Origin of the sequence: Brachybacterium sp. Z12 (assembly GCF_014400405.1) — a bacterium.
Taxonomy (GTDB): Bacteria; Actinomycetota; Actinomycetes; order Actinomycetales; family Dermabacteraceae; genus Brachybacterium.
Genome location: NZ_CP060496.1, coordinates 2,268,152 through 2,498,837, shown reverse-complemented (window position 1 = coordinate 2,498,837; position 230,686 = coordinate 2,268,152). Strand labels below are relative to the sequence as shown.

General features: G+C 70.0%; 180 protein-coding genes, 3 tRNA genes, 3 rRNA genes and 50 pseudogenes (1 of these 236 only partly in view). 145 read left to right on the top strand and 91 right to left on the bottom strand.

Annotated features, from left to right (window positions below; translation table 11 throughout):
- Window positions 1-713: pseudogene (locus H3H54_RS13165) on the top strand (GMC family oxidoreductase); its annotated part reaches 843 nt to the left of the window's first position; the annotation flags it as partial.
- Between the two features lie 79 nt (window positions 714-792).
- Here H3H54_RS13165 and H3H54_RS13160 read toward each other — a convergent pair.
- Window positions 793-1,665 carry a SurA N-terminal domain-containing protein gene (locus H3H54_RS13160; RefSeq protein ID WP_262424218.1) on the bottom strand — a complete coding sequence of 291 codons (873 nt, stop codon included), beginning with the start codon at window positions 1,663-1,665 and terminating at the stop codon, window positions 793-795.
- 178 nt (window positions 1,666-1,843) lie between these two features.
- Here H3H54_RS13160 and H3H54_RS13155 point away from each other — a divergent pair, with 178 nt between their 5' ends.
- Window positions 1,844-2,131 carry a hypothetical protein gene (locus tag H3H54_RS13155; RefSeq protein ID WP_262424217.1) on the top strand — a complete coding sequence of 96 codons (288 nt, stop codon included), beginning with the start codon at window positions 1,844-1,846 and terminating at the stop codon, window positions 2,129-2,131.
- A 94-nt stretch (window positions 2,132-2,225) separates the two neighbouring features.
- Here H3H54_RS13155 and H3H54_RS13150 read toward each other — a convergent pair whose 3' ends face one another.
- The 7 genes from H3H54_RS13150 to H3H54_RS13120 form a co-directional block, all read right to left on the bottom strand.
- Window positions 2,226-3,074 carry a sugar phosphate isomerase/epimerase gene (locus H3H54_RS13150; RefSeq protein ID WP_262424216.1) on the bottom strand — a complete coding sequence of 283 codons (849 nt, stop codon included), beginning with the start codon at window positions 3,072-3,074 and terminating at the stop codon, window positions 2,226-2,228.
- Between the two features lie 119 nt (window positions 3,075-3,193).
- The gene (locus H3H54_RS13145) at window positions 3,194-4,366 is read right to left on the bottom strand and encodes a Gfo/Idh/MocA family protein (protein ID WP_262424215.1); all 1,173 of its coding nucleotides are present in this window, start codon (window positions 4,364-4,366) and stop codon (window positions 3,194-3,196) included.
- 157 nt (window positions 4,367-4,523) lie between these two features.
- Window positions 4,524-5,708 (bottom strand): MFS transporter, encoded by a 1,185-nt coding sequence (locus H3H54_RS13140; RefSeq protein ID WP_262424214.1) that lies wholly within the window; start codon window positions 5,706-5,708, stop codon window positions 4,524-4,526.
- Window positions 5,705-5,905, bottom strand: coding sequence for a hypothetical protein (locus H3H54_RS13135; protein WP_262424213.1), 201 nt, complete (start codon window positions 5,903-5,905; stop codon window positions 5,705-5,707). The genes H3H54_RS13140 and H3H54_RS13135 overlap by 4 nt, the downstream gene beginning before the upstream one ends.
- 429 nt (window positions 5,906-6,334) lie before the next feature.
- Entirely contained in the window at window positions 6,335-7,210 is an 876-nt protein-coding gene (locus H3H54_RS19040; protein ID WP_316249030.1) for a transglycosylase family protein, read from the bottom strand.
- 359 nt (window positions 7,211-7,569) lie between these two features.
- Window positions 7,570-8,301: a phosphotransferase gene (locus H3H54_RS13125; protein ID WP_262424212.1), complete on the bottom strand. Its 732-nt coding sequence runs from the start codon at window positions 8,299-8,301 to the stop codon at window positions 7,570-7,572.
- Window positions 8,201-8,479, bottom strand: a complete 279-nt coding sequence (locus H3H54_RS13120; RefSeq protein WP_262424211.1) for a hypothetical protein — start codon at window positions 8,477-8,479, stop codon at window positions 8,201-8,203. Before H3H54_RS13120 ends, H3H54_RS13125 begins: the two co-directional genes overlap by 101 nt.
- Before the next feature lie 77 nt (window positions 8,480-8,556).
- On the opposite strand from H3H54_RS13120, the gene H3H54_RS13115 reads away from it, so the two are divergent.
- Window positions 8,557-9,273, top strand: a complete 717-nt coding sequence (locus H3H54_RS13115) for a lysoplasmalogenase (protein WP_262424210.1) — start codon at window positions 8,557-8,559, stop codon at window positions 9,271-9,273.
- 33 nt (window positions 9,274-9,306) lie between these two features.
- Here the strand turns inward: H3H54_RS13115 and H3H54_RS13110 are convergent, their stop codons facing one another.
- The 9 genes and pseudogenes from H3H54_RS13110 to H3H54_RS13075 all read right to left on the bottom strand — a co-directional run bounded on the left by H3H54_RS13110 (window position 9,307) and on the right by H3H54_RS13075 (window position 18,536).
- The gene (locus tag H3H54_RS13110; protein ID WP_262424209.1) at window positions 9,307-10,704 is read right to left on the bottom strand and encodes a TerC family protein; all 1,398 of its coding nucleotides are present in this window, start codon (window positions 10,702-10,704) and stop codon (window positions 9,307-9,309) included.
- A 216-nt stretch (window positions 10,705-10,920) separates the two neighbouring features.
- Window positions 10,921-11,247 (bottom strand): plasmid stabilization protein, encoded by a 327-nt coding sequence (locus H3H54_RS13105; RefSeq protein ID WP_262424208.1) that lies wholly within the window; start codon window positions 11,245-11,247, stop codon window positions 10,921-10,923.
- A 41-nt stretch (window positions 11,248-11,288) separates the two neighbouring features.
- Entirely contained in the window at window positions 11,289-12,506 is a 1,218-nt protein-coding gene (locus tag H3H54_RS13100) for a Vms1/Ankzf1 family peptidyl-tRNA hydrolase (protein ID WP_262424207.1), read from the bottom strand.
- A 197-nt stretch (window positions 12,507-12,703) separates the two neighbouring features.
- Window positions 12,704-13,513 (bottom strand): ABC transporter ATP-binding protein, encoded by an 810-nt coding sequence (locus H3H54_RS13095; protein WP_262424206.1) that lies wholly within the window; start codon window positions 13,511-13,513, stop codon window positions 12,704-12,706.
- Window positions 13,510-14,581: pseudogene (locus H3H54_RS13090) on the bottom strand (FecCD family ABC transporter permease). Before H3H54_RS13090 ends, H3H54_RS13095 begins: the two are co-directional and overlap by 4 nt.
- Window positions 14,578-15,624 carry a FecCD family ABC transporter permease gene (locus H3H54_RS13085; protein ID WP_395962777.1) on the bottom strand — a complete coding sequence of 349 codons (1,047 nt, stop codon included), beginning with the start codon at window positions 15,622-15,624 and terminating at the stop codon, window positions 14,578-14,580. The pseudogene H3H54_RS13090 and the gene H3H54_RS13085 overlap by 4 nt, the downstream one beginning before the upstream one ends.
- A 13-nt stretch (window positions 15,625-15,637) precedes the next feature.
- Window positions 15,638-16,276, bottom strand: coding sequence for an ABC transporter substrate-binding protein (locus tag H3H54_RS19035; protein ID WP_316249029.1), 639 nt, complete (start codon window positions 16,274-16,276; stop codon window positions 15,638-15,640).
- Window positions 16,273-16,677 (bottom strand): hypothetical protein, encoded by a 405-nt coding sequence (locus H3H54_RS19030; protein ID WP_316249028.1) that lies wholly within the window; start codon window positions 16,675-16,677, stop codon window positions 16,273-16,275. Before H3H54_RS19030 ends, H3H54_RS19035 begins: the two co-directional genes overlap by 4 nt.
- A 240-nt stretch (window positions 16,678-16,917) precedes the next feature.
- A pseudogene (locus H3H54_RS13075) lies at window positions 16,918-18,536 on the bottom strand (NtaA/DmoA family FMN-dependent monooxygenase).
- A gap of 250 nt (window positions 18,537-18,786) precedes the next feature.
- Between H3H54_RS13075 and H3H54_RS13070 the strand changes: the two are divergent.
- The 4 genes and pseudogenes from H3H54_RS13070 to H3H54_RS13055 all read left to right on the top strand — a co-directional run bounded on the left by H3H54_RS13070 (window position 18,787) and on the right by H3H54_RS13055 (window position 25,268).
- Window positions 18,787-21,498 carry an ABC transporter substrate-binding protein gene (locus H3H54_RS13070; protein WP_262424205.1) on the top strand — a complete coding sequence of 904 codons (2,712 nt, stop codon included), beginning with the start codon at window positions 18,787-18,789 and terminating at the stop codon, window positions 21,496-21,498.
- Complete coding sequence (locus H3H54_RS13065) at window positions 21,495-22,382, top strand: ABC transporter permease (RefSeq protein ID WP_262424204.1); 888 nt, start codon at window positions 21,495-21,497, stop codon at window positions 22,380-22,382. The genes H3H54_RS13070 and H3H54_RS13065 overlap by 4 nt, the downstream gene beginning before the upstream one ends.
- A pseudogene (locus H3H54_RS19685) lies at window positions 22,379-23,997 on the top strand (dipeptide ABC transporter ATP-binding protein). The gene H3H54_RS13065 and the pseudogene H3H54_RS19685 overlap by 4 nt, the downstream one beginning before the upstream one ends.
- Entirely contained in the window at window positions 23,994-25,268 is a 1,275-nt protein-coding gene (locus tag H3H54_RS13055) for an acyl-CoA dehydrogenase family protein (RefSeq protein WP_262424203.1), read from the top strand. The pseudogene H3H54_RS19685 and the gene H3H54_RS13055 overlap by 4 nt, the downstream one beginning before the upstream one ends.
- Before the next feature lie 36 nt (window positions 25,269-25,304).
- Here H3H54_RS13055 and H3H54_RS13050 read toward each other — a convergent pair whose 3' ends face one another.
- Window positions 25,305-25,955 carry a mismatch-specific DNA-glycosylase gene (locus H3H54_RS13050; RefSeq protein ID WP_262424202.1) on the bottom strand — a complete coding sequence of 217 codons (651 nt, stop codon included), beginning with the start codon at window positions 25,953-25,955 and terminating at the stop codon, window positions 25,305-25,307.
- 59 nt (window positions 25,956-26,014) lie between these two features.
- Between H3H54_RS13050 and H3H54_RS13045 the strand changes: the two genes are divergently transcribed.
- Entirely contained in the window at window positions 26,015-26,605 is a 591-nt protein-coding gene (locus H3H54_RS13045) for a thymidine kinase (RefSeq protein WP_262424201.1), read from the top strand.
- On the opposite strand, the gene H3H54_RS13040 is transcribed toward H3H54_RS13045, so the two are convergent.
- A complete protein-coding gene (locus tag H3H54_RS13040) occupies window positions 26,598-27,098 on the bottom strand; it encodes a hypothetical protein (RefSeq protein WP_262424200.1) in 501 nt (166 codons plus the stop codon). The genes H3H54_RS13045 and H3H54_RS13040 overlap by 8 nt on opposite strands.
- Before the next feature lie 61 nt (window positions 27,099-27,159).
- On the opposite strand from H3H54_RS13040, the pseudogene H3H54_RS13035 reads away from it, so the two are divergent.
- Window positions 27,160-29,948, top strand: a pseudogene (locus tag H3H54_RS13035) (GH92 family glycosyl hydrolase); the annotation flags it as partial.
- Between the two features lie 448 nt (window positions 29,949-30,396).
- Here the strand turns inward: H3H54_RS13035 and H3H54_RS13025 are convergent.
- The 6 genes and pseudogenes from H3H54_RS13025 to H3H54_RS13005 all read right to left on the bottom strand — a co-directional run bounded on the left by H3H54_RS13025 (window position 30,397) and on the right by H3H54_RS13005 (window position 35,306).
- Window positions 30,397-31,242 (bottom strand): TIGR02206 family membrane protein, encoded by an 846-nt coding sequence (locus H3H54_RS13025; protein ID WP_262424198.1) that lies wholly within the window; start codon window positions 31,240-31,242, stop codon window positions 30,397-30,399.
- Window positions 31,243-31,334: 92 nt separating this feature from the next.
- Window positions 31,335-33,454: pseudogene (locus H3H54_RS13020) on the bottom strand (fructose-specific PTS transporter subunit EIIC).
- 64 nt (window positions 33,455-33,518) lie between these two features.
- Entirely contained in the window at window positions 33,519-33,791 is a 273-nt protein-coding gene (locus H3H54_RS13015) for a PfkB family carbohydrate kinase (RefSeq protein WP_262424197.1), read from the bottom strand.
- On the bottom strand, window positions 33,782-34,135 hold the full coding sequence (locus tag H3H54_RS13010) for a PfkB family carbohydrate kinase (RefSeq protein WP_262424196.1): 354 nt from the start codon (window positions 34,133-34,135) through the stop codon (window positions 33,782-33,784). The genes H3H54_RS13015 and H3H54_RS13010 overlap by 10 nt, the downstream gene beginning before the upstream one ends.
- Window positions 34,136-34,254: 119 nt before the next feature.
- Window positions 34,255-34,473, bottom strand: a pseudogene (locus H3H54_RS19680) (1-phosphofructokinase family hexose kinase); the annotation flags it as partial.
- On the bottom strand, window positions 34,470-35,306 hold the full coding sequence (locus H3H54_RS13005) for a DeoR/GlpR family DNA-binding transcription regulator (protein WP_262424195.1): 837 nt from the start codon (window positions 35,304-35,306) through the stop codon (window positions 34,470-34,472). The gene H3H54_RS13005 and the pseudogene H3H54_RS19680, both read right to left, overlap by 4 nt.
- A gap of 209 nt (window positions 35,307-35,515) precedes the next feature.
- Between H3H54_RS13005 and H3H54_RS13000 the strand changes: the two are divergent.
- Window positions 35,516-36,045, top strand: a pseudogene (locus tag H3H54_RS13000) (phosphoribosyltransferase).
- Window positions 36,046-36,146: 101 nt separating this feature from the next.
- Here the strand turns inward: H3H54_RS13000 and H3H54_RS12995 are convergent.
- Window positions 36,147-37,349, bottom strand: coding sequence for a glycoside hydrolase family 10 protein (locus H3H54_RS12995; protein ID WP_262424194.1), 1,203 nt, complete (start codon window positions 37,347-37,349; stop codon window positions 36,147-36,149).
- Between the two features lie 181 nt (window positions 37,350-37,530).
- Window positions 37,531-38,537, bottom strand: a pseudogene (locus tag H3H54_RS12990) (DUF808 domain-containing protein).
- Window positions 38,538-38,730: 193 nt separating this feature from the next.
- Here H3H54_RS12990 and H3H54_RS12985 point away from each other — a divergent pair.
- The gene (locus H3H54_RS12985) at window positions 38,731-39,378 is read left to right on the top strand and encodes an SDR family oxidoreductase (protein ID WP_262424193.1); all 648 of its coding nucleotides are present in this window, start codon (window positions 38,731-38,733) and stop codon (window positions 39,376-39,378) included.
- Between the two features lie 293 nt (window positions 39,379-39,671).
- Entirely contained in the window at window positions 39,672-40,688 is a 1,017-nt protein-coding gene (locus tag H3H54_RS12980) for an MFS transporter (RefSeq protein WP_262424192.1), read from the top strand.
- Window positions 40,689-40,697: 9 nt separating this feature from the next.
- Here the strand turns inward: H3H54_RS12980 and H3H54_RS12975 are convergent, their stop codons facing one another.
- From H3H54_RS12975 to H3H54_RS12965, 3 genes are all read right to left on the bottom strand, one after another.
- Window positions 40,698-40,982 carry an acylphosphatase gene (locus tag H3H54_RS12975; protein WP_262424191.1) on the bottom strand — a complete coding sequence of 95 codons (285 nt, stop codon included), beginning with the start codon at window positions 40,980-40,982 and terminating at the stop codon, window positions 40,698-40,700.
- Window positions 40,975-43,446 (bottom strand): phosphoketolase, encoded by a 2,472-nt coding sequence (locus H3H54_RS12970; protein WP_262424190.1) that lies wholly within the window; start codon window positions 43,444-43,446, stop codon window positions 40,975-40,977. The genes H3H54_RS12975 and H3H54_RS12970 overlap by 8 nt, the downstream gene beginning before the upstream one ends.
- Window positions 43,447-43,620: 174 nt before the next feature.
- A complete protein-coding gene (locus H3H54_RS12965; protein ID WP_262424189.1) occupies window positions 43,621-44,448 on the bottom strand; it encodes a PRC and DUF2382 domain-containing protein in 828 nt (275 codons plus the stop codon).
- A 596-nt stretch (window positions 44,449-45,044) separates the two neighbouring features.
- Between H3H54_RS12965 and H3H54_RS12960 the strand changes: the two genes are divergently transcribed.
- Window positions 45,045-45,665 carry a PepSY domain-containing protein gene (locus tag H3H54_RS12960; protein WP_262424188.1) on the top strand — a complete coding sequence of 207 codons (621 nt, stop codon included), beginning with the start codon at window positions 45,045-45,047 and terminating at the stop codon, window positions 45,663-45,665.
- 55 nt (window positions 45,666-45,720) lie between these two features.
- Here H3H54_RS12960 and H3H54_RS12955 read toward each other — a convergent pair whose 3' ends face one another.
- Window positions 45,721-46,893: an amidohydrolase gene (locus tag H3H54_RS12955; protein ID WP_262424187.1), complete on the bottom strand. Its 1,173-nt coding sequence runs from the start codon at window positions 46,891-46,893 to the stop codon at window positions 45,721-45,723.
- An 84-nt stretch (window positions 46,894-46,977) separates the two neighbouring features.
- Here H3H54_RS12955 and H3H54_RS12950 point away from each other — a divergent pair, with 84 nt between their 5' ends.
- The 5 genes from H3H54_RS12950 to H3H54_RS12930 all read left to right on the top strand — a co-directional run bounded on the left by H3H54_RS12950 (window position 46,978) and on the right by H3H54_RS12930 (window position 49,899).
- Window positions 46,978-47,220, top strand: coding sequence for a hypothetical protein (locus H3H54_RS12950; RefSeq protein ID WP_262424186.1), 243 nt, complete (start codon window positions 46,978-46,980; stop codon window positions 47,218-47,220).
- The gene (locus tag H3H54_RS12945) at window positions 47,124-47,861 is read left to right on the top strand and encodes a PPK2 family polyphosphate kinase (protein WP_262426479.1); all 738 of its coding nucleotides are present in this window, start codon (window positions 47,124-47,126) and stop codon (window positions 47,859-47,861) included. The genes H3H54_RS12950 and H3H54_RS12945 overlap by 97 nt, the downstream gene beginning before the upstream one ends.
- Before the next feature lie 104 nt (window positions 47,862-47,965).
- Window positions 47,966-48,463 carry a thiol peroxidase gene (gene tpx / locus H3H54_RS12940; RefSeq protein WP_262424185.1) on the top strand — a complete coding sequence of 166 codons (498 nt, stop codon included), beginning with the start codon at window positions 47,966-47,968 and terminating at the stop codon, window positions 48,461-48,463.
- A gap of 94 nt (window positions 48,464-48,557) precedes the next feature.
- Window positions 48,558-48,938, top strand: coding sequence for a DUF488 domain-containing protein (locus tag H3H54_RS12935; protein WP_262424184.1), 381 nt, complete (start codon window positions 48,558-48,560; stop codon window positions 48,936-48,938).
- A 91-nt stretch (window positions 48,939-49,029) separates the two neighbouring features.
- A complete protein-coding gene (locus H3H54_RS12930) occupies window positions 49,030-49,899 on the top strand; it encodes a sulfite exporter TauE/SafE family protein (protein WP_262424183.1) in 870 nt (289 codons plus the stop codon).
- A 131-nt stretch (window positions 49,900-50,030) separates the two neighbouring features.
- Here the strand turns inward: H3H54_RS12930 and H3H54_RS12925 are convergent, their stop codons facing one another.
- The 4 genes and pseudogenes from H3H54_RS12925 to zupT all read right to left on the bottom strand — a co-directional run bounded on the left by H3H54_RS12925 (window position 50,031) and on the right by zupT (window position 55,376).
- Window positions 50,031-50,747 carry an alpha/beta hydrolase gene (locus H3H54_RS12925; RefSeq protein ID WP_316249025.1) on the bottom strand — a complete coding sequence of 239 codons (717 nt, stop codon included), beginning with the start codon at window positions 50,745-50,747 and terminating at the stop codon, window positions 50,031-50,033.
- 137 nt (window positions 50,748-50,884) lie between these two features.
- Complete coding sequence (locus H3H54_RS12920; RefSeq protein ID WP_262424182.1) at window positions 50,885-53,113, bottom strand: NADP-dependent isocitrate dehydrogenase; 2,229 nt, start codon at window positions 53,111-53,113, stop codon at window positions 50,885-50,887.
- Window positions 53,114-53,338: 225 nt separating this feature from the next.
- Entirely contained in the window at window positions 53,339-54,457 is a 1,119-nt protein-coding gene (locus tag H3H54_RS12915; RefSeq protein WP_262424181.1) for a hypothetical protein, read from the bottom strand.
- A gap of 89 nt (window positions 54,458-54,546) precedes the next feature.
- Window positions 54,547-55,376 (bottom strand): annotated as a pseudogene (zupT, locus tag H3H54_RS12910) (zinc transporter ZupT).
- 100 nt (window positions 55,377-55,476) lie between these two features.
- On the opposite strand from zupT, the pseudogene hisD reads away from it, so the two are divergent.
- Window positions 55,477-56,810: pseudogene (gene hisD, locus H3H54_RS12905) on the top strand (histidinol dehydrogenase).
- Between the two features lie 44 nt (window positions 56,811-56,854).
- On the opposite strand, the gene H3H54_RS12900 reads toward hisD, so the two are convergent.
- Window positions 56,855-57,343 carry a DUF3054 domain-containing protein gene (locus tag H3H54_RS12900; protein WP_262424180.1) on the bottom strand — a complete coding sequence of 163 codons (489 nt, stop codon included), beginning with the start codon at window positions 57,341-57,343 and terminating at the stop codon, window positions 56,855-56,857.
- Between the two features lie 142 nt (window positions 57,344-57,485).
- On the opposite strand from H3H54_RS12900, the gene H3H54_RS12895 reads away from it, so the two are divergent.
- The 8 genes and pseudogenes from H3H54_RS12895 to H3H54_RS12860 all read left to right on the top strand — a co-directional run bounded on the left by H3H54_RS12895 (window position 57,486) and on the right by H3H54_RS12860 (window position 62,378).
- Window positions 57,486-58,628 (top strand): histidinol-phosphate transaminase, encoded by a 1,143-nt coding sequence (locus H3H54_RS12895; RefSeq protein WP_395962763.1) that lies wholly within the window; start codon window positions 57,486-57,488, stop codon window positions 58,626-58,628.
- Window positions 58,625-59,250: pseudogene (hisB, locus tag H3H54_RS12890) on the top strand (imidazoleglycerol-phosphate dehydratase HisB). Before H3H54_RS12895 ends, hisB begins: the two are co-directional and overlap by 4 nt.
- On the top strand, window positions 59,247-59,879 hold the full coding sequence (locus H3H54_RS12885; protein WP_262424178.1) for a hypothetical protein: 633 nt from the start codon (window positions 59,247-59,249) through the stop codon (window positions 59,877-59,879). The pseudogene hisB and the gene H3H54_RS12885 overlap by 4 nt, the downstream one beginning before the upstream one ends.
- 11 nt (window positions 59,880-59,890) lie before the next feature.
- Window positions 59,891-60,553: an imidazole glycerol phosphate synthase subunit HisH gene (gene hisH / locus H3H54_RS12880; RefSeq protein ID WP_262426477.1), complete on the top strand. Its 663-nt coding sequence runs from the start codon at window positions 59,891-59,893 to the stop codon at window positions 60,551-60,553.
- Window positions 60,550-60,708 carry a hypothetical protein gene (locus tag H3H54_RS12875; RefSeq protein WP_262424177.1) on the top strand — a complete coding sequence of 53 codons (159 nt, stop codon included), beginning with the start codon at window positions 60,550-60,552 and terminating at the stop codon, window positions 60,706-60,708. Before hisH ends, H3H54_RS12875 begins: the two co-directional genes overlap by 4 nt.
- Before the next feature lie 74 nt (window positions 60,709-60,782).
- On the top strand, window positions 60,783-61,517 hold the full coding sequence (priA, locus tag H3H54_RS12870) for a bifunctional 1-(5-phosphoribosyl)-5-((5-phosphoribosylamino)methylideneamino)imidazole-4-carboxamide isomerase/phosphoribosylanthranilate isomerase PriA (protein WP_262424176.1): 735 nt from the start codon (window positions 60,783-60,785) through the stop codon (window positions 61,515-61,517).
- The gene (locus H3H54_RS12865; RefSeq protein ID WP_262424175.1) at window positions 61,441-62,202 is read left to right on the top strand and encodes an SseB family protein; all 762 of its coding nucleotides are present in this window, start codon (window positions 61,441-61,443) and stop codon (window positions 62,200-62,202) included. Before priA ends, H3H54_RS12865 begins: the two co-directional genes overlap by 77 nt.
- Complete coding sequence (locus tag H3H54_RS12860; protein ID WP_262424174.1) at window positions 62,199-62,378, top strand: hypothetical protein; 180 nt, start codon at window positions 62,199-62,201, stop codon at window positions 62,376-62,378. Before H3H54_RS12865 ends, H3H54_RS12860 begins: the two co-directional genes overlap by 4 nt.
- A 32-nt stretch (window positions 62,379-62,410) precedes the next feature.
- On the opposite strand, the gene H3H54_RS12855 is transcribed toward H3H54_RS12860, so the two are convergent.
- Both H3H54_RS12855 and H3H54_RS12850 read right to left on the bottom strand, forming a co-directional pair.
- Window positions 62,411-62,806: a DUF1844 domain-containing protein gene (locus H3H54_RS12855; RefSeq protein ID WP_395962759.1), complete on the bottom strand. Its 396-nt coding sequence runs from the start codon at window positions 62,804-62,806 to the stop codon at window positions 62,411-62,413.
- A gap of 61 nt (window positions 62,807-62,867) precedes the next feature.
- Window positions 62,868-63,821 (bottom strand): DUF4352 domain-containing protein, encoded by a 954-nt coding sequence (locus tag H3H54_RS12850; RefSeq protein WP_262424172.1) that lies wholly within the window; start codon window positions 63,819-63,821, stop codon window positions 62,868-62,870.
- A gap of 278 nt (window positions 63,822-64,099) precedes the next feature.
- Between H3H54_RS12850 and infC the strand changes: the two genes are divergently transcribed.
- The 7 genes from infC to H3H54_RS12815 all read left to right on the top strand — a co-directional run bounded on the left by infC (window position 64,100) and on the right by H3H54_RS12815 (window position 68,378).
- Window positions 64,100-64,726 carry a translation initiation factor IF-3 gene (infC, locus tag H3H54_RS12845; protein WP_316249218.1) on the top strand — a complete coding sequence of 209 codons (627 nt, stop codon included), beginning with the start codon at window positions 64,100-64,102 and terminating at the stop codon, window positions 64,724-64,726.
- A 25-nt stretch (window positions 64,727-64,751) separates the two neighbouring features.
- Window positions 64,752-64,946 carry a 50S ribosomal protein L35 gene (gene rpmI, locus H3H54_RS12840; RefSeq protein WP_262424171.1) on the top strand — a complete coding sequence of 65 codons (195 nt, stop codon included), beginning with the start codon at window positions 64,752-64,754 and terminating at the stop codon, window positions 64,944-64,946.
- A 58-nt stretch (window positions 64,947-65,004) separates the two neighbouring features.
- Window positions 65,005-65,385, top strand: coding sequence for a 50S ribosomal protein L20 (gene rplT / locus H3H54_RS12835; protein ID WP_262424170.1), 381 nt, complete (start codon window positions 65,005-65,007; stop codon window positions 65,383-65,385).
- A 78-nt stretch (window positions 65,386-65,463) separates the two neighbouring features.
- Window positions 65,464-65,736 (top strand): RNA methyltransferase substrate-binding domain-containing protein, encoded by a 273-nt coding sequence (locus H3H54_RS12830; protein WP_262424169.1) that lies wholly within the window; start codon window positions 65,464-65,466, stop codon window positions 65,734-65,736.
- Window positions 65,737-65,833: 97 nt separating this feature from the next.
- On the top strand, window positions 65,834-66,286 hold the full coding sequence (locus tag H3H54_RS12825) for an RNA methyltransferase (RefSeq protein ID WP_262424168.1): 453 nt from the start codon (window positions 65,834-65,836) through the stop codon (window positions 66,284-66,286).
- Window positions 66,283-67,194 carry a copper resistance D family protein gene (locus H3H54_RS12820; RefSeq protein WP_262424167.1) on the top strand — a complete coding sequence of 304 codons (912 nt, stop codon included), beginning with the start codon at window positions 66,283-66,285 and terminating at the stop codon, window positions 67,192-67,194. The genes H3H54_RS12825 and H3H54_RS12820 overlap by 4 nt, the downstream gene beginning before the upstream one ends.
- Window positions 67,195-67,208: 14 nt before the next feature.
- On the top strand, window positions 67,209-68,378 hold the full coding sequence (locus H3H54_RS12815; RefSeq protein ID WP_262424166.1) for a cytochrome c oxidase assembly protein: 1,170 nt from the start codon (window positions 67,209-67,211) through the stop codon (window positions 68,376-68,378).
- A 93-nt stretch (window positions 68,379-68,471) separates the two neighbouring features.
- Here the strand turns inward: H3H54_RS12815 and H3H54_RS12810 are convergent.
- The 3 genes and pseudogenes from H3H54_RS12810 to H3H54_RS12800 form a co-directional block, all read right to left on the bottom strand.
- Window positions 68,472-68,980 (bottom strand): annotated as a pseudogene (locus H3H54_RS12810) (MBL fold metallo-hydrolase).
- A 107-nt stretch (window positions 68,981-69,087) separates the two neighbouring features.
- A pseudogene (locus H3H54_RS12805) lies at window positions 69,088-70,184 on the bottom strand (S-(hydroxymethyl)mycothiol dehydrogenase).
- A gap of 106 nt (window positions 70,185-70,290) precedes the next feature.
- Complete coding sequence (locus tag H3H54_RS12800; protein WP_262424165.1) at window positions 70,291-72,144, bottom strand: WXG100 family type VII secretion target; 1,854 nt, start codon at window positions 72,142-72,144, stop codon at window positions 70,291-70,293.
- 264 nt (window positions 72,145-72,408) lie between these two features.
- Between H3H54_RS12800 and pheS the strand changes: the two genes are divergently transcribed.
- The 18 genes and pseudogenes from pheS to H3H54_RS12710 form a co-directional block, all read left to right on the top strand.
- On the top strand, window positions 72,409-73,515 hold the full coding sequence (gene pheS / locus H3H54_RS12795) for a phenylalanine--tRNA ligase subunit alpha (RefSeq protein ID WP_262424164.1): 1,107 nt from the start codon (window positions 72,409-72,411) through the stop codon (window positions 73,513-73,515).
- Between the two features lies 1 nt (window position 73,516).
- Entirely contained in the window at window positions 73,517-76,120 is a 2,604-nt protein-coding gene (pheT, locus tag H3H54_RS12790; protein WP_262424163.1) for a phenylalanine--tRNA ligase subunit beta, read from the top strand.
- Window positions 76,121-76,424: 304 nt separating this feature from the next.
- Window positions 76,425-77,387, top strand: a complete 963-nt coding sequence (gene argC / locus H3H54_RS12785; RefSeq protein WP_395962752.1) for an N-acetyl-gamma-glutamyl-phosphate reductase — start codon at window positions 76,425-76,427, stop codon at window positions 77,385-77,387.
- 71 nt (window positions 77,388-77,458) lie between these two features.
- Window positions 77,459-78,628, top strand: a complete 1,170-nt coding sequence (gene argJ / locus H3H54_RS12780) for a bifunctional glutamate N-acetyltransferase/amino-acid acetyltransferase ArgJ (protein WP_262424162.1) — start codon at window positions 77,459-77,461, stop codon at window positions 78,626-78,628.
- A pseudogene (gene argB, locus H3H54_RS12775) lies at window positions 78,625-79,615 on the top strand (acetylglutamate kinase). Before argJ ends, argB begins: the two are co-directional and overlap by 4 nt.
- A pseudogene (locus tag H3H54_RS12770) lies at window positions 79,608-80,821 on the top strand (acetylornithine transaminase). The pseudogenes argB and H3H54_RS12770 overlap by 8 nt, the downstream one beginning before the upstream one ends.
- Window position 80,822: 1 nt before the next feature.
- Window positions 80,823-81,804 (top strand): annotated as a pseudogene (gene argF / locus H3H54_RS12765) (ornithine carbamoyltransferase).
- Window positions 81,801-82,360: pseudogene (locus H3H54_RS12760) on the top strand (arginine repressor). The pseudogenes argF and H3H54_RS12760 overlap by 4 nt, the downstream one beginning before the upstream one ends.
- An 82-nt stretch (window positions 82,361-82,442) precedes the next feature.
- Entirely contained in the window at window positions 82,443-83,678 is a 1,236-nt protein-coding gene (locus H3H54_RS12755) for an argininosuccinate synthase (RefSeq protein WP_262424161.1), read from the top strand.
- Window positions 83,675-85,129, top strand: a complete 1,455-nt coding sequence (gene argH, locus H3H54_RS12750) for an argininosuccinate lyase (protein ID WP_262424160.1) — start codon at window positions 83,675-83,677, stop codon at window positions 85,127-85,129. The genes H3H54_RS12755 and argH overlap by 4 nt, the downstream gene beginning before the upstream one ends.
- Before the next feature lie 231 nt (window positions 85,130-85,360).
- Window positions 85,361-86,628, top strand: a pseudogene (tyrS, locus tag H3H54_RS12745) (tyrosine--tRNA ligase).
- A gap of 775 nt (window positions 86,629-87,403) precedes the next feature.
- Window positions 87,404-88,923: ribosomal RNA gene (locus tag H3H54_RS12740) — 16S ribosomal RNA — on the top strand.
- 377 nt (window positions 88,924-89,300) lie between these two features.
- Window positions 89,301-92,366, top strand: a 23S ribosomal RNA gene (locus H3H54_RS12735).
- Window positions 92,367-92,491: 125 nt separating this feature from the next.
- Window positions 92,492-92,608, top strand: a 5S ribosomal RNA gene (rrf, locus tag H3H54_RS12730).
- The 16S, 23S and 5S rRNA genes sit together here, the layout of an rRNA operon.
- Window positions 92,609-92,965: 357 nt before the next feature.
- Window positions 92,966-93,972, top strand: a pseudogene (locus H3H54_RS12725) (polyprenyl synthetase family protein).
- 206 nt (window positions 93,973-94,178) lie between these two features.
- Complete coding sequence (locus tag H3H54_RS12720; RefSeq protein WP_262424159.1) at window positions 94,179-95,195, top strand: hypothetical protein; 1,017 nt, start codon at window positions 94,179-94,181, stop codon at window positions 95,193-95,195.
- Window positions 95,126-98,959, top strand: coding sequence for an Ig-like domain-containing protein (locus H3H54_RS12715; RefSeq protein WP_262424158.1), 3,834 nt, complete (start codon window positions 95,126-95,128; stop codon window positions 98,957-98,959). The genes H3H54_RS12720 and H3H54_RS12715 overlap by 70 nt, the downstream gene beginning before the upstream one ends.
- Window positions 98,878-99,120 (top strand): annotated as a pseudogene (locus H3H54_RS12710) (fibronectin type III domain-containing protein); the annotation flags it as partial. The gene H3H54_RS12715 and the pseudogene H3H54_RS12710, both read left to right, overlap by 82 nt.
- Window positions 99,121-99,206: 86 nt before the next feature.
- Here H3H54_RS12710 and H3H54_RS12705 read toward each other — a convergent pair.
- Window positions 99,207-99,335 carry a hypothetical protein gene (locus H3H54_RS12705; protein ID WP_262426544.1) on the bottom strand — a complete coding sequence of 43 codons (129 nt, stop codon included), beginning with the start codon at window positions 99,333-99,335 and terminating at the stop codon, window positions 99,207-99,209.
- A 288-nt stretch (window positions 99,336-99,623) separates the two neighbouring features.
- On the opposite strand from H3H54_RS12705, the gene H3H54_RS12700 reads away from it, so the two are divergent.
- The 19 genes and pseudogenes from H3H54_RS12700 (at window position 99,624) to H3H54_RS12610 (ending at window position 119,899) form a co-directional block, all read left to right on the top strand.
- Window positions 99,624-100,445 (top strand): hypothetical protein, encoded by an 822-nt coding sequence (locus H3H54_RS12700; protein ID WP_262426543.1) that lies wholly within the window; start codon window positions 99,624-99,626, stop codon window positions 100,443-100,445.
- A 49-nt stretch (window positions 100,446-100,494) separates the two neighbouring features.
- Window positions 100,495-101,469 carry a MoxR family ATPase gene (locus tag H3H54_RS12695; protein WP_262424157.1) on the top strand — a complete coding sequence of 325 codons (975 nt, stop codon included), beginning with the start codon at window positions 100,495-100,497 and terminating at the stop codon, window positions 101,467-101,469.
- A complete protein-coding gene (locus H3H54_RS12690; RefSeq protein WP_262426542.1) occupies window positions 101,466-102,296 on the top strand; it encodes a hypothetical protein in 831 nt (276 codons plus the stop codon). Before H3H54_RS12695 ends, H3H54_RS12690 begins: the two co-directional genes overlap by 4 nt.
- Entirely contained in the window at window positions 102,211-102,885 is a 675-nt protein-coding gene (locus H3H54_RS12685; protein WP_262426475.1) for a DUF58 domain-containing protein, read from the top strand. The genes H3H54_RS12690 and H3H54_RS12685 overlap by 86 nt, the downstream gene beginning before the upstream one ends.
- Window positions 102,882-103,187 carry a hypothetical protein gene (locus tag H3H54_RS12680; protein WP_262424156.1) on the top strand — a complete coding sequence of 102 codons (306 nt, stop codon included), beginning with the start codon at window positions 102,882-102,884 and terminating at the stop codon, window positions 103,185-103,187. The genes H3H54_RS12685 and H3H54_RS12680 overlap by 4 nt, the downstream gene beginning before the upstream one ends.
- Complete coding sequence (locus H3H54_RS12675; RefSeq protein ID WP_262424155.1) at window positions 103,184-105,391, top strand: transglutaminase-like domain-containing protein; 2,208 nt, start codon at window positions 103,184-103,186, stop codon at window positions 105,389-105,391. Before H3H54_RS12680 ends, H3H54_RS12675 begins: the two co-directional genes overlap by 4 nt.
- A complete protein-coding gene (locus tag H3H54_RS12670; protein ID WP_262424154.1) occupies window positions 105,388-107,076 on the top strand; it encodes an RDD family protein in 1,689 nt (562 codons plus the stop codon). The genes H3H54_RS12675 and H3H54_RS12670 overlap by 4 nt, the downstream gene beginning before the upstream one ends.
- Entirely contained in the window at window positions 107,058-107,399 is a 342-nt protein-coding gene (locus H3H54_RS12665) for an FHA domain-containing protein (protein ID WP_262424153.1), read from the top strand. Before H3H54_RS12670 ends, H3H54_RS12665 begins: the two co-directional genes overlap by 19 nt.
- The gene (locus H3H54_RS12660) at window positions 107,396-107,818 is read left to right on the top strand and encodes a hypothetical protein (protein WP_262424152.1); all 423 of its coding nucleotides are present in this window, start codon (window positions 107,396-107,398) and stop codon (window positions 107,816-107,818) included. The genes H3H54_RS12665 and H3H54_RS12660 overlap by 4 nt, the downstream gene beginning before the upstream one ends.
- The gene (locus tag H3H54_RS12655; protein WP_262424151.1) at window positions 107,728-108,279 is read left to right on the top strand and encodes a PP2C family serine/threonine-protein phosphatase; all 552 of its coding nucleotides are present in this window, start codon (window positions 107,728-107,730) and stop codon (window positions 108,277-108,279) included. Before H3H54_RS12660 ends, H3H54_RS12655 begins: the two co-directional genes overlap by 91 nt.
- Entirely contained in the window at window positions 108,276-108,914 is a 639-nt protein-coding gene (locus H3H54_RS12650; RefSeq protein WP_262424150.1) for a hypothetical protein, read from the top strand. The genes H3H54_RS12655 and H3H54_RS12650 overlap by 4 nt, the downstream gene beginning before the upstream one ends.
- Window positions 108,915-110,562: 1,648 nt before the next feature.
- Entirely contained in the window at window positions 110,563-110,865 is a 303-nt protein-coding gene (locus tag H3H54_RS12645) for an FHA domain-containing protein (RefSeq protein WP_262424149.1), read from the top strand.
- Window positions 110,862-112,505, top strand: coding sequence for a serine/threonine-protein kinase (locus tag H3H54_RS12640; protein ID WP_262424148.1), 1,644 nt, complete (start codon window positions 110,862-110,864; stop codon window positions 112,503-112,505). Before H3H54_RS12645 ends, H3H54_RS12640 begins: the two co-directional genes overlap by 4 nt.
- 60 nt (window positions 112,506-112,565) lie before the next feature.
- Window positions 112,566-113,276: a hypothetical protein gene (locus H3H54_RS12635; RefSeq protein ID WP_262424147.1), complete on the top strand. Its 711-nt coding sequence runs from the start codon at window positions 112,566-112,568 to the stop codon at window positions 113,274-113,276.
- A gap of 113 nt (window positions 113,277-113,389) precedes the next feature.
- Window positions 113,390-117,855, top strand: a pseudogene (locus H3H54_RS12630) (FtsK/SpoIIIE domain-containing protein).
- Between the two features lie 250 nt (window positions 117,856-118,105).
- Window positions 118,106-118,333, top strand: coding sequence for a hypothetical protein (locus tag H3H54_RS12625; RefSeq protein ID WP_395962744.1), 228 nt, complete (start codon window positions 118,106-118,108; stop codon window positions 118,331-118,333).
- 270 nt (window positions 118,334-118,603) lie between these two features.
- Window positions 118,604-118,930: a hypothetical protein gene (locus tag H3H54_RS12620; protein ID WP_262424146.1), complete on the top strand. Its 327-nt coding sequence runs from the start codon at window positions 118,604-118,606 to the stop codon at window positions 118,928-118,930.
- A 313-nt stretch (window positions 118,931-119,243) separates the two neighbouring features.
- Window positions 119,244-119,561 (top strand): hypothetical protein, encoded by a 318-nt coding sequence (locus H3H54_RS12615; protein WP_262424145.1) that lies wholly within the window; start codon window positions 119,244-119,246, stop codon window positions 119,559-119,561.
- A 68-nt stretch (window positions 119,562-119,629) separates the two neighbouring features.
- On the top strand, window positions 119,630-119,899 hold the full coding sequence (locus H3H54_RS12610) for a WXG100 family type VII secretion target (RefSeq protein WP_262424144.1): 270 nt from the start codon (window positions 119,630-119,632) through the stop codon (window positions 119,897-119,899).
- A 120-nt stretch (window positions 119,900-120,019) separates the two neighbouring features.
- On the opposite strand, the gene H3H54_RS12605 is transcribed toward H3H54_RS12610, so the two are convergent.
- On the bottom strand, window positions 120,020-120,508 hold the full coding sequence (locus tag H3H54_RS12605; protein WP_262424143.1) for a YajQ family cyclic di-GMP-binding protein: 489 nt from the start codon (window positions 120,506-120,508) through the stop codon (window positions 120,020-120,022).
- A 196-nt stretch (window positions 120,509-120,704) separates the two neighbouring features.
- Here H3H54_RS12605 and H3H54_RS12600 point away from each other — a divergent pair.
- The 10 genes and pseudogenes from H3H54_RS12600 to H3H54_RS12555 all read left to right on the top strand — a co-directional run bounded on the left by H3H54_RS12600 (window position 120,705) and on the right by H3H54_RS12555 (window position 126,787).
- Window positions 120,705-120,786: transfer RNA gene (locus H3H54_RS12600), tRNA-Tyr, on the top strand.
- 85 nt (window positions 120,787-120,871) lie between these two features.
- A tRNA-Thr gene (locus H3H54_RS12595) sits at window positions 120,872-120,944 on the top strand.
- A 55-nt stretch (window positions 120,945-120,999) separates the two neighbouring features.
- A tRNA-Met gene (locus H3H54_RS12590) sits at window positions 121,000-121,076 on the top strand.
- 97 nt (window positions 121,077-121,173) lie between these two features.
- Window positions 121,174-121,344 carry a 50S ribosomal protein L33 gene (gene rpmG / locus H3H54_RS12585; protein ID WP_029360274.1) on the top strand — a complete coding sequence of 57 codons (171 nt, stop codon included), beginning with the start codon at window positions 121,174-121,176 and terminating at the stop codon, window positions 121,342-121,344.
- Window positions 121,345-121,531: 187 nt separating this feature from the next.
- Window positions 121,532-121,982 (top strand): annotated as a pseudogene (locus H3H54_RS12580) (MaoC family dehydratase N-terminal domain-containing protein).
- 42 nt (window positions 121,983-122,024) lie between these two features.
- The gene (locus H3H54_RS12575) at window positions 122,025-122,498 is read left to right on the top strand and encodes a MaoC/PaaZ C-terminal domain-containing protein (RefSeq protein WP_262424142.1); all 474 of its coding nucleotides are present in this window, start codon (window positions 122,025-122,027) and stop codon (window positions 122,496-122,498) included.
- A pseudogene (locus H3H54_RS12570) lies at window positions 122,495-123,621 on the top strand (UDP-N-acetylmuramate dehydrogenase). The gene H3H54_RS12575 and the pseudogene H3H54_RS12570 overlap by 4 nt, the downstream one beginning before the upstream one ends.
- Window positions 123,622-123,706: 85 nt before the next feature.
- A complete protein-coding gene (gene glyA / locus H3H54_RS12565) occupies window positions 123,707-124,975 on the top strand; it encodes a serine hydroxymethyltransferase (RefSeq protein WP_316249024.1) in 1,269 nt (422 codons plus the stop codon).
- 95 nt (window positions 124,976-125,070) lie between these two features.
- Window positions 125,071-125,970 carry a bifunctional methylenetetrahydrofolate dehydrogenase/methenyltetrahydrofolate cyclohydrolase gene (locus H3H54_RS12560; RefSeq protein ID WP_262424140.1) on the top strand — a complete coding sequence of 300 codons (900 nt, stop codon included), beginning with the start codon at window positions 125,071-125,073 and terminating at the stop codon, window positions 125,968-125,970.
- Window positions 125,967-126,787 (top strand): annotated as a pseudogene (locus H3H54_RS12555) (exodeoxyribonuclease III). The gene H3H54_RS12560 and the pseudogene H3H54_RS12555 overlap by 4 nt, the downstream one beginning before the upstream one ends.
- A gap of 104 nt (window positions 126,788-126,891) precedes the next feature.
- Here the strand turns inward: H3H54_RS12555 and H3H54_RS12550 are convergent.
- The 4 genes and pseudogenes from H3H54_RS12550 to sdhC form a co-directional block, all read right to left on the bottom strand.
- Window positions 126,892-127,653 (bottom strand): succinate dehydrogenase iron-sulfur subunit, encoded by a 762-nt coding sequence (locus H3H54_RS12550; protein ID WP_262424139.1) that lies wholly within the window; start codon window positions 127,651-127,653, stop codon window positions 126,892-126,894.
- Window positions 127,653-129,428 (bottom strand): succinate dehydrogenase flavoprotein subunit, encoded by a 1,776-nt coding sequence (gene sdhA, locus H3H54_RS12545; protein WP_262424138.1) that lies wholly within the window; start codon window positions 129,426-129,428, stop codon window positions 127,653-127,655. The genes H3H54_RS12550 and sdhA overlap by 1 nt, the downstream gene beginning before the upstream one ends.
- Window positions 129,429-129,504: 76 nt before the next feature.
- Window positions 129,505-129,963 (bottom strand): succinate dehydrogenase, hydrophobic membrane anchor protein, encoded by a 459-nt coding sequence (sdhD, locus tag H3H54_RS12540; protein WP_262424137.1) that lies wholly within the window; start codon window positions 129,961-129,963, stop codon window positions 129,505-129,507.
- A gap of 2 nt (window positions 129,964-129,965) precedes the next feature.
- Window positions 129,966-130,342, bottom strand: a pseudogene (sdhC, locus tag H3H54_RS12535) (succinate dehydrogenase, cytochrome b556 subunit).
- A gap of 272 nt (window positions 130,343-130,614) precedes the next feature.
- Between sdhC and H3H54_RS12530 the strand changes: the two are divergent.
- From H3H54_RS12530 to H3H54_RS12470, 12 genes and pseudogenes are all read left to right on the top strand, one after another.
- Window positions 130,615-131,037, top strand: a pseudogene (locus H3H54_RS12530) (sugar phosphate nucleotidyltransferase); the annotation flags it as partial.
- On the top strand, window positions 131,031-131,768 hold the full coding sequence (locus H3H54_RS12525; protein ID WP_316249217.1) for a sugar phosphate nucleotidyltransferase: 738 nt from the start codon (window positions 131,031-131,033) through the stop codon (window positions 131,766-131,768). The pseudogene H3H54_RS12530 and the gene H3H54_RS12525, both read left to right, overlap by 7 nt.
- Window positions 131,769-131,858: 90 nt before the next feature.
- Window positions 131,859-133,100: a M20 family metallopeptidase gene (locus H3H54_RS12520; RefSeq protein ID WP_262424136.1), complete on the top strand. Its 1,242-nt coding sequence runs from the start codon at window positions 131,859-131,861 to the stop codon at window positions 133,098-133,100.
- Window positions 133,101-133,313: 213 nt separating this feature from the next.
- A complete protein-coding gene (locus tag H3H54_RS12515; protein WP_262424135.1) occupies window positions 133,314-134,432 on the top strand; it encodes a BMP family protein in 1,119 nt (372 codons plus the stop codon).
- 106 nt (window positions 134,433-134,538) lie between these two features.
- A pseudogene (locus H3H54_RS12510) lies at window positions 134,539-136,108 on the top strand (ABC transporter ATP-binding protein).
- 102 nt (window positions 136,109-136,210) lie between these two features.
- Window positions 136,211-137,092, top strand: a complete 882-nt coding sequence (locus tag H3H54_RS12505) for an ABC transporter permease (RefSeq protein ID WP_262424134.1) — start codon at window positions 136,211-136,213, stop codon at window positions 137,090-137,092.
- Window positions 137,092-137,262: a hypothetical protein gene (locus H3H54_RS12500; protein ID WP_262424133.1), complete on the top strand. Its 171-nt coding sequence runs from the start codon at window positions 137,092-137,094 to the stop codon at window positions 137,260-137,262. Before H3H54_RS12505 ends, H3H54_RS12500 begins: the two co-directional genes overlap by 1 nt.
- Before the next feature lie 7 nt (window positions 137,263-137,269).
- Window positions 137,270-137,428, top strand: a complete 159-nt coding sequence (locus H3H54_RS12495) for a hypothetical protein (RefSeq protein WP_262424132.1) — start codon at window positions 137,270-137,272, stop codon at window positions 137,426-137,428.
- On the top strand, window positions 137,425-137,808 hold the full coding sequence (locus H3H54_RS12490) for a hypothetical protein (protein WP_262424131.1): 384 nt from the start codon (window positions 137,425-137,427) through the stop codon (window positions 137,806-137,808). Before H3H54_RS12495 ends, H3H54_RS12490 begins: the two co-directional genes overlap by 4 nt.
- A pseudogene (locus H3H54_RS12485) lies at window positions 137,805-139,141 on the top strand (ABC transporter permease). Before H3H54_RS12490 ends, H3H54_RS12485 begins: the two are co-directional and overlap by 4 nt.
- A gap of 13 nt (window positions 139,142-139,154) precedes the next feature.
- Window positions 139,155-139,598 carry a cytidine deaminase gene (locus H3H54_RS12475; protein ID WP_262424128.1) on the top strand — a complete coding sequence of 148 codons (444 nt, stop codon included), beginning with the start codon at window positions 139,155-139,157 and terminating at the stop codon, window positions 139,596-139,598.
- A gap of 74 nt (window positions 139,599-139,672) precedes the next feature.
- A complete protein-coding gene (locus H3H54_RS12470; protein ID WP_262424127.1) occupies window positions 139,673-140,986 on the top strand; it encodes a thymidine phosphorylase in 1,314 nt (437 codons plus the stop codon).
- Between the two features lie 74 nt (window positions 140,987-141,060).
- Here the strand turns inward: H3H54_RS12470 and H3H54_RS12465 are convergent, their stop codons facing one another.
- Window positions 141,061-142,122, bottom strand: a complete 1,062-nt coding sequence (locus tag H3H54_RS12465; RefSeq protein ID WP_262424126.1) for an NUDIX domain-containing protein — start codon at window positions 142,120-142,122, stop codon at window positions 141,061-141,063.
- Between the two features lie 87 nt (window positions 142,123-142,209).
- Between H3H54_RS12465 and deoC the strand changes: the two genes are divergently transcribed.
- Window positions 142,210-142,875, top strand: a complete 666-nt coding sequence (gene deoC, locus H3H54_RS12460; RefSeq protein WP_262424125.1) for a deoxyribose-phosphate aldolase — start codon at window positions 142,210-142,212, stop codon at window positions 142,873-142,875.
- Between the two features lie 193 nt (window positions 142,876-143,068).
- Here the strand turns inward: deoC and H3H54_RS12455 are convergent.
- Together H3H54_RS12455 and H3H54_RS12450 are read right to left on the bottom strand one after the other, a co-directional pair.
- Window positions 143,069-144,783 (bottom strand): annotated as a pseudogene (locus H3H54_RS12455) (phospho-sugar mutase).
- Window positions 144,780-145,615, bottom strand: a pseudogene (locus H3H54_RS12450) (purine-nucleoside phosphorylase). The pseudogenes H3H54_RS12455 and H3H54_RS12450 overlap by 4 nt, the downstream one beginning before the upstream one ends.
- A gap of 160 nt (window positions 145,616-145,775) precedes the next feature.
- On the opposite strand from H3H54_RS12450, the gene H3H54_RS12445 reads away from it, so the two are divergent.
- On the top strand, window positions 145,776-147,263 hold the full coding sequence (locus H3H54_RS12445) for an NAD(P)H-quinone dehydrogenase (protein ID WP_262424124.1): 1,488 nt from the start codon (window positions 145,776-145,778) through the stop codon (window positions 147,261-147,263).
- 81 nt (window positions 147,264-147,344) lie between these two features.
- Here the strand turns inward: H3H54_RS12445 and H3H54_RS12440 are convergent.
- The 5 genes and pseudogenes from H3H54_RS12440 to H3H54_RS12420 form a co-directional block, all read right to left on the bottom strand.
- Window positions 147,345-149,125 (bottom strand): annotated as a pseudogene (locus H3H54_RS12440) (acetyl/propionyl/methylcrotonyl-CoA carboxylase subunit alpha).
- Window positions 149,126-149,180: 55 nt separating this feature from the next.
- A complete protein-coding gene (locus tag H3H54_RS12435) occupies window positions 149,181-149,882 on the bottom strand; it encodes a nucleoside triphosphate pyrophosphatase (RefSeq protein WP_262424123.1) in 702 nt (233 codons plus the stop codon).
- A complete protein-coding gene (locus H3H54_RS12430) occupies window positions 149,879-151,576 on the bottom strand; it encodes a DUF885 domain-containing protein (RefSeq protein WP_262424122.1) in 1,698 nt (565 codons plus the stop codon). The genes H3H54_RS12435 and H3H54_RS12430 overlap by 4 nt, the downstream gene beginning before the upstream one ends.
- A 94-nt stretch (window positions 151,577-151,670) precedes the next feature.
- Complete coding sequence (locus tag H3H54_RS12425) at window positions 151,671-151,964, bottom strand: acyl-CoA carboxylase epsilon subunit (RefSeq protein WP_262424121.1); 294 nt, start codon at window positions 151,962-151,964, stop codon at window positions 151,671-151,673.
- A pseudogene (locus H3H54_RS12420) lies at window positions 151,961-153,549 on the bottom strand (acyl-CoA carboxylase subunit beta). Before H3H54_RS12420 ends, H3H54_RS12425 begins: the two are co-directional and overlap by 4 nt.
- Window positions 153,550-153,718: 169 nt before the next feature.
- On the opposite strand from H3H54_RS12420, the gene H3H54_RS12415 reads away from it, so the two are divergent.
- The 15 genes and pseudogenes from H3H54_RS12415 (at window position 153,719) to H3H54_RS12345 (ending at window position 169,386) form a co-directional block, all read left to right on the top strand.
- A complete protein-coding gene (locus tag H3H54_RS12415; protein WP_262424120.1) occupies window positions 153,719-154,354 on the top strand; it encodes a biotin--[acetyl-CoA-carboxylase] ligase in 636 nt (211 codons plus the stop codon).
- A gap of 787 nt (window positions 154,355-155,141) precedes the next feature.
- The gene (locus H3H54_RS12410) at window positions 155,142-155,870 is read left to right on the top strand and encodes an adenylate/guanylate cyclase domain-containing protein (RefSeq protein WP_262424119.1); all 729 of its coding nucleotides are present in this window, start codon (window positions 155,142-155,144) and stop codon (window positions 155,868-155,870) included.
- 128 nt (window positions 155,871-155,998) lie between these two features.
- A pseudogene (locus H3H54_RS12405) lies at window positions 155,999-156,693 on the top strand (response regulator transcription factor).
- 57 nt (window positions 156,694-156,750) lie between these two features.
- A pseudogene (locus H3H54_RS12400) lies at window positions 156,751-157,425 on the top strand (sensor histidine kinase); the annotation flags it as partial.
- A gap of 173 nt (window positions 157,426-157,598) precedes the next feature.
- Window positions 157,599-158,171, top strand: coding sequence for a sensor histidine kinase KdpD (locus H3H54_RS12395; RefSeq protein WP_262424118.1), 573 nt, complete (start codon window positions 157,599-157,601; stop codon window positions 158,169-158,171).
- Window positions 158,172-158,278: 107 nt separating this feature from the next.
- Window positions 158,279-159,390: pseudogene (locus H3H54_RS12390) on the top strand (5-(carboxyamino)imidazole ribonucleotide synthase); the annotation flags it as partial.
- Between the two features lie 4 nt (window positions 159,391-159,394).
- Window positions 159,395-159,913, top strand: coding sequence for a 5-(carboxyamino)imidazole ribonucleotide mutase (gene purE / locus H3H54_RS12385; RefSeq protein ID WP_262426472.1), 519 nt, complete (start codon window positions 159,395-159,397; stop codon window positions 159,911-159,913).
- Between the two features lie 113 nt (window positions 159,914-160,026).
- Window positions 160,027-160,712: pseudogene (locus tag H3H54_RS12380) on the top strand (acyltransferase).
- Entirely contained in the window at window positions 160,696-161,817 is a 1,122-nt protein-coding gene (locus tag H3H54_RS12375; protein WP_262424117.1) for a DegT/DnrJ/EryC1/StrS aminotransferase family protein, read from the top strand. The pseudogene H3H54_RS12380 and the gene H3H54_RS12375 overlap by 17 nt, the downstream one beginning before the upstream one ends.
- Before the next feature lie 2 nt (window positions 161,818-161,819).
- Window positions 161,820-162,841, top strand: a pseudogene (locus H3H54_RS12370) (Gfo/Idh/MocA family protein).
- 610 nt (window positions 162,842-163,451) lie between these two features.
- Entirely contained in the window at window positions 163,452-165,113 is a 1,662-nt protein-coding gene (locus H3H54_RS12365) for a DUF6541 family protein (RefSeq protein WP_262424116.1), read from the top strand.
- The gene (locus H3H54_RS12360; RefSeq protein ID WP_262424115.1) at window positions 165,053-165,769 is read left to right on the top strand and encodes a DUF6541 family protein; all 717 of its coding nucleotides are present in this window, start codon (window positions 165,053-165,055) and stop codon (window positions 165,767-165,769) included. Before H3H54_RS12365 ends, H3H54_RS12360 begins: the two co-directional genes overlap by 61 nt.
- Window positions 165,766-166,329, top strand: a complete 564-nt coding sequence (locus tag H3H54_RS12355) for a DUF6541 family protein (RefSeq protein ID WP_262424114.1) — start codon at window positions 165,766-165,768, stop codon at window positions 166,327-166,329. Before H3H54_RS12360 ends, H3H54_RS12355 begins: the two co-directional genes overlap by 4 nt.
- A gap of 64 nt (window positions 166,330-166,393) precedes the next feature.
- Window positions 166,394-168,262 (top strand): ABC transporter ATP-binding protein, encoded by a 1,869-nt coding sequence (locus H3H54_RS12350; protein ID WP_262424113.1) that lies wholly within the window; start codon window positions 166,394-166,396, stop codon window positions 168,260-168,262.
- A complete protein-coding gene (locus H3H54_RS12345) occupies window positions 168,259-169,386 on the top strand; it encodes a glycosyltransferase family 1 protein (protein WP_262424112.1) in 1,128 nt (375 codons plus the stop codon). The genes H3H54_RS12350 and H3H54_RS12345 overlap by 4 nt, the downstream gene beginning before the upstream one ends.
- Window positions 169,387-169,421: 35 nt before the next feature.
- Here the strand turns inward: H3H54_RS12345 and H3H54_RS12340 are convergent, their stop codons facing one another.
- The 6 genes and pseudogenes from H3H54_RS12340 to H3H54_RS19670 form a co-directional block, all read right to left on the bottom strand.
- Window positions 169,422-169,580 (bottom strand): hypothetical protein, encoded by a 159-nt coding sequence (locus H3H54_RS12340; protein ID WP_262424111.1) that lies wholly within the window; start codon window positions 169,578-169,580, stop codon window positions 169,422-169,424.
- 524 nt (window positions 169,581-170,104) lie between these two features.
- Window positions 170,105-170,524 (bottom strand): annotated as a pseudogene (locus H3H54_RS19675) (glycosyltransferase); the annotation flags it as partial.
- Window positions 170,521-171,165: a glycosyltransferase gene (locus tag H3H54_RS12330; protein WP_395963774.1), complete on the bottom strand. Its 645-nt coding sequence runs from the start codon at window positions 171,163-171,165 to the stop codon at window positions 170,521-170,523. The pseudogene H3H54_RS19675 and the gene H3H54_RS12330, both read right to left, overlap by 4 nt.
- Window positions 171,166-171,474: 309 nt before the next feature.
- Window positions 171,475-171,630: a hypothetical protein gene (locus H3H54_RS12325; protein ID WP_262424108.1), complete on the bottom strand. Its 156-nt coding sequence runs from the start codon at window positions 171,628-171,630 to the stop codon at window positions 171,475-171,477.
- Window positions 171,630-172,097, bottom strand: a pseudogene (locus H3H54_RS12320) (glycosyltransferase); the annotation flags it as partial. The gene H3H54_RS12325 and the pseudogene H3H54_RS12320, both read right to left, overlap by 1 nt.
- 191 nt (window positions 172,098-172,288) lie before the next feature.
- Window positions 172,289-172,660, bottom strand: a pseudogene (locus tag H3H54_RS19670) (glycosyltransferase); the annotation flags it as partial.
- A 513-nt stretch (window positions 172,661-173,173) separates the two neighbouring features.
- Between H3H54_RS19670 and wecB the strand changes: the two are divergent.
- Window positions 173,174-174,238 carry a non-hydrolyzing UDP-N-acetylglucosamine 2-epimerase gene (wecB, locus tag H3H54_RS12315; RefSeq protein ID WP_262424107.1) on the top strand — a complete coding sequence of 355 codons (1,065 nt, stop codon included), beginning with the start codon at window positions 173,174-173,176 and terminating at the stop codon, window positions 174,236-174,238.
- Window positions 174,238-175,434, top strand: coding sequence for a glycosyltransferase (locus H3H54_RS12310; protein ID WP_262424106.1), 1,197 nt, complete (start codon window positions 174,238-174,240; stop codon window positions 175,432-175,434). The genes wecB and H3H54_RS12310 overlap by 1 nt, the downstream gene beginning before the upstream one ends.
- A 15-nt stretch (window positions 175,435-175,449) precedes the next feature.
- On the opposite strand, the gene H3H54_RS12305 is transcribed toward H3H54_RS12310, so the two are convergent.
- The 5 genes and pseudogenes from H3H54_RS12305 to H3H54_RS12290 form a co-directional block, all read right to left on the bottom strand.
- On the bottom strand, window positions 175,450-176,484 hold the full coding sequence (locus tag H3H54_RS12305; RefSeq protein ID WP_262424105.1) for a D-glucuronyl C5-epimerase family protein: 1,035 nt from the start codon (window positions 176,482-176,484) through the stop codon (window positions 175,450-175,452).
- A 259-nt stretch (window positions 176,485-176,743) separates the two neighbouring features.
- Entirely contained in the window at window positions 176,744-177,595 is an 852-nt protein-coding gene (locus H3H54_RS12300) for a DUF6541 family protein (protein WP_316249216.1), read from the bottom strand.
- Window positions 177,596-177,710: 115 nt separating this feature from the next.
- Window positions 177,711-178,597 (bottom strand): annotated as a pseudogene (locus H3H54_RS19015) (DUF6541 family protein); the annotation flags it as partial.
- A 71-nt stretch (window positions 178,598-178,668) separates the two neighbouring features.
- Complete coding sequence (locus H3H54_RS12295) at window positions 178,669-179,091, bottom strand: DUF2304 domain-containing protein (protein WP_262424103.1); 423 nt, start codon at window positions 179,089-179,091, stop codon at window positions 178,669-178,671.
- A 3-nt stretch (window positions 179,092-179,094) separates the two neighbouring features.
- Window positions 179,095-180,419 (bottom strand): annotated as a pseudogene (locus H3H54_RS12290) (nucleotide sugar dehydrogenase).
- Window positions 180,420-180,586: 167 nt separating this feature from the next.
- Here H3H54_RS12290 and H3H54_RS12285 point away from each other — a divergent pair.
- Window positions 180,587-181,306 (top strand): glycosyltransferase family 2 protein, encoded by a 720-nt coding sequence (locus H3H54_RS12285; RefSeq protein WP_262424102.1) that lies wholly within the window; start codon window positions 180,587-180,589, stop codon window positions 181,304-181,306.
- Window positions 181,307-181,348: 42 nt separating this feature from the next.
- Here H3H54_RS12285 and H3H54_RS12280 read toward each other — a convergent pair whose 3' ends face one another.
- Window positions 181,349-182,245, bottom strand: a complete 897-nt coding sequence (locus tag H3H54_RS12280; protein WP_262424101.1) for an LCP family protein — start codon at window positions 182,243-182,245, stop codon at window positions 181,349-181,351.
- Between the two features lie 625 nt (window positions 182,246-182,870).
- Between H3H54_RS12280 and H3H54_RS12275 the strand changes: the two genes are divergently transcribed.
- The 7 genes and pseudogenes from H3H54_RS12275 to H3H54_RS12245 all read left to right on the top strand — a co-directional run bounded on the left by H3H54_RS12275 (window position 182,871) and on the right by H3H54_RS12245 (window position 189,861).
- Window positions 182,871-183,437 carry a glycosyltransferase gene (locus H3H54_RS12275; protein WP_262424100.1) on the top strand — a complete coding sequence of 189 codons (567 nt, stop codon included), beginning with the start codon at window positions 182,871-182,873 and terminating at the stop codon, window positions 183,435-183,437.
- Window positions 183,438-183,448: 11 nt separating this feature from the next.
- A complete protein-coding gene (locus H3H54_RS12270) occupies window positions 183,449-183,877 on the top strand; it encodes a hypothetical protein (RefSeq protein WP_262424099.1) in 429 nt (142 codons plus the stop codon).
- Window positions 183,878-183,900: 23 nt separating this feature from the next.
- Entirely contained in the window at window positions 183,901-184,821 is a 921-nt protein-coding gene (locus tag H3H54_RS12265) for a glycosyltransferase (protein WP_262424098.1), read from the top strand.
- A 43-nt stretch (window positions 184,822-184,864) separates the two neighbouring features.
- Window positions 184,865-186,025 (top strand): UDP-galactopyranose mutase, encoded by a 1,161-nt coding sequence (gene glf / locus H3H54_RS12260; RefSeq protein ID WP_262424097.1) that lies wholly within the window; start codon window positions 184,865-184,867, stop codon window positions 186,023-186,025.
- Window positions 186,026-186,050: 25 nt separating this feature from the next.
- Window positions 186,051-188,154 (top strand): annotated as a pseudogene (locus H3H54_RS19665) (glycosyltransferase).
- Entirely contained in the window at window positions 188,151-189,077 is a 927-nt protein-coding gene (locus H3H54_RS12250; RefSeq protein ID WP_262424096.1) for an ABC transporter permease, read from the top strand. The pseudogene H3H54_RS19665 and the gene H3H54_RS12250 overlap by 4 nt, the downstream one beginning before the upstream one ends.
- A 13-nt stretch (window positions 189,078-189,090) precedes the next feature.
- A pseudogene (locus H3H54_RS12245) lies at window positions 189,091-189,861 on the top strand (ABC transporter ATP-binding protein).
- An 87-nt stretch (window positions 189,862-189,948) separates the two neighbouring features.
- Here H3H54_RS12245 and H3H54_RS12240 read toward each other — a convergent pair.
- Together H3H54_RS12240 and cofE are read right to left on the bottom strand one after the other, a co-directional pair.
- Window positions 189,949-190,608 carry a TIGR03089 family protein gene (locus tag H3H54_RS12240; protein ID WP_262424095.1) on the bottom strand — a complete coding sequence of 220 codons (660 nt, stop codon included), beginning with the start codon at window positions 190,606-190,608 and terminating at the stop codon, window positions 189,949-189,951.
- Window positions 190,605-191,699 (bottom strand): coenzyme F420-0:L-glutamate ligase, encoded by a 1,095-nt coding sequence (cofE, locus tag H3H54_RS12235; RefSeq protein WP_262424094.1) that lies wholly within the window; start codon window positions 191,697-191,699, stop codon window positions 190,605-190,607. The genes H3H54_RS12240 and cofE overlap by 4 nt, the downstream gene beginning before the upstream one ends.
- Before the next feature lie 142 nt (window positions 191,700-191,841).
- Between cofE and H3H54_RS12230 the strand changes: the two genes are divergently transcribed.
- The 9 genes and pseudogenes from H3H54_RS12230 to H3H54_RS12190 all read left to right on the top strand — a co-directional run.
- Window positions 191,842-192,141 (top strand): WhiB family transcriptional regulator, encoded by a 300-nt coding sequence (locus H3H54_RS12230; protein ID WP_316249020.1) that lies wholly within the window; start codon window positions 191,842-191,844, stop codon window positions 192,139-192,141.
- 12 nt (window positions 192,142-192,153) lie between these two features.
- Entirely contained in the window at window positions 192,154-192,822 is a 669-nt protein-coding gene (locus H3H54_RS12225) for a hypothetical protein (RefSeq protein WP_262424093.1), read from the top strand.
- Window positions 192,732-193,250 carry a glycosyltransferase family 2 protein gene (locus tag H3H54_RS12220; RefSeq protein WP_262424092.1) on the top strand — a complete coding sequence of 173 codons (519 nt, stop codon included), beginning with the start codon at window positions 192,732-192,734 and terminating at the stop codon, window positions 193,248-193,250. The genes H3H54_RS12225 and H3H54_RS12220 overlap by 91 nt, the downstream gene beginning before the upstream one ends.
- A gap of 138 nt (window positions 193,251-193,388) precedes the next feature.
- Window positions 193,389-193,781 carry a hypothetical protein gene (locus H3H54_RS12215; RefSeq protein ID WP_262424091.1) on the top strand — a complete coding sequence of 131 codons (393 nt, stop codon included), beginning with the start codon at window positions 193,389-193,391 and terminating at the stop codon, window positions 193,779-193,781.
- Window positions 193,745-194,032, top strand: coding sequence for a hypothetical protein (locus H3H54_RS12210; RefSeq protein WP_262424090.1), 288 nt, complete (start codon window positions 193,745-193,747; stop codon window positions 194,030-194,032). Before H3H54_RS12215 ends, H3H54_RS12210 begins: the two co-directional genes overlap by 37 nt.
- A gap of 94 nt (window positions 194,033-194,126) precedes the next feature.
- A complete protein-coding gene (locus tag H3H54_RS12205) occupies window positions 194,127-195,134 on the top strand; it encodes a hypothetical protein (RefSeq protein ID WP_262424089.1) in 1,008 nt (335 codons plus the stop codon).
- Complete coding sequence (locus H3H54_RS12200) at window positions 195,131-195,499, top strand: hypothetical protein (protein WP_262424088.1); 369 nt, start codon at window positions 195,131-195,133, stop codon at window positions 195,497-195,499. The genes H3H54_RS12205 and H3H54_RS12200 overlap by 4 nt, the downstream gene beginning before the upstream one ends.
- A 90-nt stretch (window positions 195,500-195,589) precedes the next feature.
- On the top strand, window positions 195,590-196,660 hold the full coding sequence (locus H3H54_RS12195) for a DUF5719 family protein (protein WP_262424087.1): 1,071 nt from the start codon (window positions 195,590-195,592) through the stop codon (window positions 196,658-196,660).
- Window positions 196,612-196,884 (top strand): annotated as a pseudogene (locus H3H54_RS12190) (DUF5719 family protein); the annotation flags it as partial. The gene H3H54_RS12195 and the pseudogene H3H54_RS12190, both read left to right, overlap by 49 nt.
- On the opposite strand, the gene H3H54_RS12185 reads toward H3H54_RS12190, so the two are convergent.
- The 3 genes from H3H54_RS12185 to H3H54_RS12175 are packed head-to-tail and all read right to left on the bottom strand — an operon-like array spanning window position 196,788 to window position 197,598.
- Window positions 196,788-197,087 carry a hypothetical protein gene (locus H3H54_RS12185; protein ID WP_262424086.1) on the bottom strand — a complete coding sequence of 100 codons (300 nt, stop codon included), beginning with the start codon at window positions 197,085-197,087 and terminating at the stop codon, window positions 196,788-196,790. The pseudogene H3H54_RS12190 and the gene H3H54_RS12185 overlap by 97 nt on opposite strands.
- A gap of 56 nt (window positions 197,088-197,143) precedes the next feature.
- Complete coding sequence (locus H3H54_RS12180; protein WP_262424085.1) at window positions 197,144-197,290, bottom strand: metallopeptidase family protein; 147 nt, start codon at window positions 197,288-197,290, stop codon at window positions 197,144-197,146.
- Complete coding sequence (locus H3H54_RS12175; protein ID WP_262424084.1) at window positions 197,287-197,598, bottom strand: metallopeptidase family protein; 312 nt, start codon at window positions 197,596-197,598, stop codon at window positions 197,287-197,289. The genes H3H54_RS12180 and H3H54_RS12175 overlap by 4 nt, the downstream gene beginning before the upstream one ends.
- Window positions 197,599-197,779: 181 nt before the next feature.
- Here H3H54_RS12175 and H3H54_RS12170 point away from each other — a divergent pair, with 181 nt between their 5' ends.
- Window positions 197,780-199,795, top strand: a complete 2,016-nt coding sequence (locus H3H54_RS12170; RefSeq protein ID WP_395962721.1) for a DUF3499 family protein — start codon at window positions 197,780-197,782, stop codon at window positions 199,793-199,795.
- Between the two features lie 58 nt (window positions 199,796-199,853).
- Here H3H54_RS12170 and H3H54_RS12165 read toward each other — a convergent pair whose 3' ends face one another.
- Window positions 199,854-200,720 (bottom strand): RDD family protein, encoded by an 867-nt coding sequence (locus H3H54_RS12165; protein WP_262424082.1) that lies wholly within the window; start codon window positions 200,718-200,720, stop codon window positions 199,854-199,856.
- Between the two features lie 100 nt (window positions 200,721-200,820).
- On the opposite strand from H3H54_RS12165, the gene H3H54_RS12160 reads away from it, so the two are divergent.
- Window positions 200,821-201,816 carry a stage II sporulation protein M gene (locus tag H3H54_RS12160; RefSeq protein WP_262424081.1) on the top strand — a complete coding sequence of 332 codons (996 nt, stop codon included), beginning with the start codon at window positions 200,821-200,823 and terminating at the stop codon, window positions 201,814-201,816.
- 284 nt (window positions 201,817-202,100) lie between these two features.
- On the opposite strand, the gene H3H54_RS12155 is transcribed toward H3H54_RS12160, so the two are convergent.
- From H3H54_RS12155 to H3H54_RS12125, 7 genes are all read right to left on the bottom strand, one after another.
- The gene (locus H3H54_RS12155) at window positions 202,101-203,339 is read right to left on the bottom strand and encodes a DUF58 domain-containing protein (protein ID WP_262424080.1); all 1,239 of its coding nucleotides are present in this window, start codon (window positions 203,337-203,339) and stop codon (window positions 202,101-202,103) included.
- 70 nt (window positions 203,340-203,409) lie between these two features.
- Window positions 203,410-204,438, bottom strand: a complete 1,029-nt coding sequence (locus tag H3H54_RS12150) for a MoxR family ATPase (RefSeq protein ID WP_262424079.1) — start codon at window positions 204,436-204,438, stop codon at window positions 203,410-203,412.
- Window positions 204,435-205,646, bottom strand: a complete 1,212-nt coding sequence (locus H3H54_RS12145) for a DUF4350 domain-containing protein (RefSeq protein ID WP_262424078.1) — start codon at window positions 205,644-205,646, stop codon at window positions 204,435-204,437. The genes H3H54_RS12150 and H3H54_RS12145 overlap by 4 nt, the downstream gene beginning before the upstream one ends.
- On the bottom strand, window positions 205,643-205,942 hold the full coding sequence (locus tag H3H54_RS12140; RefSeq protein ID WP_262424077.1) for a DUF4129 domain-containing protein: 300 nt from the start codon (window positions 205,940-205,942) through the stop codon (window positions 205,643-205,645). The genes H3H54_RS12145 and H3H54_RS12140 overlap by 4 nt, the downstream gene beginning before the upstream one ends.
- Window positions 205,914-206,177: a hypothetical protein gene (locus H3H54_RS12135; RefSeq protein WP_262424076.1), complete on the bottom strand. Its 264-nt coding sequence runs from the start codon at window positions 206,175-206,177 to the stop codon at window positions 205,914-205,916. The genes H3H54_RS12140 and H3H54_RS12135 overlap by 29 nt, the downstream gene beginning before the upstream one ends.
- Window positions 206,177-206,311 carry a hypothetical protein gene (locus tag H3H54_RS12130; RefSeq protein ID WP_262424075.1) on the bottom strand — a complete coding sequence of 45 codons (135 nt, stop codon included), beginning with the start codon at window positions 206,309-206,311 and terminating at the stop codon, window positions 206,177-206,179. Before H3H54_RS12130 ends, H3H54_RS12135 begins: the two co-directional genes overlap by 1 nt.
- Entirely contained in the window at window positions 206,308-207,441 is a 1,134-nt protein-coding gene (locus H3H54_RS12125; protein ID WP_262424074.1) for a glycerophosphodiester phosphodiesterase, read from the bottom strand. The genes H3H54_RS12130 and H3H54_RS12125 overlap by 4 nt, the downstream gene beginning before the upstream one ends.
- A 190-nt stretch (window positions 207,442-207,631) precedes the next feature.
- On the opposite strand from H3H54_RS12125, the gene mtrA reads away from it, so the two are divergent.
- From mtrA to secA, 8 genes and pseudogenes are all read left to right on the top strand, one after another.
- On the top strand, window positions 207,632-208,327 hold the full coding sequence (mtrA, locus tag H3H54_RS12120; RefSeq protein WP_316249019.1) for an MtrAB system response regulator MtrA: 696 nt from the start codon (window positions 207,632-207,634) through the stop codon (window positions 208,325-208,327).
- A 16-nt stretch (window positions 208,328-208,343) separates the two neighbouring features.
- The gene (gene mtrB / locus H3H54_RS12115; RefSeq protein ID WP_262424072.1) at window positions 208,344-210,065 is read left to right on the top strand and encodes an MtrAB system histidine kinase MtrB; all 1,722 of its coding nucleotides are present in this window, start codon (window positions 208,344-208,346) and stop codon (window positions 210,063-210,065) included.
- Entirely contained in the window at window positions 210,062-211,765 is a 1,704-nt protein-coding gene (locus tag H3H54_RS12110) for an LpqB family beta-propeller domain-containing protein (RefSeq protein WP_262424071.1), read from the top strand. Before mtrB ends, H3H54_RS12110 begins: the two co-directional genes overlap by 4 nt.
- Before the next feature lie 94 nt (window positions 211,766-211,859).
- Window positions 211,860-212,621: pseudogene (locus H3H54_RS18990) on the top strand (ComF family protein); the annotation flags it as partial.
- A gap of 196 nt (window positions 212,622-212,817) precedes the next feature.
- Entirely contained in the window at window positions 212,818-213,483 is a 666-nt protein-coding gene (gene hpf / locus H3H54_RS12100; RefSeq protein ID WP_262424070.1) for a ribosome hibernation-promoting factor, HPF/YfiA family, read from the top strand.
- Between the two features lie 84 nt (window positions 213,484-213,567).
- Entirely contained in the window at window positions 213,568-214,215 is a 648-nt protein-coding gene (locus H3H54_RS12095) for a hypothetical protein (protein ID WP_395962713.1), read from the top strand.
- Window positions 214,098-214,820, top strand: a complete 723-nt coding sequence (locus tag H3H54_RS12090; protein ID WP_395963771.1) for a DNA glycosylase AlkZ-like family protein — start codon at window positions 214,098-214,100, stop codon at window positions 214,818-214,820. The genes H3H54_RS12095 and H3H54_RS12090 overlap by 118 nt, the downstream gene beginning before the upstream one ends.
- 177 nt (window positions 214,821-214,997) lie before the next feature.
- Window positions 214,998-218,060 (top strand): annotated as a pseudogene (gene secA, locus H3H54_RS19660) (preprotein translocase subunit SecA).
- Between the two features lies 1 nt (window position 218,061).
- Here the strand turns inward: secA and H3H54_RS12070 are convergent.
- Genes H3H54_RS12070 through H3H54_RS12060 form a run of 3 tightly spaced genes read right to left on the bottom strand, consistent with a single transcriptional unit; the run spans window position 218,062 to window position 219,228 of the window.
- Complete coding sequence (locus H3H54_RS12070; protein WP_262424066.1) at window positions 218,062-218,463, bottom strand: Rv3235 family protein; 402 nt, start codon at window positions 218,461-218,463, stop codon at window positions 218,062-218,064.
- Window positions 218,460-218,657 (bottom strand): LysM peptidoglycan-binding domain-containing protein, encoded by a 198-nt coding sequence (locus tag H3H54_RS12065; protein WP_262424065.1) that lies wholly within the window; start codon window positions 218,655-218,657, stop codon window positions 218,460-218,462. The genes H3H54_RS12070 and H3H54_RS12065 overlap by 4 nt, the downstream gene beginning before the upstream one ends.
- Window positions 218,620-219,228 carry a hypothetical protein gene (locus H3H54_RS12060; RefSeq protein WP_262424064.1) on the bottom strand — a complete coding sequence of 203 codons (609 nt, stop codon included), beginning with the start codon at window positions 219,226-219,228 and terminating at the stop codon, window positions 218,620-218,622. Before H3H54_RS12060 ends, H3H54_RS12065 begins: the two co-directional genes overlap by 38 nt.
- 310 nt (window positions 219,229-219,538) lie before the next feature.
- Between H3H54_RS12060 and H3H54_RS12055 the strand changes: the two genes are divergently transcribed.
- The gene (locus tag H3H54_RS12055; RefSeq protein ID WP_262424063.1) at window positions 219,539-220,084 is read left to right on the top strand and encodes a hypothetical protein; all 546 of its coding nucleotides are present in this window, start codon (window positions 219,539-219,541) and stop codon (window positions 220,082-220,084) included.
- Between the two features lie 34 nt (window positions 220,085-220,118).
- Here H3H54_RS12055 and H3H54_RS12050 read toward each other — a convergent pair whose 3' ends face one another.
- Window positions 220,119-220,346, bottom strand: coding sequence for an AlpA family transcriptional regulator (locus tag H3H54_RS12050; RefSeq protein ID WP_262426471.1), 228 nt, complete (start codon window positions 220,344-220,346; stop codon window positions 220,119-220,121).
- Window positions 220,347-220,701: 355 nt separating this feature from the next.
- On the opposite strand from H3H54_RS12050, the gene H3H54_RS12045 reads away from it, so the two are divergent.
- The 3 genes and pseudogenes from H3H54_RS12045 to H3H54_RS19655 all read left to right on the top strand — a co-directional run.
- On the top strand, window positions 220,702-221,199 hold the full coding sequence (locus H3H54_RS12045; protein ID WP_262424062.1) for a flagellar biosynthesis protein FlgA: 498 nt from the start codon (window positions 220,702-220,704) through the stop codon (window positions 221,197-221,199).
- Window positions 221,196-222,416: a P-loop NTPase gene (locus tag H3H54_RS12040; protein ID WP_262424061.1), complete on the top strand. Its 1,221-nt coding sequence runs from the start codon at window positions 221,196-221,198 to the stop codon at window positions 222,414-222,416. Before H3H54_RS12045 ends, H3H54_RS12040 begins: the two co-directional genes overlap by 4 nt.
- 4 nt (window positions 222,417-222,420) lie before the next feature.
- A pseudogene (locus H3H54_RS19655) lies at window positions 222,421-222,624 on the top strand (DUF6912 family protein); the annotation flags it as partial.
- A 268-nt stretch (window positions 222,625-222,892) separates the two neighbouring features.
- On the opposite strand, the gene H3H54_RS12035 reads toward H3H54_RS19655, so the two are convergent.
- Complete coding sequence (locus tag H3H54_RS12035) at window positions 222,893-223,399, bottom strand: DUF2505 domain-containing protein (protein ID WP_262424060.1); 507 nt, start codon at window positions 223,397-223,399, stop codon at window positions 222,893-222,895.
- A gap of 106 nt (window positions 223,400-223,505) precedes the next feature.
- Between H3H54_RS12035 and H3H54_RS12030 the strand changes: the two are divergent.
- A pseudogene (locus H3H54_RS12030) lies at window positions 223,506-224,998 on the top strand (sensor histidine kinase).
- 102 nt (window positions 224,999-225,100) lie between these two features.
- On the opposite strand, the gene H3H54_RS12025 reads toward H3H54_RS12030, so the two are convergent.
- Window positions 225,101-225,349: a WhiB family transcriptional regulator gene (locus H3H54_RS12025; protein ID WP_102235098.1), complete on the bottom strand. Its 249-nt coding sequence runs from the start codon at window positions 225,347-225,349 to the stop codon at window positions 225,101-225,103.
- A gap of 353 nt (window positions 225,350-225,702) precedes the next feature.
- Here H3H54_RS12025 and H3H54_RS12020 point away from each other — a divergent pair, with 353 nt between their 5' ends.
- Window positions 225,703-226,152: a hypothetical protein gene (locus tag H3H54_RS12020; protein WP_262424059.1), complete on the top strand. Its 450-nt coding sequence runs from the start codon at window positions 225,703-225,705 to the stop codon at window positions 226,150-226,152.
- 95 nt (window positions 226,153-226,247) lie between these two features.
- Here the strand turns inward: H3H54_RS12020 and H3H54_RS12015 are convergent, their stop codons facing one another.
- The 5 genes from H3H54_RS12015 to H3H54_RS11995 form a co-directional block, all read right to left on the bottom strand.
- Complete coding sequence (locus H3H54_RS12015) at window positions 226,248-228,209, bottom strand: FtsX-like permease family protein (RefSeq protein WP_262424058.1); 1,962 nt, start codon at window positions 228,207-228,209, stop codon at window positions 226,248-226,250.
- Window positions 228,203-228,754, bottom strand: a complete 552-nt coding sequence (locus H3H54_RS12010; protein ID WP_262424057.1) for an ABC transporter permease — start codon at window positions 228,752-228,754, stop codon at window positions 228,203-228,205. Before H3H54_RS12010 ends, H3H54_RS12015 begins: the two co-directional genes overlap by 7 nt.
- Window positions 228,754-229,491, bottom strand: a complete 738-nt coding sequence (locus tag H3H54_RS12005) for an ABC transporter ATP-binding protein (protein WP_262424056.1) — start codon at window positions 229,489-229,491, stop codon at window positions 228,754-228,756. Before H3H54_RS12005 ends, H3H54_RS12010 begins: the two co-directional genes overlap by 1 nt.
- A gap of 151 nt (window positions 229,492-229,642) precedes the next feature.
- On the bottom strand, window positions 229,643-230,332 hold the full coding sequence (locus H3H54_RS12000; protein ID WP_262424055.1) for a response regulator transcription factor: 690 nt from the start codon (window positions 230,330-230,332) through the stop codon (window positions 229,643-229,645).
- The gene (locus tag H3H54_RS11995; RefSeq protein WP_262424054.1) at window positions 230,329-230,658 is read right to left on the bottom strand and encodes an ATP-binding protein; all 330 of its coding nucleotides are present in this window, start codon (window positions 230,656-230,658) and stop codon (window positions 230,329-230,331) included. Before H3H54_RS11995 ends, H3H54_RS12000 begins: the two co-directional genes overlap by 4 nt.
- Window positions 230,659-230,686 lie beyond the last annotated feature (28 nt).

Sequence of the window (230,686 nt, the reverse complement as noted above, 5' to 3'; positions counted from 1 at the left end):
TCGCTGTTCCCCGACGGGCTCGCGAACTCCTCCGGCCAGGTGGGTCGCAACTACATGCGCCACATGACCGGCAGCGTGTACGCGGAGTTCGACAGGCCGGTGCGGATGTACCGGGGCGAGACCATGGCCGGCAACATCTCCGACGAATCGGTGCACAACCCCACCCGGGGCTTCGCGGCGGCTACTACATCCAGACCATCTCGCTGGGTCCCGCGTTCATGGCCAGCTTCGTCGAGCCCGGTGCCTGGGGGCCGGACTTCACCCGGCTGCTGGAGGCCTATGAGAGGACCGCCGGCTGCTGGCTGGTGGGGGAGGACATGCCTCAGGAGTCCAATGCGGTGACGCTGAACTCCACCGTCATGGACCAGCATGGCCTGCCGGCGGCCAACGTCCACTTCGATGATCACAGCAACGACATCGCCATGCGCGAGCACGCCTACAGCCAGGCGCAGAAGCTCTACCGCGCCGTCGGCGCGGTCTCCACGCACCGCACCACCCCGTACCCCTCTACGCACAATCTCGGCACCTGCCGGATGAGCGAGAGGCCCGAAGACGGTGTTGTCGACAAGTGGGGCAGGGCGCATGACGTGCCGAACCTGTTCATCTCCGACGGTTCGCAGTTCACCACGGGCGGCGCCGCGAACCCGACGCTGACGATCGTGGCCCTCGCGATCCGTCAGGCCGAGTACCTTGCCGAGGCGCTGAAGAAGGGGAGGTCTGACAGAGGCCCGTTGAGCGGGTCTCGGGGTACGACCCACCGGACCGCGGACGAGCAGACGGCCGGGCCATCCCTCAGGGGTGACCCGGCCGTCGTCCATGGGTGGGGGAAGAATCAGAGGTTGATCGTGACGTCCCCGGCCTCGCGCAGGTCTGCGGCGATGGTGCCGGCCGCCTCGTTCTGCTGCTGGGTGATGGCCTGCTGGGCCAGCTGCTCCTTGACCTCCTCGAAGGGAGGCACCTCAGGCTGCTGCCCGTCGCCCTGCGGCTGCTGCTGCCCGCCCCCTGGGACTGCTGCGCGACGAGCTGGTCGTACTGCGCCTGCAGCTCCTCGTCCGTCGGCTCCTGGATGTCCGCCTTCTGCTCGACGAAGGAGGTCAGGGTGAACTGGGAGGCGGCGTCCTTCCGCACGTCCTCCTCACTCATGCCCTGCTGCTCGAGCGCGGAGACGACCTCGTCCGCGGAACCCAGGCCGTTCTGCTGTGCGATCTCCTCGAGGGTGGCATCGACATCCGCGTCGGTCGCCTCGATCCCGGCATCGGTCGCGCCCTGGAGCAGCAGCTGGTTGTCCACGAGCTGGTTCGCGACCTGGTCCTTGAGCGCGGCCTCGTCGACCTCCTCGCCGGTGGTCTGCTGCTGCATCGCCATCTGCTGGAACTGGCTCTCGTAGACGGAGATGAACTCGTCCTTCGTGATCTCCTGGCCGTTGACCGTGGCCACGACATCCGGGACGTCGGAGACATCCGCCTCCGGGGCCTGCTGGGCTCCGCCCTCGCCCCCGGCAAGAGGGCCTCCGCCGCCGTCGCTGGCGGCGGGTGGCTGCCCGCCGGCGTCGCTGCCGCCCGATGATGCGGCCTGGTCGTCGCTGCACCCGGTCAGGGCGAGCGCCGCGGTGAACGTGAGTGCGGCGAGAGTGCGCCGGAGAGTCCGGCTGCTGGGAACCTTCACTGTGCCTCCTGAGGTCGTTGGCGCGGGCGACGCTACGCCCCGAAACCTGGAATCGTGTTGCAGCTCTGTCCAGGGGTGGTCAGGAAGAGGTGTTCCCGGCGGTCAGCAGGCCCCGCTCGGAGCACTGGGTCTCCGAGATCTGGCTCACGCCGGCGTGCTCCTGCCCTAGGGTCGAGGAATGGAGATCACGATTCCCGAGGACTGCGGCAACTCCCCGCGCATGACGATCGTGGCCGACATCGCGGCGGCCTGGGCGAACGGGGAGGAGGCGACCGTGCGCGAATGGCTGAGGGACGACGCCGTCTGGTCCCTCGTCGGCTCCGATGTCCCGGCGGCCGACGGCTATGTGCCGGCGCCCGTCGACGCCGACAGCGGCGAGATCCTCACCGTCCTGAACCACGGCCGCCTCGCCGCCTGCGACGGCTACGTGGTGTCCGGGGAGAACGCGTCGACTTCTGCCACATGATCCGTTTCGCCGGGACCACGAAGACGGCGAAGATCCGCGAGATCCGCACCTACCTCCAGCGCTGAGAGGAGTCCCGCCGAGCGGCGGGATCGGGTCAGTACCCGATGGACCTCAGGTACTCGCGGGACTCGCAGATGCAGTCGATCGGGTCCCGGCCGTAGGTGTCGTCCTGCTCGATGAGGAAGTACTCCGCGCCGGCCTTCTCCGCAGCGGGCAGCAGCGCGGGCCAGTCCATGTTGCCCTGGCCGACCTCGGCAAACTGGGCGAGGGACAGGAAGATGCCGTAGAACTCCTGCATGTCCATCTCCTTCGTCTCGAGCTTCTCCACCGCCTCGGCGGGCATCGGGGCGACCCGGAAGTCCTTGACGTGGATGAGCTTGCAGGCGCCGGAGTAGGCCTCGAGCATGTCCAGGGGCGCCATGCCGCCGCGCTGGACCCAGTGCAGGTCCACCTCGAACAGCAGCGACGGGGCGACCCGGCGCACGATGTCGAAGATGCGCTCACCATCGAACTGGATGAGGTCGACGTGGTGGTTGTGGTAGCACAGCGTGATGCCCTGCTCCGCGAGACGGGCCGCGTAGGGCTCGACCGACGCCGCCCACTCCTCTGCCGCCTGCTTCGAGGTCATCGCCGAGAACGGCATCATGCCGATGCGCAGGAAGCGCGAGCCGGTCTTCTTGCAGGCCTCGACGGCGCGATCGAACTCGGTCTCGAGCGCGAAGCCGTTGCCACCGGGGGCGATGGAAACGCTCATCGCTGCGGTCTCGACGCCGAAGTCGGCCTTGCCGCGCACGAGATCGTCGATCAGCTCATCGGTCATCTCCACCTGGGAGACCTCGACTGCGTCGATGTCGAGCTCGCGCACCTGGCGCAGCACCTCGTACATCCCCTTCTCGTTGATCTGGTCCTTGAGCATCATGAGCTGGAGTCCGACGACGGGCATGGTGAGTCTCCTTCGAGTCGTGGGCCGGCGCCGAGAGGTGCCGGTATGACGGGGTGTTCGGATGAGGACGGGAATGGTCGGGCCGGCGCCGGGCGGCGTGGGCCCGACAGGTCAGCGGATCAGGAGCGGGTGGGGAACTTCCCCTCCGCCTCGATGCGCTTGTTGAGCTCGGCGAGGTACTCCTCGGCGGGGTAATCGACCAGGTCGATCTCGCGACCGGTCCAGGCGGAGAGCTGCATGCCGGAGGCGAGGCGCACGCCGTTGATGCCCTCGGCGCCGTCGGCGATCAGCGGCGTGCCGTCGTTGACGTGGGCGGCGAAATTGGTCAGGACGTCGATGTGCTGCTGGCCCCAGGCCGACTCGTACTCCTTGACCTCGGTCTCGTACAGCTCGGCGGTGTCGATCTTGCCCATGAACAGCCGGCCCACATCCTCGGTGGACATGCCGTCGCTGAGGCTCCGCTCGTCCTGCTTCAGGCGGGTGATCGTGACCTTCTTGGAGGCATCCACGATGACCTTGCCCTGGTCGAACAGCATCTCCAGGCGGTCGGTGCCGATGATGTCGTTCGTGGACGTGATGAAGCTGCCGGTGGCGCCGTCACCGAAATCGACGACGGCGTTGACCTCGTCCTCGGTGGCGATGTCGCGCTGGAAGCCGAAGGAGAGCTTCGCGAAGACCTTCTGCGGGGCGCCGCACAGCCACTGCCACAGATCCAGCTGGTGGGGCGCCTGGTTGACCAGCACACCGCCTCCCTCGCCGCCCCAGGTCGCGCGCCAGGCGGACTGGTCGTAGTAAGCCTGCGGACGCCACCAGGTGGTGATGATCCACGAGGTATGGCGCAGCTTCCCGAGCTCGCCGGAGGCGATGAGCGCCTTGAGCTCCTTGTAGACGGGGTTCGTGCGCTGGTTGAACATGATGGCGAAGGTGGTCTCGGGATGCTCCGCCGCGAAGGTGTTCATCTCCTCGACCTGCTTGGTGTAGATGCCGGCCGGCTTCTCGGTGAGGGTATGGATGCCCTTGCCGATCGCGGTGATCGTCATCTCCGCATGATCGAAGTGCGGCACGGTGGTGACCACTGCGTCGACATCACCGGAGTCCAGCATCGCGATGTAGTCGTCGTAGAAGGGCACGCCGGGATGCTTCTCGGCGGCGGCCTCCTGCTTGGCCGGGTCGATGTCTGCGATCGCGCCGAGGGACATGCCCGCGATCTTGCCCTCGGCGACGAGGCCGGCGTACATGCCGCCCTGGGCGCCGAGCCCGATGATTCCGAGGCGGACGTTCTTCTCCGACATGGTGTCTCCGTTCTGTAGTGGTGACGGCGCCCGGGCGAGGGGCGCTGTGAAGGATGAGCAGAAGTGCAGGAGGGCTGGTCGGGGAGGGGAGAGCTGTCTCGCTGCCGACCATACTCGCGCTGGTGGTCCCTGTCGGGGGCCCACCGGCGAGAGCAGATCAGCTCTCCGGCGTGGTCCCGGCGGCTGCCGCGTGACGACTCTCGAGGATGGCGACGTTCTCGTCCACCCGCTTCTTGGACAGCGGGTACCAGAAGATCAGGGCCAGCACCGAGATGATCAGCAGCAGGGCCGGCACCAGGGTCGCGAGATTGTAGATGCCCTCGAGCACCTGCTGGGTCTGCACGACGTTGCCGGTGCCGGACTGGTAGCCGATCCAGCCCAGGGCCCAGCCGGTCAGACCGCCGGCGATGGCCTGGCCGAGCTTGCGAGCCCAGGAGTACATGCCGTACACGGTGGCGTCGTTGCGCTCCCCGGTGCGGATCTCCTGGAGGTCGATCACGTCGGTGATGAACGCCCAGATCAGGATGTTCAGGCAGGAGACGCCCAGCATGAGCACGGCGTACCCGACCATGAACACGTACGGGCTGTCGGTGCGCAGCACGAACAGCACCAGGGCGGCGACGATCGCCAGGGTCATCCCGACGGTGCCGACCTCCTTCTTGCCGAAGGTCTTGGCGAGCTTCGAGGCGAAGGGCACCAGGAGCAGGGTGGGGGCCAGGCCCACGAAGTTCACGATGCTGAGCAGCTGCCCGTCGTTGAAGTACTCGTTGAGCATGTACGGCATCATCCCGCCGAGCAGCATGAAGGCGATGAGCATGAACAGCGAGGTGGCGATGAGCCCGGTGAGGCCGCGGTTCTTGGCCATCGCGCCGAGGGTCTGGCCGAGGGTCGCCCGCTGCTCCTTGGACTTTGGCGGCGTGGTGATGCGCTCCTCGACGTTCACGAAGCACAGCATGTAGCAGAGGACCGCGAGGACGCCGCAGCCCGCGGCAGCCCACATCATGCGGGTCCCGGAGAGCTCGGACTGCCCGTTGATCTGCACGAACACGATCAGGGGCAGGATCACGGAGATGCCGAGGTTCGCGAGGGTGGCACCGAGCGAGCGGAACACCGACAGTGAGGCGCGTTCACCGGGCTGGTTGGAGATGACCGAGGCCATCGAGCCGTAGGGGATGTTGATCAGGGTGTAGAACACCGAGCCCCACAGGATGTAGGTGATGATCATCCATCCCAGGCGCACCCCGTAGCTGCCGTCCTGCAGGAACGGCGAGAACATCAGGAAGGCGGCCCCGGCGACGGGGAGCATGATCCGCAGCAGCCAGGGCTTGAAGCGGCCGCTCACGCTCGCAGCAGGGTGCCGACGTGGGCGGCACTGATCCCCATGACGTTGGTGTAGAAGATCATGAAGAACGAGGACTGCAGGAGGAACGTGAAGTCGTTCCCGAAGTCCCCGAACATGTAGCCGATCTTGTCCCGGAAGCTGAACGGACGGACGGCCGTCTTCTTCTCGGGTATCGCAGCTGCGGTGGTGCTCGTCATCGTGCTCCTGCTGGCTCATCATTGAGTAGCTGTGAGCGACCGTGCGCGGCGCGGCGCGGGTGGCTCCGTGTCGCTGGGCGCGGCGCGGGAAGCGACGTCGGCGAACGACCTCGAGTCTGGTGAGGGAGCGTCTCAAGGAGGCGTTGTTGCCAAAGGTTGCAGTGCGGCTGCCAACTCGCGAAGTCTTGTGCTAGTCAGTAATGGCGCTACTGCCTGCAGGTCTGCGGATCAGTCAGTGCGGAGAGCTGTGTCACCGCGAGGGCGAAGAGGCGGTGGCACCCCTGATGTTGCCGCGCGTTGCCCGTGGTGTCGTGAAGTCGAGAGTGCCCAGAACGGCAGAACGGCCGGGCCACCACAAGGGTGACCCGGCCGTTCGAACTCACGGCACGATCGCATGCTCGCGATCGTCGCGGCGATCGCCGCGTGAGATCAGTAGAGGTTGAGGAAGGTCTGCAGGACCTCCACGGTGCCCTCGTCGATCTCATCGGAGCCGCTCTTCTCGGCACCGATCTCGTGCTGCAGTCCGGCGACGGTGTCCTCACCGATCGTGCCGTCCTGATCGGTCTTGGACCACGCCTGGAGAGCGAGGGTGGTCTCCTCGTTCATCTCTCCGGTCTGCTCCACGCCCAGCCAATCCTGGAGGGCGGTGACGGTCTTCGGACCCATCTTCCCGTCCACCTCGAGGGTGCCTGCCACGGAGAGATCACCGGTCGCGTGCGAGCCGGGCTCACCCGCAGGAGCCTCGGAGGGCTCGGACTGCGTCGACTCCTCCTGCGGAGCCTGCTCCTTCGGGGCCTGCTCCTTCGGGGCCTGCTCCTTGGGAGCCTCCTCCTGCGGAGCCTGCTCCTGGGGAGCCTCCTCCTGCTGGCTCGGCTCCTGGCGCTGCTCATCGCGGCTGGCGCCATCGTCCTCGCGGGACTGCTGCTCCTGCTGCTGGCCGTCGTCCTGCTGCTCGTCCTGGGGAGCCTCCTCCTCGGGGGCGCCGCTGGTATCCGCGCCGCCGCTGAGGCTGACGCCGCAGTTGGGCCAGGCGCCCGGGCCCTGCATTTCGAGCAGGTTCTCACCGGCGGCGATCTGCTGGCTCTTGGAGGCGAGGTCGGCGCGCTCGGCGTACTGGAGACCGCCCGCGGCCTCCCACGAGGACTGCGAGAACTGCAGGCCGCCGTAGTAGCCGTTGCCGGTGTTGATCGACCAGTCGCCGCCGGCCTCGCACTGGGCGACCTCGTCCCAGCCTCCCGCGGCGTTGGCCGCGGTGCCGGTGGCGAGCATGCCGGTGGCGACGACAGCGCCTCCGGCCAGGGTCACTGCGGTGCGGGCCAGGCCGCGACGCAGGGGGAGATCTTGGGGGTTCTGGTGGCGTGCGTGTTGTGCTGGGACATGGACACGTCCTCTCACATCTCTCGCGGGTTGCGCGGAGCGCGCCTCGGGCGGCTCTCGCGTCACGGACTTCGGCCACCGTAGGGGCACACCGCCCCGGTGGGGCAAGCACTCCGGGGTGGGATGGCGAGAACTTGACCCTTCCGTGCAAAGGGCATTGACCGCGGCACTCCCCGGCGCGGGGCTGTGACCGGCGGCGATGCGGCTGCCTAGGCGTGCGCGTCGGGTGACGGAGACTTGACCCTCACGATGTCGACCACGTCACGGTGACGGCTGCTGGACGTGGCTCAGGGCTCCTCGGCGGGGTTCAGCACGGCGGCCGCCGCAGCCCGATGCTCCGCCTCACCGGTCTCCAGGGCGAACAGGCCGTACGCGACGGGAGCGGCGGAGAACATCTCCGTGCAGTGCTCCGCCAGCCGCGGCCAGATCCTGCCGCCGCCGGCGACATAGGCCTCCAGGGCGCGTTCGAAGATCTCGGGCGGTGCACTGACCTGATGGAACATGAGATCTCTCGCGGGGTCGCCGATCGCCGCGGTGGTCCAGTCCAGGAGAGCCGAGATGCGTTCGCCCTCGACCAGGGTGTGGGCCGGATAGATCTCGCCATGGGTGAGCACGCTGTGCTGCGGCCAGTAGCTGTCCTCGGCGATCCACGCGGTCCAGCGGCCCCACAGTGCCGGCGAGATCTCGAACTCCGCGGAGACCCGGCCGAGGTCGCGCTGCCAGTCCTCGCGCTCCTGGGCGGGGAGCGCACCTCGATGCCGGTGGCGGCTGCCTCCGCGGCATCGATCGCGTGCAGTTGCGCGACCACCTCCCCGAGCGAGGCGGCGTAGGCGGGGGAGGCGATGTCGACGTGCCAGGTGACGGATCCGTCCGTCTCCACGCTGAGCCCTGGAGTGCCGGGGAGCAGCGGGTAGGCGATCAGCTCGGGGCTGCTGATCCGCCAGTCGGGCACCGCCACGTCCAGCTGGGGGCGACCAGGTCCAGGACCTTGCCCTCGACGTCGGCGCGCGAGAGCACATCGGTGCGCCGAGGAATGCGCATCACCCAGTGCAGCCCGTCGTGCGCGCGAGCGATCGCCACCCGGAAGTCCAGTCCCATCTCCTCGGTGCGGAGCGAGGGACCCTCGAGGTCGAGGCCGTGGGCGCTGGCCAGGGCGAGCAGGCGGTCCAGATCGTCAGGGGTCTGCGCGGCGGACATGCGGGCAGTGTGCCATCGCCGGTGCTCCCGCGGCCAGGACATTTCCGGCCGAGCGCGGTACGGCGTACTCTCCCGGCATGCGAGGGAGCACGGAAGAGCGGACACGACAGCCAGGAGCCGGGCCGAGACGCGCCCTGGCCCCCACTCTCGCGGGTCTGGCGGCAGTCTCCGGGGTGCATCTCGCCGCTCAGCTGCTGGATCTGCGCTGGCTCGCGGACTCCACCCAGGTGCTGCTGATGCCGCTGCTCGCCGCTGCGCTCCTGCTCGGCACCGCAGCGCCACGCGGGCGTCTCGTGCGCCTGGTGCTGGTGGGCCTGGGCTTCTCGTGGCTGGGTGACTCGCTGCCCAGGCTCCTGGACGGGCAGGCGGGGTTCCTGGCGATGCTGGGCGGATTCCTCATCGCCCAGGTCCTCTACGCCGTGGCGTTCTGGCCGTTCCGGCGACGGTCCGTGCTGGCCAGGCCCGCGCTGGTGCTGCCCTACCTGGTGGCCGCCGTGATGATCATCGTGGCCTGCGCTCCCGGCGCAGGACCGATGCTGCCGGCGGTGGCGGTGTATGCCGCGGCGATCGTCGCCATGGCGGTGCTGGCCACCGGGCTCGGCCGTCTCGCGGGACTCGGGGCGGCGGCGTTCGTCGTCTCCGACGCTCTGATCGCGATGAACTCGTTCGAGGTCCTGACCCTGCCGGGCCACGGCGTCTGGGTGATGAGCACCTACATCGCCGCCCAGGCAATGCTGGTGGCCGCGGTGCAGCGGTCGGCCGGCCACGGCAACGATGAACGGCGCCCTCGGTGAGACCGAGGGCGCCGTCAGCGGATGCGGGGAAGGTCAGCGCTTGCGGGAAGCGGCGTGGTCCTCACGAGCCTGCTCGCGTTCGCGACGCTTGGCCTCCTTCGCCGTGAGGGCTTCCTCCTCCTCGACGACGGTGATGACATTGCCGCTGGGATCGGTCGCCACCGTGCCGTCGGCACGGGTGACCACGAGGCCCTCCGGCTGCTCGTCGGAACGCTCATCGCGCTCGTTGAACTCGGCGCGACGGTCGTGGATGCGGTGCGCGTCGGCGAGGACCTCGCGCACGTTCTTCTCGGCGACGACCATGTCCTCGTACTTGTCGGGCAGGCTGTCCACGATCTTCTCGTTCGCGATCATGCGGTCGTAGATCGCATCGCGGCGTCGCTCGAAGTCCGCATAGGTCATCTCGATATAGGCCAGCGCCTCGCGGTGGGCGTTGTTCACCGTCGCCTGCGCCCTGCCCTTGGGCGACACCAGGGAGGCGATCACGGTGATGGCGAGGACTCCGACGATGACCGTCAGCGAGAAGCCGGTGGTGATCTCCGGGACGCTCATGACGGGCTCGCCGCCGTTGATGAAGGGCAGCTCGTTCTCATGCAGGGCGTGGAAGACGAGCTTCACGCCGATGAAGGCCAGGATGAGCGACAGGCCGTAGGAGAGGTAGACCAGGCGGTCCAGCAGCCCGTCGATCAGGAAGTACAGCTGGCGCAGGCCCAGCAGCGAGAAGACCGTCGCGGTGAAGACGATGTACGTGTTCTGGGTGAGGCCGAAGATCGCAGGGATCGAGTCGAGGGCGAACAGCAGATCGGTCGCACCGATGGCGATCATGACCAGCAGCATCGGGGTGAGGACGCGCTTGCCGTTCTCGATCGTGAAGAGCTTGTCCTCGTCGAACTCATCGGTCGCGGGGAGGAACCGCTTCACGACGCGGACGAAGAAGCCTTCCTTCTCCTCCTCGTCCTCCGAGGAGTCGTCCTTGAGCTCGTCGATGATCATCTTCGCTGCGGTGAACAGCAGGATGGCGCCGAAGAGGTAGAAGACCCAGGAGAACGCGTCGATCGCGGCGGCGCCGAGGGCGATCATCCCCGAACGGGCGATGATCGCGAAGGTGATGCCGAACAGCAGCACCTTCTGCTGGTCCTCGCGGGGGACTGCGAAGGCGCCCATGATCACGAGGAACACGAAGAGGTTGTCGACCGAGAGGGCCTTCTCGGTGACGTAGCCGGCGAAGTACTCGCCGCCCATCGTGGAGCCGCCGAAGAGGAAGACTCCGACGCCGAAGAGCAGGGCGATGCCCACGTAGATGGCGGACCAGATGGCCGCCTCACGGATCGTGGGGATGTGCGCCTTGCGCACGTGGAAGAAGTAGTCGAAGGCCAGAAGGCCCAGGACCCCCACGATGGTGAGGATCCAGATCAAGGGGGTGACGGTCACGGTTCTGCTTTCCTGGGTCGCGGAGTGGACCCGGGTCTCTCCACCGGTCGCACTGCGACCGGCCACTGCGCCCGGAGGACCATCGTCAGTCCTCGTGGTGACGTGCGCAGCGTGACGGATACTCCCCGTTGCCGCCAGGGAGTCTACACGCGGGCCGAGCGGAGGGAGAAGGGTGCCAGCGCCGGTGCAAGCGGGCTCACGTCCCCGGTAGGCGGCTCAGCGGTCGTCGACCGCGTCCTTCAGCTCGTCCTTGTCCATGGTCGAGCGCCCTTCGACGTCCTGCCGCTTCGCGTCCTCGTAGAGCTGCTCCTTGGTGCGTCCCTGCGCACCGGAGTGGGAGCGCTCGCCGCCCCGTTCGGAGGGAGACTTATCCTCCGTGGAGGTACGGCTCGCCTCCTCGGACTCACCCTCCTGGGCGCGGGTCTTGTTCACGGTGCGGGCGGCGATCTCCTCCGCCTCGTCCTCCGAGCTGCCACGGTCGAGCTGGCTGTCCTTGACGTGCTCGTACTGGCGCTCGCGCTTCTTGCTCCATGCGTCGGGCATGATCACTCCTGCTCTGCTCTGCTCTGCTCTGCTCGGTGCGGTCAGATCGCCGGGCGCCTCGGCCCGGTCCCGTCATCCTCATGCAGTCGGCACAGCGCGTCGAGGTGGGGGACCGAACGGTCGAGGACCGGCGGGGCGCGATCCGGGGGAGCGTCACTCGCGGCGAGCATCCCCGACATCGAGCCGATGCTGTTGGACGGGGTGGAGTCGTCCCGCCAGCGCAGCAGCGCCCCGATCCCCTCGGGGATCCCTTCGGCGTCCCCCTCGAGCGCGGAGACCGACGCATCGGTGCCCAGGGCCCCGCGCAAGAGCTCCTCGATGCCGCCGGGTTCGCTGCCGCTGACGAACACGAGCTCCTCGACCTGGCCGCGGTCCAGGGCCTGCGAGACCTCGGCCGCACCGCCGACGGATGCGCCGTCCCCGGACTGGCTCTCCCGGAACCGGGTCGCGAGCTCCTGCTGCCGGCCGGTGATGAACTCGCGCGTGGTGCGGTCCAGCTCCTCCCGGAAGGGGCCGCGGTCCAGGGATGCGCCGCGAGCTCCGCCAGAGACCTCGATGAGCCGCTCGCGGGTCTCCCGGCCCAGCGCATCGCGCAGCAGACCCATCGCGCGCACGTCACCGCTGAGCATGACCATGTCCACGTGCTTCTCGCGCAGCACCTTCTCGACCGCGGAGGCGACCGCGTCGGCGTTGCGCTCCCAGGAGTCTTCCACGCGGGCCTCGTAGTTGTCGGCGCGCCAGCCGTGCTGGGCGCCGCCGCCGAGGCTCGCCTTGTGGAGGACATCGTGACCGCCCTCGACCGTCGCATCGCTGCCGAGACCGTTCGGGCCGTGCGCGATCGAGGGGTTCTCCGGGGCGCGCAGGTGCAGATCCGCTCCGGCGCGGTCCACGACGATCAGCAGCTGGCTGACCGCGAACGGGATCAGCTGCAGCAGCGGCAGCAGCTGGGGGAACTCCCCGCGATGAGCGGATTCACGCACCGGGGGCACCGGCAGCACGCGGTCCACCAGGATCTCGGAGTCCGAGGCGAAGATCGACCTGCCGTGCCTGCCGCCCAGGGGCGAGGGGCTCAGCACCGATTCCTCGATCCTCGCCAGGAGGTCGTCGGGCGCGCCGTCCGCCGCGAGTCGTGAGCGCATCTGCGCCCATCGCGCCTCCAGCTCGCTCGCCGCCTGCGGATCGGTCCGCGTGGTGTCGAGATGGACGGAGACGATGGGACCGGACTGTTCGAGGACGGGCGAGAGCCAGGGCAGTTTCACAGGGGGACCTCCAACGTGCTCGACGTGCGGGGAGCGAGCACCCGGCTCGGCCTCGTCACCCCGCCTGGATCTGCTCAACCCTTCCACGTGGGCACTGCAGCCGCAAGGAGTCAGCGCGCACGGACGTCTCCCGGAGCGTCACGGCCCGGCCCCCGGCTCTCACCCGAGGAGGGGTTGAGGGCGGCGCGTCACCCGGGTCAGCACGGTTCCGCCACGTGATGCCGACCGATCGGGACCATCAGCGGGGTGCCGGAGACAGGGTCGGTGATGACCCTGCTGCGCAGTCCGAACACGTCGGCCACGCGCTGTTCGGTGAGCACCTCGGCCGGGGCCCCTGTCGCCGCGACCACGCCGCCGGCGATCATGACCAGCTGGTCGCTGTAGCGAGCGGCGAGGTTCAGATCGTGCAGCACCATCACGACCGTGATCCCGTGCGCCCGATTCAGGTCCGTCAGCAGGTCCAGCACCTCGACCTGGTGGCTCACGTCCAGGAAGGTGGTGGGCTCATCGAGCAGGAGGAGGTCGGTGCCCTGCGCGAGCGCCATCGCGACCCACACACGCTGCCTCTGACCGCCGGAGAGCTCGTCCACCGGCCGCTCGGCGAGATCGGCGGTATGGGTGGCGTCCAGCGCCGCGGCGACCGCGTCGTCGTCAGCCGTGCTCCAGCGGGAGAAGAGCCCCTGGTGGGGGTGTCTGCCGCGTCCCACGAGATCCGCGACCGTGATCCCCTCGGGGGTGATCGGGGATTGCGGGAGCAGTCCCAGGGTGCGGGCGAGCTGTTTGGCCGGCATCCGATGGATCTGCTGGCCGTCCAGCAGCACCTGCCCCTCTCGCGGGGTCAGCAGGCGCGCCATCGAGCGCAGCAGGGTGGACTTGCCCGAGGCGTTCGCGCCCACGATCGAGGTGATGCCGCCGGCGGACGGTTCGAAATCCAGGCCCTCGATCACGGTGCGTTCGCCGTAGCCGAGGGTGAGGTCCTCCACGCGGAGGGTGTGGTCGGTGGTCACAGGGAGCTCCCTCGCCGGTTGACGCTGATGATGAGGTAGAGCAGGTAGGGGGCGCCGAGCACCCCGGTCACGACGCCCACCGGGTACCGGGTGCCGGTGGCGAACTGGCCCACGAGGTCGGCGATCAGCACCAGCAGCGCCCCGACCAGGGCGGCGGGCAGCAGCGGAGAGGTGCCGGGGCCGATGATCCGCACCGCGATCGGGCCGGAGAGGAAGGCGACGAAGGCGATCGGTCCGCAGGCCGCGGTGGCGACGGCGATCAGGCCCACTGCGGCGACCACGACCACCAGCCGCATCCTGCCCACCCGCACCCCCAGGGCCTGTGCGGTGTCCTCACCCAGCTGCGCAGCACGCAGGTCCGCGACGCGCGAGAGCAGCACCGGGCCCAGCACCACGAGCGACCCCAGCACCGGCAGCGCCTGCTCCCAGGAGGTGTTGTTCAGACTGCCCGTCAGCCAGCGCAGCGCCTCCTGGAGATCCCACTGACCGGCCTTCGACAGCACCCAGTCGGTCAGGCTCGTCAGCATCGCGGAGATGCCGATGCCCACCAGGATCAGGCGCGTCCCGGCCACGCCACCGCGAGAGGACAGCACGTAGATGGCCAGGGCCACGAGGAGGCCGGCGCTGATCGCCAGCAGCGAGACAGCAGGCCCGGACAGGCCCAGGATGACGATGCCGAAGGCGGCGGCTGCGCTCGCCCCCGAGGAGATGCCGATGATGTCGGGGCTCGCCAGGGGTTGCGCAGCATGGTCTGGAAGGTGACGCCGCCCAGGCCGAAGCTCGCGCCCGCCAGCACGGCGAGCACGGCGCGGGGCAGCCGGAGCCGTCCGACGGTGAAGCTCGCTCCCTGGACCTCGTGGCCCAGCAGCACTCGGAGCACATCGCCCGGGGATGGAACGTGCGCCCCACCATCAGGGCCAGGCAGAACACCACGAGGATCGCTGCGGCGAGCGCCCCGAGGGTGAGGGCGGCGCGGCGCCGACGGTGTCGACGCGAAGCAGCGACGCGCGAGAGGGTGGTGAAGTGTGGCGGGACGGTCGGGACGGTCGGGGCGGTCGGGGCGCTCACAGGTGGGCCAACCGCTGGCGGCGCACGATGGCGATGAAGAAGGGGGCGCCCAGCAGGGCGGTGATGATGCCGACATCGAGCTCCTCAGGGCGGGCCACGATCCGGCCCAGCACGTCGGCGGCGGTCAGCAGGGCCGCGCCCACCAGCGCGCTGAACGGGAGCAGCCAACGGTGGTCGGGGCCGATCAGCAGGCGGCAGGCATGGGGGACCACGAGGCCGACGAAACCGATCGGGCCGGTCACGGCGGTCGCCGCCCCGCACAGCACCACCGCGCCCAGCGCGGCCGCCGCCCGGGTGACGGCGACCCGTTCACCGAGGCCCGCGGCGAGCTCGTCGCCGAGCGCAAGGGTGTTCAGGCCGCGGGCGGTCAGGAGGCACAGCACGGCCCCGACGAGCAGGAACGGGCCCACCTGCGCCAGGGAGGCGTAGGTCCCGCCGCCGACGCCGCCGATCTGCCAGGAGCGCACGCTGTCGCCGATGTCCGAGCGCGGAAGCACCACGGCGCTGATGAAGGAGGTCAGGGCCGCGCCGGTGGCGGCTCCGGCGAGGGCGAGCTTGAGCGGGGTGGCCCCACCCTGCCCGAGTGAGCCCAAGGTGTAGACGAGCACCGCCGTCAGCGCGGCGCCGAGGATCGCGACCCAGATGTAGGACGAGGCGGCCGCGAGCCCGAACCAGGCGATGCCGATCACCACCGCGAGCGACGCACCGGTGTTGATGCCGAGGATGCCGGGATCAGCCAGCGGGTTGCGGGTCACGCCCTGCAACACCGCGCCGGAGACGCCCAGCGCTGCGCCGGCGGCCACCGCCAGCAGGGTGCGGGGGATGCGTTTGGCGACGGCGGCCGGACCGAACCCCTCGGTCGAGCCACCGAGCGCGGCGAGGATGTCCTCGAGGCCGACATCCCGCGAGCCGACCGTCACCGAACAGGCGGCGATCAGCAGCAGCACGAAGGCGACGACGACCATCCAGAGCGTGCGGGCCCGGGACGCCCGCCGCAGGAGTGCGGCGGTCGTTCCGGGGGCGGCGGGTGCGGTGGCGGTCACGGGCGGCCGTGGCTCAGGAGGAGGCGTTCGCTGCACGCTCGAGCTCGACCAGGTAGTCCTCGAGGATGTACGAGATCGCCAGTGGAGTCGGGTTCGCGGCGGTCCCCAGCGGACTGTCGCCGGGCAGGTGCACCACGGCGCCGTTCTGCACGGCAGGCATCTGCGACAGCAGCGGATCCGCTTCGAGGGCGGCCACCAGCGTCTCGTCCCCGTAGGTCACGATGATCTCCACATCGTCGAACACATCAGCTTGTTCAGCGCTGATGGAGGAGGAGAACTCGTCGGTCTCGGCGGAGGCGTCCTGGACGCTCTGCGCGATCTTCATGCCGAGGTCCTCGAAGAACATCGTGCGGGTGTCGTGTGCGGTGTAGAAGTTGACGGTGGAGAGGTCCGAGGTGTCCACGTGCGTCAGGAACATGACGCTCCTGCCCGCGAGCGCGGGGTGCTGCGCGACGGTCTCTTCGATCTGGCCCTCGAGGTCCGTGATAAGGGCGGCGCCCTCCTCCGCCATGCCCATTCCCGCAGCGTTGGCGGTGATCATGTCCCGCCAGGAGGTGCCCCAGGCGACCTCGGGGAAGGGGAGGGTGGGGGCGATCTCGGTGAGGGTGTCGTAATCCTCCTGGGTGAGGCCGGAGTAGGCCGCGAGGATCACGTCGGGGAGGTGTCGGCCACGCCCTCGAAGTCGATGCCGTCCGATTCGTCGAAGAGCACGGGCGGTTCGGCGCCGAGCTCCTCGAGCGCGGCCTCGACCCAGGGGAGCATGCCGTTCGCGTCGTCATCACCGAAGTTCGCTGCCGCCATTCCTGCGGGCACCACCCCCAGTGCCAGGGGCACCTCGTGGTTCGCCCAGGCCACGGTGCTGATGGCCTCGATCGTCGCGGGGATCTCGGTACGGCCGAAGGCGTGCTCGATGAATTCTGCGCGCGCGCCCGTGCCGTCGGCACCGGTCGCGTCGCCGCCCGGGGACGTGGAGCCCTCGGCGGAGCAGCCGGCCAGGACGGCGCCGAGGGTGAGGGCGGAGCCGACGAAGGCACGACGGGAGAAGTGGGCCATGGAAGACCTTTCGGGAGGCCGCGAGGCGGCACGCAACTTAGGTTTGCCTCACCAAAGTTAAGGGTGCGCCGGCCTGTCCGCAAGGCAGCGATGCGAACAGCCCTGGCGCGTTTCGGGCATGCCGGGGTCGACGTCTCGACAGGTTGCCCACTACCGGGGCCCTCGCTCCGCAGTGCGCAGCCACTCCCGGGCATCGTCGACAGCGTTCCCCGCCAACCGCCCCGGCCGGCGCTGGACCGCTCAGGCGACGCCGACGCCGGCCGGGTCCCAGGCCTGTGACCGGCCGGAACCTGCGGTGAACGCGCTCGCGGGGCGGTGACCGTCGAGCTGGGCGACCTCCTCGATCGAAAGGTTCCCCGTCAACCGGGGCAGGGTGTTCCGCACCCGAGCAGTCGTCGAGCCGTCGTGGAAGACCGTCCCCGCGGCCGTCTCGAAAGGGGTGTGAATGTGCGCGAGCTCACGCTCAGGCGCTGCGTGAACGGCACTTCGGCCCTGGGCTCCGCGGGGCCGTAGGACATCGGCGCGCTGGTGCCGCTGCTCAGACCCCCGATCCGCGAAAGCGCCCCGGAAGCGGGCGGCGGGATGCTCCTCCGGAAGCCGGTCGGCGCCACTCAGCCGATGGCGCAGGGTGCCCTCCGCCTCGGGCAGACGCCCGCGCTCGCGCAGGATCGGCGAGACCAGCTCGGCGAAGTCCCTGACCGTGTCGAAGGAGTGGTACTGGCGCAGGTTGATCCCGTCGATCCCGTCCACGTCGAGCCAGTGCTCGATCGCGTCCGCGACGACCTCCGGCGTGCCAGCCACGAAGAACCTGTCCTGCCAGGCCTCGTCGACGGCGTCCAGCAGCTCACCGACCGTTGCGGAGGAGCCGTGCCGGCCCACCGGGGTGTCCGCGGGCAGGCCCTCGATCTCGAGAGCCTCGGCGATGGTGCGCTCGCGCGGGTGCTCGAGCGCCCGGATCGGCACCGACTGGTGGACGAGCATGCCTTCGAGGGAGCGATGCTCCTGATACTGGGCGAGCTTGGCGTCGACCTCCTCCTGGGTGCGACCGGTGATCACCGCGGCCTGGACCACGAACTTCGGATCCGCGGGATCACGGCCCGCCTCCTGGGCCGCGGCGCGCACGGCCGGGACCGTGCGCTCGAGCAGCGGGCCGTGGGTGAAGACGAGCTCGGCATGGCGCCCGGCGCGCAGGGCGCCCGCCGGGACGCGGTGGCGAGGATCAGGGTCGGGGTGCGCTGCGGGGACGGTTCGGACAGGTGGGGGCCGGCGACGGAGAAGTTCTCCCCGACATGGTCGATGCGATGGACCTTCGCGGGGTCGGCGTAGATGCCGGCCTCGGCGTCGCGGAGCACGGCGTCCTCCTCCCATGACCCCTCCCAGAGCTTGTAGAGCACCTCGAGGTATTCGTCCGCGATCTCATAGCGGTGGTCGTGCTCGATCTCCTCGGCGAGCCCGAAGTTGCGGGCAGCATTGGGGAGGTACGAGGTGACGATGTTCCATCCCACCCGGCCGCGGGTGAGGTGGTCCAGCGTGGACATGCGCCGGGCGAAGGCGAAGGGCGGCTCGTAGCTGGTGGAGAAGGTGATGCCGAAGCCGAGTCGCTCGGTGACGGCGGCCATCGCCGGGACCACCAGCATCGGGTCGTTGTTGGGGATCTGCAGCCCCTCCTGCAGGGCGGTCTCGGCGGAACCGCCGTAGGTGTCGTAGGCGCCCACCACGTCGGCGAGGAAGATCGCGGTGAAGCCGCCGGATTCGGCGATCCTCGCAAGCTCGGTCCAGTACGTCAGGTCGGTGTAGCGGTGACGGTTGTTGCCGGGCAGCCGCCACAGGCCGTGGGTGATGTGGCCGACGCAGTTCATCTCGAACAGGTTGAGGATCAGGGGCTTGGGGGACATCGGGGCTCCATTCGCAGTGCGCGGGTGAGGTCTGCTGCTGTCGTGCACGATCCACCCCGGGGCGGGTCGGTGCACGCCCTGTGAACCCCGTGACTGGGAGCGACGACCGCGTTCACGGCCCTGTCGCGCTGGTTCGCGCACCGTCATTAACCTTTGAGCCTCCCCAAGTGATGCTTAGGGTCTCGGTGTCCGTCACCGATCGAGGAGGAGCCCTGTGAGAGCTCGCCCCCTGGCCACCGTCCTGGCCGCCTGCATCGCCGCAGTGCTGGTCTCCGGCTGCGCTGCCCCGGCGCCGGCGGATCAGCTGCCGCCCGGCACGAAGGAGGGAGGCCACCTGGTGTACGCGACCGATCGCGAACCCACCTGCCTGGACCCCCACAACAGCGGCGACATGCCCCAGACCTACATCGCACGCCAGTACCTCGACTCGCTCGTCTCGATGACCCGGGACGGCAGCGTGGTCCCGTGGCTCGCCGAGTCCTGGACCATCTCCGAGGACGGCCTGGTCTACGAGTTCACCCTCGCAGAGGGAGTGAAGTTCACCGACGGCGAGCCTCTGGATGCCGAGGCCGTGGTCGCGAACTTCGAGCACATCCTCGACCCGGAGACCCAGTCCTCGACGGCGCTGCTCTACCTCTCTCCCTACTTCGATTCTGCCGAGGCCGTCTCCGAGCACGTCGTGCAGGTGACGCTGAAGCGGCCCTACTCCCCGCTGCTGACCGTTCTCTCCCAAGCCTTCTTCGGAATCCAGTCGCCCGTGGCGATGGCCCGCGGCCTGCAGGAGAACTGCCGCTCACCTATCGGCACCGGTCCGTTCATCATCACCGAGTGGAAGCGCGGCCGTGAGGTGTCCATGGTCCGCAACGAGGACTACAGCTCCGCGCCCGCGGATGCGAAGCACCAGGGACCCGCCTACCTGGAGCAGCTCACCTGGAGGTTCCTCAAGGACAACACCGCACGCTTCGGGGCGCTGCAGTCAGGGAAGGCGCAGGTGATCTTCAACCTCCCGCCCGAATCGGTGCCCGCCGCCGCGGCCGACCCCCACATCGCCACCGACGACTTCGTCCACGCCGGCATCCCGTTCGCCCTCGACCTCAACGCCACCTCACCGGCGCTGTCCGACCTCCGTGTGCGCCGCGCCATCGTCCACGCGGCCGATGCACCCGGCATCGTCCGCAGCGCCTATGCGGGGGTCTTCCCCTACGAGGGCAATGCGATCTCCTCGGGCACCCCCACCTACGATCCCGCGTTCGGTGAGCCCTACCCCTACGACGCAGACCGCGCCGGGGCACTGCTGGACGAGGCGGGCTGGACCGACCGGGACGCCGAGGGGTACCGCACCCGGGACGGCGAGCGGCTCACCCTGCGCTTCCCCTTTAACTCCGACCCCGGGGAGACCCCGCCCGCCGACCTCACCATCTACCAGAACTTCCAGGCCATGCTCAAGCGCGTCGGAGTGGAGGTGCAGCTGCTGCCCTCGGACGCCGCCACGATGACCGCGATGCGCAGCGACCCCACCGCCTACGACATCCAGGGCCGCTACTGGAACAGCCCGAGCCCGAACGTCATGTACATCAAGTTCTCCCAGGAGACCCTCGAGAGCTGGGCAACGGCCAGAACGTCTCTCTCGCCTACGACGAGGAGCTGGACCGCACCCTGCTCGCCGCCGCGGCGACCACCGACCCCGGCGAGCAGCAGCACCTCTACTCCGAGGCGCAGCGGCTGCTCACCGCCCAGGCCTGGCACATTCCTCTCTATCCCATCCAGACCCGTCTGGCCCTGCGCACGGACCAGGTGCGCGACGTATGGATCGAGCCGAGCGAGGGCGAGCCCGTCCTCCATGACGCCTACCTCGTGCGAGAAGGGATCTGAGATGACATCCACCGCAGCACCCGCAGCGCCCGCATCCACCGTCCCCGTCCCCGTCCCCGCCGCAGCCGCCCCGGTACCGGACTCGCCTGCCTCGGCCCGGACGCGTCTGCGTCTCCTGGCCCTGCGCGGGACAGCCCAGCTGGGATCCGCCCTGCTGCTGCTGTGGGCCGTGGCCTCCATCGTGTTCCTGCTCCAGCAGATGGTGCCCGGCGACCCGGCGCTCGCCATCCTCGGCGGGGCCTCCGCGAACCCGCCCCCGGAGACGGTCGAGGCGGTGCGCGCGCAGTACGGCTTCGACCGACCGCTGCTCGCGCAGTACCTGAGCTTCCTCGGCGCCCTGGCGATGCTCGACCTCGGTGAGTCCTACACGATGAAGGAACCCGTGGTCGCGGTCATCGGGGAGCAGATCATCCCCACCCTGCAGCTGACCGGTGCCGCGCTCGCCGTGGCCTGGGCCGTCGCCCTGACGCTCACCCTGGCCACCGCCGGCAGGCGCGGCCTCGTGGGACGGATCGGCTCCGGCATCGAGGTGCTCCTCGCCGCGCTCCCGCACTTCTGGCTCGGCGTGGTGCTGCTGGTGGTCTTCGCGGTCACGCTCCGCTGGCTGCCGGTGGTGGACGGCGGGCCCGCCGGGATGGTGCTGCCCGCCCTGACGCTCGGCCTGCCGCTGGGCGGATTCCTCGCCCAGGTGACCCGGGACGAGTTCGATGCCGCCCTGCGCCAGCCCTTCGTGCTCTCCGCCCGTGCGCGCGGCGCTTCCTGGCACGACGTGCGACTGCGCCACGTCCTGCGTCACGCCGCCCTGCCCGGCATCGCGCTGTCCGGATGGGGCCTGGGATCGCTCATCTCGGGAGCCGTCGTGGTCGAGGTGATCTTCTCCCGGCAGGGGATCGGGCAGCTCCTGGTCTCCGCCGTCACCACCCAGGACCTGCCGCTGGTGATCGGGGTGACCTTCGTGGTGGCCCTCGTGTATGTGCTCGCCAACCTCCTCACCGACTTCGCCGCCGCAGCCGTCGACCCGCGGCTGCGCTCCTCGATCGGACACACCCCATGACCACTCTCGCTCCCGCCGCCGAAGCCCCCGTCCTCGAAACCGCCCCGCCCGCACCGACAGCCCGGCGCCGCCGCGCGCCCCGAGGGGTCGGGCTCTGGCTCGCCGTCGGCGTGGTCGCACTGGTCGTGCTCGCCGCCGTGCTGCCGGGCCTGCTGGCCACCCACGACCCGCTCGAGATCAACCTCTCGGAGAGCTTCGAAGCTCCGAGCGCCGCACACCCCTTCGGCACCGATCAGTCCGGGCGGGACGTCTACAGCCGCGTCATCCACGGGGCCGGGCAGTCCCTGCTCATCGGCCTCGGCGCCACGGCTCTGGGCCTGCTCGGAGCGCTGCTGCTGGGGCTGACCGGCGGGCTCGGCGGCCGCTGGGCAGACGGCGCGGTCACCCGCGTGATCGAGGTGCTGTACGCCTTCCCCGGCATCCTGCTGGCGCTCATCCTCATCGCCGTGTACGGGAACAGCGCCCTCACCCAGATGGTCGCCGTCGGGATCGCCACCATGCCCGGTTACGCGCGGATGGTGCGAGCCCAGGTGCTCGCCGTGCGCCAGGCAGGCTATGTGGAGGCGGCACGTGCCCTCGGGCATCCGCCGCGGCGGATCCTGCTGCGCACGATCCTGCCCAACGCCTTCCGCCCGCTCACCGTGCTGATCACCCTCGGCATCGGCCAGGCGATCGTCTGGGCGGCGGCCCTCGGCTTCCTGGGGATGGGAGTGCAGCCGCCCACCGCGGAGTGGGGCGCGATGCTCAACGCGGGCCGCAACTACATCCAGCAGGCCTGGTGGATGGACTTCTTCCCCGGCATCACCATCGTCCTGTTCACCCTGTCGCTCACCGTGATCGGTCGTCATCTGCAGCGCGCGAGCGATTCCGGAGTCACCCGATGAACCCGCTGATCCGCGTCGAGGACCTCCGCGTCTCCTTCGACAGCACCCCGGTCGTCCACGGCATCTCCTTCGAGCTGCGCGCCGGCAGCTGCGTGGGGATCGTGGGCGAGTCCGGCTCCGGCAAATCCGTCACCGCCCGCAGCCTGCTCGGACTGAACGGACCCGGTGCGACGGTCACTGCCGAGACCCTCGCCATCGGCGACACGGACCTCCTCACCGCCCCCGAGGCCCGGCTGCGCCGGCTCCGGGGCGCCGAGGTCGGCTACGTGCTCCAGGACGCGCTGGTCTCCCTGGACCCGCTGCGCCCAGTCGGCGCCGAGATCGCCGAGCCGCTGCGGCTGCACGGAGTGCCCCGCTCCCAGCGCGAGCAGAGGGTCCACGAGCTGCTGCACTCCGCCGGTGTTCCCGAACCCCGGCTGCGCGCCCGCCAGCGCTCCGGCGAACTCTCAGGCGGTCTGCGCCAGCGGGCGCTGATCGCCGCGGCTCTCGCGCTGGACCCCGGATCCTCATCGCCGATGAGCCGACCACTGCCCTCGACGTCACCGTCCAGGCCCAGATACTCGACCTCCTCGAGCAGAGCCTCGGCACCGGCCGGTCGCTGCTGCTGATCAGCCACGATCTCGCCGTGGTCGAGCGGCTCGCGGACCACGTGGTGGTGATGCAGGACGGCCGGGTCGTCGAACAGGGGCCCACCCACGAGGTCCTCTCACGTCCCCGCGATCCGTACACGCGACGGCTCATCGACGCCGTCCCCTCGGCCCGCTCCCGCGGCAGCCGCCTCTCCCCGTCCCCGCCGCAGCCCCTGCCGCAGCTCACGCGCGAGCATCGGGACACGGACCAGCCTGTGCTGCGCCTCGAGCACGTCACCAAGCGCTATCGCGGCCCCGACCGGCGAGAGCGCACCGTGGTCGACGACGTCTCCTTCGCACTGCACCCCGGGGAGACCCTCGGCATCGTGGGCGAGTCCGGCTCCGGCAAGTCGACCGTCGCCCGGATGGCGCTCGCACTGACCCCGCCGAGCAGCGGACGGGTGCTGCTGGATGAGCAGCCCTGGTCCGACCTGGCCGAACGACACCGACGACCGCATCGACGCCGCATCGGCGTGGTGCACCAGGACCCGCTGGGCTCCTTCGACCCCCGTTGGGAGGTGGGCCGCACCCTCGCCGACGCACTTCCCGCCCAGCTGACTCCCGCTGAGCGGACCGCTCGCGTCGAGGAGCTGCTGACCTGGGTGGGACTCGACGGCGGGCACGCCCATCGGCACCCGCTCACCCTCTCGGGAGGCCAGCGGCAACGGGTCGCGATCGCCCGCGCCCTCGCCTCCGCACCGGACGTCCTGGTGCTCGATGAGCCCGTCTCAGCGCTCGACGTCTCCGTCCAGGCGCAGGTCCTCGACCTGCTCCAGGACCTGCAGAACGCCCTGGGCGCCGCTTATCTGTTCATCTCCCATGACCTCGGCGTGATCCACCACCTCAGCGACCGCGTCCTGGTGATGCAGGGCGGCCATGTCGTCGAATCGGGGACCGCCGACGAGGTGCTCCACGCACCGCGGCATCCATACACCAGGCAGCTCATCGCCGCACTGCCCCGTCCCCACCTCGAGGAGATCGCATGACCGTCACCGCCCCTCCCACACCCGGCGACCTGCGGGAGCGTTTCGCCCCGCTCCTGCAGGAGATCGCCGCCGGCTCCGCGGACCGCGACAGGCAGCGCCGCCTCCCGCACGAGGAGGTGAGGGCGCTCGCCGCAGCGGGCTTCACCGCGATCACCGTCCCCCACGAGCACGGGGGAGCAGGCGCCGACGTCGAGACGCTGATGCGTCTGCTGATCGACCTCGGAGAGGCGGACTCGAACCTGCCGCAGCTGCTGCGTGCTCACTTCGCCGTCGTCGATGATCTCCTGCACGGCACCGAACAGGGCGATCCCGCGCCCTGGTTCGCCCGCATCGCGGCAGGAGAGATCTTCGGCAACGCGAGCCACGAGCGCAGCTCCGCGACCGTGGGAGACCTCGCCACGACCGTGCGACCGGACGGCGACGGATTCCGGATCTCGGGGATCAAGCATTACTCGACCGGCTCCCTCTTCGCCGACTGGATCCTCGTCTCCGCCGTGACACCGGAGGGACGCCGCGCCCGCGTCACCGTCGGCCGCCACGACGCCGGGGTGGACGTGCGCGATGACTGGGACGGCTTCGGGCAGACCCTCACCGGCAGCGGCACCACCGTGCTCGAGGACGTGCCCGTCCCCGCTGAGCGGGTGACGCTGCTCGAGGGCGGCGACGGAGCCGTGACCGCGAAGACCTCCTTCCTGCAGCTGGTGCTGCTGGCCTCCTTGGTGGGCGTGGGCCGGGCGGCGCTGCGCGACGGCATCGACTTCGTGCGCAGCCGCACCCGGGTGTACTCCCAGGGCGTCGGCGCCACCGCCGCCGAGGACCCGCTCGTCCAGCAGGTGATCGGGCGCCTGGCAGCCACCGTCGCCGCTGCCGAGGACTCGGTGCTCGCTGCGGCCCGGGCGCTCGCCGAGGCGCAAGCCGCCCGCGGCGCCGAAGGGGTGGGGGAGCTGGCCGACGCCGCTGAGCTGCGCACGGTGCAGGCCCAGATCACCGCGGTCGCCGGGGTCCTGGAGGTCACCACTGAGCTGTTCGAGGTGGGCGGCGCCTCCGCCACCTCGCGCGGCCGGGCGCTGGACCGGCACTGGCGCAATGCCCGCACCCTGTCCTCCCACAATCCGGTGATCTACCAGGAGCGTGCCATCGGGGATCGGCTGCTGAACGGGACGGGGCTGCTGTACTTCTGGTCCACGGGGAGTCCTCCTCACAGAAGCAGGCTCCGACGCCGGCGGGCCCGGCCGTCTGAGGGCGGGGGCGGAGCCCCGGCGCCCGGGTGAGGCGGCCGGCGCCCGTCGCTCACGAGGAGACGCGGATCAGTCCGAGCTGGTGTGCTCGAGACCCGCGCTGCGGGCGACCTCGCGCCAGTTCTCGGCGAGGGACGGCACCGAGGCGTGGGCGTTCAGCCCGCTCGGCTGCGGCACCACCCATAGCGTGGTGCGGGCGGGCCAGCCCTCGATCGTCGCCGGGTCCTGGAGGCCGAGCCGTGCCTTGGGCAGGGCGTACGCGGCCCGGAACGCGGTGATCCCGGCGATCGCGACAGTGCGCGGGCGCAGCTGCTCCAGCCGCTCGATCAGGTGCGCACCGGAGCGCTGCAGCTCCTCCCGCCCCAGCTCATCCGCGCGGACCGTGGCGCGGCCGATCAGGTTCGTGATGCCGATGCCACGGCGGAGGAGATCCTGCTCGTCCTCCGGATCCAGGCCGCGGGAGGCGTCGACCAACCTCGAGGTGAGCCCCGCCCGGTGCAGCGAGGGCCAGAACCGGTTGCCGGGGCGCGCGAAAGGCGCGTTGACCGCCGCGGTCCACAGGCCGGGGTTGATGCCGACGATCAGCAGGCGCAGCGGGTCGCTGTGCGCGCTGTCCGGCAGCACGTCGTCGATCGAGTCGGGATCCGCTGTGGCGAAGGCGGCCAGGTCCTGCTTGGTGGGCTTCCGGCCGGCCAGGGGAGAGGGGCGCCGTGTGCTCATCCGGGCACTGTACTTCGAGCAGCCAGGCGCAGAGACCGCGGCGCACGTACGCTCATGCCATGCGCCCCATGGAGGCAGGACGACTGCACGTGATCGCTGGCCCGATGTTCGCCGGCAAGACCGAGGAGCTCCTCAGGAGGGTCCGACGGGCCCGGCTGGCGGGACTGCGGGCAGAGGTCACCGGGCACCGGCTCGACGAACGCGGCGGCGGTGGGCGGCGACTGAGCACCCACACCGGGCGCAGCACCTCCGCACGCATGCTCGAGGATGCGGAGGAGCTGCTCGCGCTGACCCTCGAGGATCCACCCGATCTGATCGCGATCGATGAGGCCCAGTTCTTCGGCCCGGCGATCGTGCCGGTGATCCAGCAGCTGCTTGAGGCGGGGATCCGGGTCGAGGTCGCCGGACTGTGCATCACCTACGACGGCGGGCCCTTCGAACCCGTACCGACCCTGATGGCGATGGCGGAGGAGGTCGTGAAGCTGACGGCGGTGTGCACCGTCTGCGGTGCCGACGCCGCCTTCCATATCCGGCTCTTCGAGGACGCCTCGGATCCGCTCACGGCGACGGCCGCGCAGATCGGCGGCAGCGAGTCGTACCAGGCGCGGTGCCGCACCCACCGGCGGGAGCGGGTCGCGGGCCTCAGGTGATCGGCTCGGCGCCCGGTTCGATGACCTCGATGCCGTCCAGGTCCCACTGCCCATCGATGCGCCGCACGTAGTAGCGGAGCTTGACCTCGACGTCCTCGCCCGCCGAGGAGTACGACTCGGTGACCTCGAAGATCGCGTAGCCCTGGCGGTTGATGCGCTCGTCGACCTCGTAGTCCACGGAGGAGAAGTGCCCCAGTTCCTCCTCGAAGATCGAGCAGCTGGTCAGGCCGGTCGCCTCGCGGTAGCCCTCGGTGGTGGAGTCCATGAAGAGCTCGCAGTCCGTGGTCCCGAGCGCCGAGTAGAAGTCCTCGAGCGTCGTCTGCGGATTGCCCCGGGTCAGCACCTGGAACGCGATGACGACTGCGAAGATCCCTATGACCAGCAGACCGAGGGCGGCCACACCGGCGACGAGCAGCCAGTGCCACATCGGCCGCTTGGGCCGACCGGAAGGCGCGGGCATCGGGCGCCCCTGCGGCGACTGTGCGTAGATCATGGCTTCTCCCGGGCTGGTAGGACGTCTGTGAGGAGTATCCCGCACTCGTACGGAGCCCGCGATGGGGAGGACTCCCCTCGGGCACGCCTCGCCGCGACGGGGACCGTCAGTCGATAGCCTGGCGCGCATGATCGTCACCGCAGACCAGGGCCCCGTGGGATCGCCGACCAGCAAGGACGGCGCCGGTCTTCTCGCACCCTCTGCGCTGCGGTACGCCGGGCACGCCGGCGAGCGCACAGCAGCAGCGGCACCGGTGATCCACGGTCTCGAGCAGCTGCACGGCCGCACCATCGCGCCCGGAGACGTGCTGCGCTGGTTCGTCCACCCGGCACTGGATGCGGCACAGAGCTGGGGCGCGACCCATGTGGCGGTCGACCTCGAGCTCGATGATGGCAGCCTGCTCTCCGATGCAGCGCCCCGTGACCAGTACGGCACCGAGGCCACCGCGTGCGGCCTCGGCGAGGGGAAGATCCTCTACGCGGACCAGTGGAACGACGTGCAGGTGGACCTCTCCGACCTCGCCGGCCGCACCATCACCGAAGTGCTGCTGGTCCTGGACGCCCCCGTGGACCCTGAGGCCGACCTCCTCGAAGAGGCCGACGGCCCGACCGAGCGGGCGCGGGACGATGAGGAACCGCTCTTCGGCTGGATCGATGGTCCGTACCTGGGGCCCCTTCCCGCGGATCCGCCGCTCGAGGACCCGGTGGCCTGGGTGGACACGCGGCGGGGGAGCCACGCCTCCGGCGACTTCTCCCGCGGGAACACGCTGCCGCTGACGGCGCTGCCCAACGGCTTCGCACTCTTCACCCCGGCGACCGATGCCCGCACCCGGCGCTGGGTGTACGAATACCACCGTGGCAACGGGCCGGACAACCGGCCTCGGCTCGAGGGCATGGCGCTGTCCCACCAGCCCAGCCCCTGGATGGGGGACCGCCACCAGCTCATGATGATGCCCCTGCTCGGGTCGTCGCCCGATGCGGGGCCGGCGGCACGCGCGCGAGCGTTCGACCACGCTCAGGAGAGCGCGCGGCCGGACCTGTACGAGGTCACCATGGACGGTGACATCACGCTGCGCCTGGCCCCGACGGGCCACGGCGCGATCTGCGAGATCGAGCTCCCCGCCCAGGACGAGAGCCCGCATCTGCTGCTCGAGGGGATCGACGAGCACTCCCGGATCGATGCGGCAGGCTCCGTCTTCGACGGCCGGGTGCACGCCTGGGTCGATTCCTCACCCACGCAGGGCCATTCCCGCACCGAGGGCGCCACCCGCATGTACGTCCTGGGACAGGTGGATCCCGCCCCCATCTCCGTGGAGCATGCCCGGGGAGAGAGCACGGGCAGCGTGCTGACCTTCGCCCCTGGCACACGCCGGATCACGGTGCGCCTGGCCACCAGCTATCTCGGGGTCGAGCAGAGCCGGCGCACCTTCGCCCAGGAGCTCGCCGAGCGCTCCTTCGAGGAGATCCGCGCCGCCGCACACGCCGCCTGGGCCGAGCGCCTGCAGGTGATCGATGCACCGGATGCCACCCCGGCACAGCGCCGCACCCTGTACGGCAACCTCTACCGGCTGAACCTCTACCCCACCTCGCAGTGGGAGAACGCAGGCACCGCCGATCGCCCGGAACCCGTCCACGCCAGCCCGGTGCTCCCGGCCAAGGGCAATGCCACGGCGACCCGCACCAATGCCCAGGTCCTGCCGGGCAAGGTCTACGTCAACCACGGATTCTGGGACACCTACCGCACCTGCTGGCCCGCCTATGCGCTGCTGTACCCGCAGCTCGCGGCCGAGCTCGCGGACGGTTTCGTCCAGCAGTTCCGCGAAGGAGGCTGGATCGCCCGCTGGTCCGCGCCCGGCTACGCGGACTGCATGACCGGCACCAGCAGCGACATCGCCTTCGCCGATCTCCAGGTCAAGGGCGTTCCCCTGCCCGATCCGCTGAGCGCCTACGAATCCGGGCTGCGCAATGCGACCGTCGCCCCGCCCTTCCCGGAAGTCGGCCGCAAGGGCAACGAACGGGCAGTGTTCACCGGCTACGTGGACATCGATACCGAGGAATCCGTCTCCTGGGCGCTCGAGGCGCACATCAACGATGCGGGACTCGCCGCCCAGGCCGAGCTGCTCGCGCGCCGCGCCTCGGACGAGGGCGAGGAGCAGCACGCGGCGCAGCTGCGCGAGGAGGCGCACTATCTGCGGGCACGGAGCCTGAACTACACGCTGCTGTTCGATCCCGCAGTCGAGTTCTTCCAGGGCCGCCGAGCCGACGGCGCTTTCGCGCAGAGCCCCCAGGAGTACGACCCGCGCACCTGGGGCGGGGACTACACCGAGACCGACGGCTGGAACTTCGCCTTCCACGTCCCGCACGACGGCGAAGGGCTCGCCTCCCTGTACGGCGGCCGGGAGATGCTGCACGGCCGGCTCGAGGAATTCTTCGACACCCCTGAACGGGCCGACCGCCCGGGCAGCTACGACCGGGTCATCCACGAGATGGTCGAGGCCCGGGCGGTGCGGATGGGGCAGTTCGGGATGTCCAACCAGCCCTCGCACCACATCCCCTTCCTCTTCCATCACGTCGGCCTGCCCGAGGAGGCCTCCCGCATCGTGCGGGAGGTGCATCGCCGGCTGTTCGTGGGCGAGCAGATCGGCCAGGGCTACCCGGGGACGAGGACAACGGCGAGATGAGCGCCTGGTGGCTGCTGACGGCGCTGGGCCTGTACCCGCTCCAGCTCGGGACCGGCCGCTACCACCTGGTGGCTCCGCTGTTCCCCCGCGCGACCGTCCACCCCCTGGGAGGGGAGCCTTTCGCGATCACCACCGAGGCCGCGGATCCGCAGGACGTCTGCATCACCGGGATGACCGTCGACGGGCGCGAGCACCGCGCCTCCTGGATCGACCACGCGGAGCTGCGGGGCCGGCTGCATCTGCGCCTGGCGGCGGAGCCGGAGGGCTGGGGCGAGATCCCGCCGTCGCTGAGCGCACCGGGGGAGCGGCCGCAGCCGCTGCGGGACCTGTTCGGCGCCGATCCGTCGGATCCGCTGCTGGATGACGACTCCCGCACCGAGCGGGAGTTCGCGGCCGCGAGCGCGGTGATCAAGCTGCCTGAGCTGGGCGAGCCGCAGCAGGCACGCTTCCTCACCCTGACCTCCTCCGCGCAGGCGGGGGGGATCCGCTCGCCTGGCGGCTCGAGGGCTCGGACGATGGGAAGACCTGGGAGCTGCTCGATGCCCGCTCCGGGCAGGGATTCCGGTGGCGCCGCCAGACGCGCCCCTTCGAGATCTCCTCCCCGCGGCCCTGCACCCATCACCGCCTGGTGGTCTCGTCCTCCCAGGGCCCGCTGCGCCTCGCGGAGATCGAACTGCTGTCCTGAGCGGCCGCGGGCCGCCGCACGAACCCTCCGGGGCCGGAGAGCGGGGTGCCCCGCCGACGGTCCACCAGCACCCACGGTAGAGTCATCAGCGCCCACACCACTGCGATGAGCACAGCTTCGACCAGCAGGTACTGCGGCCAGGGACCGAGCACGTCGAGGACCGAGGGCCCGGAGGGAGCCCGGTTGAGATAGCCGTAGTTCGCGCCGGTCAGGGCATTGCCGGTGAAGGCGATCGCCGCCCAGCCCACCGTCACCGCATAGGCGATGCCGCAGCCGCGCCAAGTGGGCCGGTACCCGAGCCCCCAGATCAGCACCACCGGAACCAGCACCCCGGTGCCGTGAGCGAGCCAGTACTGCACGAACTCCAGCGGGATCCAGACGAAGTAGTTCAGGTCCGGGGTCAGCACGGACTGCAGGTTCAGCGTCAGCCCCCAGAAGTACGCGACCGCGATCGCCCACCGTGCCTGGGTGATGAGGACGAGCGGGAGCAGGAAGCGCAGCGCATCGGAGTAGTGCAGCGGCAGGGACTCCTCGAGGTTCCAGGCCCAGGGCATGAATCCCCACAGCGTCCAGAAGATCGAGTTCACCAGCAGCAGCCACCCCACAGCCCGCAGCACCCTGCCCACCTGTACGGGATCGGCGCGCCGCACCCAGGCCACGGCGGCAGCAGTCGCAGCGACGATGAGCGCGAGCATGCTCAGATGCACGCCGCCGTAGGCGGGCATGTGGCCCAGGGAGCCCTCGGCGAGCAGCAGCTCGCTCGGTCCGGTCTCCGGCATCGCTGCTCCTCGCGCTCAGGTGCTCTGGGGTCGGGGAGAGCATACGAGAGCGCCCCGCCGGAGCGGGGCGCTCTCGGGATCACTGCAGGTGCTCAAGCGGTGACGGTCCGGCGGTGACTGAGCTCCTTGAGAACGGTCACGAGCGCGGCGGAGACCAGCGTGCCCACGATGATCGCCACCAGGAATCCCCAGATCGGGTTGATCGCGAAGGCGACGAAGATCCCGCCGTGCGGGGCCTGTGAGCCCACTCCGAAGGCCATGATCAGGGCACCGGTGGCAGCGCCACCGGCCATCATCGAGGGGATCACGCGCAGCGGGTCAGCCGCAGCGAAGGGGATTGAGCCCTCGGTGATGAATGCCGCCCCGAGCAGCCAGGCGGTGGTGCCGTTCTCCCGCTCGACGGGGAATAGAGCTTCCGGCGCACCACGGTGGACAGCGCCATCGCCAGCGGCGGCACCATACCCGCGGCCATCACGGCCGCCATGATCTGGAACGCCGCCTCGGTGCCCTGGGAGAGGCCGGCGGTCGCGAACAGGTACGCGGCCTTGTTGACCGGCCCGCCCAGGTCGAAGCACATCATCAGCCCGATGATCACGCCGAGCAGGAGCGCGGAGGAGCCGGACATCCCGGTCAGCCCGTCCTGCAGGGCGGTCATCAGGGACGCCAGCGGGCGGCCCAGGAACAGCAGCATCAGACCGCCCACCACGAGGGTGGTCAGCAGCGGATGATCACCACGGGCATCAGCCCGGCAAGCCACCGCGGCGGCTTCAGGGTGGTGAACCACAGAGCGACCAGGCCGGCCAGCAGACCGGTGATCAGGCCGCCCAGGAATCCGGCGCCGATGGCCAAGGACACGGCCCCACCGATGAAGCCCGGAGCGATGCCCGGGCGTCCCGCCAGGCCGAAGGCGATATAGCCCGACAGCGCCGCGACCAGGAAGCCCATGCCGAGGTCGCCGAGGGTGAACAGCACTGCACCGAGGTAGAGGGTCATGCCCGCCCGCTCGGTCTGCATCGCCCCGGTCGCACCCTCATAGGTCTGCTGGTCCGGAAGAGAGGTCAGCGAGAAGGTGGTCGCGACGTCCTGTGCCACGAAGGCCACGTCGAAGCCGCCGATGAGGAAGCCGAGCGCCATCAGCAGGCCGCCCGCGGCGACGAAGGGGATCATGTAGGACACGCCGGTCATCACGGCGCCCTGGATCCTCCGCGGCCAGGACTGCCGCGACCCCGACTGCGAGGAGTCAGCAGAGCCGCTGCCGGACGCGCCGGCGGTGGGCACGCGCCGGGCCGACGGGTCCGAGGAGGCGGCGACGGCCTCGTCGATCATCTGCGGTCCATGGGAGATGGCCCGCTTGACGGGATGCTCCACGAGCGGCAGGCCCGCGAAGCGCTCCCGTCCGGTGATGTTGACGTCCGCGGCGACGATCAGGCGCTCGCCGCGGCGATCTGCTCCTGCGTGAAAGGGGTGATCCCGCCGGAGCCCTGAGTCTCGACGTGCAGCTCGACACCCTTCTCCTTCGCGGCATTCTCGAGCGACTCGGCCGCCATATAGGTGTGGGCGATTCCGGTGGGGCAGGAGGTGATCGCGAGCAGGACCGGCGCCTCGCTCGACGCCTCGCCGTCGGTGGTCGCGGAGGTGCCAGCAGCGGCAGTCCCGGCAGCGCCTGCGCCAGTGCCAGTGCCAGTGCCCGCACCAGTCGCCGTCGCTCCCGTGGCGCCGGAGGGCACTGTGCCTCCGGCGGGGGCGGCAGCCGGCTCCGGGGCGGGCTCGAGGATGCCCATCACCAGATCGGAGACCTCATGAGGCTCCTGCGCCGCGCGCAGATCGGCGAGGAACTCCGGCCGGATCAGGGCTCGGGAGAGCTGGGCGAGGAGCTTGAGGTGCTGGTCATCGGTGCCGGCCGGAGCAGCGATCCCGATGATGAGATCCGCGGGCCCGTCGGTCGAACCGAAGTCCACGGGCTCCGCCAGGCGCAGGAAGCCCAGCGCCGCCTCGTGCACCGCGTCGGTGCGGCAGTGGGGATCGCGAAGCCGCCGGGCATGCCGGTCGCGAAGGACTCCTCGCGCTTCAGCAGCCCCGCTTCGAGACCGTCGCGATCAGCGCGGCCGGTGGCGGAGATGAGATCGGCCATCAGGCCGATCACGGCGTGCTTGTCTCCGGGAGGGGCGACCTCCAGCCGGACCAGATCGGGGGTCATCAGGGGAGTGGACATGGGTTCTCCTTCGAACGGGCTCATCCCGCACTGCAGGATGAGAGAGGGTGGGATGAAGCAGTGCTCAGAGCCGGACGACAGCGCCCGCATCGACGCGGACCTGGTCGGGGCGCGGAATGGTGGTGCCGGGCAGGCCCACGGCGGCCGTGCCGTAGGCGAGCGCGCGGGCGAGACGAGCCGCAGGCGGCTCCTCCCGCTCACGAGCGATGAGGTAGCCGGCGGTCGCGGAGTCCCCGGCGCCCACGGTGGAGACCACGGGCCCCGCCGGGGACGGGCAGTACCAGGCGGAGCCTTCAGCAGCGAGCAGCCCGCCCGCCGCGCCGAGGGTCACCAGCACGGCACCCACCCCTGGCGATGCAGGTCCAGGGCCGCCGCACGGACCCCGTCGAGGTTCCCCTCGCCGGCCTCCTGCTCGAGGGCGATGCCGTCGGCGCCGACGATCTGCCCCAGCTCCTCCGCATTGGGTTTGAGGAAGTCCGGTGCCGTCTGCGGCAGCGCCGCGGCGAGCGCCGCCAGCGGAGCATCGGAGGTGTCCACGCCGACGCGAGCACCGCGGGTGCGCAGTGCCTCGACCAGGCGCACGTACTCGTCCACGGGCAGGCCCGGGGCGAGCGAGCCCGAGAGCATGACGGAGTCCCCGGCCGTGACGCAGTCCAGCAGCAGCTGCTCGAGCTGCTGCACCTCGGTGGGGAAAGCGTGGCCCCCGGCTCGTTGAGCTTCGTGGTCAGCTGCGGGGAGGAGAGCACGGTGAGGTTGGTGCGGATCCGGCCCGCCACCGGGCTGGAGCGGTGCGGCAGCCCATCAGCCCGCAGCAGGTCCAGCAGCGGATCGGTGGGAGCCGCAGGGAGCACCGCGGTGACCGGCAGGCCCGCACGGTGCACACCGAGGGCGACGTTGATGCCCTTTCCGCCGGGCTGGGTGCTGTCCGAGCTGATGCGGTGCACCCCGCCGGGGGTGAGGGCGCCGCCCAGATCGATGGTGCGATCCAGGGAGGGGTTCGCGGTGAAGGTGATGATCATGCCGTGATCACCTCGATTCCGGCGTCGATGAGCTGGCGGAGCAGGGCGGTGGGGATATCCGCGTCGGTCACGAGGGTGTCCACCTCGGGGAGTGCCGCGAACGTGACCAGGTGCCGGGCGCCGATCTTCGAGGAGTCGGCGAGGACCACTCGTTTCGCAGCGGAGCTGACCATCGCAGCCTTCACCGCGGCCTCATCGGGATCGGGGGTGGTGAATCCTTCGATGTCCAGGCCGTTGCAGCCGAGGAAGGCGATCTCGGGATGGAGGGCCCGCAACGCATCGACGGTGGTGGAGCCGACGGCGGCCGCGGTGGTGGGCCGCACCCGGCCCGGGAGCACATGCACCTCAAGATCGGTGTGGACCAGGGCGCCCTGGGCGATAGCGGGAGCGTTGGTGATCACAGGGCCGCGGCGGCCGGCGAGGTGGGGGAGCAGCTCAGCGGTGGAGCTGCCGGCATCGAGCAGGACTGCGGACCGCGGATCGGTGGGCAGCAGCTCGGCGGCGGCGAGGGCGATGCGTCGCTTGGCGGCGATGTTGGTGACGCGGCGGGACTCCAGATCGGGCTCGACATCCCCGGTGCGCCGCGGCACGGCGCCTCCGTGCACGCGCACCAGCTGGCCGCGGTCTGCGAGCTGGTCGAGGTCGCGGCGCACGGTCTCGGTGGTGACTTCGAACTGCGCGGAGAGGTCCGTGACGGCGACCCGGCCGGTGCGGGTGAGCGCCTCCAGGATCTGGCGCTGTCGTTCTCTGGCGTACATGTGCTCACCTGCTTCGTCGAAGGGGCGGCGGCCGACGGGGTGAGCCGTGGTCGCGACGACGTCGAGATTACCCACATGAACCACAGAAGACAAGAGTGGGAACGTGTGGTTTCGTGTGTGGTGGTGAGGGTCGATTCTCCAGCGGCCGCGGCGCGACCCCGACGGGACCCCGCAAGGAGGCGTGTGAGGAAGTGAGCACCTGCCCGGCCCCCGAACGGCTCATGGAGTGGGGGCCGATACCATCGGAACACTCTGCGCCGCCCCTCCCGAGGAGAAACGATCCGATGTCCCAGGCCTACCACGCCGATTCCGCCGATCTCGTCGTCAAGGAGGTCCTGACCTGGGATCTGTTCGGCACGGCGTCGCGTGAGCTCGCTCAGAGCATCGCGGATTCGGATTTCGACCCCGAGATCGTGATCGCCGTGGCGCGCGGAGGGCGCTGCCCGCAGGCTCGCTCTCCTACGCGCTGGGCCTCAAGCTCGCCGATGCGATCAACGTCGAGTTCTACACCGACGTCCACGAGACCCTGCCGGACCCGGTGCTGCTCGCCCCGATGCTCGATGCCGAGTCGATCAAGGGCAAGCGCCTGCTGGTCGTCGATGACGTCGCCGACTCCGGCCGCACCCTCGCGCTCGTGCTCGACCTGCTGCGCGACATGGGCGCCGACGCCCGCAGCGCGGTGCTCTACGCGAAGTCCGCCTCCGTGGTCTCGCCGGACTTCGTCTGGCGCCGCACCGACGAGTGGATCGTCTTCCCGTGGTCGGCCGAGCCGCCCGTCACCCCGAGCGCGGTGGAGGCCCCCGAGGGGCGCTGAGCGCCGGACGGCCCCCGGCTCCGCCGGCGAGGCGCCCGCACGGACCTTGACGACGGTCCGGCAGCGATCACCGCTGCCGGGCCGTCGTCCGTCCCCCGGCGTCAGCGCCGCGGCGCTGACGCCGCCGAGGGGCTGCTCTGGCGCCAGGTGCGGTCGTACGCCGTCACGGCGTACCAGCCGCTGCCGTCGGCCCCCTCGTGCACGAGGGCCTGGGAGCCGCGGTCCGCCCGGACCGTCGCGACCAGGTTGCGGCCGTCGGCGAGATCCTCCTCGCGCACCTCGGAGGTGGGAAGGTGCCACAGGGCGTAGCTGGTCGCCCCGTGGCCGCGCCACCGCACCTGCACCCCCTCGTCCGTGGACCGCACCACGAGCACCGTCGGCGCTGGCGGGGCGTCGCCCGGTACCTGGTCGAGCACCGGCACGATCGCGGGGTGCGTGTAGTGCCGGGCGATCAGGTCGTCGACCGCTCCGGTGGTGTCGGTGCGCAGGCTCTTCGCGCTGAAGAACACGTTCCCGTCGATCTCCGGGAGGGTCTCGGTGAGGTCCAGGTGGTCACCCAGCTCGCCGACCTCCGTGAAGACGCCTTCGATCGCCTTGTACGCGGCCTCCCCGACGTACAGGCCCACGTCCGTGTCCGCGACCTTCTGCGCCCACCAGTTCACGAGCGTCTCGTAGTCGGCGGCGGGATTGCCGAACTCCCAGTAGATCTGCGGGTTGATGTAGTCGACCCAGCCCTCGCGCACCCAGCGCAGCGAGTCCGCGCAGATGATCTCGTAGGACTCCGAGCCGGTGGTGTCCGAGCCCTCCGGGTCGCTCGAGGAGTTGCGCCAGATCCCGAACGGGCTGACCCCGAACCGCACCCAGGGCTTCTCCGCGCGGATCCGCTCGTGCATCTCGCTCACCAGCAGGTTGACGTTCTCCCGGCGCCAGTCCTCGATCAAGGTGGCGCCGTCGCCGTGGGTCGCGAAGGTCTCCTGGTCCGGATAGGGCAGATCGCCCGACGGGTAGGGGTAGAAGTAGTCGTCGAAATGCGCGCCGTCGACGTCGTAGCGCGAGATCGCATCCATCATCGCGTCGATGACGAAGGAGCGGACCTCGGGCAGGCCCGGGTCGTAGTAGAGCTTGCCGCCGTAGGGCCACACCCATTCGGGGTGCCGGCGGGCGGGGTGGTCCTCGACCAGCTCGGGCTCCTCGCTCATCGCGACCCGGTACGGGTTGAACCATGCGTGGTACTCGAGGTTCCGCTCATGGGCCGCCTCGATCTGGAAGGCCAGCGGGTCGTAGCCCGGCGAGTGCCGGGACACCTGCCACGGTCGCGGCGAAGGCGGTGCTGCCGACGCCAGCACCTGTGGTCAGGCGGAAGAAGGATCGGCGGTCGACAGGTTGCACGGCGCTGTGAACTCCTCGGTCGGTGACAGGGGTCACCCACCCTGGCATGCCGGTCGAGGCCGGGCAAGCGCCGTCGGGGACGGATCGGAGCGGTGGTCAGGCCTTCGCGTCGGGAGCCGAGCCCTCGAATCCGGGCGTCGTCGGGGCCGCGCCGTGCGCCTCGGCGCCCTCGTCGTCGCCGTGATGCCCGAACGGCAGGAAGTGCATGATCACCGCGACCAGCGCGCCGACGATCAGGCCGAGCATGAAGGAGAAGAAGGTGTTGATCAGCCAGGCGAGCACGGCACCGACGCCGGCGACACCCACGACCAGGCCCTCGAGGTGGTGCACGAAGCCGTAGGGCTGGGCGAGGCCGAGCTCGAAGGTGCCCACCAGCAGGATGTGGCCGCCCACCCACAGCATCGCGACCATGCCTACGTAGCTGATGACGTCCATCACCCGCGGCATCGCCCGCACCAGGCCGGTGCCGAACTTCTGCTTGAACTGAGAGTCCGAATCCTTCGCGAGCGCGAGGCCGATGTCGTCCATCTTCACCAGCAGGCCCACGGAGCCGTAGACCAGGGCAGTGATGCCGAGCGCGATCACCACGAGCACCGCGGCGCGCATCCACAGGTTGTCGGTGTCGACGGAGTTCATCGAGATCACCATGATCTCGGCCGAGAGGATCAGGTCGGTGCGCACAGCGCCGGAGACGACCTTGTCCTCGGCGTCGGCGCCCTGCGCGGCGGCGGAGCCTGCTTGGGCTTGCCGCGCACCAGCTCCCAGATCTTCTCCGCGCCCTCGAAGCTCAGATACAGCCCGCCGAGCATCAGGATGGGGGTCAGCAGCCATGGCGCGACCACGCTCAGCAGCAGCAGGACCGGCAGGATGAACACCAGCTTGTTGCGCAGCGAGCCCTTGGTGATCCGCCAGATGATCGGCAGCTCGCGCTTGGGCTTGATGCCCTGCACGTACTGCGGGGTCACAGCGGCGTCGTCGATCACGACGCCGATCGCCTTGGAACCCGCCTTCGCGGACGCGGCAGCGACGTCGTCGGCGCTCGCGGCCGCCAGGCGGGTGAGCGCGGCGACGTCATCGAGCAGGGCAGCGAGTCCACCGGCCATGGCGAGGTTCCTTCCCCGGGGTGAGAGCCGCTGTGGTGCGGCTCGGACAGGATAGCGGCGTGTGGCCGGTGCCCGGCGCGGGACTGGCGGGGAGCGCCAGCGGCCGGTCTGCCGGTGACAGGAGCTGTCCACCGGCGGCGAACAGATGGTCCGGGGGCTCGACGCCTCACCGACCCGGTGCGATGGTGGGGGTATGGAAATTGCACTTATCGGAGGACATGGCAAGATCGCGCTGCTCGCGGAGCCGCTGCTGGTGAAGGCAGGGCACACCGTGCACGCGGTGATCCGCAACCCCGAGCAGGCCGCCGAGGTCGAGGCGACCGGGGCGAAGGCGGTGCTCAGCGACATCGAGACCCTCGATGACGCCGGCTGGGACGAGCTGCTGCGCGGCAAGGATGCGGTGGTCTGGGCTGCTGGCGCTGGTGGTGGGGACCCGCAGCGCACCCGCGCCGTGGACCAGGACGCCGCGATCGCGTCGATGGACGCGGCGCAGCGCGTCGGCGCCGCCCGCTACGTGATGGTCAGCTACTTCGGCGCGAGCCTGGACCACGGCGTGCCGGAGGGCGAGCCCTTCCACGCCTACGCCGAGGCGAAGGCCCGGGCCGACGATCACCTGCGCAGCACGCAGCTGGGATGGACCATCCTCGGTCCCTCCGGGTTGACGCTCGAGGAGCCGACGGGGCGGATCGACACCGCCGCAGCCGAAGCCGGCACCGTCTCGCGCGGGAACGTCGCCCGCACGATCGTGGCCGCGCTCGAGCGTCCCGGCACCGCCGGGAAGTTCGTTGCCTACAACGATGGCGAGCAGGAAATCGGCGAGGCGTTCGACGCCGTGCTCTGAACCCGCCCCGTACGACGGAGACGACGGCCCCGGCAGCGAGAAGCGCCGGGGCCGTCGGCCGTCGTGAGGGGTCTTGCGGGCACGACGGTGCCTTATCGTGAAGAGCTTGCCCGGACCCGACCGGGCCCGAGAACGAGGAGCAGCAGTGGACAGCGCACGCCGATGGGCCGGGGTGGTGGCCCTCGCGGTGGGGATCTTCGTGCTCATCACCATCGAGGAGCTGCCGATCGGCGTGCTCAGCGTGATGGCACCCGAGCTCGGGGTGAGCGAGGGGGGCCGGCCGGGCTTTGGCGGTGACCGTGCCCGGGATCCTGGCGGGCGTGGTCGCTCTGTGCACGCCGGTGATCGTCCGTGGCATGGACCGTCGCCTGGTGCTCGTCCTCGCGCTGGTCTCGGTGGTCGCCTCCTGCGCGGTCAGCGTCGTCGCCGAGAGCTTCGCCGTGCTGCTCATCGCGCGGCTCTTCGCGGGCGTCTCCATCGGGCTGTACTGGGCGGTGATGGCGATCGTCGCGATCGGCCAGGTGCCCCGCGAGCACACCGCCCGTGCGCTCACTATCGCCTTCAGCGGTGCCGGGGGCGCGCTCGTGCTCGGCGTGCCGATCGCCGCCTGGATCGGAGCCCATGTGGGCTGGCGGATGGCGTTCGCGGTGGTGGGGGTCCTCGCCGCGCTCGTCGCCGTGCTGATCCTGGTGCTGGTCGAGCCGGTCCGCTCCCCGGTGAAGGTGAGCGGTCGGATGATGCTCGCCGCCGCCCGCCACCGGGGTGTGCGCTATGCGCTGACCCTCAGCGCGCTGGTGGTGGTGGGCCAGTTCATCACCTACAGCTTCATCAGCCCGGTCCTGGTCCAGCGTGCCGGGGTCCCGCTGGTCGATGTGGGACTGATGCTGCTGCTCTTCGGCATCGCGGGGCTGATCGGCAACTTCGCCGTCGCCCTGCTGCTCCGGCGCAGCCCGCCGGTGGGGGTGCTGGTCGTGCTGATCGGCACCATGGTGGGCCTCGGTGCGGTGCTGCTGGTCATGGATGCACCGTCCACTGCGCTCCTGGTGATGCCGCTGTGGGGCCTGTTCGTCGGTGCGATCTCGGTGGCGATGCAGGCCTTCGTCGGCTCGGAGGCCACCGAGGTGCTCGAAGAGGCCACCGCTCTGAACAGCGCCGCGTTCAACACCGCGATCGCGGTCGGTGCGCTCCTGGGCGGGCTGATCCTCGACGCGGCGGGCCAGACCCCGATGATCCTCACGTCAGTCGTGATGGTGGGTGCCGGCGCGCTGGTGGCCGCGCACTACCTGCGGACGACCGCAGCCCGGCGCTGACCCCGCCCCTCAGTCGGTGATGCGGAAGCCGTCCGCGCCGCGAGGGTCCAGGCAGCGGATGTCGATCCCCTCGACCTGAGCGGAGGAGGGACCCTGACGCAGGTGCTCGAGCATCGACTCGACCGCGTCGGGCGGGCCCTCCACGTCGGCTTCGACGGTGCCGTCCCACAGGTTCCGCACCGTGCCGGCGACGCCGAGCCGCGCGGCCGCGCCGGCGGCGTCCATCCGGAAGCCGACCCCCTGGACCCGTCCGCGAACCCGCACGACCCGGCGGATCGGCCGGGCCTCAGCCATTGTCGCCTCCAGTATCCGGCGGGGTCCCTCCCGGCACGGAGTCCCCGCCATCGCCCCACTGCCACTGCGTGATCTCCGGGGCATCCTCCCCGTGCTCGTAGGCATGGGCGCGTGCCCGGATCCGCGTATCCACCATCTGCTGACGCAGGCCCGCGTACCGGATGCCGAGCCCTTCGACCCGATCGATCACATCCATCACCAGGTGATAGCGGTCCGCGTCGTTGAGCATCAGCATGTCGAAGGGGGTCGTGGTGGTGCCCTCCTCCTTGTAGCCGCGCACATGGATCCGGGAGCTGCGGTCGTGGCGGTAGGCCAGGCGATGGATCAGCCAGGGGTAGCCGTGATAGGAGAACACCACCGGGATGTCCTGCCCGAAGTAACCGTCGAAGTCCCGCTGCGAAAGTCCGTGCGGGTGCTCGCTGTCGTCCTGGAGCCGCATCAGGTCCACCACATTCAGCACCCGCATCCGCAGCTCCGGAATCTGCTCGCGGAGGATCTTCGCCGCCGCGAGCACCTCGATGGTGGGGATGTCCCCGGCGCAGGCGAGCACCACCTCCGGCTCCTGGCCGCGCTGCTCCGTGCCGGCCCAGTCCCAGATGCCCAGGCCCCGTGCGCAGTGGACGATCGCCTCGTCCATGCTGAGCCAGCTCGGCCCCGGCTGCTTGCCGGCGACGACGACGTTCACGTACTGCTTCGAGCGCAGGCAGTGGTCGTAGGTGGACAGCAGCGTGTTCGCGTCCGGCGGGAGATAGACCCGCACGATCTCGGCCTTCTTGTTGACCATGTGATCGATGAAGCCCGGATCCTGGTGGGAGAAGCCGTTGTGGTCCTGACGCCACACATGCGAGCTCAGCAGATAGTTCAGCGAGGCGAGGGGGCGGCGCCATTCGAGCTCATTGGTCACCTTCAGCCATTTCGCATGCTGGTTGACCATCGAGTCGACGATGTGGATGAACGCCTCGTAGGAGGAGAACATCCCGTGGCGCCCGGTGAGCAGGTAGCCCTCGAGCCAGCCCTGGCACTGATGCTCGGACAGCACCTCCATCACGCGGCCGGCGCGGGCCAGGTGCTCGGAGCGGTCATGCTCCTCGAGGTCCGCGTTCCACTGCTTGTCGGTGGCCTCGTAGACCGACTGCAGGCGGTTCGAGGCGGTCTCGTCCGGGCCGAAGATCCGGAAGTTCTGCGGGTTCTCGCGCACCACGTCCCGCAGCCAGGTGCCCAGCACCTTCGTCGCCTCCGCGGTCGTGCCCCCGGGCTCGGGGACCTCGACGGCGTAGTCGCGGAAGTCAGGCAGGCGCAGGGGCGTGAGCACCGAGCCGCCGTTGGTCGAGGGATTCGCGGACATCCGCTGCTCGCCCGTCGGCGCCGCCTCGGCGATGTCCTCGCGCAGGCGCCCCGTCTCGTCGAACAGCTCCTCGGGACGGTACGAGCGCAGCCAGTCGTCCAGCTGTGCGAGGTGCTCGTCGGTGTCGCGGGCGTTGCCCAGCGGCACCTGGTGCGAGCGCCAGGAGCCCTCGGCCTTCTCGCCGTCGACCTCCTTCGGACCGGTCCATCCCTTCGGGGTGCGGAACACGATCATCGGCCAGGCAGGGCGCTCGGTCTCGCGCCCGGCGGCGGCGTCCTCCTGCGCCCGCTGCTTGATCTCGGCGATCTGGTCGAGGGCCTTGTCGAGGACCTCGGCGAAGCGCCGATGGATCTCCAGCGGGTCCTCGTCGTCGAAGCCGCCGGTGAAGAACAGCGGGGTGTGGCCGTAACCGCGCAGCAGCGCCTCGAGCTCATCCTCCCCGATGCGGGCGAGCACGGTGGGGTTGGCGATCTTGTAGCCGTTCAGGTGCAGGATCGGCAGCACCACGCCGTCCTGCTGGGGGTTGACGAACTTGTTCGAATGCCAGGAGGTGGCCAACGGGCCCGTCTCGGCCTCGCCGTCGCCGACCACGGTGAACGCGATCTGGTCGGGGCTGTCGAACATCGCGCCATAGGCGTGGGAGAGCGAGTAGCCCAGCTCCCCGCCCTCATGGATCGAGCCGGGCGTCTCCGGGGCCACGTGAGAAGGGATCCCGCCGGGGAAGGAGAACTGGGTGAACAGGCGCTTCATCCCCTCCTCGTCCTCGCTCACCGCCGGGTACACCTCGGAGTAGGTGCCCTCGAGGTAGGTCGAGGCGACGAGCCCGGGACCGCCGTGCCCGGGCCCGGTGATGTACATGGCGTTGAGGCCGCGCTGACCGATCGCCCGGTTGGCGTGCGCGTACAGGAACGTCAAGCCGGGCGTGGTGCCCCAGTGCCCCAGCAGCCGCGGCTTGATGTGCTCGCGCTGCAGGGGCTGGCGCAGCAGCGGATTGTCCTTCAGGTAGATCTGGCCCACCGAGAGGTAGTTCGCGGCCCGCCACCAGGAGTGGAGCTGTTCGAGGTCCTCGGCGGAGGGCGGAGTGGGCGGGCGGTTCGGCCACGTCGGGGCAGTGATCACGAGAGCTCCTCAGGTCCGGCGGTCAGGGGTGTCGGCTGTGCGCTCCGGCCCCTCGACGCTATGCCCTTCCCGTTCCCAGGGGAAGGTCCGAGGTCCTGCGGCCGGGGCGTGGTCTGCGAGGACGGGCGCGTCACCCGGGAGGTGACGCGCCCGTCGATCGAGCTGCTGCGAGGATCAGACGCCGCGGCCGGGCCCGGCGGTCCCGGGCTCGTCGCCTCGGGCGCGACGACCGGGACGGCCGTCGAGGGCCTCTTCGTCCATCTCGACCTCCTCGTGGGAGAGGTCGGTCCGCACGGTCTCCTTCTCCACGACCGGGCGCTCCTCGGTGAGGGTGACGTCCACCTCCTCCTCGGAGAGGGTGCCACCGGCGCGGCCGTCGGCGGGCTCACGCTCCAGGACGAGCTCCTCGCGCTGCACGGGCACCTCGACCTGCTCAGTGTCGGTGACCACGTGCTTGCGCAGGCGTACTCGGCCGGTCTGCACCTTCTCGGTGCCGACGTGCGCCTGCTCCTCGTGGAGCGTGACGCCGCCGCCATCGGTCACGTCGGGGCGGTGCTGGTCCTGATCGTCCCGGGCGCCCGGGGCGTCCTGTCGTCCTGCGGTGTTCCGGGGGCCCGGGGTGTCCTGCCGTCCTGCGTGGTCGCGGGAGCCGGTGGGATCGACGCCGGGCTCCTGCTGCCCGCCCGTGCCGCCGCTGATCCCGTAGTAGCGGTACAGCTCGTCCTCCTGCTCACGGACGAGCTCGCCGTCCTCGGCGATGTGGGGGGCGTCCTTGATGTAGGACTTCTCGAACGGCACTGTGATGGTGCCGTCGGCGTAGTCGGACTTATCCAGCGGGACGAAGCTCTCGTTCGTGCCGAGGAGGCCGGTCTTCACGGTCACCCACGACGGGTCTCGGGTGTCGTTGTCCAGGTATACCTGGGCGACCTTCCCCAGCTTGTCGCCGTCACGGTCCACGACCACGGCGTTCTGCAGTTCCTCGATGGTGCCTCGGAAAGTCATCAGATGCTCCTTCGTGCCGACGTTCGGGATTCCTGCTTCCGGGTGGCCCGGAGGCGTCCCAGGGACGCCGTGCGGTCCAGATCGGTGCTGGCGACGCTAGTGCACGAGGGCCGACGGACCACAGGCGCGAAGCCCGGGGCCGGCCCTTCCCATCGCTCGAGGCCCCGGCCCGCCGAGCGCAGGTGCAGGCCACACGGGTCCGCGCCGTGAGCGGAACCCTGGCCCGCCGCGCGCCGCCGACACCGCGGACCACGCCCGCCCGGCACACCGGTGGCCTGACACAGAGGCCTGCAGGATCATCGAGATCTTTTTCGGGACCGTGCGGTCGGTCCGGACCCGGACGCTCCCGACAGCGCGGCACGGTCGCTGCCTGCGGCAGGGCATGAGGCGCGGGTGAGAGCCGGATGAGAGAGCCCTCAGCCCCTGCCCGGGCCCTGCCTGGCGATCTACTCTGGAGATACCCGGACAGCCCGGATGGTGCCGCCGACGGCAGTGCCCTTCGAAAGGTGGACCGCCATGTCCCGCACGATCACCCGCCCCCGCAGAACCGCCCGCGCCGCAGCGCTCGGCGCGCTCGCCCTCGCCCTGGCCGCCGGATGCAGCGGCACCGCCGACGAGGACGGCGGCGCCCCTCGGAGGAGTCCGGCGCCACCCAGGAGGAAGACGGCGCTGACGACGGCGCGACCGACGACGGCGGTGCTGCCAGCGATGACGGCGGCGCGAGCGACGGCGGCGGCGACACTGGCCAGGACGGCGCCGCCTCAGAGGCGCTGCCCGAGGATGCGGACCTCGCGACCGAGGAGCTGCCGATCAGCGCCGAGCAGGCGATCGATATCGCCACCGAGACCGTGGGCGGCGGCGACCTCGTCCAGATCGAGATCGATCACGACGACCGCACCTGGGAGTGGGAGCTCGAACTCGTCGCGGACGGCACCCAGCACGAGCTCGACATCGATGCGACCACCGGCGAGGTCACCGAGCACGACACCGATGACGACGACGATCAGGACCCTGTCGTCGACGTGACCTCGCCTATGGCCTACGCCGACGCGATCGAGATCGCCCTCGGCGAGCAGCCCGGGCGCGTCAGCGGCTGGGAGCTGGACTCCGACGACGGCCGGATCCGCTACCAGGTCGACATCGAGCGCAGCGAGGGTGGCGGCGATGTCGATGTCGAGGTGGATGTGGAGACCGGCGAGGTCCGCATCGACGACTGATGATCGAGCGCTGGGCCGCCGAAGGGGGCCGCACGCCGCCCACCGCACGCCGAGCTCATCGTTCGGCGATCACCGGGTCCCCGGCCTCGTCACGGCGCATCACCTCACGGCCCCGCTGCCAGACCCGCTGGGTGCGGTTCCGCGTATCCAGCGGATCGCCGTCCCAGAGCACGAGGTCCGCGTCCTTGCCCGCCTCGATCGACCCCAGGCGGTCCTCGACGCCCAGCACCTCTGCAGGGTTCAGGGTGATCGCGCGCAGGGCATCGGCCGGTGCCATGCCGTGCTTGACGGCCAGCGCCGCCTGATCGACGAGGAACTCGATCGGCACCACCGGATGATCGGTGATGATCGAGACCTTCACCCCGGCCGCGGTGAGGATGCCGGGCGCCTTCGGGGTGCGGTGGCGGACCTCCACCTTGGAGCGCGAGACGATCAGCGGACCGTAGAGCACCGGCACCCCGGCCTCTGCGATCCGGTCGGCGAGCAGATACGACTCGGTGCCGTGATCCAGCACCAGCTCATAGCCGAACTCCTCGGCGAGGCGGAGCGCGGTGGCGATGTCATCGGCCCGATGGGAGTGTTGCCGCCACGGGATCTCCCGCTCCAGGACCCGGCTGAGCGCCTCGGAGACCAGATCGGAGTCGCGCTCGTCGGCGGGCTTCGCCGCCCAGGCCCGGGCCTTCGCGAAGGCCTGACGGATCGTCAGCGCGACCCCGAGCCGGGTCGACGGGGTCTGCTTGCGCTCGCCGTAGATGCGCTTGGGGTTCTCGCCCAGGGCCGCCTTCAGCCCGGAGGGGCTGCGCAGCACCATGTCGTCCACCACCCGGCCATGGGTGCGGATCGCGACGGCGAGGCCGCCGATCGGGTTGCCGGAGCCGGGGTTCACGTTCACCGCGGTGATGCCGCCGATGATGGCGTCGTCGAAACCCACCTCGACGGGGTTGATCGCATCGATCGCCCGGGCCGCGGCCATCACCGGATCGGTCATCTCGTTGGTGTCCTGGCCGGCCCAGCCCTCACCCTCCTCGTCCACGCCCAGGTGCACGTGGGCGTCGATGAAGCCCGGCAGCAGCCAGCCGCCGGCGGCGTCCACCACCTCGGCCTCGGCGGGGACAGCGAGATTGGGACCGAGCTCGGCGATGCGGCCGTCGCGCACGAGGACCGTCCCATCGAAGGGGTCGCCCTCGATCGGGACGACATGGGCATGGGTGATGGCGGTGAGCGTCATGCTCTGACACTCGACCGACCGAACGGTGGAGTCAAGTTCCCGCTTCACCGGGCGCATGCTTCCGCCTCCCACTACTGTGCCCCTATGTCGAAGAAGTCGAAGAAGAAGACCGCCCTCGCGGACCAGAGGCCCACCGGCTTCCCGATCCCCTCGGACTGGAAGGGGGACGTCACCGAGCTCGATCCCCGCGCCACCCCGGCTTCGACGGGAAGAAGGCCGACGGCAAGGAACTGCTCGCCGCCCGCGACGGCGCACTCGACGAGCTGCAGGAGCGCCTCTACGCCGCCCGCAACGACGCGGAGGGCGGAGGGCGCTCAGTGCTGCTGATCGTGCAGGGCATGGACACCTCCGGCAAGGGCGGCATCATGCGCCATGTGGTCGGGAACGTGGATCCGCAGGGCGTGGACATCACCGCCTTCAAGGCCCCCACCCCCGCGGAGAAGCGCCACGACTTCCTGTGGCGGATCCGCAAGCGCACCCCCGCCCCCGGGATGATCGGCGTGTTCGACCGCTCCCACTACGAGGACGTGCTGATCCACCGGGTGCACGGCTGGGCCGACGCAAAAGAGCTCCGCAGCCGGTACACCGCGATCAATGCTTTCGAGCGGGAGCTCATCGAGGGCGGAACGACCATCGTGAAGGTCATGCTCCACATCTCCCGCCAGGAGCAGGGCGAGCGGCTGATGGAGCGCCTCGAGCGCCCCGACAAGCACTGGAAGTTCAACCCCGGTGACGTGGACGAGCGGAAGCACTGGGACGACTACATGGAGGCGTACACGCGTGCGCTGCGCGCCACCTCGACCGTCGGCGCTCCGTGGACCGTGGTCCCGGCAGACCGCAAGTGGTACGCACGCATCGCAGTGCAGCAGCTCCTGCTGGACGCGCTCGAGGGCATCGACCCGCAGTGGCCCGCCGCTGAGTTCGACGTCGAGGAGCAGACGCAGCGGCTGCAGGAGACGATGGACTGACCGCCACCGGCGGGTTCCCGCGATCTCAGGTTCCTGGGTGCCCGGATTCTCGGGCACTCAGGTTTCTGGTTGTGCCGTTCAGCTCGGAGGATGATGATGGGGGCATGGCTTCCATCACCTTCCAGAACACCCCGATCACGACCGCTGGCGAGCTGCCCGCACAGGGCTCCGTCATCCCGGCCTTCAAGATCGTCGGTCAGGACCTCGGCGCAGTCTCCAGTGCCGACCTCGCCGGCAAGCGCGTGGTCCTGAACATCTTCCCCTCCCTGGACACCGGCACCTGCGCGATGAGCGTGCGGAAGTTCAACGAGATCGCCGCGGGCCTCGAGAACACCGTGGTCGTCTGCGTCTCCCAGGACCTTCCCTTCGCCCAGGCCCGCTTCTGCGGCGCCGAGGGCATCGAGAATGTCATCACCGGCTCCGCCTTCCGCTCCTCCTTCGGTGAGGACTACGGCGTCACGATGAACGACGGTCCGCTGGCCGGACTGCTCTCCCGTGCGGTCGTGGTGACCGACGCCGAGGGCAAGGTCGTCTACACCGAGCAGGTCGCCGAGGTCACCGAGGAGCCGGACTACGACGCCGCGACGGCGGCCCTCGCCTGAGAGCACCCCGTCGCTTGACCCCTGACCACAGGGCCCGGCCCGCCCTCCGGCGCGGACCGGGCCCTGTCTCATCCGCTACCGGGAGGATCCCGCCATGAGCACCCTGAAGATCACTCTGGAACGTGTCCACGACGTGCTCGACGACGACGGCTCCGCCGCCCGCGAGTACCGGGTGCTGGTGGATCGCCTCTGGCCGCGAGGCATCAAGAAGGAGCGGCTCGCGCACGACGACTGGGACAAGGACATCGCCCCCAGCGCCGATCTGCGGAAGGCGTTCCACGGCGCTGACCTGGACTTTGAAGAGTTCTCGGGCCGGTACCGTCATGAGCTCGACGACAGCGACGCCCCGCAGGCGCTGCTGGACCGGGCCCGGGAAGCGGATGCTCACAAGATCGTGCTCCTGTTCGCCGCGAAGGACACCGAGCACAACCATGCCCAGGTGCTGCAGGAGGTGCTGGAGGAGCTGGCGCGCTGAGCGGGCGCCGAGGCGCGCCCTCCCCGCGCCGGGTCATCGCCGCGACGGACGTCCGCCCGTCCCGCCGATCAGGGCAGTAGGGTCGGCGGTCGTGGAACCGTTCTCGCTCATCGTCCTGCTCGTGATGGGTACCCTCGCCGGCGCGATCAATGCCGCGGTCGGCTCGGGCTCGTTGCTCACCCTCCCCGTGCTGATGGCCGTCGGGATCCCTCCGGGCGTCGCCGTGCGCACGAACACCGTCGGCATGCTCTTCTCGACGATCGGCTCCGTCGTCGGCTACCGCAAGGAGATCGCGGAGGAGAAGCGCGACCTGCCGCCCCTGGTCATCACCGCTGCCAGCGGTGCGATCCTCGGCGCACTCCTGCTGCTGGTCTCACCGGCCTCGGCGCTCGACGTCGTCGTGCCGGTGCTCATCGTCGTCGCCCTGGCGATGGTCGTCTTCCAGAAGCGGATCACCGCAGCGCTGCGCGTCTGGTCGGACCGCCGGAAGGCGGCGCGGGCGCAGACGGCACGGATGACAGATGCTCCTGCTGGCTCAGATGCCGCCACAGGATCCGACGTCTCTGCCGGGGTGGAGGTCCCTGAACGCAGTCCGCTGCGGTCTCCGGCTCTGGTGAGCACGATGGGCGCCGCCTCCGTCTACGGCGGCTACTTCACCGCTGCGCAGGGGATCCTCTACCTCGGGATCCTCGGCACCTTCACCGGGCGCTCGATGGGCTCGGTGAACAGCGTGAAGAACCTGCTGAGCCTGGTCGTGAACCTCGCCGCCGCTGCCGTCTACGTCATCGCGCACTTCGTGATCGGGGCAGAGATCGTATGGCTCGCCACGGCGGCGATCGCCGTCGGCGCCCTGATCGGCGGCTACTTCGGTGCCCATCTCGCCAAGCTGATGCCCGAATGGCTGCTGCGCGGCGTCATCGTCGTGGTCGCCCTGATCGCCTTGGTTCGTCAGTTCATCTGACACTCAGCGGCACGCCGGCGCACGCCTTTGCACGCAGATGCGCGCCGTCGGCGAGCGTCAGCGCAGGAAAGGCAGGGCGTGCTCGAGGATCTCGCCGGGCGGGTACAGAGTCCCGCCATGGTCGCGGCCGGTCAGCGCCACGAAGTCCGCATCGGGCATCGTGGCGGCGGCCCGTCGGGAGTCCTTGAACCGGGGATGATCCTCGGTGCCGGCCATCCAGAGCGCCGGGACCGTGCAGTCTGCGAGCAGATCATCGTCCACTGCGGGGGGGTGGCATCGGTGGCGGCCAGCAGAGCCGCGACGGCGTGCTGATCGGCGGCCAGGAACGCCGTGCGGGTGGCGCGGGCGCGACGGCCCTCGACCTCGGGCCCGAGCCCCTGGCCGGTGCAGAACGCGTCCATCCCGTTCTCGCGCACGGCATCGACCACGCCGGGGAAGAAGATCGATTCGACCTGCCCGCGCTGCGCCGAGGCCGAGCCGCCCAGGCTCACCAGGCGCGTGACCCGGCCAGGGTGTTCCAGGGCGGCGGTCAGCGCGATCCGTGCCCCGAGCGAGTAGCCCATCAGCGCCGCCCGTCCCACACCCTCTGCGTCGAGCACGGCGAGCAGATCAGCGACGAACGCCGCCTGGGTGTACGCGGCTGAGTCGTGCGGTTTCCCGGAACGGCCATGACCGCGCAGATCCACCCGGATCACGGTGTGCTCGTCGCTCAGCGGGTCGAGGTAGCCCAGGCCCCGCCAGATCGCCCGGGAGAGCACCGAGCCGTGCAGCAGCACCAGCGCCGGGCCGGAGCCGGTGACGTCATAGCGCAGGTCGATGCCGTCGACGGGGGAGGGGATGACGGGCACGAGCACACCTTCTGGGTGGTGGGACGGAGACCGGGAGCAGATCCCGGATGGGTGGGTGCAGAAGCGGCCGACGCCGGCCCGGTCCGCACAAGGCGGCCGGACCGGCGTCGACAGCGGTTCTCAGGAGGGCTGCAGCGTCACAGCGCTGCGGAGATCTCCTCGAGGATGCGGTTGAAGGTGGCCGACGGGCGCATCACGGCCGAGATCTTCTCCAGGTCGGGGCGGTAGTAGCCACCGATGTCCGCCGGCTTGCCCTGCACTGCCAGCAGCTCCTCGGCGATGGTCTGCTCGCCGTCGACGAGGTCCTTCGCGATCGGGCCGAACGCTGCCGCCAGCTCGGTGTCCTCGCTCTGCTGAGCCAGCTCCTGCGCCCAGTACATCGCCAGGTAGAAGTGGCTGCCGCGGTTGTCGATCGAGCCGAGCTTGCGCTGCGGGGACTTGCCCTCGCTGAGCAGGGTCCCGGTGGCGCGATCCAGGGCGTCGGCGAGCACGCGGGCACGAGCGTTGTCCGCGGTGCGAGCCAGGTGGCGCAGCGACTCGGCCAGCGCCAGGAACTCCCCGAGGGAGTCCCAGCGCAGGTAATCCTCCTCGACGAGCTGCTGGACGTGCTTCGGAGCGGATCCGCCCGCGCCGGTCTCGAACAGGCCGCCGCCGCTCATCAGCGGCACCACCGAGAGCATCTTGGCGCTGGTGCCCAGCTCCATGATCGGGAACAGGTCGGTGAGGTAGTCGCGCAGCACATTGCCGGTCACCGAGATGGTGTCCTCACCGCGACGCACCCGCGCCAGGGTGTGCTCGGTCGCCTCGATGGGCGACATGATCTGCAGGTCCAGGCCCTCGGTGTCCTCGTCGGCCAGGTACGCGTTCACCTTCTCGATGAGGTTGCGGTCGTGGGCACGGGACTCATCGAGCCAGAACACCGCGGGCATCCCGGACTCGCGCGAGCGGCGCACAGCCAGCTGCACCCAGTCGCGGATCGGAGCATCCTTGGCCTGGCAGGCGCGGAAGATGTCCCCGGCAGCGACCTCGTGGGTCATCAGCGCAGCGCCCGAGGCGTCGCGCACCTCCACCCGGCCGTCGGCAGCGATCTCGAAGGTCTTGTCGTGGCTGCCGTACTCCTCGGCCTTCTGCGCCATCAGGCCGACGTTCGGCACGGTGCCCATGGTTGTCGGGTCGAAGGCGCCGTTCTTCTGGCAGTCCTCGATGGTCGCCTGGAAGACGCCCGCGTAGGAGGAATCCGGGATCACCGCGAGGGTGTCCTGCTCGGCGTCGTCCTTGTTCCACATATGGCCCGAGGTGCGGATCATCGCCGGCATCGAGGCGTCCACGATGACGTCAGAGGGCACGTGGAGGTTGGTGATGCCCTTATGGGAGTTCACCATCGCGAGGTCCGGGCCGTCCGCCAGGTCCTTCTCGATGGCAGCCTTCACGCCGTCGCGCACGGTGGCGTCGAGGTCCTCGACACCGGCGAGGATGCCGCCCAGGCCGTTGTTCGGGGACAGACCGGCCGCAGCGAGCTGCTCACCGAACTCCGAGAACAGGGTCGGGAAGAAGGCGCGCACGGCGTGGCCGAACAGGATCGGGTCCGAGACCTTCATCATCGTGGCCTTCAGGTGCAGGGAGAACAGCACCCCCTGCTCCTTCGCGGTGGCGACCTGCTCACGCAGGAACGCATCCAGCGCCGCTGCGCGCATCACGGTGGAGTCCACGACCTCACCGGCGAGCACCGGGATCGACGGCTTGAGCACCGTCTCGGTGCCGTCGGCGGCGACGTGCACGATAGAGAGGGCGCCCGCGGCCTCGAGCACCACGGACTGCTCGTTCGCCCGGAAGTCGTCCTGGCCCATGGTGGCCACCGAGGTCTTCGAATCCTTGCTCCACTCGCCCATGCGGTGCGGGTGCGCCTTGGCGAAGTTCTTCACCGCGGAAGGCGCACGACGGTCGGAGTTGCCCTCGCGCAGCACCGGGTTCACGGCCGAGCCCATGACGGAGTCGTAGCGTGCCCGGATGTCCTTCTCCTCATCCGTGGAGGGGGACTCGGGGTAGTCGGGCAGGGCGATGCCCTGAGACTGCAGCTCGGCGACTGCGGCCTTGAGCTGCGGCACGGAGGCGGAGATGTTGGGCAGCTTGATGATGTTCGCGTCGGGCGTCTTCGCGAGCTCGCCCAGCTCTGCCAGCGCATCTGCTTCCCGCTGGTCCTCGGGCAGGAGGTCGGAGAAGGCCGCGACGATGCGGCCCGCCAGGGAGATGTCGCGCGTGGTGACATCGATCCCGGCGGTGTTCGAGAAGGCGTCGAGGATCGGCAGGAACGATGCGGTCGCCAGCATCGGTGCCTCGTCGGTGTGGGTGTAGATGATGCGCGCCATGTGTCGCGGAGCTCCCTCGGGTCGGTGCATTTGTCTTGACGTCAAGACTAATCGACGACGGGTGCGGACCCGCCCCCGTCGATCCGGATGGCTCCACGGTACGTGAGAAGGGCCGCGGGCGTCCTCTCCTCGGGCAGCGGCCTCAGCCGGCCGGGTCCTCGTCATGGACCTCGACGTCCCATGGCTCGGAGAGCAGCACATGGGTGGCGGCGTCCGCATCCACCGTCACCGCGACGCCGTACGCGCGGTAGGTGCCGGGGAGAGGGTGCCCGCGCCGCAGACAGAGCTGGTCACCGCGGCCCGCTCGGCGCCGGTGACGCCCTCCTCGCCGATCCACTGCAGGGCGATCTCGGAGGCGTTGCGCGCTCCGGCCACCACCGTGCCGGTGGCGGGGTTGACCACCACGACGGTCTGGAACAGCGCCCGGGTGCCGTGGTCCGCTGTGGTGACCGTGACCTGCGCGGTGACGCTGCGGGGGAATCCGTCCTCGGGCAGCACAGTGGTCACGCTGGTGGCGGGATCCTCCACGCTCACCGTGAGGCCGTCGCCGTCGCCCACCGGCTCCAGCACGGTGTGGCAGGCCAGCGGCGAGAGGTCCACGGGGACCTCCCCGGAGGGTGCACTGACGGCGCCCGGCACGGCGCGCAGCCGGCCGTCCACGACGTCCACGAGCACGTCCCCGTTCGCGGCCCAGCCGGCGTCCTCCTCGCCGGGGCCCGGACCATCGACCCCACCGCTGAGACGCAGCAGGAACTGCCCCTCGGGCAGAGGGGCGTCGTCACAGGTCCCCACGCTCAGGTGGGCGCTGACCGCCGAGGGGGAGGGCGCGCCCCCGGCAGCAGGAACCTCGACCCGCTGACGCACGACCATCGGTGGGGCCGGTGCGCCCTCCACCCCGAGCTGGCCCTCGTACCCCGGGGCCGGTGCGCCCCGGTTCTCCGGATGGGCGGGCAGCAGCAGACCCTCGGGGACGAAGCCGGTGTAGCTGTGCTCCGGTTCGAGCTGGAAGGGTCCCGAGACCGTGATGTGGTTGCCTTCGGTGCTCACCGTCTCGGGGATCATCGCCCCGCCATCGGTGGTCGGAGGCAGAGGGCTGTCCTCCGCGCCGGGCTGGCACAGCCAGGAAGGGTCCACCGAGCTGCTCTCCGCGCTCGTGACGGAGGCGGGGTCCATGGGCTGTGCGGAGGGCGGAGCGTCGGAGGGGCTGGCATCAGGCATGCCGGGCAGGGCGTCGCAGGAGGAGAGTGTGAGCGCCAGGAGCCCGGCGGCGAGCGCAGACACCGACCTTCGGCCGGGCGCGGATCGCCGGGTGAGCTTGCGCCCTGCGGTCACGGCCTCGACCATCGTGTTCCTCCCCGCCCGTTCTCCCAGGCCCGGCGCGTCCCCGCACCGGGCATCCACCCTGGGAAGAACGTACCGGAGGCGCTCACGGATCACAGCACCAGCAGGGTGACCGCCATGACCGCCATGCCGGCGATCAGCGAATAGATGACGGTGTGGTGCTCGCCGGTCTCCTCCGCGGCGGGCAGCAGCTCGTCGAGCGAGACGAACACCATCACCCGGCCACCCCGGCCAGGATCGCGCCCATGCCGTCGCCGCTCAGCAGCGGGGCCAGCAGGAGGAAGCCGAGCACTGCGCCGACGGGCTCGGCGAGCCCGGTCATGGTGGCGAGCCAGAAGGCCTTCGCGCGGGACCCGGTGGCGCGACGCACCGGCACCGCGACCGCGAGCCCCTCGGGGATGTTGTGCAGGGCGATCGCGGCGACCACCGGAATGGCGACCTCGAGGGACTGCAGCGCGGCCACGAAGGTCGCGAACCCCTCCGGCACGTTGTGCAGGGCCAGAGCGATGGCGGTGACCGTGCCGGTGCGCAGGAGCCGGGCCCGCAGCGCGCGATCCTCGGCCTGCTCGTCCGGGGCCCGCAGCTCGGTGCCCCCTGCGCTGCCGCTCATCCGGCCGGAGAACTCGTGGGGGCTGACGGCGCTGGGGACCAGCCGGTCGATCACGGCGATCACGGCGATGCCCACGAAGAATGACAGCACTGCCAGCGCGGTGCCGCGGGAAGTGACCGCTGCACCGCCGGAGAGCATGAGCGCGCCCTCGGGGAGCAGCTCCACGAAAGAGACGTAGAGCATCACCCCGGCGGAGAGCCCCAGACCTCCGGCCAGCAGCTTCGCGCTGGTGCCGCGTCCCATCACGCCGAGCGCGGCACCGATGCTGGTGGCGCCGCCGGCGACGAGGGTGAGGAGGAATGCGACGAGCACGGGACGACCTTAATGCCTGTCCGGGGTGCGCTCGGGGAAGAGGTCCCGCACGCGGTGGGCACGTGCTCATCGTTCCGCGCCACGCTCCTAGACTGGCGCCATGCCTGAATCCCCGTTCCTCTCCGTGACCGATCTGCGTTCGCGCCGCCTGAGCGCCGCGGAGCTCACCGCAGCCCTGCCCCGCGCCGAGCTGGATGTCGAGTCCGCGGTCGCCGCCGTGCGGCCCGTCGTCGAGGACGTCGCCGCCCGCGGCGCGCACGCGGTGCAGGATGCCTCCGAGCGCTTCGACGGGGTGCGACCGGAGCACCTGCGGGTCCCCGTGCGGAGCTGCAGCGAGCCCTTGCGGAGCTCGATCCCGAGATCAGGTCCGCCCTCGAGGAATCCGCTGCGCGCGTGCGCGCCGTCGACGCGGCGCAGACACGTCCGGAGCAGCGGGTCGAGGTGGTGCCCGGCGGCACCGTCTCCCAGCGCTGGGTGCCGATGCGACGGGTGGGCCTGTACGTGCCCGGTGGCAGAGCCGTGCTGCCCAGCTCCGTGGTGATGAACGTGGTGCCCGCCCAGATCGCGGGGGTCGAGCAGATCGTGCTCGCGTCACCTCCGCAGAAGGAGTTCGGCGGCCTCCCGCACCCCACGATCCTCGCTGCCTGCGAGCTGCTGGGCGTCACCGAGGTGCTCGCGGCCGGCGGTGCCCAGGCGATCGCGCTGCTCGCCCACGGCGCCGAGGACCTCGGCGACGGCGGCGACCTGCCGGGCGTGGATCTGATCACGGGACCCGGCAACGTCTACGTCGCGGCCGCGAAGCGACTGGTGCGCGGGAAGGTCGGCATCGATGCGGAGGCCGGCCCCACCGAGATCGCGATCCTGGCCGACGCCACGGCCGATCCCGCCTATGTCGCCGCAGACCTCATCTCCCAGGCCGAGCATGATCCGCTGGCCGCGAGCGTGCTGGTCACCGACTCCGAGGAGCTGGTCCGCGCTGTTGAGGCCGAGCTCGCCATCCAGGTCCCGAATGCTCTGCACCGCGAGCGCATCGACGAGGCGCTGCGCGGGCAGCAGAGCGGCGTGGTGATGGTCGAAGGCGTCGACCAGGGGCTCGCGGTGGTCGATGCCTATGGCGCCGAGCACCTGGAGATCCAGACCGCCGACGCGGCCGCCGTCGCCGCCCGGGTCACCAACGCCGGAGCGGTGTTCGTGGGCGCGCACAGCCCCGTGAGCCTCGGCGACTACGCGGCCGGCTCCAACCATGTGCTCCCCACCGGCGGCACCTCGCGCTTCACCGGCGGGCTGGGCGTCCAGACCTTCCTGCGCGGCATCCACGTCGTGCATTACGACCGCGAGGCGCTGGACGGCGCCCGGAAGGCCGCGACCACCCTCGCCCAGGCCGAGGGGCTCCCCGCCCACGGGGCCGCGATCGACATCCGCTTCACCCGCTGAGAGCAGGACCGCAGTCCTCGCCTCCGCAGCCGCGGGTCGGAGGATCAGGAGGAGGCGTCGCGGCGCGAGGTGACGGCGTCGGAGTCCGCACCGACGGGGCTCTCGGCTTCCGCGACTTCCTCGATCTGGTCGACCTTCGAGGCCCCGCGGGCCTTGGAAGCAGCAGGGCGAGGTGCGCGCTCAGCACGCGTGAAGTACAGCGCCGCAGCGCGCCAGCCGAGCATCAGCACCCCGGTCACCGCGCCGGTGACGATGATGAAGGACACCTCGGTGCCGGCGCTGAACAGGGTCCGCAGCGCCATGGTGGTCGCCACGGTGATCGCCCACACGAACACGCCGTGCGGCCAGAGCCGGAAGGGCGCGCGCCAGGCGCGGATCGCGAGGTGGCCCAGCAGCACGCCGAGCGCGAACGGCCAGCCCACGAGGAAGACGTTCTGCAAGGTCAGCGGCGTGCCGTGCTGGATCATGCCGATCGCGACGAAGAGCAGGACGACCAGCAGGTCGCCGACCAGGGCACCGAGGGAGCGGAACATGGCGTCAGGGTACTGCTGAGGGCTGAGCGGAGCGCGGCCCGGCGCCGGGGCTGTGAACGGCGCCACTGACGCTCCCGCGCGCCCCGCCCGGGACCGCCCGCGCGGCGGACGGGAGGGGCATCGGCCCGGGGCGCGAACTACCATGGTGCCCATGTCAGCCAACTCTGCGTCGACCCTCGAGAACACCGTGCTGCCCGCTCCGCGGGACGGCATCGCGCACGCCGCGCCCTACGGCGCCCCGCAGCTCGAGGTCGCGCATGCGCTGAACGTGAACGAGAACCCCTACGGCCCTTCGCCGGAGCTCGCCGCCGCCATCGGCCGGGCCGCGACCGACGCCGCCGTGGGCCTGAACCGCTACCCGGATCGTGAAGCGCTCGGCCTGCGCGCCGATCTCGGCGCCTATCTCGCCGAGGAGTCCGGGATTCCGGCTCCCGCCGCGGAGTCGGTCTGGGCCGCAAACGGCTCGAACGAGATCATGCACCAGCTGCTGCTGGCCTACGGCGGGCCCGGCCGCACCGCGCTGGGCTTCACCCCGCACTACTCGATGTACCCCGAATACGGGCGGGACACCTACACCGACTGGGTCACCGCCGAGCGCGGCCCGGCACCCGAGTTCGCACTCACCGCCGAGGCCGTCACCGCGGCGATCGAGCAGCACCGACCCGACATCGTGGTGCTCACCTCCCCGAACAACCCCACCGGCACGGCCCTCGGCCTCGACGTGGTCGAGGCCGCCGCGACCGCGCTCGCCGCCACCCGCGGCCTGCTCGTGGTCGACGAGGCCTACGGCGAGTTCCGCCGCGACGGCGTTCCCAGCGCCCTTACCCTCCTGCCCGTGCACCGCAACCTCGTGGTCTCCCGCACCATGTCCAAGGCCTTCGCCCTCGCCGGAGCGCGCCTGGGCTACCTGGTCGCCGACCCCGCGATCGTGGACACGGTGCGCGTGGTGCGCCTTCCGTACCACCTCTCCGCCATCACGCAGGCCGTCGCCCGCACCGCGCTCGCCCACAGCGAGGAGCTGCTGGGCAGGGTCGCCACACTGCGCAGCGAGCGCGATGCGCTCGCCGAGCACCTGGTGCAGCGGGGACACGAGGTCGCGCCCTCCGACGCGAACTTCATCCTTTTCCGCACCTTCACAGATCGTGACGCGGTGTTCGAGGCACTCCTCGAACGCAGCGTCCTCGTCCGCGCCGTCGGCCCCGCCGGCTGGCTGCGCGTGTCCATCGGCACGCCGCAGGACAACGCCGCATTCCGTACCGCCCTCGAGGAGGCCGACCCCCGATGACCAGCACCCCCAGCACCGCACGCCCGTCGCGCACCGCATCCATCAGCCGCACCACCCGCGAGTCCTCGATCGAGCTGACCCTCGACATCGACGGCACCGGCCAGGTGGACGTCTCCACCTCGGTGCCCTTCTTCGACCACATGCTCACCGCGCTGGGCACCCACGCCCGCTTCGACCTCACGGTCCGGGCCACCGGTGACGTCCATATCGATGCTCACCACACCGTCGAGGACACCGCGATCGTGCTCGGCCAGGCCCTGCGCGAGGCCCTCGGCGACAAGAAGGGCATCGCCCGCTTCGGCGACGCCCTGGTCCCGCTGGACGAGTCCCTCGCCCAGGCCGTCGTGGACCTCTCCGGCCGGCCCTACAGCGTCCACTCCGGGAGAGCGAAGCCCAGGCCCTGCACCTCATCGGCGGCCACTTCACCGGCTCGCTGACCCGCCACGTGTTCGAGTCGCTCGCCCACCACGCCGCGATCTGCCTGCACGTCCGGCTGATCGAGGGCCGCGATCCCCACCACATCGTCGAGGCCCAGTTCAAGGCGCTCGCACGGGCACTGCGCGCCGCCTGCGCCTACGACGACCGCGTCCTCGACGTCCCCTCGACCAAGGGAGCGCTGTGAACGCCGCCGACCCGGAGGACCCGCGCGAGGAGCGCCCCGGAGAGCAGCCGGATGACTCCGGACGCCCCACCGATGACATCGACGCCGAGTTCGCGCGCTTGATGGAGGGCATCTCCCTCGAGCAAGACGCCCCGCTGACCGTCGAGGACGTGCTCTCCGACTCCTCGGAGGAGGACGAGGTGCCCAGCGTCGCGGTGATCGCGACCTCCGTCGCCTCCGCGAAGGCGCTGGCCGGGGTGGTCCGCCTGGGACGCGAGGCCCGCACTGACGGGCTCGACATCCCCGTGGGCACCCGCACCCACGACAGCGCCACAGGCGCGATCGCCGTGGGCCCGCTCGCCGAGACCGCCGCCCATGACCTCGCGGCGATCGCCTCGACCGCCCTGCAGCGCAACGGGATCGTGCTGTTCTGGCGACGCGGCGACCGCATGACCGCCACCCGGTACAAGAACGGGGAGCGCGGCGAGGACATCTCGCCCGCGATCGTGCTCGGCGCGGTCGACGACCTGGTCGAGGAGCTGCTGCTGGGCGCCACCGGCCTCGACGAGCTGGAGGAGGGGCTGGACCCCTCCGCCCTGAGCCGCACCGAGGCGCTCGCCTGGATCGCCTCCGGGAAGAAGCGCAGGTGACCGAGCAGGCCATGCCCGTCGCACGGGTGGTCGTCCTCGACCACGGCTCCGGCAACGTCCGCTCGGTGGTCCGCGCGCTCGAGGCCGCCGGAGCGCAGGTCGAGCTGACCGCCGACCGGGAGCGAGCGCTCGCCGCCGACGGGCTCGTCGTCCCCGGCGTCGGAGCCTTCGCCGCCACCCTCGCCCAGATCAAGGGCGTGGGAGGGGACCGCCTCATCGAGCGCCGGCTCGCCGGTGGCCGCCCCGTCCTCGGCATCTGCGTGGGCCTGCAGGTGATGTTCGAGACCGGCGATGATGACGGAGACCGCACCCCGGGGCTGGGACAGTGGCCCGGAGAGGTCACCCGCCTGGAAGCGGACGTGGTCCCCCATATGGGTTGGAACACGGTCGACCCCGCCGACGGCTCCACCCTGTTCGAGGGCATCGCCGGGGAGCGCTTCTACTTCGTGCACTCCTACGCCGCCCGCCGCTGGGAGATGGAGCAGATCGGCTCCCTCGCCGCGCCCCTGGTGACCTGGGCGGAGCACGGAGGCGACCGATTCATCGCCGCGGTCGAGAACGGTGCGCTCACCGCCACTCAGTTCCACCCGGAGAAGTCCGGCGATGCCGGAGCCCGGCTTCTGGCCAACTGGCTGCGCACCCTGCCCCGCTATCCCGTGGAGGCCGTCTCATGATCGGTGCTTTCGTCATGCTGTTCGTCGGCGGCTCCCTCGTCGGCGGCGCCTACTCGTTCTTCCGCTCGAAGAAGCCCTGGTGGTCGGTCGTCGCCCTCGGCGTGGTCGGCCTGATCTGCCTGGGGCTGTCCTTCTGGACCATCCAGAACCTCTGAACCTCTCGGCCGTCCTGACGCGCCGAGCCCCACTCCGAACCACTCCCGAACCACCTTGCCAGGAGGCACCCATCATGACTGCTCCCGTGCTCGAGCTGCTCCCCGCCGTCGATGTGCAGGACGGCCAGGCCGTCCGGCTCGTCCAGGGTGAGGCGGGCACCGAAACCGCCTACGGTGCGCCTCTGGATGCCGCGCTGACCTTCCAGGAGGGCGGCGCGAGCTGGCTGCACCTGGTCGATCTCGACGCCGCCTTCGGCCGTGGCAGCAATGCCGCGCTGCTCGCCGAGGTCGTCTCCGCCGTAGACATGAAGGTCGAGCTCTCCGGTGGGATCAGGGACGACGAGTCCCTCACCGCAGCCCTCGCGACCGGCTGCCGACGGGTCAACCTCGGCACCGCTGCGCTGGAGAACCCCGAGTGGACCGCCGAGGTCCTCGCCGAGCACGGCGACCGCATCGCCGTCGGCCTCGACGTGCGCGGCACCACCCTCGCCGCCCGCGGCTGGACCCGTGAGGGCGGCGACCTCTGGGAGACCCTCGAGCGGCTCGACGAAGCCGGCTGCCAGCGCTACGTCGTCACGGATGTCACCAAGGACGGCACCCTGCGCGGCCCGAACCTCGAGCTGCTGCGCGAGGTCTGCGCCCGCACCGACGCCAAGGTGGTCGCCTCCGGCGGTGTCTCCTCCCTCGAGGATCTCCGCGCCCTGCGCGAGCTGGTGGCGCTCGGGGTCGAGGGTGCGATCGTCGGCAAGGCCCTGTACGCGCAGGCGTTCACGATGGACGAGGCGCTCGACGTCGCAGGCCGCCCGTGATCTCGGGGAACGACCGGATCCCCGACCCGTCCTCCCCGGAGGACGGGTCGGCCGCCGTGCCCTCCTCGGCGGAGCAGGTCCACCGGACCCTGCCCGCCCATTTCCAGGAGAAATCCCCGCTGACCGACACCGCCGGAGTGTCCTGGGAGGGGCGCGACTACAGCGTCAGCCCCTTCCCGGGGATGACGGGTCCGTCCCCGCCGAGCTGGCCGCCGCGCTCAGCGCGCACTCCTCCGGCCTCGACCCCGACCGGGAGCACCTGGTCGCAGCGCTCGCCGCCGCACGGGTGCTGGTGCCGATCATGGCGGTCGCCACCGAGACCGGCACCACCGCCCACGGGCTCACCGGCGACAACGGCGCGGACATGGCGATGGTCTCGATCACCGCTCCCGATGGCACGACAGTGCTGCCGCTGTTCACGTCGGTGGCGGCGCTGAGCGCCTGGCGCAACGATGCCCGACCCGTGCCCGTGGTCGCGCCGCAGGCCGCGCAGGCCGCCGTGCAGGAGGGCTGCACGGCGCTGCTGCTCGATCCGGCGACCCCGAGCGAGGAGGGTGGGCCGATACTGCTGCCGCGTTCGGTGCTGTGGGCGCTCGCCCAGGGGCGCACATGGATCCCCCGCACCGCGATCCCGAGGTCGTGGCGGTGCTCGACCGGGTCGCAGCGGAGTCTCCCTCCGCGGTGACCGGACTGGTCGCCCGGGCCGGTCAGCGCGCGGAGGTGGACCTCCACCTGCAGCTGCTCCCCGGCCTCACCGCGCCCGCGGTCCGCGAGGTGGTGGACGCGGTGACGGCTCGGCTGGGCACCGAGCAGGTCGTCGCCGAGCGGATCAGCTCGATGCGCTTGGTCCTGGGTTCCTGAGGACCCGCTTCGGGACAGACGGACGGACGGAGTCAGGAGACCCGGCCGGTGTACTTCTCTCCCGGCGCCTGACCCGGCTCATCCGGGAAGGGGAGCGCCTCGGCGAAGGCCAGCTGCAGCGAGCGCAGACCGTCGCGCAGCGACCGCGCGTGCTCATTGCCGATCTCCGGAGCGGCTGCGGTGACGAGCCCGGCTAGGGCGTTGATCAGCTTCCGCGCCTCGGCCAGGTCCTGGTACTGCCCGGTCGCCTCGTCCTCCGCGAGCCCCACCTTCACCGCTGCGGCGCTCATCAGATGCACGCAGGCGGAGGTGATGATCTCCACCGACGAGACCTCCGCGATGTCGCGGAGCTCCTCGCCTTCCGTCGCGGGCGCGTGGTCGTGGCCTGCGTGGTCGTGGTGCTGAGTGTCGTTCACGTCTGTGTACATCCTTCGTCGTGGGGTCGCGTCCCAGGAGAGGAGCGCGAACGGTCGGGGTGCTGGGCAGCGGTCAGCCGCCCAGCGGGAGCGTGCCGGACTCGTCCAGCAGGCTGAAGTTGAAATGCAGAGCGGTGGGCTCCGAACCGATCGGGACGTCGTACACCTTGTAGAAGACACCGGTCTCGCCAGCCTGGAGGATGCCGAAGTCCCTGCCCTCGCCCACGTACGCCTGCCCGGCCGGCGCGTCCGAGGCGTAGGGCTGCCCGTCCGCGGTCTCCAGCGTCACGTTGTCACCGATCTCGACGGAGAGGTCGCTGGGGTTGGTGACCTCGAAGGCCACGACGATGTATTCGCCCGCCGGCTCGAGAGAGGTGCCCTGATCGCCGACGCTGCGCACACCGACCTCGGTGCTCATCTCGGTGATGCTGACTTCACCGATCTCCACCTGGCCGGAGCCTGCGGCGGCCGGTGAGGAGCCACCATCGCTCGCAGGAGCTCCAGTAGCCGCTGGATCTGCCGGGGCGAGGGCACGGACGGCAAGGACCGCGCCGCCGACCGCGATGATCAGCAACAGGATCACCGCCACCGTGATCCCGGCGAGGAGCAGACCTCGCCGCCTGCCCGTGGCGGGCGCGGCCTCCTGCTTCGGTGCAGGGCGACGGTTCGGCAGTGCCGGGCGGGGCGGAGGCGTCGGGAATCCGTCAGGGACGGGCCGTAGCACAGCCCGCGGCGTGGTGCGCATCCCGGTCACCGGGTGGATCCCGGTGGTGGGGGATCCCGACTCACGGGAGGGCTCCTCGGCACCCGAATCCGCGGCACGGAGCCCACCGGTGCCCGCGGCCTCCAGCGGGGTCTGCCCGTAGCCGTAATCCTGCGCGGATTCGTCGCCAGGCGACGACCGGGTCGGAGATGATGCAGGTGAGTCGGCGAAAGCGGGGGCGGTGGAGGGGCTGCCCGCAGGAGAGGTGGAGTCGGGGCGGGAGGGGAGCTCGCCCCCACCGGATGCGTCGCGGTCGCTCTCCACCAAATACTCCTCGCTGGTCGCAGCATGCGGGCGCGACGCACATCACCTGGACTGCGGCCGCGCTCCTGCTAGGATAGACGATTGGAACAGGTCGAGACCCTCGTCATCCGTTCCGTCAAGTGGAGTCCCTTCCCACCTCGTGGCGTCACAGCTGCCGGGTCAGTATCGCAGCGGGCAGCAATGCCCGCACCGCGCTGTGGCGCATGCACCTGGGGCCTCCGCATGATATTGCGGGGGCTTTCGTCGTCTTCCGACTCGAATCAAGGTGAGGAGCCAACATCAGCGAACAGCGCATCAATGGTCAGATCAGGGTCCCCAAGGTCCTCCTGGTCGGGCCCGCCGGCGAGCAGGTCGGCGAGGTCCGTGTCGAGGACGCTCTGCGTCTCGCCCAGGAATCAGGCCTCGATCTCGTCGAGGTCGCGCCCGGCGCCAACCCGCCGGTTGCCCGTCTCATGGATTACGGCAAGTACAAGTACGAAGCCAACCTGAAGGCCCGTGAGTCGCGCAAGAACCAGGCGAACACGGTCCAGAAGGAAATCCGGATGGGTCTGAAGATCGACACCCACGACTATGACACCAAGCGCCGCAATGTTGAGAAGTTCCTTGACGGTGGCGACAAGGTGAAGGTCATCATCCGCTTCCGTGGTCGTGAGCAGTCCCGTCCCGAGAGGGGCGTCAAGCTTCTCGGCCGTATGGCCGAGGACGTCGCCGAGTATGGCTTCGTCGAGTCGCACCCGCGGCAGGACGGCCGCAACATGGTGATGGTCTTCGGGCCGCACAAGAAGAAGGCCCAGGCCATGGCCGAGGCACGCAAGCGCAAGACCGATGCTGAGAAGGCTGCCGCCCGGGACGAGGACGCGAAGTCCGAGACCGGGACCGAGACCTCCACCGGCTCCGAGTCCTGAGAACGTAACCAAGGAGAATTGGCAGATGCCGAAGAACAAGACCCACTCGGGTACCAAGAAGCGCGTCCGCGTCACCGGCTCGGGCAAGCTCATGCGCGAGAAGGTGGGCGCACGCCACCTGCTGGAGCACAAGTCCTCCACGCGCAAGCGCCGCCTCGGCAGCGACACCGCTGTTGCGAAGGCCGACGTCAAGCGCATGAAGAAGCTGCTGGGCCGCTGATCGCCCACGTGGGAGCCCTGCTCCCGCGCCCCTGAATTTACGATCGAAGGAGTATCACGTGGCACGCGTGAAGCGGGCGGTAAACGCCCATAAGAAGCGTCGGGAAATCCTTGAGCAGGCCAGCGGTTACAGCGGCCAGCGCTCGCGTCTGTACCGTAAGGCGAAGGAGCAGGTGCTGCACTCGCAGACCTACAACTTCCGCGACCGCAAGAAGCGCCAGGGCAAGTTCCGTCAGCTCTGGATCCAGCGCATCAACGCTGCGGCCCGCGCCAACGGCATGACCTACAACCGTCTCATCCAGGGCCTCGGCCTCGCGGGTGTCGAGGTCGACCGCCGGATGCTCGCAGAGCTCGCCGTCAACGACGCTCCGGCATTCGCCGCTCTGGTCGAGGTCGCCAAGAACGCCCTCCCCGAGGACGTCAACGCCCCGGCAGCCTGACATCGCGCCTCACGACGCGATGACCGAGCGCCCGGATCAGCCCCCGCTCACCTCCCCCGCTCCGAGCGGGTGCGGAAGGTGGCGGCGCTGACCGGGCGCTCTGCGCGTCGCAGACAAGGACGATTCCGGATCGAGGGCCCGCTGGCGGTCCACTCGCTGCTCGAGCACCGCTCTGAGCTGGCGCTCGAGGTGTTCCTCACCGAACGCGCCGACGCCGACCACCCCGAGCTGAGGCGGCTCGCGCGCCGCAGCGATATCCCGCTGCGCGTCGTCGACGAGCAGATCCTGCGTGCGATGCTCCGCGACCAGGGCCCCGGCCAGGAGGGCGGCGCCGCGGACGGCGCCCCGTGACCCCGCAGGGGCGGTCGCCGTCGGCACCCTCCCCGCCGAGGAACCAACCCTCGCCTCAGAGGCGCTGCAGGCGCTGCCCACCGGGAAGCCGGTCACGGTGCTCGTCCTCCACGAGGTCCGAGACCCGGGCAACGTGGGCACCCTGATCCGCACCGCAGACGCCTCCGGCGCCGATCTGGTGCTGCTCACCCGCACCTGCGCGGACCCGTACTCGCCCAAGGCGGTGCGCGCCGCCGTCGGCAGCCTCTTCCACCTCCCCGTCCTCGCGGGCGCGGAGATCGACGACGTTCTCGCCGAACTCGCCGCAGCGGGGATCACCGCAGCTGCCACCAGCGGCTACGCCACAGCAGAGCTGTTCACCGCAGAACTGCCCGTACGTATCGCCTGGATCCTCGGCAACGAGGCGCGCGGCCTGGACGAGCGCACCCTGAACGCCGCCCCGCTCGCGGTGAGGATCCCGCTGGCCGGCCATGCGGAGTCCCTCAACGTGCACACCGCCGCGACGGTGTGCCTGTTCGAGACCCTCCGGCGACGACAGGCAGGGGCATGAGGGCCCCCGCCCAGCGGGCCGCCGCTCTCGGCATCCCGCTCCTGCTCGTCCTGACGGTCGCCGCCGCTCTGCTGGGCATGGCCGCCACCGGAGCCCTGTCGCCCGCAACCTTGGTCCCGGCCTCCCCGCTGGTGACCTGGGGACTGCCGATCGTGCGGGCGCTGCATCACCTCGGTCTGCTGCTCGCCATCGGGGCCGGCGGCACCGCCGTACTGCTGCTGCCCGGCCCCTCGCGCCGTGAGGTGAAGGCCCTGGACCCGGTGCGTCGGCGCGCCGTGCGCCTCGGAGCTGCAGGCGCGCTGCTGTGGGCCGTCGCCGCGCTCGCACAGATCCCGCTCGGTGGGCTCGAGGCCACGGGTGCGAGCACCGGCCTGAACGTCTGGGACGTGGCGATGGGCGGTGCGCTCGGCCGGATCCAGATGGGGGTGGCGGTCTTCGCCGCCGCTGCCGCGCTCTGCTACCTCCTGGCCCGCTCGACGGTGCTCGCCTGCTGGGGCCTCGCCTTCACCGGGATCGCCGCCGGGGCGCTGGGCATGGCCGGCCACGCCGGAGCCAGCCTCGACCACATCAACGCCGTCAACGCCATGGCGCTCCACCTGATCGCTGTGGCGGTGTGGGCAGGCGGGCTGCTCGCCATCGCCCTGCTCGCACCACGCCTGACCGATGCCACGCTGGCCACCACCATCCAGCGCTTCTCACCCTGGGCGCTCGCGTCCGTGATCGCCCTCGCGCTCAGCGGGCTGATCAGCGCGATGATCCGGCTGTCCAGCTGGGCCGATCTCGTGGGCACCGGCTATGGGCTCGTCGTCCTGGCCAAGGCGGTGGGCCTGGTCGCCCTCGCCGCGATCGGAGCGCAGCAGCGACGCCGGCTCGGGGAGCGGATCCGCGCTTCCGCCACCTGGCGCTGACCGAGGGCGTGGTGATGGCCGCGGTGATCGGCGCCTCGATCGCACTGGGCCGCTCCGCCCCTCCGATGCCGCAGACGGTCCCGCCGGTGGGGGATCTCAAGGTGCTCTCGCTCGTCGGGTTCCTGCCTCCCGAGCAGGAGTTCGATCCGACCACGATGTTCACCCTCTTCCAGCCCGACTGGGTGGCGCTCGCCCTCGCCGTGGCGATGGCCGGTGCCTATCTCGCCGGTGCGGTGCGGTTGTCCCGGCGCGGCGACGTCTGGCCCTGGCACCGCACCCTGGCCTTCGTCGCCGGCTGCGTGGCGTTCGCCTGGGTGATGAACGGGGGAGTGGCCGCCTGGGGCAAGTTCCGCTTCGACGCGCACATGGTCCAGCACATGGCGATGATGATGATCGTGCCCCCGCTGTGGGCCCTCGGAGGCCCGGTCACGCTGCTCTCCCGCGCCGTCTCCCCACGCACCGACGGCTCGCGCGGGATCCGCGAATGGGTGCTCGCCGCAGTGCACTCGGGCTACGCCCGGGTGGCCTCCAGCCCGCCGCTGGCCGGGCTGATCTTCGTCGGGTCGCTGGTCATCTTCTACTTCACACCCCTGTTCGAGATGGCGATGTACCACCACCTCGGCCATTTCCTGATGACCGTGCACTTCCTCGGCTCGGGCTACCTGTTCGCCTGGGTGCTGATCGGCATCGACCCCACCACCAAGCCGATCAACCCCGTGCTCAAGCTGATCACCCTGCTGGTGACCCTGGCCTTCCACGCCTTCTTCGGGGTGGCGCTGGTCTCGGCCACCTGGCTGATCGCCGAGGGCTGGTACACGGATCTGGGGATGTACCCGCTCGAGCGGCTGGAGCTGATCCAGGTGCGGGGCGGCACGATCATGTGGGCGATCTCCGAGGTCCCCACCGTCGGATACGCGATCATCGTCGCGGTGCTCTGGATGAAGTCCGATGACCGACGGGCCCGCCAGTACGACCGCAAGGCGGAGCGCGACGGCGGCGCGGAGCTGGAGGCGTACAACGCCTACCTCGCGAGCCTGCGCGGGCCCGCGGCTCCGGCGCCCGGCCCGGAGGCGCCCGCCGAGGAGGCGCCGGCCTCCGCGTCGCTCACCGGCGCCGAGGAGCGGAACGCCGACGGGGACGACCGGACCCCGCCCCACGACGCCTCGCGGGGCCCGTCCGCCTGAGCGGCGTCGCCGCAACGACGAGCGGCGGCGGCCACCCGGAGGTGGCCGCCGCCGCTGTGACGGTGGGCGCTCAGCAGGAGCGCCGGCAGGATGTCAGAGCCAGTCGCCCTGCGCCGCCTGCTGCTCGGCCCCGATCGTGGTGTCCGGGCCGTGGCCGGTGTGGACCACCGTGTCCGCGGGCAGCGCGAACAGGCGCTCCCGCACGGACTCCTCGATCGTCTCTCGCGAGGAGAACGAGCGCCCGGTGGCACCGGGCCCGCCCTGGAAGAGGGTGTCGCCGGTGAAGACGGCGCCCAGCTCCTCGGAGTAATAGCAGGTGGAACCGGGGAGTGGCCCGGGGTGTGCAGCGCCTCGAGGTTCACCCCCGCGATGGTGAACATGTCGCCATCGGCGACATCGTCATCCCAGGGCAGGTCCCCATGGGTGAGCTGCCAGACCTCGCGATCAGCGGGGTTGAGCAGGATCGGGGCCTCGAGCACCTCGGACAGCTCGGGAGCCATCCGCACGTGGTCGTCATGGGCGTGGGTGAGCAGGATGCCCACGCACTCGCGCTGGCCGACCAGCTCCACGACGGTGTCGATGTCGTGCGGGGCGTCGAACACCACGCACTGCTCGTCGTCGCCGAGCACCCAGACGTTGTTGTCCACCTGATGGGTCTCGCCGTCGAGGCTGAAAGTGCCGGAGGTGACGGCGTGGGAGATTCGCGTGGTCATCGGATCACCGCCACGGTGCGCAGGGTGTCGCCCTCGTGCATCGCATCGAGAGCGCTGTCGACCCCGGCCAGGTCGGTGCGGCCGGTGACGAAGCGGTCCAGCGGGAGCCTGCCCTGGAGGAACAGATCGATGAGGTACGGGAAGTCCCGTTCGGGCAGACAATCCCCGTACCACGAGGACTTCAGCGATCCTCCCCGCCCGAACACATCCAGCAGCGGGAGGGTCAGCTCCACGTTCGGGCGGGGACGCCCACCAGCACCACGCGACCGGCGAGATCGCGGGCGTAGAAGGCGGTCTCGTAGGTCTGCGGGATGCCGACCGCGTCGACTACGACGTCCGCGCCGAAACCGTCGGTGAGCTCCTGGACCTTCTCGGCGACCTGCTGCGGGGAGAGGCCCTTGGTGAGCACCGTGTGGGTGGCACCCAGCTCCTCGGCGGCGGCGAGCTTCTTCTCGTCGACGTCGAGCCCGATGATGGTGGTGGCTCCGGCGAGCCTCGCACCGGCGATCGCGGCGCAGCCCACGCCGCCCAGGCCGATCACGGCGAGGGACTCGCCGCGCTGCACCTGGCCGGTGTTGATCGCCGCGCCGATGCCCGCCATGACACCGCAGCCCAGCAGGCCAGCGACCTCCGCGGGTGCATCCTCGGAGACCTTCGTGCACTGACCCTCATGGACGAGGGTCTTCTCTGCGAAAGAGCCGATCCCCAGCGCGGCGGTCAGCTTGGTGCCGTCGGTGAGGGTCATGGGCTTGGAGGCGTTGTGGGTCGCGAAGCAGTACTGCTGCACGCCCTTCTTGCAGGCGCGGCACTCCCCGCAGACGGCGCGCCAGTTCAGCACCACGTAGTCGCCGATCTCGACGTGGGTGACGTTCTCGCCGATCTGCGAGACGCGACCTGCGGATTCGTGCCCCAGCAGGAAGGGGAACTCGTCGTTGATGCCGCCGTCGCGGTAGGCGAGGTCGGTGTGGCAGACGCCGGTCGCCTCGATGTCGACGACGACGTCGTTCGGCCCTGGGTCGGGGATGATGATGTCGAGCAGCTCAGCCGGCTGCTTCTCGCTGAGGGCGACGACGCCCTTCACAGTCGTGGGCACAGGGGCCTTCCTGACTCCTCTGACGAGGGGTAGACGATGTCCCCACCAGGCTATGCCGAGATGCCTGGGCGTGGGTGCGGTGGGCTACGGCACAGCTGCACCGGCCTCAGGCGGTCGTGGGAGTGGCATGCTTCGAGCCGGTCCCGCCAGTCGGGTAGCCGCCTCGCTGACCGGGGTCGACCTCGGCGCCTGGGTCGGTGACCACGCCGGGAGCCACCGGCGGGCCCCCGTCTCCGAGCGAGGAGTGGTCCTCCGCCATCTGACGCGCACCCTCGGGGCCCGCGGTGGCGTAGGCGTTGAGCACCTCCTCGGGGGTCTCGCCCTTGCCGCGGTTCTCGATGATCTGCTCCATCTCGGTCTCGGTGAGCTGCACGTTGATCACCTGGTCCTCGCCGAAGGTGTACGGCGCATTGCCGTAGAGCTCGTTGTACGAGCTCGGCGGAGCCGTCCCGGACTGGGGGAAGCGCAGCTCATAGTGCGTCGGGCCGTCGGAGCTGGTGTGGGTGACTCCGTAGGGGCCGCCGGCATCGTCACCGCCCTCACCGAGGGGGCTGTAGCGGTGCTCGCGCACCCAGCTGCCGTCGGAGTAGGTCCGCTGGACGTCGTAGATCGTGGCGGTCTCGGTGGAGGCGCCGACGGAGGTCTCCGTGCCGTTGCCGTCGCCGACGGTTCCGGTGATCGAGGTATCGGTGCTCACCGATTTGATGGTGTCGGTGTAGGAATCCCCGACACCGGGCGAGCCGGCATCCGGCTGTTCGCCGGTGAACATGTAGGCATCGAAAGCGGTCCGGCCCTCCGCGGAACCGTCGAACTCGGTGTGCTCGAGCGTCGTCGTCTTCAAGGCGCTGGAGCCCTCGATGGTGACGTTCGCGTGATCGGGGCCGATCTGCAGCCCGGCGTTGATGCCCTGGGTGCTGCCAGGGCCCTGGTCGACGATCAGGGAGCCGTCGTACCCGCGGGAGATGGTGCTGACCATCTCCTCGCTCCCGGAGATCCCGAGCTTCCCGGTGGCGATGTCCCGGTACCCCAGGCTGGCTCCGACCGAGGCGGACAGCTCGCCGGTGACGGTCACCGAGGCGCCGGGCGGGATCGTGTCCGGGTCGTAGGGGTTGATGCCCTCGGCATCTGCCGGGGAGGACCCGGGCGGCAGCGTGACGGAGAACGAGCCCTTGCCGGTCACGCCGGACTCGATTCCGCCCTCGACACCCTTGACCTGGCCGTGGAATTCGACGCCGCCCTCGACCGACGCGTCGAAGGTGACGGTGAGGCTGCCGTCGGGGTGCTCGGTGACGCTTGCGGTCTCGCCGATCGACAGCGTTGCCGAACCGCCCGTCTCCTCGCTTCCCACCTTGAGCTTCCGCTCCTCCGAGACACCGTAGGAGTAGGTGGTCGATCCGTCGTCGTGCTCGGTGACGCTCCCCTCATGGGTGGTGTTCCCCGACTTGACCGAGCCGCCGTGGGTCGTGCTGGAGCCGGATTCCGGTTCGAACGTGGCCGGGTCGATCGGGGTGCCCATCCCGTGCTGAAGGGCCGCCCCGCCGAATCCACCGCCGGCAAAGCCTGTGGCGATGCCCGCGGCGGAAGCGCTCATCCCGAGGAACGGGCTGCCGAGCCCATCGCCTGCGCCGCCGAATCCCAGCAACGAGCCGAGCGGGCCGCCGAGCAGCTCTGTGAGGAGCCCGCCGAGTCCCTCGCCCTCCAGCCCCGAGGCGGAGTCCTGTTCATCGGCATGACCGTGCAGTTCCCTGCCGAAGGCGTCGAGAGAGGTGGAGAGCTCGAGCCCGGTGCGTGAAACCGCATCGCAGTCCGCACGGAACGTCTCAGCGTCCGCGCCCTGCCAGCCCGCGGCGTGAGCGAGCCGGAAGATCTCCTCGCACGCCCGCGCCAGCCGCTGGGCACCCTGACCGGTGCGCTCGGCATGCTCACGCAGCGCTGTCGTGTCTGCACCGTAGAACTGCATATGGACCCCTTCTTCGCTCGGCCCCCGGGTCGATGCGCTCTCCGGTCTTCCACCGGCTGGTGATTTCGCCAGGGTATCGGCAGCGCAGCCGCACCGACATGGGGAGAACTGCCCATGACGCGTCCGCTCGATGAGGTGCGTCGCCTCGTCGGCAGTCTTGCTCCCCGAGCACCCGCCGGGCCTCCTAGAATGGCGTGCGGTGCCCGCGCCGCAGTTCCGCTCACGGCGCCCCCGCCCTCCTGTTCCCGGACGAAAGCGATACCCGTGTCCGAGTCATCCACGACTCCCGCCGCCCCGGCCATCGACGAGGCGACCATCGGCGCTGCCGTCGATGCCGCGCTCGCCGCGATCGCCGCGGCCGCCACCACCGCCGAGCTGAAGCAGGCCCGCATCGAGCACGTGGGCGATGCCAGCGTGCTCTCGGCCGCGAATCGTGCGATCAAGGACCTGCCGAAGGACCAGAAGGCCGCCGCCGGCAAGCTGGTGGGTCAGAGCAAGGGCCGGGTACAGAAGGAGCTCGCGGCACGGCAGCAGGAGCTCGCCGCTGCGGAGGAGGAGGCCGCGCTCGCCGCGGAGACCGTCGACGTCACCCTCCCCACCGATTTGCGCCCGCGCGGCGCCTCGCACCCGCTGACGGTGCTGCAGGACCGCATCAACGACTTCTTCGTCGGGATCGGCTGGGAGATCGCCGAGGGACCGGAGATCGAGTCCGAGTGGCTGAACTTCGATGCGCTCAACGCCGATGCCGAGCATCCCTCCCGTTCGACGCAGGACACCCTGTACGTCGCGCCCGAGGGCTCCGGGATGCTGCTGCGCACCCAGACCTCGCCGGTGCAGATCCGTGCGATGCTCGAGCGCGGCGCTCCGCTGTACGTCGCCTGCCCCGGCACCGTCTACCGGGCCGACGAGATCGACGCGACCCACTCACCGATGTTCCACCAGGTCGAGGGCCTCGCGATCGACAAGGGCCTGACCATGGCGAACCTCGTGGGCACCCTCGACGCCTTCGCCGCACACATCTTCGGCGGCACGCCGATCACGCGCCTGCGCCCGAACCACTTCCCCTTCACCGAGCCCAGCGCCGAGATGGACTTCCGCTGCTTCCGCTGCGAGGCCCGCGAGGGGCTGGACCACGATGCGGACCCGAACTGCCGGGTCTGCGGCGGCACCGGCTGGATCGAGATGGGCGGCTGCGGCATGGTCCACCCGAACGTGCTGCGCGCCGCCGGGGTGGACCCCGAGGAGTACCAGGGCTTCGCCTTCGGCCTCGGGATCGAACGCATCCTCATGCTCCGCAACAGCGTGGCGGACATGCGCGACATGGTGGAGGGCGACGTCCGCTTCTCCCAGCACTACGGTACGGAGATCTGAGATGCCCCGCATTCCCCTGACCTGGCTCGCCGAGCACACCGAGCTGCCCGCCGGCGCCTCCGCGCAGCAGGTCGCCACCGACCTCTCCCGCCTCGGCCTCGAAGAGGAAGCGATCTTCGGCGCCCAGGTATCCGGTCCCCTCGTCGTCGGCCGCGTGCTCGAGCTGGTCAAGGAGCCGCAGAAGAACGGCAAGACCATCAACTGGGTGCGCGTGGACGTCGGCCCCGAGCACAACGAGGACGCCGACAACCCCAAGGACCCCCAGCCGGGGGATGAGCGCCCCAGCCGCGGGATCATCTGCGGCGCGCACAACTTCGTCGAGGGGGACCTCGTGGTCGTCTCCCTGCCCGGCACCGTGCTGCCCGGCGACTTCGCGATCGCCGCACGAAGGACCTACGGCCACACCTCCGACGGCATGATCTGCTCCGGCGACGAGCTGGGCCTGGGCGAGGACCCCTCCGGCGAGGACGGCATCATCGTGCTCGGACGCGGGCATGCCGAGGGCCTCGCCGGCGAGCCCGGGGACGATGCGATCGCCCTGCTGGGCCTCGCGGACGAGGTCGTCGAGGTCAACGTGACCCCGGACCGCGGCTACTGCTTCTCGATGCGCGGCGTGGCCCGGGAGTACTCCCATGCCACCGGTGCGGCCTACACCGACCCGGTCACCACGGTCGCGATCCCGCAGGCAGGCGCCGGCGGCACCGCTGTGCAGCTGCGCGACGAGGAGCCCCTGCGCGGCGTCGAGGGCTGCTCCCGCTTCGTGGCCCTCGAGGTGCGCGGCGTGGACCCCGCGGCGCAGACCCCGCGCTGGATGGCACGGTGCCTGACCCTCGCGGGCATGCGCCCGATCTCGCTGATCGTCGACGTCACCAACTACGTCATGCTCGATCTCGGCCAGCCTCTGCACGCCTACGACGCGGACAAGGTGGTGGCACCGATCGTGGTGCGCCGCGCCCGCGCCGGCGAGAAGCTCACCACCCTCGACGACGTCACCCGCACGCTCGATGCCGAGGACCTGCTGATCACCGACAGCGACGGCGGCGAAGGCGCCCGCCTGCTCGGCATCGCCGGGGTGATGGGCGGCGAGTCCACCGAGGTCTCGAGCACCACCTCGAACATCGTGCTCGAGGCTGCGACCTTCGATCCGATCTCGGTGGCCCGTTCCGCTCGCCGCCACCGCCTGCCCTCGGAGGCCTCCAAGCGCTTCGAACGCGGCGTGGACCCGCAGCTGCCGCTAGTGGCCGCCTACCGCGCCGCCCAGCTGATCGCGGAGTTCGGCGGCGGCGAGATCGCCTCGTCCGTCACCGACGCGGGCAGCGCCCCGGCACCGGCCTCCCCGATCTCCCTCCCGCTCGGCGACGCCGAGCGCGTGGTCGGCATCGCCTACACCCCGCAGCAGGTGCGCGGCAGCCTCGAGAGGATCGGGTGCCGGGTCGACGACGGCGCCGAGGGAACCCTCGCGGTCACCCCGCCGTCCTGGCGTCCGGACCTCACCATCCGGGAGGACCTGGTCGAGGAGATCGCCCGCCTGGTCGGATACGACACGATCCCCTCTCTGCTGCCCACCGCTCCGGGAGGCCGCGGGCTCACCCGGGCCCAGCGCGCCCGCCGCGACGCGAACCGCGCGCTCGCCGAGGCCGGCCTGGTGGAGGTCACCTCGTACCCCTTCGTGAGCGAGAGCATCTTCGACGCCCTTCGCTACGCGGCGGATGATTCCCGCCGCGACGCCGTGCGCCTGCTGAACCCGCTGGCCGACGACGAGCCGCTGATGCGCACCTCCCTGCTGCAGACGCTGCTGCCCGTCGCCCGTCGGAACCTCGGCCGCGGCGAGGAGTCGGTGGCGATCTTCCAGCTCGGCACCGCCTCGCTCTCGCGCAGCGAAGGAGCCCGCGCCCCGGTGCCCTCCGCGGCGCAGCGGCCCACGGATGCCGAGCTCGACGGGATCCTCGCCGCCCTGCCGCTCCAGACCCGCAGCCTCGCCGCCGTGATCGGCGGAGCCTCGGGACCGGGCTCCTGGCAGGGAGAAGTCGCCCCCTGGGGCTGGGCCGACGCCTTCGAGCTGGCCCGTCGTGCGGCCGCAGCCGTCGGTGCCCGGCTCGAGGTGCGCCAGGTCGAAAAGGCGCCTTTCCACCCCGGTCGTGCCGGCGAGCTGCGGATCTTCACGGCCGACGGGACGAGCACCGTCATCGGCCACGCCGGTGAGCTGCACCCTGCGGTGGTCAAGGAGTTCGACCTGCCGGCCCGCACCAGCGCGCTCGAACTCGACCTCGAGGCGCTGATCGCCGCGGCCCCGGCCGTGGTCGTCGCCGAGCCGGTCCCGACCTACCCGGTCGCCAAGGAGGATTTCGCCTTCGTGGTCGACCAGGACGTGCCATCCTCCGCCGTGGAGGCCGCGATCGTGGTGGGCATCGGCGACCTCGCCGAGGACGTCCACCTCTTCGACGTCTTCACCGGTGCGCAGATCGGGGAGGGGAAGAAGTCGCTCGCCTTCGCGGTCCGGCTGCGCTCCACCGAGGGCACGCTGACCGCCGAGCAGATCGGCGAGGCGCGCACGCGCTGCATCGCCGCGGTCGATTCGGCGGTGGGAGGCGTGCTGCGCGCCTGAGCGCCGTCCCGGCCGGCGTGGCCGGTTGCCCGTGATCCCGTTCCTGCGAGCACCCGCCCCCGAGCGCTCGGAGCCGGGCGTCGTCTCGGTCACGCCGGACGGACTGGCTGTTCATGCATTCGGCTGTATATACTTCCGACATGTCTTCCGTGACCGGTCCAGCCACCCCCTCGTCGCCGCAGGGCGCCGTGCCCGCAGGGAACGGTGCACAGCGACCCCGAGTGGCCGTCGTCGGCGCCTCCGGGTACGCCGGGGAGAGACCCTGCGGCTGCTCGCCGATCATCCGGGGATCGAGGTCGCGACCGTGGCCGCGCACTCGAGCGCCGGGAAGCACCTCAGCGAGGTCGCCCCGCACATCGACCTCGGCCATGACCCCGTCCTCCAGGAGACGAGCGTGGACACCCTGCGCGGGCACGACGTCGTCGTGCTCGCCCTGCCCCACGGCCAGTCCGGTCAGATCGCCGCAGCCCTGCGCGCCGAGGACCCGGACGTCCTGGTCCTCGATCTCGGCGCGGACCACCGCCTCGAGAGCGCCGAGGACTGGCAGGACTACTACGGCAGCGAGCACTCGGGCACCTGGACCTACGGCATGCCCGAGCTCCCGCTGTCAGACGGCACCCGGCAGCGCGAGCTGCTCGCCACCGCCCGGGAGATCGCGGTGCCCGGCTGCAACGCCACCGCCGTCACGCTCGCCCTGGCGCCGCTGCTGCGCGCGGGGCTGCTGGACGCCGCCGGGCTCAGCGCCGTGCTGCCAGTGGGCTACTCCGGTGCCGGCCGCTCACCGAAGCAGCATCTGATGTTCTCCGAGGCGTCCGGAACGGCCTCCCCGTACGCCGTCGGCGGCACCCACCGCCATGTCCCCGAGGTGCTGCAGAACCTGCGCCGCGCCACAGGCCAGGACGGTCAGCGACTCGGCTTCACCCCGGTGCTGGTCCCGATGAGCCGCGGCATCCTCGCGGTCTGCACCGCCCCCGTGGCCGAGGGCACCACCACCGCAGACCTGCTCTCGGCCCTGCAGGCCGACTACGCGGACGAGCACTTCGTCACCGTCCTGCCCGAGGGACGCTTCCCTGCCACCGGTGAGGTGGCCGGCGCGAACACGATCCGGATCGGTGCCGCGGTGGATCACCGCAGCGGCCAGGCCACGGTCATCTCCGCGCTCGACAACCTCGTCAAGGGCACCGCCGGGGCGGCGATCCAGTCGCTGAACCTCGCGCTCGGCATCCCCGAGACCACCGGCCTGACCCGGACCGCGCTCGCCCCCTGATTCCCCGGCGCAGGCCGGTGCCCGTACCCGGCCCGTGACCCCTCCGCCTCCCAGATCTCCCAGGAGCTCCTGTGACCATCACCCGCCCCCGCGGATTCCGTGCCGTCGGACTCGCCGCCGGCATCAAGTCCGCCGGCACCCACGATCTCGCCCTCATCGTCAATGACGGCCCCCGTGACACCGCCGCCGCGGTGTTCACCGCCAATCGGGTCCAGGCCGCGCCCGTGCTCTGGTCCCGTGAGGCGGTCTCCGACGGGCGCGCCCGTGCCGTGGTGCTCAACTCCGGCGGCGCCAACGCCTGCACCGGCCCCGAGGGCTTCGCCGACACCCACCGCACCGCCGAGCATCTCGCCGACGAGCTCGACATCGCCGCGCAGGACGTGCTCGTCTGTTCGACCGGACTGATCGGGGAGCGGCTGCCGATGGAGAAGTTGCTGGCCGGCGTCACCACCGCCACGCAGCAGCTCGCCGAGGGCCCCGAGGCCGACTCCGCCACCGCCCGCGCGATCATGACCACCGACACGGTGCCGAAGACCGCAGAGATCACCACGCCCTCCGGTGCGGTCGTCGGCGGGATCGCCAAGGGAGCGGGGATGCTCGCGCCCCAGCTCGCGACCATGCTCGTGGTGCTGACCACCGATGCGGACGTCGACGCGGAGATGGCCGATGCCGCCCTGCGCGGAGCCACCCGCACCACCTTCGACCGCGTCGACTCCGACGCCTGCATGTCCACCAACGACACCGTCATCCTGCTGGCCTCCGGCGCGAGCGGCCTCACCCTCGGCCTCGAGGAGCTCACCGAGGCGGTGCGCGCCGTCAGCGCCGATCTCGCACGCCAGCTGGTCGCCGACGCGGAGGGCGCGAGCCACGACGTCCACGTGATCGTCCGCTCCGCGAGCAGCGAGGGCGCCGCCCTCGCGGTGGCACGGGAGATCGCCCGCTCCAACCTGGTCAAGGCCGCGATCTTCGGCAACGACCCCAACTGGGGCCGCATCGTCTCCGCCGCCGGCTGCGTGCCTGAGGCCGTCGCCCCCTTCGACGTCGCAGACCTCTCGGTCACCGTCAACGGCATCGAGGTGTGCCGCGCAGGCGGCGCCCACCGCGACCGCTCCGAGGTGGACATGACCCCGCGCGAGACCCTCATCGAGGTCGACCTCGGCGCCGGCGATGCCACCGGCGACATCTGGACCAACGACCTCACCCACGACTACGTCGAAGAGAACAGCGCCTACTCCTCATGAACTCCTCCCCGCACAGCGTCCCGGCCGCGGAACCGGCCGGCGACGGGCCGCTCGTCGGCAAGAACCCGCTCGCCCAGCTCGACGCCGCCCGCACCGAGGCCCGTGAGAAGTCCGAGGTGCTCGTCGAGGCGATGCCCTGGATGCAGCGCTTCCGCGGAAAGATCGTGGTGGTCAAGTACGGCGGCAACGCGATGATCGACGAGGAGCTGCGCCGCGGCTTTCGCCGCGGACATCGTCTTCATGCGTCTCGCCGGCATCCGGGTGGTCGTCGTCCACGGCGGCGGCCCCCAGATCAACGTGATGCTCGAGCGGCTCGGCAAGGAGTCCACCTTCCGCGGTGGGCTGCGCGTGACCGACGCCGAGACCATGGACATCGCCCGGATGGTGCTGGTGGGCCAGGTGGGCCGGGAGCTCGTGGGTCTGATCAACCACCACGGGCCCTTTGCGATCGGCATGTCGGGGGAGGATGCCCGCCTCTTCACCGCCACCCGGCGCGGCACCGTCGTGGACGGTGAGGACGTCGACCTCGGGCATGTCGGTGCGGTCTCCGGCGTCAACATCGACGCCATCAGCGACCTGCTCGAGAGCGGGCGGATCCCGGTGATCTCCTCGATCGCTCCCGAGATCGACGCCGAGGGCGAGCCCACCGGCGAGGTGCTGAACATCAACGCAGACCTCGCCGCCGCCGCCCTGGCTGAGGGGCTGGATGCGGAGAAGCTGGTCATGCTCACCGATGTCGAGGGCCTCTACCGCGACTGGCCCGACCGCGCCTCGCTGATCCCCGAGGTCTCCGCCTCGGAGCTGCGGGAGATGCTCCCCTCGCTCACCGCCGGGATGATCCCGAAGGCCGAGGCGCTGCTGGGGGCCGTCGACGCCGGAGTGCGCACGGCGGCGATGATCGACGGCCGCATCGAGCATGCGGTCCTGCTGGAGGTGTTCACGACCAAGGGCGTGGGCACCATGGTGAGGAGGGACGACTATGTCTGATCAGGAACACGCCGACGAGCTGGCCCAGCGCTACGGCGAGGCTCTGCTGCCCGTCTTCGGCAGGCCGCAGAAGGTCCTCGCCCGCGGCGAGGGCGTGCACGTGTGGGACACCGACGGGAAGCAGTACCTCGACCTGCTCGCAGGGATCGCCGTCAACGCGCTCGGCCACGCCCACCCCGCGCTGCTGTCCGCGATCACGAAGCAGGCGGAGACCCTCGGACACGTCTCGAACTTCTTCGCCTCCGCGCCGCAGATCGAGCTCGCCGAGAAGCTGCTGGAGCTCTCTGCGGCACCCGCCGGCTCCGGGGTGTTCTTCGCGAACTCCGGCACCGAGGCGAACGAGGCAGCGTTCAAGATCGCCCGCCGCACCGGCCGCCCCCGCATCCTCGCGCTGACGAACTCTTTCCACGGCCGCACCATGGGCGCGCTCGCGATCACCTCCAAGGAGGCGTACCGGACCCCGTTCGAGCCGCTGCCCGGCGGTGTCGAGTTCATCGCGGCAGGGGACGAGCGGGCCCTCGCCGAGGCGCTCGCCCCGGGTGATGTGGCCGCGGTGTTCGCCGAGCCCATCCAGGGCGAGGCCGGGGTGCGCGCCCTCAGCCATGACTACCTGCGCGCGCTGCGGCGCCTCACCCGCGAGCACGGCACCCTGCTGATCCTCGACGAGGTCCAGACCGGCATGGGCCGCACCGGGCACTGGTTCGCGCACCAGGCGGTCGAGGGCCTCCAGCCTGACGTGATGACCCTCGCCAAGGGCCTCGGCGGCGGCTTCCCGATCGGCGCTGTGATCAGCTACGGACCCGAGGTGCACGATCTGCTGCAGCCCGGCCAGCACGGCACCACCTTCGGTGGGAACCCGCTGGCCTCCGCCGCCGCGCTCGCCGTGATCGGCACGATCCTCGAGGACAGCCTGCTCGCCCACGTCCGCGACGTGGGGAGGAGCTGACCCGCGAGATCCTCGCGCTCGAGCACCCGCTGATCCAGGAGGTGCGCGGCACGGGGCTGCTGCTCGGCATCGGGCTGAACGCGCCGATCGCGACCCAGCTGGTGGCGGCGGCCCTCGAGGCCGGCTTCATCGTCAACGCCCCGGATGCGTCCACGCTGCGACTCGCCCCGCCGCTGGTGATCACCCCGGCGCCGCTGGCGACCTTCACCGCTGCCCTGCCCGCGCTGCTCGAGGCCGCCGCGCCCGAAGGAGAGAACTGAGATGCCCCGCCACTTCCTGCGCGACGACGACCTGAGCCCGGCCGAGCAGAAGGAGGTCCTCGCCCTCGCGCTCAGCCTCGCCGAGGACCGCTTCGCCGCACGCCCGCTCGAGGGTCCCCGCACCGTCGCGATCATGTTCGACAAGTCCTCCACCCGCACCCGGATCTCCTTCGCCACCGGCGTCGCCGAGCTCGGTGGCAGCCCCTGGTGCTCGAGGCGGCATCGAGCCAGCTGGGCCGCGGCGAGTCGATCGCCGATACCACCAAGGTGCTCACCCGCATGGTCTCCGCGATCGTGTGGCGCACCTTCGGGCAGGAGCGGATCCAGGAGATGGCCGAGCACTCGACGGTGCCCGTCGTCAATGCGCTGACCGATGAGTTCCACCCCTGCCAGATCCTCGCGGATCTGCAGACCATCGCCCAGCACACCGGCGGACTCGCGGAGGGCGACGCCGCTCTGGCCGGGCGCTCCCTGGCCTACCTCGGGGACGGAGCCAACAACATGGCGCACTCCTACCTGCTGGGGGCGTCACCGCGGGGATGGACGTGCGCATCGCCTCGCCCGCCTCCCATCGGCCCGATCCCCAGATCGTGGCCGACGCCACCGCGATCGCCGAGCGCACCGGCGGCTCCGTCACCCTCACCGAGGATCCCCGCGCCGCAGTCAGCGGCGCGACCGCCGTCATCACCGACACCTGGGTCTCGATGGGCCAGGAGGGCGAGGACGGACGCGGCGAGGCGACGTTCGCTCCCTTCCAGGTCACCGAGGAGCTCATGCAGCTCTCCGGCGGGATCTTCCTGCACTGCCTGCCCGCCTACCGCGGCAAGGAGGTCACCGCCGAGGTCATCGATGGTCCCGCCTCCGTGGTCTGGGACGAGGCGGAGAACCGCCTGCACGCCCAGAAGGCCCTGCTGACCTGGTTGCTCGAGCATCCTGACCAGGCCACCGCGGCGCAGGCGCTGCCGGCGGGAGAGCGACGATGACCGATTCACGCCGGGCCCTGGCCCAGACCAAGACCTCCCGTCAGCAGCGGATCGTCCAGATCCTCACCCACCAGGAGGTGTCCTCCCAGTCACAGCTCGCGCAGCTGCTGACGGCCGAGGGCATCGAGGTCACCCAGGCCACCCTCTCCCGCGACCTGGTGGAGCTGCAGGCGGAGAAGATCCGCGGCTCGGCAGGCAGTCTCGTCTACCGCCTTCCCCGGAGGGCGGGTCCGTCCGCCCGGCGACCGCACCGGAGAACGAGCTGCTGGAGGCGCGCCTGCCGCGACTCGCCGAAGGGCTGCTCGTCTCCGCGGAGGCGAGCGGCAACCTGGTCGTGGTGCGCACACCGCCCGGAGGTGCGCAGTATCTCGCCTCCGCCATGGACCGCTCCGTGATGCCGGATGTCCTCGGTACGATCGCAGGCGATGACACCGTGCTGCTGGTGTCGCGAGACCCCGCGGGCGGTGATCGACTGGCCGAGCGCCTGCTCGATCTCGCGGAGGGCCGACGGGAGACCGCCGACCCATCGGCCCCTGACACACCCCGCAGCGCCTGACCCCTCGACCGCATGAACCCCGGGCACCGGCCCCGCCGTGCCCACCTGAACCCTCTGTGAACCACGACTAGGAGCATCTCCCGTGACCGAACGCATCGTCCTCGCCTTCTCCGGCGGCCTCGACACCTCCGTCGCCATCGGCTGGATCCACGACGCCACCGGCGCCGACGTCATCGCCTGCGCGGTGGACGTCGGCCAGGGCGGCGAGGATCTCGAAGTCATCCGCCAGCGCGCTCTGGACTGCGGGGCCGTCGAGGCCTATGTGGCCGACGCCCGCGACGAGTTCGCGAACGAGTACTGCATGCCGGCGCTCAAGGCGAACTCCCTCTACATGGACGCCTACCCGAACGTCTCGGCGATCTCCCGCCCGGTGATCACCAAGCACCTGGTCAAGGCGGCCAAGAAGTTCGGCGCCTCCACGGTCGCCCACGGCTGCACCGGCAAGGGCAACGACCAGGTGCGCTTCGAGGTCTCCATCACCTCGCTGGCCCCCGAGCTCAAGTGCATCGCTCCGGTGCGTGACCTCGCCCTGACCCGCGACAAGGCGATCCAGTACGCCGAGCGCAAGGGCCTGCCCATCGAGACCACCAAGCACAACCCCTTCTCGATCGACCAGAACGTCTGGGGCCGCGCCATCGAGACCGGCTTCCTCGAGGACATCTGGAACGAGCCCACCAAGGACGTCTTCAGCTACACCGACGACCCCGCCTTCCCGCCGGTCGCCGATGAGGTCGTCATCAGCTTCGAGCGCGGCATCCCGGTCGCGATCGACGGCCGCGCGGTCACCCCGCTCGAGGCCATCCAGCAGCTGAACAGCCGCGCCGGAGCCCAGGGCATCGGCCGCATCGACATCGTCGAGGACCGCCTGGTGGGCATCAAGTCCCGTGAGGTCTACGAGGCGCCCGGCGCGATGACGCTGATCACCGCGCACCAGGAGCTCGAGCGCGTCACCCTCGAGCGCGAGCAGGCCCGCTTCAAGCGCTCCGTCAGCGACCGCTGGACCGATCTGGTCTACGACGGCCAGTGGTTCTCCCCGCTGAAGAAGTCCCTGGACGCCTTCATCGATGACACCCAGCGCTACGTCAGCGGCGACATCCGCATGACCCTGCACGGCGGCCGCGCCACCGTGACCGGACGCCGCACCGAGACCGGCCTGTACGACTTCAACCTCGCCACCTACGACGAGGGCGACACCTTCGACCAGTCCAGCGCCCGCGGCTTCATCGACATCTACGGACTGGCCGCCAAGCAGGCCGCAGCGCGCGACGTCGCCTTCGGCAACGGGGAGGACCTGGACGCCGCCGAGGATCAGGAATGAGCCAGGACCCTCACGCGCCGGGCGGCGACGCCTCTGCCGCCCAGGAGAAGGCCTCCCTGTGGGGCGGACGCTTCGGCTCCGGCCCTGCGGCCGCGCTGGCGGCGCTGTCGGTGTCCACGCATTTCGACTGGCGCCTGGCGCAGTACGACCTGCGCGGCTCCAAGGCCCACGCGAACGTGCTGCATGCGGCCGGTCTGCTGAGCGATGACGAGCTCGCCGGGATGCAGGGGGCGCTCGATCGTCTCGCGGCCGACGTCGCCTCCGGCGCCTTCGCCGCCGCTCCCGACGACGAGGACGTGCACACCGCGCTCGAGCGTGGCCTGATCGAGCGGGCGGGGACGGAGCTCGGCGGCAAGCTGCGCGCCGGTCGCTCCCGCAACGACCAGATCGCCACCCTGATCCGCCTGTTCATCCGCGACCAGTCGCGGGCGATCGGCGATCAGGTGCTCGACCTGGTGGACGTGCTGGTGGCGCGTGCCCGCGAGGTGCACGGCGCACCCATGCCGGGCCGCACCCACCTGCAGCACGCCCAGCCGCTGCTGCTCAGCCACCACCTGCTGGCCCACGCATGGCCGCTGCTGCGTGACGTCGAGCGGCTGCGGGACCTCGATGCCCGCGCGGACAGCTCGCCGTACGGCTCCGGCGCCTTGGCCGGCTCGAGCCTCGGGCTGGATCCCCAGGCCGTCGCCGCGGAGCTGGGCTTCTCGGACTCGGTGTGGAACTCCATCGACGGGACCGCTTCACGCGATCTCACCGCCGAGTTCTCCTTCGCCCTCGCGATGATCGGCATCGATCTGTCGCGCCTGGCTGAGGAGATCATCCTGTGGAACACCAAGGAGTTCTCGTTCATCACCCTGGACGACGCCTACTCCACGGGCTCCTCGATCATGCCGCAGAAGAAGAACCCGGACATCGCCGAGCTGGCGCGTGGCAAGGCCGGTCGCCTGGTCGGCGACCTGGTGGGACTGCTGACCACGCTCAAGGCCCTCCCGCTCGCGTACAACCGTGATCTCCAGGAGGACAAGGAGCCGGTCTTCGACCAGGTCGACTCGCTGGATCTGGTGCTGCCGGCCTTCACCGGCATGATGGCGACCCTGGTGTTCCACACCGACCGGATGGCCGAGCTCGCGCCCCAGGGCTTCTCGCTCGCCACGGACATCGCCGATCACCTGGTGCGGCGCGGTGTGCCCTTCCGCAGCGCCCACGAGATCTCGGGAGCCTGCGTGAAGGTCGCCGAGTCCCAGGACAAGGAGCTGTGGGATCTCACCGACGAGGAGCTGACCTCGATCTCCGAGCACCTGGACGGCTCGGTCCGCTCGGTGCTCTCGGTCGAGGGCTCCATCGCCTCGCGTGACGCCAAGGGCGGCACCGCCCCCGCCCGGGTCGCGGAGCAGGAGGACGCCGCCTCCGCAGCGATCTCTGCGCTGCGCGGATTCACCCGCGACCGCTGAGCACCGCGCGCCCCGCTTCTCCAGACCCGGGGGAGCGGGGCGTCTTCGTCCCGCGGCCCGACGCCGGGATGCCGTGCGGAGCGCGCATCTGTGACAATGGCGCACGGACACCTTCCACAGGTGACCGCCCCGGCACCCTGGGGGACCTCGTCCACCACCGTGCCAGCACCACCCCGGCTGTTCCCGGCCGGGGCCATCGGCACCCCGTGCCACCCCGAGAGGAACTGATCGATGCATTCCGTCCTGGACGAGCTCGCCTGGCGAGGACTCGTCGTGCAGACCACCGGGCGCGAGGCGCTCGGCAGCGCTCTGGCGGACGGACCGATCAGCCTGTATTGCGGCTTCGACCCGACCGCGGCCTCCCTCCATGTCGGGCATCTGACGCAGGTGCTCACGATGCGCCGCCTCCAGCTCGCCGGCCATCACCCGTACGCGCTCGTCGGGGAGCGACCGGCCTGATCGGCGACCCCCGCATGTCGGGCGAGCGGGTGCTCAACGACGCCGAGATCGTCGGCGCCTGGGTGGACAGCCTGCGCGGACAGATCTCCCGTTTCCTCGACCTCGAGGACGAGTACGCCGTGACCATGGTGAACAACCTCGACTGGATCGGGCAGATGAGCGCCCTGGACTTCCTGCGGGACATGGGCAAGCACTTCCGCATGGGCACCATGCTCGCGAAGGACACCGTGGCCCGTCGCCTGCAGAGCGATGAGGGCATCAGCTACACCGAGTTCAGCTACCAGGTGCTCCAGGGCATCGACTACCTCGAGCTGCATCGCCGTCACGGGGTCTCCCTCCAGTACGGGGGCAACGACCAGTGGGGCAACCTGCTCGCGGGCGTCGACCTGATCCACAAGGTGGAGGGCCATGAGGTCCATGCGCTGACCACACCGCTGGTCACGAAAGCGGACGGCACCAAGTTCGGTAAGAGCGAGGGCGGAGCGGTCTGGCTGGATGCCGAGCTGACCAGCCCGTACGCGTTCCACCAGTTCTGGCTCAATGCGGCCGACGCGGACGTCGTGAACTACCTGAAGTACTTCACCTTCCGCACGCAGGAGGAGATCGCTGAGCTCGAGCACGCCACCGAGGCCGCTTCGCACGAGCGCGCTGCTCAGAAGCTGCTCGCCGATGAGATCACCACGATGGTGCACGGAGAGCAGGCCACGACGCAGGCCAAGGCGGCGGCTGCGGTGCTGTTCGGACGCGGCGATGTGCGTGAGCTCGATGAGCCGACGATCAGCGCGATCTCCCGTGAGCTGCCGGGCGCGGAGGTCTCCACGACCACGCCGCTGGTGGACGCCTTCGTTGAGGCAGGTATCGCCGCCTCGAAGGGTGCCGCTCGGCGGGACGCGGCAGGTGGAGGCCTCTCGCTCAACGGGGAGAAGCTGACGGCCGACGACCTGGCCCGCGAAGCGGGCGACTTCGACCCGCTCCCGGGCAGGCATCTGCTCCTGCGTCGAGGACGCAAGAACGCTGCGATGGTCCGCCTCCTCGGCTGAACGCCGGACCCATCGATCACGAGCCCCGTGCACTGCGCCTGCAGTGCCCGGGGCTCGTGGCGTTCCCGAGTAAGGCAGAACCGATGTTGTGGAGCTGCAGCAGCGGAGCCGACGCGCCCGGATACGGAGCCGAACGGAAAGTGTCAAGCCGACGATAAGCCGCGGTGACGCCTCTCTCAGACGTGGGTCACATCCAGGTGAACGAGCGCTTTCCCGAAACCGCGAAACGCGGGTTGACCTGCAGGTTTGGTCGGTCAGCGAGGTGAACGGAGCCTGAATCCCCGGGTTTGACGGCCCCCGCCGGGACCCGTAATGTTCTTTCTTGTCAGCAGCGAGAACGCAGACACGAAGGGCCGACAGTCTCCCAGCGGGAGTCGCCGGAACGGAGTGGAGCGGGATCGCCGCAGGGCAGTCGGACCGGGTAACCGGGAAGGCGTCCGTGAGCAGGTCGCAGGGGGATTGCAGGTTGATCCGAACGAGACCGGGAGCACACGGAGCGGAGTTGCGAAGGGCCGCGAGAAACTGCTAGGGTAGTGACTTGCGCCGGGGCGACGAAGCAAAACTTCAGTCGGACGGAATCTTCCGCCGGCGCCACCGAGCCTCTGACTCGATCCGCCGCAGCGGGGAGACGACGATGTGCGCGTGTTGCTTGATATCTCAATAGCGTGTCTGTTTGTTGATGCCATTATTTTGAATGGCAATTATAATACGGATGATACAGCAGTTATATGCTGGTTGTTTGTTTATGTTGTCAGGATACTGTTTTTCATGTTTTTTCATGGAGAGTTTGATCCTGGCTCAGGACGAACGCTGGCGGCGTGCTTAACACATGCAAGTCGAACGATGACGGTGGTGCTTGCACTACCTGATTAGTGGCGAACGGGTGAGTAACACGTGAGTAACCTGCCCTTCACTTCGGGATAACCTCGGGAAATCGTGGCTAATACCGGATATGAACCCTTGTCGCATGGTGGGGGTTGGAAAGATTTATCGGTGAAGGATGGACTCGCGGCCTATCAGTTTGTTGGTGAGGTAATGGCTCACCAAGACGATGACGGGTAGCCGGCCTGAGAGGGCGACCGGCCACACTGGGACTGAGACACGGCCCAGACTCCTACGGGAGGCAGCAGTGGGGAATATTGCACAATGGGCGAAAGCCTGATGCAGCGACGCCGCGTGGGGGATGACGGCCTTCGGGTTGTAAACCTCTTTCAGTAGGGAAGAAGCGAAAGTGACGGTACCTGCAGAAGAAGCGCCGGCTAACTACGTGCCAGCAGCCGCGGTAATACGTAGGGCGCAAGCGTTGTCCGGAATTATTGGGCGTAAAGAGCTCGTAGGTGGCTTGTCGCGTCTGCCGTGAAAACCCGAGGCTCAACCTCGGGCGTGCGGTGGGTACGGGCAGGCTAGAGTGTGGTAGGGGAGACTGGAACTCCTGGTGTAGCGGTGAAATGCGCAGATATCAGGAAGAACACCGATGGCGAAGGCAGGTCTCTGGGCCATTACTGACACTGAGGAGCGAAAGCATGGGTAGCGAACAGGATTAGATACCCTGGTAGTCCATGCCGTAAACGTTGGGCACTAGATGTGGGGGACATTCCACGTTTTCCGCGTCGTAGCTAACGCATTAAGTGCCCCGCCTGGGGAGTACGGCCGCAAGGCTAAAACTCAAAGGAATTGACGGGGGCCCGCACAAGCGGCGGAGCATGCTGATTAATTCGATGCAACGCGAAGAACCTTACCAAGGCTTGACATGCACCGGACGGCCGCAGAGATGTGGCTTTCTTCGGACTGGTGCACAGGTGGTGCATGGTTGTCGTCAGCTCGTGTCGTGAGATGTTGGGTTAAGTCCCGCAACGAGCGCAACCCTTGTTCTATGTTGCCAGCACGTCATGGTGGGGACTCATAGGAGACTGCCGGGGTCAACTCGGAGGAAGGTGGGGACGACGTCAAATCATCATGCCCCTTATGTCTTGGGCTTCAAGCATGCTACAATGGTCGGTACAATGGGTTGCGAAACTGTGAGGTGGAGCGAATCCCAAAAAGCCGGCCTCAGTTCGGATTGGGGTCTGCAACTCGACCCCATGAAGTCGGAGTCGCTAGTAATCGCAGATCAGCAACGCTGCGGTGAATACGTTCCCGGGCCTTGTACACACCGCCCGTCAAGTCACGAAAGTCGGTAACACCCGAAGCCAGTGGCCCATCCTCGTGAGGGAGCTGTCGAAGGTGGGATCGGTGATTGGGACTAAGTCGTAACAAGGTAGCCGTACCGGAAGGTGCGGCTGGATCACCTCCTTTCTAAGGAGCATCACCAATTATGGTGGCCATTTTCCTGCCCGAGTGTGGTGGGGGTGGTTGCTCAAGGGTGGAACATCAACGAATAGGCACTTCATCAGCCGGTATGGCTTGCTAGTACAGCTCCCTTTGGGGGTGTGGAACGTGGGTTGCTGGGTGGTTTGAGGTGGAGACACGCTATTGGGTTGTGAGGCTGCACGCAGCCCCATGACCCTGGTCGCTTTGGTGGCTGGGGTTTTGTGGGGTGTGTGGCTGGTCCTCCCTGATGCTGCCCCCGTGATTGCGTGGGTGGTGTTGGTGTGGGGTTGTTTCTTGAGAACTGCATAGTGGACGCGAGCATCTTGTAAGCAATTTTGAAGATTTTGTGTCTTTGTGTGTTGCCGTAAGTTTTAAAGGGCACACGGTGGATGCCTTGGCAAGAGGAGCCGAAGAAGGACGTGGGAGTCTGCGTTAAGCCTCGGGGAGTTGACAACCGAACTGTGATCCGAGGATGTCCGAATGGGGAAACCCACCACGAGTCATGTCGTGGTACCCGCCGCTGAATGTATAGGCGGTGTGGAGGGAACGCGGGGAAGTGAAACATCTCAGTACCCGCAGGAAGAGAAAACAACAGTGATTCCGTGAGTAGTGGCGAGCGAAAGCGGAGGAGGCTAAACCTGATCTGTGTGATACCCGGCAGGGGTTGCAGGTTGGGGGTTGTGGGACGTATCAGGACCGTCTGCCGGCGGTTCAGCGTGGACGTGCAGCGGTAGTCGAAGTCGTGTGAGTGCGACGGCGTAGAGGGTGTGACCCCGTAGACGAAATCGATGTACGGCGCGATGCTGTTCCCGAGTAGCACCGGGCCCGTGAAATCCGGTGTGAATCTGCCAGGACCACCTGGTAAGCCTGAATACTACCTCTTGACCGATAGCGGACAAGTACCGTGAGGGAAAGGTGAAAAGCACCCCGGGAGGGGAGTGAAATAGTACCTGAAACCGTGTGCTTACAATCCGTCGGAGCCTTTAGGGGTGACGGCGTGCCTTTGAAGAATGAGCCTGCGAGTTAGTGGTCGGTGGCGAGGTTAACCCGTGTGGGGTAGCCGTAGCGAAAGCGAGTCTGAACGGGGCGTTCAGTCGCCGGCTCTAGACCCGAAGCGAAGTGATCTATCCATGGGCAGTGTGAAGCGCGGGTAAGACCGCGTGGAGGCGCGAACCCACTTCAGTTGAAAATGGAGGGGATGACCTGTGGATAGGGGTGAAAGGCCAATCAAACTTCGTGATAGCTGGTTCTCCCCGAAATGCATTTAGGTGCAGCGTTACGTGTTTCGTGCCGGAGGTAGAGCACTGGATAGGCGATGGGCCCCACCGGGTTACTGACCTTAGCCAAACTCCGAATGCCGGTACGTGAGAGCGTAGCAGTGAGACTGTGGGGGATAAGCTTCATAGTCGAGAGGGAAACAGCCCAGAACATCAGCTAAGGCCCCTAAGCGTGTGCTAAGTGGAAAAGGATGTGGAGTTGCTGAGACAACCAGGAGGTTGGCTTAGAAGCAGCCACCCTTGAAAGAGTGCGTAATAGCTCACTGGTCAAGTGATTCTGCGCCGACAATTTAGCGGGGCTCAAGCACACCGCCGAAGCTGTGTCATTCAGTCCTTGTGGCTGGATGGGTAGGGGAGCGTCGTACAGCCAGCGAAGCTGCGGGGGAACCCAGTGGTGGAGGCTGTACGAGTGAGAATGCAGGCATGAGTAGCGAAAGACGGGTGAGAAACCCGTCCGCCGATTGATCAAGGGTTCCAGGGCCAGGTTTATCCGCCCTGGGTTAGTCGGGACCTAAGGCGAGGCCGACAGGCGTAGTCGATGGACATCGGGTTGATATTCCCGAACCGATCGTAGGAGGACCCATACCGAGGCAGTCGATGCTAACCACCCGAGTTTTCCCCATGCCCTTCGGGGTGTGGAGGTTGACGAGGCTGGGAACCAAGGTTGTAGTAGGTCAGCGCGAGGAATGACGCAGAGAGGTAGCTTCCGCGGACTTAATGGAATAGTCCGTCTAAGCGTGCAGCCCGGCCCCGGGTAATGCTGGGGCCATATAAGGGTCAGACGTGATGGGGATCCCGTATGGGCGTAGGTGAGTGATCCTGTACTGCCAAGAAAAGTTCCGGCGTGACGAATACGGTCGCCCGTACCCTAAACCGACTCAGGTGATCAGGTAGAGAATACCGAGGCGTTCGAGAGAATCGTGGTTAAGGAACTCGGCAAAATGCCCCCGTAACTTCGGGAGAAGGGGGCCCGAACCGTGAGAGCGGTGAGGGCCGCAGAGACCAGGGAGAAGCGACTGTTTACTAAAAACATAGGTCCGTGCGAAGTCGTAAGACGCTGTATACGGACTGACGCCTGCCCGGTGCTGGAAGGTTAAGAGGACCGGTTAGAGCTCTTCGGAGTTCGAAGCTGAGAATTTAAGCCCCAGTAAACGGCGGTGGTAACTATAACCATCCTAAGGTAGCGAAATTCCTTGTCGGGTAAGTTCCGACCTGCACGAATGGCGTAACGACTTCTCCACTGTCTCAACCGCGAACTCGGCGAAATTGCATTACGAGTAAAGATGCTCGTTACGCGCAGCAGGACGGAAAGACCCCGGGACCTTTACTATAGTTTGATATTGGTGTTCGGGACGGCTTGTGTAGGATAGGTGGGAGACTTGGAAGCATTCACGCCAGTGGGTGTGGAGTCATTGTTGAAATACCACTCTGGTCGTTCTGGATTCCTAACCTCGGTCCGTGATCCGGATCAGGGACAGTGTCTGATGGGTAGTTTAACTGGGGCGGTTGCCTCCTAAAGAGTAACGGAGGCGCTCAAAGGTTCCCTCAGCCTGGTTGGCAATCAGGTGTCGAGTGTAAGTGCACAAGGGAGCTTGACTGCGAGACTGACAAGTCGGGCAGGTGCGAAAGCAGGAACTAGTGATCCGGCACCTCATTGTGGAATGGGTGTCGCTCAACGGATAAAAGGTACCCCGGGGATAACAGGCTGATCTTGCCCAAGAGCTCATATCGACGGCATGGTTTGGCACCTCGATGTCGGCTCGTCGCATCCTGGGGCTGGAGTTGGTCCCAAGGGTTAGGCTGTTCGCCTATTAAAGCGGTACGCGAGCTGGGTTTAGAACGTCGTGAGACAGTTCGGTCCCTATCCGCTGCGCGCGTTGGATATTTGAGAAGTCCTGTCCCTAGTACGAGAGGACCGGGATGGACTGACCTCTGGTGTGCCAGTTGTTCTGCCAAGGGCATGGCTGGTTGGCTACGTCGGGAAGGGATAACCGCTGAAAGCATCTAAGCGGGAAGCCTGCTTCGAGATGAGATATCCATACACCCTTTGGGTGTGAGAGGCCCCCAGTAGACCACTGGGTTGATAGGCCAGATGTGGAAGCACAGCAATGTGTGGAGCTGACTGGTACTAATGGCCGATGACTTACTACAACATTTTTATTGTTTATGCGTGTTTGCGTCCACTGTGCGGTTCTTGGGAAACAACTCCTCGGGGCGCTGGTTCACTCTTTGGGGTGGGTTGGTGTTCTGGTGGGTCAGTTGTTGTCTCGCCGTGTTACGGCGGTCATAGCGTCGAGGAAACGCCCGGTTCCATTCCGAACCCGGAAGCTAAGCTCGATTGCGCCGATGGTACTGCACTCGGGAGGGTGTGGGAGAGTAGGTCGCCGCCGGACATCTTTTTGGGGAGTGGGAGTGAGCTTGAGACCCTTTCGGGTTTCGCTCCTCCCACTCTCTTTTTCATGCCCAAATCGGGCGATGCTCAACGGAGAGCTGCCGAAAGCCGGCCCCACGGTGCTGAAGCGGCCGAAGCGTCGCTGCAGACCGTCCAGGCCCACACCATATGGGCGTAGTCCCGCTCACCTCGGGACCCCCGCGGCGATACGTCATCCCCGCACCCCGGTAGACTCGGTGGCCGGGCACGCGCAGCTTTCGCTGCTGCGGCCCGCTGCTCGGAGCGCTCTCGCCTCGAGCATCCGCAGTCCGTGTCAGGGCGCGCCGTTGACGGCGCCCCTCTGATCTCCAGGAGAACCATGCCGTCCACGTTGCCGGGCGTTCCCGACATCGATGAGCAGCTCGCGACAAGCATCGTCGAGCGTCTCGGAGTCATCGAGGAGCGGCTGCGTGAATCCGTGGCCACATCGGACGACATGGTCCGGTGGACGGGTCGGCACCTGATGGATGCCGGCGGCAAACGAGTGCGCCCGATGCTGGTGCTGCTCGCCGCCTCCCTCGGTGACGTCGATGCCGACGGCGTGCTCGACGCGGCCGTGCTGGTGGAGCTCACCCACCTCGCGAGCCTCTACCACGACGATGTCATGGACTCCGCTCCCACCCGTCGCGGCACCGACAGCGCCCATGCGTTGTGGGGCAACAACGTCGCGATCCTCACCGGCGACTTCCTCTTCGCGCGGGCCAGCGGTCTCAGCGCGCGGATCGGCACCGAAGCGGTGCGCCTCCATTCCGAGACCTTCGAACGTCTCTGCCTGGGGCAGCTGCACGAGACCGTCGGCCCCAGGGAGGAGGACGACCCGTTCGAGCACTACATCTCCGTCCTCTCGGACAAGACGGCATCACTGCTCGCTCTGGCCGGCAGCCTCGGTGCATCCCTTGCAGGCGGTCCCGAAGGGGCCGCGGAGGTGATGCGCCGGTACGGCGAGAAGATCGGGGTCGCGTTCCAGCTCGCTGACGACGTCCTGGACCTCGAGAGCGAGGCATCCACGAGCGGGAAGACCCCGGCATCGATCTGCGGGAGGGAGTGCCCACGATGCCCACGCTGCTGGTGCGGCGCCGGGCCGCTGAGCAGCAGGACTCTCGGACGCTCGATCTGGTGTCGAAGCTGGATGGTGACCTCAGCTCGGACGAGGCTCTCAATGAGCTCGTGGCCCTGCTCCGCGCCGACCCTGCGCTCGAGGAGACGCGAGCACTCGCCCAGCGAACAGCCGATGAGGCGGTGGAGATCCTCGACGAGCTTCCGGATGGCGCCGTCCGGGAGGCGCTGACTGCCTTCACGAGGACGCTGGTCGAACGCACCAGCTGAATCGGCACGGCGGGAGTCGACGCCCGCTGAGCGGCTCCGTCTCTGCTGCGGCGTGACGTGGACCCCGTGGTGCTGATGGCTGTCTACGAGTAGCCTGGGCACGGCGTGTGCGCGACGGGGTCGCCTCCGGGAGGATGCCTCCTTCCAGAGATGAATTGGGGTCGTTCACGCGCGGAAAATTCGGAACATGTGCTGGGGGTATGTCCATGTCTGTCACCGCTCGACCGAAGCGGCGCCGTGGAAGGCGGGTCACGGTCGTCTCCTCGGCCGTCCTGACGGTGGTCGCACTGGTGCTGACCGGCTTCGCACTCAGCCACCCGGGACTGTCCTCCTCGGAGGTCGATGTCTCCAACGGCGGAGTGTGGGTCGCCAACGAGGATGGCGGTCTCATCGGCCGCGTCAACGTCGACGCTGGGGAGATCGACGGGAAGATCGCCTCCACCGGGCAGGACCTCGACATCATCCAATCCGGGTACCACGTCTTCGAGACGGGAGCTCGGGGGATCACCCCGATCAACACTCCCTCCGTCACGCGCGGTGGCCTTGTCGAGCTGCCTGTCGATTCGACGGTGGAGATCGGCAAGGACCGGATCGTGATCGCAGCCCCCGACGGTCGGGTATGGATCGTCTCTCCGGAGGAAGCCGCGGCCTTCAGCCCCGCAGCGGTGGATCCTGTCCTGGAGGGCGGAAAGGGTCTGCTGCCGGTCACCGTCACCGACGACGGCAATGTCTTCGTCCTCAACGGGACCGAGCTGCTGAAGTACCCCCGCAGCGATTCCACCCAGGAGACGACGGCGGAGAAGCCCCAGATCGTCGGCAACGTCTCGACCAAGCCAGAAGATGTCCAGCTCACCGCCGTCGGCGAGGAACCCGTCATCCTCGATCGGGAGAACCGGAACCTGCGAGTGGGCAGCGACCTGACGGCGTACAGCCTCATCGACCACGGGGTCTCCTCCCTCGAGCGTGCCGAGCTGCAGCAGGCCGGCGCGGCCTCCGACAGCTTCGTGCTCGCCACGGAGGACACCCTGTTCCTCATCCCCTTCGACGGGGAGACCCGAATGCGATCCCCGCAGGCGGCAACGGCAGCACGGTGGTGCCTCCTGCACAGGTGCAGGGGTGCGCCTATGGGGCCTGGGGAGGATCCCTCCGCTATGTGCGTGCCTGCGAGGGCGAGGAGCCCATCAAGGAGACCATCCCCCATGCCAAGGGGGAGGCGGATCTGAAGCTGCGCGTCAACCGGGACCTGGTGGTCCTCAACGACCAGAAGTTCGGTCTGTCCTGGGAGATCATGGACAGCATGGCGCTGGTCGACGACTGGCTGCTCACCCAGGAGATCCAGACCAACGAATCGAAGGAGAAGGAGAAGGAGACCCTCACCACCACGATCACGAACATCGCCGCCGAACGCGATGAGGAGAACCGGCCGCCGACTGCGAACAACGACGACTACGGCGTGCGCCCCGGCAAGAGCGTCGTCCTCCCGGTCACCCGCAACGACACCGATCCGGACGGCGACATCCTCGCCGTGGACGTCCACGGCGAACAGCCCGGCATCGGCACCGTGACCCCCATCCGCGGCGGGACGCAGCTCCAGATCGATGTGGACGAGGACGCCTCCGGGAGCGATACCTTCACGTACCAGGCTGACGACGGCCGTGGCGGCACAGATACCGCCACCGTGACTCTCGACGTCCGCACCGACGCCGAGAACGAAGGCCCCGCCCCTGCCGAGAAGGCCGTCACCAAGGTCCAGGTCCGTTCCGGCCAGGAGATCAGCTTCAACATCCTGCCGTACTGGGAGGACCCCGACGGCGACGCCTTCTATCTCGCGAACGCCACGGTCCCGCCGGAGGACCTGGTGACCTTCCGTCCCGACGGGCTGGTCACCTTCAACGACGCCGGTCTCTCTCCCGGCACCAAGCAGGTCCAGCTCACCTTCCGTGATGAGCACGGCAAGACCGGCGAGGGCATCGTCGAGATCGAGTCGGTGACCGACAACGACCTCGCCCCCATCACCACTGCGGACCACGCCACGATCGTCGCCGGGCGCAACACCACCATCAAGCCGCTGATGAACGACTTGAACCCCAACGGCGGCAATCTCGAACTGATCAGCGCGAGCGACGCCGAAGGTCTTGAGGTCGAGGCGGTCCTGGAGGCCGGGACCCTCAACGTCGAAGGCAGTGCACCGGGGGTCTATTACCTGGAGTACACGGTCGCCGCCAGCGGAGCCAGCACGTCCTCCCTGGGACTCGTGCGCGTCGACGTGATCGAACCCGAGGCCGAGGTTCTGGCTCCTGTGGCGGTCGATGACATGGGCACGGTCACCACAGGTACCGACACGCTGCTCGATCCGCTCGAGAACGACGTGGATCCCACCGGTGGCGTCCTGGTCGTCAACACTGTCGACGTGCCCGAGGGCAGCGGCCTGAAGGCCACTGTGGTCAACCATCATCTGGTCCGCGTCGAGGCGGCGCCGGGCGCGATGGTCTCGGAGGAGCCTGTCCCGCTGACCTATGAGGTCGCGAACTCCGCCGGTCGTGCCACCGGCACGATCCGCGTCATGGTCGCGAGCACCGACACTCAGTTCGCGAACCCTGTGGCCGCACCGGACAGGGCTGTCGTGCGCGCCGGCGACATGGTCAACATCGATGTGCTGGACAACGACATCTCACCGACCGGTTCAGATCTGCACCTCGGGCAGATCCTCGACTCGTCGCGCGCTGACGACCTCGGCAACACCGAGCCGCACCAGGACCAGGTCCGCTTCCGTGCGAACGACGACGCCTCCGGCGAAGCCGCGGTGCAGTACGAGGTGGTCGATGCGACCGGCCGCACAGGCTCCGCTCTCACCTACATCACGATCGTTCCCCGCGACGCGGACAACTCGGCTCCCAGGCCGAACAACCTCACGGCCCGAACGGTGGCCGGCACTCCGGTGCGGATCCCGGTGCAGACCACCGGGATCGATCCCGAGGGTGATTCGGTGATGCTCACCGGCGTCACCAGCCCGATGCCGTCGCTCGGCGAGATCGTCAGCGCGAACGGGGAGTGGATCGAATACCTCCCGTACGACGATTCCGTCGGCACCGATCGTTTCCGCTACCAGGTGATGGACCGTCACGGAGCGATCGGCACCGCGGAGGTGCTGGTGGGCGTCGCGTCCCCGAACGAGCGGAACCAGGCCCCCTACGCGGTCGATGACGCGGTCGAGGTGCGCCCGGACCGCGAGGTGCAGATCCCGGTGCTCGAGAACGACACGGACCCCGAGAGCGACCCGCTCTCGGTGGTGCGCGCCGACGTCGAGACGATGACGGAGATCCAGGAGCATCCTCCGGCCGACGACGCGGAGGACGGCTACGTCACCGTCACCACCCCGTCGGAACCGGGCACGCACACGGTCCTCTACTCCGCTTCGGACAAGCAGCTGAAGAGCTCGGCGACCGTCACCATCAAGGTCGCCAGCAACGCCCCGCTCCGCTCTCCCGTGGCACGGGACGATTTCGTGGCGGTCGAGGACGTGATGGACCCCGACAGGGACTTCGTGGACGTCGATGTGCTCGCGAACGATTCGGACCCCGACGGCAGCACGAGAGATCTCGTGGTCGAGCTGGAGGAGTCCACCGAGGGCGTCGACCTGATCGATGACGAGGGAACTGTCCGGATCACCCCGCAGGAGGAGCAGCAGCGGCTCCGCTACACCATCACCGATGACGACGACCAGTCCTCCGCCGGGTACATCTGGGTCCCTGGCACTGCGAAGCAGGCCCCCGTCTGGGTGGGCCAGCCGCTGAAGGTGCAGGCAGGCTCCGAGGGCACCGTCGATCTCGCAGACCCGAGCAACGTCCGCGTGCGTCCCGGTGCGCAGCCCGCGCAGGTCACCGACCCGGGCACGGTCTCCGCTCAGCACAGCGACGGCGGTGAACTGGTCCAGGACGAATCCACCCTCCTGTACCGCCCTGCTGCGGACTTCTCCGGCAACGACACCATCACGGTCGAGGTGACTGATGGCGCGGTGGGCGACCCCACGGCGGCCACCGCGACGCTCGCGATCCCGGTGGAGGTCGCCCCGGAGGACACGAACCTCCCGCCGACGCTGCAGGGCGCGCTGCTCGAGATCGAGCAGGGCGGCCCGCAGTCGACCATCGATCTCGCCGTGGGCGCTGAGGACCCGGAGGACGATGACCTGACCTTCGCCCTCGGCGAATACGACCAGGATCCTGAGGTCGCCGTCGGGATCGACGGATCGACTCTCAGCGCAGGAGCGACCACGAAGTCGCCCAAGGGCACGATCCTCGTGGTGCCGGTCACCGTCACCGACGGGACGAACCCGGCCGTTCCGGCCACCGTGCAGATCACCGTCGGCAGCTCTCAGCGTCCGACGATCTCGGCGGCGCTGGACGAAGCCACGATCGATGCCGGACGCACCGAGTCGATCGCGGTGCTCGAGAACGATTCGAACCCGTTCCCGGGAGGGGAGCGTGAGCTCGTCGAGGCCGGGCTGATCTCCGGAGAGGGCGACGTCTCCCTGGACGGGGACCAGGTGGTCATCACCCCGGACGAGAAGTTCTCCGGGACCCTCAGCGCCCGTTACACGGTCATGGATGACACCGGCGACCCCGACCGGCAGGTGAGCGGCGAGATCCGGGTGACCGTGCGCGGTCTGCCGGACGCGCCGTCCGCTCCTCGCATCGGAGAGGTGGGCGACGGCTTCGTGGAGCTGAACTTCGCCGCCGGGAACGACAACGGAGCCCCGATCACGGGATACAAGGTCTCCAGCGCGACCGGGCCCGCGGTGACCCAGGAGTGCGCGTCCACGTCATGCACCGTCACCGAGCTGACCAACGACTCCGAGTACACCTTCCAGGTGGTCGCGATCAACGACGTGGGGAGTCCGAGCCCTCGGTGCCCTCTGCGGTCGCACGCCCCGACGTGCGTCCCGAGCGTCCCGCGAGGCCGTCGGTCGAACGCGGTGACGAGCAGCTGACCGTCGCCTGGACCACGCCCACCAACCGCGGCTCGGCGATCCAGTCGTACACGGTGCAGGTCCAGAACACCCAGACCGGAAGAATGGAACCGGCACCGCAGGAGCTCGCCGGCGGGACCACGCAGACGGTGTTCACGGGCCTGGAGAACGGGGTCGAGTACCGCTTCCGTGTCCAGGCATCGAATCTCGCCGACGAGCCCTCGGACTGGTCCGAGTGGTCCCAGGCGGAGCACCCTGCGGGCAAGCCTCACAAACCGAGCGGAAACCCGACCGCGCAGCGGATCGACAATCCGCTCGGCGGCGGCGTCACCGTCGCCTGGCCGAAGATGACGGAGAACGAATCCAACGGTGAGCCGATCAAGGAGTACATCGTCACCGCCTCGTCGGGGGCGTCTCAGACGATCCCTGCCGCGAAAACTTCCGCCACGTTCTATGACTTGGATAAGGATTCCAAGCACACCTTCAGCTACATAGGCGTGAACTCGGTGGGGAAGGGGACCTCCTCGTCCGACACCTCCAACGCGGTGACGCCGTGGGCGAAGCCTTCTGTCCCCACCGACGTGCGAGCCACAATGCCCAGTGAGGGAACGGGCGACGGGCCGAACCGCCGGGTCACGGTGCATTGGAATCCCCGAGTGACAACGGCACCACCATCACCAAATACGTGGTGCGCTGGAATGGCGAATCGAGAGAAGTCAACGCCCCCGCCAAAAAGCTGGATCTCACCCTGGAGAACGGCACGTCGTACCGGTTCACCGTCGAAGCACGCAACGGCTTCGAGGCAGACGGCGGGGTGAGCGGGGCGTCGAACGAGTCCAACTCTGTCAGGCCCTATAAGAAGCCCGCGGCACCGACATCTGCCACCATCACACCCGGCAAGTGCACCGGAGCGAACAGCTGCCCGGTGAAGTTTGCGGCGACGGCCAACAGCGGTGACGGTGGCGCAGGGAACAAGACCCTTCAGGTCCGCGTCAATGGTGGGGACTGGGTGGATTCTGGTACTTCGTATTCCAATACGGTCGAGGTGAAGTCTGGTCAGGCTCAGTCGATCGAGGCGCGTGTCGTGACGAAGCCCAAGAACGCGGACGGCTCAACAGCCACCATGACGTCCGAGACACTTAGCGTCTCGAGGGATGCACAGACGTACACCCCACCTGCTCCCGTCAGCTCGATCAACTGGGGGCCCCATGCCACCCTCCAAGGGGTCTGCACCGGGCAGTTCTGCCGGCGGGTGGACATCGAGATCACCAACCTCGACCCCTCGAAGACGTACGAGATGACGATCAAGACCAACCCCAACCCGGCCTCACCGAACGATGGCGGCTGGTGGACGAAGAACAACGCTCCGGTGACCGTGAATCCCGACGCGAACGGGAATTACACCACTGCAGCGAAGAGCCAGTTCTACTACGGATATCCGGATAACACCTTCACGGTCTACCTCGACGGCAAGCCGCTCGAGACCCATTCCTACAAACCGCTCTGACGCCCGGCGCACGCGATGGCCCTTCCTGAACGAAAGCAGACCCCCCCCCATGAGCATGACCCCCGAACAGGCCCGCTGGTTCGCCGAGACCTTCGACAAGCTCGTCCAGAGCATCGGACAGGCTGTGCTCGGCAAGAACGAGGTGGTCCGCCTGGTGCTGACCGCGATGATGGCTCCCGGCCACGTGCTGCTCGAAGACGCCCCGGGCACGGGGAAGACCTCGCTGGCCCGCTCGATCGCCGCGACCGTGCAGGGCACCAGCACCCGCATCCAGTTCACCCCTGACCTGCTGCCCTCCGACGTCACGGGTGTGACGATCTACGACCAGAACACCAAGTCCTTCGAATTCCACAAGGGCCCCGTGTTCGCGAACATCGTCCTGGCCGACGAGATCAACCGTGCCTCGCCGAAGACCCAGTCGGCGATGCTCGAGGTGATGGAGGAAGCACGGGTGACCGTCGACGGCGTCACCCACGAGGTCGGCAACCCCTTCATGGTGATCGCGACCCAGAACCCCATCGAGCAGGCCGGCACCTACCGTCTGCCGGAGGCGCAGCTGGACCGCTTCCTGATGAAGACGTCGATCGGCTACCCGGACCACGCCTCGAGCGTGCAGATCCTCCAGGGCTCCGCACTGCGCGACCGCAGCAGCCAGCTCTCCCCGCGCATCTCCCTGCAGGCCGTCAATGACATGACGCAGCTGGCCGCGAGCGTGCATGTGGACCCGGCGGTCCTTGAGTACGTCTCCCGCCTCATGGAGGAGACGCGCCTGGCACCCGAGGTGCGGGTCGGGGTGTCGATCCGTGGCGCGCTGGCACTGATGCGCGCGGTGAAGGTGTGGGCCGCGGTCAACGGTCGTCACTACGTCATCCCCGATGACGTCAAGCACCTGGTCGAGCCCGTCTGGCTGCACCGCTTCGTGCTCGACCCCGAGGCCGAGTTCGCCGGAACCACCGCCAAGAGCGTCATGACGAAGATCCTCAGCGAGGTGGCGCCGCCCCAGGCGCGGCAGCAGACGGCATGAGTTCCTCGACGTCACTCCCGAGCGACACCGCTGACGCCGAGGCGGCCAAAGCGCAGGGGAAGAAGCGCCGGAGCGCCGCGAAAGCGGAAGCTCGGGCGAAATTCCGTGCCACGCGGAAGCAGGCACGGGCAGCGAAGCGTGGGCAGCCCGCCGCCCCGGAGACGGGTGCCTCAGGGGAGGAGCAGCAGGCGGTAGGTGCCGAGCAGAGCACCGGCCTGGCCGGGCTGCGCGACCGCGTGGTGGAGCTGTGGCTGCGCCGGATCCGCCCGGTGCTCGACGTCGTCTCCCCGGTCGGCTGGGCGGTGCTCGCGGCCACTGCGGTCTGCTGGTTCCTCGGCCTCACACTGCACGTGACCGAGCTGAACGTCATCGCCTTCACGCTCACCGTCCCGCTGGTGATCGCCGCGCTGTTCGTCCTCGGGCGCGCCTCCTACAAGGTGACCCTCGATCTGCAGACCCACCGCGTGGTCGTCGGGACGCGGGCCGTGGGAAGGGTCGAGGTCATAAACCCCACCCCGCGCGACATCCTGCCCTCCCGCATCGAGCTCGCGGTCGGCTCGGCCACCGCGCAGTTCATGGTGCCGCGACTGGCCGCGGGCGCCGAGCACGAGGAGCTCTTCGCCGTGCCCACCAAGCGCCGCGCCGTCCTCGTCGTCGGGCCCGTGCGCTCCGTGCGCGATGATCCGCTGTCCCTCATGCGTCGCCAGGTCACCTGGGCGAAGGAGCAGGAGCTCTTCGTGCATCCGAGGACCGTGCGACTCGACGAGGCGGCCAGCGGCTTCCTCCGCGACCTCGAAGGGACCCCCCTCGGCCCTCTCCAGCTCTGACATCGCCTTCCACGCCCTGCGCGACTACGCGCCCGGTGACGACCGCCGGCACGTCCACTGGCGCACCACCGCCCGCACGGGGAAGCTCATGGTCCGCCAGTTCGAGGAGACTCGGCGCTCCCATGTGGTGGTCGCTCTGGACAACCTCGCGGAGCATTACGCCAGCGACGACGAGTTCGAACTGGCGGTGTCCGTGGCCGCTTCGATCTCCGGTCAGACGTTCCGAGAGGAGAAGGAGCTGACCCCGTTCAGCTTCGATGGACGCCAGAGCACCGGGACCCTCCGGTCGATGATGGATGACTACACCGTCGTCGAGCAGCTCAGGGACCGGATCTCCTTCCACGAACTCGGCCAGAAGGCCGCTGACCTCGCGCCCAACGCCTCCGCGGTGATGATGATCGTCGGCCCCCACACCACGGCGCGTGAGCTGAACTCCGCCGCCAACCAGCTTCCGATCGGAGTGATGGCAGTGGCGATCCGCTGCGTGGATGATGCCGAGGTGAAGCGTTCGGCGATCGGGAGCCTCGATGTGGTGACGCTCGGGTCGCTCGACACCCTGGCACGAGCACTGCGGGCGGTGGGCCGATGAGCACCAGCACCGCCGCCAAGCGGCCGCCGAGCTATTTCGCAACCGTCTCCAACAGCCGTCGCTCTGTGGACCTGCTGGTCATGGTGTGCCTGTTCGTGCTCGCGATCCCCGGTTTCCACCATGTCTACGGCGGGGTCCAGTACCTGCTGACCGGCGTCATGGCGCTCGTGCTCGGCACACTCGTCGCGCTGATCGGTGCCCGGTGGCGCTGGGGTGCGCTGCGGATCACGCTGCTGCTGCTGTTGGTCTACTTCCTGTTCGGCCCCATGTTCGCCGCGCCCACGCGCGCGATATGGGCGTGATCCCCAGCCCTGGAGCGCTGTGGGAGCTGATCAAGGCTCCGATCTCCAGCTGGAAGTCCGTCCTCACGGTGGCGCCGCCGGTGGGCTCCGCCCAGGGTGTGCTGGCCGTGGCGTGGATCAGCGTCCTGCTGCTCTCCCTGCTGGGGATGACCGTGGTGATGCGCTCGCGGCTGTACGTGCTCGCCTGGCTGTTCCCGCTGGCCCTGATAGGCGTGACGGTCGTCTTCGGCACCGACCAGTCCTTCCTGGCGGTGCTGCGCGGAGTGCTCTACGCGATCATCTCCATCGCGTGGCTGACGTGGAGGTTCGAATCCGGTCGCCTCTCCGACGCGAAGTCCACGATCATCTCGGACTCGGTGCGGCCGGGATCTTGGCAGAACCCGGTGCTGCGCCGCCGGGTGATCGGTGGCGCGCTGATCATGGCGCTCGCCGGCGGAGGCGCCGTGGCCGCCCATTCCCTGCTGGACCCGCCGTCGGGGACCATCCGCTACGCGGCGCGTGACCACATCACCCCGCCCTTCGACCCGCAGGAGTACGTCTCCCCGTTGACCGAGTTCCGCGGCTACCTCAAGCATCAGCGCGAGGAGACGCTGTTCACCATCAGCGGTGTCAGCAGCGGCGAGCACATCCGACTGGCGACGATGGACTACTACGACCTGCAGGTCTACAACGTCGCCAGCAGCCAGAACCGTGACGGCGCCTCCGGTGCGTTCCTGCGCTCCGCGCCCGGCGTCGACCTCCACGACGGCAGCGGACAGCAGCGGGCGTCCTCTGTGACGATCGACGCCTACACGGGGGTGTGGCTGCCCACGGTCGGCGACCGCACCAACCGCATCGACCTCGAAGAGATGTCGCCGGGGCGCTCGAGCGCGACAGCCGAGAACCTCTACCTCAACGAGCAGTCCCAGACCGCTGTGAACGCGACGGGCGTGAGACCGGGGGACACCTACGAGCTCTCCTATGAGCCGTACACGGAGCCGACTGCCGAACAGCAGCGCACCGCGAAGTTCGCCGATCTCGATCTGCCCACGAACCTGCCGATCGAACAGGTCACGGCGGTGGCCGACGAGTGGGCCGGCTCTTCCGACTCGGACTATGAACGATTCCAGCACCTGTCGCAGATGGTGAAGACGGACGCCTTCTACTCCCACGGCCTCGAGGAGGATGTCGCCTCCCTGTCAGGCCACGGCGCGAGCCGTCTGATGGTGATGCTCAACGAGGTCGGGTTCGACGAGGACTCTCCCGACGCCCAGCCCGAGGGACGGATCGGTGACGAGGAGCAGTTCGCCGTGCTGACGGCCGTGCTCGCCCGCTCGATCGACATCCCCGCCCGCGTCGTGATGGGCTTCGAGGTGCCGCCCGGCCAGGAGGGGACCGTCGGCATCACCGGTGATGACGTCACCGCCTGGGTCGAGGTGGCCTTCGAGGGCATCGGCTGGGTGCGCTTCGACCCCGTGCCCGACGAGGAGGACGATCCCACCGAGCCGCAGCCCAAGGAGGTGGAGAAGCCTCTTCCCCAGGTCGCCCAGCCTCCGCCGCCACCGGCCGAGCCGCCCAGCCCGCCGCCGGGCGCGATGAGCGACGACAGCGAGAAGAAGGACGACCCCGATGACGAGACCGCCTCGTGGGCGGTCTACCTCGGGTTCGGTCTGATCCCGGTGCTGCTTCTGGTGATCGCCGTCGCCGCGGTGATCACGGCGAAGATCGTCAGGAGGAGTCGTCGGCGCTCCCGAGGCGCGCTCCCGACGCGCATCGACGGCGGCTGGCAGGAGATCCTCGACCTGCTGACGGATCTCGGCCGCGCTCCCGACCCGCTGCTGACCCGCGCGGAGACGGCAGCGCGTCTCCAGGCGGACATCCCTGCCATGGGCGCCCTCACCCTCGCCGGGCGCGCGGACCGTGCGGTCTTCGGCCCCGACGACCTCCCGGAATCCGTGGTGGACGAGTACTGGACACACGTCATGGAGGCGAGGCGTACCATGTCCGCTGCGGTGCCGTGGCACAAGAGGGTGCGCGCGGCGCTCTCGCTGCGCTCCTTCCGCCGACGCTCCGCAGCGCGGCGTGCCGAGCAGAAGCGCACCCGGACCAACGCCCGCTCCCGGGCGAAGGCGCTGCGTCGCTCCGAGGCGATGCGCCGCCGTCGGTCCTCGCATCGTGGAACCGTGAAGAAGACCAGGCTGCCGAAGAAGGGCCGAGCGAGATGAGCCAGACGCGATACTGCAGCACCTGCGGGAGCCTGCTGTCCGAGGGCGCGGCGATCTGCGGGGAGTGCGGGGCGCGCTACCAGGAGTCACCGTACGAACGACGTGCCACCGACGCACCGGGCGCCTGGTCGCAGGCCCCCAAGCAGCGGACGCGGGACCTCGGCAGCGCTCCCGAGCAGAACCCGGAGGATGAGGGCATCGAGCTGGTCTCCCGCGAGTCCCTCGAACCGAGGGGCCCCGGCGCGACATCGCTGCGCTCCCAGGAACAGTACGATCAGATGATGGTCACCCAGCCTCCGATGAACCAGCCAGGACCGGGATCCGCACCGGGCATGCCCAGCGGCCCGGGCTCCCCGGCCCCTGTGCCCGGTGCACAGCCCGCGGGACAGCCGATGGAGCGCCCATTGGACGGCTGCGTCCCCGGCTCCCCTCTCAAACGACTCCTGGCCGTCCTCGTGGACTCTGTGATCGCCACCGTGGTGACGGTGCCGCTGATCATCGGGCTCGTGCTGATGCTGACCTCCGAGACGATCGGACTGCTCCCGCAGATCCTGATCGGCGTGGGCGTGGCGCTGCCCGTCGCCTATCACCTGCTGATGATCTGGCTGGCCGGAGCGAAGGGGTTCACCCTCGGCAAGCTGATCCTCGGTCTGCGGATCACCCGGACCGGTCAGGCGGGGCCCATCGGATTCGTGCGTTCTCTGGGGCGCTCGCTCCTCTACGGGCTGGTCCCGCCGGTCATGGCGCTGTCGATCTTCCTCGACCCCAAGAAGCACCTGCGCGGATTCCACGACAGGGTCATCGATTCGGTGGTCGTGGACGTCAAGGAGGGGCGCAACCCGATGCAGCCGCGCCCCGATGACTTCGAGCGCGAGAGCGCCGAGCACTACCTCGGCGCCCCGTCGGTCGCGGTCTCCACCCATCAGAACCTGCTCTCCGAGCCCGGCTCTGCGTGGAGCGACGGAGCCGGCTCCGCGCCGGTGCCGCCGTCGGCACCCGCCTCCGGTGCCTGGGGCGGGGGCCAGCAGATGGCTCCGAGCCCTTACGCCCCGCCGGTATCGAGCGGCTCGGCGCCGGAGGCCCCGGCGGCGAGCACAGGCTGGGCCGTTCCGGCATCCGCCCCGGAGCCCTCGGCAGCGCCGGGGACGAGTTCTGGTGGATGGCAGCCCCCAGCGGTGGATCCGGTCCCGCCGTCGCAGCCCTGGGACCAGCCGGCCGCGCCGTCGCAGCCCTGGGACGAGGCGGCCGCGTCGTCGCAGGGATGGGGCCAGCCCGCCGAGCAGCCGCTGCAGCCCTGGGACCAGCCTGCGCCCTCGCCGCAGCCCGAATGGGGTCAGCCGCCGGCGCAGCCCTGGGACCAGCCTGCAGGCGATCCCCAGCCCGGGTCCCAGGACGTCGCCGGGGTGCTGCACAGGGATGGGCTCCGCCCACCCCGGCGCAGGATCCGACGCCGCCCGCGCCCTATGGAGGACAGCCGCCCTACGGTGGCGGTGACGCAGGCCAGGACGTCGCCGGTGGCTGGGGCTCCGCGAATCCGGGCCACGAGCAGGCCGGGGCCCCCAGCGATCTCACCACGGATGCCTGGGGCGCCGAGGTGGACGAGCAGACCCGGCTGTCCGAGCCGGATGAGCCGCTCGGTGATCTCGAGCAGACCCGAATCTCGCCCGTGCGCCTGCCGGATGTGAAGAAGCTCCGCCTGACCGCCGATGACGGCGCCGAGCGCATCGTCGAGAGGGCCGTGGTCATCGGGAGGAACCCCTCAGCGCCAGGGAACGAGGTGCTGTTCGTGTTGCAGGACGACACCCGGTCGGTGTCCAAGACGCACCTCCAGATCGACGGCACCGGGGATGACATCACGGTCACCGACCTCGGCTCCACCAACGGATCGACGATCCTCCGCGAGGACGGCACCCGGGAGAACCTGGTGCCGAACTCGCCGACGGTGCTGCCCGCCGGGGCCCAGCTCACGCTCGGGGACCGGACCCTGTCCGTGGAGAGGGCGCAGTGATCGACCGTTCCCTGTCCGATCCGGACCTCACCGGCACGATCCGGGTCGTCTCCGCTGCTGCGACGCACGTCGGCCATGTGCGCGCCACCAATGAGGACAGCATCCTCAACGCTCCGCCGATCTATCTGGTCGCGGACGGGATGGGCGGACACAACGCGGGGGAGGTCGCCAGCGCGATCGCCGTCGAGGAGTTCGAGAAGCTCACCATCCAGGAGAACGTGACCGTCGAGCAGCTGGGGAGGCGCTGCGCTCGGCGGCCACCCGCATCGGAGAGCTCGGAGGCGAGAGCACCCTGGGTGCGGGCACCACGGTCGCAGTGGTCGCGACGATGGTGCTGGACGGCGTGGGCTACTGGGTCGTGCTCAACCTGGGCGACTCCCGCGTCTATCGCCTCTCCGGTGAGATCTTCGAGCAGGTGAGCGTGGACCACTCGGTGGTCCAGGAGCTGATGGACCGCGGTGAGCTCACCGCGGAGCAGGCCAAGATCCACCCCTACCGCCACATGGTCACCCGTGCCCTGGGAGCCGGTCCGGAATCCGATCCGGACTACTGGCTGATCCCCGCCGAAGCGGGGGACCGGATGCTGATCTGCTCCGATGGACTGACCGGGGAGGTCGACGACACCGCCATCGAGAGGCTGCTGCGCAGCCCTGCGGACGTGCGCACCCTCAGCCAGGACCTGGTGGGCCGTGCGCTCGACGGCGGCGGCCACGACAACGTCAGCGTGGTCGTGGTCGAAGCGGTCGAGGTGGTCGGCCAGTCCCGGGTCGCGGAGAACACGACCAGCAGATCCGGGGCAGCCCCGCAGGACGACATGTTCGAGATCGATGAGGACACCCTCCCGCGAGCCCTGCGCGAAGGTGGCGGCGAGAGCAGATGAGCACGGAGAACGGCGCAGCGACCCAGAACCTGCTCGGGGTCGGGACCTGGGTCCGGCCTGGACCTGCCACGCTGGTGGTCCGGGAGAACGCCTGGGTGGTCCTGGTCCCGGGCATGCGCAAGCAGGTCACGGAGGCGGCCTGGGAGGTGCTGGGCCGCAACCCGGCCCCCGAGGAGTTCCTCGATGCGTTCATCGAAGCCGGTGAGCTCGAGAGCGTAGACAAGATCAAGGCGCTGCTGTTCGGCTTCCACGACGGCACCACCGGCACGTTCGGCGTCAAGGGCACGACGCCGATCGCCGTCTACACCGCAGACGGATCTGAGCTGATCGCGGGGACGGAGGACGAGCCCTTCGTGCTGAAGACCGTCGAGGGTGTGCAGCGCACCGCCTTCGGTGATCTCCCTGCAGAGGAGCCGATCGGCGCCCCCGGGTTCAGGCGGGCATCATCCCTGTGCGCGGGTTCGTGCACGCCACGGTCGACCCGGCGGGGCTCGAGGACGCCGAGCGCGCGGCCCTGGCCGAGCTGGTCGAGAAGGACGGCCGCTCGATCGAGGACCCCGAGGCGAAGAAGCGCCGTGCCTCGGCACCGAAACCTCCGCCGAAACCGGCCGGCAGCACCGCTGCGGCACCGCTGATCAAACCTCCGACCGCGGACAGGGCGGCGGGAGAGATGCCGCCGTCCATCTCCCGAGCAGGGACGAGCAGAGCGGCGGCACGCCCCGCCCCCGCACCGGAACCCTCAGGCCCCAACATGTTCGACGGCCTCTTCACCGACCGTCCGACCACCACTCCTGGGACGCCCCCGCCCCGGCCCCGGCACCTGCGCCGGATCCTGCTCCTGCAGCCACCTCGGCTGCTGCCCCGGCGGGTGCGCGGGCTGTCGCTGAACCCTCGAACACGACTGCCACCGACACCGACACCGACGCCGACACCGCCCCGGCCCCGCTCCCCACCCCGGCGACGCGCACCGAAGCTCCGAGAGCCGCGCCTGCTGCAAAGCGCCGTCTCGTCAGCACGTCGCTGTTCGACCGCAGCCGGCGCTCCGCCGCCGCTGCTCCGCCCTCGACGACCGAGGCGGGACAGGACCCGACGGCGTCCGGCGGCCCGGCCCCGACCCCGTCGGCCTCGATCCCCACGCCCGCGCCGCCGGAGGAGGACGACTTCGACTCCCCGCCCACCCAGATCGCACCGATCGACGAGGAGGACGGCTTCACTTCCGCGCCCACCCAGATCGCACCGATCGACGACGGCGAGCACGAGACGGAGGACGCTCCGGTACGGCCATCGCGCCGCCGCGCAGCACCGCAACCGGTCACGGGCGAGGTCGAGAACACCGGCGCGTACGACGACCTCTTCGGAAAGACCATCTTCCGGCGCATAGAGGACGCCGCCGTGCGTCGCAGCGAGGACGAGGACGGGGACGAACCGCCCGCGAAGCCGTCGACCGACCCTTCCCGCTCGGTGCCGGATCCTGCCCCCTCCGAGGCCGCTGCCGCGGGCCAGTCCTCCGCCGAGCCGGCTCCGCAGCCTGCCGATCCCGGCGATTTCATCGACTGGGTCCCCGGGGTGGGACGCACCGCTCCGGAGATCGCCCAGACCGCCGCGCGGCGCGCCACCGAGGTGACCCGCTCGGAGCCTGACTATCCGCAGGTCCACATGGCACAGCGCCCGCCCGCGCCGAACACCGGATCCGGGCCCATGCCGGCAGCTCCACCCGCAGCGCCGGCCCAGCCTGCACAGACTCCTCGGCGGGGCGGTCCGATGACCACCGGTGACGCCAGCCAGCAGGTGGGCAATCGGACGCCGACCGGACAGCCTCAGCAGTATCCCCACGGCCCCGCCGACCCTGGAGCTGCGGGCCACCAGGTCGGGTTCCCGCCGTCCGGCCCTCCTGCGCCGCGTCAGCACCCGCAGCCCCCGGCCGCCGTCCACCCACCGTCCTGGGACGCTGCCCCGGGGCACGCGCCGGCAGCCCCCATGCAGGCCCGGCGGCGACCGATCGCCATGCCAGCGCACCGCACCCGGTCGCTCCTCCAGCCCTCCGGCGGCAGCCCAGCAGGCGCTGCCGCCTCACAAGGGGCCCGGCCCGGCCTCCTTCGCGGGCAGTCCGGGACAGGTGGTCGGCGGTGGGGTGAGCCTCACCGGCCTGGTCTGCCCCAACGGGCATGCGAACTCTCCGGAGCGTTCCGTCTGCCGCGCCTGCGGCGCTCCGCTGCCGAGGGATCCGCGCACCGTCGTGCGCCCCCGCTGGGAGCGGTCACGATCACGGGCGGCGAACGATTCGTGCTCGACCGCACCGCGATCATCGGCCGCAGACCCCGGGCTTCCCGTGTGAGCGGGAGCGAGGTGCCGCAGCTGATCACGGTCCCCAGCCCCCAGCAGGACATCTCGCGCTCGCATCTGGAGCTGCGTCTGGAGGGCTGGCACGTGGTGGCGCTCGACCTCGGCACCACGAACGGGACCACCCTCCATCGCGAGGGCTACGAGCCGGTCCGGCTGCGAACGCGTGAGGGAGTGGTCCTCCACCACGGCGACCGCCTGGATCTGGGAGACGATGTGCATCTGACGTTCGGGGAGCGGGTATGAGCTCGAGACCACCTTCGCCCCCGCCCAGGCTCAGCGGGTACGAGTACGAGCAGCTGCTGGGCTCCGGCGGGTTCGCCGACGTCTTCCTGTATCGCCAGTTCCGCCCGCAGCGGCGAGTGGCGATCAAGGTGCTGCTGTCCAACGTCCTCGACGAGTCGGTGCGCCGGCAGTTCGACGCCGAGGCCAACGTGATGGCGCAGATGTCGACCCACCCCTCGATCGTGACGATCCATCAGGCGGAGGTCTCCGACGACAACCGTCCGTACATCGTCATGGAGTACTGCCCGCGACCCAATTACGGGGTGCGCTTCCGCAAGGAGCGGATCACCGTCGCCGAGGCGCTGCGCGTGGGCGTCCAGATCGCCGGTGCCGTGGAGACCGCTCATCGGGCAGGGATCCTTCACCGGGACATCAAACCGGCGAACATCCTGGTCACCGACTATAACCGGCCTGCGCTCACGGACTTCGGCATCTCCATCGCCACGGGACAGGGCGACGACGTCGAGGACTCCCAGGGGATGTCGATCCCGTGGTCCCCGCCGGAGTTCTTCGCCGACCCGCCCCGCGCCGATGTGCGCTCCGACGTGTTCTCGCTGGCCGCCACCGTGTACTCCCTGCTGGCCGGGCAGACCCCCTTCGAACGGCGCGGGCAGCGGAACACCGCCTCCGACCTCATCCATCGGATCTCCAGCGAGCCGCTGGTCCCGCTGAACCGGCCCGATGTGCCCGCAGAGCTGAACCGGGTGCTCTCGATCGCGATGGCGAAGGAACAGTCCGGCCGGTACGACACCGCGCTGGCCTTCGGCCGGGGCCTGCAGCAGGTGGAGCTCGCGCTCTCGCTGCCGGTGACCCAGATGGACGTGCTCGACGAGCGCGGGACCGGCGCAGCCCACAGCGCCGAGGACGACGACCTCGACATGCACACCCGGATCCGCAAGGTCGCCACCGTCGACCCGGACACGGGCAGCACCACCGGCCCCGGGACGCGGCGCAGGCTCGATCCGTACGCCGGCGTCGCCCCGGCGTTCGGCTCCCCGTCGGCCCCGGGCGGCGGGACCGGGCCCTCCGCGCCGGAGGACGACGCCAGCGAGGCGACGATGCTGCGCCCGGCCGGCGCGCGCCTGCCCGCCGCTTCCGCGGCCTCACCCCTGCCGGCCCCGGGGACCGAGACGGCGGACGAGCAGACGGCCAGCACGCCCGTGTGGCCCTTCGTCACGCTCGCCGCGGTGCTGGTGATCCTGCTCGGCGTCGGCGCCACACTCGGAGTCCGCTATTTCCTCATCCCCGAGCCGACCCCCGTCGCGACCTCCGAGATCAACGTCGCGACCCAGAAGGGTGTCGCGCTGGAACCCCCGACCGACCTCGACATCGCGGTCATTGCGCCGGAAGAGGGCACGGGCCAGCCGGGTCGGGCCCGGATCTCCTGGGAACCTCCCGCCGGTGTCACCCAGGACGAGCACTACATAGTCCAGTGGAAGGACATGCCCGCCAACTACGAGCAGTATGGGGTCCAGCACGAGGTGCACGGGGACAACTCGATCGTCGTGCAGATCCCGCCGCGCCTCCCCGAACGGTGCATCGAGGTCACGACGGTCAATCCCAACGGCGGCGCGAGCGTCGCGGCAGAGGAATGTCTGTGAGTCGGCTGACGGGTACGGTTCATCCATGATCGGTGATGACGACAGAGGGGATGGCTGACGATGGCGTCGACGATTTCGGTCGAGTTCTGCGGGGAGTGGTTCCGCGTCGAGGACGGGGAGGAGCTCACGATCGGCCGTGAGGCCGACCTCGACATCGACGAGGACAACCCCTTCCTGCACCGACGGTTCCTCACCATCGTCCAGGTGGAATCGATGTGGTGGCTGGTGAACATCGGCTCGCGCCTGTCCGCGACCATCACCGACGGCACCGGGTCGATGCAGGCGTGGCTCGCCCCCGGCGCGCGCATCCCGCTGGTCTTCGACGTCACCAAGGTCGTCTTCACCGCTGGGCCCACCACCTATGACCTCTCGGTGCATGCGGATTCGCCCGAGTTCGCACGGATCGCGGGCCCTGAGGATCCGGCGGGTGAGACCACTGTCGGCTCGGTGCAGCTCACCCCGAGCCAGAAGCTGCTGATCCTCGCGCTCGCCGAGCCCATGCTCACCCGTGAGGGGTCGGGGATGAGCTCGGTGCCGACCTCGGCGCAGGCCTCCACCCGACTGGGATGGCCGCTGACGAAGTTCAACCGCAAGCTCGACAACGTCTGCGACAAGCTCGACAGGCTCGGCGTGCGCGGTCTGCGCGGCGGCCCCGGCAAACTCGCCAGCAACCGGCGCGCCCGACTGGTGGAGCACGCCGTCTTCTCGCGCCTGGTCACCAGGGAAGATCTGCCGCTGCTGGATGAGGCGCACGACGCCGACGAGGACTGAGACTGCACCCGGCACACCGGGCGGAGACAGCACGTACAGCAACTGAAGAGCGGGCTGCCCCGAGGGGCGCTGCGGCAGGCGGCCGAAGGGTCCGCTGAGGGGGAGGAACACCGATGCGCATCAAGCTCACGCTGCGCAGGCCCGAGGACCGGCTGACCGATATCGAGGTCACGGCCGACGCTACGGCGACGGTCGCCGACGTCGCCGGCGCCCTGTACTCCGCCGATCCCCTGCGCGGTGACGCGGAGGTGCCGGAGGGGCTGACGCTGCAGGTCCAGGATCCCGGCGCGGGCGCCGGGGCGAAGGGCGTGCGCTCCCTGGATCGCGAGATCGACCTGATCCAGGCCGGTCTGCGCTCCGGCAGCGTGGTCTCGATAGCCCGCTCCTCCACCGAGTACGCCACTCGCTCCGAGTCGCGCGGCGCGGCGGTCGCCCTGATGCGTGTCCTGACCGGTCCCGAGGCGGGGCGCGAGTTCCCGCTGCCCACGGGCTCGAGCGTGATCGGGCGCGAGGGAGACCTCGACATCCGCATCGCCGACCCGATGCTCTCCAAGCGGCACGCCCGCATCAACGTCGGCGATTCGATCGAGATCGTCGACCTGCAGTCCGCCAACGGCGTCGTCATCGGCGGCGAGCAGGTCCAGCGCGCGGTGATCGGACCCTCGGACACCGTGCTCATCGGGCAGACCACGTTCTCCGTGATCGCGCTGCACAGGCTCGGCGGGACCGCCCCGAGCTCTCCGGTGGTGGAGTTCAACCGCTCTCCCCGGGTGGTGCCCCGCTTCCCCTACCGGCCGCTCAAGGCGCCCACCCCGCCGAAGGAGCCGCAGCCCCAGTTCTTCCCGATCTTCATGATGTTCGCCCCCATCCTCATGGGCGGCTTCATGTTCTCGATGACCCGCAGCCCGTTCTCGCTCATGTTCGTGTTCATGATGCCGATGATGGCCACGGCCGGTTACCTGAACCGAAAGTTCCAGCAGAAGAAGGTGCTCGAGCGCCAGATCAAGAACTTCGAGGAGGGGCTGGCCTCCCTCAAGCGCCGGGTCACCGCTGCCCAGGACCTCGAGCGGGCGGTGCGCCTGGTGGAGGCTCCTTCGGCGGCGGACACCGTGGATGCCGCCTTCCGCCTGGGCCGTCTGCTGTGGACCCACCGGCCCGAGCACAATGCCTTCGGCACCGTCCGGCTGGGCCTGGGCATCGCCGAATCCCGGGTGGGCATCGAGATGCCGGGGAGAACGACGCGATCCCCAAGTACTACGACATGCTCGACGACATGAACGAGGAGTACAAGCTGATCGCCGGGGTGCCGGTGGTCGCTGAGCTCCGCTACGCCGGGAACCTCGGGATCGCCGGCGGCGGCGGGGAGGCCGACGGGGTCGCCCGCGGCATCGTCACCCAGATCTTCTCCCTGCACTCGCCGGCCGAGGTCGCGATCGCCGCGATCACCTCCCGCTCCAGCCGCGAGATGTGGGAGTGGCTGAAGTGGCTCCCGCACACCTCGAGCCCGCATTCGCCGCTGCCCGGCGACCACCTGGCCGACACCCCGGGGCGCGGCAACGCCCTGATGGCGAGGATCGAGGAGCTCATCGAGCAGCGCGCCGGGGACGCCCCGCCCGCGCTGCGCACCCCGATGACCGTCGACGTCACCCAGGAGACCCCGATCCCGCCCGAGCCGGTGACCCCGAACCTCGTGGTCATCATCGAGGACGACGCACCCGTGGACCGGGCCCGTCTGGTGCGCATCGCCGAGCGCGGCCCGGACGTCGGCGTGCATGTGATCTGGTGCGCCTCCAACATCGCCGCACTGCCCGCGGCCTGCCGCACCTACGTCTCCGTCGAGGAGTCGGTGGAGGGTGCGAGCGCGGGGCATGTACGGGTGGGGGAGCGGTTCTATCCCGTCACCGTCGAGACCGTTTCGGTCGAGGTGGCCTCCGGCGTGGCCCGTCACCTCTCCCCGGTGGTCGACGCCGGGGTCCCCATCGACGACGACTCCGATCTTCCCCGGGCGATCTCCTATCTCAAGCTCGGTGGCATGCAGATGGCCGAGGACCCCAACTACATCATCGAGCGCTGGAAGGAGAACAACTCCCTCACCCCGCGCGACGGCTCCGAGCCGCAGCGCCGCAAGCACGACGCCAACCTGCGTGGGCTGATCGGCCACAACGGCCAGGACGCCTACCACCTGGACCTGCGGACCAACGGCCCACACGCCCTCGTGGGCGGCACCACCGGCGCCGGCAAGTCGGAGTTCCTCCAGGCCTGGGTGCTGGGCATGGCCACCGCCCACAGCCCCGACCGGGTGACGTTCCTGTTCGTGGACTACAAGGGCGGCGCGGCATTCGCCGACGCGGTGGAACTGCCGCACACCGTGGGCCTGGTCACCGACCTCTCCCAGCACCTCGTGCGGCGCGCCCTGACCTCGCTGCGCGCCGAGCTCCACTACCGGGAGCACCTGCTGAACCGCAAGAAGGCGAAGGACCTGATCTCGCTCGAGCGCACGGGTGACCCCGAGGCGCCGCCCAGCTTGATCATCATCGTGGACGAGTTCGCGGCCCTGGCCAAGGAGATCCCCGAATTCGTCGACGGTGTCGTGGACGTCGCCGCCCGGGGCCGCTCGCTGGGACTGCACCTGATCCTCGCGACGCAGCGCCCGGCCGGTGTCATCAAGGACAACCTGCGCGCCAACACAAACCTGCGCATCGCCCTGCGCATGGCCGACGAGGCCGACTCCAAGGACATCCTGGGCGACAAGATGGCAGCGCACTTCGACCCGGGGATCCCCGGAAGAGGAGCGGCCAAGACCGGCCCCGGCCGCGTCGCCACCTTCCAGACCGGGTACGCGGGCGGCTGGACCACGGATGAGCCCGAGCGGGCGCGGATCGACATCGTGGAGAAGGACTTCGGCACCGGTGAGCAGTGGGACATCCCCTCCCCGCCCACCAAGGAGGTCAAGGACCCCGGCCCTAACGACATCTCCCGCGTGGTCGCGACGGTCAAGGCGGCAGCGGAGGACGCCGGGGTGCCGGCTCCCCGCAAGCCGTGGCTCTCCGAGCTGGCCGACGCCTACGACCTCTCCCGTCTGCCCAGCCGCCGCACCGATGAGGACCTGCTGCTGGGCGTCATGGACGTCCCCGAGGACCAGGCCCAGCCGACCATCTCCTACTACCCGGACCGCGACGGCAACATGGCCATCTACGGCACCGGCGGATCCGGCAAGTCCACCACCCTGCGGACCTTCGCGATCTCGGCCGCCTCGACCGTGCGCGGCGGCCCGGTGCACGTCTACGGGCTCGACTTCGGCGCCTCGGGCCTGACGATGCTGGAGGAGCTGCCGCACGTGGGCTCGATCGTCCCCGGCGACGACGAGGAGCGGGTGATCCGCCTCCTGCGCACCCTGCGGGAGCTGATCGACGAACGGGCCAAGGTCTTCGCCAAGGTGCGTGCCGGATCCGTCGCGGAGTACCGCGAGCTCGCCGGCAAGCCCGACACCCCGCGCATCCTGCTCCTGGTCGATGGGATGGCCGCCTTCCGCGAGGCCTACGACTACTCGAACCTCACCAAGTGGTTCACCGCGTTCGTCCAGATCGCCACGGACGGGCGCCAGGTCGGCGTGCATGTCATCGTCACCGGTGACCGGCCCAACGCGATTCCCACCTCCCTGGGTTCCTCGATCCAGCGTCGGCTCATCCACCGCATGGCCAGCAGCGACGATTACGCGGCCTTCGGCGAGCCGAAGGACGTGCTGGACGGCAGCTCTCCTCCCGGGCGCGCCATCCAGGATGGCCACGAGGTCCAGGTCGCGGTGCACGGAGGGGACGCCAACGTCGCTCTCCAGTCCCGTGAGGTCACCAAGCTCGCCGAGGCGATGCGGCGCGCGGGGGTGCCTGAGGCCCCGGAGATCAAGCGCCTGCCGGAGCGGGTGGAGTTCTCTTCGCTGCGGCCGGCGGCCGGCGGGATGCCGGTGCTGGGCCTGGCCGACGAGACCCTGGCGGAGATCACCTATGAGCCGCGAGGCGCCTTCATGGTCACCGGGCCGATGGGCTCTGGTCGCACCACCGCGATGCTGACGATCGCCACCGGTCTGAAGGCCATGGACGAGCCGATGAGGCTGGTCCGCTTCTCGTCTCGTCGGACCCCGCTGACCGGGCTGCCGATCTGGGATGTCGAGGCATCGGACCCGGACACCGTCAGGGAGCTGGCCACCCAGCTGCGCCAGACCATCGAGTCCGGCAGCGTCGGCGAGGGCAAGCTCGCGCTGTTCATCGACGGGGTCGCCGACTTCACCGGCAGCGGCGTTGAGAACGACCTGGACAAGCTGATCCGGGCCAGCACCCGGGAGGGCCAGTTCGTGGTGGGCGAGAACGAATCCGCCTCCTGGTCGCAGGCATACGTGCTCGCCCAGCCCTTCAAGGCCGGACGGCGTGGTCTGCTCCTCCAGCCCAGCGACATGGACGGCGACTCACTGCTCGGCACCGGATTGGGGAGGATCCGTCGGGCGGACTTCCCGGCCGGCCGCGGCTTCCTGGTCTACGGCGGACGGGCGATGAAACTGCAGGTCGCACAGGTCACCACCGGGTGAGCGGTCGCGCGCGGCCGTCCGGGGACAGCAGGCACGACCCGGTCAGCCACGCCATCCGGTGGCGTTCCCGGCAGGCCATCCCCATGGGGACTCCTCCCCATGGCCCGTGCCCGCCGATCGCTCTACAGTGATCCCTGTCGACCACGACAGCAGGCCGGTGCACTGACCAGGGCGCGGGCGCGAGACACCAGGAAGGGGAACCCGAACCGTGAACGCCACGAAGGGTATGAACGTCGAAGAGGTCCGGCGGATGTCTGGCCAGCTCCGGGACGCGGCGGAGGAGATCACGCGGATCGAGCAGGAGCTGACCCGCGGTCTCGAGGGTGTGGACTGGACCGGCCCGGACGCCGATCGCTTCCGCGGGCAGTGGTCCGGGGAGATGATCCCGGCGCTGCAGCAGATCATGAATTCCGTCAACGAGCTGGGGGAATCGGCCGAGCGGAACGCCGCGGAGCAGGACGCGGCCTCCTCGAACTGACGGAGACGCTCTCGCTCTCGCGCCCGTGCACGAGGCCCGGACGGGGAACCGTTCGGGCCTCGTTGCCGACTGGTATGTTTAGCGCCGTCAGTGGTGGGAGGAACGGAGCAATTCCATGGCTAAGAGGATCGAGTACCCGAGCGCCGATTTCCCGGGGCCACCGCAGATCAGCATCGAGGTGCCGGAGGACTGGGAAACCTTGACGGTCCCGGGGTCCAGGTCGCCGTCGCGCAGCCCAGGGTGGAGGGCCGCTTCCGAGCGAACGTCGTGGTGACCGTGCAGAGATTCGGCTCCGATTTCACTCTTGAAGCCGCTCAGGCTGGTCTCGAACAGCGCAAGGCCGCGCTGCCCGAGCTTGAAGAGCTCGGAACGGGCGAGATCGAGGTGGAGGGGATGACCTGGATCGCCAGCGAGTACGGATACACCCAGCCGGGCCGGCCCACCGTGGTCCAGGCCGCCCGGTACGCGGTGATCGATCGTGGAGGCGTCGCGAAGGACGTGCTGGAGATCGTCGGCAGCTGCGGGGCCGAGAGCGCGGAGGATGAGATCGAGACTGTGCGCGCCATCCAGGACTCGGTGAGCCTGACGCTGACCTGACCGCGAGCCTGGGCTGAGCGCTCGGGTACCTATGTGTGGAAGGCCCCGTACCCGGGATGGGTGCGGGGCTTCTTGCATGCCCGGTGATGTGGCGCCAGGTTCCTCTCGTGGGGTCCGCACCACCCTCGCCCAGCGCGGTCATCCACAGCCCTGAGAACGTGGGGGAGCTGAAGAAGCTGACGCTGACCAGGGAGGATGGCGAGTTTCACGGATGGGGAGGGGCATGGGGAGTTGTCCCCATCGCCAAGTGGTGGTGGGCGTCCTAGGGTTGTGTCATCACCTGGGGACAGGGTCGAGGAAGCGGTCAGCGGCCGTGGAGGTCTTCTCCGGTGGGTGGGACCTTGATTTTCACTACGACATGGAGGACACCATGAAGAAGGGCATGACCCCGGAGTCTGTCGAGCAGATGGCCCAGCAGGTCCAGACTGCCGGCGAGGATGCACAGCAGGTTTTCCAGCAGATCGCCTCGCGCGTGGCGGAGTTCGACTGGACCGGTGAGGACCGGGACCGTTTCGTCAGCGAGTTCACCGATGCGCTGGGTCAGCTTGCGCAGCAGGTCGCTTCGCAGTGCGGTGACTTCTCGGAGCGTGGGACCCGGAACGCTGCGCAGCAGCGCGACGCGTCGTCCTGAGTCCCGCTTCTGCAGTTTCTTTTCTTCGTTGGTTTTACAGCTCTGAGACAGGGCGAAAGGGGTAGGTCATGGCTTTCAAGGGTATGAATCCGGAAGAGGGTCGGGAAGTCGCGCAGGGCGTGAACGAGGCCGGTCAGCAGATTCTCGAGCTGATGATCACCGCCAACAATGCGGTGAACTCGGTCGAGTGGATCGGTCCGGACTACGACGCGTTCCGTGAGGACTGGAACAGCTTCTTCGGCGGCGCGGTGGCTGAGCTGGTCAATGGTCTGCAGACCAAGAGCACCGAGCTGACTCAGCATGCTGAGGAGCAGGACTCGACCTCGAACCAGGGCTGATCGCCCGGTTCGTCGTGGGAGAAGGCCCCGCACCCGATGAGGGGTGCGGGGCCTTCTCGCATGCCTGGATGCCGGATCGCCGGCGGGCGAGGGAGGGCCTGGGCCCCCGCCCGGAGCGGCTCAGCGGTAGTTGACGAACTGGAGCGCCACGTCCAGATCCTTCCCCTTCAGCAGGGTGATGACGGACTGGAGGTCGTCACGGCTCTTGGAGGAGACCCGAAGCTCGTCGCCCTCGATCCGCGCCTTGACGCCCTTGGGGCCCTCGTCGCGGATCAGCTTGGAGATCTTCTTGGCGTCCTCGGTGGCGATGCCCTCCTTGAGCGATGCTGCCAGCCGCATGTCCTTGCCGGACTGCTTCGGCTCCCCGACGTCCAGGGACTTCAGGGAGATGCCGCGGCGGATGAGCTTGGACTGCAGCACATCGAGCACCGCGAGCACGCGCTCCTCCGCATTCGCGACCATCACGATCTCGTCACCGCTGAGGGTGATCGATGCTCCCGTGCCCCGGAAGTCGTATCGCTGCCCGACCTCCTTGACGGCCTGGTTGACCGCGTTGTCGATCTCCTGGCGATCGAGCTTGCTGACGACGTCGAACGATGAATCTGCCACGGTGGGTCCTTCCTTCGCGCGGCCGCCCCGCGGGGCTGCCGCCTCACTGTCCACGAGCCCGGGACGGGCTGTGACGCTCTTCATGCACTTCGGACCGCTTCTCGGTTCGCGCCGACGGCGCGGTCCCGGTATGCTGTTTCAGGTCCGCTTCCGGCGGCCACACGATCTCGGTCGGGTGGGCAACGGGAGCAGTCATGGCAGATTACCCGAGTGGCCAAAGGGAGCTGACTGTAAATCAGCTGGCATTGCCTTCGTGGGTTCGAATCCCTCATCTGCCACTGCGGAGGGTCCATGTGACCCGAAGCACCGGGGCCCGCCCCCGAATTGCCTCCGGGCAAGGAGACGGGTAAGGTTCACCGGGTTGCCCTGATAGCTCAGTCGGCAGAGCGTCTCCATGGTAAGGAGAAGGTCAAGGGTTCGATTCCCTTTCAGGGCTCTGATTGGATGCGGCGGCCCGGTCTCATTCGAGATCGGGCCGCTTCATCGGTCAAGCCGGGGTAGCTCAGACGGTTAGAGCGCACGACTCATAATCGTGAGGTCGCGGGTTCGATCCCCGCCCTCGGTACCACGCCGGTCACCACCGGAGTGGAGTATCCACATCCCCCGAGCACGGGGACCCACGAGGCGCGCTGCGGAGCGCGCCACCCGGACGAAAGAGGCGAACCGTGGCGAGCAAGAGCTCTGACGTGCGTCCCAAGATCACCATGGCTTGTGTTGACTGCAAGGCGCGCAACTACATCACCAAGAAGAACCGTCGCAACACCCCGGATCGGCTGGAGCTCTCGAAGTTCTGCCCGACCTGCGGCAAGCAGACGGCTCACCGCGAGACCCGCTGAGCGGGCCACCGCACTTCCACGAAGGCCACCCGGCATCTGACCGGGTGGCCTTCGTCATTCCCTGTCCCGGAACAGGGCGCCGGCGCCTCGGCCCGGCCGTATGCCAGATCGGTCCCCGGGGCTCAGCGGTGAGATGATCGGGGAGTCCGCATCCGTCGGCCCAGCCGACCCGACCTCGGGAGACGTCATGACCACCACACCCGACCCCGCCTTCGCCGGGCGCAGCTACCCGGCAGGCCCCGTGCACACGGTCTCCGCCGCGAAGATCATCGAGTTCGCCCGTGCCACCGGCGCCTCCTCCCCGCTCCACACCGATCCCGAGGCCGCGCGCAGCGCCGGGGCACGCCGATGTGGTGGCCCCGCCGACCTTCCTGGTCTCCCTCGCGCAAGCCACCGAGGCGCAGTACATCGAGGATCCGGCGGCCGGGATCGACTTCCGCCGCGTGGTTCACGGCGAGGAGACCTTCACCCTGCACCGTCCCGTCGTCGCGGGGGACCGGCTCATCCCGACCCTCACCGTGGAATCGGTCCGAGCGGCCGGCGGCCATGCGATGGTCTCCACGCGCGTGGACCTGACCGAGGAGTCCGGCGCCGACGTCGCCAGCGTGCGCAGCATGCTGGTCGTCCGCGGCGACTGACCCCGCCCCGTCCGCCCGACTCCCCGGAACCCAGGAGCAGATATGACCACCGCCTCACCCGCCCCCGTGGACCTCACCGACCTCGCCGTCGGCCAGGAGCTCGCCCGCACCCGCCACGAGATCACCCGCGACACCCTCGTGCGCTACGCCGGCGCCTCCGGTGATTTCAACCCCATCCACTACAACGACACCGTCGCCACCGAAGCCGGACTGCCCGGGGTGATCGCCCACGGCATGCTCACCATGGGCACCGCGATCACCGGCCTGCTCGACGCGATCGCGGATCCCACCGCTGTACGCGCGTACTCGACCCGGTTCACCCAGCCGATCCCGGTGCCGGCCACCGGCTCCGCGATCCTCGAGGTGGTCGCCGTCGTCGGTGCGCTCGACGAGGAGAAGGGCACCGCCCGGGTGGACCTGACCGCCGAGGTCGACGGCACCAAGGTGCTCGGCCGTGCCCGCGCCACCCTTGCCCTGCCCGTCGGTGCAGGACGGGACGGACAGGGCACGGCATGAGGCTCTCCGACCTGACCACGCTCCGCATCGGCGGGGAGATCGGGAAGCTCGTCGAGGCCCGCACCGCCGAGGAGGCCATCGAGGCGGTGGCGGCGGCCGACGCGGCGGGGAGCAGCTGCTCGTGCTCGGCGGCGGCTCGAACCTGGTCGCCTCCGATGAGCCGTTCGAGGGCACCGTTGTGCTGCTGCGCGATCCCGAGGACCCGCCGCTGCTGGACGCGACCTGCGAGGTCGGTGCTTCAGGAGAGCCCGACGGCATCCCGGTGGATCCGGCCGAGCTCACACCCCTGGACCCCACCTGCGGCGGCGCCATCGTGGAGTACTTCGCGGGCGTGAACTGGGACCGGGCGGTGCGCTATGCGATCGCTCGGGAGATGGTCGGGATCGAGGCGCTCTCAGGGATCCCCGGCACCGTCGGCGCGACCCCGATCCAGAACGTGGGCGCCTACGGCCAGGAGGTCTCTGCGACCATCTCCCGGGTGCGCACCTGGGACCGGGAGAAGAACGCCGTGCGCACCTTCTTCGCCGCGGACTGTGACTTCTCCTACCGCGACAGCATCTTCAAGCGCACTCGGTATGCGGGGCCTGTGGCCTCCGCCACCGGCCGCTACGTGGTGCTCTCGGTGACCTTCCAGCACACCATCGGCTCGCGCTCGGCGCCGATCCGCTACGCCCAGCTCGCCGAGGCGCTCGGCGTGGAAGTGGGGCAGAGGGCACCGATGGACCAGGTGCGCGAGACCGTGCTGCGGATCCGTGCGGCCAAGGGCATGGTCCTCGACCCGCTCGACCACGACACCTGGAGCGCAGGCTCCTTCTTCACCAATCCGATCCTCGAGGCGGACGCCGCCGACCGCCTGCCGGCGGCTGCCCCGCGCTTCGATGCGGGCGGCGGACGGGTCAAGACGAGCGCTGCCTGGCTGATCAGCCAGGCGGGCATCGAGCGCGGCCACGCGCTGGGTGCGCGGGCATCGGTCTCGACCAAGCACTCGCTGGCGCTGACCAACCGCGGCGGAGCCGGCAGCGAGGACCTCGCGGCCCTCGCCCGCGACGTCCAGGGACGGGTCCAGGAGACCTTCGGCGTGCACCTGGTCCCCGAGCCCGTCCGACTCGGCATCGAACTCTGACCCCGACAGCGGGCAGAGCGCCCACCGTCCTAAGATGGCCCGACGGCGTCCATCGCCGATCCGCCCCGTCCCTGCAGGAGGCCCCGTGAACGTCCTCGACCAGTCCATCGCCGAGCTCGACCCGGACATCGCCCAGGTGCTCGACCGCGAGCTGTCCCGCCAGCAGCGCACGCTCGAGATGATCGCCAGCGAGAACTTCGTCCCCCGGGCCGTGCTCCAGGCCCAGGGATCGGTGCTCACCAACAAGTACGCCGAGGGGTACCCGGGTCGCCGCTACTACGGCGGTTGCGAAGAGGTCGACGTCGCCGAGCAGATTGCGATCGACCGCGCGAAGGAGCTGTTCGGCGCCGAGCACGCGAACGTCCAGCCGCACTCCGGTGCCTCCGCGAACGCGGCCGTGATGCATGCACTGGCCCGTCCCGGCGACAAGCTGATGGGCCTCTCGCTCGCACACGGCGGCCACCTCACCCACGGGATGAAGATCAACTTCTCCGGCCGTCTCTACGAGATCGTCGCCTATGAGACCGAGGCCGACACCGGCCAGATCGACATGGACAAGGTGCGCGAGCTGGCCGTCGCGGAGCAGCCCAAGGTGATCGTCGCCGGCTGGTCCGCGTACACCCGGCAGCTCGACTTCGCGGCGTTCCGCGAGATCGCTGACGAGGTCGGCGCGATCCTCTGGGTGGACATGGCTCACTTCGCCGGGCTGGTCGCCGCGGGCCTGCACCCCAGCCCCGTCCCCTACGCGGACGTGGTCTCGACCACCATCCACAAGACCATCGGCGGCCCCCGCTCCGGCATGATCCTGTGCAAGGAGAAGTGGGCCAAGAAGATCGACTCCGCGGTGTTCCCCGGTCAGCAGGGCGGCCCGCTGATGCACGTGATCGCGGCGAAGGCAGTGGCCCTCAAGGTCGCCGCCACCGAGGACTTCAAGGACCGTCAGGCCCGCACCCTCGAGGGCGCGAAGCTTCTCGCCGAGCGGCTGCAGGCCGAGGACGCCAAGGCGGCGGGTGTGAAGCTGATCTCCGGCGGCACCGACGTGCACCTGGTGCTGGTGGACCTCGTGGACAGCGAGCTCGATGGCCAGCAGGCCGAGGACCGCCTCCACGAGGCCGGCATCACCGTCAACCGCAACGCCGTCCCCAACGATCCGCGCCCGCCGCGGGTCACCTCCGGGCTGCGCATCGGCACCCCGGCGCTGGCCACCCGCGGTTTCGGCGCCGAGGAGTTCACCGAAGTCGCCGATATCATCGCTCTCGCACTGACCGGCGGCGCCGACCTCGCAGACCTGCGCAAGCGCACCGAGGCCCTCGCGGCCTCGAAGCCGCTGTACACCGATCTCCAGCAGTACTGAGCGACATCGTGGGGCCCGGCACACAGCGCCGGGCCCCACGCACGTCCCCCGGCGGGCACCACCCACCCTCCACCCCAGCGACATCAAGGAGCGCCATGACGGCCCAGATCCTCGACGGCAAGGCCACTGCGAAGGCGATCAAGGAGGAGCTCAGCGACCGTGTGGCGCGCCTGGTCGAGGGCGGACATCAGCGCCCTGGCCTCGCGACGGTCCTGGTGGGGGAGGATCCCGGCAGCGCCGCCTATGTGCGCGGCAAGCACCGCGACAGCGAGCAGATCGGGCTGAACTCGATCCAGCGCCACCTCCCGGCCGACGCCAGCCAGGCTGACGTCGAGGCCGTCGTCGACGAGCTCAACGCCGATCCCGCCTGCACCGGCTACATCGTGCAGCTCCCGTTGCCGAAGCAGATCGACACCGACGCGATCCTCGAGCGGATCGACCCGGCCAAGGACGCTGACGGGCTGCATCCGACCAACCTCGGCCGCCTCGTGCTCAACGCCTACACGCAGATCGACACCCCGCTGCCCTGCACCCCGCGCGCGGTGATCGAGCTGGTCGAGCGACACGGACAGGACTTCCGCGGCAAGGACGTTGTCGTGGTCGGGCGCGGGGTCACCGTCGGCCGCTCCATCGGCGCGCTGCTGACCCGGCGCGAGTACAACGCGACAGTCACCCTCTGCCATACCGGCACCGCGGATCTGCCCGCGCATCTGCGTCGCGCCGACGTGATCGTCGCCGCCGCCGGTGCCAAGCACCTGGTGCGCGCCGAGGACGTCAAGCCCGGCGCGATCGTGCTCGACGTCGGCGTCTCCCGCCAGGAGGACCCGGACGGCGGCAGGGCGAAGCTCGTCGGGGACGTCGACCCCGCTGCGGCCGAGGTCGCCGGCTGGCTGAGCCCCAACCCCGGCGGCGTCGGGCCGATGACCCGCGCGCTGCTGCTGAAGAACGTCGTCGAGGCGGCCGAGCGCGCCGCCGGGATCCAGGAGTCCGAGTGACCTTCACCATCGCCACCGTCAACGTCAACGGCCTGCGCGCCGCCGCCCGGAAGGGGATGGGCGACTGGCTCGCCTCCACGGCCGCGGATGTCATCACCCTGCAGGAGGTGCGCGCCCCCGAGGAGCTGCTGGCCGGTCTCGTGGGGGGGGGGTGGACCATCGTGGGCGAGGTCTCCCAGCTGAAGGGCCGCGCGGGCGTCGCGATCGCGGCCCGCACCTCGCTCGAGCGCATCGACCTGGAGGGGTGCGCCGCGGCTTGCCCGGTCTCGACGCGGACTCCCACACCGGTCGCTGGCTCGAGGCGGATCTCGATGACCCCCTCGGAGACGGCACGGCGCTGACCGTCATCTCCTGCTACATGCACTCGGGCAACACCGAGAAGCCGCAGACGATGGTCGACAAGTACGCCTTCCTCGACGCGATGATGCTGCGCCTGGAGGCGCTGCGCGCCGACGGGCGCCACGTGGTGCTCACCGGCGACATCAACATCGCCCACACCGAATGGGACATCAAGAACTGGAAGGGCAACCTGAAGTCCGCCGGCTTCCTGCCCGAGGAGCGCGCCTACCTCGACCGTCTCACCACCGATGCGGGCTTCATCGACGTCCACCGCGCCCTCCACGGCGACGGTCCCGGCCCGTACACCTGGTGGTCGCAGCGTGGGAAGGCCTTCGACAACGACGCGGGCTGGCGCATCGACTATCAGCTCGCCACCGAGGAGCTCGCCGCCAAGGCCACCTCCGCGCAGGTGGATCGGGCGCCGAGCTACGACACGCGCTGGTCCGACCATGCGCCGCTGGTGGTCAGCTACTCCTGACCGCCCGCGGGCGGTCGCAACGCACTGAGGACCGATGTTCGCGATGAACATCGGTCCTCAGTGCGTTGCGGCGGGGCCTGACAGACCCGGACCGGCGACGCGGCTCAGACGCGGCCGGAGATCACTGCCTGCTTGACCTCGGCGATCGCCTTGGTCACCTGGATGCCGCGGGGGCACGCCTCGGTGCAGTTGAAGGTGGTGCGGCAGCGCCACACGCCCTCCTTGGAGTTCAGGATCTCCAGGCGCTGCTCGCCGGCGTCATCACGGGAGTCGAAGATGAAGCGGTGCGCGTTGACGATCGCTGCCGGGCCGAAGTACTGACCGTCGGTCCAGAACACCGGGCAGGACGAGGTGCAGGCGGCGCAGAGGATGCACTTGGTGGTGTCATCGAAGCGCTCGCGCTCCTCCGCCGACTGCAGCCGCTCGCGGCTGGGCTCCTGACCCTTGGCGATCAAGAACGGCATGACCTCCTTGTAGGAGTCGAAGAACGGCTCCATGTCGACGATCAGGTCCTTCTCGACCGGCAGGCCCTTGATGGGCTCGACGGTGATCGGCTTGTTGATGTCGAGATCCTTCAGCAGCGTCTTGCAGGCCAGACGGTTGCGGCCGTTGATCCGCATGGCGTCCGAACCGCAGATGCCGTGCGCACAGGAGCGGCGGAAGGTGAGCGAACCGTCGATGTGCCACTTGATCTCGTGCATGGCATCCAGCACACGGTCGGTGCCGTGCATCGTGACGGTGAAGTCCTCCCAGTGGGTGCCCTTGTCGTCCTCGGGGTTGAAGCGCGCGATGCGCAGCGTCACCTCGAACGAGGGGATCTCTTCCGCACCGGTCTCGGCCTGGGGCTTCTCAGCGACGGCAGTCATCAGAACGTACGCTCCTTCGGCTCATAACGGGTGATCACGACGGGCTTGGTGCCCAGACGGATCGAGGTGCCCTCGACACCCTCCTCACCCGGGAGGGTGCGGTAGGCCATGGTGTGCTTGAGGTAGTTGACGTCATCGCGTGCCTCGTAGTCCTCGCGGAAGTGGCCGCCGCGCGACTCCTTGCGGTTGAGCGCGCCGAGGGCGACGATCTCCGCGAGATCCAGCAGGAACCCGAGCTCGACCGCTTCCATGAGGTCCAGGTTGTAGCGCCGGCCCTTGTCCTGGATCGCGACGGTCTCGTAACGCTTCTTGAGCTCCTTGATGTCGGCCAGAGCCTTGCGGCAGGTCTCATCGGTGCGGAACACCTGGACGTTCGCGTCCATCGTCTCCTGCAGCGCGCTGCGGATATCGGCGATGCGGTCCTCGGTGGCGGGACGGTCGCGCAGCCGCTCGAGCAGCTCCACGGTGGGCTGCTCGAGGCCCTCGGGCAGCTCGGGCATATCGACCGTCGCGGCGTGCTCCGCGGCGGCGATGCCGGCGCGGCGACCGAAGACGTTGATGTCCAGCAGTGAGTTGGTGCCCAGGCGGTTGCCTCCGTGCACCGAGACGCAGGCGGTCTCACCTGCGGCGTACAGGCCGGGGATCACATCGGTCGCGTTCGCGAGCACCTCACCGCGGATGTTGGTGGGGATACCTCCCATGCCGTAGTGCGCGGTCGGGAAGACCGGGACCGGCTCCGTGTAGGGCTCGACGCCCAGGTAGGTGCGGGCGAACTCGGTGATGTCCGGGAGCTTCGCATCGATGTGCGCGGGCTCGAGGTGGGTCAGGTCGAGGTAGACGTAGTCCTTGTTCGGGCCGGCGCCGCGTCCCTCCCGCACCTCGTTGGCCATCGCCCGCGCCACCACGTCGCGCGGGGCGAGGTCCTTCAGCGTGGGGGCGTAGCGCTCCATGAAGCGCTCCATCTCGCTGTTGCGCAGGATGCCGCCCTCACCGCGAGCTGCCTCCGAGAGCAGGATGCCGAGGCCGGCGAGGCCCGTCGGGTGGAACTGGAAGAACTCCATGTCCTCGAGCGGGATGCCGCGACGGAAGGCCATCGCGGGGCCGTCACCGGTGAGGGTGTGGGCGTTCGAGGTGGTCTTGAAGATCTTGCCGAAGCCGCCGCTGGCGAAGATCACGGACTTCGCGCGGAAGATGTGGATCTCTCCGGTGGCGAGCTCGTAGGTCACCACGCCGGAGGCGCGGATGCCCTCATCGGTGCGGGGATCGCCGGTCATCAGGACGTCGAGCACGTAGTACTCGTTGAAGAACTCCACCTGCTGCTTGACACAGTTCTGGTAGAGGGTCTGGAGGATCATGTGGCCGGTGCGGTCCGCGGCGTAGCAGGCGCGGCGCACAGGGGCCTCGCCGTGGTCACGGGTGTGGCCGCCGAACCGACGCTGGTCGATCTTGCCCTCGGGCGTGCGGTTGAAGGGCAGGCCCATCTTCTCCAGATCGAGCACCGCGTCGATGGCCTCCTTGGCCATCACCTCGGCGGCGTCCTGATCCACCAGGTAGTCACCGCCCTTGACGGTGTCGTAGGTGTGCCACTCCCAGTTGTCCTCCTCGACGTTGGCCAGGGCGGCGCACATGCCGCCCTGCGCCGCGCCGGTGTGGGAGCGCGTGGGGTAGAGCTTGGTGACGACTGCGGTGCGGGCGTCCTTGGAGGACTCCAGGGCGGCGCGCATGCCGGCGCCGCCGGCGCCGACGATCACCACGTCGTAGTTATGGGTCTGCATGTCTGGTGACTGCTCCGTTTCAGGTCGACCGGGAAGAGGGAGGGCGGCCGGTGGGAGCACCGACCGCCCAGAGGCGTCAGCCCTCGCAGAAGGAGGGCAGCAGGCTCGGCTCAGCGCCGACCGGGCACGGATCGAAGGTGAAGATCACCAGGGTGCCCAGGACGATCGTGACGATCACGGCGAAGTAGAGCAGGCCCTTGAGGACCATGCGGAGGCGGTCGCTGCGGGCGTAGTCGTTGATGATCGTCCGCACGCCGTTGCCACCGTGCAGCAGGCCCAGCCACAGCATCAGCAGGTCCCAGACCTGCCAGAAGGGCGAGGCCCACTTGCCGCCGACGAAGGCGAAGTCGATGCCCTGGACCCCCTGGCCGAGCCAGAGGTTCACGAAGAGGTGGCCGAAGACGAGGATCACCAGCAGCACACCGGAGGCGCGCATGAACAACCACGAGAGCATCTCGGAGTTGAGCCCGCGCTGGCCGGTGCGGCGGTAGCGGGTGGTGGGATCGGGGATGGAAGTTCCGGTCTGTGCACTCATGGTCACGCTCCGAACATGTGCATGAGGTGGCGGGGCAGGAAGCCGGCCATGAGGACGGCCCACACGATCACGACGCCCCAGAACAGGCCGCGCTGACGCTTGGTCCCCTGGGACCAGAAGTCCACCAGGATGATGCGCAGGCCGTTGAGGGCGTGGAAGAGGATCGCGCCGACGAGGCCGACCTCGCCGAGGCCGAACACCACGGTCTTGTAGTGCCCGATCACCTCGTTGTACGCCTCGGGGAGACGCGCACGAGCGCAGTGTCCAGGACGTGCACCAGCAGGAACAGGAAGATGAGCATTCCTGAGATGCGGTGGGCGACCCAGGACCACATGCCCTCGCGTCCGCGATAGAGCGTCCCGGATTGGGCTGAAGCCACGGAGATCCTCCAGAAGCGTCGGGATGAAGCCGGGAACGGTGATGAGATGCCGCGGAGTGCGGCGCGCGGCCGTTCCGGGCAGTGCTCCGGGCGACCATCGCGGTGTGGCGCCACAGGGGCCACTTCACGACACGGCGACATCATCATCGCCCCCGACAGGGGCCACTCCAGCGTAGCACCGGGCAGGACAGGTGCAGCCCGCTCCGACGCGGTGCACGGCGACATCCGCGCACTCACCTCGGCGGCGGCGCTCAGGCGGATACGCTGGGCCTATGCCCCAGGCCCCTTTCATCCCCGTGGTCCCTGCCGGCGGTGCCGGCACGCGACTGTGGCCGCTCTCACGCCGTGCGCGGCCGAAGTTCCTGCTCGATCTGAGGGGTGAGGGGCGATCCCTCCTGCAGCGCACCCTCGACCGGCTCGCGCCTCTCGCCGATCGCCCGCCGATCGTGGTCACCGGCGTCGATCACGAACCGGCTGTGCAAGAGCAGCTCGATGCGCCGGGAGCCGGCCAGGTGGTCGCGGAGCCCTCGCCGCGCAACTCGATGCCGGCCATCGCCCTGGCCGCGGCCCTGGTCGAGCGTGAACTGCCCGATGCGGTGATCGGCTCCTTCGCCGCCGACCACCTCATCGACGACGTGGAGTCCTTCGCCCGCGCCGTGACGATGGCGCGGGAGGCGGCGGAGCTCGGATACCTGGTGACCCTCGGGATCACTCCGACGTACCCGGCCACCGGCTTCGGGTACATCGAGCAGTCCGCCCCCGGGGCCGGCGAGGGGAGGGCGTCGACGAGGCGCTGCACGCGACCGGCGCCCTGCCCGTCGTCCGGTTCGTCGAGAAGCCGGAGCTCGCCCGTGCGGAGCAGTTCCTGGCCACCGGGCGCTTCCTCTGGAACGCCGGCATGTTCGTGGTGCGCGCATCGGTCCTGCTCGACGAGCTCGCGGCGCAGATCCCGCCGCTGGCCCGAGGCGTGCGCGAGATCGCTGCCGCGCACGGCACCGAGGACTATGACGAGGTGCTCGAACGGATCTGGCCCCAGCTGACAGCGATCGCGATCGACCACGCCCTGGCCGAACCGCTCGCCGCGCTCGGGAAGGTCGCCGTCGTCCCCACCGACTTCGACTGGGACGACGTCGGCGACTTCGCCGCTCTCGCGCGTCAGCTCCGGGAGAAGAGGGCCGCGAGCAGCCACGGGACGACGGACGACGGCTCCGATGTCCAGGTGCTGGGCGGCGCCGGAGTCGATGCCATCTCGTCCCGGGCCACGGTGTACGGTTCCACGGATCGCCACATCGCCCTGGTCGGGCTGGACGGCATCAGCATCGTCGACACCGAGGACGCGCTGCTGGTGCTCGCCGACGAGCAGGCGCAGGATCTCTCGGCGCTCGTCGCCCGCCTCGACGCGCGAGGACTGGGACACCTGCGCTGACGTCGGCCGCCCGCAGCGGCCACCGCGAACGGCACCCGGCCTCGGCGAACCGCGCCGACGGCCGTTCCGACGGAGCACAGGAGTGCACAGGTGGAGCAGACACAGCAGGTGCTGCTGGGCACCGCGCAGCAGCGGTCGATGCTGGGCCCGGAGGGGCTGATCGCCAGGACGGTGGAGGAGAGATCCGCGGACCTCAGGGACGTCAGGCGCCATCTCCACCGGCACCCCGAGCTCTCGCACCAGGAGCACGCCACCACCGACTTCATCGCCGAACGGCTCGGAACGCTGGGGCTCACCCCGCAGCGGATGGCGCACACCGGCCTGTACTGCGACATCCCCGGCAACGATCCGAGCCTCGGGCTGATGGCCCTGCGCGCCGACATGGACGCGCTCGGAATCCCAGAGCTCAGCCCCGTCTCCTTCCGTTCCACCGTCGAGGGCGTCTCCCATGCCTGCGGTCATGACGTCCACATGAGCGCGGTGCTCGGCGCGGCGACAGCGCTGGTCCGTGTCGCCGACGCCGGGGGCCTGCATCGAGGGGTACGGCTGATCTTCCAGCCCGCAGAGGAGATGCATCCCTGCGGAGCGCTCGAGCTGATCGGGCAGAACGTGCTGGACGGGGTCGACTCGATCCTCGCCCTGCACTGCGACCCCGGTGTCGACGTCGGGCACGTCGGGCTGAAGACGGGCCCGATCACCTCCGCCACGGACCCGGTCAAGATCCAGGTGCGCGGCGCCGGCGGCCACACCTCCCGCCCGCATCTCACGCAGGACCTGGTCTACGCGCTCAGCTCCATCGCCACCCAGCTGCCAGCCGCGCTCACGCGCCGCATGGATCCGCGCTCCGGGGTGAACCTCACCTGGGGCAGCATCCACGCCGGCTCGGCCTTCAACGCGATTCCGAGCAGCGGCACCCTCGAGGGGACGCTGCGCTGCCTCGACCATGACGCCTGGGACCAGGCCGAGGAGCTGCTGGAATCGGTGCTCGCGGACCTCGTGCGCCCCTGGGGCGTGGAAGCCCGGGTCGCCCATGACCGAGGCGTGCCGCCGGTCTCCAACAGCGCCGACAGCGTCGAGGTGCTCGCCGCCGCGGTGCGCGGAGTGCTCGGCCGCGACAACCTCGACCCGACCGCGCAGTCCCTCGGCGGCGAGGACTTCGCCTGGTACCTCGAGAAGGTGCCCGGAGCACTCGCGCGCCTCGGCACCCGCACGCCCGGTGGGCGCACCTACGACCTCCACATGGGGGACCTGATGATCGACGAGCGCGCGATCGGCATCGGCGCCTCGGTGCTCGCCGCCGCCTGCGTGCAGCGGGACCTGCTCCCGGTCTGAGCGGGCCGCCGGTGTCGGGCGAGGGAGGCCTGATGTCACCTCTGCGCCCATACGTCACATCCGCGTCGATTTCATAACGGTTCACGGACCGGGACCGCAGGAACGCCCGGGCGGCGTTCCACGAGGCTATGGTCCAAGTCGCACCGCGACAACGCTGTCGCCACGGACCCCACGGGGCGCACCCGGCCCCGCACCCGAACCGAAGGAACCTTCATGAAGAACATCACGCGTGCGCTCGCCCTGGTCGGCGCCGGCGCCCTGACCCTCGCCGCCTGCGGCACCGCGCCGGAGGAGACCGCAGGAGGCGGCGGTGGCAGCGACGCCGGCGGCGGCTCGAGCGACTACAAGGCCTGCATGGTCTCCGACGCCGGCGGCTGGGACGACAAGTCGTTCAACGAGTCCAGCTACAACGGACTGATGTCGGCCAAGGACAACCTCGGCGTCGAGACGCAGACCGCCGAGTCCACCTCCGACTCGGACTTCGCCCCGAACATCAACAACATGGTGACCGAGGGCTGCGACCTGATCATCACCGTCGGCTTCCTGCTGGCACCGGCCACCGGCGCCGCGGCGCAGGCCAACGAGGGCACCGACTTCGCGATCGTCGACTCGGCCGCCCAGGACGCCGACGGCAACCCGATCGAGCTCGACAACGTCAAGCCGCTCGAGTTCGACACCGCCCAGGCCGCGTTCCTGGCCGGCTACCTCGCCGCCGGGATGACCGAGACCGGGAAGGTCGCCACCTACGGCGGCATGGACATCCCCACCGTCACCATCTTCATGGACGGCTACGCCGACGGCGTCGCGCACTACAACGACACCCATGACACCGAGGTCGAGGTGCTCGGCTGGAACAAGGAGTCCCAGCAGGGCTCCATCGTGGGCACCTTCGAGGACCAGTCCAAGGGCAAGGCCGTCTCCGACGAGTTCTACAACGCCGGCGCGGACATCGTCATGCCGGTCGCCGGCCCCGTCGGTGCAGGCACCCTCGCCTCCGCCAAGGAGGGTGATGACCGCAAGGTGATCTGGGTGGACGCGGACGGTTACGAGACCAACTCCGCCGACGCCGATGCGCAGTCGGTCATCCTCACCTCCGTCATGAAGGAGATGACCGTGGGCGTCGAGGACGTCATCACCGGTGCTGCCGGCGGAGAGTTCGACGGCACCCCGTACGTCGGCACCCTCGAGAACGGTGGCGTGGGCCTGGCCCCGTACCACGACTTCGAGGATGATGTCCCCGCAGAGCTCGACGAGGAGCTGGACGCCCTCACGCAGGAGATCATCGACGGCACCGTGGTCGTCGAGTCCAAGGGCTCTCCCGCAGGAGCCTGATCAGATGACATGAGCGCGGTCCCCGTCCGCGAGGGCGGGGACCGCGTCCCATGTCTCGACACCGCTCGGTCGACGATCTCGGCCGGCACCGACGGAAGCGAGTGCTGTGAAGCTCGAACTGCGCGGGATCACGAAGACCTTCGGGTCGTTCGTGGCCAATGACGCCATCGACCTCATCGTCGAGCCCGGGGAGATCCACTCCCTGCTGGGCGAGAACGGGGCCGGCAAGTCCACCCTGATGAACGTGCTGTACGGGCTGTATCGCCCCGACGGCGGTCAGATCGTGATCGACGGCGAGCCCGTCAGCTTCGCGGACCCCGGAGAGGCGATGGACGCCGGGATCGGCATGGTGCATCAGCACTTCATGCTGGTCCCCGTCTTCACCGTCGCCGAGAACATGGTGCTGGGCCACGAGCCGACCAAGGGCGGTCTGCTCGACCTGGCCGCGGCCAGGAAGCTGGTGCGTGAGATCTCCGCCCGCTTCGGCTTCGACCTGGACCCGGATGCGCTGGTGGAGGACCTCCCCGTCGGCGCACAGCAGCGGGTCGAGATCATCAAGGCCCTCAGCCGCCGCGCCGAGGTCCTCGTGCTGGACGAGCCCACCGCCGTGCTCACCCCTCACGAGACCGACGAGCTGATGGAGATCATGCGTCAGCTGCGCGACGAGGGCACCTCGATCGTGTTCATCACCCACAAGCTCCGCGAGGTCAAGGCGGTCTCCGACCGCATCACCGTGATCCGCCGCGGCAAGGTCGTGGGGAGGCGGATCCCTCCGCGGACCAGGCAGAGCTCGCCTCCCTCATGGTGGGGCGCCAGGTCTCCCTCGCACAGGACAAGGCCGAGGCGAGCCCGGGAGAGGTCGCGCTCAGGGTCACTGACCTGCGCGTCACCGACGTCGCCGGCATCCGTACCCTCGATGATGTCTCCTTCGACGTACGCCACGGAGAGGTGCTCGCGATCGCGGGCGTCCAGGGGAACGGACAGACGGAGGTCACCGAGGCGCTGCTGGGGCTGCAGGAGACCGTGCACGGCTCCGCGACCCTCGAAGGCCGCGAGCTGGTGGGACGCAGCACCAAGCAGGTGCTCGACGCGGGGGTCGGCTTCGTCCCCGAGGACCGCACCCACGACGCCCTGGTCGCCGACTTCTCGGTCGCTGAGAACCTCGTGCTCGATCAGCACGACCGCGCCCCGTACGGCAGCCCGCTGGCAATGTCCCTCAAGGTCATCAAACAGAACGCTCAGAAGCTGATCCCGGAGTTCGACATCCGCACCGGCTCCTCGACCGCCGCGGTCTCCACCCTGTCCGGGGCAATCAGCAGAAGGTCGTCATGGCCCGGGCCCTCAACCGCGAGCTCGCCCTGCTGATCGCCTCCCAGCCCACCCGCGGCGTCGACGTGGGATCGATCGAGTTCCTCCACCGCCGCATCCTCGATGAGCGTGACAAGGGCACCCCCGTGGTGATCGTCTCCACCGAGCTGGACGAGGTCACCCAGCTCGCGGACCGCATCGCCGTGATGTACCGCGGCAAGATCCTGGGGATCGTGCCCGGGGACGAGGACCGCGATGTGCTGGGCCTGATGATGGCCGGATACACCGTCGAGGCCGCCCGTGAGGCGGTCGCCTCCGGAGCCCGGACCGCCGACTCCCAGCTGGCCGACGAAGGAGAGATCACATGAGCACCGTTCGTCGACGAACTGCGAGGAACGAGCGGAAGGAGATGGACGTATGAGCACCGTTCGTCGACGAACTGCGAGGAACGAGCGGAAGGAGATGGACACATGAGCACCGTGACCGAGACCTCCGGCTCCGCTCCCGGCGTCGGGGCAGGAAGCACCGACGCACCACCTCCGCCTGAGCAGAGCGCGGAGACGGCCCTGGCCAGGACGCTGCAGAAGATCGCCCGCGGCGACGTGCTCGTGGTCGTGATGAGCTTCGTGTTCGCCTTCCTGATCGGCTCCGTGCTGATCGTCATCGCCGATCAGGAGGTCCGGGAGACCCTCGGGTACTTCTTCGCCCGGCCCACCGACGCGCTGACCGCCATCTGGCAGTCCGTCACGCAGGCCTATGGCGCGATGTTCCGCGGCGCGATCTTCGACGGGCCCGGCTTCTCCCGGGTCGCGGAGGATGTCCGCGAGGCGGGCGGCTCAGGCACCTATGTGCTGCTGCCCGCGCTCGCCGCAGGTCTGCGCCCCCTGACCGAGACCCTCACCGTCGGCACCCCGCTCATCATCGCGGCGGCGGGCATGGCTGTCAGCTTCCGCGCAGGTTTGTTCAACATCGGCGGCACCGGCCAGCTGATCGTGGGCGCGATGGCTGCGGGCTACGTCGGCTTCAGCGTCGATCTGCCCGTCGTGCTCCATCTCGTGGCGTGCCTGCTCGCAGGCGTCCTCGCCGGTGGCCTCTGGGGCGGGATCGCAGGCTTCCTCAAGGCTCGCTTCGGCGCCAACGAGGTCATCAGCACCATCATGCTGAACTGGATCGCGACCTACCTGCTGTTCTTCGCGCTGAAGACCGCGGCGTTCACCGGTGCGAACCAGTCCCAGCCCACCTCGCCCTCGGTGGGGAGAACGCGGTGCTGCCGCAGCTGCTGGGCAGCGGCTTCCGGCTCCATGCCGGCCTGTTCATCGCCGCCGGCGCCGCAGTGCTGCTGTGGTGGCTGATGAGCCGCTCCACCATCGGCTTCCACTTCCGGGCCGTCGGCTCCAACCCGCGTGCCGCGCAGGTCGCCGGCATCTCCCCGGCCGGACCGCCTTCCTGGTCCTCGCCGTCGCGGGCGCCCTGGTGGGCCTCGCCGGTGCGGTGCACGTGCTGGGCACCGAGCGTCGTCTGACGGAGGGGTGGCCGGCAACATCGGCTTCGACGCGATCACCGTCGCGCTGCTGGGCCGCTCCGGTCCCGTCGGGATCGTCCTGGCCGGCCTGCTGTTCGCGGCGCTGTCCACCGGTGGGCGCTTCATGGAGACCAACCAGGGGTCCCGCTGGACCTGGTCCAGGTGATCCAGGTGCTGGTCGTGCTGTTCATCGCCGCGCCGCCGCTGGTGCGCACCCTGATCGGTCTGCGCCGCATCGACAACCCCGGCGCCGGTGCCCGCGTGCGCCGTGCCCGCCGGGCACGGACCGGCGCCGAGAAGGGTGCCGTCGCCTCGGGCGCCGCCGCGGTGGCCGCAGAGGCCTCCACTGCGTCCTCGCGCACCGGAGCCGGGGAGACGACAGCACCGGCCACCACCGCACCGGACGGTTCTGTGCCCGGCTCCCGGACCGGGTCTGCGTACGAGACCGCGCAGGGAGAGCCGCCAGGGCCTGACCCGGCGGAGGAACCGGGCGGCTCGAGCGAGCCGGGCCAGGGCAGCACCGACGCGCAGGAGGAGGAGCGATGAGCACCGCACCCGTGGTCGTCAAGGACGACTCCGCCGTCCAGAAGACTCTCGACGACATCCGGCCTCACAGCTGGTGGCACCTGCCGGTGACCACGACCGTCATGGGCCTGATCGCCCTGGTGGTCTTCGGACTGCGCGGCATCCCCGGCGTGGAGTCCACCTACGTCCTCGCCCGCGAGGGGGACCTGAACCCGCTGGGCATCGTCCCGGAGCGGATCGCGGTGCCCGCCATGGGCGGAGCCATCGCCCTGTCCATCCTCGCGCTGCTCGCCTCCGTGGGTCTGTGGGTGCTGCACGCCCGCAGCGCGCGTCCGCGCGGCGGAGCTCGGCTGGCCCTGATCGCCGTGTTCGCGGTGGCCTGGATCCTCGCGTTCATGACCTGGGTGATCTCTCAGCGCACGCTCGACGTCACCACGCTGCTGCAGGGCACGATCGTGCTCGCCGTCCCGCTCGCCTTCGGAGCGCTCTCCGGGGTGCTCTCCGAGCGGTCGGGCGTCATCAACATCGCCATCGAGGGGCAGCTGCTGTTCGGTGCGTTCGGGGCGACCCTCGTCGGCTCGATGACCGGGAACGTCTGGATCGGGCTGGCCGCGGCACCGGTGATGGCGCTGATCATGGGCGCGATGCTCGCTCTGTTCGCCGTCGGCTACCAGGTCCAGCAGATCATCGTCGGCGTGGTGCTGAACGTCTTCGCGATCGGCATCACCTCGTTCTTCTTCGGCACCGTCATGCGGGACAACCCCGCGATGTTCAACGCACCGATGCGACTGCCCACGCTGCGCATCCCGCTCTTGGCCGACATCCCCGTGCTGGGGCGAGTGCTGTTCGAACAGAACATCCTGGTCTACCTGATGTGGATCGTCGTCGCAGTGCTCACCATCGCCCTGTTCCGCACCCGCTGGGGCTGCGTGTGCGGGCCGTCGGCGAGCACCCCAAGGCCGCCGACACCGTCGGCATCGCCGTGAACCTCACCCGGTGGAAGAACGTGCTGCTGGGCTCGGCCGTGGCCGGCCTGGGCGGTGCGACGCTGACCATCGGCACCGGCGTGGCCTTCGGCGAGGAGATGTCCGCCGGCAAGGGCTACATCGCCCTGGCCGCGATGATCCTGGGGCGCTACCACCCCGTCGGCGCGCTGCTGGCGGCGCTCACCTTCGCGTTCGCGGACTCGCTCCAGCTGCGCCTGGGCACGATGTCCGCCGCCGAGGGCGGGGTCTCCATCCCCGGCGACTTCCTGCTGATGCTCCCGTACATCGTCGCGCTGTTCGCCGTGGCGGGTGTCGTGGGCAGGGTGCGGGTGCCGGCCGCCAACGGCCAGCCGTACGTGAAGCAGTGAGAGCACCAGGGGCATGAGCACGAGCGAGAGCCCTGCGCAGGGGCAGCCTGGGACCGAGTTCGACGAGCTGCTCGTCGCGGCGCGCGAGATCGCGGAGCGCGCGTACACCCCGTACTCACAGTTCCGGGTGGGCGCGGCCGCATTCACCGAGGACGGGCGGCTGGTGCGCGGCTGCAACGTCGAGAACGCCGGCTACGGCGTCACCCTCTGCGCAGAATGCGGGCTGATCAGCGAGCTGTTCGCCGGCGGCGGCGGACGCCTGCGCCGCTTCGTGTGCGTGGGCGGCGACGCGCGGCTCAGCCGCGAGGAGCGCGGAGTGGTCATGCCCTGCGGCCGCTGCCGCCAGCTGCTCTCCGAGCACGCAGCCCCCGATCTCGTGATCCTGACGCCCGAGGGTCCGCGCACGATGGAAGAGGTCCTGCCCCAGGCTTTCGGCCCCGCAGACCTCCACCCCTGAACTGACCCGCACCGACCGGCCCTGCCCGCAGCGCGCCATGACCGGCGCCGCACCCCGATTCCGAGGAGCACTCCATGACCGACGCCCCCGCAGCCCCCGCCGTCGAACCCTTCGACGTCGTCGACGTGATCCGCGCCAAGCGTGACGGGCACCGGCTCGGCGACGAGCAGATCGACTGGGTGATCGACGCCTACACCCGCGGCGTCGTCGCCGAGCAACAGATGGCGGCGCTGGCGATGGCGATCTTCCTGCGCGGCATGGAGCGCCATGAGATCGCCCGCTGGACCCACGCGATGATCGACAGCGGCGAGCGGATGGACTTCTCCGCGCTGTCCAAGCCCACCACCGACAAGCACTCCACCGGCGGGGTGGGGGACAAGATCACCCTGCCGCTGGCCCCGCTGGTGGCGTCCTACGGGGTGGCGGTCCCGCAGCTGTCCGGCCGCGGGCTCGGCCATACCGGCGGCACCCTCGACAAGCTCGAGGCGATCCCGGGCTGGCGCGCGGACCTCAGCAACGCGGAGATGATGGCCCAGCTCGAGAGCGCGGGCGCCGTGATCTGCGCCGCCGGCTCCGGCCTCGCCCCCGCGGACAAGAAGCTCTACGCGCTGCGCGACATCACCGGCACCGTGGAGGCGATCCCGCTGATCGCGTCCTCGATCATGTCCAAGAAGATCGCCGAGGGCACTGCCGCGCTCACCCTGGACGTCAAGACCGGAGCCGGTGCGTTCATGAAGGACGAGGCCGACGCCCGCGAGCTCGCCAGCACCATGGTCGCGCTCGGCACCGACGCCGGTGTCCGCACCGTCGCCCTGCTGACCGACATGTCCGCGCCGCTGGGACGCACCGCCGGCAACGGTCTCGAGGTGCGCGAGTCGCTCGAGGTCCTCGCCGGCGGCGGACCCGCCGACGTGGTCGAGCTGACCTGCGCCCTGGCCCGCGAGATGCTCGAGGCCGCCGGCGTGCGTGACCCCGACGTCGAGGCCGCGCTCGCCGACGGCCGTGCCATGGATTCCTGGCGCGCGATGATCTCCGCCCAGGACGGCGACGTCGACGCCCCGCTGCCGACCGCGAAGCATGTCGAGGAGATCCATGCGACCGAGGATGGCGTGGTGACCGGACTCGATGCGATGGGTGTCGGGGTGTCCGCGTGGAGGCTCGGAGCCGGCCGCTCCCGTCCCGGCGAGGCCGTGCAGGCCGCGGCCGGGGTCGAGATCGAGGCGCACATCGGTGACCGGGTCCGGGCCGGTGACGTCCTCGCTCGCCTGCACACCGACACCGCTGAGCGCATGCCCCGCGCGATCGAGGCGATCACGGGGTCCTGGACCCTCGCCGCTCCCGGCACCGCGGTCCCCGCACGGAAGATCGTGAAGGACCGCATCGCCTGAGGGAGACCGTCCCACTCTGCGACGGCGCCGGGCTCCCACGGGAGCCCGGCGCCGTCCATCGTCGGGGCCGGCGCTTAGCGGATGCGCAGCGCCGGCAGGATGTGCTGGACCATCAGCGGAGCGAGCCGTGCGCCGGTCCCCGGAGCATCGATATCGACCCAGCGGTGATCGGCGAGCTCGGCGCGTACGACGAGGTTCTCGGGCAGGGGAGCATGGGTGGTCCAGACCGTGGAGCGGACCAGCGTGTTCGGCTCGTTGGCCGCGCTCGCCTCGAAATCACCCAGCAGCGAGAGGTCCTCGCGCGCGAGCTGCACACCGAGCTCCTCCTCCACCTCCCGCACCGCAGCCTCGAGCGCGCTCTCGCCCGGCTCGAGCTTCCCACCGACCTGCATGTAGGTGCCTGTGCCGCGCTTGCGCACCGCCAGCACCTCGGTCCCGTGCGCGGTCTCACGCAGGAAGCACACCGCGGTGATCCGCAGGATCGCGGGACGCGGGGAGCGGGCGCGCAGGTGCTGCTCGGCCTCAGCGCAGCCGGTCAGGTGCCGGACCCGCCTCGTGCCCCGGTGGAGGCCCTCAGGGCGCATCCCTGCGGACATCCAGCGCGCGATATCGGCACGCTGCGCACGCGCCAGCGACCAACCGCGCCACAGCAGCGTGTGCGGCGGCTTGCGACGCTCACTCAGGTCGCGTGCCAGCCTCAGCGCGAACACCACGGGCACAGGACGACGCAGCACGATCGCATCGGCGAGCAGACCGGCTGCCGAGAGCGGCCCGATCAGCTCGGCGGCGAAGATGCCCTCGGCGATGAGCAGCGGGGCGTCCCCGGTCTCCAGCCGGCGCATCCCTTGGCGGCGGGAGTCCGAGATCGAGTAGACCGGCACCTCGGCGGCGCCGTCGTGCGCGAGGGAGATGAGCGCCTCGAGCGCGGCTCCCGCGTCCCAGGAAGCGGGATCGTCCCAGTCCACGATGCCGTAGCGACGTGGCAGCCCGGGCTCGTCGAGATCGCGGTAGAACTCGTCCAGCGCGAGCACCGGCAGACCGGAGCGGCGCGAGAGCTCGCCCTTCCCGCTCCCTGACGGGCCGACCAGCAGGATGATCTGACGCGGGGCGCGGGGGCGATGCGGGGAGGAGGTCACGGCCGTCCAGTCTAGGACAGCACCGTCGTGACCGGATCGATGCCGCTGCGGATGCGCGGGACCCCACCGCTCTGCCAGGATCTGACCATGACCACTCTCGATCGCGACCAGCTCGCCTCCCTCATCGACCACACCCTGCTCAAGCCCGAGGCCACCTCGGCCGACGTCGCCGCGCTCGCGCGCGAGGCCGAGGAGCTGGGCACCTACTCCATCTGCGTCTCGCCCTCGATGCTCCCGGTCGAGACCACCGTCAAGGTCGCCACGGTGTGCGGCTTCCCCTCCGGGCAGCACGCCTCCGCGATCAAGGCCGCAGAGGCCGCCGATGCCGCGGCCAAGGGCGTGGACGAGGTGGACATGGTGATCAACGTGGGGCTCGCCCGCGCCGGCGAGTTCGCCGCCGTGGAAGAGGACATCCGCGCCGTGCGCGAGGCCGCCCCGGCGCCGGTGCTGCTCAAGGTGATCATCGAATCCGCCGCCCTCACCGACGAGCAGATCGTCGCCGTCTGCGAGGGCGCCGAGCGGGCCGGCGCCGACTTCGTGAAGACCTCCACCGGATTCCACCCCACCGGCGGTGCCACCGAGCACGCCGTGCAGCTCATGCGCAGGACTGTCGGGGATCGGCTCGGAGTGAAGGCCTCCGGCGGGATCCGCACCCGTGAGGCTGCCGAGTCGATGGTCGCCGCAGGTGCCAGCCGGCTGGGGCTGTCCTCCTCGAGGGCGATCCTCGAGGGCGGCACCGGCTCCGGGTACTGACCGATGAGCACCGCGCCCGTGAAGGCCGTGTACCGGTGCTCGCGGGGGTGATCACCGTCGCTTCGCTGCTGCTCGCGGCCGTCTCGACCGCCGTCGCCGCCAGGTCGCTTCGCAGCGCACAGGGGTGAGGCCGGGCCGTGTGCCCGGCTCCGGGGCCGACCCCTTCCGGGGCTGGGCCGGAGCCGGGGCAGGCTCAGGCGGCGCCGAGCACGAGGCGCAGCTCCTGCTTGAGCGCGTCCAGGCGCTCGTCGGCGATCCGACGGATCTCGCCGATCTGGGTCGGGGAGCTTCCCTCAGTGATCTCTGCGACCACCTCGAGGTAGCACTTGAGCTTCGGCTCGGTGCCGGAGGGGCGCACCACCACGCGGGTGTCGTCCTCGCTCAGCAGCAGCACCCCCTCGGTGGGCGGGAGCCCGGTGGTCTCCACCGCACCCTGTGAGAGGTCCTCGTTCGAGACCACCGCCGAGCCCAGCAGGGTCGTGGGAGGCGCCGCCCGCAGCCGTTCCATCATCGTGCCGATCAGTGACAGGTCATCGACCCGGATCGACAGCTGCGAGGTCGAGAACAGGCCGTGCGTCGCAGCGAGCTCGTCGAGCCGGTCGATCAGCGTGGTGCCCGCCGCCCTCGCCTCCGCCGCCATCTCGGCGACCATCAGTGCCGTGGAGAGGCCGTCCTTGTCGCGCACCACCTCCGGGAGGACGCAGTAGCCGATCGCCTCCTCGTAGCCGAAGACGATGCCGGGTGCCCGGGCGATCCACTTGAAGCCCGTCAGCGTGGCCGCAGCCTCGAGCCCCGCATCCTCAGCGACCCTGCTCAGCCAGCGGCTGGAGACGATCGAGCGGGCCAGGGTGCCGCGGTATCCGTGGCGCCGCACGAGGTGATCGCCCAGCAGCACGCCCAGCTCGTCACCCGTCAGCATCCGCCATCCGCCCAGGTGCGGGTCGAGCACGGCGGCTGCGCAGCGGTCGGCATCGGGATCGTTCGCGATCACCACATCGGCCTCGACCGTGCGGGCCAGTTCGAGCGCCAGGTCGATCGCGCCGGGCTCCTCGGGGTTCGGGAACGCGACGGTGGGGAAATCGGGATCCGGGTCCGCCTGCTTCGCCACCGTGTGCACCTCGGTGAAGCCGCAGCGATGCAGCGCCGCCAGCGCCGTCCTGGTGCCGACCCCGTGCATCGCGGTGTGCACGATCCGCACCTCGCGCGGACCGTTCGGATCGGGGAGCGCGCAGATCGCCTCGAGGTAGCGCTCGTGCAGCTGATCGTCCAGCAGCTCCCAGCCCGCCTCGGCGACGGGGATCCCGCGCACCGGGCCGACGGCCCCGATGCGTGCCGCGATCTGTCCGTCCGAGGGCGGCACGATCTGCACTCCCCGGCCCTCGTGACCGGCGGCGCGACCGCCGAGGTAGACCTTGTAGCCGTTGTCCTCCGGGGGTTGTGGGAGGCGGTCACCACGATGCCGGCGTCGGCCTCGAGGTGCCGGACGCCGAAGGCCACCAGGGGAGTGGGGGCGTAGGTCTCCAGCAGCGTCACCCGGCAGCCGGCGGCGGTCATGATCGCGGCGGAGCGGTGGGCGAAGTCGCGGGAGTTGTAGCGGGCGTCGTAGCCGATGACCACCAGCGGAGCGGCCAGGCCGAGATCTCCCAGCAGGTGGTCGGCGAGGCCGCGGGCGGCACGGGAGACGACGGCGAGGTTCATCCGGTTCGGGCCCGGCGCCATCCTGCCGCGCAGCCCGGCGGTGCCGAACTGGAGATCGGCGGAGAAGGCGTCGACGATCTCCTCGAGCGCGACCGCACTGCCCGCTTCCGCCTGCTCGAGCAGGCTCTCGAGCGCGGCTCGCGTGGCGGGGTCGGGATCATCCTGGATCCAGTCCTGGACCCGGACTCGCAGCGCGGTGTCCACGCTCATGCCGCGCTGCCCGTGCCGCCCGTGATGCGGCGGACGGTCTCGGCGAGCAGGCGGGAGATGCGAGGGCCGGCGTCACGGCCCGCCTCGAGCACCTCTTCGTGGCTGAGCGCCTCTCCGCTGATCCCGGCTGCGAGGTTGGTGACCAGGGAGATCCCCAGCAGGTCCATGCCCGCCTCACGGGCCGCGATCGCCTCGATCGCGGTGGACATGCCCACCAGGTCCGCGCCGACGGCCCTGGCCATCTGCACTTCGGCAGGAGTCTCGTAGCTGGGGCCGGAGAACTGCATGTACACGCCCTCGTCGAGGCTCGGATCGACCTCATGCGCGATCTGCCGCAGCGCCGGGGTGTACAGATCGGTGAGATCCACGAAGTTCGCGCCCACCAGGGAGTGGCACCGGTGAAGTTGATCTGGTCGCGGATCAGCACCGGCGTTCCAGGGGCCCAGGCCGGGTCGATCCCGCCGCAGCCGTTGGTCAGGACCATCGTGCGGGCGCCGGTCGCCGCCGCGGTGCGCACACCGTGCACGACGGCGTCCACGCCTGCGCCCTCGTAGAAGTGCGTCCGGGCACCGAGCACGAGCGCGCGGGCACCGGTGCTCTCGACACGGATCGAGCGCAGCGTGCCGACATGGCCGGCGACCGCGGGCGGCCGGAAGCCGGGGATCGTGGTCGCGTCGGCCTGCCAGACGGTCTCGCCGAGGAGGTCCGCGGCGCCGGCCCACCCTGAGCCCAGCACCAGGGCGAGATCGTGGGCGGGGACCCCGCTGGCCTCGGCGATCGTGGCGGCGGCGTCACGGGCGAGCTGGTACGGATCGGATGCGGTAGCAGTCATGGACCGAAGGTAGCGCAGAGAGGCCCGCCCCGTGCTCCGACAGCGGGAGGACACGGCGCGGCACGGGGCACATCACGGTCCGATGCGCTGGCCGCCGATGCGGTGCGGGGCAACGGCCGGAACCGGCCCCCGACCGGCTGGGCTTTGTCACAATGGCAGGGTGAGTGATCCCAGCACTGCCCTGCCCTCCGACTCGCGACGAGTCACCAGCGCCGGTGACCGTCCCCGCGTCGTGATCGTCGGCGGCGGGCCCGGCGGCTACGAGGCCGCATTGACCGCCGCCCGCCACGGCGCCGCGACCGCCCTGATCGAGGAGCGCGGCCTCGGGGGAGCAGCCGTCCTGACCGACGTGGTCCCCTCCAAGACCCTGATCGCCACGGCCGACGTCCTCGATCAGGTCGCCGGCTCCCAGCAGCTCGGCATCCGCGACGCCGACACCGGCGCCGCCCCGACCGCTCACACCCTGAACGTGGACCTCGCCGCGGTCAACAGGCGGGTCCGCGACCTCGCGGCGGCGCAGTCCACGGACATCCGCGCGAGCCTGCTCGAGGCCGGGGTCGAGCTGATCGACGGCTACGGCCGCCTCGACGGACCGGACCGGGTCGAGGTCCTCGACGGCGCGGGGCAGCAGATCGGGCAGCACGAGGCCGACGTGATCCTGCTGTCCGTCGGCGCCCGGCCGCGAGAGCTCGACAGCGCGCCCTGCGACGGCGAGCGGATCCTGAACTGGACCCAGCTGTACGAGCTCGACCACCTGCCCGAACGCCTGATCGTCGTCGGCTCCGGCGTGACAGGGGCCGAGTTCGCGAGCGCCTACCGGGCGCTGGGCAGCGAGGTCACCCTGGTCTCCTCCCGCGAGAAGGTGCTGCCCGGCACCGACGGGGACGCCGCCGACGTGCTCGAGGACGCCTTCGCGCGCCGCGGCGTCACCGTCCGCTCCCGCTCCCGCGCCGCGACCGCCCGGCGCACCGACGACGGCGTGGTCGTGACCCTGACCAGCGGCGAGGAGATCGCCGGGAGTCATGTCCTGATCGCGATCGGAGGGGTCCCCTGGACCGCGGACCTCGGGCTGTGGACGGCAGGGGTGCGAGTGAAGGAGTCCGGCCACATCGAGACCGACAGGGTCTCCCGCACCTCGGTGCGCGGGATCTACGCCGCCGGTGACTGCACCGGGGTGTACCCGCTCGCCTCCGTCGCCGCGATGCAGGGCCGGATCGCGATGCATCACGCCCTGGGGGACGCGGTCTCCCCGCTGATCGCGGCGCAGGTCTCCTCGGCCATCTTCACCAGCCCGGAGATCGCCGTGGTCGGCGTCAGCGAGCAGGAGGTGCTCAGCGGCGAGACGTCCGGCGAGGTGCTGGTGCTGGGGCTGGACACCAATCCGCGGGCGAAGATGCAGGGGATCACCGAAGGGTTCGTGAAGCTCATCGTGCGGCCCGGTTCACACACCGTGATCGGCGCGGTCGTCGTCGCCCCGCGGGCCAGCGAGCTGATCCTGCCCTACACCCTCGCCGTCGCCCACCGCCTCACCGCCGAACAGGTCGCCGGCACGTTCACCATCTATCCCTCGCTGACGGGATCGCTGGCCGAGGTGGCCAGGCGGCAGGTGCTCGACTCCCAGGACCGAGCAGCGCCCCCACAGCGATGAGCGCCCTGTTCCCCGGGGAGGGGAACAAGGCGCTCATCATGGGCGAGCAGCGAGGGCTGCGGGTGAGCTCTCGGCCTGCGCTCAGTCCTCGATCTGGCAGAGCACGGCGCCGGCCGAGACCGTCGCACCGATCTCCGCGTTCAGCGACGTGACGACGCCGGAGCGATGCGCGGTGATCGGCTGCTCCATCTTCATCGCCTCGAGGACGACCAGCAGATCGCCGTCGGCGACGGTCTGCCCCTCTTCGGCGACGACCTTCACGATCGTGCCCTGCATCGGGGCGGAGACGGCGTTGCCGCCGGCGACGGCGCTCTCACCAGCTCCGCGATGCTGGCGCTTGCGGCGCTGGCGCACGGCGGCCTGCGGGGCGCGCAGGGAGGCGGGGAGACTGATCTCGACCTTCCGCCCATCGACCTCGACCACCACCGACTCGCGATCCTCGGGCTCGTCGGGCTGGGAGGGCAGCGCAGCGGCGGGCAGATCGTTGTCGAACTCGGTCTCGATCCACCGCGTGTGCACCGAGAAGGGCTGATCGACATCCGCGGGGGCGAAGGCCGGGTCCTCGACCACCCTGCGGTGGAAGGGCAGGACCGTCGGGATCCCCTCGATCCGGAACTCGGCCAGCGCACGGCGGGAGCGCTCGAGCGCCTCCTGGCGGGTGGCACCGGTGACGATGAGCTTGGCGAGCATGGAATCGAACGCCCCGGAGATCTCGTCCCCGGCACGCACCCCGGACTCGATGCGGACGCCGGGCCCGGAGGGCACCTCGTAGCGCTGGATCTTCCCGGGGGCGGGCATGAAGCCGCGGCCCGGGTCCTCGCCGTTGATGCGGAACTCGAAGGAGTGGCCCCGCACGACAGGGTCCTGTTCGCTGACGCGCTCGCCGGCGGCGATGCGCAGCTGCTCTCGCACCAGGTCCACGCCCGCGATCTCCTCGGAGACCGGGTGCTCGACCTGGAGGCGGGTGTTGACCTCGAGGAAGGAGATGGTGCCGTCCTTGCCGACCAGGAACTCGCAGGTGCCGGCACCGATGTAGCCGGCCTCACGCATGATCGCCTTCGAGGACGAGATGAGCTGGGCGTTCTGCTGAGCGGACAGGAAGGGGGCGGGCGCCTCTTCGACCAGCTTCTGGTGGCGGCGCTGCAGCGAGCAGTCGCGGGTGGAGACGACCTGGACGTTGCCGTACGCATCGGCGAGGCACTGGGTCTCGACGTGGCGGGGGAGTCGAGGTAACGCTCCACGAAGCATTCGCCGCGACCGAAGGCCGCAGTGGCCTCGCGGACGGCGGAGTCGAACAGCTCGCGGACCTCGGACTCCTCACGGGCGACCTTCAGGCCGCGCCCACCGCCGCCGAAGGCGGCCTTGATCGCGATCGGCAGTCCGTGCTCGCGCGCGAAGTCCACGACCTCGTCGGAGCTCTGGACCGGATCCTTGGTGCCCGCGACGAGCGGGGCGCCGGCCTTCTGCGCGATGTGGCGGGCGGAGACTTTGTCCCCGAGCTTCTCGATCGCCTCCGGCGGCGGGCCGATCCAGGTCAGCCCGGCGTCGATGACGGCCTGGGCGAAGTCTGCGCGCTCGGAGAGGAAGCCGTACCCGGGATGGATCGCGTCGGCCCCGGAGCGGTGCGCGATGTCCAGGATCTTGTCGACCACGAGGTAGGAGCTGGCGGCCGTCGAGCCGCCCAGCGCGTATGCCTCGTCAGCGACCTGCGTGTGCAGGGCGTCGCGGTCAGGATCGGCGTAGACGGCGACCGAGCGGAGCCCGGCGTCCCGGCAGGCTCGTGCGACCCGCACCGCGATCTCTCCACGGTTGGCGATGAGCACCGTGGACAGCGGGCGGGGCTTGGAGGAGCGTGCGGGCATGGGCGATGGTTCCTTCCGGGAGTTCAGCAGTGGTCGAGTCTAGTACCGAGGGCGCTCAGTCGGTGCCAGGGCCCGCGGGGGCCTCGGGACCGTCCCCGGACCACAGCTGGTGGACCCCGAGCCCGATCTCCGCCAGCAGGCGACGCAGCAGCGGAAGGGAGAGCCCGACCACAGTGTGGTGGTCGCCCGCGATGCGCTCGATGAAAGGGCCGGCCATCCCGTCGATCGCGAAGCCGCCGGCCAGGCCGAGGGGCTCGCCGGTGGCGATGTAGGCGTCGATCTCCTCCTCGCTGAGATCGGCGAAGGTCACCTCGCAGCTCGCGGTCGCGCCGAAGGTCGCACCGGTGCCGCCGTCCTCCACATCGCGGTCGTCCACCAGCCAGTGCCCGGAATGGAGCACACCGGTGCGGCCGCGCATCGTCAGCCAGCGGTCCCGTGCACGCTCCGGGGTGTGCGGCTTGCCGATGACCTCGCCGTCGAGCTCGAGCATCGAGTCGCAGCCGAGCACCACGTAGCCGCCGTCGCTGCGAGCGGTCGCGGCCTGCGCCTTCTCCCGGGCCAGCAGCAGCACCTCGTCGGCGGCGTCGAGCTCCTCCGCGGCGTCGAGCGCGGCATCGCGCGCTCGGGCGAGGATCGACTTCTCGTCGAGATCGACGGGAAGCACGGAGTGCTCGATCCGGGCTCCGTCCAGGACGGCGCGCCGGCCCTGGGAGGCGGAGGCGAGCAGCAGCAGCGGGTCATGGTCGGGTGCGGTCATCGCAGGGCCTCCTCGAGGACGGAGAGCGGGAGGCTGCCCAGAGCGAGGGCATCCCGGTGGAAATCGCGGGCGGTGGAAGAGGTGTCGGCACGCAGCTGCTCCCAGACCCGCTGCCCGAGCTTGTAGGACGGCGCCTGTCCGGGCCAGCCCAGGTACCGGTTGAGCTCGAAACGCTGCTCGGCCTCGGTGACGCCCCAGTGGGCGCTCATGAAGTCCCAGGCCTTCTCGACGCTCCAGGCACCGCCTGCGGAGCCGGCCAGGCCCTCCGGCATCGGCAGCCCGCAGTGCAGGCCGATGTCGAGCACGACACGGCCGGCGCGGAGACGCTGCGCGTCGAGCATTCCCAGCCGGTCGCCGTCATCGGAGAGGTGGCCGAGCTGCTCCATCAGCCGCTCGGCGTACAGCGCCCATCCCTCGCCGTGGCCGGAGACCCAGCACATCAGTGCGCGCCAGCGGTTCAGCGTGCTGGCCTGCATGGTCTGCGTGCCCACCTGGAGGTGATGGCCGGGCACACCCTCGTGGTAGACGGTGGTGGTCTCCAGCCAGGTGCGGAACTCGGTGGTGCCGTGCGGCACGTCCCACCACATGCGGCCGGGACGGGTGAGGTCCTCGCTGGGGCCGGTGTAGTAGATGCCGCCGGAGCCGGTGGTGGCGATGCGGCATTCGAGCCGGCGCAGCGGTTCGGGGATGTCGAAGTGGGTGCCGGCGAGCTCATCGATCGCGCGGTCGCTGAGATCCTGCATCCACGCCTGCAGCGCGTCGGTGCCGTGCAGCACCCGGGCCGGGTCGGAGTCCAGCGCCTGCTTCGCGGCTTCGACGGAGCGTCCGCCGCCGTTGCCGGCGGCCTCGTTGATGCGGGAGGCGACGTCCTCCTGCTCGGTGACGATCGCGCGGAGCTCCTCGATGCCCCAGGCGTAGGTCTCGTCGATGTCGATCGAGGTGCCCAGGAAGGTGCGGGAGGCGAGCCCGTAGGCGTCGCGGCCGACGGCGTCGTGCTCGGGAGCGCGGGGTGCGAGGGCCTCGAGCTGGTCGGCGAGGTCGAGGTAGCCGCGAGCGGCGATGCGTGCCGCCTCGCTCACCCGTGCGCGCTGGGCGTCATCGCCCACCGCATCGCGGGCGAAGGCGGTGAAGAAGCCGTCCTCGGCGGCAAAGCCGCGGGCCTGTTCGGCGCCCAGCAGCAGCTGGCGGCGTGAGGAGACCGTTCCGTGCTCGGCGGCCTCGTGCAGCGACTCGGCCCAGCTGTCGAGCGAGCGCGGCATCGCGGCCATGCGCTGTGCGATGACCTGCCAGTCCTCGGCGGTGTCGGTGGGCATCTGGTCGAGGATGTCGCGGGACTGCAGGGGCGAGGCGAGGTTGTTGACCGCTGCGATGTCCAGGCGCTGCTCGGCACGCTCGATCTCGAGCCCCAGCCGTTCGGTGAGCGCGGCCCGCGTGACCGTGTCCACCGCATCCTGGTCCGGCACCTCGGCGGTGCGGGCCAGCAGGGTGCGGGCGGCGTCGGTGCGCTCGGCGACCGCGGCGGGGGAGTAGTCGGTGGCCTCGGTGTCGTGGCCGGGGACGCCGAGGCCGGTGGCCAGGTAGGGATCGAGCCGGGCGCTGAGATCGACGTACTCGTCGGCGAGACGGTCCAGCGCCGTGGCAGCCCGGGCGCTGTCGTGCGCGCTCAGCGGCGATTCAGAGGGTGTGATCGGCATGACGGCGAGTCTACGGGCGGCGATGCTCCGCTGGCAGCGGCGGATCATTCGTCACGGTCAGCGCCGGGAGCACTTCCCTGCAGAGGGGCCCGGGTCAGCGGTCGGAGAACTGCCAGGCGGCTGCAGAGGGCAGGCCGCGCAGGCCGTGCGCACGAGGATGGCAGTGCACGGGATCGCTCCACGCACCCGCTCCGGCGGCGAGGCCTTCGGCGAGAAGACGCTCATCCGCCTCGAGGCGGCTGGTGACGCTCATGGCGGAGACGACCACCGCAATCGCGGCGAGCTCCTCATCGCGCAGATGCCCCTTCACCAGACGCACGTCAGAGGGCCGCAGGACCGCCTCGGCCTCGGCGGTGCTGTTCCGTGCCGGACCGGCTGCCGCGCTCACAGCGGGATGTTCCCGTGCTTCTTGGTGGGCAGGGTGTCGCGCTTGGTGCGCAGGGCGCGCAGGGCCCGGGCGACCTCCAGCCGCGTGTCTGCGGGGCGGATCACGCCGTCGATCCAGCCGCGCTCGGCGGCGGTGTACGGGGTGGCGAACTGCTCCTCGTACGCGGCCTCGTGCTGCTTCCGTGCGGCCTCGACGTCCCCGCCCTGCTCAGCGACCTGACGCAGGTCGCTGCGGTGGAGGATGTTCACCGCGCCCTGGGAGCCCATCACCGCGATCTGGGCGGTGGGCCAGGCGAGATTGATGTCCGCGCCGAGCTCCTTGGAGCCCATCACGATGTAGGCACCGCCGTAGGCCTTGCGGGTGATCACGGTGATCAGCGGGACCGTCGCCTCGGCGTATGCGTACAGCAGCTTCGCGCCGCGGCGGATGATGCCGCCGTACTCCTGGTCGGTGCCGGGGAGGAAGCCGGGCACGTCCACGAAGGTCAGCACCGGGATGTTGTTCGCATCGCACAGGCGCACGAAGCGCGCAGCCTTCTCGGAGGCGTCGATGTCCAGGGTGCCTGCCAGGTGCGAGGGCTGGTTGGCGATGATGCCCACGCTGTACCCCTCGACACGGCCGAAGCCCACCATGATGTTCTGGGCGAACAGCGGCTGGACCTCGAGGAATTCCTCGTCGTCGAGCACCGCCCGCAGCACCGTGAGCATGTCGTAGGGCTGGTTGGGCGAGTCCGGGACCAGGGTGTCCAGGGCGGTGTCCGCCGGGGTGTGGTCCTCCTCGAGCGGCACCGGGAACGAGGGAGCCGGGCTCAGCGTGTTCGACGGCAGGTAGCTCAGCAGATCCTTGACGTACTCGATGGCCTCGGCCTCATCGGGTGCCATGTAATGGGCGACCCCGGAGCGGGTGGAGTGGGTGCGGGCACCGCCCAGCTCCTCGAAGCCGACGTCCTCGCCGGTGACGGTCCGGATCACGTCGGGGCCGGTGATGAACATGTGCGAGGTCTTCTCGACCATGACGATGATGTCGGTCAGCGCCGGGGAGTAGACGGCCCCGCCCGCGGCCGGACCCATGATCAGGGAGATCTGGGGGATGACGCCGGAGGCGCGGGTGTTGCGCTTGAAGATCCCGGCGAACATGGCGAGCGAGGCCACACCCTCCTGGATGCGGGCCCCGCCGCCGTCGAGGATCCCGATGATCGGCACCCCCGTGCTCAGCGCGAGGTCCTGGATCTTCTGGATCTTGCGACCGTGGGCCTCGCCGAGGGAACCGCCGAAGACGGTGAAGTCCTGGGAGTACACGCACACCTGGCGGCCGTCGATCGTGCCGTAGCCGGTGACGATGCCGTCACCGTCGGGGCGCTTGCGATCGATGCCGAAGCTGCGGGCCTGATGGCGCACGAAGCGATCGGTCTCGACGAAGGAGCCGTCGTCCAGCAGATCCGTGATCCGTTCCCGGGCCGTCTTCTTCCCCGGGCGTGCTGCTTCTGGACCGCCAGCTCATCGGCTGCGGAGACCGCGGCGGCGTCACGCTCGCGCAGGTCCTCGAGTCGCTGGGCGGTGGTGAGCGGCCGCGGGGCGTCGGTCACGGAGCCTCCTGCTGCGGCCTGCGAGGCCGCGTAATGATCCGGCGGATGAACACCGGGATACTACGCTACGCAGGTCCGACGGCGGTCGCCCTCGTCCGTGGACGGCGCGCGCGACCGCCACAGATCGGGAACATCGGCGCACGGCCCACGGGGCAGGACGGGGAGAGGCATGGAGAGCACGGTCGATCCGCCGGGTCCCCACACCATCAAGGCGGAGCATCCGGGAGCGGAGCATACGGACGGGGCGGAGCTGCCCCTCCTCCGGCTCGGCACCGTGACGTCCACACAGGACGAGGCGACGCTCCGACTGCGGGAGGGGCAGCCGCTCCCCTTCGTGCTGACGGCCCGTCGCCAGACGTCCGGCCGCGGCCGGCTGGGACGCGCCTTCGCCAGCCCCGCGGGAGCGAGCCTCTCCTTCACCTATGCTCACCGCACCGGCCTGGACCCGGCAGACCGAGGCTGGATCCCGCTGACCGCGGGTCTCGCGACGGTCTCGACGCTCTCCCAGGAGCTGGGGCTCCGGGCCGGCGACCAGATCGGTCTCAAATGGCCCAACGATCTCCATACCCACGATGGGCGCAAGCTCGGCGGCATCCTGGTCGAGGGTCGGGGAGCGGACGTCGTGCTGGTCGGCATCGGGCTGAACCTGCGTGGGCCCGTGAGGCAGTCCGATGGCTCTGTCGTCCCCGGAGCGGCCTGGCTGCGCGGGGAGGGGCGGGCTGTCGCCCGAGGCGGCCGGGGGACTGCCCGACGAGCGGCTCAGGGAACGGCTCGAGACTGTGCTGGCCACGATCCTCGCGGGTGAGCTCGCCCGCCTCGAGTCCGCGGGCGGAGACGGTGTCTCCGCGGGCACCCATGACCGTTACACTATGACCTGCCTCACACTTGGGCGTAGGGTGCGGGTCGATCCCCTCGGGGAACAGAGCGACGGGGAGCGCATCCTCGTTCATGGTCCGGCGTCTCGCGAGCGATCGACGGGCACGGCAGGCTGGTCGTCGACCTCGCGGGAGGCGGCCAGGCGGCCGTGGATGTCGGCGACGTGAGGCACCTGCGGCCGGAGGCACCCGCCCACGCCACAGCCGACGAGGTGGAGGACATCGAGCAGGAGGAGCACGTCACGTGACCGGAGGCATGGAAGACCTGGAGCGCGCCGCGGACCGGGAAGGGGTCACACCCTCCCGGGACCAGCCCGCGCCGCAGGAGGCCGTCCCCGTGGAGACCGCGGAGCTGCCGGACCTCTCGGAGGCCTCGGAGGGGCAGATCTCCCTGGACGAGCAGGAGATCCTCGACCTGAACAAGCGCTTCGCCGCGGTGCGCCGCAGCGTCGGTGCGCTCGAGAAGGTGCTGCTGCAGGGGCCGCGGAAGTACTCCCGCCGTGATCTCGCCGATCAGCAGGACATCCCGGAGCGGCTCACCTCCGTGTACTGGCGCTCGCTGGGCTTCACCCCGGTGGACGAGGACACGGTGGTCTTCACCGAGGAGGACGCCTACGCGATCGGCGACCTGGCAGCGATCGTCGAGGAGGGGTCATCACCGAGCGTGCCTTCGCGAGCATCTCCCGCGGTCTGGGCTTCCATATGGGCCGTCTGGCGATGTGGATCACCGAGGCGCTGGTCGACGAGGCGAAACATGCCGACGGGCTCGACGACGCCCAGGCCCGCCAGCAGATGCTCGACTCCGTCCCTGAACTGCTCGAGATCTTCGAGTCCCAGGTCATGTACACATTCCGTCGGCAGCTCGCCGCCTACGCTGCGCGGGCCGGCAGCGAGGTGCTGCACCGGGACACCGATGAGCTGTTCCCGCTGCAGCGGGCCGTCGGCTTCGCAGACCTGGTCCAGTTCACCCGCCTCGCACAGGACCTCCCTGGGGCCGAGCTGGCCGACATGGTCGGCCGCTTCGAGTCCGTCAGCCGCGACATCATCTCCGTGGGCGGCGGCCGGGTGGTCAAGACGGTCGGCGACGAGATCATGTTCCTCGCCGACACGCCCGAGGACGGCGCCCAGATCGCGGTGAGCCTCGCCGAGATGATCACAGAATCACCTGACCTGCCGCCGGTGCGCGTGGGTCTGGCATGGGGTTCGATGTTCTCCCGTTACGGAGACGTGTTCGGGCCCACCGTCAACCTCGCCGCGCGGATGGAATCCGTGGCGCGGCCCGGTGCCGTGGTGGTCGATGCGGACACCGCCTCCGCGATCTCGCAGGCCCTGCCCGGCGGGTTCTCCCTCAGCGACAGTGAGGAGGTCGAGCTCCACGGGATCGGCGGCGTGCATGTCCAGGAGATGCGGCGCGACCGTTCCTCACGGCTCGACCTCGGCCTGTGAGCAGCTGCGGAAAGACGCCCGGCGCGGCCCGTGGTCGCCGGAGCCGCTGCGGAGCTGTGATGATGGAGGAATGCCCGGCCCACCCCGGACCGGGCGATTCCTGGAGGCATCGTCGTAAGATGGATCGCGTGACACGACTGCTACTCGTCGAGGACGACTCGGCCATCGCTGAACCTCTCTCCCGCGCACTGGACCGGGAGGGCTACACCGTGACCCGCGCGTCACGGGGATGGACGCGCTCGCGATCGCTGCGGGACCCGAGTCGATCGACCTGGTCATCCTCGACCTCGGCCTGCCCGATCTCGACGGCCTCGAGGTCGCTCGGCGGCTGCGCAAGGGCGGGCTCGAATGCCCGATCCTGATCCTCACGGCTCGGGCCGACGAGGTCGACGCAGTAGTCGGCCTGGACGCCGGCGCCGACGACTATGTCACCAAGCCCTTCCGCCTCGGGGAGCTGCAGGCCCGCATCCGCGCCCTCATGCGGCGCTCGCAGGCGATGGAGGAATCCGGGGACAGCTATGACGTCAACGGAGTGATGCTGGATGTCTCCGCCCGCCGCGCCTACGCCGACGGCGAGGAGCTGAGCCTCTCCGCCAAGGAGTACGACCTGCTGACCGTGCTGGTGCGCGAGTCTGGCAGCGTCGTCACTCGCGACGACCTCATGCGGGAGGTGTGGGGCGCCGAGTGGTGGGGCTCCACCAAGACCCTGGACATGCACGTCTCGTGGTTGCGCCGCAAGCTCGGCGACGACGCCACAGACCCCCGCCGGATCACCACGGTGAGGGGAGTGGGCTTCCGCTTCGAGACCGGCACGGAGAGCTGACCGGTGCGGCAGCGCGTGCTGCAGGCCACCATCATCACGGTCACGCTCGTCGTGCTGATGCTCGGCATCCCGCTCGGAGTCTCATGGCTGAACCTCAATGGACAGACGCTGAGCAACCAGACGAGTGTCATTCTCGACCAGGTCAGGGTTGATACCGAGGCAAGGCTTCAGGAAGGTCTGGAGCTCGATGAAGCGCTCTTGCAGCGCCGAGTCGACGAACAGACGAGCCTGAACCTCTCCATCGTCGTCACGTACGAGGGAGAGGTGTACGAGGCTGGCGAGCCGGCCGGTCGAAATCCTGAAAAGTTGAGCACGACTGGAGCCTCCGGGCAGTCGATCACCGTCCTCGTTCCGCAGTCCGACGTGCGCGCGCACACTGCGAGCGCATGGGTGCTGATCACGGTGGCGGGCCTCGCGGCCCTGTCCATCGGAGTGTCCGTCGCGCTGTGGCAGGCTCAGCGCATCTCGATGCCGCTGGCCCGGCTCAGCCGTCGCGCCGAGGAGATGGGCGCCGGCCGCTCGCGCGGACCCTGGCACCCTTCAGGAATCGCCGAGATCGATGACGTCGCCGAGGAGCTCGCACGCTCCGGCGCGATGCTCAACGAACGGCTCGAGGCGGAGAGCCGCCTCGCCTCCGACGCCTCCCATCAGCTGCGCACGCCCCTGACAGCGCTGTCGATGCGCCTGGACGAGATCCTCGCCACCAGCTCCGAGGAATGGATCCGTGAGGAGGCGCGCATCTCCCTCGAGCAGATCGACAGGCTCACCGAGGTCGTCCACGACCTCATCAACGCCCCACGCTCCTCCCAGCGGCGCACGCCCGGCGTCGTCGAACTGCGCAGCGTGCTGACCCAGCAGAGCGAGGAGTGGTCCCCGCATATCGCCGTGCCCACCGGGAGCTGCGAGTGCAGGTCCCGCGCAGCGCAGCGGTATGGGGATCGACAGGTCCGCTCACCCAGGTCATCGCGACGCTCGTCGAGAACGCCCTGGCTCATGGCGCCGGCCGCACCACGCTCAAGGTGCGCCGCAACGACCACTCCACCGTGGTCGAGGTCTCCGACGAGGGCGGCGGCATCGACCCCGAGCTCGGCTCCAGCATCTTCGAGCGCGCCGTCTCCGGACGGAGCTCGAGCGGCACCGGGGTGGGCCTCGCCCTCGCCCGGACCCTGGTCGAAGATGACGGCGGGCGGCTCGAGCTGCTCACCGAGAACCCCACCACCTTCGGGGTGTTCCTCATCTCCGCCCCCGGCGACGGCGGCGACGGGGAGGGCTACGACGAGGTGGGCACCGGCAGGGGGCCCGCCCCTCGAAAGAGGGCCGGGGCGGACGCTTCGCCAGGGCCTCGCGGGCCGCACGGGCCGACATGTCGACGGGCGAGGGGCAGCGGGCCCGGCACGGCGCGGACGACTTCGACTCTCTGCCGCAGGGGTCCGTGGTCCGGCGCCGGACGCGGCCGCGCACCTGACCTCGTACACTGACCGCCGTGTCGAAGACCCCGCCCCGCGCCAAGCAGTCCACCCCCGCTGACGCGGCTCCCACCGGAGCGCGAAGCATCGGCATCGTCGGAGCCGGACAGCTGGCCCGCATGATGCTCGGGCCCGCGATCGAGCTCGGACTGACCACCCCCGTGCTCGCCACGGACCCGGCCGAGAGCGCAGCCGACGTCGCCTCCCGGGTACGGCTCGGTAGGCACGACGACGAGCTGTCGGTACGCGCGCTCGCCGCCGAGGTCGACGTGATCACCTTCGACCACGAGCACGTGCCCACACAGATCCTCGAGGGGATCGAGGCGGACGGTCTCGCAGCGGTCCGGCCGGGCCCGGCCGCCCTCGTGCATGCTCAGGACAAGCTCGTCATGCGAGAGCGGCTCACAGCACTCGGCCACCCCTGCCCCCGCTGGTGGCGGATCGGCTCCCCAGCCGATCTCGTCGCCGCGCTCGACGAGGCCGGTGACCGGATCGTGGTCAAGACCCCGCGCGGCGGGTACGACGCCCACGGGGTGCGGATCATCGAGCGCGCCGACCAGGCCGAGGATTGGCTCACGCAGCACGGCGAACTGCTCGCCGAGGAGCTCGTTCCCTTCGCCCGCGAGCTGTCCGCCCAGGTCGCACGGCGGCCCGGGGAGAGGCTGCCGCCTACCCCGTCGTGCAGTCCGTGCAGAAGGACGGAGTCTGCTACGAGGTGGTCGCTCCCGCCCCCGGACTCGACGCGGAGGAGCAGCGCCGGATCCAGGCCCTCGCCCTCGCGATCGCGGAGGACCTCGGCGTCACCGGGATGCTCGCCGTCGAGCTGTTCGAGACCGCAGACGGCGAGGTGCTCGTCAACGAGCTCGCCATGCGCCCTCACAACACCGGGCACTGGTCCATGGACGGGGCTGTCACCGGCCAGTTCGAGCAGCACCTGCGCGCGGTCGCGGACCTCCCGCTCGGTGCCACCACCCCGATCGCGCCCGTATCGGTGATGGTCAACCTGCTGGGCGGCGCCACGGAGGACCTTGCACCCGGTGCCCACGCCGCGCTCGCCGCCGATCCCGCGCTGAAGATCCACCTCTACGGCAAGTCCGTGCGCCCGGGCCGCAAGATCGGGCACGTCACCCTCATCGGTGAGGACGCGGACGACCTGCTCGAGCGCGCGCACCGCGCCGAACGCCTGATCATCGACGGGCCGCAGCACGCCGCCCCCACGACCCCGGAGGAACCCGATGACCGAGAACGCCGCCCGCCCCCTGGTGGGCATCGTGATGGGGTCGGACTCCGACTATCCGGTGATGAAGGCCGCGGAAGAAGCCCTCGCCGAATTCGGGCTCGCCGCCTCCGTCGAGGTCATCTCCGCGCACCGCATGCCGGAGGACATGGTCACCTGGGGCCGCACCGCCGCCCACCGCGGCCTGCGCGTCGTGATCGCTGGAGCCGGCGGCGCCGCACACCTGCCCGGCATGCTCGCCTCTCTCACGCCGCTGCCCGTGATCGGGGTGCCGGTGCCGCTCAAGCACCTCGACGGCATGGACTCGCTGCTCTCCATCGTGCAGATGCCCGCCGGAGTGCCGGTGGCGACCGTCTCCATCGGCGGGGCGCGCAACGCAGGCCTGCTCGCCGCACGGATCCTCGCCGCCGGCGGCGACGAAGAAGCGGAGCGCCTCCGCGAGCGGATGGTCGCGTTCCAGGCCGAGCTGCGGGAGATCGCACTCGCCAAGGGAGAGAAGCTGCGGGAAGAGCGGTGACGCGGGTCGAATGATGAACAGGTGGTGAGGACCGTGTGCACGATCTCCCATCGGGCGGGGTCGCAGACGGCTCCTCCCGAGCAGCGGCAGGCACTCGCGGTATCGTCTGCTCCATGAGCAATACCCCTGCCTACCGGGTCGCCCCGGGGGCCGACATCTCGGACGACGCGACCATCGGTGACGGCAGCTCCGTCTGGCATCTCGCCCAGGTGCGCGAAGGCGCACGGCTCGGCACCGATTGCGTGATCGGACGTGGCGCCTACATCGGCTCCGGCGTGCAGCTGGGCAACGGCTGCAAGGTGCAGAACTACGCGCTGGTGTATGAGCCCGCGAAGCTCGCCGACGGGGTCTTCGTCGGCCCAGCAGCTGTGTTCACCAACGACCATTTCCCGCGTGCGGTCAACCCCGACCTCACTCCGAAGTCCGCTTCCGACTGGGCGCCCGTAGGCGTGACCTGCGAGACCGGCGCCTCGATCGGTGCCCGCGCCGTCTGTGTCGCCCCGGTCACGATCGGGGCCTGGGCGATGGTCGCCGCCGGCGCCACCGTGGTCAAGGACGTCCCCCCGCACGCTCTGGTGGCCGGAGTGCCAGCCAAGCGCTTGGGCTGGGTGGGACGCTCGGGGAGAAGCTCGTCCCCGCCTCCGACGGCACCGACTCCTGGGTGTGCCCCCTCACCGGTGAGTGGTACATCCCCGACGACTCCACCGGCGGACTGCTGCTCGCCTCCTCACCATTGGCCGACGCACCGCGCCCGGCCACCCTCACCGATCCCGATGGACAGGATGGACCTTCCGCATGAACAGCGAACTCACGATGATCCCCCGGCCAAGCCGATCATCGGCCAGGAGGAGCGGGACGCAGTGGATCGCGTGCTGGCCTCGGGCATGGTGGCGCAGGGGCCGGAGGTGGCGGCGTTCGAGCAGGAGTTCTCCGCGGCGCTGGCAGGTGGCCGTGAAGTGGTGGCCGTGAACTCGGGGACCTCGGGTCAGCATCTGGGGATGCTGGCGCTGGGTCTGAAGCCGGGTGATGAGGTGATCGTGCCGTCGTTCACGTTCGCGGCGACCGCGAACACGGTGGCGGTCTCGGGCGGTGTCCCGGTGTTCGTCGATGTGGATCCCGAGACGTTCACGGTAGATCCCGCGGCGGTCGAGGCTGCGATCACGGAGCGGACGGTGGGGATCCAGCCGGTGCACCTGTACGGGCATCCGGCGCCGATGGATCAGCTGCTCGCGATTGCGAAGAAGCACGGGCTGTGGGTGTTCGAGGACGCGGCGCAGGCGCATGGTGCGACGTGGCAGGGCGCTCAGGTGGGAACCTTCGGTGATGGGGCGATGTATTCGCTGTATCCGACGAAGAACATGACCTCGGGCGAGGGTGGCATGGTCTCGTGCGCCACGGCCGAGACGGCGCGTCAGGTGCGGCTGCTGCGGAACCAGGGGATGGAGAAGCAGTACGCGAACGAGGTCGCCGGCTTCAACAACCGCATGACCGACATCCATGCCGCGATCGGCCGGGTCCAGCTGGGCAAGCTCCCGGCCTGGACGGCGACGCGGCAGGAGAACGCGGCGTTCTTCGATGCGAATCTGCAGGGTGTGGTGACGCCGGTGGTGCGTGAGGGTGCCTCGCACGTCTATCACCAGTACACGGTCCGGATCGAGGGCGCGACGGCGTCGGAGCGGGATGCCTTCGCGACCGCGCTGCGGGAGGAGCATCAGGTGGGCTGCGGGGTGTACTACCCGACCCCGGTGCACCGCCTGGAGACGTTCCGTACCGAGGTGGATCTGCCGGTGACGGAGATGCTGGCGCGTGAGGTGCTGTCGCTGCCGGTGCATCCGAGCATCACGGAGCTGGACCGCGAGCGCATCGTGGCGGCCGTGAACACGGTGGCGAAGGCAGGGGCATGAGCATGCTGGGCAAGAAGAAGACACTGCGGGCCGGACTGATCGGTCTGGGCATGATGGGACGTCACCATGCCCGCAACCTCCGCGCGCTCGAGGGCGTGGACCTGGTCGCGGTCGCAGACGCGCACGGCGACCCTCACGGAGCGGCACCGGGGCTTGAGGTGCTGCCCGATGTGGAGGCGCTGATCGCGGCGGGCATCGACTACGCGGTGGTCGCGGTCCCCACCCAGTTCCACCGGGATGTGGCGATCGCGCTGGCGGAGGCCGGGGTGCACACCCTGGTCGAGAAGCCGCTCGCCTTCGACATCGGCGAGGCCGAGGAGATCACCGCCGCGTACGAGAAGGCCGGGCTGGTCGGCGCGGTCGGCTACATCGAGCGGTACAACCCCGCGCTGCAGGAGATGCGCAAGCGCATCGCCGACGGACAGCTGGGGAGATCTACCAGATCGTCACCCGCCGCCAGGGCGGGTTCCCGGCACGGATCGCGGATGTCGGGGTCGTGAAGGATCTCGCGACCCATGACCTGGATCTGACGGCGTGGGTGGCGCAGTCGCCGTACGCGAGCGTCGCAGCGACCTCGACCCGCCGCAGCGGCCGCGAGGACGAGGACATGGTCTCGGTGGCGGGCCGGCTCGAGGACGGCACCATCACCAACCACCTGGTGAACTGGCTGACGCCGTTCAAGGAGCGGGTCACCGTGGTCACCGGGGAGAAGGGCGCGCTGGTGGGCGACACCCTCAACGCCGACCTCACCTTCCACGCGAATGCTGATGCGGCGACCAATCTGTGGGAATCGATGGCCTCGTTCCGCGGTGTCAGCGAGGGTGACTCGATCACCTACGCACTGCAGCGCCAGGAGCCGCTGGCCACCGAGCACCAGGCCTTCCGTGATGCGGTGAACGGGGACTCCTCGAACATCGTCACCATGCGTGAGGGATTGCACACCGTCCGCACCGTCGAAGCCGTGCTGCAGAGCGCCCGCGAGAATCAGGTCGTGACTCTGAAGGGGATCGCACCAGGTGAGTGATCTTGCTGGGCTCCGTGACCGTGCGGTCCGGGCCGCCTCTCGGGCTGCGCGGTTCCTACCGGGCGCCGTCGGGGGATGGGCGTGTACTTTTCCGCTCAACACCGGCTCGCAGAGGACCCTAGCTACGCCGGATGGCGTGAGGACGTCGCTGCCCTGCTGCGGCGCGCTGACCGGCGCTTCCGGAGCGGGAAGGTCGCCTCAGCGCTGCGCTGGTACGACAAGGCCCTGCGCATCAGCTACGATCCGTCGCTCCATCAGACGGGGGCTCGCCGCTGGCCGCGGACCCGTCGAGCTTTCTGAGCCCGCTGCGGGAGTCCGCGCTGGGCTCCCTCCTACTGGAACGAGGGATCCCGGAGGGTTCGGATCCGCGACGTCCGGAGCTTCGACCCCGGGACGACGGGGACCCTGTGCGCCTGGTGGTCGTGGCCCAGGAGAACTGGACGTTCGTTCGGCCGCTCATCGGGGCGCTGGATGGGACCGGCCGCTACGAGGTGCGGACGATCGAGGTCGACGGCCTCGCCGACGGCGGGTTCCCGGATCGCGAGCGGATCATCCGAGGCCGGTATGACCTCGTGACGTCGGGACGGCGTATGCCCACGCCCCCGAGCTCGTGGACGCCTTCGATTGGGCGGACGTCGTCCTCGTCGAATGGAGCCACCACGTCCTGACTTGGATGACGCTGCTGGACCGGGCGCCTCGCCGACTGATCGCGAGGATCCACCGGTTTGAGGCGTTCACCCCGTTCGTACTGCTGCACGACCACCGTCGGATCGACCGGATGCTCTACGTCTCGCCACCGGTGTGGACAATGCTCACCACGATGGTCCCCGGATATGAGGACGTGGCCTCGTCCCAGGTGGGGAACCTCCTGTCCCGTGGTGTCGACCAGGTTGGACGGGACACCCACGATCAGCATCGTCTGGTGCAGATCGGGTGGATCCGCGAGGTCAAGGATGTCCTGTTCAGCCTCGAGGTGCTGACCCGGTTGCGGGAGCATGACGAGCGCTATCACCTGAGGCTCGTCGGTCCGCAGCTGCCGGCGGACAGCGCGCGGGACACGCCCTACCAGCAGCGGGTGCGTGCTGAGCTGGGACAGCTGCCGGCAGGGGCCGTCGAGCAAACGGGGGTGCGTGATGACGTGCCCGCACTCCTGGCGGAATCGGGCGTGATCCTCTCTTCGTCCCGCCACGAGGGAACCCATGAATCCCTCATGGAGGCGCTCGTTGTAGGTTGCCCGGCCGTGATCCGTGACTGGCCGGACACGGCGGACTACGGGGGCCGGCCACGCTCTATCGATCGGACTGGGTGGTGCCGGATATCGACGCCGCTGTCCACCGTGTTCTGGAGCTCGCAGACCCGCAGCGGTACCGCGAGGAGTCCGCCGCAGCGCGTGAGTTCGCCCTGGCGCACCGCGACCCCACTGTGGTCCTCGAGGGGTACGAGCGAGTCCTACGCGACGACTGCGCGTGATATTCGCATGAGCTCGATCCTTCCTGTGCTGTGCGCCGTCGTCCTGCTCGGCGTCCCCGGCTATCTGATGTTGTGCATGCTCGGTGCCCGTCTCCGCGTCCGCTGGGGCTGGGCCCCCGTGGTCACCGTGCTGCTGAGCGCGGCGCTCGGCGCCTTCTACCGGCTGCTCGGCATCCCTTGGAGTCTGTTGAACGTCCTCTTCGGCGTCCTCCTGCTGCTCGTCCTAGCAGGCGCCGTACGCCGTGCGGGGGCGTCCCGGGCCGCTCTGCGGACATCCCCCGGGCCCGCCACGAGAAGTACGGCGACCGACGCCGACGGAAGCAGCTCTTCGGCATCCGGTGATGCCGCAGCTGCTGTAGTGCCGCTGGCCTGGTCCCGACGTGACTCCGTCCTGGTCACCGCGGCATCGCTCCTGAGCGGAGCCGTGCTGGTGGCCTCTGCGTCCCGGCGCATGGGCGGGATCGGGACGCTGAACGGGAGCTTCGACTCCTTCTTCCACCTCTCCGCGGTCGCCTTTATCCGTCAACGTGGAGATGCCTTCCTCACGACAGCGCTCACGGACATCTACGGCGAGCCGACCTTCTATCCCGTCGTGTTCGACACATTGGTGGCGATACTGCCCTTTGACGTGATCACGGCGGCCAACGCGATGGTGCTCGCGATGCTCGCCGCGGTTCCCTCGTCGGTGGCGGCGATGGTCGCCGCGCTCGTGCGGCCCTCCCCCCGTTCGCACCGTTGCTCGTGGCGCTCAGCGCCGCCGCGAGCACGCTGTTCCTCAGCACCGCGGCGATGGCGCTGGTGATGGGGCTGTGGCCGATCGTGCTCGGCGTGGTCTGCCTGCCCCTGGCGATAGGGGCGGTGCTGATGCTGATGGAGCGGCGCCACGGGGCCCCCGGACCCTGGCGGGCGGCCGGTCTGGTGCTGATCGTCCTCGGGACCGCTCTGGCGCACCCCTCCGTCCTGTTCTCCGTGGCGGTCGTGGCCGGGCTGCGGGTTCTGGTCGGCGGGGTCGACCAGATGCGCAGCGGCCGCCGTCTGCGGGGAGGGCTCGAGATCGGTGCCGCGGTCACCGCCGCGCTTCTGTTCGTCGTGCTCTCGCGGGTCCTGTTGAGCGGGATGCACCTCACGAAGCCCAGCGCTGACGGTCTGGCCTCGGTGATCGGGCAGATCGTGCTGGACTCTCCGAGGATCCCCGCGGTGCCGGCGCTGGTGTGGCCGATGGCCGCGATCTGGGTGCTGGCGGGGATCGGCGCCGTCGCGGCGTTCCGCCACCGCGAGGTGCTGGGGCAGACTGCGGCCCTCGCGGCGATTGCCTCGGTCGCGCTGGGGATCGCCACCCAGATCGACCATCCCCTCGCCGTGGCCCTGGTGAACCCCTGGTACGGGGCCCGCGAGCGCATCGCCCCGCTGATGATGTGCATGCTGGTGCTGCTCATGGCCCGGGGCTCCTCACGGTGATCGAGAGCGGTGCACGGCGTCGCCGGATCCTGCCCGCTGCGCTCGGCGTCTGCGCGCTCGTCCTGACCGTGCTGGTCGCGCTCGTGGCGCCGCCGCGGCTACCCCTGCTGGGATCGCTCGCGTACACCGCCTACGGCGTGCAGCTGACGCCGTACGTCCCTGCGGCCGAGCGCGCCTTCATCGAACGCACCGCGGCGGAACTGCCCGCGGACGCGGTCGTCCTCGCTGATCCGCTGGATGGGGCGACCCTGTACTGGTCCCTCGGCCGGGTGGAGACCGTCTACCCGACGATGTCGCGCCCGCTGACGCGCGAGAAGACCCTCGTCGCCCACTACGCGTACCGGGCAGGCACCCCGGAGGCCTCCGAGGAGCTGTGCCGGGCGCTGGACTCCGTGGGTGCCACGCACCTGTACCGCGACCTCTCCGAGGAGTCCGGACAGCGGATCAACCCCCGCGACTCGGAGCGCTGGCGTGGGGTCCATGACATTCCTGAGCCCCGGCTGACCCAGGTCGCGGCTGAGGGCCCGTACGCTCTGTACGAGCTGGACTCGACGTGCTGACAGCGCGCGGTCCGGAACCGGGCCAGTCTTCCCGCACGGCCCCGACCTCTGAGGAGTTACCCACGTGAAGCAGACGATCAGGATCGTCCGACGGACCCTGTCGGTCCTGCCTCCGGAGTCTCGTCGATTCCTGATGGGCTTCGCCGCAGTCATGAGCATCCTCGCACTCCTGGACGTGGTGGCGCTCGGCGCGATCGCCTTGGTGATCCCGGCGCTCATGAGCCCGGGGACGGCCGTGACGATCCCGGTGGTCGGCTGGCGCCTGGAGACCTTCGAGGAGATGATGATCCTCGTCGCCACCTTCGTGGGACTGATCATCGTCAAGAGCTTCCTGAACCTGTTGACGATCAGGATCGCCACCCAGCGCTTCGCGCAGCATGAGGTAGCGATCGGTCAGACCCTCTTCCGCTCCTATATGTCGGCTTCATGGGTGGACCGCACCTCGAAGTCGACCCAGGAGATCATTCGCATGGTCGATTCCGGCGTCGCCGCCGTGGTCGCGAACGTGCTGATGCCGTCGATGACCGTGGTCGCGGAGTTCGCGACGATCTCTGTGATCAGCGTGGGCCTGTTCATCCTGGACTGGAAGATCGCCCTGGCGACCTTCGCGTACCTCGGCGCGATCGCCCTGATCCTCTCCCGTGTGATCACGCCGAGGGCGGTCAGCAACGGCGCCGCGAACCGTGACAACTCGATCCGTGTGGTCAGCCTCCTGGGCGAGGTGCTCGCCGCGCTCAAGGAGCTCACGCTGAAGGGCAACGAGGTCGAGGTCGCCGAAATCGTCGCCGGGCGACGTTCCAGCGCCTCCCGCACCCGCGCCTTCGCCCAGTACTACAACCAGATGCCCCGCTTCGTCCTGGATGCCGGCATGGTCGGCGGGTTCGTCGTGGTGGGCGGCGTCGGCTACCTGTCCGGGCTGCCCGACAACGCCCCGGCGACCGCGATGACCTCCGTGGCTCTCTTCGCCGTGGCCGGATTCCGCCTGGTCCCCTCGCTGACCCGTTTCCAGTCCACCCAGAACCGGATTCTCACCAACGCCGCCTTCGCCGACTACATCATCGACGACATCGAGTTCGCCCGGGAGGCGGTCGAGCGCACTGAACGCCCCGACACCGGGAGCCTCGACCGCGGCCTGCACGACATCGTCCTGGAGGACGTCACCTTCACCTACCCGGGCCGCGAGGAGCCGGCCGTCGACGCCGTCTCCCTGCGTATCCCGGCCGGGTCCTCCGTCGCCTTCGTGGGGACCTCCGGCGCCGGCAAGTCCACCCTGGTGGATCTGCTGCTCGGGCTGCTCACCCCCAGCGGCGGCCGCATTCTCATCGATGACATCGACATGACCACGGTGCTGCGCCAGTGGCGTTCCTCGGTCGGCTATGTGCCCCAGGAGGTCGCGCTGTTCGACGTGTCCGTCGGCGAGAACGTCGCCCTGACCTGGGACCCGCAGGAGGTCGACGAGGAGCGTGTGCGCCGCGCACTCTCCCGGGCCCAGATGCTCGAGGTCATCGAGGGCCGGCCGGACGGCATCCAGGGCCGGCTGGGCGAGCGCGGCATGACCCTCTCGGGCGGTCAGCGCCAGCGCATGGGCATCGCCCGCGGCATGTACGCCGAACCCACAGTCCTCGTGCTCGACGAGGCGACCAGCGCCCTGGACACCAAGACGGAGGCCGCGGTGACGGAGGCGATCCGGGGCCTGGGCGAGGACGTCACGACGATCACGATCGCGCACCGCCTGGCCACCATCCAGTACTGCGACATCGTCTTCTACATGTCCGAGGGGCAGGTCATGGCCGCCGGTTCCTTCGACGAGGTCGTCGCCGCCGTGCCGGCCTTCGCCGAGCAGGCCGCCCTGGCGGGCCTGGCCCGTGCGGAGTCTCCTCGCGAGGCCCCTGCAGGGGCCAGGCTCGAGGCGACCACCGAGGAGGACGCATGACCACCCTGCTGATCTTCAGCTTCTCCACCCTGGAGCGCGACCCCCGGGTGCAGCGTCAGATCGCCCTGTTCGCGCAGGATTACGACGTCACCACGGCGGGCTTCGGACCCTCGCCGCACCCCGACGTCACCCATATCGAGTTGCCCTCGGACACCCGCGCCTGGCCCAGCAGCAAGAAGCATCTGCTCACCGGCCGCCACCGCTGGGCGTACTGGGACATGAGCGCGGTCAAGGCGGCGCGCGCGACCCTGGCGGACCTCGTGGGGACGAAGGACATCGTGCTGGCCAACGACGTCAACACGCTGCCGCTGGCCCTGTGGCTTGCGCCGCGACGAGGCGTCCACGCGGACCTCCACGAGTACGCGCCCCGTGAGAAGGAGCATTTGCGCACCTGGCGCTGGTTCATCGCGCCGTACCAGCGATGGATCTGCCGCACCTGCCTGCCCCGGGCCGCCTCGATCACGACGGTGTCGCCGGGGCTGGCCGCCGAGTACCACGACCGCTTCGGCGTGGACGTCGAGGTGGTGACGAACGCGGCGGCCTACGAGGACCGCAGCCCGCGGCCGACGCAGGGCACGATCCGGCTCCTGCACACCGGGGTGGCCCGGGCCAACCGGCGCCTGGAATCGATGATCGAGGCGCTCCGTGGGGCACCGGAGGGCTTCACGCTCGATCTCATGCTGGTCCCCAGCGAGCCCGGCTACATCGAAGCGCTGCGCCAGCGGGCGGCGGACGTCCCCGCCGTGAGCTTCCGCGATCCCGTGGCGTACACGGAGCTGGTGGAGACGGTCGCCGAGTACGACGTCTCGATCGTGGTCTTCCCCGCCACCACCTTCAACCTCGAGCACAGCCTGCCCAACAAGCTCTTCGAAGCGGTGCAGGCCCGCACCGCCGTGCTGGTGGGACCATCACCGGACATGGCCGAGCTGGTGCGCGGGCACGGGATCGGGGAGGTGCTCGCCGGAGCGGACGCCGAGGCGCTGCGCACGGCTCTGACCTCGATGACCCCGCAGGATGTGGACCGCTGGAAGCAGGCCTCCGATGCGGCCGCCCAGGAGCTCTCCTCGGAGCATCAGGTGAGCGGCTGGAGCCGGGCCATCGCCCGCCTCGCCGCGATGGACTGAGCCCTGGCATCCGCCGGGCGACGCCCTGCGCGGGATCAGCCCCGCTGCCCGCTGTGCAGCCGGGGCAGGTGCCGCACCGCGAGGGACGACGCCATGAAGCGCAGGGGCGCCTCACGGTCCAGCAGGTGGCCGAGCGAGCGGGGCAGCAGGGTCGCGGGCCGGCCGTGACGGCGCCGCGCCAAGGCAGCCTGCACCAGGACCGCGGCGTTGACGGATGGGTCGAGACAGGCATCGACCAGGTCCCGGTCGGCACGGGATAGCGGCGCGAGGCAGCCGCCGGGGCACCGGTGATCACCCGAGCGGTGATCTCCGCGAGTGCGAAGCGCTCCTCGCGGGTCCAGATCGTGACGTCATCGCGGTAGAAGACGGCGCCGAAGACATGGATGCGCAGCACCTTGACCCCGATGGCGCGCCGAGCCGCGACGGGCAGATGGCGATACCAGTCCGCCTCGAACAGATCCGGGAAGAACCCGAGCTGCTCGCGCATCGGGCGCACCACGTAGGTGACGCGGTCCCCGGCATCCTCACCGATCACGTACGGCGGGCCGCAGCGGTCGTAGGCGGTGGGGCAGGTGGCCATCAGCTGGGTGACCATCCCCACGTCGCCGCCGATGGTCGCGCCCTCGACGAGCTGCGCCCCGGTGCGCAGAAGCATGGCGCGGCGCATCAGCCCCAGCGGCGCGGACCGGTAGCTCAGACGGTCCGCGACCAGGTCCACCAGGCCGTCGCGATGCATGCGGGCCGCCGGGGTGGGCACGCCGGATCCGGCGTCGCCGAGAGCCAGGCGGGTGATCACGAAGTCCGCGCCTGTGCGCTCCTGCACGGCGAGCCAGGATTCCACGGCACCGGGCGCGAGGGTGTCATCCGAGCCCATGATCGCCACGAACTCCGCCGTGCTGCTCGCCATCCCGGCGTTGAAGGGCCCCGAGGCGGAGCGGTGCTCGTCGCGGTGTTCCAGGAACCTCACGTGCTCACGATGCTCCGGCGCGATGACCGCGGCGATCTCCTCGGGGTCCCGGTTGTGGCAGACGACCGCGACGGAGGAATGCTCCCCGTTCCCCTCGAGGATCGAGGCGACGGCGCGGCCAACGGGCCGCTGCGGCGTATGACAGGCGATGATGACCTCGACGCGCGTCATCGGGCATCCGCCGTCCGGTGACGCTCGAGCTCGTACTGGGTGGCGTAGCCGCGACCGACGGAGGCCGTGGAGAACCGGTCGCCGATCGTGTCGGCGATGGCCTGCGCGGACAGCAAGCGGGTGCGTGCGTCGACCTCGAGGATCGCGTCGGCGTAGGCGGTGGCGTCCTGGACGTCGACCAGTGTGCCGACCTGGGGCTGCACATACTCCCCCTGGCCGCCGGTGGAGCCGAGCACCACGGGGCGCCCGGCCACGATGGCCTCGGCGGCCGAGACGAAGAAGTTGTCGGCCCGGGTGGGGCCGAAGAACAGGTCGGCGCGGGCGAGCGCCGCACTCACACCGGACCCGTCCACCGTGCCCGCCAGCGTGAGCCGCTCGCCGACGCCGAGCTCCGCGGCGCGTCCGAGGGTCTCCTCGCGCAGCGGCCCCTCGCCAAGCCATTCCAGGTGGGCGTCCACGCCGCGCTCGACGAGCTGGGCGAGGACCTCGACGGCCAGCAGCGGATCCTTGCGGGGGATGAGCCCGCCGGTGGAGACCATCCGCACAGCGCCATCGCCACGGTCCCGCCGTGATACGACGGCTCCGGGCTCGACGATGCAGGGCACGACAGCGGTCGGCCGGGATCCGCGGACGGCACGGATCGGTCGGGGCGAGGAAGTCGCAGACGGCGGTGACCCGGTCAGGGCGTGCGAGCAGACGGGACAGCAGCGGCAGCGCGAGACGCGCCGGCGCGGGCAGTGTCGCCGGCGTGGTCAGGGCGGACCAGTGCTCGGTGTGGATCCAGGTCTGCCGCGGGCGGCGCATCGACAGCGGCAGCAGCGAGGAGAAAGCCATCGAGTGGACCAGATCGCTTCCCGCAGTCGCTTGCCCCAGGGCGCGGGCGGCTCGCAGGACCTGATCGGGACGACGGGGATCCATCGGGATGCGCAGCACGTCCAGCCCCGCATGGGTCAGCCGTCTGCTGCCGTCATCGTCCGCCGGGGGACCAAGTGGATGACCCGGACCCCGGCGTGACGGGCGATCGCCAGGGCGTCGCGCACCACGAAGGAGCCGCGCGATGCCGCGACGAGGGTGGGAAACCAGGTGGTGACGACGGCGACCCGCATCAGCGTTCCTTCCGGCGACGGAGGACCCGCCGATACATTTCGAGCAGCTTCTCGGTCTCGTTTTCCCAGGTCAGCGCCGGGGCGACGGCGCGGGCCCGGGCCCGATAGGCCTCGGGATCCGCGAGGATCGCGGCGAGGGCCGCGGCGAGGTGCTCGGGCCGGGAGCCCTGGAAGACCTCTCCGACCCCGAGCTCCTCGACGACCTGGCGCATATCGGGAAGGTCTGCCGCAGCGATCGGCAGCCCGGCGCGGATGGACTCGAAGAGCTTGTTGGGCAGGGCGAAGCGGTACGACAGGCAGATTGGACGGACGTGCACGACGGCCACGTCCCCGTCCGCCAGTGACCGGGAGACGTCGTCGGGCTCGACCGCACCCACGAGATGGACGCGATCCTCCACCCCGTGGTGCGCAGCCTCGGCGCGCACGCCGTCGAGAGCGGCCGCCTCGCCGTAGCCCAGCAGCACGAAGTGGACATTCGGCGGGAGATGGGGAGCGCCGCGATGGTTTCCTCGATGCCTCGCGCGGTGGTGATGCGGCCTCCGTAGGCGATCACCTTGTCCGCGACGGTGAGGCCGGCGCGTTCACGCAGCACGCCTGTCGAGGGGTCAGGGAGGGCATCGGCGACCGGCACGTTGCGCACGAGCGTCGGGGCATCGTCGAGTCGGTAGGTGCGCTGGAGCCATTCGGCGATCGAGGGGGACACGGTGATCACGCCGTCGACCTGCCGAATCCCGAGGGACTCGGTCAGCACCTCGGCGAACGGGGCGAGGATCCGCCCTGATCGGACGTTGCGATGGCGCCAGAGCTCGTGTGAGTCATAGACGATGCCCACGGAACCCCGGGACAGGGCCCGGATCGCGAGCGCGGGCACGAGGGTGTTGGCATCGTTGGCATGGATCATGTCCGGGCTGAATCGGACCCCGGCGGTCGTCGCGTTCTTCCAGTAGGTCCCCAACGAGATGGTACGGAAGGCTCGTTCGCCGACGCTGCGCAATGCACTCAGCGCGATTGACCGCGCTGCAGGGACCACTCTGAGGGGGCGGCGGGGAGTCGGGCGCGGCACCGGGACGGGATCGCCCGGCGCTGGGATCGCGGGGTCGTTGATGAGGCGGCGCCACACCGGTGCGATGCTGGGCAACACCCGCTCGATCGCGAATTCGGGGACCCGCTCCAAGGCGAGACGCTCACCGAGGGTGTGACGTCAGCCACTCGATCGAGCTTGCGTCGTTCGACCGCGATGATGCGCACGTCGTACCCGTCGTCGCGCAGGGAGGCGGACTCCTTGAGCACTCGGGAGTCATTGGCGGCGTCGTTGTAGACGAGTACAGCGACACGGGGGCCATCGCGCTCTGGCCTGGCGTCATGCAAATTCCGTTCTCGCGTCCGGCACAGACGCGGGGCCGCGCCTATCGCCGATGATGTCGGGTCTCATGATGCACTGTCCGACGTCGGCGGTTGGCTATTGTGGAGCACGCTCACCATACCGCCGTCCTGGTCGGCACCGCTCGGAGCATCGCCGGGCTCAGGAGGAGGAGATCCACCTATGAAGATCCTGTCCGTCGTGGGCGCCCGCCCGCAGTTCGTCAAGCTCGCCGCGATCACCGATGCCGCCGCCCAGCGTGACGACGTCGAGCACATCATCGTCCATACCGGACAGCATTACGACGCCGCCATGAGCGACGTCTTCTTCGCCGATCTGCGGATCCCCGCACCGGACGTGAACCTCGCGATCGGCTCCAGCTCCCACGGCCGCCAGACCGGCGCCATGCTCGCCGGGATGGACGAGGTCCTCGAGGAGCACCAGCCGGATTGGACTCTCGTCTACGGGGACACCAACTCCACCCTCGCCGGCACGCTCTCTGCGGTGAAGATGCATCTGAAGGTCGCCCATCTCGAGGCCGGCCTGCGCTCCTTCAACCGCAGGATGCCCGAGGAGCACAACCGGGTCATCACCGACCACGCGGCGGATCTGTTGCTGGCCCCTACCGAGGTGGCTCGCCGGCATCTCGCCGCCGAGGGGCTCGCGGACCGAACACTGGTCACCGGAGACGTCATGACCGACGTCTGCCTGCGCGTCGCAGCCTCCGTCGAGGGCACCGCCCTCGCTCTTCCCGAGGGGATCGATCCCTTCGGCGAGTTCGCCGTCGCGACCATCCACCGTGCCGACAACACTGACGACCCCGACAAGCTCCGCGCGATCATCGACGCTCTCAAGGCGCTCGAGATCCCGCTTGCGCTGTTCGCTCATCCCCGCCTGGTCGCCAAAGCGAAGGACGCCGGCATCGATCTGGCTGGCGGCGCCGTCCACGTCGGCGCCCCCATCGCCTACCCCGACCTGGTCAACGCCGTGCGGAACGCCTCCGCGGTCGTCACCGACTCCGGCGGTCTGCAGAAGGAGTCCTACCTCCTGGGTACACCCTGCTCTACCGTGCGCACCGAGACCGAATGGGTCGAGACGCTCGAGAACGACTGGAACCAACTGATCCTCGATCCCGCCGATCTCACCGCCTCCGTGACGCGCCCCCGCCCTACGGCGGACCGACCCGCCCACTATGGCGACGGCAGGGCCTCCCAGCGCAGCATCGACGCTCTGCGGGACCGCGCCTGATGGCCCGTTCGCGCAGCAGCTACACCCGGCCGCCGCACGTCGTCGTCGCTACCCGCGTTTACACGCCGGAGCCGGTCGCGGCAGCGTTCCGGCAGGAGGCGCTCGTTCTCGCGCTCGAGCGGGCCGGCGCAGAGGTCACCGTGCTGACCACCACCGCGCCCGGGGCCGGGCGCGTGCGCACACGAGCCCACAGGGTCTCCCGGTGGCCGGTCAAGCGGGACTCCCAGGGCCAGGTCCGCGGGTACGTCTCCTACATGAGCTTCGACCTCCCGCTCGCGCTGCGCCTCCTGTTGCAGCGCCCGCTGGACGCGATCGTGCTCGAGCCGCCGCCCACCACGGGCATTGTTGGGATGGTCGCCGCCGCGATCCGCCGGGTCCCGTACACCTTCTATGCGGCCGACGTCTGGTCCGATGCGACCGACAGCGTCGACGGCGTGCCCACGATCGTGCGCACCGCCGTGCGCTGGGCCGAGAAGACGGTGTGGAAGCGGGCCGCGCGCGTGCTGACGATCTCCCCGGGGGTCCAGCATCGGCTCGAGGAGCTCATCGGCTCCCGCTCCAGCCTGGTGATGGTCGGCAACGGCATCGACACCGAGACGTTCCACGACCAGGGCGAGACCGGCGGGGAGCAGGACCCCTACTTCGTGTACGCGGGCACGGTCTCCGAATGGCAGGGCGCGGGCGTGTTCCTCGATGCCTTCGCCCGGACCCGCGCCTCCCATCCCGAGGCGCGGCTGCTGTTCTTCTCCGAGGGCTCTGGCCGCGACGAGCTCGAGGCGCGTGTGCAGGCCGAAGGCATCGAGGGCATCGACTTCCGCGACAAGATCCCCCGGCGCAGGTCGCCGCGCATCTGCGGGGGCCGTCGCCGGGCTGTCCTCGATCACACCAGGGCAGGGCTACGAGTTCGCCCTGCCCACCAAGATCTATGCCGCCACGGCGACGGGCACCCCGTGATCCACGCCGGGGAGGGCGCCGCTCACGACCGGATCCGGGACAACGCGCTGGGCTGGGCCTGCGATTACGACGCCGAGCAGGTTGCCGAGGCGATGCGTGAGGCGCTCGCGGGCGACGGCGGCGTGGACCCGCAGCACCTGCGGCGCTGGACGCTCGAGAACGCCTCGCTCGCGGGCTGCGCGACGAAGGGCGCCCAGCAGGTGCTGGCGAGCCTCGCAGAGCGTGCCGCCCGCCGGGACTGAGGCCCGCGAGCGGACTCAGGACTCTTGGAGATCCTCAGCCTGCTGAGCCTCCTGGGCACGGTGCTGGTCGAAGGCCTCGATATCGGCCTCGAGGATGTCCGCCTGCTCCTCGAAGGTCGCGCTCTGCGACAGCGCTGCGGTCCGGCGCAGCTGGGTCGTCACGCCACGGTGATACCCGTCGGGGTTCGACCAGGTCGTGTAGCTCCAGGGAGTCATCCCGTACAACGACGGCTGGCCGGCGACCCGGTAGGAGTCGAAACTCTCCTGGAGCGTCGCGAGGGCGCGCGAGAGCAACGTGCGGGCGTAGCGATCTTCGGTCGCCCGAAGGTAGTCGTAGACGCCCCAGATGGCGTAGATGTTGCCGTTGGCGACATGGCTCGTCTGCCCCGGGTCCGACGAGGGGTACTCCTCAAAGGTGGTGAAGCGCCGGTCGCCCTCGTCGTGGAAGCTCACGAACCAGGGAGCTGAGTTCTCGGCCTCCTGATCGCGGTAGTGGCGGAACGAGTTGAAGATGAGATGGGCGGTCTCCAGCCAGGTGCCCTCGCCCGTGACCTCGTGCATCCGCACCATGTGGGAGAGCATCATGCCCTGCGCCATGCCCGAGTACCACGGGACGCCGTTCCCTCCGGGGAATGCTCGAAGTGGTACGGGAACCACAGGGATTCGGCCCCCGGTTCCTCGTCGTCCACGGACTCGGGGAGGGAGTGCCTCTCGGCGCCGTGCAGCAGGTACCGGGTCGTGGCGAGGACGGAGTCGAGCCGACGAGGACCCGTCGATCTCATAGCTGTGCAGCTGCGGGAAGAGGTACCAACTGGCGTTGACGGGGTGGTAGACCCGCTGCCCGGCGTACTCCGTGATGACCACCCCGTCATCATCGACCTGCTTCTCGGGCTCATAGGGCCCCTCGTAGCTGATGACATACGGCGAGGCGAGACCCAGGTCGACGTCGAAGTCGTGGGTGACCCAGTTCGGGCCCAGCGGCCAGGAGCGGCCCAGCGCGAAGCCGGCGACTGCGCCACCCGTGGCTCCGAGTGCTCCGAGAGCAGCCATCCCGCGCAGCGCATTGCGACGTCGGATCGCGGGCTGGCGCCGGCGGTGAGGGGATTGCTCAGGGGCCACGTGGTGCACCGATCGTCGTTCTAGGGGAAGCAGGGGAGAGGCATCGGTCTCGAGCGGCGCGAGACCCCGGCCCTGCTCAGGATGGTTCATAGGATCGGATGCGGCGCATGGCGCCCGCTGCGAGAGGCCGGCCGGCGACCGCAGATCGAGGCGACCGGTGAGGACGTCGATGCGCACCTTCCTGGGGACTTCAGGCCGGGTCGTAGCTCCCGTCCCCGGGATCGCACTCGATCTGGATCATCCGCGAATGTTCCGTCTCGAACAAGACGATGCCCAGCCCAGGACCGGCGAAGTTCACGGAATCGGAGGTCTTGTGGAGATTGTAGGGTCGCCGCTCCTGGTAGATGTACCGGACCCCGTTCTTCTCCAGGAGCTGGCAGGATCGCGGATTCGTCGCGGCATCCTCGGTCGCGTAGATCAGGTCGCGGTCCAGACCCGTGTAGGTCATCCCGCCCACCGTCAGCCGCACGTCCTGACCGAACAGCGCGTACAGATGCGCAGCACCGGAGAACGGGCTGGCCAGCACGGTGCCTTCCGAGTCCATCTGTGGCACGTGCTGCTCGAACAGTGCTCGCTCGCCGGCCTGGAGGAACCTGCCGCGACCCGGGTACTCGGCCGCGAGGTTCTTGGCAGCGTTCTCGGAACGGGACGGGAGGGAGGAGAGCGAGGCGAGGACCCCCGCGGCCACGAGGGCTACCACCACTGCGCGAGCGGTGCGCCGGCCCCGCTCTACGAGCCCCCAGCGGACGAGGACCCCGGACCACACCTGTAGCCCGGGCACAACGAGCACGGCGGACAGCATCGCGAGCGGCATCGCGACACGATCCTGGCCGCGGTAGTACAGGGTCGAGAGGTTCAGTGGGGAGTCGAGGGCCGCATCGAGATAGATCACCGCGACCACGATCCAGGCAGCACCGAGCCAGCGCCACGGGGCGGTGCGGAGGGCTGTGACGAGGCCGGGCCACCACAACACCGCCAGGACGACGCCGAGCGCCATGGGCCACACGGTCAGCAGACCCAGGCCGATCTCCCCGAGGGCCAGCCACCACCGGACCTCGAGCCCGCCGCTGAACCCGGTGACCTGTGAGCCCAGCGGCGTGTAGGAGAGCAGAAGTACAGGGGAGCAGGGCGAGCGCGGGCACGATGAGCAGCCGGGGTCGCGTTCGCCAGGACCCCGCCCCAGTCACCGCCGTGAGCACGGCGAGCAGGATCAGTGCGGTGACAGCGACATTAGGGTGCATGAGACCCAGCCCTACTCCAGCTGCCCCGAGTACGGAGAGCGTCGCCAGCGAGGGCTGCAGAGCAGTCCGGGGAAGGAGAGACCCCCAGAGGGCTGCGGCCGCGGCGATGACGCCCGGTAGGGCGGCGAACCCGGACAGGTTCGGGATGGGGGAGAGGTGGATCCAGAGATTCACCGGGCTGGCGGGGCTCAGTGCCGCGACGATGGCGGCCGCGCACGGTGCCCATCCGATGGCAGGGAACAGAGCCCGGGCCAGCAGGGCGATGCCGAGGATCCACGGCATCACGGCCAGGGCCAGCACCGTGCCGTTCAGCAACACGGCAGGAGAGACCCCGGGGACCGTCGTCGCGAGAGCGTGGAAGGCCGCCGGATAGAAGGAGGGGTCGCCGACGGAGTTCGAGACGGAGCCAACGTGCAGGCTGGAAGCGTCCCCGGTCTCACGTATCCGTTGCAGGGCCGAGAGGTGATAGAGGGTGTCCCACCGTTCAAGGACCGCATCGGGACGCCCGGCCTGCACGGCGATCGGCACGAGCGAGACCGCGACCGCGCCGGCGATCCACAGGGGACCCCCGGCATGGCGCGCCGCGGGGACAGCGCACCGTCGAGAGCCGTCGAGGGCAGACGGACGCCGAGCCGGCTAAGGCCGTGGGCGGCCCCGACCATGAGGATCGCGCCGACCAGGAAAGGCAGCATCGACCAGGACCATCCGAGGGCCGATGCCGCTACGGCGGCGATCCCGGCGATCGCCGCCGCCAGCGCCGGCGCGAGAGCGAGGGAGAGCAAGGGGGAGCCCCGAGCCCTCACCGCGGCGTACCCGGGGAGGTACGCCGCGGCGAGGACGACGAGGATGGTCAGCAGCAGGGAGATCAGCGCAGTCACCTGTCGCGCGGGGGCAGCGCCTCGGCACGGTACTGGGCGGGCGGCTGCGCCTCGTCGATCGCCAGGCGCCGGGCGAGGTAGGTCGTGCGCTTCTCCGCGGCCTTCGTCCGGGCCTCCTGGAGCGCGAGGAATCCCAGCAGCACCAGCACCGTCGCGTACAGCAGCAGATCAGCGCCGCGCCCCACGCCGACCAGGTTCGCCACCCGGCTCAGCGCACCGGGGAACAGCACGGTGAAGACGGCGAAGACCGCGAAGGCGATGATGAGCAGACGGCGCACCGCGAGCTGCTTGGCACCCCGCTTCATGAACAGCCAGCCGACGATCACCACGATCCCCACCACCAGCAGCAGCTGGATGATGAAGGTGCGGTTCCCGACCAGGGTCGGGCCCAGGCTGAGGATCAGCTCATGCTCACCCATCGGTCAGGCCTCGCCGGCGGACTGGTGGGTGGAGGCGGAGCCGTCGCCGAGGACGAGGCGGGGAGTGCCGGCCCAGTTCTCGGCGGTGGTGATGTTGCGGCCGTCCACGATCAGCTTCACGCCGGGCACGTCGGTGCTGTCGAGCTGCGCGTATTCGGGGTGGTTGGTCTGGACGATCACGAGATCCGCCGCGTCACCGAGGTGGTAGGGCGCCCAGCCGAAGCCGGCGATCTCCTCATCGTCGTAGTAGGTGTCATGGACCGCGACCTCCGCGCCGTGTTCACGCAGCGCCTCGACGACGGGGAACACGCCGGAGAATGCGGTCTCCTTCACCCCGGTGCGGTACGAGGCTCCGAGCACCACGGCCTTCATCCCCGTGAGCGAGCCGAGCAGGTTCGCGGCCCGGTCCACGAGCTTCGCCGGGACCGATGCGTTCAGCGTGCGGGCGGTGCGGACCGTCTCGGCGTGCTGATCGGTGGACAGGTACAGCCGCGGGTAGACCGGGATGCAGTGACCGCCTACGGCGATGCCGGGCTGGTGGATGTGGGAGTAGGGCTGCGAGTTCGACGCCTCGATCACCTTGTACACGTCGATGCCGTTGTCCTGCGCGAACAGCGCGAACTCGTTGGCGAGCCCGATGTTCACATCGCGGTAGGTGGTCTCGGCGAGCTTCGCCAGCTCGCTGGCTTCGGGGAGCCGAGATCCCACACGCCGTTGGGCTTGTTCAGGTCCGGGCGCTCATCGAACTGGAGCGCGGACTCGTAGAACTCGCGGGCCCGCTGCGTGCCGGCCTCGCTGATCGCACCGATCAGCTTGGGGTACTTCCGCAGATCCTCGAACACACGCCCGGTCAGGACCCGCTCGGGAGAGAACACGGCGAAGAAGTCGACGGATTCCTTCAGCCCCGAGATCTCCTCGATCATCGGCACGAAACGCGTGCGCAGCGTCCCCACCGGCAGAGTCGTCTCGTAGGAGACGAGGGTGCCGGGGGTGAGGTGCTCGGCCAGGGACCTCGTCGCGGCGTCCATCCACGCGAAGTCCGGCTCCCAGGTCGCATCGTTCACGAACAGCGGCACCACGATCACGACCGCGTCCGCGCCGGGGATCGCCTCGGCGTAGTCCGTGGTCGCGCGCAGCTTTCCGGCGGGGACCAGCTCGGAGAGCTTCTCCTGCAGATGCGCCTCACCCGGGAACGGCTCGGTCGCGGCATTGATCAGCTCGACCTGGCGGGGATTCACATCGACCCCGACCACCTCGTGACCGGCATCAGCGAACTGCACCGCGAGCGGCAGCCCGATCTTCCCCAGAGCGACAACAGCAGTCTTCAACTCGGTTCCTCCTCGTGGGGCACCTCTCGGTGCCGCTTGCGCGTCGATGACCACCAGGGGCGGCCCACCGTGACAGGGTATCCTCATCGGCCGTTCCGGAACCTGCATCCCGCGCCATCGCGCCGTCGGTGTTCTCACCTCCGTCCGGCACCTCAGAAGGAGAACCTTTGAGCACGTCCGATCCTGCGCCCGAGGAGCATGCCGCACCCATCTCCCCGGGAGCCGACACCACCTGGTTCGTGGTCCCGCTCTTCAACGAGGGCCAGGTCGTGGGCGATGTCATCCGTGACCTGCGCACCCGGTATCCGCTCGTGGTCTGCGTGGATGACGGCAGCCTCGACGATTCGGCGAAGATCGCCGAGGAGGCCGGTGCGCTGGTGGTCCGGCACCCCTACAACATGGGGCAGGGCGCCGCGCTGAAGACGGGCATCGACTACGCCCTGCGGGACCCGGCCATGCGGCAGATCGTGACCTTCGACTCGGACGGTCAGCACCAGGTCGACGACGCCGCGGCCATGATCGCGCAGCGGGACGCCGAGGGCGTGGACATCGTGCTGGGATCCCGCTTCCTCGACGGCCGCACCAAGCCCGGTCTGCTCAAGCGGATGCTGCTGCGCGGCGCGGTGCTGTACACGAACCTCACCTCCGGGGTGAAGCTCACCGACGCCCACAACGGCCTGCGGGTGCTGGGTCGAGAGGCCTGCGAGAAGCTCGCCATCGAGCAGAACCGGATGGCACACGCCTCCGAGATCATCGAGGAGATCGGTCGGCACGAGTTCACCGTCGCCGAGCACCCGGTCCACATCATCTACACCGACTACTCCCGCTCCAAGGGGCAGCCGATGCTGAACTCGGTCAACATCGTCATCGACATGCTCTTCCGCTGAGCCGCAACCACCGCGAGGGCTGAGCGGGCGGCCCGGGACCTGCTACTCCTGGGCGGCGAGCTCTGCGGAGCCGTCTGCGACCGCAGTGAAGAAGGCATCGATCTCGGCGTCATCGGTGAGGATCGCGACGCCGGAGTGCTCGGTCTGGTATTCCGGGTTCTCCACCGGGATGCTGAGCGTCCCGCCGGAGTTCATGGCGCCGCGGGCGGTCAGCGCCATCCGGCCCACGTCGATGATCCCGGTGCCCTCGCTCGTGGTCAGCGCTCCGGAGCCGGCGCCCGCCATGCGGACCTGGCCCACCGGGTTGAGCAGGACGCCCGGCGAGGTGACGCGGTCCATCAGCGCTCCGATGAACTGCTGCTGACGCTGCTGACGGCCGATGTCCGCTGTGGGGTCGAAGTACCGGGCGCGGACGAAGGCCAGCGCCTGCTCCCCGCCGACGTCATGGCACCCCTCGGTCATGACCAGGCCGGAGCGTTTGTCGTCGACGTCCTGATCGATGCAGAGGTTCACGTGGCCCACGGCGTCGACCACCTGCGCCACGCCGTCGAATCCGATCTCCACGTAGTGGTCCACGGTCAGTCCGGTGAACTGCTCGACGGTCTCGACCAGCAACGACGCCCCGCCAAAGGCGTACGCGGCGTTGAGCTTGTAGCCGCCCTGGCCGGGGACGTCGACCAGGAGGTCCCGAGGCAGGGAGACCAGGTAGCTGTTCCCGCCCGGCGCCTTGTGCAGGAGCATGATCGTGTCGGTGCGGGCCCCCTCGGTGCCGTCGGTCTTCACTGCCTCTCCCTCGCGACGGTCCGAGCCGGCGATGAGATAGGTGGTCCCGGGAGTGTTCTGCGCCCCGGAGAGCGCGTCGACGTGCTCGATGCGGCTGTCGGACCACAGCGCCAGCCCGGCGCCCCAGCCGAGCACGAGCACCAGCACGAGCACCATCAGCGTCGCGCCGAGGCGCAGCGGGCGGGGGACGAGGTGGCGGCGCCTGGAGGTGCGGGGGAGCGGTGCGCCTGCCGGTGGCGGCCCGTCCCATCCGTCGCCGCTGTGGGCGGGCGGCCGCTGCGCGTGAGCGGGCGCTCCCTCCCCATAGGGGCCGGGTGCGGCCTGCCCTGCGGGCCGGATCGGGCTCTCCGTCCGCGGCAGCGGACGCGTGGGCGTCGGACCCGCGGAGGGCGACGCGCCCGGGCGATGCCCCGGCCTCGGGAGCGGACGGGCGCTCCCGCCGGAGCGAGCGCGATGCCCGCGCGGACGGCGAGGCCCTCCTGGGCGCGGGGAGCGTGGCGGCGGCTGGTCGCTCACAGCGGTCTCCTTCCGGCGGGGCCGTGCGTACCTGGGCGGGAGCATGCAGGACGTGAGGCTGGGTGCCCGCGGCGCATGCGGCGATCGTCAGAGTAGCCGTCCCGGCCGGCTCATGCTGACGCGATGCGGCGGGTCGCCGCGAATTCCGGGAACCTCCCGAGAACCTTCACACGGTGGTCATGATGGCGGCGGGACCCGTCGCCCCTCGCTCCGTACACTTGGGCAGGCGCCGCCTCGGCGGCACGGACCAGCAGCAGGAGACGCAGTGAATCATTCCGCATCCGCCGGCGGCCCGACGCCGCAGGAGAGCACCGCTCATCCCGACGCGACCTCGGCGCGAGTCGTCGCCGTCGTCGTGACCTACAACCGCGAGAAGCTGCTCCAGGACTGCCTGGACGCGCTCGCGGCCCAGGAGCGGCGCCCCGACGCGGTGGTCATCATCGACAACTCCTCCACCGATGCGAGCGGGACCGTTGCCGACGAGCACCCCCTCGGGGCCGATGTGGTGCATCTGCGTCGCAATGTCGGTGGCGCAGGGGGCTTCGCCGCAGGGATCGCCCGTGCGATCGTGCGCCACGACGCGGACTGGGTATGGGTGATGGACGATGACACCATCCCCCGCCCCGGCGCCCTGAGCGCACTGATTGGCGCTCTCGAGGCCTCTCCGGTGCGCCTCAGCGTGCTCAGCTCGCGCGCGGTCTGGACCGATGGCCGGGACCATCCCATGAACACTCAGCGCACCCGCCGGGGAGCGAGCGCGCAGGAGAAGCGCGATGCAGCGCGCGCCGGGGACGCCCCATCCGCACCGCCAGCTACGTCTCTGCACTGCTGAACGCGCAGGACGTGCGCAGGCTGGGCCTGCCGTACGCGGACTACTTCATCTGGTCCGACGACTTCGAGCACACCGGGCGGCTGCTGCGCGAGGGCCGCGGGCTCCATGTGCCCGGATCCGTGGTCGAGCATCGCACCGCTCAGTTCGGCAACGCCCAGTCCAACCCGGGCTCCCGGTTCTACTACGACGTGCGCAACCGGCTCTGGGCGCTGCTGCGCACCTCCTCCTTCACCCCGATGGAGCGCGTCCTGCACGGCGGCGCGACAGCTCTGGGCTGGCTGCGCCTCCTGGCGCGTCATCGCGGCGACCTGTTCGGGGTGGGGATGCACGGAATGCTCTCTGCCCTGCGCCGCGGTCCGCGTCCCTCCCCGACAGTGCTCCAGGCCGACGGCGAGGTCGCAGCGGACGTCCGCGCGATCGAGAGGGCGGCGGGCCGGTGACAGCTTCGGCCCGCAGCCCCGACATGGGGCGACCCGGCGCGTTCGCCGTGCTGATGCCGCTGTGGGGGCGGGACCTGCCCGAGCGGTTGGAACTCGCGCTGACCTCGGCGACCCTGGACCAGCAGCTGCGCCCGGACCTGCTGATCCTCACCGTGGACGGGCCGCTCCCGGATCCCCTCGAAGCGGTCGTCGAGCGCGTGGCCGCCGGGGAGTTCGGCCCCGCGACGGTCCTGCGCCACGATGCCCACCGCGGTGTCGCCGCCGCCCTCCAGGACGGGCTGGAGACCAGCCCCCACGATCTGATCGCACGGGCGGACGCCGACGACATCTGCCGGCCCGAGCGCTTCGCCCTGCAGATCCCGCGCATGGACGAGGACGGGCTGGACCTGCTCGGCAGCGGAATGCGCGAGTTCAGCGATCGCATCGCCCCCGGCACGGGACCGCTGCGCACCCGGCCGCTGCACCACGAGGAGATCGCCCGTTATCTGCCGCACCACAGCCCCTTCCACCACCCCACGGTGGTGCTGCGGCGCTCGGTGGCACTGGCCGTCGGCGGCTACCGGGACCTCGCCCTGCTCGAGGACTACTGGCTGTGGGAGCGCATGATGCTCGGCGGAGCCCGGATGGGGAACCTGCCCGAGGTCCTTGTCGACTACCGGGTCGATGAGCAGCTCTTCGCCCGTCGCGGCGGATGGAAGCTGTTCGCGAGCGACCTCCAGCTGCAGCGCAGGATGCTGAGCGACCGGGTCACCAGTCCTGGCGGGTTCCTCCGGAACCTCGCACTGCGGGCGACCTACCGCTTCGTCCCGGGCTGGGCCCGACGGATCGGGTACCGCCGCTTCGTCGAGCAGAGCCTCAGCACGGCGGGAGCGCGTGAGGGAATCCACACCTCTAGGCGCGCCGAGGACGAGCCGCCTCCCACCCCTTCAGCTCCGATACTGTGAACGAGCCCAGGCGGATACTCCGCACGTTTCGAAAGGACCTCCTGTGTCGACTCCCGATCTCCTGATCGTCGGCTCCGGCCTGTTCGGCCTGACCATCGCCGAGCGCGCGGCCGTCGAGCACGGCGCGAAGGTTACCATCATCGACCGGCGTCCTCACGTCGGCGGCAATGCCTACTCCGAGGCCGACGAGCAGACGGGGATCGAGGTGCACAAGTACGGTGCGCACCTCTTCCACACCTCGAACCCGCGCGTGTGGGACTACGTCAACCGGTTCACCGAGTTCACCGGCTACCAGCACAAGGTGTACACGAACCACCAGGGCGTGGTGTACCCGATGCCGATCAACCTCGGCACCGTCAACCAGTTCTTCCAGTCCGCGTACACGCCGGACCAGGCGCGCGAGCTGATCGCCGAGCAGGCCGGGGAGTTCGCCGGCAAGGACCCCGAGAATCTCAACGACAAGGGCATCTCGCTGATCGGGCGCCCGCTGTACGAGGCGTTCATCAAGAACTACACCGGCAAGCAGTGGCAGACGGACCCCAAGGACCTGCCCGCCTCGATCATCTCGCGGCTGCCGGTGCGCTACACGTACAACAACCGCTACTTCAACGACACCTACGAGGGCCTGCCGAAGCAGGGGTACACCGCCTGGCTCGAGCGGATGGCGGATCATCCGAACATCGATGTACAGCTGGACACCGACTACTTCGACACCTCACAGCCGCTGAACAAGGACGCCACGCGCGGGAACATCCCCGTGGTTTACACCGGCCCGGTGGACCGCTACTTCGACTTCGAGCTCGGCGAGCTCGGCTGGCGCACCATCGACCTGGAGACGGAGCACCTCGACGTGGGTGACTTCCAGGGCACCTCGGTCATGAACTATGCCGACTCCGAGGTCCCGTACACGCGCATCATCGAGCCCCGGCACTTCCACCCCGAGCGGGACCACTACCCCAAGGACCGCACCGTGATCCAGCGGGAGTACTCCCGCTTCGCGGAGTCCGGTGACGAGCCGTACTACCCGATCAACTCGAGCAGCGACCGTGAGCGGCTGCTGGCCTATCGCGAGCTCGCCGACTCCGAGCCGCGCACCCTGTTCGGGGGCCGCCTGGGCACCTACCAGTACCTGGACATGCACATGGCCATCGGCTCGGCCCTGTCCATGGCTGACAACAAGCTGACCGACCTGCTTCGGGCGTGACCCGATCGCCCCTACGAGGAGCATCATGACTGCCACCCCTGCCATTGCGGCGCCCAGTACGTCCGATCAGCACCCGGAGCTCCCTCCGCAGCGCCTGCTGCAGCGTCTGATCCTGCCCCACGAGGCGTCCCCGGACATCGTCCCGCTGTACATCGAGGCCTCCGACGCCCGCTCGGGTGCCAGCGGCAGCTCCCTCGGGCTCGGCAGCAGCTCCGACCGGGAGGCGACGGAAGCCCCGGCTTCGTCCCCGGACACCCATCCCGCTCAGCGCCAGGTGGACATCAGCGAGCTCAGCGAGCGGGGCTCGGTGCGGATCCCGGCGCAGTCCATGCGCTCCTTCGGCACGTACTTCAACGCGTTCCCCGCCAGCTACTGGCGGCGCTGGACGCCGGTGCGGTCGATCCGGCTGACGATCCGCACCGCCGGTGCCGGCCACCTGGTCGTGATGCGCTCCACCGCCCGGGGTCGCTGCAGCGCCAGGAGTCCCGCACCGTCAGCGGGGCCGGTGAGCACATCTTCGAGCTCCCGCTGACTGCCTTCGGTGACGGAGGCTGGTACTGGTTCGACGCCTTCGCCGGTTCCGAGGAGCTCGCGATCCTCGGCGCGGAGTGGACCGCTGACGCGGACCTCGCGCGCACCGAGGGAAGCTTCTCGATCTCCATGACCACGATGAACAAGGTCGACTACTGCCTCGACAACATCCGCACCCTCGCGGAGGATCCCGACCTGCGTGAGCTGCTGGATGTGATGTACGTCATCGATCAGGGTGCGGACAGGCTCAATGATCATCAGCAGGAGCTGGCCCCGCTGCAAGAGTCGCTCGGCGCGAAGCTGCAGATCATCGAGCAGGGCAACATCGGCGGCTCCGGCGGGTTCTCGCGCGGGATGTACGAGGCGGCCACCGCAGGCGCCTCGACGTACGTCATCAACTGCGACGACGACATCGTCATCGAGCCGGAGTCGCTGATCCGGATGGTGACCTTCGCGGACTTCGCGACCCGTCCCACCCTCGTCGGCGCGCATATGTTCGATCTCAACAACCGCTCCGTGCTGCACACCTTCGGCGAGGTCGTGGACCCGTGGCGCATCCAGCCCGCGCTCTCGATCGGCGAGAGCGCGCTCGGCCACGACTTCGCCGCCGAGCCGCTGCGATCGACCCCTTGGCTGCACCGCCGTGCGGACGTGGACTACAACGGCTGGTGGAGCTGCCTGATCCCCACCGAGACGGTGCGCGCGATCGGGCTGAGCCTTCCCGTGTTCATCAAATGGGATGACGCCGAGTACGGGCTGCGGGCGAAGAAGGCCGGTTATCCGACGGTCTCCCTGCCGGGTGCAGGCGTGTGGCACATGAGCTGGGTGGACAAGGACGACCTCGTGGGCTGGCAGGCGTACTTCCATGAGCGCAACCGCATCATCACCGCCCTGCTGCACTCGCCGTACGCGCGCGGCGGGCGCGTGGTCAAGGAATCGCAGTTCATGGACGTCAAGCACCTGATCTCCATGCAGTACTACACCGAGGCCGGCCGCCTGATGGCGCAGCGCGACGTGCTCGACGGCCCGGAAGCGCTGCACCCCGCGATCGGGACCAAGCTCCCCGAGATCCGCGCGATGGCTGCGGACTTCGCCGACGCGAGCGCCAAGAAGGACCAGGACCAGTACCCGCCGGTGCACATGGACAAGCCTCCCCGCAAGGGCCGCGGCTTCTCCCAGCCGCATCGCCTGATGCTCCCGGTCTGGACCGCGAAGACCCTCGCCAAGCAGCTGCTGAAGCCCACCCGCCCCCGCGCGGCGGAGAACCCCAGACGGTGATCCCGCACCTGGACGCGAAGTGGTGGAGGCTCTCGGCGTACGACAGCGCGCTGGTCTCGAACGCCGAGGGCACCCAGGTGTCCTGGTACCGGCGTGATCCGCGGCAGGTGCGCGAGATGCTCACCGGTGCGATCACCGCGCACGTCGAGCTGCACCGCCGGTGGAACGAGCTGCGTGATCGTTACCGGGACGCCTCCGCGCAGATCACCTCCTTCGCCGCCTGGGAACAGACCTTCGCGGACAACCCCGCACCGGTGCGCGAGCGTGACCGGGCAGGAAGCTCCGCACCCGCTGCGAGCACCGGAGGCACCGCGGCGTGACCGCCACGGGGGCTGAAGGACCGGCGCGGCTGCCCAACCGCGAAGAGCAGGCCGCTGGCTGGCGCGCTCCCGGGCAGGACGCAGGCTGGCTGAACCCGGTCCGCGAGCGCTTCCTGCTGCGCCTGCTGGTGCGCAAGGAGCTGCGGGTGCGCTACCGCGGCAGCGCGCTGGGCATGCTGTGGAGCTACGTCAAGCCGGCGGTGCAGTTCATCGTCTTCTACATCGCGCTGGGGGTCTTCCTGCAGCTCTCGAGGGACACCCCGGCCTACGCGGTGTATCTCTTCAGCGGCATCGTGGTGATCAACCTCTTCGGCGAGGTGTTCGGCAACGCCACCCGCTCGATCACCGGGAACCAGGCGCTGGTCTCGAAGATCTATCTGCCCAGCGAGCTGTTCCCCTGGGCGAGCATGATCGTGGCGATGGTGCACTTCCTGCCGCAGCTGGTGGTGCTCGTGGTGGGGGCGCTGCTGTTCGGATGGTTGCCCTCGACCACCGCCGCGGTGGCCTTCGTGCTCGGCATCATCATCCTGGTCGTGTTCACGATGGGGCTGGGCATGCTCACCGCGGCTCTGAATGCCGCCTTCCGCGACGTCGAGAACTTCGTGGACCTGATCGTCATGGTCGCGACCTGGCTCTCGCCGGTCCTTTACCGCATCTCGATGGTGGAGGACGCGATCGGCGGCACCATCTGGTGGTGGCTGTACCAGCTGAACCCGCTGACCATCGTGGTGGAACTGTTCCACGTCGCGTTCTGGCGGTTCGCGCCGCCGGTGGCCGATGCAGTGGCCGCGGATCCTTCGCTCACCGGGCCCGGGGAGCCCTTCGGCCTGTGGTGGGCCGGGCTGCTGATCGCGGTCGCGACGTTCGTGATCGGCACCGTCGTCTTCGAGCGTGCGAAGCGACGCTTCGCCCAGGAACTGTGAGGGGAGAGCAGCGATGAGCCCGCACATCGACTCCGTGCCCGAATCCGCCGCGGTCCCCACGGACCGCGAGATGGTGCGCATCGAGCACGTCACCAAGGAATCTCCCTGCGCCACGACCACTCGCTCAAGGAGCTGGTGTTCTCGGCGCTGCAGCGCAAGAAGCTGGCGGACTCCTTCCTCGCCCTGGACGACGTGGACCTCACGGTCCATGCCGGAGAGACGGTGGGCCTGATCGGCTTCAACGGCTCGGGGAAGTCCACCCTCCTCAAGACGATCTCCGGGGTGCTGTACCCGGATACCGGCCGCGTGCTCCTCCGGGGCCGTGTGGCGGGCCTGATCGAGGTGGGCGCAGGCTTCCACCCCGATCTCTCCGGGCGGGAGAACGTCTACCTCAACGGCGCGATCCTGGGGATGAGCCGGGAGCAGATCGATGCGAAGTTCGACGAGATCGTCGCGTTCAGCGAGATCGAGGAGTTCATCGACACCGATGTGAAGTACTACAGCTCCGGCATGTTCCTGCGGCTGGCCTTCTCCGTCGCCGTGCACACCGAACCCGACATCTTCCTGGTCGACGAGATCCTCTCCGTCGGTGACGAGCCCTTTCCAGCGCAAGTGCCTCGAGCGCATCCGTGAGCTCCAGAAGGCGGGCCGCACCATGGTCGTGGTCTCCCACGAGCTCGAGATGCTCGAGCGGCTGTGCACCCGCATCGTGGTGCTGCGCAAGGGCAAGACGATCTTCGACGGCGACCCCACCGAGGCGGTCGCGACCCTGCGCGCCAGCTGACCCGGCTGACCCGGCTGACCCGGCGGCTTCCGCGTCAGGCTTCGGGGAAGCGGCCGGTCACGCCCTCCTCCTGCGCCTGACGGGTGGTCACCACGGTGCCCGGGGCGACGATCCCGCCGCCGGCCAGCAGCACGGCCAGCACCTGCGCGGCGGCCGGGAGCCCATCCTCGTCCAGCAGCACCCGGGGACTTCCCCGGAGGGCGCGGGCGACGGCTGCAGGGGCGCGGGGCCACTCCATGCGGGGAGGGCCACGCCGAGCTGGTCGGAGCTGCCACGCACCTCGCTGAGCCAGTCGTGGGCCAGCGGCGGCAGCTCTCCGTCATACCGGGGTGCGAGCGAGACCGGCTGGAGCGCCAGCACCTCGTCGGCAACCTGGGCGAGGTCTGAGTCGGGACGGTCGGTGGCCACGACCCGGGGCGCATCCAGAGCTGCATCCAGAGCTTCGCCCTCCGGCTCGGCCTCCCGGTCGATGCTCACCACCTCGGCCCCGAGGGACCAGGCGGCCAGTGCCAGCACCATGCGCTTCCAGTGCATCGGCAGGTCCAGGACCACCAGTTCACCGGGCTCCAGAGCGATCTCGTCGTGGAGATGGCCGATGGCCTTGATCACCCAGTTCGCCAGCACATGGCCGGACAGCTCGATGCGGGAGGCCTCGCCGTACCAGGCGAGCGCGGGGCGAGGGCCCATCTGCTCGAGGGCGCGCAGCAGCTGCGTCCCGGTGTCCGTCGGAGCGGGATGGTCGCTCATGGCAGATCCTCCTGGTGATCGGGGAGGGAGATCTCGACCGAGATCTCCGGCAGAGCGGTGCTGAGGGACTCCGCGCCCAGCGCGGTGCGGATCCGTTCGGCGAGTGTCGCGGCATGGATCAGGGCGGCCGGGGAGCCCTCCGCCGCGTCCACCACGATATGCGGGCGGCCGTCCGCGTGAGTGCCGAGCCGGGCCACGGCCGTCGACCTCGCCTGACCCTGGCGGGGCACCGCGGCCACTGCGAGCGCGCGGAGGATCCGCTCCTCTGCGGGCTCGGGAGACATCCGCGCGATCGGCTCCTGCTCGGCGCTCAGGCCCAGCGCCACCCACACCGATTCGAGGCTGGGGCGCCGGAACCAGTCCTCCGCTCCGGTGCGCGAGAGCTCTCGCGCGGGGACATCCGCCGCGGTCGCGGAGGGCACGCCTCGCACGAGGGCGGCGGGAACGCCGCTGGACTTCCCCTTGACCAGGTCCGCCGCCGCGGCGAGCTCATCCGCGAGGTTCCGTACGGTGACGGTCAGCTGCCGGCCGTCGGCGTCGACGCCGCCGCGCAGGTCCTGCAGAGCGGCGACACCGGCCGCGCCGAGCGCGATGTCCCCGACCCCCACCCGCCAGACCCGCGAGGAGGTGTCCGTCAGCAGCACGCCCAGCTCGACGCCCAGCGCCGCGACCAGCTGCTCTCGCAGGAGCCGCGCGCAGGCATCGGGATCCTCGGGCAGCAGCAGCGGCCCATCGGGCGCGTTGGAGGAGTCCACACCGGCCGCGGCCATCACCGGGCCGGAGGGGATCTGCACCACGGAGGTGACGACGCGGGTGTGGAGGCGCCGAGCGACCGTCCGCACCGCCGCGGAGCGGATCGCCTCATCCCGGCGCTCGGCATCGACGCGCAGGCCCAAGGCCTTGGAGACGATCTTCGTGGAGATGCACAGGACGTCTCCGTCCTGCGGCGCGAGGGGGCGCAGAGCCTGTGCGAGCAGGACGCCGAGGTCGTCCCCTGCACGGATCTCTCCGAGCCCGGTGACCGCGAGCACACTCACGAAGGGCGTGGGCGGGCCTGCAGCGACCTGCGCAGGCGATGGAGCGACGGGCACGGGGCCTCCTAGGACTGTGATTCGGATGCGACATGCAAGGCGACGCGCCGGTGCCGCTTGACGGACCATAACTACACCGGTGTACTTTAGGGCCCAGACGGGCCTTCGATGGTCGACACATGCAGTGGAAGGAGTGGTGGCCATGGACGAGGAACGGGTCGATGACGACGCGCGTGCAGAGCTCACCCTGCTCGACCTCCCCGGACAGGAGTCCGATGAGGCCGAACTGACCTGGCAGGAGCGCGCGCTGTGCGCGCAGACCGACCCGGAGGCGTTCTTCCCCGAGAAGGGCGGATCCACCCGCGAGGCCAAGAAGGTCTGCGTCTCCTGCGAGGTGCGTGCCGAATGCCTCGAGTATGCCCTCGAGAACGATGAGCGCTTCGGGATCTGGGGCGGGCTGTCCGAGCGCGAGCGTCGCAAGCTCAAGCGCCGGGTGGTCTGACATCCTTCCCTGGTGAGCGATCGTCACATCACCGCGGTCGTCCTGCTGAGCGGGGCGACGACTGCGGCCACCCACGATGCGCTCCGCACTTCGCTCGCGACGCAGACCCGGCCTGCCGAGCGGACCGTCGTGGTCGCTCCGTCCGATCTTGCCGAGGATGTCCACGACGCCGTGCAGGCGGATCTGAGCTCCGGGACGATCGACGAGATCCTCCCCATCTCCGCCTCCGTGAGCCGTGCCGGCGCGATACGCGAGACCCTTGAGCTGCTGGCCCGCGGGAACAGCGGCGAAGAGGCCGCGGCGACGGAGAGCGGCGGCGCTGCTCATGAGCGCGCGCAGCCCCGTCGGCGTCGAGCCCGAGAGGTAGACAGCGCCGCCGTCGAGCGTGAGCGCACCCAGCGCGCCGAGGAGCTCGCCCGCATCCCTCTGCGCCTCCGCGGAGAGCATCACCGCCCCGGGCGCCGCGTCGGTGCCGTCGACGGCACGGCGGGGGAGTCCTGGCTCTGGTTCGTCGTCGACGGGGCGACCCCGGCATCGATGCCCTCGAGCACCAGCTGGAGATCGTCGAGATCTCCCCGAACACTGCCGCGGTGGGGACCAAGCGTGTGCGGCACGCGGACCCCGAGGAGGGCCTGCCGTTCACGGCGGAGAGCGCTGACGCGCTCGTCGACGTCGGCCTGACCCTGACCCATGGCGGCCGCATCATCACCGGAGTCGATCCCGGGGAGATCGACCAGGGGCAGGCGGACTGGAGGCAGGACGTCCTCGCCGTGCCGCTCCCGGGCATGCTGGTGCGTGAGCAGACCCTGCGAGAGATCGGCGGTCTCGATCCCGAGCTGCCGACACCGTGGGCCGAGATCGACCTGTGCCGGCGCATCTGGCGCTCCGGCGAGCGGGTCGCGGTCCAGGCATCCTCGCGCGTGCTGCACCCGTACCCCACCCGACCGCTGCTCGAACGACTGCAGGAGCAGCGCACCGGGCAGCTCCTGGCGCTGCTCAAGCACCGCACCCTCCCGCATGCACTGCTCACCCTCGTGCTGCTGCTGCCGCTGGCGACGATCCTGCGCATGCTCGGCGCGATCGCCGCCACCGCCCCCGCACAGCTCTGATGGAGCTGCGCGCCGCCATGGCGGTGGTGCCCCGAGCCCGCCGGGTCCTCGCCCGAGGATGGGAGGACCGTCGAGGTGCGCGGGTGCCCCGCGGACGCCTCGCCCCCTCTACCTGCCCCGCGGAGAAGGCCTGCGGCGATGGGTCGACGGCACCTGGACCAGGGTCTTCGCCGACGACGACCGACGGCGCCACATCCGGCACACCACCTGGGGATCGCCGGGACCCGGCACGGCCTCGACGACGCCGACTACGGGCGCCACATCGTGTGGACCGGTGTGGTCGCCCTCGCCGCGACGACGCTGGGCGTCTTCGCGCTGCGAGGCCTCTTCGGCCGTGGTGAGATCACCGGCCCCGGTCTCCGCCCGCTGCCCGGCAGCTGGCAGGACCTGTGGAGCGCGGCCTGGGCGAGCTGGATCCCGGGCGGCCTGGGGAGCGCGGCCCCGGTGATGCACTGGTCAGGCTGCTCGGGCACCTCCCCGTCGGCGGTGAGCTGGTGGTCGAGGTACTCGTCTTCGCCGCGGTGCCCGTGAGCGCGCTGCTGGCCTGGTGGGCCTCGGGGGCGATCACCCGCGCAGTCGGGGCACGCCTGGTGCTGACCACGGTGTGGGCGCTCGCGCCCTCCCTGCTGACAGCGCTCGCCGTCGGCGCCTGGCCGCTGCTGCTCGTGCACATGCTCCTCCCGCTGCTCGCGCTGGCCCTCGGCCGCGCGATCGGCCTGCCCCACAAGGTCTCGCAGGCGAGCGTCTCCGCCGCTGCGGCCGGGGTCTGCTGCTGCTGGTGATCGGCGCTGTGCAGCCGGTGCTCGTGCTGCTCGGCGCCGTGGCGCTGGTGCTGATCGCGATCGCCGCCCCGGACGGCGCCGTCGTCTGCTGTGGGTGCTGCTGCCGTCCCTCGCACTGCACGCGCCCTACCTGCCGATCTACCCTGGGCACCCGCAGCTGCTGCTCGCAGTCTCCGGAGTGCCGTCCGTCGGCGAGAACCCCTCGCTCCTCGACCTGGCGGGCCTGTGGCCGGTCGCGTCCGGGGCCCCGGAGCTCCTCGTGCCCCTGGTCGGGGAGACCACGGCGCTGCTCCTGCCCCTGCTGCCCGTCGCCCCGGTCGTGCTCGCGGCGCTCTTCGCGCCGCTGCTGGCCGGTGCCGCAGGCCGTGCCGGACGCTTCAGCGTGCTGCTGGCCGCTGCGGGCCTGCTGACCGTGCTCCTGGCTCGGGGGACATGGACCGCGGCCCAGGGCGGCGAGCTGGTGACCCCGCCGGTGCACGGCCTGCTCAGCGTCACCCTGCTGGCCCTGACCATCGGTGCGGCCGCCGCCTTCGACGGTCTCGCCCGCCGCGAACCAGGAGACCATCGGGCGCGGCGTGTGGTCACGGGTGCGATCGGCACGGTCGTGGCCGCCTCCTGCCTGGTGACCGTGGCCGGATGGTCGCTGCTGCTGCCGGGCCAGCTGCGTCTGGAGCGGACCGAGGGCGGGGAGGTCCCCGCCGCGGCCGCAGACCAGGGTCGCACCGATGCGCGCGCTCGCGTGCTGACCCTCAGCCTCGCGGACGATGGCTCCGTCGACGCGGGCCTGGTCGTCCACGGCGGGCTCAGCATGATCCAGCACGCCACGATCGCCGATGCGCGGGACGTGGACACCGTGACCGCGGGGGCCGCGGTCGATGGGGACCCCGCGTCCACCGCGCTGCGGGAGACCGTCGCCGGGATGCTCTCGAGCGACGGCGCGGAGAGCGGCGAGGAGCCAGCCGGCTCGGCGGCGCATCTCGCCGTGGCCTACGTCGTGGTCCAGGGGGACCTCGACGAGCAGGCGGAGCTGATGCGCACCCTGGACAGCTCCCCGCAGCTCGAGAAGGTCACCGAGGGCGCCCGCGGCGGATGTGGCGCGTGATCGACTCCGCCCCGCGCGCCGTGGTCACAGGCGGTTCCGAGCCGACCATGCTGAGCAGCGGAGTCATCGAGGCCTCCGGGGAGATCCCCGTCGACGAGGCGGAGCGCATCGTGGTGCTGTCCGAGCGCTCGGACTCCGGATGGCGGGCGACCCTCGACGGCGCCGAGCTCGACCCGGTCGAGATCGACGGCTGGGCGCAGGGCTTCCAGGTCCCCGCGGGAGCCGGTGGAGAGGTCGACGTGCACAGGGACCAGCCCCTGCGGCTGCTCTGGCAGCTGCTGCTCTACTCGGCGACCGGACTGACCGCACTGCTCTCGATCCCGTGGCGCGTCCGCTCTCGCACCGTGGAGGAGATGTATGGCTGAGAACGTCCCGCAGGAGCACCCCCGCAGGATCACGAGGACGGCACGACGAACGTCGGGCCGCGCCGGGGAGGCGCACGGCATCTGCTCGCCGTGGCCGCACTGCTCCCGCTCGCCCTCGCCGCCGGCGCACTGGCCCTCGCACCGTCCCAGGAGCCCGCCTCCGTGGAGCACGCCGAGGTGGAATCTCGCCCCGGGGCGAGCACCCGGTGGTGCCACGGACCGCTGCAGCTGCCCGAGCAGATCCTGGAGGAGGGCTCGGACTCCGAGCTCTCCGTGACTCCGCCGAGCGCATCGGTCTCCCTTCGCACGGTGTCGGTCGAGCCGGCGTCCTCGCTGCTGTTCGGCACCGTCAGCGGCTCTGCCACGCTGCAGGAGGACGACGGCTCCGTCCGCGCCCCCTCGATCGTCGCCCGGGATGCTGAGGGTGCTGTCCTCGGGGACGAACCCGCCTCGCAGGACATGGGGGTCTCGGTGCTCGGGCTCCAGAGCGGCCAGGGGACGCTCCACATCACCTCCGCAGCCTCCGACGGGGGCCGCCCGGTGGCCGACACCCTCCAGACCACCAGCACCGCCAGCGGCGACTACCGCTCGCTGGCGGTGACCCGCTGCGGGGAGCCGACCACCGAGGCGAGCTTCCTCGGCGCCTCCACCGAGACCGGGGACAGCTCCGTGCTGGTGCTGCACAACCCGACCGATCGCCCCGCCACCGCTTCCGTGCAGCTGTGGACCGAGGACGGCCCGGCCGCCATGGAGGGACGCAGCCAGGTGGTCGTGGCACCCGGCGCGGAGGAGCGGGTGCTCCTCGAATCAGTGGCCGCCGGCCGGGAGGCGGTGGGCGTGGATGTCTCCGTGCTCGGCTCACCGCTGTCGATGCACGTCCAGACCAGCGAGCGCGAGGGCCTCACCCCGGGCGGCGCCGAGATCCTCGATCCGCTCCCCGCCGCCGCGACGGAGCTCGTGATGCCGGGTGTGGACGTCGCCGGGACCGCCCCGATCGTGGTGCTCGCCAACCCTCAGGGTGTCGACACCATGGCCTCGGTCGAGGTCGTCGGACCGGACGGCCCGGTCGAGGCGGCCTCCCCCTCGAGGAGCTCGAGCTCCCGGCGGGCACCGTGCTCCGCGCCCCTCTGGACGGGCTGCCCGATGGCTCCTATTCGGTGACGGTGCGCGCCCAGGACCCGGTCACCGCGGTCACCCGCAGCGTGCGCACCGGCGCGGATCTGCCCGGCGACACGGTCGGCTCTCCCGTCGACTTCACGCTCGTCGCACCGGCGCCCGCGCTGCGGTCTCACGGGATGAGCGCACTGCCCGCCGGCGACGGCGGAGTGCTCACCCTGGCCGGCACCGCCGACTCCGAGGTCACGGTGATCCCGGTCGCGGCCGACGGCTCCGCGGGCGAACCCCTGACCGTCCAGGTCAGCGCCGGTGCGACCGCGACGCTCACCACCGACCAGCTCCAGGTCGCGGGCGCGCCGGCCGTGGCGGTCAGCATCGTGCCGCAGGTGCCCGGAGCGGTCCATGCCGGCTGGATGCACCGAGCAGACGACGGTGCGGGCGGGCTGCTGCTCTCCTCCTTCCCGGTGCCCACGGGACAGGGCGCGGGAGCCCCGTCACCGTGCGGCTGGAGGAATGAGACGGTCTGGTTCAGCCCGACCAAGCGCCGGGGTCGATGTCCTCCGGTGCGATGTTCAGCAGCGATCCGATCTGCTCGGACAGCACCTGCCGCACGAGCATCTCGAGCTCGGCCTCGCTGCCGCATCGGGTCTGCAGCGGTCGCCGGTACACGATCACCCGCGCCGGGTGCGAGCGGGACGGGGGATGACCCGGCCCAGCATCACGGTCGCGTCGTCCCAGGGACCGGGATCAGCGGGAGGAACCTCCTCGACCAGCACCTGCATATGAGCCAGTCGGCGCGGGAACCGCTCGGCGAGCATCGCCCCCGCGTCCGTGACGAGATCATCGAAACGTTCGCGCCGAGTGCGATAGCCGGGGAGGTGGGGTGGGATCAGGTCCCACCGCCTCCCGCGGCCTCGACGGTCGCGGCGACGGGGGCCCTGCCGAGGACCCGCAGGGCCGGGGAGCAGCGGCTCGACATCCATGGGGCGCACTCTAGTGCCAGGCCGCGGACCAGCGGAGTCCGGCGCCGACGGGAGTGGGGTGCAGCGCATCGGGCGCGCCCTCCGCGACCTGCCGTCAGGCCTGCGTACACTGCTTGACGTGCCTGCTCGTGAATGCTCCCGGACCGCCTGCTCCAGGCCGGCCATCAGTTCGCTGACCTTCGTGTACGAGGACTCGACGGCGGTGCTGGGCCCGCTGTCCAGGCTCAGCGAGCCACATGCCTACGACCTCTGTCGCGAACACGCCACGCGGTTGACCGCCCCGCGCGGCTGGGAGCTGCTGCGCGTGCCCGGCGGCGAACAGGTCAGCGACGACCTGGTCGCGCTCGCCGATGCGGTCGATCCTCGCCGAGAGCCGGCATCGCCTGCCTCACCCTCCACCTCCGCCCCGTCCTCGAGCGGTTCCCGCGGCACCCCGGGCGGGGCACGGCTCCCGCCCGCCACCTGCATGTCGTCAGGAGCACGAATGACTGAGCCGAGCACCCCGCAGAGCGCCCCCGCAGCGGGCCGCCACGACCTCTCCGGCATCGTGAAGACCAATGATGTGCGCGGCGTCGCCGGGGTGGAGCTCACCGCCGAGATCGCCAGAGCGCTCGGTGCCGCGTTCGCGGACTTCCTCGCAGCGCCGGAGCTGATCGTCGCGCACGACATGCGGCTGAGCTCCCCGGAGCTCTCCCGCGCCGTGATCGAGGGGGCGGTGCGCCGCGGGGCGATCGTCGCCGACGCCGGGCTGTCCTCGACCGATCAGCTCTACGCCGCCTCGGGTCTGCACCGGGCCGCCGGCGCGATGGTCACCGCCTCCCACAACCCCGGGCCGGACAACGGTCTGAAGCTCTGCCTGCCCGGAGCGCGACCGGTGGGCCGGGACTCCGGGCTCGACGAGATCCGCCGGCGCGCCGAGGCGTACCTCGACGCCGGTGAGATCCCGGTGCACGGCGAAGGGCGCTCCGAGGCGATCGACACCCTGGAGGATTACGCTGCGACCCTTCACGACCTGGTGACCATCCCCGGGGACCGCACCCTGCGCGTGGTGGTCGACGCGGCCTCCGCGATGGCCGGCCACACCGCTCCCGCGGTCCTCGGCGTCCTTCCCCAGATCAAGCTGATCGAGCTCCACTTCGAGCTCGACGGCACTTTCCCGCACCACCCCGCCGACCCGCTGCGGCTCGAGAATCTGCACGACCTGCAGGAAGCGGTTGTCCGTGAGGGCGCCGATCTCGGGCTCGCCTTCGACGGAGACGCTGACCGCTGCGTGGTCCTCGATGAGAACGGTGTGCCGGTGAAGCCCTCGGCGATCACCGCACTGATCGCCCAGCGGGAGATCGCCCGCGCCCGAGCAGCGGGCCAGGAGCGGCCTGCGGTGGTCGCGAACCTGGTCTCCTCACGCCATGTCGGTGAAGCCGTCCTCGCCGCCGGCGGGGAGCCGGTGCGCTCTCCCGTGGGCCATTCGCTGATCAAGGCCATCATGGCCGAGCGCGACGCCGTATTCGGTGGGGAGCACTCCGCTCATTACTACTTCCGCGACTTCTTCTTCGCCGATTCCGGCATGCTCGCGGCGCTCCACGTGCTGGCCGCGCTCGCGGAGTCCGACGCTCCGACCTCCGCGCTCGTCGCCGCGCACGATCCGTACTCCGCGAGCGGCGAGATCAACTCCCGGGTGGCCGATGCCGAGGCCGCGCGGGAGCTGGTGCGTGAGCATGTGAGCTCCGTGCCCGGCGCCCTCACGGACGACCTCGACGGGCTCACCGTCCAGCACTGGGACGAGGATCTGCCGGAGGAGGACCGATGGTGGTTCTCCCTGCGCTCCTCCCACACCGAGCCGCTGCTGCGGCTGAACGTCGAAGCACAGCGGGAGACGACCATGGCCCGGATCCGGGACGAGATCCTCGCCCTCGTGCACAACGAGGATGTCGAGACCGCGGCGTCCGGCACGCCGGAGCTGCAGGAGACGGCGACCGCGGCAGTCGCGGTGGAGGACGGCCCCGCGCTGCCCTCCGGCGCCAGCGGTGCTGACGTGCCCAGCTGGGTGCGCGCGATCCTGCGATGCCCGGACTGCGGCGGCGAGCTGCGCGATGTCCACCAGGCGATGCAGTGCACAGCATGCGCACGCGTCCACCCGGTCGAGGGCGGGATCCCGGTGCTCATCGCCGGCCGCCACGACGCTCCCTCTGAGGGCTGACTCCGCCTATTGGGGCATACACCGCATGCCCGGCCGCGTCGACGTCGAGGGAGCGCGGTCAGGCGCTGAAGGGCACCGTCCGGACCTCGGCCGCGAGCTCCTGCTGTCGCTCCTGAGCGCGCCGGAGCCGCATCTCGTCCCGCCGCGAGCGTTCGGCGAGCACCGCAGTGAGGAACTGCTCCGGATCCGTGCCCGGGGGCGGCGCCGGAGCGACATGCGGCAGAGTGCGCCGCAACAGGTCCCGGGACAGCTGGCGGCGGGACTCGGGATTGATCGTGGCGGCCCGCGGCAGGAACGAACGGATGTCCTGCATCAGCGTGAGCGGCAGCCGGCCCACGTCCGCGCCGTGCACCCAGTCCTGCAGCGAGGCCGGCACCGCCACCCGCTGCGGGGAGAGATCGCGCATCCGCTCCTGGATCACCATGGTCCCGGCCAGCAGGTCGCCGACGCGCCGCGACTTGCGGTCGATCACCGAGCAGGTCAGCGCGATCGCTCCGGAGGTCGACCAGATCTCGAGCATCGCCATCACGGCGCGCAGCAGGCTCTGTCGCACGTGCACGGGGCCGCCGTCATCGCGGACCACGCGGGTGCCCATGACCAGCCGACCCACCGAGCGGCCGCGCAGCAGCAGCTCGCACAGCACCGGGTAGCCGACGTACGCCAGTACCGAGATGACCACGATCCCCGCAGCGACGAAGCCGTCGTCGAGCTCCGCCCGAGCGGCGGCCCAGACCATCGCGATGGTGCCCCCGACCAGGAGCAGGAGCTGGAGCGCGCCGTCGATCACCGCCGAGAGCATGCGGGTGGCGAAGGACGCGGTGCGCAGGTCCAGCAGCACCGCATCCCCGGTGATGAGCGCATCCCGATCGGCGGAGGGAGAGGTGTCGCTGCCGTGACCATGGTTGTCATGACCCCATCCTGACATCGGCTGGGCGCGAGGGTCAGCACCGACCGTCGGCTTCCGACGCCGTGGCCTCCGACTTTCGTCGGCGGTCCGCAGCGGCCGCGGACTCTACTCTGGAGACGTGGACACCGACGCCTTCATCGCCGTGCACCGACCCCAATGGGACCGCCTCCAGGAGCTGACCCGGAGCCGGGACCTCGACGCAGCCGGCATCGACGAGCTGCTCTCCCTCTACCAGGAGACCTCGACGCACCTGTCCACCGTGCGCTCGACCAACCCCGACCCGGTGCTGATCTCCCGGCTGTCGCTGCTCGTGCACCGAGCCCGGCTGCGGATCACCGGGGCACGCACCCCGCTGTGGAAGCACGCCCGCACCTTCTTCTGGGAGGACCTTCCCGCCGCGCTCTACGACTCCCGCTGGACTGTCGCCCTCGCGGCCGGTATCTTCCTGCTCTCAGCCGTGGTGACCGGTGTCTACTTCGGCCTGGACCCGACGGCTCGGGAGCTGCTGCTGCCCGAGGCCCAGCAGCGCTCGCTCGCCCAACGCGATTTCGTCAGCTACTACTTCCAGGGCGAGGCCTCGGGCTTCGCCGCTCAGGTGTGGACGAACAACGCCTGGATCACGGTCCAGGCGGTGGTCTTCGGCGTCACCGGCTTCTGGCCTGTGGTGATGCTGGTGCAGAACGGTTTGAACATCGGCCTGTCCGCCGGGGTGATGGCCGCGTACGACGGCCTGGACACCTTCTTCGTGTTCATCCTCCCGCACGGGCTGCTCGAGATCACCGCCGTCCTGGTGGGCGCCGGGGCCGGTCTGCGCACCTTCTGGGCGTGGGTGCGTCCCGGCCCGGTGCCGCGCCTGTGGGCGCTGTCCCGGGCTGCTCGCGCCCTGGTGACGGTGGCGATCGGCCTGGTGCCGGTGTTGCTGGTCTCCGGGTTCATCGAAGCCTTCGTGACCCCGAGCTCGCTGCCGCCGGCCGTGCGCATCGCCATCGGTGCGGTGGCCTGGCTCGCGTTCATGGTGTTCATGCTGGGTCGCGGTCGCCAGGTGCGTCGTGCAGGGATCACCGGTGATCTCTCCGAGGAGCTCGCCGGGGATCACGTCGCCACCGCCGGCTGAGCCCGGGTCACCCTCGAGCGCGAGGCAGTGCGAACCTGGCTCCTGGCTCCCGTGCTCCGTGCGGGGCCAGCGCGGCATGGTCGAGTACTGGCGCCACAGCGATGAGTATGCCGATATATCCGCAGTCATCACTCCCGCGCCATCTCCCGACCACGCCTGCCCTCTGAGCCAACCGGGCGCGACGAGCTTTCCGAGCGCGGCCATCCTTCCGGGCGCGAGCAGGCCTCAGGTCGTGACCAGCCGTCCGAGCGTGACCAGCCCTCCGTGGCCGGACACCGGTGAGCTCAGAGCTTCCCGGCGGCTTTGAGGGCGAGGTAGGCATCGGCGAGGGCCTGCGGCGCACGGTCGGGCGGAGCATCGACCACATGGGCGCCCACGCGCTCGAGGGCGTGCGAGACACCGGCCTGCTCGGACCGTGCCTGCTCCGCAGCGGCTGCTCGGTACACGGTCTCGAGGTCGCCGCGCCCGGCGGCGAGCTGCTCGAGCGCCGGATCCGCGACGGAGGCGACCACCAGGGGATGGTCCTTGGCCAGTCGGGCGGCGACCGGCAGCAGCCCGGTGTGGATCACGGAGGCCTCGACCGGGGTGATCAGCACGACCAGCGCACCGCGCCGGGCACGCTGCGAGATCGTGCTCGCGGCCAGCTCCCAGTCGGTCTCGACCAGCGCGGGCTCCACCGCCGCGGTCGCGGTGACCATGTCGTGCAGCACCTTGGTGCGGGTCGAGCCGAGCACCGAGAGGTGGGGGATGCGGTCCACGCAGATCAGGTCGACCCGGTCCCCGGCCTGTCCGGCCAGGGCGGTCAGCAGCAGCGCGGAGTCGAAGGCCGCGTCCAGCCGGGTGGATTCTCCGAGCCGTCCGGCCGAGGTGCGGGAGGTGTCCACCACGATCAGCACGTGACGGTCCCGCTCGGGGCGCCAGGTGCGCACGACGACGCTGCGGCGGCGGGCCGTGGCGCGCCAGTCGATCGAGCGAACGTCGTCGCCATCCACGAAGTCGCGCAGGGAATCGAACTCGGTGCCCTGGCCGCGCTGGTGGATCGCCGCCAGGCCCTCGATCTCCCGCAACCGCTGCACCCGGGAGGGCAGGTGGCGTCGGGAACCGAAGGGGTGCAGAGCCAGCAGACGGCCCGGGGCGTCCACCGTGGTGGTGCGCCGGGCCAGGCCCAGCGGACCGCGTGAGCTGATCAGCAGGGCACGGGAGCGGTGCTCGCCGCGCCGGGTCGGGGTGAACGACTGCGGGACCGCGCGGCGCTCCTGCGCCGGGACATCGAGCGAGGAGCGCTGCGACTCGAGGCCCGCGGTGGGGTTCCAGGCGTCACGCACCTCGAGCGCTGCGGCACGGGAGGTCGGGTTGGTCAGCAGCAGCCGGCCGCCCACGGTGTTGCCCAGCCGCACCTGCGTCGGCGCCTGGCGCTGCACCCGGATCCGGCGCGGGTCGGTGGCCCTCAGCGCGTCGGCGAGGACCACCAGCGCCCACAGCGCCACCAGGATCAGCAGCACCCACCAGTGGGGCCAGAGCACGATCACGGGCAGCGCGAGCAGCGCGACCAGGGCCGCGCGGGGGTCAGAGAGATCCTCATCGACGGTCGCCTCAGCGGGGGACCGGGACGGAGGCGAGAGTCGCGGCGAGGACGGCCTCGACCTGGGTGCCCTCGAGCTCGGCCTCGGTGGTCAGCCGCACCCGGTGGGACAGGGTGGACGGTGCCATGGTCTTGACGTCATCGGGGGTGATGAAGTCGCGTCCGGAGAGGTAGGCCCAGGCGCGCGAGGTGCGCAGCAGCGCGATCGCGCCACGGGGCGAGACGCCCAGGGCCAGGCTCGGCGAACGGCGCGTCGCACGGCACACATCGACGATGTACTGCACGACTGGATCCTCTGCCACCACGGCGCCGACATCCTGCTGAGCGCGGTGCAGCGAGGGGATGTCGACCACGGCACGCAGCCCCATCGCCGCGAGGTCGGTGGTGTCGAACCCATCGGCATGACGGCGCAGCACATCGACCTCGACCTCCCGCTCCGGCAACGGCATCACGGCCTTGAGCAGGAAGCGGTCCAGCTGGGCCTCGGGCAGGGTGTAGGTGCCGTCGAACTCGATCGGGTTCTGGGTGGCGATCACCAGGAAAGGATCGGGCAGCGGACGGCTCGCCCCGTCGACGGTGACCTGCCGCTCCTCCATCGCCTCGAGCAGGGCGGACTGCGTCTTCGGGGGCGTGCGGTTGATCTCGTCGGCGAGCAGCAGGTTGGTGAACACCGGCCCTTCACGGAAGACGAGGTCGCTGGTGGCGTTGTCGTAGATGAGGGAGCCGGTGATGTCACCGGGCATCATGTCCGGGGTGAACTGCACGCGGCGCATCCGCACGTCGAGCGCTGCGGCCAGGGAGCGCACCAGCAGCGTCTTGGCCACGCCCGGCACACCCTCCAGCAGAACGTGACCGCGGCAGAGGAGTGCCACGACCAGGCTGGTCACAGCCGCGTCCTGGCCCACCACGCCCTTGTGGATCTCGGCGGAGAGCTGCTGGAGCTGGGCACGGGTGTCCAAGTCCACGTCGGCGCCGTCGGGCGTCGTAGGCGCTCCGGCCGGCTGGGGGTGCGGGGCAGCACCCGGGGTGGTGTCGGTCATCGGTCGATCTCCTTCTCGAGACGGTCGAGGTCGTGCGCGAGGCGCACGAGGCCCTGGTCGCTGGTGACGGGGGTGGGGCCGAGCAGCATGCGCAGCTGCTCGGGAGTGCGGTCCACATGCGGGGCGAGCGCTGCGAGCAGACCGTCGAGGGCGGATTCGTGGCGCAGGCCGAATCGATCCGCGAGGCGGGTCGAGGTCGCCGAGCGCAGTGCACGTGCGGCGGCGTCGCGCGAGTTGGAGCGCTGCAGCAGACGGGCGCGGCCCAGCACCAGCTCCTGCGGGCGGACGGTGACCGGCAGCGGCTCGACCACCACCGGCCCGAAGCGCCTGCCGAGCGCCACCAGGGCGACGGCCGCCACCAGCAGGAGCCACAGCAGGAGCGGTCCCGCCCAGTCCGGCAGGTAGCCCAGCAGGGTCTGCGAGGTCGAGCTCATCGGGTCGGTCGCCGAGGGGGCGTACCAGCTCAGCTCGCCGTCGGCCCCGAGGCTGCCCAGCACGAGAGCGGAGTTGTCCGCGCGGCCCACACCGTCGTTGGTCAGCAGATCCGCGCTGCCCAGCACGAGCACCCCGTCGTGCTCGGCGACGAGGGCACCCTCTTCGGTGCTGAAGCAGCTGCTGCCTGCATCGCCCACGCGGTATAGGGAGGCGGCGCCGCGGATCCCATCCTCGGCAGTGGGGAGCTCGAGCACGCCGGCGCCCTGCGAGAGGTCGCCGCAGTCCGGGCCAGCCTCGACCTGGCCGCCGGTGTGCAGGGGCGCCGGCGGGGAGATCTGCGGGGAGAGGTAGGAGAGGGTCACGAGGTCGGGCTGGACGAGCACCAGACGCCCGCCGGCCTCCTCCTGCGCGTCGGCGAGGGCGATGATCTGTTCGGCGCCGAGGCTGCCCGGCGCGGTGACCAGGACGGTGCGTCCGCTGTGCAGGGCCTCGACGGCGTCGGCCGTGTGCCGGTCGACGTCCACATCGACCCCGAGGTCCTCGAGCACCTGGACCACTGCCTTCGATCCCTGAGCGGTGGGGGCGTCGGGCTCGAGCGGACCGTCGCGGTAGTAGCCGCGGGCGACCGAGGCGAGGACAGCTGCGAGCATGGCGAGCACGAGAACGACGGTGAACCAGTGCCGGCGGCCCGAGCGGGGCTCCGCGGCACGGCCGCCGGCCTGGGGCGGCCCGGCGGTGGGGGCCGACGGGGCGGGGGCGGTCCCGAGGCTCATGCCTCGGCTCCCGCCGGCGCTTCACGAGCGGACTCGTGCTCGACCCCTGAGAGGTCGGGGGCGGATTCGGCGATGTACTCCGCCAGTCGCAGCAGGTCGTCCGCATGTTTGGCGGAGGCTGGGCGGTGGGAGTAGGCGGCGGTGTCGAAGGCGACGGCGCCTCGCTGCAGGCGACCGCGCAGCTCCGGGAAGGGCACGGCGGCGAGGGCGGCGGCCTCGTGCGCCGTCATCCCGGCGGTCACGTCCAGCAGGGTTCGCTCCTCCAGATCACGCACCAGCGCCCGCAGCGCCAGCACGACGCCGTCGTCGGTGCGGCCCGCGCTGATCGCCTCCCGCGCCGAATCCCGCAGCTGGGCACCGCTGAGCACCGGTTCGGCGTCGAGCTCGGCCGTGACCGCGAGAGTGCCCGCGCCGGATCATCCCGGTGCGGCGCAGCACCAGGAACGCCGCGGTGATCAGGGCGACCACGACCAGCACCGCGATCCCGGCCTGGGTGGCGGAGGAGCCGTCGATGCCGTCGAGGACCGACATCAGCCAGGCCTCGAGCGTACCGAGCAGCCAGTTGATGAAGCCGGGGAGTCGTCGTACTCCGGCTTCGACAGCTCCTCGAGGATGCGGGAGCGGGCCTCGTCGGGATCCAGAGGCGGGGGAGCGGCGGGTCTCACCGGGCCTCCGCCCCGTCCCAGGCCTCGCGGGCACGGCGGGTCAGCTCGATGTCCCAGGCGTCATGGCGCATCCGGTTGTCCGCGTAGACGGCCACGAATCCGGCAGAGAGGAAAGGCGCGAGCAGGAAGGTCGCGGCGTAGCTGCCGAGCATCGTGATCACGGTGAGCACGATCATGCCCAGGAGCATCCCCTCGAAGGAGGTGACCAGCAGCACGACCATGTAGAGCACGAAGGCGACCATGGTGAACATCCCGGCGATCACCTGTGCCGTGAACGAATAGAGCAGGTACAGCAGCAGTGCGGTGCCCAGGACCCTCCACAACCGGCGACCGCGCGTCATCGCGAAGCTCCGGCGGAGCGCGCCGAGGATCCCGACATCTTCCAGGACGAGGGCGGGGACGGCGAGCACGGTGCGGGCCCAGAGCCACAGCATGCACAGCACTGCGGCGACCAGGCCCAGCACCATCGGCACCACGGTCAGGACGGTCGCTTCCTCGAGCAGGATCAGCGGCAGCATCCCCACCCCGAACAGCACCACGAAGATCACTGTGGTGAGCAGCCCGATCAGCAGGCTCACGCCGACTGCGGGCAGACCCTTGCGCCGCATGGTGGCCCACATCTCGGCGGTGGTGACATGGGAGCCCACAGCCTCTCCCATCGCAACCCGGGTCAGGGCCACGGTCACGAGGGACGCGGACAGCATCGTGATGATCATGGTCACCACGCTGGAGACGACCATCAGCACGCCGTCGCGCACGTTGCTCATGCCGGTGGGCACGGCGTCGGGATCCTCGAGCGTGGCCTGCATGTCACCGATCATCGGGACCATGCTGGCGCCGGTCGCGAAGGTCATGATCACGAAGGCGACGCCGTAGACGGCAGCGGCGACCCCGAGCACTGACTTCGCGCGCAGACGGTAGATGCGCACCGCCGCGCCGAGGATCTCGCCGACGCCCAGAGGACGCAGCGGGAACAGCGGCATCGACTGCACCAGCTCACGCCGGGGGCCGCCCTGAGGGGCAGGCCTGCCGCCAGCGGGCTCCGTCGCGAAGGGGCCGCCGTCGGAGGTCGGTGACGGGGAAGGCTCGTTGCCGCCGCTCGTCCCGGGGGCGGTCCACTGCGTGCTCATCGGTCCTCCTGCTGATCGTGACGGCTGAGTTCCGGTCGCTGCGGCCGCGGAACGGCCGGGAGCGGATCTCCTGGGTCGACCCTACGGAGTGCGGAGGCCGCAGCCGATCCGACGAACGTCGAAGACCTCGCGTCTTCCGGACACCCCTTGCGGGCTCACCTCCCAGGTACGTCCCTCCGGCGGTGGCACAATGACCTACATGACGACGCCTTCACGGATCCTCGTGGTCGATGACGATCAGGCGATCGCCGAGATGGTCGGCATCGTTCTGCGCGGCAAGGGCTACGAGGTCGCCACTTCGCCCGACGGCGCTTCGGCGCTCGAGACGTTCCCGCGCCTGCGACCCGACCTGGTCCTGCTCGACCTCATGCTGCCCGGGATGGACGGGATCGAGGTGTGCCGCCGGCTGCGCCGCGAGTCCGGGGTGCCGATCATCATGCTCACGGCCCGCACCGACACCGCCGATGTGGTCGAGGGTCTCGAGGCCGGGGCCGACGACTACCTCACCAAGCCCTTCGAACCCGAGGAGCTGGTGGCGCGCATCAAGGCCCGTGTGCGCCGAGTCGAGGAGCCCACCACCGAGAAGCTCACGATCGGCGACCTCACCATCGACGTGGACGGCCACGAGGTGCGCCGCGGCGAGGAGCTGATCTCGCTGACCCCGCTCGAGTTCGACCTGCTCACCCAGCTCGCCCGCAAGCCCTGGCAGGTGTTCACCCGCGATGTGCTGCTCCGCGACGTGTGGGGATACCGCCACAGCGCCGACACCCGCCTGGTCAACGTCCATGTCCAGCGACTGCGGTCCAAGATCGAGCACGATCCGGAGAATCCCGCGATCGTGGTGACCGTGCGCGGCGTCGGATACCGCGCCGGGGGCGGATCCTGAGAGCACCGGCACACCCGTGAGCACCCTCGACGACGCCGGCGGTGCGCCCACGTCCGACGCGACGCGCATGGTGCTGGGCCCCGATCCGCGCAGCTGGCCGCTCGCGCTGCGGGTGGTGCTGGTGACGACCCTGCTGTCCCTCTTCGCGCTCCTCGCAGTCGGCGCCTATCTCTCCTCGGTGATCGCCGACGGGCTCTATGAGCAGCGCCGGGACCGGGTGCTGGAGGAGACCCTCGAGGTCAGGAGCGACCTCGCCGACACCCTGACGCAGGTCTCCAGCGCGACCAGCACACAGCAGCAGGATGCCGTCAACGCCTTCGTGCAGAGCTCGGGCGGGCAGGGCGGCGGCGACCGCAGGGAGGTCGCGCTGGTGCCGGTGGAGACCGCCGGCACCGTCTTCCCGGTGGCGTCCTCGGACCGGACCCTCTTCGACGAGGTCGATGACGAGTTCGCGCGCTCCGTCGCGGACAACCCGGAGACGGTGTCCTGGCGCTCGATCGGCCGTGATGACGGGGCGGGGGACACCGCACCCGCGCTGCTGGTCGGCTCACGCGTGATCGTCCCGGGAGCCGGCTCCTACGACCTCTACCTCGTCTACTCGATGCAGGAGGAGCAGGAGACGCTGGCTTTCGTGCAGCGGGTGATCCTCGGCGGGGGCGGAGTGCTGATGGCGCTGATCGTCGGCATCGGGATCGTCGTCGCGCGGATGGTGACCACGCCGTTGAAGCGCGCCGCGCACGCCGCCGAGAGGATGGCCGCGGGCGATCTGACCAGCCGGGTGGAGGTCGCCGGGGCCGACGAACTGGCCCGGGTGGGGGAGTCCTTCAACGACATGGCCCGCAGCCTCGAGCAGAAGGTCGACGATCTCACCGCGCTCTCCCATCTGCAGCAGCGGTTCGTCTCCGATGTCTCCCATGAGCTCCGCACCCCGCTGACCACCATCCGGATGGCCTCCTCGGTGCTCGATGCTCAGCGCTCGGAGCTGCCCGGCGAGCTGCAGCGGACCGTCGAGCTGCTCGCGGCGCAGGTCGAGCGCTTCGAGGTGCTGCTGACGGACCTGCTGGAGATCTCCCGCTTCGATGCCGGTGCCGCAGAGCTCGAGGCGCATCGGGAGGACGTGAACGCGCTCGTGCTCCGGGCGCTCGAGGATGTGCGGCCGCTGGCCGAGGCGCGAGGATGCGTGTTGGACGTGAGGCTGGCGGGCGGGGATGTGAAGGCGGTCGTGGATGCTCGACGCATCGACCGGGTCCTGCGCAACCTGCTGACCAACGCCATCGAGCACGGGGCCGGCGACCCGGTGCTGATCCAGACGGCGTCCGATGACGCGGCCGTGGCGGTGGTGGTCCAGGACCATGGTCACGGGATCTCCCCGGAGGATGCCGAGCACGTCTTCGATCGTTTCTGGCGCGCCGATCCCTCACGGGCGCGGACGCTCGGAGGCACGGGCCTGGGGCTGTCGATCTCGGTCGAGGACGCGCGCCTGCACGACGGCTGGCTGCAGGCCTGGGGGCAGGAGGGACAGGGTGCCGTGTTCCGGTTGACCCTCCCGCGTCGGCCCGGGGCCGTGCTGGCGCGCTCGCCGCTGCGGCTCGAGCGTTCCTTCGATCTGCAGGAGGCCGGGACCGCCTCCTCGACCCCGACCGGGGAGATCCGGATCGGTCCCGGCCTGCTCCCGGACCTGGAGGACACCGAGGTCGATCCCGCCCCGGAGACCGACGAGAACGGAGGGGCCCGATGAGACCTGCACGACGTCAGGTGCTGCGAGCGGCCGGTGCCGCGGCCGTGATCGGCCTCGGTGCGGCCTGTGCACGCATCCCCACCGACTCCCCGGTCGACACCCGCCTGTTGTCCGGCCAGTCCCAGCCCGGTGCGCCGTACGTGCGGGCCCTCCCCCCCCCGCACGACGCGACCGCCCAGGAGGTCGTCGCCGGATTCGTGCAGGCGGGAGTCGGCTCCGAGGACGATTTCGCAGTCGCTCGCGCCTACCTCACCGGGGACGCGAGCGGGGACTGGGACCCGTCTGCCGGGATCTCCGTGTACTCCGGCAGCCAGGAGCTGAAGGTCGAGGAGGTGGACGAGGGCAGGCTTGCACTCGTGCTCCAGGTCGTCGCCCTCGTGGACGGGCAGGGGGTCCGCTCTCTGCTCGCCGGCCCTGTCTCACGAGAGATCGAGGTCGCGATCGAGCAGGTCGACGGCCAATGGCGGCTCAGCGAGGTGCCCGACGGGATCTTCCTCTCGGAGGCCGCGTTCGAGACGCTGTACGGCGCGGCCCGGATCTACTTCCTCGACGCCCGCGAGCTGCACCTGGTTCCCGATCACCGATGGTTCCCGCTGAGACGCGGTGCATCAGCCGTGCTCGAAGCGCTCGTGGACGGACCCGCGACCTTCCTCGAAGGAGCCGTGACCAGCAGGATCCCGCGTGCTTCCTCAGTCGCCGAGGCGGTCATCACCACGGCAGCGGACGGCACTGCGCAGGTGGCGGTGCCAGCGGCGATCGCGGGCCTCGCTCACGCTCCCAGGATGCTGGCGCTGTCACAGCTCGAGGCGTCGCTGCGCTCGCTGCGCACCATGTCCGGCGTGCGGCTGGTGATGGACGGCCAGGAGGTGGTCCTGGACGAGCAGGAGCGGATCGAGCGCGCCTTGCCGGGGCATCGACCGCTCGCCGCCGGGCAGACCGGGATCATCTCCTTGGCGGACCCCGGCGCTTCGACGCCCGCCGCCCAGCTGGTGCCGGATCTCGAGGGGACCGAGGTCTCCTCTCCGGTGATCGCCCATGACGGGGTGCTCGCGGCGGCACGCAACCCGGAGGGTTCGGTGGTGCTGATCGCGTCGACGGACGGCTCGGTGCCCGTGCGCGAGGCCGCGACCGGTGGTGCGTTCGTCGCGCCCAGCATCGATGACGCCGGCTTCGTGTGGACCTCGACCGGTTCGAGCGCCGGTGCACTGCTCGCGCTGTCCGGGCAGGGCGCGGAGCTCGACGCGAAGGTCGACGCCCCGTGGCTGACCGGTCGCGAGGTCCGCTCCGTGCGCATCGCCGCCGATGGCACCCGGATGCTGGTGCTGTCCGCGGACGGCGGCGGAGCGCGGCTGGACCTGTGCGCGGTGGTGCGTGACACGACGGGGACGCCCACCTCGCTCACCGAACCGGTCATCGTGCGCACCTCCCTCGCGGAGGTCACCGAAGCCGGCTGGTACGACGAGATCGCGATGGTGGTGCTCGGGACGGACTCCTCGACAGGGGATCGACGCGCACAGATCGTGGACTTCGCCTCCGGTCTGGATGTGCTGCCATCTCTCGCCTCCGGCACGGAGAAGATCGCCGGCTCGGTGGTGGCCGAGTCGGTGTGGATCGGCACCGCGGACGGTGTCCTTCTGCGCAGCGACGGTGAGACCTGGATGGACGTCGATATCGAAGGCAGCGACCCGTCGTTCTACTGAGCTCCTCGACGGCATGGCCCCTCCACAGCGCCGCGCGGTCCACAACCGGGGCTGGGCTGCGACCTCCCGGGCAGTTCTGCGCTGAGATCGGGTCATGGAGGAGCACGACGGATCTGGCCGGCTGCGGCTGCTGCGCGAGGTGATCGCACAGACCTGCGCGCTGGTGGCGCCCCGACAATGCCCGTGCGGCAGGGAGGGAGCCTGGCTCTGCCAGGCCTGCGCGGCGCTGCTCCGGGCAGAGCCGCGCCGGGTGGACTCGTGCTGTGACGCACTGCAGGAGCTGACCGCCGCACGGGTGCGTGAGGAGCGCCGCGGCGAGCACCTCCTACCCGCTGGCGTCGACCACACCCCACTGCTCCCGGTGCTCGCGCTCGGCGAGTACGGCGGCGACCTGCAGCGGCTCATCCTGGCGTGGAAGAACGGAGGGATGCTCCACCTCGGAGCGCGGATCGCCCCGGCGCTCACCCCCGCGGTGGAGCTCCTGGCAGACCCGACCGATGGAGCCCCGGTGCAGCTCGTGCCCGTGCCCTCCCAGCGCAGCGCACGGCTGCGCCGCGGGGAGGACCACACCGCAGAACTGGTGCGCGCGATGGAGCGCAGCGGAGCGGGACGCGCCCTGCTGCTGGACGCACGACCCACCACCGCCCAGGACGGCCAGGGTGCGCGCCAGCGCCGGACCAGACAGATCCTGCTCTCAGGGCCCAGCGCCCGCAGAGCAGGGCGAGCGGCGGCGCCCGTGATCATCGTCGATGACGTCGTCACCACCGGCTCCACCCTGCGCGGGATGCACGAGGCGCTCACGGCCGCGGGCATGAGGGTGCTGGGAGCGGTCGTGGTCGCTTCCGCCAGGCTCCTGGGCAGGGAACGGATCCGCTCGGATCGAAGTGAGATTTCGGGACCAACGCACAGGAAACCTTCGGCGAAACGTGGCATGCTGGTGACACCCACCACACGAAGGTGGGACCCCCTTCATCAGGAGGTGCGACACCCAGCCGAAGAGCCATCGCGGCCGGGCTCAGAGCGGCCGCACCCGATAGGAGGAGAACCCACTCATGGAGATCAACGTCGTCGGACGCCACATGGACGTCCCGGATCGTTTCCGTCGCCATCTGGCCGACAAGCTCGACAAGGTCACCCAGCTAGCTCCCGCGGCACTCCGCGTGGATGTCGAGATCTCACAGGAGAAGAACCCCAGGCAGACAGAGCTGAGCGATCGCGTCGAGCTCACCGTGCATGAGAACGGCGCAGTGATCCGCTCGGAGGCCCGGGCGGACGACCTCTACGGCGCGCTCGACGTCGCCTACGGAAAGCTCCTCGAACGCCTTCGTCGTGCCCGCGACCGCCGGAAGGACCAGCGCCGGGGCCGCGCGCGTTCCCACCAGGGCGCCGGGGCGAGCCTCCGCACGATGCCCGCGGACCAGGAGATGCCCCCGCCCCTCCTCCAGGAGGACCCGCCGGAGCCCGCCGCCGAGCCCGAGGAGACCCCTCGCGCCGACGAGCACGACCTGGCCGATGCCGGCAGCCCCGTGGTGATCCGCGAGAAGAAGCACGCCGCGACCCCGATGAGCATCGATGACGCGCTCTATCGCATGGAGCTCGTGGGACACGACTTCTTCCTCTTCGTCGATGCCGAGACCGGCAACCCCAAGGTGGTCTACCGCCGCAAGGGCTGGAACTACGGGGTCATCGAGCTCGACTCGGAGCTGACCGCGTCCTGACCATCCCCGGGAACAGAGGGCGGGAGAGGCGCTACAGCGCCCTCCCGCCCTCTGCCGTGCCCCACGCGATGAAGGCACCACGACATGATCGAGACCCTCAGCTGGACCACAGCCCGACGGATCGCCCTGCGCGCACAGGGGATGGGAGGGGCGCGACGCACCCAGATGCCCGCCGCAGCGGTGAACCGTCGAGCGCTCCAGCGCACCCTGCAGCACACCCAGCTGCTGCAGATCGACTCGGTGAACATCTTCGCTCGCGCCCACCATCTGCCCGTCTACACCCGCACCGGGGTGTGGGATCCCTCTGTGCTGGAGCGGGCGGTGCGCCCGGGCCCGCATCGCATCGTGCACGAGAGCCTCGCCCACGAAGCCGCTTACACCACACCTGAGATCCACCGGCTGCTGTCCTTCCGCCGCCGGGCCACCTCGGAGCGGGACTGGGGAGAGATCCGGGAGATCGCCACCGCGTCGCCGCAGCTGTTCGCCCGGATCCGGGCGGCACTGACCGAGCTCGGCCCCAGCAGCGCCGCCGCCGTCTCGAGACATCTGGGCGACACCGAGCGCGGCGACGGGTGGGGTGGCGCCGCACCGCGAGCCAGTGGGCGGTGGAGTACCTGTTCCGCACCGGTGAGCTGGACTGCGTGGGACGGAACGCCCAGTTCGAGCGCCTGTACGTGCCCGCCGAGGACGAGCCAGCCCCGCCGGACGCGGGTGCCGCGATCCGTGAGCTGATCGCACGGGCGGCCGGATCGCACGGCATCGCCGAGATCTCCTCGCTGGCCGATTACTTCCGACTGCGCGTGCGGGAGGTCAGGCCGGCGGTCGAATCCCTGCTCGCGCAGGAGGAGCTGCGGGAGGTCGAGGTCTCCCATCCTGCAGGCCGCCGCCGGATGCTGCTGCACCGCGACGCACCCCGACCCACGGCCCTGCGCACCGCCGCGCTGGTCAGCCCCTTCGACCCGATCGTGTTCCATCGACCGCGCCTGGAGAGCCTCTTCGACGTCGAATACCGCATCGGCATCTACACCCCGGCCGCCCAGCGCACCACCGGCTACTACTCCCTGATGTTCCTGCTCGGCGACCTCATCCCGGCCCGGGTCGATCTGCGTGCGGACCGTTCCCGAGGAGTGCTCGAGGTGCGCGGCGCCTACCGCGAGCCGCTGCCCCATCTGCCCGCCCGTCAGCGTCCGGAGGATCAGGCCCTGACCGAGGCGCTCGCCGACGAGCTCGAGCGCGCCGCACGCTGGCAGGGCATGGACGGTTTCGAGGTCCTCACCGGGGAGGGGACCGGAGAGCTCTCCGCCGCTCTGGCGGCCCGCTGCCGGCAACTCGAGTAGCGGCGCATCCGTGGCCAGCGAGCGCTCCGCGAAGGTTCGTCACTATGGTCATCGGTGCCCGACCTGCCCGCCTCACGTGAGGATGCGCGCAGGTGGTCACGTTCCAGGACGGTGACGCATACGATGGGGCAGGCATCAGCCGCCCCGAGGGCGGACACGAGATCTACGGGAGCACGAGTGGTCAACCTCTTCGACAAGATCCTGCGCGCCGGCGAAGGTCGGGAAGTGCGCAGGCTCGAAGCCATCGCCCAGCGAGTGGGAGAGGCGGAGGACGTCTTCACCGAGCTCACCGACGACGAGCTCCGCGCCGAGACCGACCACTTCAAGGAACGGCTCGAGGACGGCGAGACCCTCGATGACGTGATGGTCGAGGCGTTCGCGGCGGTGCGCGAGGCGGCGCGCCGCACGCTGGGCCAGCGCCCCTACGACGTGCAGATCATGGGCGGAGCGGCCCTGCACCGCGGCCGCATTGCGGAGATGAAGACCGGTGAGGGCAAGACCCTGGTGGCGACCCTTCCCGCCTACCTCAATGCGCTCGCCGGCAAGGGCGTCCACGTGATCACGGTCAACGACTACCTGGCCGGTTACCAGAGCGACCTCATGGGCCGCATCTTCCGCGCCCTGGGCCTGACCACCGGCGTCATCAAGTCCGGCATGACCCCGGCGGAGCGCCGTGAGCAGTACGAGGCGGACATCACGTACGGCACGAACAACGAGTTCGGCTTCGACTACCTGCGCGACAACATGGCGCTCGCCCCCGAGGACAGGGTCCAGCGCGGGCACAGCTTCGCGATCGTCGACGAGGTCGACTCGATCCTGATCGACGAGGCACGCACCCCGCTGATCATCTCCGGGCCGGGCTCCGGCGACGCGAACAAGTGGTTCAGCGAGTTCGCGAAGGTCGTCAAGCTGCTGCGCCGCGATCGCGACTACGAGGTCGACGAGAAGAAGCGCACCGTGGGCGTGCTCGAGAGCGGGATCGACAAGGTCGAGGACCACCTCGGCATCGAGAACCTCTACGAGTCGCTCAACACACCGCTGATCGGTTTCCTGAACAACGCCATCAAGGCCAAGGAGCTGTTCAAGAACGACAAGGACTACGTCGTCCTCAACGGCGAGGTCATGATCGTCGACGAGCACACCGGGCGCATCCTCGCCGGCCGTCGCTACAACGAGGGCATGCACCAGGCGATCGAGGCCAAGGAGGGGTGAAGATCAAGGCGGAGAACCAGACGCTCGCCACGATCACCCTCCAGAACTACTTCAAGCTCTACGAGAAGCTCTCGGGCATGACCGGCACCGCGGAGACCGAGGCCGCGGAGTTCATGAACACCTACTCGCTCGGCGTCGTGCCGATCCCCACCCATCGCGAGATGCAGCGTGAGGACCAGGCCGACCGCATCTACCGCACGGAGAAGGCGAAGTTCGACGCCGTCGTCGAGGACATCGTCGAGCGGCACGACAAGGGCCAGCCGGTGCTGGTGGGCACCACCAGCGTCGAGAAGTCGGAATACCTGTCCAAGATGCTCACCGCCCAGGGCGTCGAGCACGAGGTGCTGAACGCGAAGAACCACGCCGGTGAGGCTGCGATCGTCGCGATGGCCGGTGCCAAGGGCGCCGTCACCGTGGCCACCAACATGGCCGGCCGAGGCACGGACATCATGCTCGGCGGCAACGTCGAATTCATGGCCCATGCCGAGCTCGAGAAGCGGGGGATGGACCCCGAGGAGGACCGCGAGGCCTACGAGGCGGCCTGGGACGAAGAGCTCGAGCACGCGAAGAAGGCCGTCTCCGCACAGCATGATGAGGTCGTCGAGCTGGGCGGGCTCTACGTGCTGGGCACCGAGCGTCACGAGTCCCGACGCATCGACAACCAGCTGCGCGGGCGCTCCGGCCGCCAGGGAGACCCGGGCGAGTCCCGGTTCTACCTCTCCCTCCAGGACGACCTCATGCGGCTGTTCAACTCCGGCGCGGCGGAGTCCCTGCTCGCCCGCGGTGGTGTGGACGAGTCGATCCCGCTGACCGGCCGCATGGTCTCCGGCGCGATCCAGCGCGCGCAGAACTCGATCGAGTCGCGCAACGCCGAGATCCGCAAGAACGTCCTGAAGTACGACGATGTGCTCACCAAGCAGCGTCGGAAGTTCTACGAGGAGCGGTCCCGGATCCTTGAGGGTGAGGAGCTCGACGAGCACGTCGAGCGGTTCATCGAGGAGGTCATCGGCGGCACCGTCGACGCCCACACCAAGGGCAAGCCCGCGGAGGATGTCGATCTCGAGGAGCTGTGGGGTGCTCTGCGCCCCGCCTACCCGGTCTCCCTCACCGCCGAAGAGCTGATCGAAGAGGTGGGCGGCAAGGAGAACCCTCGAGGCGAGCGTGCTGAAGGCGGAGATCCTGGCCGATGCCCGGGTCGCCTACCAGAAGCGCGAGGAGGAGCTCGGCGAGGAGGGTCTGCGCCAGCTGCAGCGTCGCGTGATGCTGTCGGTGATGGACCGTCGCTGGCGCGAGCACCTCTACGAGATGGACTACCTCAAGGAGGGCATCGGCCTAAGGGCGATGGCCCAGCGTGATCCGCTCATCGAGTACGAGCGCGAGGGGCACCTCATGTTCAACGAGATGATGGCGGGCGTGAAGGAGGACATCGTCGGCTACGTCTACAACCTCGAGGTCCAGGTCGAGAAGCCCGAGCCGGTGGTGCCGAGGGCCGTCAGCGATCTGCTGCGCAGCGCCTCGAAGGTCGCCGCTGCGGCGACGGGCACCGCGAAGGCCGCGCCGGAGGCCGGCAGCGGCACGGCGACCGACGCCTCGAGCGATGTACCAGATGCCGCTCCTGCCGAGGAGTCCTCGGAGGTCGAGCTGGACGGGGCGAGGACCGCGGACGACGCGGCGGGCGAGACCGCTGACTCGGACTCAGCCTCGGATGCGCCCGGCGCCGGCGAGGAGCTCGTATCCGATGAGCGGTCCGAACAGCTCGCGCAGGAGAACCGCGTGGTGCTGCGTGCCAAGGGCCTGGATGACGGGCCCGCTGAGCGTCAGCTCCGGTACACCTCCGCGGAGGGGAGCGGGGTCCAGGACTCCTCGACTCTCTCGCGAGCGCAGCGGCGGCGCCAGGCTCGACGGGAACGAGCTGGCGGGTCAGCTGATGCCGCGGCGAGCGACAAGGTGCAGGACAAGCCCGAGGGTGCCCCTCAGGATGCGAGCCAGAACCGCGCCCAGCGCAGGGCGAGGCGTCGCCGGGGCTGACTCAGCCGATCTCCAGGACGGTCACGCGCCAGCCGGTGTGCCGCAGCTCCCAGCGCATGGCCAGGAATCGGACACGGTCCGGCTCGCGCAGCACGCAGCTCGCCTCGACAGTGTGCTCGTTGACCACGCAGCAGCGCACCCCGGTCACCATGAGCTGCCGCGGCGGCGCGTAGCCGGTGGCGGCCCGCAGACGCCGCGTCAGCGAGGCGCGCCGCGCCAGCTGCTGGGCGACCTCCGGGGTCACCCAGCGCGACAGCGAGTTCTCCGGGCGCATGTCGCGGACGATCTCGACCGCACGCCGGGCGACCGGGGCGATCAGCTGCTCGACCGCACGAGGATCGTCGGGGGCCCAGCTCTCGGCGTGGCGGCTCAAGGTCGCGGGGCGCTGATCAGTGGTGCTCATGGCAGGTCCTTGGTGGTCAGTGAGGCGGGCACGGTCAGTTCCATCCCGGGGAACAGCTGGTCAGGATCCGTGCCGATCACGTCCTGATTGGCCTCATGGAGCATCGGCCAGGCAGCAGCGATCTCTGCGGGATCGGAAGAGGCGGGGCCCAGGAGATCATCGGAGATGCTCCACAGGCTGTCCCCGCTGCGCACGACGACGGTGTGCGGGGTGGTCGGGGGTCTCGCCGTCCTGCGTGTCCGACGGCGACTCGGTGGGCGCCTCGGCATCTGATGGCGGGGCGGGTGCTGTCTCTCCCCAGCCGAGGGCCGGCAGCGGTGCGGTGCTCCCGGAGCCTGATGAGTCCTGGGCTGCACCCGGGCCGGCGGCCTCGGGTGCCGGTTCGGGAGTGACGCCATCGGTCGGCAGGAGCTGGGAAGTCTGGGCCGGCGCCTGCTCGGAGAGAGAAGTCGGCGCCGGCGGGCTCTCTGCGGCCATCGACGGCGTGAGCACCAGTGCGGTGGCCGTGGTCGCCGCTGCGGCACCTGTCGTCACGCGTCGTGCCAGCCGCGGCGCCAGCAGCTTCAGCGCGAGCAGCAGTGCGGTCCCCGTCCGGGTCGCTGGTCCTGCCAGGAGGATCGCGGCGGCCAGCGTCCATATGACCGCGAGATAGAGGCAGAGCAGGGCACCCAGAGCCGCGATCGTGACCAGCACCCACGCGATCAGCGCCTGGCTCGCGTGGCCGGAGAGCGCGGATTCCTGCAGTGATGCAGCTGCCACTGACATGGCCGCGGTCCCTGCGGCGGCGAGCAGAGCACACAGCAGTGTCGTGCCTGGGCCGGCGGCGGCCGGCGGAGTCGTCGTCTCGTCCCCCATGGATACCCCTGATGTGGCGGGCCATCTCGCCTGAGCAAGAACCGCGCCGATAGTGTCGTTTGATGGCGTTTGATGTCAGCAAGGCCGACTGGAAGCAAGGTAGCCCGTTGTGACTCAAGACGCAATGGAGCTCGGGTGCCATGTGGACAGATGTCGTCGGGGGAGGAGGGGGTGAGCTCGGTCAGTCGGCGGGGGCGAGCTCGGTCAGTAGAGTGGGGTCATGCGATTCGAGCGGATCTTCGACGACCTCGAGGGCCGGTTCGCGCACCATGAGCAGCAGGAGATGCGTGCGGTCTCGGAGGATCTGGCCCGCGCTGAGCGCGCCCAGCTCACCCTCGCCGATCGACTGCGCGGTGCCGGTGCGCAGCGCTTGACGCTGCATGTCGGCGTCGGGCTGCGCGTCGGCGGCGTCGTGGAGGAGGTCGGCGCTGACTGGGTCGCGCTCAGGGACGGGGGCGGTGCCCGCCTGTCCCTGGTCCCGCTCGGCGCGATCGTGCTGGTGCACGGGCTTCCCACCAGAGCTCGACCGCAGGAGGAGACGCTGCGCTCACCTCTCGGTCTCGGCTCCGTGCTGCGGGAGATCGCGCGCGACCGCAGCGTGGTGAGACTGGAGACGACCGCGGGTGGCCTCATCGGCAGGATCGCGGCCGTGGGTGCAGACACCCTGGATATCCAGTCACTGCCGACTGGGGAATCGGTCGTAGTGCCCGGATCGGAACGGCTCACGGTGGCGAGCGCCTCGCTGCTCGCAGTGCTGCCTCGCTGAGGGCTGCCGGCTCAGCACCGTGGAGGAGAGGCAGTCAGCCCTTCTGCTCCGCCTTCCGGCGTTCTTCCTGGAGGATGTGTTCAGTCGCCTCGTAGCTGCGCTGGATGTACGACTCGATCTCCGTGACCTCGACCCGCCACTGGCCGCGCCCTCCGACCTTGATCGCTCGCAGCTCTCCGGACCGCACCAGGGCATACGCCTGGGACGCAGAGATCGAGAGAGTCTCTGCGACATCAGACAGCGGGACGAAGCGTGGCGTCATCGACGATCCTTCCGGTCGGAGCACCTGGCGGGAGAGCATCACCAGTCTCTCATCCTCGGCCTTCATGCGTCGGCGTCATTGTGGACGGCGGACGAAGGAGCCCGCGGCTCGGGATATCCACAATGCACGGTATTCCGCCCCTTGAAGCACCGGCTCCCGGTAGCCTCCCGTGAGATCCCGCCAGCGCGGGCTACGAGGGTTGAGGAGAACGCAGTGGGGGCTACTGCATCGGTGATGAGGCTGCGCAGGCCGCGTTGGAAGGATCCGCGGCTGATCGTCGGGATCGTCCTCGTCGTCGCGAGCGTCCTGATGGGTGCCCTGCTGGTCTCCCGACTCCGAGACCACACCCGTGCTCGTGACCCGCTCACCGATCGCGCCCGGCGACTCCATCGACGCCTCCGATCTCGTCGTCGCCGAGGTACGGCTGGGGGACCAGACCGATCTCTACGCCGGGAGCGTGGACGCCATCCCCGAAGGAGCGGTCGCCACACGCGCCGTGCAGGAGGGGGAGCTGCTGCCGATGTCGGCGATCGGGCAGGCGGCCGAGGTGCCGCTGCGTCCGGTGGTGATCCCGGTTGCTGCGACTGTGGCCGAGTCCGTCGCCCCCGGGAGCACCGTGGAGCTCTGGCACACCGCTCCCGCGACCGATGAGTCAGGCGACGCACAGGCCGTCCTGCTGGTGCCCGATGCGGTGGTCCGCCGAATCGACGAGGGGAGCTCGCTGGGCATGCGCTCGATGTCCGTGGAGGTGCTGGTGCCCAGCAGCAGCGTGCACGAGGTCCTCGAGGTCCTCTCGAAGGATGAGCGGTTGGACGTGATCGGCGTCCCCGGTGCCCATGGGCTCGCGCCATGATCGACATCGTGCTGTGCGCCTCCGGAAGAGACGAGGTGCGGATCGTCCACGACCTCGCGGTGGACCGCAGCCGGACGGCGCGGGTGGTGCGCCGCTGTGCCGACCTCGCCGAGACGCTCGCCGTGGTCGCGGCCGGCGTCGGGGACGTGGTGCTGATCGATGTCTCAGTGCGCGGTCTCGGGCGAGACGCGATCGCGGCGATGATGAGAGACGCGGCCGTGGTGGGACTGAGGTCGCAGGAGGACGCCGACCAGACTGCGCTGGGGCTTCGCCATGTGCTCGACGCGAGCTCCTCGATCGAGGAGATCCTCGCCACGGTGGCCGCAGCGGTCTCCGGTGAGCAGGAAGAAGGAGCTTCCTGGATCCAGGAGGCGGCGGACGCTGACGAGGAGTCGGGTGGCCGGCTCGTCGCGGTGTGGGGCCCTGGTGGCGCTCCGGGGCGTTCGACCCTCGCGGTCAACCTGGCCGCCGAGGCGGCCGCGGCCGGAGCGGACACCGTCCTGGTCGACGCGGACACCTACGGTCCCTCGCAGAGCCAGCTGCTCGGCGTGCTGGACGAAGCCCCGGCCTGGTGGCCGCCGCGAGAGCCCACGATCGGGACACGCTCGATGCGGAGACGATCGAGTCCCCTCCCTCTGGTCCAGCCACGACTGCGGCTGCTCAGCGGCATCGGGGTCCCCGGACGGTGGGCGGAGCTGCGCCGCACCTCGATGGACGGTGTCTGGGCTGCGCTCGCGCGACGGGGCGGCCTCGTGCTCGCAGATGTCGCATCGCTGCTGGAGGAGGACGAGGAGCTCAGCTACGACACCATCGCCCCTCAGCGCAATGCTGCCGCGATCAGCGCGATCGAGGCGTCGGATGCCGTGATCGCGGTCGTCACTGCGGATCCGATCAGCATCACCCGGTTGCTGCGCGAGCACAGCAGGCTCCAGGAGCTCGGCGTCGAGGAGCTGCATGTCGTGGTCAACCGCGTCGGCGCTCCGGTGCCGGGGGACCGGGTGAGGGAGCTGATCGCCTCCCGGATCCAGGTGGCCTCGCTCACCCTCCTGCCCGATGATCCGATCGCCTGCCGCACTGCCGCGTGGGACGGGGCGCTGCTCGCCGAGGCGGCGCCGCGCTCCGCGCTACGCAGGGGACTGCGGGACCTCGCAGCCTCGCCCGCGGTGATCGGACAGGGCGCCGCAGTCACAGGATCAGCCGAGCCGGTGAGAAGATGACGCCATGAGGATCTACCTTCCGCTGACCACCCCGGACCGCCCTGTGCTAAAGAGCGCCGGTGGGCGCATCGAGCTCGTCGGGGGCCGTGCCGCATGGGCCGTGACCGCCGAAGCCCGCACGGGCCGACCCGGACAGGACGAGGAGGACCTCGAGTACGACGCCCTGCAGGACGCGATCCACATTGCTCTCAGCACAGGGTCCAGCTCGGCGCGTGCCCTCGTGATCGCCGCCGACGTCCCGGAGGCCGCGGTGCGTCCCGGGTCGGAGGGTGGGGAGCCTTCGGCATCAGCCTCCGTGAGGAGGTCACAGCACGGATCGCCAGCTTCCACGTCACCGAGCTGGATGCCGCCGCGGCGGAAGCCGATGACACCGACCCGGCACTGCTGTGGTTCGACGCCACCGAAGGTCCTGCCGCGCTCGCCTTCCTGGGCGGCGGGCCCGCCACCTGAGCGGCGGGCCGCCCAGCGCGGACTGATCAGCCGGCAGCCGCCTCGCGGTAGGTCGTCGCGGAGCGTTCCTCGGCACGCAGCACCGTGGAGACATAGGGGATGGCGGCCTTCTCCAGTCGCGGCCCCAGCAGAGGGATCTTCGCGACCAGATCGCCGTCGATCTCGACGGAGCTGCTCTGCTCTCCGGCCGAGGTCAGTCGCAGGGTGGCGGTGAGCCCCGCGGGGGTGCCGGCGACGTCCAGACGCATCGTCCCCTCGCGACTGCCATCCGGCTGCGCGGCGGACCAGGACTGCTCCTCATGGATCGTCACGGACGAGCCGACGAAGGGTCGCACCATGTCCGGCACCCGGTCGGTGGGCATGGACAGCTCGGTGCGGACGGTGAACGTCCCGGCCGGGCTCCCCTCGAGAGTCGATTCGGCATGCGTCGCCCCGAGCGTGCGCCGGCGAATCTCCGTGTACTCCGGATCGGCGTACATCTCCGCCGCCGAGCGTGCCGACAGCGGCAGGGTCAATGTCTCGCGAAGCTTCATCCTGATCCTTCCTCGGAACTGATCGGGCTCAGCCTAGGGCAGTTCGAGCCCGCGCCCGCCCGCGGACGAACTCTGACGATGCGAGGCGGACCCCTATCCTGTTCTCATGCCGAGCCTGTCCAAGTTCCTCGCCGACAACCGTGGTCTCTCCGAGAAGGAGGCGGATTGGTTGCAGCACCTGGTCGGTGACTGGAACCTGCTCGCCGATCTGCTGCGCGCCGACCTCGTGCTGTGGATCCGCGAGGACGACGGCCCGCTGGCCGTCGCCCACTGCCGCCCCGCCACTGGCTCCACGGTCTACTACGAGGACCCGGTGGGTTCCATGGGGGCCGGGGGCGAGGAGAGCACCGAGGTCTCGCGCCTGCTGCACGGCGGCGAGCCCGACCGTCAGCGACTCACCATCGAGCGCGAAGGGCGCCCGGCGACGGGCACTCTCGTGCCCGTGCGTAAGAACGGGCGCACCCTCGCCGTGGTCGCCGCGGAGATCCCCGTCACAGACCACCAGCCCTCCGACAACGAGATCCATCTTCGGGCCCTGGGGCATCGACTGCTGCGGATGCTCGAGAGCGGTGCCTTCCCCATCGAGGGCGTACCGATCCCGCCCCGGCGCGGCGCACCCCGCGTCGGCGACGGCGTGGTCGAGATCGATGAGGCCGGCGTCGTCCAGTGGACCTCCCCCAACGCGCGCTCGGCGTTCCACCGCTTCGGCGTCGCCGGCGACATGGAGGGCATCACCCTCGCTGAGCTGTCCACCGAGATGCTGCAGTCCCGCTCCCCGGTGGATGAATCCCTGCCGCTGGTCCTGATGGGACGCGCCGCATGGCGTTCCGACATGCAGGCCCGGGGCGGGACCCTCTCGCTGCGGGCCGTGCCGCTGACAGAACAGGGTCGCCGCACTGGCGCAGTGATCCTGGTGCGCGATGTGACCGAGCTGCGCCGCCGTGAGCGTGAGCTGATCACCAAGGACGCGACCATCCGCGAGGTCCACCACCGGGTGAAGAACAACCTGCAGACCGTGGCGGCGCTGCTGCGGATGCAGTCACGACGGATGAAGTCCGAAGAGGCGCGGGAGGCTCTTGCGGAGGCGATGCGCAGGGTCTCGACCATCGCGCTGGTGCACGAATCACTGCTGCAGGGATCGCAGGAAGCGGTCCACTTCGACGAGGTGATCGATCGCTGCCTGCGGCTGGCCGTGGACGCGGCGAGCGCGACCGTCCATCGCGCGGGGACGCCGCAGCTGACCGACAGCCAGGTCGAGGTGCGCACCCAGAAGATCGGGCGGGTCGGCACGATCCGGGCGGAGGAGGCGACGCCGCTCGCGCTGGTCGTCACAGAGCTCGCCACCAATGCGGTGGAGCATGGTTTGTCGGAGACCGGGGGACGCTCACCATCCGCAGCGCTCGGACCGGATCCCATCTGGTCATCTCGATCGAGGACGACGGGAGCGGGATGGGGGCGGCGAAGCCGACGGGGCTCGGGACCAACATCGCGCTGACCCTGGTGCAGGGGCAGCTGGGAGGCACTCTCACCTGGGAGGGTCAGTCCGAGGGCGGGACCCGCGCGATCGTCGAGGTCTACCTGGACCCGCTCACGCTCTGAGGGGCGGCCCGGGGCGGGCCTCCGGGCCGGCTGATCATAACGCGGGCCCGGAGGTGGGGTCCTGCGGCGTCGCGCTCGTGGGCGTGCCGCAGGACCAGGGGGTCAGCTCGCGCGGCGGGCGCGGGCGTTGCGGCGCTTGAGGGAGCGGCGCTCATCCTCGGACAGTCCGCCCCAGACGCCGGAGTCCTGGCCGGTCTCGAGTGCGAACTTGAGGCACGCGGTCATGACGTCGCACTTCTGGCACACCGCCTTCGCCTCCTGGATCTGGGTGATCGCCGGCCCCGTGTTCCCGATCGGGAAGAACAGCTCGGGATCATGGTTGAGGCACTCGGCACGGTGGCGCCAGTCCATCGTCACTCTCTCTTTCCAGGACGCCCCGCCCAGCCCCGTGGGGCCCGGCGCGGCGAGGGTCACCCCTGAAGGGGTGTTGTCGGGTCTCTGGCTCCTCGCGGCGGCGACGGCGGCAGGATGCTCCTGCTGTGAACGTCGGTCGGACGAGCCGTTATCCATTCTCTGGGGCGGTCGGGGCCTCGACAAGGGGCTTGATGGGCAAGCCTGGTGGCACTTCCCACAACCGTCGGCGAGGAGCCGCGACGCGCGTGATGCCTGGCACGAAGGCGTTGCTTCCGGGTGCGGAAGGTGGTTGAGGAGATCGGCCGGAACGCGGTGCACACCGGGATGAGCCCGACGATTACAGTGCCACCATGCCCACCGACACCACTTCCTCTCCTCGCGGTCCTGCGGACGACCGAGCCCGCGGCGCCGTCGACGCCGAGGACCCGAGCCCGCGCATCCGGCCGATCGTCGCCTCGCTGCTGGGCGTGGAGGCGCTGCTGCTCGCCTCCGCCGCCGCGTACTGCTTCGTCGCGGTCTCCGGTGGGGCCCTCCACCCCCGGCTCGGCATCGGCCTCGGGATCTTCCTGCTCCTGTTCGCGGCCGCGCTCGGGTTCGCCGCCCGCTCGATCCTGGTCAGGGGACGCTTCGGCCTGGGCTGGGGCATCACCTGGCAGCTGTTCCAGGCCCTGGTGGGCGCGAGCATGTTGAACGCCTCCATGTACTGGCAGGGCACCGTGGCACTGGTCCTCGCGATCATCCTCTTCGTGCTGCTGACGCGCCTGGTGCATTCGACCCCTCTGCCCTCGCGGGGCGAGTGACGCACAGGCCGCATGCGCCAGCGGCGGCGAGGGCCCCGCACCGGAGCGATCCGGTGCGGGGCCCTTCCTGGTTCCGGGCACAAGGCCCGGCCGGGTCAGTCAGCGTCGGCGAGAGCCGCGGCCGGGGCGGTCCGGGCAGCTGCCCGGCCGGGCAGGACGGAGGCGAGACCGCCCGCGACGATCGCGAGCACGAGCACCAGGGCCAGCTGGCCCCAGGGGATCGTGATCGAGACCGGCCAGGTCGAACCCAGCAGGGCGCTGATGCCCAGCACGCCGTACAGGCTCCCGAGGGCGAGCCCGAGAACGGCTCCCACGAGAGCGAGCAGGACGCCCTCCCAGCCGAGCATCGCCCGCATCTGCCGGCGGGTGGTGCCCAGGGCGCGCAGCAGTGCGTTCTCCGACGTGCGCTCGATGACGCCGAGGCTCAGCGTGTTTGCCACGCCCACCAGGGCGACGAGCACCGCGACCGCCAGCAGCGCGAGAGTGATCCCCAGCAGCACGCCGAGGATCTGCGCATAGCCTTCGCGCTCGAGACCACCGGCGTCCACCCGGATCTCGGAGTAGCCCTCGGCCTGGGTCAGCTCGTCCACGTCGCGCATCAGGTCGTAGCCGTCGACGCCCTCCCGAGCTGGCGTGCCGGGGTCGGCGAAGTCGGCGAGCACCGCGGGGCGCGCCCGGTCGCCGAGCAGCTGCTCGTGCGTCGCGGGCGTCACCAGCGACATCTGCAGGTTCGCATCGACCTGCACCCTCAGCTCATGGAGGGTGCCGTCAGGGCCGTCGATCTCGAGCACCTGGCCGTCGGCCACTCCGAAGCGCTCGGCGCGCTCCTTGCCCAGCAGTACGACCCCGTCGGTGAGCTCGTCGACCATCTCGGGCCGGTGGGAGGTCTCCGTCAGCGCCTCGGGCGTGGCCGCGTAGAGGGTCATCGGCTCGGAGGCCCCCACCTCGATGTCGCCGCGGGCGGACTCGTGCGCGGAATCCATCCCCTGGATCGCGGCGATCCGGGCGACAGCGTCCTCGGGCATCTCCTCGCCCGAGACGACCAGGTCGATCGGGCGGCGTGAATCCAGCTCGGAGGTGAGGGTCACCTCCGCGGTGCGCGCGCCGACGGCCATCATCGTCATCAGGGTGGTGCCGATCAGCAGTGCTGCGATCGTCGCGGCGCTGCGTCGCGGATTGCGGGCCACATTGGCGCCTGCGATCCGGGCAGACAGTCCTCCCACCTGGCCGGCGGCACGTGCCACCAGGGCGGACAGCGGACGGGTCAGCAGCACCAGCGTCAGCAGCACCCCGGTGAAGCTGACCACCCCGCCTACGATCGCGGCGACGAGCCCGATCCCGACCATGCCGTTCATCGCTAGGGCGGTGCCGCCGCCCAGTGCCACGATCCCGCCTGCCACTGCGAGCAGACCGAGGACGCCCTGGAGGCCGAGACCTCGGCGCTGTGCGGGCGGGGCCGGGCGCAGCGCCTGCAGGGGCGCCACCCTGGTCGCCGCTCGCATCGGCGCAAGGCTCGCCAGCAGGGTGACCACCCCGGCGATCAGGGGCAGCAGCACGGACCAGAGTCCGAGCGGCACCAGCAGCATGCCTTCGAGCCATCCCAGCCAGGCGGCCGCCACGAGGGCGAGCTGCACCAGCAGGTGGCCGCTGAGCATTCCGGCCGCAGCGCCGAGCAGCCCCACGGTCAGCGACTCGCGCAGCACTGTGCCGCGCACCTGTGAGCGGGTGGCGCCGAGCGTGCGCAGCAGCGCGAGGGAGCGGGTGCGCTGTGCGATGGTCACCGCGAAGGTGTTGGCGATGACCACGGCGCTGGTGAACAGTGCGATCACCACGAACACGGCCAGCAGCATCCCCAACGCCCCGAAGCCCTGCAGGAGGAGGCGGGCAGCCTCGTCCTCCGCCTCGGTGGCCGTGCGCACCTCCAGGTCCCCGCCGGTGGCCTGCGCGGCGACCTCAGCGGGGTCGGTCCCCTCGGGCACCGAGGCCAACCAGGTGGGGGTGTCGGTGCCGGCCCTCGGGCCGAGCAGGGTGGCGGCGCCGGTCTCGTTCGTCAGCACGTGGGGGTGGCGCCGAAGACTGCGCCTTCGGCGGGTCGGGCGATGCCGACGACGCGCAGCGTCGTCTCCTGCGCATCGGGGGCCATCTCCTCGGGAAGGATGACCGTCTCGCCGACGCCGACGCCGAGCACTTCAGCGGCATTCTCGTCGAGCACGATCTCATCGGCCTCGGTGGCCGGTGCGCCGGCGACGAGCCGGTCATCACCGGACGCACCGGCGGGGAGCATCTCGACCGCGAGGAAGGAGTTCTCGTCGGGGGAGCGGAGCTCGATCATGTACTGCACCTGCGGCCAGACCTCGTCCACGCCCTCGACCTCGGGGGCCGCCAGCGGTTCCTGGGATGCCCACTCCTCGTCGCTCAGCTCGCGCGTGATCTCGAGGTCCGCACCTTCGTACTGTTGGCTCGCCTCTGAGCGCAGCGAGGCCTGCACCAGATTCCCGGCCAGCACCATGATGGCGACGAAGGCGCAGGACAGGGCGATGGTGAGGACTGCCGCGAGGTGTCGACGCAGCGGCGTCAGCTTCACGGTGGTGCGGCGGGCCATCAGCGCTGCCCCCGCAGATCCTCGTCGCCGACGATGCGACCATCGGCGAGGGTGATGATCCGGTCGGCGCGCTCGGCGGCCTCGCGCTCATGGGTGACCATGACGACGCTCTGCCCGAACTCGTCGACCGAGAGCCGCAGGAAGTCCAGCACCTCGTCAGTGGTGCGGGAGTCGAGGTTTCCGGTGGGCTCATCGGCGAAGACCACCGCTGGGGAGGTCACCAGGGCGCGGGCGATCGCGACCCGCTGCACCTGGCCGCCGGAGAGCTGGGAGGGCAGATGCGTGAGCCGGTCGGCGATGCCGAAGGCGGAGGTGAGGGTATTGAGCCAGGCACGGTCCACGCGCTTGCCGGCGAGCTCGAGCGGCAGCAGGATGTTCTGCTCGGCGCTCAGCATCGGCAGCAGGTTGAAGGACTGGAAGACGAAGCCGATCCGGTCGCGTCGCAGCCGCGTCAGGGCGTCATCGGACAGGCCGGTGATCTCGGTGCCGTCGAGCCGGATGGATCCCTGATCGACCTCGTCGAGCCCTGCCAGGACGTGCAGCAGGGTCGACTTCCCCGACCCCGAAGGGCCCATGATCGCGGTGAACGCGCCGCGGGCGATGTCGAGGTCCACGGAATCCAGAGCGGTGACGGTGCCGGCTCCGGTGCCGTAGCTGCGGGTGATCCCGCGGGCGATGATCGCCGGGGCGTCGGCGGCGGTGGGGGTCGGGGGAGCGGCCTGGGGTGAGGCGGTCATCAGGTTCCTTCGCGAGGCGGTGAGCTGTCATCGTCGATCCTCCGGCGTGGGCACCGTGCGCGTCGTCCCCCCTGCGGTCGCGTGATCGGTGCCGATGTTCAGACCGCAGCGATCCCGGTGTCATACCGTGGTCTGATCCGGACCGTGCAGGTCACTCGCCGCCGGTGGCGACCAGGCCGGTCTCGAAGGCGATGATCACAGCCTGCACCCGGTCACGGGCGCCGAGCTTGGAGAGCACGCGGCCCACATGGGTCTTCACGGTCGCCTCGGCCACGAACAGCTCGGCCCCGATCTCCCGGTTGGAGAATCCTCGCCCCATCAGCATGAGCACCTCGCGCTCCCGCTCGGTGAGCGGGGCCAGCACGGAGGTGTCCTTCTCCTGCGGCTCCGGCGTGAGGACCACCCGCTCCAGCAGCCGCCGGGTGGCCGACGGCGCGATCACCGCATCCCCGCGGTGCACGGTGCGGATCGCGCCCAGCAGATCCTCGGGCTGGGCGTCCTTGAGCAGGAAGCCGCTGGCACCCGCACGGATCGCGGAGACGACGTACTCGTCCAGATCGAAGGTGGTCAGCACGATGATCTTCGGGGCACGGTCCACCGGCAGCTGCGCGAGGATCTCGGCGGTCGCCTCGATGCCATCCTTGCGCGGCATCCTGACGTCCATCAGCACCACGTCCACGGTGCGTGCGCGCAGCTCCTCCACGGCGGCCTGCCCGTCGGAGGCCTGGACGACGACCTCCATGTCGTCCTGCGAGTCGATCACCATCGCGAAGCCGGCACGCACCAGCGGCTGGTCGTCGACCAGGGCGATGCGCAGGGGGCGGTCGAGCGGATCGTTCATCGGGGTTCTCCTCGAAGAAGACGGGCGGGGGAGGGTGGAGGTGCGGAGCGATCGGCGAGAGGCGCCAACGCCGCGGTCAGCGGGACCGAGGCGCGCACCCGGTACCCGCGGGAGGGCAGGGGACCGGCCTGCAGGGTGCCGCCGAGGACGGCCATCCTCTCGCGCATCCCCGTCAGCCCATGGCCCAGCCCGTCGGAGGCCGGGTCGGTGCCCTGGCCGTCATCGAGCACCTCGACCTTGAGCTGCTGCGAACCACGGTGTATGCACACGGCGGCGGTGGAGCCGGGCCCGGCGTGCTTGAGGACGTTCGTGAGGGCCTCCTGCACCAGGCGGAAGAGCGAGAGCCCCAGCGCT

What these genes read in the sequence shown, in the direction of transcription:
- H3H54_RS13115 (WP_262424210.1), top strand. Translation starts at nt 8,557, where the DNA reads ATGCGAGGGAGCACGGAAGAGCGGACACGACAGCCAGGAGCCGGGCCG.
- sdhD (WP_262424137.1), bottom strand. Translation starts at nt 129,963, where the DNA reads ATGAGTGCACAGACCGGAACTTCCATCCCCGATCCCACCACCCGCTAC.
- H3H54_RS12415 (WP_262424120.1), top strand. Translation starts at nt 153,719, where the DNA reads ATGGAGAGCACGGTCGATCCGCCGGGTCCCCACACCATCAAGGCGGAG.
- H3H54_RS12875 (WP_262424177.1), top strand. Translation starts at nt 60,550, where the DNA reads ATGATCGGTGCTTTCGTCATGCTGTTCGTCGGCGGCTCCCTCGTCGGC.
- H3H54_RS12560 (WP_262424140.1), top strand. Translation starts at nt 125,071, where the DNA reads ATGACGGCCCAGATCCTCGACGGCAAGGCCACTGCGAAGGCGATCAAG.
- H3H54_RS12375 (WP_262424117.1), top strand. Translation starts at nt 160,696, where the DNA reads ATGGACCTTCCGCATGAACAGCGAACTCACGATGATCCCCCGGCCAAG.
- H3H54_RS12305 (WP_262424105.1), bottom strand. Translation starts at nt 176,484, where the DNA reads ATGGCTGCTCTCGGAGCACTCGGAGCCACGGGTGGCGCAGTCGCCGGC.
- H3H54_RS12325 (WP_262424108.1), bottom strand. Translation starts at nt 171,630, where the DNA reads ATGCGGGTCGCCGTCGTCACCACCTGGTTTCCCACCCTCGTCGCGGCA.
- H3H54_RS12920 (WP_262424182.1), bottom strand. Translation starts at nt 53,113, where the DNA reads ATGGCGCGCATCATCTACACCCACACCGACGAGGCACCGATGCTGGCG.
- H3H54_RS12935 (WP_262424184.1), top strand. Translation starts at nt 48,558, where the DNA reads ATGAGCACCCTGAAGATCACTCTGGAACGTGTCCACGACGTGCTCGAC.
- H3H54_RS13150 (WP_262424216.1), bottom strand. Translation starts at nt 3,074, where the DNA reads ATGCCCGTCGTCGGACTCCAGCTCATGATGCTCAAGGACCAGATCAAC.
- H3H54_RS12915 (WP_262424181.1), bottom strand. Translation starts at nt 54,457, where the DNA reads ATGGTCGAGGCCGTGACCGCAGGGCGCAAGCTCACCCGGCGATCCGCG.
- H3H54_RS12975 (WP_262424191.1), bottom strand. Translation starts at nt 40,982, where the DNA reads ATGGCTGAGGCCCGGCCGATCCGCCGGGTCGTGCGGGTTCGCGGACGG.
- H3H54_RS12650 (WP_262424150.1), top strand. Translation starts at nt 108,276, where the DNA reads ATGAGCACGGAGAACGGCGCAGCGACCCAGAACCTGCTCGGGGTCGGG.
- H3H54_RS13145 (WP_262424215.1), bottom strand. Translation starts at nt 4,366, where the DNA reads ATGTCGGAGAAGAACGTCCGCCTCGGAATCATCGGGCTCGGCGCCCAG.
- H3H54_RS12000 (WP_262424055.1), bottom strand. Translation starts at nt 230,332, where the DNA reads ATGAACGATCCGCTCGACCGCCCCCTGCGCATCGCCCTGGTCGACGAC.
- H3H54_RS12610 (WP_262424144.1), top strand. Translation starts at nt 119,630, where the DNA reads ATGGCTTTCAAGGGTATGAATCCGGAAGAGGGTCGGGAAGTCGCGCAG.
- argH (WP_262424160.1), top strand. Translation starts at nt 83,675, where the DNA reads ATGAGCCAGGACCCTCACGCGCCGGGCGGCGACGCCTCTGCCGCCCAG.
- H3H54_RS12820 (WP_262424167.1), top strand. Translation starts at nt 66,283, where the DNA reads ATGAGGGCCCCCGCCCAGCGGGCCGCCGCTCTCGGCATCCCGCTCCTG.
- purE (WP_262426472.1), top strand. Translation starts at nt 159,395, where the DNA reads ATGACCGAGAACGCCGCCCGCCCCCTGGTGGGCATCGTGATGGGGTCG.
- mtrA (WP_316249019.1), top strand. Translation starts at nt 207,632, where the DNA reads ATGACCTACATGACGACGCCTTCACGGATCCTCGTGGTCGATGACGAT.
- H3H54_RS12025 (WP_102235098.1), bottom strand. Translation starts at nt 225,349, where the DNA reads ATGGACTGGCGCCACCGTGCCGAGTGCCTCAACCATGATCCCGAGCTG.
- H3H54_RS12985 (WP_262424193.1), top strand. Translation starts at nt 38,731, where the DNA reads ATGGAAATTGCACTTATCGGAGGACATGGCAAGATCGCGCTGCTCGCG.
- H3H54_RS12950 (WP_262424186.1), top strand. Translation starts at nt 46,978, where the DNA reads ATGTCGAAGAAGTCGAAGAAGAAGACCGCCCTCGCGGACCAGAGGCCC.
- H3H54_RS12550 (WP_262424139.1), bottom strand. Translation starts at nt 127,653, where the DNA reads ATGACTGCCGTCGCTGAGAAGCCCCAGGCCGAGACCGGTGCGGAAGAG.
- H3H54_RS13045 (WP_262424201.1), top strand. Translation starts at nt 26,015, where the DNA reads ATGCGCCCCATGGAGGCAGGACGACTGCACGTGATCGCTGGCCCGATG.
- H3H54_RS13120 (WP_262424211.1), bottom strand. Translation starts at nt 8,479, where the DNA reads ATGTCCGCCGCGCAGACCCCTGACGATCTGGACCGCCTGCTCGCCCTG.
- H3H54_RS12720 (WP_262424159.1), top strand. Translation starts at nt 94,179, where the DNA reads ATGTCTGTCACCGCTCGACCGAAGCGGCGCCGTGGAAGGCGGGTCACG.
- H3H54_RS12575 (WP_262424142.1), top strand. Translation starts at nt 122,025, where the DNA reads ATGACCACCGCCTCACCCGCCCCCGTGGACCTCACCGACCTCGCCGTC.
- H3H54_RS12475 (WP_262424128.1), top strand. Translation starts at nt 139,155, where the DNA reads ATGAGCACGAGCGAGAGCCCTGCGCAGGGGCAGCCTGGGACCGAGTTC.
- H3H54_RS13040 (WP_262424200.1), bottom strand. Translation starts at nt 27,098, where the DNA reads ATGATCTACGCACAGTCGCCGCAGGGGCGCCCGATGCCCGCGCCTTCC.
- H3H54_RS12070 (WP_262424066.1), bottom strand. Translation starts at nt 218,463, where the DNA reads ATGAGCACCACTGATCAGCGCCCCGCGACCTTGAGCCGCCACGCCGAG.
- H3H54_RS12050 (WP_262426471.1), bottom strand. Translation starts at nt 220,346, where the DNA reads ATGACGCCACGCTTCGTCCCGCTGTCTGATGTCGCAGAGACTCTCTCG.
- H3H54_RS12010 (WP_262424057.1), bottom strand. Translation starts at nt 228,754, where the DNA reads ATGGCCCGCCGCACCACCGTGAAGCTGACGCCGCTGCGTCGACACCTC.
- H3H54_RS12215 (WP_262424091.1), top strand. Translation starts at nt 193,389, where the DNA reads ATGGGTCGACGGCACCTGGACCAGGGTCTTCGCCGACGACGACCGACG.
- H3H54_RS12505 (WP_262424134.1), top strand. Translation starts at nt 136,211, where the DNA reads ATGAGCACCGTGACCGAGACCTCCGGCTCCGCTCCCGGCGTCGGGGCA.
- priA (WP_262424176.1), top strand. Translation starts at nt 60,783, where the DNA reads ATGACTGCTCCCGTGCTCGAGCTGCTCCCCGCCGTCGATGTGCAGGAC.
- H3H54_RS12035 (WP_262424060.1), bottom strand. Translation starts at nt 223,399, where the DNA reads ATGAAGCTTCGCGAGACATTGACCCTGCCGCTGTCGGCACGCTCGGCG.
- H3H54_RS12625 (WP_395962744.1), top strand. Translation starts at nt 118,106, where the DNA reads ATGTCTGGCCAGCTCCGGGACGCGGCGGAGGAGATCACGCGGATCGAG.
- H3H54_RS12470 (WP_262424127.1), top strand. Translation starts at nt 139,673, where the DNA reads ATGACCGACGCCCCCGCAGCCCCCGCCGTCGAACCCTTCGACGTCGTC.
- H3H54_RS12005 (WP_262424056.1), bottom strand. Translation starts at nt 229,491, where the DNA reads ATGACCGCCTCACCCCAGGCCGCTCCCCCGACCCCCACCGCCGCCGAC.
- H3H54_RS12965 (WP_262424189.1), bottom strand. Translation starts at nt 44,448, where the DNA reads ATGACTTTCCGAGGCACCATCGAGGAACTGCAGAACGCCGTGGTCGTG.
- sdhA (WP_262424138.1), bottom strand. Translation starts at nt 129,428, where the DNA reads ATGCAGACCCATAACTACGACGTGGTGATCGTCGGCGCCGGCGGCGCC.
- H3H54_RS12095 (WP_395962713.1), top strand. Translation starts at nt 213,568, where the DNA reads ATGATCGAGACCCTCAGCTGGACCACAGCCCGACGGATCGCCCTGCGC.
- H3H54_RS12695 (WP_262424157.1), top strand. Translation starts at nt 100,495, where the DNA reads ATGAGCATGACCCCCGAACAGGCCCGCTGGTTCGCCGAGACCTTCGAC.
- H3H54_RS13135 (WP_262424213.1), bottom strand. Translation starts at nt 5,905, where the DNA reads ATGACGAGCACCACCGCAGCTGCGATACCCGAGAAGAAGACGGCCGTC.
- H3H54_RS12110 (WP_262424071.1), top strand. Translation starts at nt 210,062, where the DNA reads ATGAGACCTGCACGACGTCAGGTGCTGCGAGCGGCCGGTGCCGCGGCC.
- H3H54_RS12960 (WP_262424188.1), top strand. Translation starts at nt 45,045, where the DNA reads ATGCAGCGGCACCGCCGACGAGGACGGCGGCGCCCCTCGGAGGAGTCC.
- H3H54_RS12280 (WP_262424101.1), bottom strand. Translation starts at nt 182,245, where the DNA reads ATGGTGCTCGTGCTGGTGCTCGTGCTCGGCTGGGGCGCCGGGCTGGCG.
- H3H54_RS12165 (WP_262424082.1), bottom strand. Translation starts at nt 200,720, where the DNA reads ATGTCAGGATGGGGTCATGACAACCATGGTCACGGCAGCGACACCTCT.
- H3H54_RS12640 (WP_262424148.1), top strand. Translation starts at nt 110,862, where the DNA reads ATGAGCTCGAGACCACCTTCGCCCCCGCCCAGGCTCAGCGGGTACGAG.
- wecB (WP_262424107.1), top strand. Translation starts at nt 173,174, where the DNA reads ATGAAGATCCTGTCCGTCGTGGGCGCCCGCCCGCAGTTCGTCAAGCTC.
- H3H54_RS12230 (WP_316249020.1), top strand. Translation starts at nt 191,842, where the DNA reads ATGGACGAGGAACGGGTCGATGACGACGCGCGTGCAGAGCTCACCCTG.
- H3H54_RS12500 (WP_262424133.1), top strand. Translation starts at nt 137,092, where the DNA reads ATGAGCCGCTCCACCATCGGCTTCCACTTCCGGGCCGTCGGCTCCAAC.
- H3H54_RS12655 (WP_262424151.1), top strand. Translation starts at nt 107,728, where the DNA reads ATGGTGCTGGACGGCGTGGGCTACTGGGTCGTGCTCAACCTGGGCGAC.
- H3H54_RS13105 (WP_262424208.1), bottom strand. Translation starts at nt 11,247, where the DNA reads ATGCCCGACGCATGGAGCAAGAAGCGCGAGCGCCAGTACGAGCACGTC.
- H3H54_RS12410 (WP_262424119.1), top strand. Translation starts at nt 155,142, where the DNA reads ATGTGGATCACCGAGGCGCTGGTCGACGAGGCGAAACATGCCGACGGG.
- tpx (WP_262424185.1), top strand. Translation starts at nt 47,966, where the DNA reads ATGGCTTCCATCACCTTCCAGAACACCCCGATCACGACCGCTGGCGAG.
- H3H54_RS13055 (WP_262424203.1), top strand. Translation starts at nt 23,994, where the DNA reads ATGACCGTCACCGCCCCTCCCACACCCGGCGACCTGCGGGAGCGTTTC.
- H3H54_RS12135 (WP_262424076.1), bottom strand. Translation starts at nt 206,177, where the DNA reads ATGTCGGTCCTCGACGGCATCGACGGCTCCTCCGCCACCCAGGCCGGG.
- H3H54_RS12060 (WP_262424064.1), bottom strand. Translation starts at nt 219,228, where the DNA reads ATGTCAGTGGCAGCTGCATCACTGCAGGAATCCGCGCTCTCCGGCCAC.
- H3H54_RS13025 (WP_262424198.1), bottom strand. Translation starts at nt 31,242, where the DNA reads ATGCCGGAGACCGGACCGAGCGAGCTGCTGCTCGCCGAGGGCTCCCTG.
- hpf (WP_262424070.1), top strand. Translation starts at nt 212,818, where the DNA reads ATGGAGATCAACGTCGTCGGACGCCACATGGACGTCCCGGATCGTTTC.
- H3H54_RS12040 (WP_262424061.1), top strand. Translation starts at nt 221,196, where the DNA reads ATGATCGACATCGTGCTGTGCGCCTCCGGAAGAGACGAGGTGCGGATC.
- H3H54_RS12125 (WP_262424074.1), bottom strand. Translation starts at nt 207,441, where the DNA reads ATGAGCACGCAGTGGACCGCCCCCGGGACGAGCGGCGGCAACGAGCCT.
- H3H54_RS12955 (WP_262424187.1), bottom strand. Translation starts at nt 46,893, where the DNA reads ATGACGCTCACCGCCATCACCCATGCCCATGTCGTCCCGATCGAGGGC.
- H3H54_RS12855 (WP_395962759.1), bottom strand. Translation starts at nt 62,806, where the DNA reads ATGTACACAGACGTGAACGACACTCAGCACCACGACCACGCAGGCCAC.
- H3H54_RS12310 (WP_262424106.1), top strand. Translation starts at nt 174,238, where the DNA reads ATGGCCCGTTCGCGCAGCAGCTACACCCGGCCGCCGCACGTCGTCGTC.
- H3H54_RS12345 (WP_262424112.1), top strand. Translation starts at nt 168,259, where the DNA reads ATGACCACCCTGCTGATCTTCAGCTTCTCCACCCTGGAGCGCGACCCC.
- H3H54_RS12670 (WP_262424154.1), top strand. Translation starts at nt 105,388, where the DNA reads ATGAGCCAGACGCGATACTGCAGCACCTGCGGGAGCCTGCTGTCCGAG.
- H3H54_RS12515 (WP_262424135.1), top strand. Translation starts at nt 133,314, where the DNA reads ATGAAGAACATCACGCGTGCGCTCGCCCTGGTCGGCGCCGGCGCCCTG.
- deoC (WP_262424125.1), top strand. Translation starts at nt 142,210, where the DNA reads ATGACCACTCTCGATCGCGACCAGCTCGCCTCCCTCATCGACCACACC.
- H3H54_RS12900 (WP_262424180.1), bottom strand. Translation starts at nt 57,343, where the DNA reads ATGTTCCGCTCCCTCGGTGCCCTGGTCGGCGACCTGCTGGTCGTCCTG.
- H3H54_RS12295 (WP_262424103.1), bottom strand. Translation starts at nt 179,091, where the DNA reads ATGGGTGAGCATGAGCTGATCCTCAGCCTGGGCCCGACCCTGGTCGGG.
- H3H54_RS19030 (WP_316249028.1), bottom strand. Translation starts at nt 16,677, where the DNA reads ATGGCCCACTTCTCCCGTCGTGCCTTCGTCGGCTCCGCCCTCACCCTC.
- H3H54_RS12430 (WP_262424122.1), bottom strand. Translation starts at nt 151,576, where the DNA reads ATGCCGATCACACCCTCTGAATCGCCGCTGAGCGCGCACGACAGCGCC.
- H3H54_RS12435 (WP_262424123.1), bottom strand. Translation starts at nt 149,882, where the DNA reads ATGACCGCACCCGACCATGACCCGCTGCTGCTGCTCGCCTCCGCCTCC.
- pheT (WP_262424163.1), top strand. Translation starts at nt 73,517, where the DNA reads ATGCCCCGCATTCCCCTGACCTGGCTCGCCGAGCACACCGAGCTGCCC.
- H3H54_RS12240 (WP_262424095.1), bottom strand. Translation starts at nt 190,608, where the DNA reads ATGAGCGACCATCCCGCTCCGACGGACACCGGGACGCAGCTGCTGCGC.
- H3H54_RS13125 (WP_262424212.1), bottom strand. Translation starts at nt 8,301, where the DNA reads ATGTGCTCTCGCGCGCCGACGTCGAGGGCAAGGTCCTGGACCTGGTCG.
- H3H54_RS12690 (WP_262426542.1), top strand. Translation starts at nt 101,466, where the DNA reads ATGAGTTCCTCGACGTCACTCCCGAGCGACACCGCTGACGCCGAGGCG.
- H3H54_RS12680 (WP_262424156.1), top strand. Translation starts at nt 102,882, where the DNA reads ATGAGCACCAGCACCGCCGCCAAGCGGCCGCCGAGCTATTTCGCAACC.
- H3H54_RS12055 (WP_262424063.1), top strand. Translation starts at nt 219,539, where the DNA reads ATGCGATTCGAGCGGATCTTCGACGACCTCGAGGGCCGGTTCGCGCAC.
- H3H54_RS12635 (WP_262424147.1), top strand. Translation starts at nt 112,566, where the DNA reads ATGGCGTCGACGATTTCGGTCGAGTTCTGCGGGGAGTGGTTCCGCGTC.
- H3H54_RS12895 (WP_395962763.1), top strand. Translation starts at nt 57,486, where the DNA reads ATGGTGCCCATGTCAGCCAACTCTGCGTCGACCCTCGAGAACACCGTG.
- rpmI (WP_262424171.1), top strand. Translation starts at nt 64,752, where the DNA reads ATGCCGAAGAACAAGACCCACTCGGGTACCAAGAAGCGCGTCCGCGTC.
- H3H54_RS12265 (WP_262424098.1), top strand. Translation starts at nt 183,901, where the DNA reads ATGGGGCGACCCGGCGCGTTCGCCGTGCTGATGCCGCTGTGGGGGCGG.
- H3H54_RS13050 (WP_262424202.1), bottom strand. Translation starts at nt 25,955, where the DNA reads ATGAGCACACGGCGCCCCTCTCCCCTGGCCGGCCGGAAGCCCACCAAG.
- H3H54_RS12175 (WP_262424084.1), bottom strand. Translation starts at nt 197,598, where the DNA reads ATGGATGTCGAGCCGCTGCTCCCCGGCCCTGCGGGTCCTCGGCAGGGC.
- H3H54_RS12150 (WP_262424079.1), bottom strand. Translation starts at nt 204,438, where the DNA reads ATGACCGACACCACCCCGGGTGCTGCCCCGCACCCCCAGCCGGCCGGA.
- H3H54_RS12815 (WP_262424166.1), top strand. Translation starts at nt 67,209, where the DNA reads ATGGCCGCGGTGATCGGCGCCTCGATCGCACTGGGCCGCTCCGCCCCT.
- H3H54_RS12020 (WP_262424059.1), top strand. Translation starts at nt 225,703, where the DNA reads ATGCCCACCGACACCACTTCCTCTCCTCGCGGTCCTGCGGACGACCGA.
- H3H54_RS13155 (WP_262424217.1), top strand. Translation starts at nt 1,844, where the DNA reads ATGGAGATCACGATTCCCGAGGACTGCGGCAACTCCCCGCGCATGACG.
- hisH (WP_262426477.1), top strand. Translation starts at nt 59,891, where the DNA reads ATGCCCGTCGCACGGGTGGTCGTCCTCGACCACGGCTCCGGCAACGTC.
- H3H54_RS12145 (WP_262424078.1), bottom strand. Translation starts at nt 205,646, where the DNA reads ATGAGCCTCGGGACCGCCCCCGCCCCGTCGGCCCCCACCGCCGGGCCG.
- H3H54_RS12800 (WP_262424165.1), bottom strand. Translation starts at nt 72,144, where the DNA reads ATGCAGTTCTACGGTGCAGACACGACAGCGCTGCGTGAGCATGCCGAG.
- H3H54_RS13065 (WP_262424204.1), top strand. Translation starts at nt 21,495, where the DNA reads ATGACCACTCTCGCTCCCGCCGCCGAAGCCCCCGTCCTCGAAACCGCC.